Here is a 228093-nt window from a genome sequence, read left to right on the forward strand (position 1 = left end):
GCGCAAGGCGAGGGCGAGGGGCGGCGTCCTGGTCGCGTCGAGCGGATCGGGCGCGACGCGCGTCCACAGGATCACGGAATCGGGCAGGGGCGAGCCCGACGCGACGCCAAGGCTGAACGGATAACCGGCCGCGTTCGACGGTTTGGCGAGCAGCAGCGACGACGATGCCGCTGCGAGCCGCGCGGCGTTCAGCAGGAACAGGCGGCGCGGCCAGGTCATCAGGAGGTGATTACTGCGCGATCAGCGACTCGAGCGGCGGCAACTGGCGCGGCTTGCGGTCCGGGCCCGTGGCGACATAGGTCAGCGTCGCTTCCGTCACCTTGACGACGTCCGTCTGCAGGCGGTTGCGCTCCGCATAGACCTCGACGTAGACGGTGATCGACGTATTGCCGACCTTGACGATGTCGGCGTAGAACGACAGCAGGTCGCCGACGAACACGGGATTCTTGAACACGAAGGAATTCACGGCGATGGTGGCAACGCGGCCGTTTGCGCGGCGCACGGCCGGCAGGGAGCCGGCCACGTCGACCTGGGCCATGATCCAGCCGCCGAACACGTCCCCGTAGACGTTCGCATCGGACGGGGCGGGCATCATCCGCAGCACGGGCATCTTTCCTTCAGGCAGGCGGGTGATGGACGGGGTGGTGTTTACTGGCTGGGTCATCTTGAATTCTCGGTAAAGGCTACAATCCTCTCGATTGAACCATAAAACCTCGAGCCCTGCCATGCGACGCTCCTCTCCGAACTCCCTGCCGCCCGCCGCCGACCCGAACGCCAAACGGAACGACTGGGCCACCATCGCCACCTTGCTGCCCTATTTGTGGGTCTATAAATGGCGCGTGCTGGCCGCATTGATCTGCCTCGTCGGCGCCAAGATGGCCAACGTGGGCGTGCCGCTCGTGCTGAAAAAGCTCATCGACGCGCTGACGATCAGCCCGACGGATCCGCACGCCCTGCTCGTGCTGCCGCTCGGCGCGCTGGTCGCGTACGGCGCGCTGCGCTTTTCGACGACGCTGTTCACCGAACTGCGCGAATTCCTGTTCGCGCGCGTGACGCAGCGCGCCGTGCGCACGATCGCGCTGAAAGTGTTCCGGCACTTGCACGCGCTGTCGCTGCGCTTCCACCTGAACCGGCAGACGGGCGGCATGACGCGCGACATCGAGCGCGGCACGCGCGGCGTCAGCTCGCTCGTGTCGTATTCCCTGTTCTCGATCCTGCCGACGCTCGTCGAGATCACGCTGGTGCTGGGTTACCTCGGCACGCATTACGACGCCTGGTTCGCTGGCATCACCGCGATCGCGCTGGTCACGTACATCACGTTCACCGTCACCGTGACGGAATGGCGCACGCACTTCCGCCGCACGATGAACGAGCTGGATTCGAAGGCGAACACGAAGGCGATCGATTCGCTGATCAACTACGAGACGGTGAAATACTTCGGCAACGAGGACTACGAGGCCAGGCGCTACGACGAAGGCCTGCAGAAGTACGAGCAGGCGGCCGTGCGCTCGCAGACGTCGCTGTCGTTCCTGAACACCGGGCAGTCGCTGATCATCGCCGCCGCCGTCACGGCGATCCTGTGGCGCGCGACGCAGGGCGTGATCGACAAGACGATGACCCTGGGTGACCTCGTGCTCGTGAACTCCTTCATGATCCAGCTGTACATCCCGCTGAACTTCCTCGGCGTGATCTACCGCGAGATCAAGCAGAGCCTCGCGGACATGGAGCGCCTGTTCGGACTCCTCGAGCAGAACCGCGAAGTGGCGGATTCACCGGACGCCAGGCCGCTCGCGACGCACGGGGCAAGAGTGGAATTCTCGCATGTGGAATTCAGCTATGACCCGAACCGCCAGATCCTGTTCGACGTCGACTTCACGATCCCGCCCGGCACGACGACGGCCGTGGTGGGACACAGCGGCTCGGGCAAGTCGACGTTATCCCGCCTGCTGTTCCGCTTCTACGACGTGCAGCAAGGGGCCATACGCATCGACGACCAGGACGTGCGCAACGTGACGCAGGATTCGCTGCGCCACGCGATCGGCATCGTCCCGCAGGACACGGTGCTGTTCAACGACACCATCGAATACAACATCGCCTACGGCCGTCCGGGCGCGAGCCGCGCGGACATCGTGGCGGCGGCGCGCGCGGCGTCGATCCACGACTTCATCGAAACCCTGCCGGACGGCTATGCGACAATGGTGGGTGAACGCGGCCTCAAACTGTCGGGCGGCGAGAAACAGCGGGTCGCCATCGCGCGCACCCTGCTGAAGAATCCCGCGATCCTGATCTTCGACGAAGCCACGTCGGCGCTCGATTCGAAGTCGGAGCAGGCGATCCAGGCGCAGCTGAAGGAAATCGCGAAGCAGAGAACGACGCTCGTCATCGCGCACCGCCTGTCGACCATCGCGGACGCCCACCAGATCCTCGTGCTCGACCACGGCCGCATCGTCGAACGGGGCACGCATGCCGCGCTGATCGCGGCGGACGGCCTGTACAGGCAGATGTGGGACCGCCAGCAGGCAAGGCAGGACGAGGACCTGGCGTCACCGCCGGTCGAAGTGGTACAAGATTAAGGATTGAACAGGATGGAAAAACAGATCGTCGAGATCGACATGGCCGACGTCGGCCACGGCAACCCGGCCTGGATCGCCGCGCTGGAAGCGGGCAAGGTGCTGTACTTCCCCAACTTCGCGCAGCACGGCTTCGCGCCGCAGAAGGAAGAGCTGGCGCTGTTCCGCGAAGACATCCGGGACCCCAAGATCCGCAACATCAGCCTGTCCACGAGCGGCGACCTGAAAGGCGTCGTCGGCGACGATGCGACGAAGGCGCTGATGGCCGGGATGATCGGGCGCTTCCGCACCGAAGCGGAAGGCCTGCTCGCGAACCTGGTGCCGCGCTACGGCGAACACCTGCGCCGCGGCGCGACGAGCTTCCGTCCTTCCGTCGTGCAGAACCGCGTGCAATCGTGGCGCGCCGACGACCGCCGCATGCACGTCGACGCCTTCCCGTCGCGCCCCAACTACGGCGAGCGCCTGCTGCGGGTGTTCACCAACGTGAACCTGGAAGGCGAACCGCGCGTATGGCGCGTGGGCGAGCCGTTCGAGGACGTGGCGCGCCGCTTCCTGCCGAAGGTGAAGCCGTATTCGGCATGGCAGGCGAAGGTGCTGAATGCGCTGCACGTGACGAAGTCCCTGCGCAGCGAATACGACCACATCATGCTGCAGCTGCACGACGCGATGAAGTCGGACCTCGATTACCAGAAGAACGCGCCGCAGGTCACCTTCAACTTCCCGCCGGGCTGCGCGTGGGTGTGCTTCTCGGACCAGACCTCGCACGCCGTGATGGCGGGACAGTACATGATGGAGCACACGCTGCAGCTGTCGCCCATGCACCAGTACGACAAGGAAGCGAGTCCGCTGGCGATTCTCACACGGATGCAGGGACATGCGCTGGTGTGACAAATGCAAAAACGGCCGCGCGATTGAACTGAACCCCAAAAGTTGGACACCAACTTTTGGGGTTTTTTCATGGCCAAGTACAGCGAGCAGTTCAAACTCGCCGTTGTCCAGGACTATCTAGCGGACACATCTGAAGGCTACCGTGCGATCGGAAGACGGCACGGGTTAAGTAGCCATGTCATTTTGCAGCGGTGGGTCGCGGCCTACCAGCTCCACGGCGGGGCAGGTTTGCGCAAGAAGTCCAGCGGATACAGCGCTGAGTACAAGCTGTCTGTGTTGCAGCACATGTGGGACAATCGGCTCTCGATTAATCAAACTGCCGCCAGATTCGATATTCGCAGTTATGCGATGGTTAGCATGTGGGAGCGTGCGTACCAGGAGGGCGGCATCGAGGCGTTGAAACCACGCCGTAGAGGAAGACCCAGGCCGATGACGGCGTCAGACACAAGTAAGCCGGATCAGGCTCCGGATGACGACAAGCGCAGCCGCGAGGATTTGCTGGCCGAGGTAAATCAACTGCGTATGGAGCTAGCTTACGTAAAAAAGTTGCAGGCCTTAGTTCAAGCCCGGCCAAAGCAAGCGCCGCGCAAAAAGCGCAAGTAGTGCAAGAACTAAGGCAGCAGTTCCCGATCGCCAGTTTGCTCAAGCTGGCGCAGCTCCCGCGCAGCACCTTCTATTATCAGCAGGGTTTGCTGCGACAGGAGGACAAGTACGGGAAGCTGAAAGAGACAATCAAAGCTGTCTTCGAACGCCACAAGGGACGTTATGGCTACCGACGCGTTACCGCCGCGATTCGCCAGTCAGGCAGTCCAGTCAACCATAAGCTCGTCCAGCGTTTGATGGGATTACTGGGGCTGAAATCGCTCGTGCGACCGAAGAAGTACCGCTCGTTCAAGGGCGAAGTGGGGCAAGCTGCGCCCAATGAACTGCAACGCCAATTCAAGGCTGATGCCGCCAATCGGAAGTGGGTGACGGACGTGACCGAGTTCAACGTCGTCGGCGAGAAGCTGTACCTCTCGCCCGTGCTGGACCTGTACAACGGCGAAATCATTTCCTTCGAAATGAACAAGCGTCCCGTCTTCGACATGGTGAGCTCAATGCTCAAGAAAGCCTTGGCCAAGCTGCAGCCTCATGAGAAGCCACTGCTTCACAGCGACCAAGGATGGCAGTATCGGATGCCGGCTTACCAGCATCAGCTTCGGGAGCGGGAACTCGTGCAGAGCATGTCGCGCAAAGGCAACTGCCATGACAACGCGGCCATGGAAAGCTTCTTCGGGGTGCTCAAGTCAGAGTTCTTCTACCTGAACAAATTCGACAGCGTCGATGCGTTACGGGATGGCCTGGTTGAGTACATCCATTATTACAATCACGACCGTATCAAACTCAAACTAAAAGGCCTGAGTCCTGTGCAATACAGAACTCAGGCCTTGGCTGCCTAGCAAACTAACCGTCCAACTTTACGGGGTCAGTTCACGATGCGGCCGTTTTGTCGTTGGGACGTCGATCAGTACGTATAGAACATCCGCTGAATCTCCTTGGTGCTGTTGGTCTTCGTGAGCGCCAGCATCAGCAGGATGCGCGCCTTCTGCGGATTCAAGGTATCGGCCACGACGAAGTCCAGCTGGTCGTCATTCGCTTCGCCATTGCGCGCCACGATGCCCTGGCCCACGCGGCTCGCGCGCACGATGATCACGCCTTTTTCGCGTGCGGCCGACAGCGCCGGGCGCACCTTGTTCGGCAGGCTGCCGTCACCGACACCCGCGTGGATCAGGCCCTTGGCGCCGGCGGCGACCAGCGCGTTGACGGCGGTCGGGCCCACGTTCGCGTAGGTGTAGGCAATGTCGACCTGCGGCAGCGCCGACAGGTTGCTCACGTCGAATTCCGTGTCGACCGTGTGCTTGCGCGTCGAGGCGCGGTAGAAGTGCGCCTTGTTGCCCACCACGTAGCCCAGCAGGCCCAGTTCCGTCGCCTTGAACGTGTCGGTGGTCGTCGTGTTGGTCTTGCTGACGTCGCGCGCGGCGTTGATCTGGTCGTTCAGCACGACGAGCACGCCCTTGCCGACGGCGTCCGGGCTGCCGGCCGTCAGCACGGCGTTGTACAGGTTGATCGGGCCGTCGGCCGAGATCGCGGTCGACGGACGCATCGCGCCCACCACCACGACCGGCTTCCTGCTCTTCACGACGAGGTCGAGGAAGTAGGCGGTTTCCTCGATCGTGTCGGTGCCGTGCGTGATGACGATGCCGTCCACGTCCGGCTTGGCCAGCAGCGTGTTGACGCGCTTCGCCAGCGTGAGCCAGTGCTCGTTGCTCATGTTTTCGCTGGCGATCTGGAACACCTGTTCGCCGGTCACGTTGGCGACCTGCTTCAGTTCCGGGACGGCCTTGATCAGGTCATCGACGCCGACCTTGGCGGCCGTGTAGCCGACCGTGGTCGTGCTGGTGGCGCCGGTGCCGGCGATGGTGCCGCCGGTAGCGAGGATCACCACGTTGGGCAGGCGGGCCGCCGTCTGGGCTTGGGCGGATGCGGCCAGCAGCGTCATGAGGCACAGTGCGAACCACGTGCGTACAATTTTTAAGAACATCAGATCTCCTTTTTTAACAATTTTTGGAAGGCAAAAAAAAGGCTCCTTGGGAGGAGCCTGGTTCGGGGTGCCGGTCAGCGCAACGGCGCTGTGGCGATGTCCTTGTCGGCGAGCGCGGGATCGGTGAGATCCCCCTCCCACTTCGCGACGACCGCGGTGGCGATGCCGTTGCCGATCACGTTCGTGGCCGAGCGGCCCATGTCGAGGAAGTGGTCGATACCGAGCAGCAGCAGCAGGCCGGCTTCGGGAATATGAAACTGGTTCAGCGTGGCGGCGATGACGACGAGCGACGCGCGCGGCACGCCGGCCATGCCTTTCGACGTCAGCATCAGCACGAGCATCATGGTCATCTGCGTGGACAGCGCCAGCTCGATGCCGTAGGCCTGGGCGATGAAGACGGAGGCGAAGGTGCAGTACATCATCGAGCCGTCCAGGTTGAACGAGTAACCGATCGGCAGCACGAACGCGGCCAGGCGGTTCTTGACGCCGAAGCGCTCCAGGCCTTCCAGCGTCTTCGGATACGCCGCTTCCGACGACGCGCAGGTGAACGCGAGGATGGTCGGCTCGCGCAGCAGGCCGAGGAGCTTGAACAGGCGCGGGCCGACGAACAGCATGCCGATCGCGATCAGGATGCACCACAGCAGCGCGATGCCGAGGTAGAACTCGCCCATGAACTTGCCGTAGGTGCCGAGCACGCCGACACCGCTCGTGGCGACGACGCCGGCGACGGCCGCGAACACGGCGAACGGCGCGAAGTTCATCACATAGCCCGTCACTTTCAGCATCACGTGCGCGGCGCCGTCGATGGCGGCGATCATCGGCGCGGCGCGATCGCCGATGGCGGCGGCGCCGGTGCCGAAGAAGATCGAGAAGATCACGATCTGCAGGATCTCGTTCCTGGCCATGCCGTCGAAGATCGACGTCGGCACGAGGTGGGTGATGAAGTCCTTCAGCGTGAGGCCGGAAGCGGTGATGCCCGACGAGGCGCCGGCCGCCGGCAGGGTGCCGGACAACGCCATCGCGTCGCCCGGGCGGAACAGGTTCACGAGGATGAGACCCAGCGTGAGCGACAGGAGGGAAGCGATGATGAACCAGCCCAGCGCCTTGATGCCGATGCGGCCGACTTCCGCGGCGTCGCCCATCTTGGCGATGCCCACCACCAGCGTGGAGAACACGAGCGGAGCGATGATCATCTTGATCAGGCGGAGGAACAGCGTGGTGACCAGCGACATCGTGTCGGAGAAGCCTTTGGGATCGGCGAGATTCGTGTGCGCGATGTAGCCGGCGGCGATGCCGAGCGCCAGGCCCACGAGGATCCAGGTGGTGAGGCGGTTTCTTTTGTTCATAAGCTTCCTCTAGGGTGGCGGATGGCGGAGCAGGGGAGATCGTCCGTCCTGTTCCGCTGCCGTGGCACAATCTCGTGCAAGATCAGGGAGTTGCCGGGTGCCTGGTGCTGCGATATTGACAAGTCCCGGCAGTATCCTAGGCGTTGATGGTACTGTCAAGCAAACCCAAATCCGACGAAAACAAATGATAGAAATCGACAACGTCAGCAAGTGGTACGGCCCTGTCCAGGTTCTGCGCGACTGCACGACACGCGTCGCGCGCGGCGATGTGGTGGTCGTGTGCGGGCCGTCCGGTTCCGGCAAGTCGACGCTCATCAAGACCGTCAACGGCCTCGAACCCTTCCAGCAGGGGACGATCAGGGTCGACGGCACGTCTGTCGGCGACCCGGCCACGCGCCTGCCGGCGCTGCGCGCGCGCATCGGCATGGTGTTCCAGAATTTCGAGCTGTTCCCGCACCTGTCCGTCCGCGACAACCTGACGCTCGCGCAGGTCAAGGTACTCAATCGGTCGCGCGACGAGGCGACGGCCAACGGTTTGACATACCTGGACCGCGTGGGCCTGCTGGCGCACCAGGACAAGTTCCCGGCCCAGCTCTCGGGCGGCCAGCAACAGCGCGTGGCGATCGCGCGGGCGCTCGCGATGGACCCCGTCGCGATGCTGTTCGACGAGCCCACTTCCGCGCTCGATCCGGAAATGGTGGGCGAAGTGCTGGACGTGATGACTGGCCTGGCGCAGGAGGGCATGACGATGATGGTCGTGACGCACGAGATGGGATTTGCGCGCCGCGTGGCGGACCGTGTCGTGTTCATGGACGAGGGGCGGATCGTCGAGGACAGCGCCGGGGAGGCGTTTTTCGAGGCGCCGCAGTCGGCACGGGCGCGGGAGTTCCTGGCCCGGATCATCCATTAACCACCGTCGTCCCCGCGAAGGCGGGGACCCAATTTTGCATGCAGCCCGGCAGCGCTACGAACTTGGATCCCCGCCAAGGGGGGCGCCTAGCCCGGGGATGACGACTCAGAGGTTACGTAGTACGAGACTCACCCCACCCACGATCAGCACCACCCACACCGCCTGCTTGATCCGCTCCGCCGGCAGCCACTGGTGCAACCGGTTGCCGACATACAGCCCGCCGAGCGCGAACGGCAGCAGCGCGATGGCCAGCAGCGGCAGCGCCGGCTGGTTGTACAGGCCCGCGCCTGTAAACAGCACGAGGCGCGAGATGGCGCTGAAGAACAGCACGCCGCTGAGGGTGGCGCGCAAGGCCAGCTTGTCGTCCAGGCGGCTCGTGAGGAAGATCGTGTAGAACGGTCCGCCGGTGCCGAACAGCGCCGTGAAGATGCCGCCCACGACGCCGAACGGCACTGCCCACGCGGGCGCAAACGGCGGCAGCTTGCGGCGTGCGAACAGGCTCCAGGCCGAATAGCCCAGGATGAACAGGCCGAGCACGACCAGCAAGGTGCGCTCGGGCGCGCGCACGAGCGCGAGCACGCCGACGGCCATCCCGACCGCCATGAACGGGATGAGGCGCAGCGCTTCGCGCTTGTCGATGTGGCGGCGGTTCTTCACGCCCAGCAGCACGTTCGAGACAAAGTCGAAGATGAGCATCAGCGGCACCGCCATGCGCAGCGGCATGAACAGCACGAGCAGCGGCATCGCCGTCACGGACGAGCCGAACCCGGTCAGCCCCAGCACCGTGTAACCGAACACGATGATGAGCGCCAGCTGGGCGAGCGTGAGCAGATCGAACGTCATGCCGCGATTCTAGCCCTAACGGGTGATTTCGTTCTGTATTGCAATGTATCGTGCGTAGCAAACAACGCGTGCCGGCAACTTGACCTCCTAGTAAAATGTCGGGGTTCGCAATCCGAGAGCCGCCATGTCCATCATCGAATCCCCCGACACCATCACCATCACCCGCCCCGACGACTGGCACCTGCACCTGCGCGACGGCGCGGCCATGGCCAGCGTGCTGCCGCACAGCGCGCGCCAGTTCGCCCGCGCCATCGTCATGCCGAACCTGAAGCCGCCCGTCACGACGGCCGCGCTGGCTGCCGAATACCGCGCGCGCATCCTGGCCGCGCTGCCGCAAGGCATGAGCTTCGAGCCGCTGATGACGTTGTATCTGACTGACAACACGGAACCGGACGAGATCCGCCGCGCGCGCGACACCGGCTTCATCCACGGCGTGAAACTGTACCCGGCCGGCGCCACGACGAATTCCGCCGCCGGCGTGACCGACCTGCGCAAGTGCTATAAAACGCTGGAAGTGATGCAGGAACTGGACATGCCGCTGCTGACGCACGGCGAAGTCACGGACCAGCACATCGACCTGTTCGACCGCGAAGCCGTGTTCATCGAGCGCGTGATGCGTCCGCTGCGCCGCGACTTCCCGGAACTGCCGATCGTGTTCGAGCACATCACGACGAAGGACGCGGCCGAGTACGTGGCCGAGGCCGAAGGCCCGATCGCCGCGACGATCACCGCGCACCACCTGCTGTACAACCGCAACGAGATCTTCAAGGGCGGCATCCGCCCGCATTACTACTGCCTGCCCGTGCTGAAGCGCGAAGAACACCGCCTGGCGCTGGTGACGGCCGCCACGAGCGGCGACGAGCGCTTCTTCCTCGGCACCGACTCCGCGCCGCACGCGATCCACACGAAGGAAGCCAGCTGCGGCTGCGCCGGCTGCTACACGGCGCTGCACGCGATGGAGCTGTACGCCACCGCCTTCGAACAGGCCGGCGCGCTGGATAAACTGGAAGCGTTCGCGAGCCTGAACGGCCCGGCCTTCTACGGCCTGCCGCTGAACGAGGGCACGATCACCCTGAAGCGCGAGGCGTGGAGCCTGCCGGCGACGGTGCCGATGGGCGAGCAGGAACTCGTCCCGCTGAACGCGGGCGAACAGATCGGCTGGAAGATGCTGTAACGGGATGTTCCCCGAGATCGACTGGGCGCGGCCGTGGTACGACACGGTGCGTCCCGCCTTCGACAGTCTGTCCGCCGGGCCGTTCATCGATGGTTTCAACGCGAACGCGGCGCGGCTCGGCCTCGTCAACGTGGACGGCCAGCCGATCCGCTTCGTGCCCCAGGCCGACCTGCCGGAGGGCGTGGCGTACGAAGCCTACATCGGCGCCACGGGGTGCGTGCCCACGCGCGCGAACCTGCACGATTTTTTCAACGGCCTCGTGTGGCAGACCTTTCCGCGCATCAAGCGGGAACTGAACGCGCTGCAGGCCGCGCAGATCGCGCAGGCGGGCGTCGGCAAATCGCGCGGACCGGCGCGCGACGCCGCTACCATTTTTGATGAGAATGCCGCGCTGCTCGTCGTGCGCGACGATGCTGCCGGCCACGCGCTCGTCGCCGACCTGCGTGCGCATCGATGGCGCTCGGCCCTGTTCGACAAGCGCGACCTGTTCGGACGCGATGCCGAACTGTGGCTGTTCGGCCACGCGCTGATGGAAAAGCTCGTCGCGCCGCGCAAGGCGATCACGGCCCATGTGCGCGTGGTGTTCGCCCGCGACGATTTTTTTTCGCTCGACCGCGAGGGACGCCGCGACTGGATCGATGGCGCGGTGTCCAAGGCGATAGCGGCCGAGGGCCTGTCCACGGCCGGCTTCACCCCGCTGCCCGTGCTGGGCGTGCCGGGCTGGTGGCCGGACCAGGACGAAGCCTTTTATCTCGACCACACCGTGTTCCGGCCCAAAAGGCCGGCCAGCACCACCGAAGGAGGACACCATGACCGATAAGGTACGTTGGGGCATCCTTGGCACGGGCAAGATTGCCAAGGCCTTTGCCTCCGCATTGAAAGACACGCCAGACGCGCGGCTCGCCGGCGTCGGCTCGCGCAACCTGGCCAGCGCCGATTGGTTCAGCCGCGAGTTCGGCGGCACGGCGTACGCATCGTACGAAGACCTCGTGCATGCGCCCGACGTGGACCTCGTCTACGTCGGCACGCCGCACCCCATGCATTACGAGAACGTGCGTTTGGCACTGGAAGCCGGCAAGGGCGTCCTGTGCGAAAAGGCGTTCACGGTGAATCGCCGGCAGGCCGAGGAACTCGTGCAACTCGCGCGCGAGAAAAACCTGTTCCTGATGGAGGCGATGTGGACGCGCTTCCTGCCCGCGCTGGCCGAGGTGCGCCGCATCGTCGACTCGGGCGAGATCGGCACCGTGCGCCAGGTGAACGCGGACCTCGGCTTCAAGGCCGAATTCGGCCCGGAGCACCGTTTGTTCAACCCGGTGCTGGGCGGCGGCGCGCTGCTCGACCTGGGCATCTATCCGCTGTCGATCGCCGTGGCGCTGCTGGGGCCCGTGGACACCGTGCTGGCCCATGCCGACATCGGCCCGACCGGTGTCGACGAGCCGACGGGCATCCTGCTGCGCCATAGCGGCGGCGGCATGTCCGTGTGCAGCTGCTCGCTGCGTGCGCGCCTGCCGAGCGAGCTGACGATTGCCGGCGAACGTGGCCACGTCCGCATGAACACGATGTTCTACCGCACGCAGACGGTGACGGTGGTGCGCGCCGACGGCATCGCGCGCACCGTGCCCACGCCGTACATCGGCAACGGCTACGTGCACGAAGTGATCGAGGCGCAGCGCTGCTGGCGCGCGGGCCTGATTGAGAGTCCCGGCATGACACATGCTGACACGCTGGCGCTGATGGGCGTGATGGACGAGATCCGGCGCCAGATCGGCCTGACCTATGACGCCGATTCGACACAGATGAGCGGCACACCACCCAAGGAGAATGCATGAAACGCGACCCTCGTTCGACCAGCCGCATGCGGCGCCTGAAGCCGCGCCAGCGCAAGAAGCTGCGCGTCGGCGAATTCCAGGAACACTGCTTCGACGTCGAACTCGTCTTCCACAACCCGATGCGCGGCGAGCCGTATCACGACTTCATCAACGACTTCTTCGGCGCGCTGGAAGAACGCGGCCTGCTGGGCGGCGGCTTCGGCGGCCGCGAGCCGTTCAGCGAGACGGAAGGCGTCATTGCCCGCATCGAGCGCGGCTCGCCATCGGAACAAGACCGCGAAGCCGTGATCGCGTGGCTGCGTGCGCGGCCGGAAGTCGTCGACGCGCGCGCGAAGGACTTCAAGGATGCGTGGCACGGTTACGGCTTTTAATACGGTCGAGTTGTAAGGATCTGTCAGCGCGGTAACGGATTGTAAAGCCCGTCAACAGACGGGCAAGCCGCGCCGTTTTAGGGACAAGTGCAGCGCAAAACGACCTGCACCGAACCCCAAAAACTCCGAGGACCCTTCATCATGAAAAAGACCATTGCTACCCTGATCGCCGGCCTGTTCGCAACCGCTGCCTTCGCCCAGGCGCCCGCGCCTGCCGCTACCACGCCGGCCGCGGCCAAGGTCGAAGCCAAGCAGGAGAAGCAGGCCGCCAAGGCTGAAGTGAAGGAAACGAAAGCCGCCGCGAAAGCCGACGTCAAGGAAGCCAAGAAGGAAGCCAAGGCAGACGCCAAGGAAGCCAAGGCAGACGCCAAGGCCGACGTCAAGGAAGCGAAGGCAGACGCCAAGCACGTCAAGGCCGAGCACAAGGCCGAGCACAAGGCCGAACTGAAGGCTGAGCACAAGGCAACGACCGTCGCCGCCGCCAAATAAGCGGTTCGTTACGCAGTTACAAAGCCCGCGCGATGCGGGCTTTTTTGCTTCCGCTTCGCGCGAAAAAAATCCCATGCGGCTTCCGCGACTTCCAGGTCCGCGTTCTGCAGGCCGGTCAGCCAGTTGATGAAGCGGGGGTAGCGTTTCAGGCGGCTGGGTTCCGCATGGCCGGCGCCATCGATGCGGTACAGGCCGACCTGCAGCCCCTCCGCCGCTTGGCCCCACATGAAGCGGGTGACACTCGTTCGTGCGTCGCTGGCTGGGAGGCGCACGACGTCCGGCGTGTCCGGCAAGCCCGCCAGTTCGCGCCAGGCGTGCGCGGAGTCCTCGATCCCGCGCACCGGTTCGGCGAAGCCGAGCGCATACCAGGGCTTGCCGCCGTGATAGTGGATCAGCGGGTCGGCCGTGCAGCCGAAGATCAGCGCCGGCAGCGGCGTCGTGGGCGCCTGCGTGCGGCCGGGCGGCGGCATGCCCGCCAGCACGACCGAGAATGCCGCCAGGCGATGCGGGAGCCGCGTAGCCGCGGCATACGCCATCCAGCCGCCGCGCGACACGCCGATCAGGTAGACGCGCGCCGGGTCGGCGCCGTGGCGGGCGATCGCATGGTCGATCAGCGCGTCGATGAAGGCGACGTCATCCTTTTTGGCCACACGTGTTTCCGACGCGAAGCAATCGCTCCAGCCGCCCTTGCCGGCGTCCGGCGCGATCACGACGAGCTGCTCGCGCGCCGCGATGTCGAGCCACACGGACAGCGGGGACGGCGGAAACGCCAGCCCCAGCACCTGCTCCGCCGACGCGCCGGCGCCGTGCAGCACGATGATCAGCGCCCGGCCGCCGGGTGACGAGCCGTCCGGCGCCGCGACGAGGTAGCGGCGCGGTCCTTCGGGACGGGCAAGCGTGGCCGGCAGGGGAACGAGGCTGGGCATATGGACTCCTTGCATAACGATCAGAATCGTTGCATTGCTTGTAAGTATCTGTCAACCACGTAACCGTTTGTAAAGTTCGTCAACACACGGAAGGCAGGGTTCGTTGATGGCATAAGTCACACAGAACGATGTGCACATTGACTGACAACCACGAGGACCCTTCATCATGAAAAAAACCATTGCTACCCTGATCGCCGGCCTGTTCGCTACCGCAGCTTTCGCCCAGGCACCTGCTCCTAAGCAAGCAGTGCTGGTCGACAACGCCAACGTGAAGGCAACGAAGACCGAGACGAAGGCAGCCCCGGCCGAAGCCAAGGCAGCGCAAGCCGACGTGAAGGAAGCAAAAGCCGATGCGAAGACGGCCAAGACGCACGCCAAGGAAGCGAAGGCAAGCGCCAAGCATGCGAAAGCCAAGACCAAGCATGCCGTGAAAGAAGACACGGCCGCCACGACGGCACCGGCGCCGGCTGATGCAGCGACTCCCGCCACCCCGGCTACCCCGGCCGCTCCGGCCGCCATGGGCAGCTCGGGTACCTCGGGCACGTCGGACGCCTCGGCTGCCCCGGCGACCCCGGCTGCTCCTGCCACGCCAGCTACCCCGGCACCGGAAGCCGCGCCGGCACCTGCCGCACCTGTCACCCAGTAAGCCCGCACGCCGCCTCACGAAGCCCGCGCGATGCGGGCTTTTTTATGTCGCCTGCTCCGTGTGCATCGTGCGGAACAGGCCCGGACCGAGTCCGAACCGCCGCGCGAACACCTTCGACAACGGGTCCGCCGTCGCGTAACCCGTCTGGGCAGCCACCGACTTCAGCGCCATCGACGTCCGCAGCAGCGCACGCGCGTGGTCCAGGCGCGGCGTCTCGACGAAGCGTGCCGGCGCTTCGCCCAGCGCGTCGTCCAGCAGGCGTGACAGTACCAACTCCCAATTCTGCCGTGAGCGGCTCTTCACCCGTCTGGCAGCCCGCTTCCATGGAAGGGCGCGCACGGCTTGCGCATTCACCGGCATCGCCGCGGTGCGGTGGCCTTTCAATCTCCGCTGATGAAGCGACCCTGTTGCGCGGCGCTGCCTTTTACATACAGTGCACTGTCTCTTAAGAAATTTATTTTTCGCTATGTGCGGTAACCGACCGAGCGCGGCTCCCGATGGGCGGATAACGGTGTCACCGCAACAAACATAAGAGAACAACATGAACATGCCCACCGCCGCTACCCCCCAAACCCGTGCCCATCCAATGGTGATCGTCGCCGGCACCGCCGCCGTGATTTTTTGCCTGACCGGCACCGCCGCCCTCATGGGATGGATCCCGAGTTCGATGGGCCGTACGCAGGATCCGGCCCTGCCGCCATCGATCGGGTCCGCGATGCCGGTGCAAGCGCCGGCCTACGCTTCCGTGCGGGCACCGCATCACGCGGTCCCTACGGCGGCCGCCTACGAAAGGTCACGCGTCCAACCCGTCCATCATCCGGCCGTCGCATGCGGCAACTGCGGCGTCGTCGAATCGACACGTGAGCTGATCACCCGCGCCGACGGCAGCGGAATCGGCGCGGCTGGCGGCGCAATCGTCGGCGGCCTGCTGGGAAATCAGGTCGGCAGCGGCCATGGCCGGCAAGCGATGACCGTGGCCGGCGCCATCGGCGGTGCGATCGCCGGCAATCAAATAGAAAAGCGGGTCGAGGCGACCCGCAGCTACGAAACGGTCGTGCGCATGAACGATGGATCGACCCGCGCCGTCTCGCAGGCCGCCGAGCCGCAGTGGCATGACGGCGACCACGTCAGGATCGTCGATGGTGTCGTGCGGCTGACCAGTTAAGCGATGTAACCAGCGCCGCGCAGCGGTCCTGCAAGACACGGCATCTGTACCGGCAAGACAAAGCCGGCCAGTCAATAATCGCCTCACCCTACAATTAGAAAGTAACTGTGCTCTATACCCTCGCTGTCGTACTCATTATTCTTTGGCTTCTCGGAATGGTCACTGCGGTCACCGCCGGTGGACTGATCCACATTCTGCTCGTCATCGCCATCGTCGTCGTCCTGCTGCGAGTTATCAGCGGACGTAAAGTCCTTTGATCGCCGACCGCTCCAATCTTTTTCTCGACATTTCACCTTAAGGTTTTCAATGAATAAATTTATCGCTGCCATGATTTCTAGTCTGTTCGCCATTTCCGCAATGGCGGCAACGCCTGCGGCCGAATCCTCCCCGACGCCGGCCACTATCAAGGCGCAGGTAAAAGCCGAAAAGGCCGACGTCAAGGCCAACGCCGCGGAAGCGAAGGTCGATGCCAAGGCCGACGCCAAAATGGCGAAGGTAGCGACGAGGTCGGCTGCCAAGAAAGCCAAGGCGCAGGCAAAGGCCGACAAGGCCCGGGCCAAGGCCGAGGTGCAAGCGGCACAGGCAGCGCCCGGTAACGAAGTGGGCGCGGCTGCCAAAGCAGACAAAACGATTGCCGCTGCCGACGAAAAAATGATCAAGACGACCGTTAATGCAAATGCCGACATGCAAAAAGCCGAAGCCGATGCGATGTCCAGGAAAACAATTGCAGCAAGCCATACGCTGGCAGTCAAGGATAAGGGCAATGCCGATATCCGCGCGGCGGCCGTGAAATAAACGGCTGGATCGGGCGCATGAAGCCAGGATAATCTGCTTTTTTGCGCCGGCAATATGCGCATTTCCGCATCGGACGCGATGCGCAATATTTTGATGTAATTGCGTACGGCACAAAACGCGCCTTCCTGCCGGCCCCGCGCATAATGAACGGTGCGCGTGGTACTACACTGGCGCATGAATGCATAAATCGTCGAGCGGTTTGAGCGCCATGCCGGCATTCGTAAAAACATCCGGAACCGCTGCGTACACGCAGTGCGCTCGAATCAAAACAACGAACAGTCCACCCATCATGCCCATCCCGAGCAGCCAGGTCCCTGGCAAACCTGGCGCGAATGCGGCAACCGCCGCGTTCAAACGTCCAGGCACATACACACGTACGCTACGGATCGGCATCGCGCCGTCGACGATCATTACGATCATGCTCATCGGGATGGGCGTGGCGCTGCTCACCCAGCTGGTGCCGGTGATCATGGTGCTGATCGCGGCGTTGATGCTGGTCGGCACGCTCGGCCCGGCAGTCGAATGGCTGGAGCGGCGCCGGGTCGGTCGCTTGAGCGCCATCACGCTCGTGTTCGCATCGCTGCTGCTGCTGGCATTGGCGCTGGCCGTTTTTACCGTGCCCGCGTTCCTGATGCAGGTGACGAGCCTCGTGGAACAGGAACCGGAATTGCGCAAACGCGCCGTCAGCTTCCTTGCCTCGTATCCGCTCACGACCTCCCTGGCCGGCACATTGCGCCACTTGCAGTACGGCGCCTTGTTCAAGTCGTACAGCACCGAAGCCGTGGCGTTTTCCAAGAGCTTGTTGAGTATCGTCGCCTATGGCGCGGGTTCCTTTTTCCTTGCGCTGTATATCATGATCGACCGCGCCCGGCTGCGCGGTGCCCTGTTTGCCGTTGTCCCGCGTGCGCATCACATGAAGCTGTCGCGCATCATGCTCAACCTGGAAACCATCGTCGGCGGCTATGTGCGTGGCCAGGTCGTCACTTGCGCGATGATGGCGATTTTCCTGTTTATCCTGTTGAGCGCATGCGGCGTCCAGAATGCCATCGCGATCGCCGCATTCGGCGGCATTGCCGACGTGCTGCCGTTCGTAGGCATTTTCCTGACCATGATTCCGGCCGTGCTGGCAGCGCTTGCCAGCGGCAGCGCCGCCGCGACCGTCGTGTTCGTTCTACTGCTGTGTTACGAAGAATTCGAAAGTCGCGTCATCATCCCGATCATTTACGGCCGCGCACTACGCCTGCCATCGTCGATCGTGCTGTTTGCGCTGATCACCGGCGGCACGCTGTACGGCATCGGCGGCGCCCTGCCGGCGCTGCCGGTCGCGGCAACGCTGTTGATGCTTGCAGAGGAATTGAAGCTCGAACTACCGGGCGAAACCGCGCAACCGGACGATGTGACGACGGATCGGAACGATGTCATCGGCGAGGCCGAATACCTGCGTCGGACCGAAGGCATGACAGCCGAGGCTTCGGCCGGCGTTGCGCTGGAAATATCGGAAGAGCGCAAGGTAAAGGAGAATGCCGAGGCCGCGGAAGCCGACGATAAGAGTCCGGATTACGGCGCCCGATAAAACCGGGATAAAACTTCCAATTCCGTTTCCGCGTTACCGAAAATGAATTTCATAATGACTATGGAATTCAGTTTGCCATTTTATTCCGCCTGGCCGAAAAACATCAAATCATTGTTCAAGATTGATAATGCTTTGGAGATTTTCCAAAATAAGCCGAATAATCGGACGGGGTGATCAAAACAGTGCATACTGTCAATCGGGATATCCTTTCGCCCTTTGCCGACTTTTGCATGCCGTTCGGTAACAAAATTTAGGTATTAGGGAGATAATAATGATTTTAATTGCAGATGACGATGTTGATTTTGCCGAGACTTGTTCGATGATGCTTGAATCGCACGGCTATGAGGCGGCGGTGGTATCGAATGGTTTGGAAGCATTGGCAAAGATTCAGGAACAGCAACCTGAATTGTTGATTTCCGACTGCAGCATGCCGCATATGACCGGATTGCAGTTGAGCGAGGAAGTCAGGACGAGGCCGGCCGGTCACCAATTCCCAGTTTTATTGATGAGCGGTTCGCTGCGGGGCAAGGTCGCTCCCGGAACGAGTTACGATGGATTCTTGCGAAAGCCATTTCTGGCGGAAGATCTGATGGGCGAAGTGCGTAAACTATTGGCGAACTGTACCAGTGCGGTTTCCAGCGAAAAAGGAAACTCATGAGATTATCCGACTTCATTTTGGCTCACCTCGAGCCCATCTTACAGGAGTGGGAAGATTTCGCATCGACGATCGAACCGCTCGTGGACGCCAACAAAAAAGAATTGCGAGATCACGCGAGCGAAGTTCTGCAGGTTATTGCCCTCGATTTGAAAACACCGCAGTGCGAAAGCGAGAGCATCGCCAAATCCAAAGGCCTGGGGCCGCAGGCGGCTCTTGACACGGCGGCCGAGATTCATGGCGCCGACCGGGTTTCGATCGGTTTCACGGGCGAGCAGGTCATGGCCGAGTACCGCGCCCTGCGCTCGAGTGTGCTGCGTCTATGGGCGCGCCAGGTCGAGATAACGACCGCTAACGACATACAGGACATGGTCCGCTTCAACGAGGCCATCGACCAGGCCCAGATGGAATCGATGGCGCGTTATGCAAAAATGTTGCGCGAGGCCCAAAACCTGTTCCTGGCAATTCTCGGCCACGATGTGCGAAGCCCACTTGGTGCGATCAGCATGGGCGCCCAGGTATTGCTGCAGGATCAAACGCTCCCATCCAAGGTTCTCAAGGTAGGCCTGCGTATTTTCAATAGTTCAAAACGGATGGACGCGATCATCCGGGATCTGCTTGATTTTTCGACGTCGCACCTGGGTGACGGCATACCGGTCGATCCCAGTACCGTCGATCTTCTGGAAATATGCCACGGTGTCGTGGAAGAGGCGAATACTTTCCATCCCGACCGCAGGATCGAATTGATGTGCGAGGGTGAGTTGACCGGGGTGTGGGACGGAGACCGGATGGCCCAGGTGTTTGCCAACCTGATTTCGAATGCCATTCAGCACGGCAAGCCCGAAGGAGCGATCAAGGTCTCGATCTGCGGCTTCCCGGACGAGGTGATGTACCAGGTCAAGAACGAAGGCGACATCATTCCGCCGGCGAAGCTAAGAACACTCTTCGATCCGGTGAAACGTTTTGCCATACGTCCGGCGAGCGAGCGAGTAGGCGCGGGCACGCAAAACCTGGGACTCGGTCTTTATGTGGTGAAGCAAATTGTGGATGCACACGGTGGCGCGATTTCCGTCACTTCCAGCGAGGAGGACGGCGTGGCCTTTTCGTTGCACATTCCGCGCGTGACGCCGCACCGCAGGAAGGATGACTGATCATCCACAGTCCAGGGCAACGTGGGGCCATCAAGCCCGCCGCATGCGTTCGCTGACGTCCAACCCGATCCCGCGATAGCCGACAAATCCGCTGGCGTCATCGAAGATCGGCTCACCGCTGACCTGAAGATACTGGATACGGGAGTCGGGCAAGGTCCGGCTATAGACAAAGTCGAGGAACGGCTGCCGGTTCGCGATTTTGGTCTCGAGTGCCGCCCTTTCCTCCATGTTCCAGCCCGCGGCCGCGAGTTCTTCGAGCGAGGCGCCGCTGCCGATACCCAGCATTTCTTCGACCGGACCGGAATATTGGGTCAGCCTGCCGGTGGCATCCTGCTCCCAATACCAGTCCGACGAGAGCTCCGTAAAACGCTGGAAACGCGCTTCACTGCGGCGCAACTCCGCGGTCCGTTCGAGCACGGTTCGTTCCAGTACCCGGTTATAGTCGTCGAGCTTGCGATGGAGGAGCCGCACCTCGAGCATATTGTGAATGCGCGTCTGCAGTTCGAGGAAATCGAAGGGCTTGCTGACGAAATCTTTTGCACCGGCTTTCAGGGCGCGCAATTTGTGCGCGGGCTGCGCCGTGATGACCAATACCGGCAAGTAGCTGGCGCGCTCGATCTTGCGCAGTTCCTCGATGACCTCGAAACCGTCCATGTCGGGCATGTGCAGGTCGAGCAGAATCAGGTCGTAGCGGTGTCGTTCATGCAGGCCATAGACTTCACGCGGCCGCTGGGTCGTGGTGACGTTGGTATAGCCCTGGTTGCGCAACATTTCCTCGATCAGCTCAACGTTCGCTTCCTCGTCGTCGACGACCAGGATGGCGGCGTTCAGAATTTCAGCAGCTTCAAGCATCGGAACTCCTCGAGATAGGCATTAACATCGTGTTATTGGCCATGTTCAGCCTGCTGGAATGGGTTGGTGCTGGCAGCGTGCAGCAAGGCGACGTCGAGCGCAGCCATGAATTCGTGGACGCGGATCGGCTTGGTCAGATAGCGGAAGAACCCGGCCTGCAAGCCTTTTTCGATATCGCGCGGAACGGCATTCGCCGATAGCGCCAGTACCGGGATGTGCGCCGTGGCCGGGTCTTCGTGCAGGCGCTTGAGTGCGCCGTAGCCGCTGATGCCTGGCAGATTGATGTCCATCAGGATCACATCCGGCTGGTAGGCACGCGCCAGTTCGATGCCGAGGTGACCATCGATCGCGGTCAGCAGTTTCAAGTCGCCGCGGCGCGCGATCAATTGCTCGACCAACGCAAGATTGGCGGGATTGTCCTCGACGTACAGCAGGGTCGGCTGATCGTCCGGCAACCGGGCCGGTGTCTGCCTGCGCTCCAGCGTCACATCATCGATATTCTCGAGCGCCAGCGTGGGCGCGGCGGACGCCGTGAATTCGACCCAAAATACCGTCCCCAGCCCGACCACGCTGTCCACGCCCATGGCGCCGCCCATCAGTTCGACCAGCTGTTTGGTCACCACCAGCCCGATGCCGGTACCTTCCTCGACGCCGTCGTGCTGGCCGAGGCGATTGAAGGGCTGGAACAATTGCCCAAGCTGTTCCGCGGACAACCCGGCGCCGGTATCCTTGACACTGATCCGAACGCGGTCGTTGTCGCTCTTGGCGCACTGGACAGTCACGCTGCCGCCGATGCCGTTGTATTTGATCGCATTCGACAGCAGGTTGATCATGACCTGCTTGATCCGGGTGCGATCGGCGTGCACGTAGAACACGTTGTCGAGATCCGGGAAAGTCATCGCGATGCCACGCTTGGCGGCTTGCGGCTCGATCATGCCCTTGCAATCCTGCAGCACCTCATTGATCGACATCGATTCCTGCGACATCGTCACCTTGCCTGCTTCGATCATCGACAGGTCAAGAATCTCATTGATCAGGCGTAGCAAGTACCAGCCGCCCTTGAGGATCTGGTCGATGGAACGCTGCTGGCGCGGGCCGGGCGGCGGCATTTCCGACGCCATCAGTTGGGCAAAGCCGAGCACCGCATTGAGCGGCGTGCGCAATTCATGGCTCATGCTCGACAAGAACTCGGACTTCGCACGGTTGGCTTTCTCGGCGGCTTCGCGTGCCGCTTGCAACTCGACGTTGGTTTCCTGCAGGGCGTGCTCGAAATGCTTGCGCTCGGTGACATCGCGGGCTGCAGCAAACACGCCCTGCAATGTGCGGTCACGATCGTGAAACGTGGTCGCGTTGAAGGACACCACCGTCTGCTGGCCGTCGCGCGCCAATGCGGTCAGTTCGTAGTTCCTGACCTTGCCTTCGTTCAGCACGCGGGCAATTGCTTCCTCCGCACGCTCCGGCTCGGTAAAGCAGCTCTTGAATGGCGCGCCGATCAGTTCGTCCCTGGTGCGGCCTGTCAGCATTTCCATCTCATGGTTGACGTCGCTGATCATGCCGCGCGGGTCCGTCGTGATCAGTGGATCGATGTTCGATTCGATCAGCGAGCGGGTATAGAAATGCTGGTCGCGCAAGCGCTGGTCAAGCCGGGCCTGTTCAGCCTCGACCTCCTTGCGGGCCGTATTATCGGTGCCGATGAGCAGGAAACCGATCAGCTTGTTATCGGCGCCATGCAAGGCCGTAACGGACACCAGCGCCGGACAGCGCGTTCCGTCGGCGCGGATGTAGGTCAGTTCATGGATGTCCTCGATGCCTCGCATCGCCTTGTAGACCAGCGCATCGAAGCCAGGCCGGATTGCGACATTGAATTCTTTGCTCAGGGATGCGGCGCGTTCGATCAGTTCATGCGCATCCGAGATATTGGCAGGCGTCAGCTTGTTGATCACGTCCGTCGCGGCGTAGCCGAGCATGCGCTGCGCGCCCACATTGAAGATCTGGATCACGCCGTCGGCGTCGGTGGCGATACTCGAAAAGTTCGCGCTATTGAAAATGGCATCCTGCAACGCGCTTGTCTTCAACAGAGGGGCGACGATATTTCCGGCGTCCCGGGCCGCCTGCACGCGCGCCTGCCGCTTCGCCAGTGCGAACAAGCCGCCCAAAAAACACAGCAGCAATCCGATACTCGATTCGATGTGCAACGCCCTTGCCTCGCCGGTAGCGCCCTGCGTGAGCGCGAGGGCGCCCACCAGCAGCAGCACTGCGAACGTCGCCGCAAAGCCGATCACGACCAGGCGCTCGACAGGAAGAGGTTTGATGTTTTGCATAAGTAGATTCGATGTCCCGACAATGCGCCCAAGCCCCGGCGCCGGGGTGATGACAATGCGTTGTCAGGCAGCCTGGGCCGCCGGCTGCCGTTGGCGCGTGTCCGACAGCAAACGCGCAAATTCTTTCTTGACCACGCCGTAGCATTCGCACACATGCCGTTCCAGGCCGGCCCGGTCGAGCACCGTGATATGGCCGCGCCGGTAACTGATATAGCCACGTCCTTGCAGCCGGCCGGCAGCTTCCGTCACGCCCTCCCGCCGCACACCAAGCATGTTGGAGATCAGCTCCTGCGTCATCGTCAGTTCGTTGCTCGCGAGGCGATCCAGCGTGAGCAGCAGCCAGCGGCACAGTTGCTGCTCGACGGTGTGGTGGCGGTTGCACACAGCGGTCTGGGACATGTGCGTGAGCAGTGCCTGCGTGTAGCGCAACAACAGACGCATCACCGGGCCATTGCGATTGAATTCGTCCATCAGGATGCGCGCCGGTAGCCGATACCCGAAACCGCCGGTCTGGATGACGGCGCGGTTCGGGGTGCTACCCCCACCCATGAAGAGAGCGACACCCAGCATGCCCTCATTGCCGACCCCGGCAATTTCGGAGGAGCCGCCATTTTCCAGCAGGTAATGAATCGAAATGATCGCAGTGGTCGGGAAATAGACTTGATCCAGCTTGCCACCAGATTCGCACAGCACGTCGCCGAGCAGCAGGGGAACCAACTGAAGATGCGGGGAAAGGCGGGCGAATTCCGTGTCCAGCAGGGCCGCGAGAAGATGGTTCTGATTGGGGTCGTGCGCGGACTGCATATGCGGCGTTTCGGCTTTTCGGTCCGGCTGATTGTCTTGATATGCAGGATACCATAGCTGCGGACGTCAAAAATGAAGGACTACAACATTCTGTTTTAAGTTGTCGCAATGCGCGCTAAGCATGCCGGCGGGCCGTGCCGTTCGTCCCCGTGCATCGCGCGGAACAGCCCGGGACTCACGCCGAAGCGGCGCGCGAACGCCTTCGACAACTGGCCCGGCGTCGCATACCCCGCCTGCGCGGCCACCGTCTTCAGCGCCATCGACGTCTGCAGCAGCGTGCGCGCGTGGTCGAGGCGCAGCGTCTCGACGAAGCGCGCCGGCGTCTCGCCCAGCGCGTCCGTGAAGCGGCGGTGGAACGTGCGCGGCGACATGCCCGCGCGCGCCGCCAGGCTGGCCACGTCGAGTTCTTGGTCCAGGTGCGTGCGGATCCAGTCGACGAGGCCCGCGAACGGGCTGTCCGCCTTTTCCTGCGCCGCCAGCACGGTGCTGAACTGCGACTGGTAGCCGGGCCGGCGCGCATACAGCACGAGCCGGCGCGCGATGGCGTTGGCGACGGCGTCGCCCAGGTCGCGTGCGACGAGTGCCAGGCACATGTCGATGCCGGTGGTGACGCCGGCCGACGTCCACACGCGACCGTCCTCCACGTACAGCGCATTCGCATCGACGTCGACGCCGGGATGCCTGCGCCCGAGGATGTCCGTCGCTTCCCAATGCGTGGCGACGCGCTTGCCGTCCAGCAGACCGCAGGCGGCCAGCGCGAACGCGCCCGTGCACACGGACCCGTAGCGGCGCGCGCGGGCACAGGCGCGCTGCAGCCACGCTTGCGCGGCCGGGTCTTGCGCGAGCGCCTGCAAGCCGCGCTTGCTGCCGCCGGCGACCAGCACCGTGTCCATCGCGCCCGGCTTCACGGCGGCCAGCGGCGTCGTCACGACCGCCAGGCCGCAGTTCGTGGTCACCTGGCCGCCCCGCGGCGACAGGATGTGGATGCGATAGAACGCGCGCCCCGTGAGGTGGACGGCGGCGTCGTTGGCCGCGCCGAACACGGCGGCGGGGCCGGTGACGTCGAGCACCTGGACGTCGTCGAAGGCGATCAGGGCAACCTGGCGCGCTTTGGAAGGCCTGGATGGCATGGCAGGAATCGACACAAGTTTGACATTGCTGCCAATGCTAGCCGGTTCCTAGAATGGCGTCACCATCCATCGACAACGGAGCCTGCCATGACTGACACCCTGCACATCGGATTCCTGCTGTTCCCGCGCGTGACCCAGCTCGACCTGACCGGTCCCGCCCAGATCCTGAGCCGCGTCGCCGGCGCCCGGGTACACCTCGTGTGGAAGACGCGCGATCCGGTGCCGACCGACGTCGGCTTCACCATCAACCCCACGACCACCTTCGCCGACTGCCCGCAGCTGGACGTGCTGTGCGTGCCGGGCGGCTTCGGCATCGAAGACCTGTTCGGCGATGCCGACACGCTGGCCTTCCTGCGCCGTCAGGGACAGCACGCGCGCTATGTCACGTCCGTGTGCAACGGCTCGCTCGTGCTGGGCGCGGCCGGGCTGCTCGACGGCTACCGCTCCGCATGCCACTGGATCTGGTTGCCGTTCCTGACGCATTTCGGCGCCGTACCCGTCGCGGAGCGGATCGTGCGCGACCGTAACCGGATCTCGGGCGGCGGCGTGACGGCGGGGATCGACTTCGGCCTCGCGCTGGCGGCCGAACTGGCCGGCGACGACGCCGCGCGCATGATCCAGCTGGCGCTCGAATACGACCCGCAGCCGCCGTTCGATGCCGGCTCGCCGCAGGGCGCCGGCGCCGAGCTCGTGGCGCGCTACCGCGAGATGGTGGCACCGCGGCTGGCGCGGGTCGAGGCGGCGCTGGCGCAAGCGGCTGGGCTGTAAGAGATTGTCAGGAGCGTAAGCATTTGTAAATCGCGTCAACAGGGGAGCGTTCCTGGCCGTTTTCAGGCACAAGCGACGCGCAAACGTGGTCGCAGAAACCCAAAACTACCAAGGACCCTTCATCATGAAAAAAATCGTCGCCACCCTGATCGCCGGCCTGTTCGCCACCGCTGCTTTCGCCCAGACCCCGGCTCCGGCCCAGACGACCACGCCGGATTCGGCCACGCCGCCGGCCGTCGCCAAGGCCGAGGCGACGCACGAGAAACAGGAAGCGAAGAAGACCACGAAGCACGTGAAGAAGGCCAAGCACGCGAAGAAGGCCGAGACCAAGGAAGCCGCGAAGGATGCGGCGGCCGATACGACGGCGCCTGCTGCGACGAAGTGATGCATGGTGGGCACCCCGTGCCCACGTTACACCTTCAAGAACTCCTCGCGCCCGCCCAGCCACCGCTGCAGGTGCGCATCCACAATGGCCTCGGCTTCCGGCCGATCCGACTCCAGCAGCCACGCCGCCACGTCGCGCGCCTGTTCGACGATCCACTGGTCCGTCTCCAGGTTCGCGAAGCGCAGCATCGCCTGGCCGGACTGGCGCGCGCCGAGGAATTCGCCGGGGCCGCGGATTTCCAGGTCGCGCCGCGCGATCTCGAAGCCGTCCGTCGTCTCGCGCATCGTCATCAGGCGCTGTTTCGCCACGGGCCCCAGCGGGCTCTGATACAGCAGCAGGCACACGCTGGCCGCCGAACCCCGGCCCACGCGGCCGCGCAACTGGTGCAACTGCGACAGGCCGAAGCGCTCGGCGTGTTCGATCACCATCAGTGATGCATTGGGCACGTCCACGCCCACCTCGATCACCGTCGTCGCCACGAGCACGTGCACCTCGCCCGCGGAAAACGCGTCCATGATCACCTGCTTTTCCGCCGGCTTCATGCGGCCGTGCACGAGCCCGACGACGAGGTCGGGCAGCGCTTCCGCCAGCGTTTCGTACGTCTCGGTGGCCGTCTGCAGCTGCAGCGCTTCCGATTCCTCGATCAGCGGACAGACCCAGTACGCCTGCCGGCCTTCCTGCGCGGCCGCGTGCACGCGCTCGATCACTTCGTCGCGCCGGTTCTGGTCGATGGCGCGCGTGACGATGGGCGTGCGACCGGGCGGCAGTTCGTCGATGACGGAGACTTCCAGGTCGGCGTAATACGTCATCGCCAAGGTGCGCGGGATCGGCGTCGCCGACATCATCAACTGGTGCGGCACCAGCCCGTCCGACCCCTTGTTGCGCAGCGTGAGGCGCTGGCCGACGCCGAAGCGGTGCTGTTCGTCGACGAGCACGAGGCCGAGCTTCGCGAACTGCACGGAGTCCTGAATCAGCGCGTGCGTACCGATCACGAGCTGCGCCTCGCCCGATTCCGCCATCTCGCTGGCCGCCGTCTTTTCCTTCTTTTTCAGGCTGCCCGTCAGCCACGCGACCTTCACGCCCAGCGGTTCCATCCATGCGGCGATCTTGCGGAAGTGCTGCTCGGCCAGGATCTCCGTCGGCGCCATCAGCGCGGCCTGGTAGCCGCTGTCGATGGCCTGCGCGGCGGCGAGGGCCGCGACGACGGTCTTGCCGCTGCCGACGTCGCCCTGCAGCAGGCGCTGCATCGGGTAATCCTCGCGCAGGTCGCGGCGGATCTCTTCGACCACGCGCTGCTGCGCATTGGTCAGCTTGAACGGCAGGGCTTCCAGGAACGACGACGACAATGCGCCGACTGCACCGAGCACCGGCGCCCCTTTTTCGCGGCGTGCCTGCTGCGCGCGTTTCAGCGACAGCTGCTGCGCGAGCAGTTCGTCGAACTTCACGCGCGTCCACGCGGGGTGGCTGCGTTCCGTCAGCGCGTGTTCGTCGACGTCCGGCGGCGGGTAGTGCAGCAGACGCACGGCCGGCTGGAATTCGGCCAGGTTCAGCTTCTCGCGCACGGCACGCGGCACGGTGTCGGTCCAGTCCACGCGCTTCATCGCGTCCGCGATCGCGCGCCGCAATATCGTCTGCGACAGCCCTTCGCCCGCCGGGTACACGGGCGTGAGGGAGTTGGGGAGCGGCGCGCCCTCGTTGACGATCTTGTAGACCGGATGGACCATCTCGGCGCCGAAGAAACCATGCCGGATCTCGCTGCGGGCGCGCACCCGCGTGCCCTCGGCCAGCTGTTTCACCTGGCTGCCGTAGAAATTCATGAAGCGCAGCTGGATGTCGGACGTCTCGTCGGCGATGGTCACCAGCAGCTGGCGCCGCGGTTTATAGGCGATTTCGTTCTTCGTGACGACGCCTTCGACCTGCGACACGTGGCCGCCGCGCAGGCAGGCTTCGCGGATGGGGACGATCTGCGTCTCGTCCTCGTAGCGCATCGGCAGGTGCAGGACGAGGTCCATGTCCGTGCGCAGGCCGAGCTTGGCGAGCTTGCTCTCGATGCTTTTCGGTGCTTGTTTGGCTGCGGCTTTGGCCGCCGGTTTGGCGTTCGTGGCTGGCATGGCGGTTCGTTGGCGCGTGTTGTCGGCTTATCAGGATTTGGGCATAACGGTTATGGCCTGCGCCCGCCGGCCGGAATCCGGGTGTAAAATAATGGGTTCGCCGCACGCTGTAGCCCATATTGTAAGGCGGCTCGACGAGTTTTTCCCAGATGAGCAAAACGTACTCCCTCTCCGACTTCGATTTCGACCTGCCGCCCGAGCGCATCGCCCAGGTGCCGCTGCCCGACCGCAGCGCGTCGCGCCTGCTGCAGCTGGACGGCGACCGCATCACCGACCGTCAATTCTCCGACATCGTCGACCAATTGCAGGCCGGCGACACGCTCGTGATGAACAACACCCGGGTGCTGAAGGCCCGCTTCTTCGGCCAGAAGGACACCGGTGGCCAGGTCGAGGTGCTCGTCGAGCGCGTGCTCGACCCGCGCACCGTGCTCGCGCAGGTGCGCGCGTCGAAGTCGCCGAAGCCCGGCTCGCGCATCCGCCTCGCGGACGCGTTCGAGGTCGGCGTCGGCGAGCGTGCCGGCGAGTTCTTCACGCTGCACTTCGACGGCGACGTGTTCGAGCTGATCGAGGCCCACGGCCGCCTGCCCCTGCCGCCGTACATCGAGCATGACGCCGACGATTTCGACGAGCAGCGTTACCAGACGGTCTATTCATCGGCGCCGGGTGCCGTCGCCGCGCCGACCGCCGGCCTGCACTTCGACCAGGCGCTGCTCGACAAGGTCGCGGCCAAGGGCGTGCGCATCGCGTACGTGACGCTGCACGTGGGCGCCGGCACGTTCCAGCCCGTGCGCGTGGAAAATCTCGCCGAGCACAAGATGCACAGCGAGTGGTACACGATCCCGCAAGAGACCGTCGACGCCGTGCGCGCCGCGCAGGACGCGGGCCGTGACGTCGTCGCCGTGGGCACGACGTCGCTGCGCGCACTGGAGTCGGCGTCGCAGTTGGGCGCCCTTGCGGCCGGCAGCGGCGACACCAACCTGTTCATCACCCCGGGTTACCTGTTCAAGACGGTTACCCGGCTGATCACGAACTTCCACCTGCCCAAGTCGACGCTGATGATGCTCGTCTCGGCCTTTGCCGGCTACGACGAGATCCGCGCCGCGTACGCGCACGCGATCGCCAGCGAATACCGCTTCTTCAGCTACGGCGACGCGATGCTGCTGACGACGCACTCACGCGCAAACAAGAATTGAACCATGCTCGAATTTACCCTTCTTAAAAAAGACACGAGCGGCCTGTCGCACGCCCGCCGCGGCCGTTTAAAACTGAACCACGGCACCATCGAGACGCCGATCTTCATGCCCGTCGGGACCTATGGCTCCGTCAAGGCGATGGCGCCGAACGAGCTGAAGGAAGTGGGCTCGCAGATCATCCTCGGCAACACGTTCCACCTGTGGCTGCGCCCGGGCACGGACGTCATGGACAAGTTCGGCGGCCTGCACGGCTTCATGGGCTGGGACAAGCCGATCCTCACCGACTCCGGCGGCTTCCAGGTGTTTTCGCTGGGCGCGATGCGCAAGATCACGGAAGAGGGCGTGAAGTTCGCGTCCCCGATCGACGGCTCGCGCCTGTTCCTGTCGCCGGAAATCTCGATGCAGATCCAGCGCTCGCTGAACTCGGACATCGTCATGCAGTTCGACGAGTGCACGCCATACGAGATCGACGGCCGCCCGGCGACCGCCGAGGAAGCGGCCAAGTCGATGCGCATGTCGCTGCGCTGGGCCCAGCGCTCGATGAACGAATTCAGCAAGGGCGAGAACCCGAACGCGCTGTTCGGCATCGTCCAGGGCGGCATGTACGAGCGCCTGCGCGACGAATCCCTCGCCGGCCTGGAAGAGATTAATTTCCCGGGCCTGGCCATCGGCGGCCTGTCGGTGGGCGAGCCGAAGGAAGACATGATGCGTGTGCTGCAGCACGTCGGCCCGCGCCTGCCGGAAAACAAGCCGCACTACCTGATGGGCGTCGGCACGCCGGAAGACCTCGTGGAAGGCGTGGCGAACGGCGTCGACATGTTCGACTGCGTGATGCCGACCCGGAACGCGCGTAACGGCTGGCTGTTCACCCGCTTCGGCGACCTCAAGATCAAGAACGCCCGCTACAAGGACGACCAGTCGCCGCTGGACGAGTCGTGCTCGTGCTACTGCTGCAAGAATTTCTCGCGCGCGTACCTGCACCACCTGCACCGCTCCAAGGAGATCCTGGGCGCGCGCCTGAATACCATCCACAACCTGCATTACTACCTGAACCTCATGCAGGAGATCCGCGACGCCATCGATGCGGATCGGTTCCACGCCTTCCGCCTGAAATTCAACGCCGACCGCGCCCGCGGCGTGTAAACAATTAAATTTCCGATAATATCTTGCATTTCGGCATGCCAGTTCCCACATCGGGGGAATTGGCTGTTGCCAGTTTGCCGGTGCTAGAATACAGCGCTTGTTTTTTCATCTTATACAATCGGAGTCCTTGTGTTCATTTCCAACGCTTACGCGCAAACCGCCGGTGCAGCCGATCCGGGTCTGATGGGTAACCTCACCACGTTCGCCCCGCTGATCCTGATGTTCGTGGTCATGTACTTCCTCATGATCCGTCCGCAGCAGAAGCGCCAGAAAGAACTGAAAACCATGATGGACGCGCTGGCCAAGGGCGACGAAGTCATCACCGTCGGCGGCATGCTGGGCCGCGTGACCAAGGTCACCGACACGTACGTGACCGTCGAAGTGTCGGCCGGCACCGAAGTGGTCGTGCAGAAGAACGCCGTGACCGCGCTGCTGCCGAAGGGCACGCTGAAGTCCCTGTAATCCGGCCGCGCGGCCTGCGCGCCGCGCTTCCCGCCCGATCCTGAACGCTGGAACATCATGAATCGTTACCCCCTCTGGAAGTACATACTGATCCTCGTGACAGTACTCGTTGGCCTGCTGTACACGGCGCCCAACTATTTCGTCGACTCGCCGGCACTGCAGGTGACGACCTCCAAGGCGACCGTCAAGGTCAACAGCGACACGGCTGCCCGGGTTGCCGAAGCGCTCAAGCGTGACGGTATTCCTGCCGAAGCCGTGGGTCTGGAAGGCTCGGGCGACAGCGCTTCGGTGCGCGCGCGCTTCGCGACCCCCGATATCCAGTTCAAGGCCAAGGCGGCGCTGGAGCGCGACCTGAACCGTGACCCGGCCGACCCCGACTACATCGTCACCGTCAACCTGGTCAAGAACACGCCGGCCTGGATGCAGGCCATCAACGCCAAGCCGCTGAACCTGGGCCTCGACCTGCGCGGCGGCGTGCACTTCCTGCTGCAGGTGGATGCGAAGGCCGTGGAGGAAACCCGCATCAAGGGCGTCCTGTCCAGCGTCCGCAGCGAGCTGCGCGACAAGAACATCCGCCACGCCGGCATCGACCGCGTCGGCAACAATGTCGAGATCAAGTTCCGCGACGAAGCCACCCGTACGCAGGCGCGCAACGTGCTGGCCGCGCAGAACGCCGACCTGGCGTTCTCCGACGCCGCCGACGGCTCCGACCTGAAGCTGGTCGTCACCCTGAAGCCGGCCGCACTGCAGCGCGTGGTGGAAGAGGGCGTCAAGCAGAACATCAGCGCGCTGAGCAAGCGTATCAACGAACTGGGCGTGAGCGAGCCCGTGATCCAGCAACAGGGCCGCGACCGCATCGTCGTCCAGCTGCCGGGCGTGCAGGACGTCGCCCACGCGAAGGACATCATCGGCCGTACCGCCACGCTGGAATTCCGCGTGACCGACGATACCGTCACGCCGGGCACCGAGCTGTCCGCCGCGATCCCGCTGAATTCGGAACTGTTCACCGAAGGCGCCGGCGCACCGGTCGTCGTGTCGAAGGACGTCCTCGTGAGCGGCGATTCGGTCATCAACGCCGTCGCCGGCTTCGACCAGAACCAGCGTCCGGCCGTGAACATCGAGCTGAACGCTGACGGCGGCCGCAAGATGCGCGCGATGACCCGCGAGCGCGTCGGCAAGCGCATGGCCACGCTGCTGAAGGAAAAAGGCAAGTACAACGTGCTGCAGGTCGCGACCATCCAGAGCGAATTCGGTTCGAACTTCCAGACGACCGGCATGGCCAGCCCGCAGGCCGCCGCCGAGCTGGCGCTGCTGCTGCGCTCCGGCGCGCTGTCGGCCCCGATGGAATTCGTCGAGGAACGCGTCGTCGGTCCGCAGCTGGGCGCCGAGAACATCGCCAAGGGCCTGCACTCCACGCTGTGGGGCTTCGTGGCCATCGCGATCTTCATGATCATCTATTACCAGCTGTTCGGCTTCTTCAGCGTCGTCGCGCTCGCGTGCAACCTGCTGTTCCTGCTCGCGCTGCTGTCGATGCTGGGCGCGACCCTGACCCTGCCGGGTATCGCGGCAATCGCGCTGGCGCTGGGTATGGCGATCGACGCCAACGTGCTGATCAACGAGCGCATCCGCGAGGAGCTGCGGGCGGGTAATACACCGCAGGCGGCCATCTCGGCCGGCTTCAGCCACGCGTGGGCGACCATTCTCGACTCGAACGTGACGACCCTGATCGTCGGCCTGGCACTGCTGGTGTTCGGTTCGGGCGCCGTGCGCGGCTTCGCCGTCGTGCACTGCCTGGGCATCCTGACGTCGATGTTCTCGGCCGTGTTCCTGTCGCGCGGCGTCGTGAACCTGTGGTACGGCCGCAAGAAGAAGCTCGGCAAGCTCGCCATCGGCACCGTGTGGAACGCGGATGCCGCCGCGGCCAAGACGGCCGTCAAGAAAGGATAACCGGGGTAGACCATGGAATTTTTCAAGATTAAACGGGACATCCCGTTCATGCGCCACGCGTTGATCTTCAACGTGATCTCGGCGCTGACCTTCGTCGCCGCAGTGTTCTTCCTGGTGACCAAGCACCTGCACTTCTCGGTCGAGTTCACGGGCGGTACCGTGATGGAGCTGCGCTATCCGCACGCGGCCGACCAGGAAAAGATCCGCCACACGCTGGAAAAACTGGGTTACGAGCAGCCGGAAGTAACGAGCTTCGGCACCGCGCAGGACGTCATGCTGCGCCTGCCGATCCGCAAGGACGTCGCCGGTTCGGGCACGTCGGCGACTGTCTTCAACGCGCTGTGCGCGGCCGAAGCCGGCACGCCGAAGCAGATCGAGCAGACCAGCGACAAGGGCGAGAAAGTCGCCCGCACCAGCTGCGTCAACGCGGCCGGCGCGGAAGTGCTGAGCCAGCAGCGCGTGGAATTCGTCGGCCCGCAGGTCGGCGACGAGCTCGCGCAGAACGGCCTGAACGCCCTGATCATGGTCGTCGTCGGCGTGATGATCTACCTGGCCGTGCGCTTCGAGTGGAAGTTCGCCGTCGCGGCGATCGTCGCCAACCTGCACGACGTCGTCATCATCCTGGGCTTCTTCGCCTTCTTCCAGTGGGAATTCTCGCTGACCGTGCTGGCCGCCGTGCTGGCCGTGCTGGGCTACTCCGTGAACGAATCGGTCGTGATCTTCGACCGGATCCGCGAGACCTTCCGCAAGGAGCGCAAGCTGTCCGTGACCCAGGTCATCGACCACGCGATCACGAGCACGATCTCGCGTACGATCATCACCCACGGCTGTACCGAGATGATGGTCCTGTCGATGCTGTTCTTCGGCGGCCAGACGCTGCACTACTTCGCGATCGCGCTGACCATCGGTATCCTGTTTGGTATCTACTCGTCCGTGTTCGTCGCGGCCGCCATCGCCATGTGGCTGGGCGTCAAGCGCGAAGACCTGATCAAGCCGATCAAGGCCAAGGACGAAACGGACGGCGCCGTCGTGTAAGTACGCGCATCGTCTTCGGTACAAAAAAAGCCGCCCGGCCTGGCCGTGGCGGCTTTTGTTTTTACTATGTGTGAAACAGCGCACAGAGCGCTGACACAAGGCGGCCGTAAGATGGACTCGTCTCTTTCAGGACATCCCTAGTTTTGGACTTCACCCGCTCCCGCAAGGAGCGGGTTTTTTTTTATCAGGCCGGCGGCAGCGGAATCCCTTCCTACACCGCTGCGGTAGGTCAAGTCGCTGGCATTGTCCCGGGGTTGTTCGTCTATTGCCTCCATGGTGAACCGAAGCTGAACAGAAAGCTGGGCTTATATCGGTTCAAAGATTGGACGCTACCGAATTTACCTCTACATTGTCAGTGTGTAGCAACCAAGGTGGGTGGCCCGTCCTTTTTGCGCTTGGGCACGAATTAGTCAAAATATTTAACAAATGTGAGTTCACGCACAGAGTGCACGCGCCGTGGGAACTAAGATGGACTCGTCTCTTTCAGGACATCCCTAGTTTTGGACTTTGCCCACTCCCCGGAGTGGGCATTTTTTTTATCCGGATGCCATAAAAAAAACGTCGTCCATGCTTGCGCAGGGACGACGCCGGTGCAGCAGACCCGTTGCCGGGTCCGGGGAGGGGAATCGGAATCAGAAACCGTATTTCAGGCCGACGGTGTAGACATCGGCCTTGGCGCCGAATGCCTTGTCCTTGCCGTAGCGTTCGTACTCGGCGTTCAGGGCCAGATTCTGGTTCAGCTTGTACTCGACGCCGACGCCGCCGTACAGGCCGGTGTCGTAGCTGTTGACCTGACCCAGGGTGCTGCTGCTGTACTTGCGCTCGTTGTACGAGACGCCCAGCTTGCCGTAGCCGGTGAAGCGCTCGCCCAGCGGCATGCTGTACTTGCCGGCGACATAGGTGCCGGAACCTCTCACGTTGCCGAGGGAAGTGTCCTGCTTGTCGAAGTTCGTGTAGCCGGCTTCGACGCCCCAGTTCTGGTCGAATTCATAGCCGCCGTAGATCTTGGCGTTCGTGTGGTAGTCGTCGGTCGACTTGTTGTCCGCGGTGGCGGCGCCGATGCCGACGTAGGCGTGCGGCGTGGTGGTCTGGGCTTGTGCGACGCCGGCGACGGCGGAGGTGGCGATCAGTGCGAGCAGCAGTTTCTTCATGGTTCACTCCTTGGTGTTCTAGGGCTCGCGATTCGTCGTGAATCGCAATATGGCCAAGATAGCACCATGTTTCCCTAAGAGAAGTTCTTAAACGGTAAGGAATGTAACAAGATGAAAGTAAGTGACTGAAAAGTCACATATGGTCGAAACGACGCCGGCCGCATGCAGCGGCCGGTGTCGACGTGAACGTGAGAACGGGAATCAGGCCAACGCGGCCGTGAGGCTGTGCACTTCATCCTCCGATTCCTGGAGGATGGTTTTCAGCGTGCCTTCGCCGACGGCGAAGTCGATGGTGGCGCCCACCTGGATGCCGGACACGCCGGTATCGCGTTCCAGCAGCGGCGATGCGACGGGAGACAGGTCGTTTGCCAGCAGCAGCGTGTCGCCCAGCGTTTCCGGCGGCAGCGCGCGCATCCCGTTCCACAGCGCCTCGATGGCGCCCATCACGGGGGCGGGCACGCCCAGCTTGAGCAGGACGCCGCGGCCGATGGCGGTTTCGCCGTGCTCGATCCATTCGTCGGCGCCGCCGTCGAGCAGGCCCGGGAACTCGGGCGCGCGCGACAGCAGATAAAAGCCGCCGACCTCGTGCACGATGCCGGCGAACATCGCCGTTTCCGGATCGACGAACGACACGCGCCGCGCGATCACCTGCGACAACGCGGCCACGTGGGTCGAGTGGAGCCACAGTCGATCGGCCTTGGCGCGCAACTCGGGATCGTGGATTTCGCTCGCCAGCTGGCGCACGATGACGGCGGCGGCGAGCGCGCCCAGCGTGCGGAAGCCGACGCGCTGCACGGCCGCCTTGACGTTGGTGACGTCGTTGCCGAAGCGGTTATAGGCGGCCGAGTTGGCGATGGCGACGGTGCGGGCGGCCAGCAACGGCTCCGTCTGCACGAGACGCGCCGCTTCGTCGATGTGGCATTCCGGATCGGTCAGCGCGCGCTGCAGCTTGAGCGTCGCGTCGACGTGGGTAGGGAAGTGGAGGTCGCCGCGCCCGGCCTGCGCGGCAATGCTCTTGAGGGCGTCGATTCTGTCCATGGGAAAAAATTATACCCCCAGGAACTTCGTCAAGGCTCGCTGAAAATGGCGTCGCAGCCGTCTTTCGGTTCCTCGGTGTCCTGCAGCTCGTCGACGAGGCCGAGGTCGAACAATTCCTCGACCGCGTTCATGAAGCTGTTCAGGGTGGCGGCGCCGATCAGGCGGTAGATCTCGCCGTCATCGTTGCGCACGCCGATCACCATCGGTTCCTCGCGCACTTCGGCGGGCGATGCCACGTCCAGCAGCAGGTTGCCGATGATGTGCTTGTCGAAATGAGGCGGCTTTTTGCCTTCCAGTAGTGCTGTATTCATATCATCCTTCGTCGGCGGGAACGTGCCCGCCCGGTGTGACCAGGCCCGGCGCATCGAGCCGGGTGCGCAGCCGGCGCAGCGCGTGGTCAAGTTGTTCGAAATCGCCGTCGCCATAATCGGCGAACAGCTGCTTGCCGTGTGCGACCACGGCCGGAAACACGGTGCGGAACAGGCACTCCCCGTCCGCCGTCAGGCGCACGAGGAACGAGCGCTTGTCGTCGCAATTGCGCGCGCGTTCCACGAGTCCCTTCTGTTCGAGGCGGTCGATGACGCCGGTCAGCGTCCCCTTCGTGATCAGGGTCCGCTCGCCCAGTTCCTTGTAGGTCATGCCGGGCGTGTTGCCGAGGGTGGCGATGATGTCGAATTGCGGATGCGTCAGCCCATGCCGGCGCACCGGTTCGGCGACGAAGCGCTCGAACCCTTGCAGGCATTCGGCCAGCAGGCGCACACTCTTCAGATATCGTTCACCCATGAAACGATTATAGCCGCCAGCGCGGGCCGGCCCCAGTCTTCGTCGTTGCGGCCGGGTCCGGTACCATAGCAATCTTGCCAGAATTTATTTCACGTTTCATGACCCAGCATCTGCGCGGCATCCTCGCCCTCGTCGTCGTCGTCCTCGTGTGGGGGACGACGTTTCCTGCGATGAAGGAACTGACGGCTTATTTTTCTCCCGTCTGGATCATTTTGACCCGTTTCGCCATCGCGACGGCGCTCTTGTCGCCGTTCCTGTGGCGCGCACGCCGCACGGACCTGATGCTGGGCGGCATACTCGGCTTGCTGCTGTTCTTCTGCTACCTGTTCCAGGTGGAAGGTCTCGCGTTGACGACCTCGAACCGCAACGCCTTCATCTGCGGCCTCAACGTGCTCGTCGTGCCGCTGCTGGGCCTGCTCGGCGGACGCCTGCCGGAACGCCGCATCGTCATCGCGCTGTTGCTCGCGATCGCGGGGCTCGTGGCGCTGTGCTGGGATGGCGGGGGCGGCTGGGGCCGCGGCGACACGCTCGCGCTGCTGGCCGCGCTCACGTTCGGCGCCTACATCAAGGTCATGGAGGTGTATACGCGGCGCGCCGTCCGCCTGATGGCCGTGACGGCCGCGCAGATCGGTACCGTCGCCCTGTGCGCGGCGCTGTGGTTGTTCGCGCGCGAGGTGCCGCGGGGCAGCATCGACGTGGCGTCCGATGCCGCCAACTACTGGGCCTACATCGGCCACGGGCTGCTTCACTATTCGCCGAATTTCGCCTATCTCGGCGTGCTGTGCACGGCCGCCATCATCTCGATGCAGGCGTGGGGCCAGGCGCGCACGAGCGCCAACGAGGCGGCCGTCATCTATGCGTTCGAGCCCGGCGGCGCCGCGTTTTTCGCATATTTCTGGCTGGGCGAGGCGATGGGCGGCCGGGGCTGGCTCGGCGCGGCTTTGTTGATCTCCGGTATGATAGTCAGTCAATGGAATGCCGAAAGCCGGCCGACCGCCGCGCTCGCCCCCGAGTGATGATCCCTCATTGTCCAGCTCATTTTCCTAATGCAGCAACTTGAATTATCCCGCCTCGCGCTAGAGGCGCCGCTGCGCGTGCTGCTCGTGCATGCGGGCGAGCCGGATTCGCTGACGTGGTCCGGCCTCGTGCAGCCGCTGCGCCTCGCGGCCAAGGTGCTGGGGCCTGAACGCCTGCACGTGGACGTGCGCACCCCCGACAAATTCGCGGCCGACCAGCGCCACTGGCATCTCGTGCTGCTCGTCGCCGACGAGGCCGAGGCGGGGCTGCGTCCCGCCAACCTGCGCACCGTGATCTCCCGCTGCCGCGCGGCGCCGTGCTGGGGCGGCGTCGGCGCGGGCGTGCTGTGGCTGGCGGAGGCGGGCGCGCTGAACGGTGCGCGCGCCGCGTTGCCGTGGTCGCTGTATCCCGACGTCGACATGCGCGCCGACCAGGCCCTGCTGAGTCCGCACCTGTACGAGATCGACGGTGCGCGCCTGACGTCCTGCGGCGGCGCGGCCAGCATCGACTTCGCGCTGACCCTCGTCGACCTGTTGTTCGGCGCGACGGTCCAGGCGCAGGTGAAGGAAATCCTGTGCGTCGACCGCGTGCGCGGCCCGGACGAACGCCAGCGCGTCGCGCTGCAGGCGCGCTTCGGCGTGCTGCAGCCCAAACTGACGGAAGCCGTCACCCTGATGGAAGCGAACATCGAGGAACCGCTGTCGACCGACGACATCGCCCAGCTGGCGGGCGTGTCCCGCCGCCAGCTGGAGCGGCTGTTCAAGCAATACCTGGGCAGCCTGCCGTCGCGCTACTACCTCGAACTACGCCTGCAACGGGCGCGCCAGCTGCTGCGCGACACCAACTACTCCATCGTGCAGGTGGGGCTGATGTGCGGCTTCTCGTCCGGCTCCCACTTCTCTACCGCCTTCGGCGCCCTGTTCGGCAATACGCCCCGCGAAGAACGCCAGCGCAAGCTCAGCCAATAAATTCGGGGTCAGAGCACATTATTTTTGCGACGTCGCCGACGTTGACCGACATAGACCGAGCATCGCCGCGGCTTGGCCGAAGTTTGGAAATTAATGGGACCTGACCCCGAATCTGAGCAATTGTTGCTCGTCCAAAAATGAAAATGCCTGTCGCAGTTTGGAAAGAACGGCAACGATTGGCTTCTCTATAATGAGTCGCTCGGCGCGGCTGCTGGAGTCCGCGCAACCTTTTATTTGGATGAGGAAAACGTCATGAATGCTAAGCTCGACTCGGGTGTCGCCACGCGGCCTGTCACACGCCAGACTTTCGACGAGGTGCTCGTCCCGACCTACGCACCCGCCGCGATGGTGCCCGTGCGCGCGTCGGGCCTGGACGTCTGGGACCAGGACGGCAAGCATTACCTCGACTTCACCTCCGGCATCGCCGTCAGCAGCCTGGGTCATTGCAACCCGGTCGTCGTCGAGGCGCTGACCCGCCAGGCCACCACGCTCTGGCACGTCGGCAACGGCTACACGAACGAGCCGGTCCTGCGCCTGGCGTCGGCCCTGATCGAGGCCACGTTCGCCGACCGCTGCTTCTTCGCCAACTCGGGCGCGGAAGCCAACGAAGCCGCCCTGAAGCTGGCGCGCAAGTACGCGCACGGCAAGTTCGGCCCGCACAAGTCGCGCATCGTGTCGTGCTATTCCTCGTTCCACGGCCGCACGCTGTTCACCGTGTCGGTCGGCGGCCAGTCGAAGTACACCGAAGGCTTCGAGCCGCTGCCGCCGGAAATCAACCACATCAACTACAACGACATCGAGTCCGCACGCGCCGCCATCGGCGATGACGTGGCCGCCGTGATCGTCGAGCCGATCCAGGGCGAGGGTGGCGTGATCCCGGGCGACATCGAATTCCTCAAAACGCTGCGCGAACTGTGCGACAAGACCGGCGCCCTGCTGATCTTCGACGAAGTGCAGTCGGGCGTGGGCCGCACCGGCACCTTCTACGACTACATGAACGTGGGCGTGACCCCGGACGTGCTGACCTCGGCCAAGGCGCTGGGCAACGGCTACCCGATCGGCGCCATGCTGACCACCAACGAGATCGCGCAGTACCTGGCCGTCGGCAGCCACGGCACCACGTACGGCGGCAACCCGCTGGCGACGTCGGTGGCGCTGGCCGTGATCGAGCAGATCAACCAGCCGGCCTTCCTGGCGCGCGTGCGCGAGGCGAGCGGCAAGATCGTCGCGAACCTGGAGAAGCTGGCCACCGACTACCCGCAGCTGTTCACCAAGCCGCGCGGCAAGGGCCTGCTGCTCGGCCTGCCGATGGCCGAAGGCTACAAGGGCAAGTCGAAGGACTACACGAAGGTCGCGGAAAAGCTCGGCCTGATGCTGCTGATCGCCGGTCCGGACGTCGTCCGCCTGGCACCGGCGCTGGTCGTCTCCGACGAGCAGATCGCGGACGCGGATCGCATCATGCGCCAGGCCGCCGACGCGTTCCTCGCCGGCTGATACGCCTGCACCACCCGGCCGGAAGGGGGCCACCCCAGCCCGGCCGGCTCCGTTCGTTCGATGCCTTTGTCGGGAGAATCCATGTATGTAGTTCGTCCGGTAGAACCAGCGGATGTCGGCGCCCTCGAGACGCTGCTCGCCGCGTCCACGCCGGGAGTGCACACCCTGCCGCGCACGCGCGAAAAGATCGCCGCGTTCGTGGAGCGTTCCGTGGCGTCGTTCGCCGCCCACGTCGACATTCCCAGCGAAGAGTCCTACCTGTTCGTGCTCGAAGACGTCGACAGCCGCGAGCTGGTCGGCACCGCCGCGATCCACGCGTCGGCCGGTTCGAACGGCACTTATTTCGCGTTCCGCAACGATGTGATCCAGCAGGTCTCGCGCGACCTGAACATCAGCCACAGCGTGCACGCGCTGACCCTTTGCTCGGAGCTGACGGCGTATTCGCAGCTGTCCGGCTTTTATATTCGCGACCGCGACACGGCGCGGCGCGAAGCCGCGCTGCTGTCGCGCGCCCGATTGTTATATGCCGTGCTGGCGCCGCACCGTTTCGGCGACCGCTTCTTCGTGCCGCTGGCCGGCGTCACCGACGAGGGCGGCCAGTCGCCGTTCTGGGATGCGCTGGGCCGCAAGTTCTTCAAGATGGACTTCCTCGATGCGGAGCGCACGATCGGCGGCGCCCGTAACCGCACGCTGATCGTCGAGCTGATGCCGCACTACCCCGTGTACGTGCCGCTGCTGCCCGGCCCCGCGCAGGCCGTGATGGGCCAGATCCACCCGAGCGGCGAACTCGCGTTCGACCTGCTGACGGAAGAGGGCTTCGAGGCCGACGAATACATCGACATCTTCGACGGCGGTCCGATCCTGCAGGCGCACAAGCACGCGCTGCGGTCGTTCTCCGGCTCGATGGTGAAGAAGGTCGCGAACGCCGAACTGCAGCCGCCCACGCGCGGCGGCAAGGCCGCGATGGTGAATTACGCGGTGGCCAGCAGCGAGCGCAAGTTCCGCGCGATCGTGCTGCCGTGCGACCCGGCCGAGAGCTCCGAATCCATCTGCCTGCCGCCCGCGGCACGCGAGGCGTTAGGCAGAGAGACCGGCGACAGCGTCATCTGCGTACGTATCTGACGCTTTGGAAAACTATGAGGAACCCATGCTCGTAATCCGCGCAATCACCCTGAACGACATCGATCCGCTGATCGAGATGGCGCGCCAGGTCGGCAGCGGCATGACCACGCTGAAGCCGGACCGCGCCATGCTGGGCGAGCGCGTCGAGACCGCGGTGGCATCGTTCGCGCAGACGATCCCGCCCGAGGAACGCGACTACATGTTCGTGATGGAAGACACGTCCAACGGCCGCCTGGCCGGCGTGTGCGCCATCAAGGCCGCCGTCGGCCTCACGGAGCCGTTTTATAACTACCGCATCGGCACGCTGGTGCATTCCAGCCGCGAACTGGGCGTGTTCACGCGCATGGACACGCTGTACCTGTCCAACGACCTGACCGGTTCCACGGAACTGTGCTCGCTGTTCCTGATGCCGGAATACCGCACGGGCTACAACGGCAAGTGGCTGTCCAAGAGCCGCTTCCTGTTCATGGCCCAGTTCCAGCACCTGTTCACGGAAAAGATCATCGCCGAGATGCGTGGCTACCAGGCGGAGGACGGCACGTCGCCGTTCTACGAGGGGCTCGGCCGCCACTTCTTCAAGATGGATTTCAACCACGTCGACGGCCTCACGGCACTCGGCAAGAAATCGTTCATCGCGGAGCTCATGCCGCGCCAGCCGCTGTACGTGGCGTACCTGCCGGAAGACGCGCAGGCCGTGATCGGCCAGGTGCACCGCTCCACGCTCCCGGCGCGCAAGCTGCTGGAACAGGAAGGCATGCACTACGAGGGTTACGTCGACATCTTCGACGCGGGCCCCGTGTTGCAGGGCCGCGTGGCCGAGCTGCGCGCCGTGCGCGACAGCGTGCTGACCACGGCCGAGGAAGGCCAACCGGACGGCGAGTGCGAAGTCACGCTCGTCTCCAACACGAAGCTCGACGATTTTCGCATGGTCCTTACCCAGGCCTGCGACGGCGGCCGCAAGGTCGCGCTATCCGTGCGCGAACTCCAACTGCTGCATTGCCAGCCGGGCGACCTTATCCGCTCGCTGGCCCTCAACGTAAGGAAGAACAATGGCTAACGTCTCTAACTTTATCGGCGGTGAATGGCTGGCCGGCTCCGGTCCCCAGCTCGACACGATCGACCCGTCCACCGGCCGCCAGACCTGGACCAGCAACGAATCCACGGCAGAAGATGTGGACCGCGCCGTAAAAGCCGCGCGCGCCGCGTTCGAAGACTGGGCGCTCACGCCGCTCGAACAACGCATCGCCATCTGCCAGCGCTTCCGCGACCTGCTCAAGGAGCACAACGAGGAACTCGCCGCGATCATCGCCGAGGAAGTGGGCAAGCCGCTGTGGGAAGCCCGCACGGAAGTGACGACGATGGCCAACAAGGTCGACATCTCGGTGCAGTCGCATGCCGCGCGCACGGGCGAAACGGCTGCGAAGGTCGCCGACGGCAACGCCGTGCTGCGCCACCGTCCGCACGGCGTGTTCGGCGTGTTCGGACCCTATAACTTCCCCGGCCACCTGCCGAACGGCCACATCGTGCCCGCGCTGATCGCGGGGAACACGCTCGTGTTCAAGCCGAGCGAATATGCGCCGCGCACCGCCGTGCGTACCGTGCAGCTGTGGGAACAGGCCGGCCTGCCGCAGGGTGTGCTGAACCTCGTGAACGGCGGCCGCGCGACCGGCGTCGCGCTGTCGCAGCACCCGGATGTGGACGGCATCCTGTTCACCGGCAGCAGCCAGACGGGCGTCGCGCTGCATAAACAGTTCGGCGGCCAGCCGGGCAAGATGCTGGCGCTGGAAATGGGCGGCAACAACCCGCTCGTCGTCTGGGACGTGCAGGAGGATGAGAAAATGCGGGACGCGGCCGTGCACCACGCCGTCATGTCCGCGTTCATCTCCGCCGGCCAGCGCTGCACGTGTGCGCGCCGCCTGATCGTGCAGGACACGCCGGAAGGCCAGGCCTTCATCGACCGCCTCGTGGACGTGGCGAGCAAGCTCGCGGTCGGTCCGTCGAATGCGGAGCCGCAGCCGTTCATGGGCCCCGTCGTCTCGGCCGCCGTGGCGAAACGCCTCGTGCAGGCGCAAGAGATGATGGAAGCGCAGGGCGGTAACGTTTTGCTGCGCATGCGCCAGCTCGATCCGAACGCGGGCTTCGTCACCGCCGGTATCGTCGACGTGACGGATGCGACGGGCATCCCGGACGAAGAGTGGTTCGGACCGCTGCTGCAGATTGTCCGCGTGGCCGATTTCGACGCCGCCATCGACGCCGCCAACGCGACGGAATACGGTCTCGCCGCCGCGCTACTGTCGCCGTCGGAAGAGCTGTGGAAGCGCTTCGCGATCAAGGCGCGCGCGGGCGTCGTCAACTGGAACCGTCCGACGACGGGCGCCGCCAGCTCCGCGCCGTTCGGCGGCGTGGGCAAGTCCGGCAACCATCGTCCGAGCGCCTATTACGCGGCCGACTACTGCGCGTACCCGGTCGCCTCGATCGAAACGTCCGAGCTGGAAATGCCGGCGAAACTGTCCCCGGGCCTTAACTTCTGAACGATATGCGCAACGCACGCGAATTCAACTTCGACGGCCTCGTGGGCTCGTCGCACAACTACGCCGGTCTGTCGTTCGGCAACGTCGCCTCGTTCAACAATGTGCGGAGCGCGTCGAACCCGCGCCAGGCCGCATTGCAGGGCCTCGCCAAGATGCGCGCGCTGGCCGCACGCGGCTTCGCGCAAGGCCTGCTGCCGCCGCAGGCGCGTCCGAACTTCCGCCTGCTGCGCCGCCTCGGCTTTTCCGGCACGGACGCCGACGTGCTGGCGCAGGCGTACCGCGAATCGCCGGTGATCCTCGCGTGCGCGTACTCCGCATCGCCGATGTGGACCGCGAACGCCGCCACCGTCAGCCCGTCGGCCGACACGGCGGACGGCCGCGTGCACTTCACCGCCGCGAACCTGAACAATAAACTGCACCGCGCGGAAGAACATGTGCAGGCGACGCGCACCCTGCGCGCCCTGTTCGCGAACCCGGACCGCTTCGTCGTGCACGACCCGCTGCCGTCGACGCCCGCGTTCGGCGACGAGGGCGCCGCCAACCACACGCGCTTCGCCAGCGCACACGGCGCGTCCGGCGTCGAGTTTTTTGTCTATGGCCGCGTCGAATTCGACCCGTCCGCACCGGCACCCGTGAAATACCCGGCGCGCCAGACGCTGGAGGCATCGCAGGCCGTCGCCCGCCTGCACGGCCTGGACGCGGCGCGCACCGTGTTCGCGTCGCAGAACCCGGCCGTGATCGACCAGGGCGTGTTTCATAACGACGTGATCGCGGTCGGCAACGGCAACGTGCTGTTCTACCACGACCAGGCGTTCGCCGACGAAGCGTCCACGCTGGACGCGCTGCGCCGCGCGCTGGGCGTCACCGGCACCGACCTGCGCGCCGTGCGCGTGGACACGGGCGTCGTCCCCGTCGCCGATGCCGTCGCCAGCTACCTGTTCAACAGCCAGCTGCTGTCGAAGCCGGACGGCGGCATGGCGCTCGTCGTCCCGCACGAATGCCGCGAGACGGCGACCGTGGCCCGCTACCTCGAGCAGCTCGTCGCATCCGGTGGCCCGATCGACGAGTTGATCGAATTCGACCTGCGCCAGAGCATGCGCAACGGCGGCGGCCCCGCGTGCCTGCGCCTGCGCGTGGTGCTCACGGACGAGGAAGCGGCCGCGATGCACCAGGGCGTGCTGATGACGGACGATTTGTATGCGCGCCTCGTGCCGTGGGTCGAGCGTCATTACCGCGACCGCGTGGAGCCGAAGGATCTCGCAGACCCGCAGCTGGCCATCGAATGCGCGGCCGCGCTGGAAGACCTGGAACGCATCCTGGGCTTGCCCGGTCTTTACGACCTTTCATGATTTAATGGCGAATCGTTTCCGGGAACAGGAACCTTAAATAAGAGATCTGGACGGGACAACCCTGTCCGTACCAGCCGGGAACATGTGGCCACAAGCCGCGCCGAACCCGGCGCAACAACCAGCTTTTGGAGAAGCTAAACATGAACAAAGACATGCCTCACGATCTGCGCACGCAAACCCTCGCGCTGGTTAACGAGAACAAGCCGGTGGGCGCTTCGGAACAAGTGGGCGCGCTGATCGGCGCCTGGATCGGCGCCCTGGACGAGGACGACCTCGCCGGCATCGATCCCCGCAACCTCGCCGCCATCCTGTGGGATGCTTTCGCCCAGGTGGCGCAGCGCACGACCGACGGCTGCCAGATCGCGGAGAATCGCTATACGGACGGCCGCTGCGGCATGTCGACCGCCTTGCTGATCCTGAACGAGGACATGCCCTACCTCGTCGACTCGTTCGTGATGGCGCTGCGCCGCCAGCGCGTCGTCGCGTCGGGCGTGCTGAATACGGTGCTGCCCGTGCGCCGCGACGAAGCCGGCCGCGTGGTCGCCGTCGGCGAAGCGGGCGCGCCGCTGGAATCGTATGTCCTGTGCCTGCTGGCGGAAGACCTGCCGCAGGACGAACTCTCCCAACTCATCGAGCGCATCCAGATGGTCGCGCGCGACGCCGCCATCGTGCACCGCGACGCCGTCGCCATGGCCGACCGCATGACCGCCGTTGCCGCCGCCGCCGCCGCACAAGGTACGCCGTCCGGCCAGGAAGTGGCCGCGTTCCTCGACTGGGCCAAGAACGAAGGCTTCGAGCCGTTCGGCTACGCCTACTACTTCGTGAAGCCGGGCGTGCGCGAACTCGAACGCGACATCCCGAGCCGCATCGGCGTGCTGCAGGATACGTCGCACCCCGTCTACGGCACCTGCCTGCAGAACATCCCGGGCGACTTCGAGATCCTGTCCAAGCGCGACGAGACGCTGTCGATCGTGAAGGCCGACGTGGCCGGCACCTTGCACCGCGACCAGCCGCTGGACTTCATCGGCGTGCGCGACACCGACACGCAGGGCAACACGATCGGCGAACACTGCTTCGTCGGCCTGTTCACCCGCGCCGCCACGTCGACCCCGCTGGCGCGCCTGCCGTTCGCGCGCGGCCGCGTGGCGAAAGTGCTGTCCATCGCCGGCGTGCGCCAGGAAGGCTTCCGCGCCGAGAAATTCCTCGAGATCCTGGAGTCGCTGCCGCGCACGGAAGCGCTGGAAGCGGATCCGGACTGGCTCGCCCAGGTGTGCAGCTCCGTCGTCTCGCTGTACAAGCAGCCGCGCGCGAAAGTGTTTGCACGCCGCGACGTCTATCAACGCCACCTGAACGTCCTGGTCTATTTGCCGCGCGAACGCTACAGCGCCGCCGTCGTCGCCGGGCTGGCGCAGGCGCTGAAGGAAAGCTCGGGCGCCGTCGACGTGCGCACGCAGACGCTCGTCGCGGACGGCCCGCTGGCCCGCGTCTACCTGATCGCCCAGGCCGCGCGCTATCCGCTCGACCTGGAATCCGACATCCAGAAACCGCTGCTGTCCGTGCTGGACGGCTGGCATGACCGCTACACGGCGCTGACCGACACCGTCGAAGACGTCCCGACCCGCAACGCGCTGCGCAAGATCCTGCCGACGCTGCCCGTGAACTACGTGGCCGCGACGGCACCGGAAATCGCCTTCCGCGACGTGAGCGCGATCATCGCGAACGGCCAGCAGGGCCACGTCTCGGTCCGCATCGAGACGGATGAAGCGGGCATCACGTCGCTGCGCCTGTACTCGACGAACACGATGCCGTCGCTGTCGCGCATCCTGCCGGCGCTGCAGAACGCCGGCGTCGCCATCGACCGCGAACAAAGCTTCTGGATCGATACGGCCGACGGTACCCGCCGCTACATCACGGGCCTGATCGTCGACGCGGATTCGGCCGCCAAGCTGGCCAAGCCGGGCGTCGCGGAAGTGGCCGGCGAACTGTTCGCCGCGCTGTTCAACGACGAAGCGGAAGACGGCCGCCTGAACGGCCTCACCATCGAAGGCGGCCTGGCGATGCGCGAAGTGCAGCTCGTGCGCGCGTACATCAGCTACTGGCGCCAGGCCGGCAGCAAGTTCTCGACCCGCTACATGGCCGAGACGCTGCGCCCGCGCGCGAACCTCGTCAAGGAACTGGTCGAAGGCTTCGAACTGCGCTTCGACCCGAAACGCAGCGCCGAGGAGCGCGCCGAGGGCGATGCGAAACTGGTCGCGCTGAAGGCGGGCCTGGCCAAGGTCAACCACGCCGACACCGAGGAAATCATGGCCGCGCTGGTCGATCTCGTGATGGCGACCGTGCGCACCAATTACTATCAAGGAACGAAGGAAAATCGCGGCGAGAAGATCATCTTCAAGCTCGACACGAGCCACCTGGCGCTCGTGCCGGAACCGCGCCCGTTCCGCGAGATCTATGTGTTCTCGCGCCGCTTCGAAGGCCTGCACCTGCGCGGCGGCCCGGTCGCCCGCGGCGGCCTGCGCTGGTCCGATCGCATGGAAGACTACCGCACCGAAGTGCTGGGCCTCGTGAAGGCGCAGATGGTCAAGAACGCCGTCATCGTGCCGGCCGGCTCGAAGGGCGGTTTCGTCTGCAAGCAGATGCCGAAGGATGCGGCGCGTGACGTCGTCGCGGCCGAAGGCGAAGCCGTCTACCGCCTGTTCATCGCGAGCCTGCTGGAAGTGACGGACAACCGCGTGCGCGGCGAGATCGTTCCGCCGGCCGACACGGTGCGCTATGACCAGGACGACCCGTACCTCGTGGTCGCCGCCGACAAGGGCACGGCGACGTTCTCCGACATCGCCAACAGCATCGCCGTCTCGCGCGGCTTCTGGCTGGGCGACGCGTTCGCGTCCGGCGGCTCGAACGGCTACGACCACAAGAAGATGGGCATCACCGCGAAGGGCGCGTTCGAAGCGGTAAAACGCCACTTCTACGAGATGGGCCACGACATGAACACGACCCCGGTGACGATGGTCGGCGTGGGCGACATGTCGGGCGACGTGTTCGGCAACGGCGTGCTGCTGTCGCGCCAGCTGAAAGTGCTGGCCGCGTTCGACCACCGCCACATCTTCCTCGACCCGAATCCGGACGTCGTCGTGTCGTTCAATGAGCGCAAGCGCATGTTCGCGCTGCCGCGTTCCTCGTGGGACGACTACGACAAGGAACTGATCTCGGAAGGCGGCGGCGTGTTCCCCCGTACCGCCCGTCACATCGAGCTGTCGCCGCAGGTGCGCGAAGCGCTGGCCATCGAAGAGACGTCGCTCACGCCGGAAGAACTGATGCACCGCATCCTGCTGGCGCCGGTCGACCTGTTCTACAACGGCGGCATCGGCACCTACATCAAGGCGTCCACCGAGACCCACGCGCAAGTGAAGGACCGCGCCAACGACAACATCCGCGTCAACGGCAACGAGCTGCGCGTGAAGGTTGTCGCGGAAGGCGGCAACCTGGGCGCCACGCAGGCCGGCCGTATCGAATTCGCGCTGGCCGGCGGCCGCATCTTCACGGATGCGATCGACAACTCGGCCGGCGTGGACTGCTCCGACCACGAAGTCAACGTCAAGATCTGGCTCGACACCGAAGTCAACGCGGGCCAGCTGGACGAGGGCGAGCGCAACCGCCTGCTGACCGAGATGACGGGCGATATCGAGAAGCTGGTCCTGCGCGACAACACGCTGCAGACGCACCTGCTGGTGCGCGAGGCGCAGGCGCAATCGAACAGCGCCGTCGTCGACGGCTACGCCGCGCTGATCGCGAGCCTGGAGGCGGAAGGCGCCGTGTCGCGCGAGCTGGAACAACTGCCGGGCGAGACGGAACTGCAGCGCCGCAAGGCCCTGGGCCTGGGTCTCACGACGCCGGAACTGGCCGTCGTCGTCGCCAACGTCAAGAACCGCTTCAAGCGCACCCTGGCCGCGCTGCCGCTGACGGAACAGCCGTGGGCCGAGACCATCCTGCGCCCGTACTTCCCGGCGCAGCTGGTCGCCACGCGCGATCCGCTGGCGCACCCGCTGGCCAACGCGATCCTCGCGACCGTGCTGGCCAACGAATCCGTCAACCGCTGCGGCCCGCTGATGCTGCGCGACCTGGCGCTGGAACACCGCATCGACGACGCCGAAGTCGTCAAGTCGTGGGGCCAGGCGTGGGCCGCGCTGCACCTGGCGCCCGTGTTCGAGGCGCTGGACCATGACGCGCTGGTCGTGCCGCGCGACGTGTCGCAGACCGTCGACGCGCGTACCCGCGTGATGCTGCGCACCGTGATCGAAGGCGTGCTGTCGCTGCCGGCGGAGCAGGCCGGTGCCGGCGGCATGGAAGAGCTGTCGAACCTGTTCGCCCAGCCGGAACAACTGCGCCAGCTGATGCCGGCGAAGTCGGAGGCGGACAGCCACGCCGGCCTGTCGTCGTCGTTCGTGCAGGCGTGGAAGGCCGTCGACACGGTCGAATCGCTGGCGACGTTCCTGTTCGCGGCCGTCTCCATCCAGCGTCCGCAAGGCATGTCGCTGGCCGAGTTCCTGCGCGTCGGCATGTTGCTGCGCGAGCAGGCGGGCATCGACACGCTGGAACGCGGCCTCAAGCTGCCGGCCACGAGCAAGTCGCAGGAACAGCTGCGCAACTACGCGCTGCAAGCCCTGCGCCGCACGCAGCAACGCCTGCTGACGGAAGTGCTGGCGGCGAGCCGCACCAGCGGCGACATGCAGTCGGCCGTGCGCGAGCTGACCGCGGCGATGGGCCTGTCGGCCGGCTACGTCCAGCCGACGGACCTGGAGCAGGCGATGCTGGCCGTGTGGTCGCTGTCGGAAGGTTCGAGCCCGGACCGCATCGCATCCGGCACCGCGGCGACGACCGTCGCCACCACCGTCGCGAACGTGGCGTAAGCGATGGCGGCCACCTTACCGAAGGAAATCCGGGCACTGGCCGAAGGCGACTTCGGCGAGGTAGCCGCCCGCTTCGCGCAAGCCGGCTTCACGGTCGGCCAGCCCGCGAAGGGCGTGCTGACCGTGAAGGCCGCGACGCCGTCGGCAGAGCGGCCCGCCGTGCTGCTGTCGGTGGGCGTGCACGGCGACGAGACAGGGCCGATCGAGATGGTGGCCTACGCCATCGAGGCCCTGTCGCGCACGCCCGGCGAGCTCGCGGTGGACCTGATGCTGTGCGTCGGGAACATCGACGCCATCGCGGCCGGCAAGCGCTTCATCGACGCGGACCTGAACCGCATGTTCCGCGACCAGCGCGGCGACCTGGCCGGCACCTTCGAAGCCGGCCGCGCGGACACGCTGATCGCGGCGACGGCCGCATTCTTCGAGGGCAGCGGCCCGCGCCGCTGGCATCTCGACCTGCACACGGCGATCCGCGGCTCGCGTTATCCGCGCTTCGCGATCGTGCCGGAGTTGATCGCGGAGACTCCCCGCCGCGCGCTGATCGCGTGGCTCGGCCTCGGCGGCATCGAGGCCGTCATCATGAACCCCGCGTCCGCGGGCACGTACAGTTACTGGACGGCCGAGCGGCACGGCGCCGCGGGCACCACCGTCGAACTGGGACGCATCGGCACGCTGGGGCAGAACGACCTGTCGCAGTTCGCGGCGATGGCCTCGGCCCTGCATGGCCTGCTGCGCGGGCAAGCGCAGGAGGGCGGCAACGAGCCCGTCGTGTTCAACACGGCCCAGTCGATCACCAAGCTGTCCGATGCGTTCACGATGAGCTTCGGACGCGATACCGAAAACTTCACGCCATTGAAAAAGGGGGAAGTGATCGCGCGCGACGGCGATACTGTTTATACCGTTCAGCACGACGAAGAGTGTGTCGTGTTTCCGAATCCCGATGTGCGCGTGGGGTTGCGTGCGGGGATCATGGTGGTGCGCGCCGGTTGAAAGCGCGTTTGCGCCATGCGCGCTAGACTGGCTCTTTGAAATGCAAAGGGGAGTCTCACCCATGAGCAAGCTGTTTTCTCCGATCAAGCTCGGCCCGCTGGAGCTGGCCAACCGGATCGCCATCGCGCCGATGTGCCAATACTCCGCCGACCGGGGCTACGCCACCGACTGGCACATGATCCACCTCGGCCACCTCGCACTGTCCGGCGCGGGACTTCTCATCATCGAAGCGACCGCCGTGACGGAGGAAGGGCGCATCACCTATGCCGACCTGGGCCTCTGGACCGACGAGCATGCGGCCGCGCTGGAGCCCGTCGTCAATGCGATGCGCAAGCATGCACCGATCAAGATCGCCATCCAGCTCGCGCACGCGGGCCGCAAGGCGTCGAGCGAGGTGCCGTGGCACGGCGGCGCGAATCTTCCGGTGGGGGACTCCCACGGCTGGCAGACCGTGGCGCCGTCCGCGATCCCGCACGCGGAGGGCGAGACCGTGCCGCTGGCGCTCGATGCCGCCGGCCTGCAGCGCGTGAAGGACGGCTTCGTCGCTGCCGCGCGCCGCGCCGATGCGCTGGGCCTGGACGCCATCGAACTGCACGGCGCCCATGGCTATCTGCTGCACCAGTTCCTGTCGCCGCTGTCGAACCAGCGCGACGATCAATATGGCGGCTCGCTGGAAAACCGCATGCGCTTTCCGCTCGAAGTGTTCCAGGCCGTGCGCGCGGCCGTGTCGCCCGAGATGGTGGTCGGCATGCGCATCTCGGCCAGCGACTGGGTCGAGGGCGGCTGGGACCTGGAACAGAGCCTCGTGCTGACGCAGGAACTGGAGCGGCTCGGCTGCCAGTTCATCCACGTGTCGAGCGGCGGGCTGTCGCCGCACCAGAAGATCCCCGTCGGTCCGGGCTACCAGATCGAGTTCGCCGCGCGCATCAAGGCGAACACTCCCATGCCGACCATCGGCGTGGGCCTGATCACGGAGGCGAAGCAGGCCGAGACCATCGTGCAGACGGGCCAGGCCGACATGGTGGCGCTGGCGCGCGCGATGCTGTACGACCCGCGCTGGCCGTGGCATGCGGCCGCGGAATTGGGGGCGACGGTCAGCGCGCCGCCGCAGTACTGGCGCTCGCAGCCGCACGAGTACAAGCATCTGTTCGGCGATACGCGCCTGGGCCAGCGCTGACGGTCGTCGCTGGTTTTCCTCCGTTCGTTCCGCGTTTTACGCCGTCCGTCGCACGCAGGCGGACGGCCCTGCAAGCCCTTGCTACAGTGGCATGGTCAATAACAACAAGGCCATCCACCATGCGTACTCCGTTCGCCATCGCTCTCGCCTGCGCCATCCTCGGCGGCTGCGCCATCATCGTCGCACCGGGCGGCGATGGCGACTACCAGGTCCGCACGCCATTCTCCAGCGATTCCATCGAAGGCAACGGCGTGCCCGCGCGCGACGAGCGCACGATCGCCACCGTGCCGGCGCTGGAAGTGAACGGCACGATCACCGTCGACGTGCGCGTGGGCCCGGCGACGTCGCTGGTCGTGGAGGCGGACAGCAACCTGCTGCCGTTCATCCGCACGGAGCTGCGCGGCGACCGGCTCGTCATCGAGAAGGAGCGCTCGTTCCGCACCAACAATCCCGTGCGCGTGACCTATACCGTGCCGCGCCTGACGAACGTCCGCCACAACGGCTCCGGCCACCTGTCCGTGCAAGAGCTGAACGGCGGACCGCTGGTCGTGGAAGCGCAGGGATCGGGTTCCGTGCTGCTGACGGGCCGCGTGGCCAGCCTGGACGTGGTGCAGAACGGTTCGGGCAGCATCGACGCGACGACGTTGCAGAGCAGCGGCGGCAACCTGACCTTGACGGGTTCCGGCCGCATCGTCGCGGGCCGCATGCAGGGCGAGCGCCTGACGGCGAACCTGAACGGCTCCGGCCAGCTGCGCGTGACGGGTGCGGTGCGCCACCTGGCGGCGCGCTCGAACGGCTCCGGCCACCTGGACCTGGCGGACCTCGTCAGCGAGCAGGCGGACCTGTCGTCGACGGGATCGGGCGGCATGACCGCGAACGTGCGGCAGTCGCTCGTCGCGCAGAATAGCGGCTCCGGCGGCATCCGCGTGTACGGCAATCCGTCGCAGCGGACCGTGAGCGGGAAGCTCGTCCAGGTCGTGAATTAAAAACGCCGGCGCGAAGGCCGGCGTTTCGATTACAGCAGGTGGTCGAGCAGCTCCGGACCGAACACCTCGCGGTACAGGCGGCCGGCCGGCACGCCCGCATTCAGGAGACCGAGCCACTGGGCCTGCATGAACTTGTGCGGGCCGCACAGGTAGACCGACGCCTCGTCGTGCGGCCATGCCGGCAGCTTCGCCACGTCCATGCGGCCTTCGATCACGCCGGCCGCACCTTGTGCGTCCTCGTGGAAGGTCACGACGGACAGGTTCGGCATCACGGACACCAGGCCTTCGACTTCCGCGCGCAGCGCGTGGTGGCCGGCGTCGCGTGCGGCGTGCGCGAAGATCACGCGGCGCTGCGGATTCACCTGCGTCACGCGCTTCAGGGCGGACACCATCGGCGTAATGCCGACGCCAGCCGACAGCAGCACGAGCGGCGCGTCGCCTTCCGTCTCCGGCAGGAACTCGCCGAACGGGTGCGACACCTGCAGCGTGGCGCCGACCTTCACGTTGGCGTGCAGCCAGTTCGACACTTCACCGGCCGGCGTATCGTCCACGCCGTCTTCGCGCTTCACCGAGATGCGCAGGTCTTCACCATTCGGCGCATCCGACAGGCTGTACTGGCGCAGCTGGTGACGGCCGCCCGGCAGGTCGACCGCGACGCTGACGTACTGGCCCGGCTTGAACGCGGGGACCGGTTTGCCGTCGGCGGGGACGAAGCGGATCGACAGCACGTTGACGGATTCCGTCTTGACTTCCACGACGCGCATCGGACGGGTGTCGCCCGGCTGGATGCCGGCCGTGCTGTACAGGTTCGCTTCCGCTTCGATCAGCAGTTTGGCGAGCGAGTTGTAGGCTTCCTTCCACGCGTTCAGCAGCGGTTCCGTGGCGGCGTCGCCCAGCGTGGCCGCGATGGATTCCAGCAGGTGCTTGCCGACGATCGGGTAGTGCTCGGCGCGGATGCCGACCGACACGTGCTTGTGCACGATGCGCTCGACGACGGGACCCAGCGCGCCCGGGTTGCCGATGTTGGCCGCGTACGCGAACACCGCCGATGCCAGCGACTGCTGCTGCGCCCCACTGGCCTGGTTCCCCATGTTGAAAATGCGGGTCAGTTCAGGATGCGCGCCCAGCATGTTCGTGTAGAACAGCTTGGTGATCGTCAGGCCGTGCTGGCGCAGGACGGGGACGCTGGCATCGATGTAGGGGCGGGAAGCTTCCGAAATCATGGTGGTTCCTTTAATTATGCATTTAAGATGCAGATTTAAGATTCAAAAAAAGGCCCGCACAGCGGGCTTGCCATCAATATTGAAGTTAATCCTCACTCACCGGCTCGGGCAGGGCCACGGCGGTTTTCGCCGCTGCGCTATCCCAGAACATGCGATGCATGCGCACCACCTGTTCGCCCGTGCCGCCGGCGGTCGCGTGGGCCAGCGTGTAGCGGTCCATCGCGTCGTAGAACGCCCGCATGCCGGCGCGCAGCATGCCGCGCAGCTGGCAATCCATCTTCAGCGCGCAGTCCGTGCCGTCGCAGTCGACCAGCTCGTCGTCTTCGCCTTCCAGCTTGCGCAGTACCTGGCCGATCGTCAGGGTGGCGGGATCGGCGGCGAGGCGCAGGCCGCCGTTGCGTCCGCGGGTCGCCTGCACCCAGCCCAGCTTGGCCAGTTGCCCGACCACTTTGACCAGGTGGTTCAGCGGGATGTCGAATTGCTTGCCGATCTCGGCCACCGTTACCGGATGCGGACGTTCTCCCGCGCGTTCCAGATAGATCAGGACACGCAGGCCAATATCGGAGAATCGGGTGAGTCGCATCGGATCAGCTCAGTGGTTACGAGCGTATTCTAACTCCATGTGCGTATTCTACCTAAATCTGCATTAAAAATGCATGTTTAGCGGAAGTATTTTTTTTCCCGCAGTGAAAGCAGTGCCGGGAACTGGCCCTATAATCGCGGACTTTGGATAAGACAACAGCGCTACCCGCGCCAAGAGGACGACGACGTGAACCAGACACTGGGCCAAAAGCTCTTTCGTACCAAGACGTCCGAGCACAAGCTCGATGACGGCCATGCCCACGCCCTGGGCCGCTCGCTGGGCTTGTTTCCCCTGACGATGATCGGCGTCGGTGCCACGATCGGCACCGGTATCTTCTTCACGATGGTGGAAGCGGTGCCGAAGGCCGGTCCGGCCGTCGTGCTGTCGTTCCTGATGGCCGCCGTCACCGCGGGCCTCACCGCGCTGTGCTATGCCGAACTGGCCAACCGCGTGCCGGCCGCCGGCTCCTCGTATTCGTTCGCCTACGCCACCGTGGGCGAGTTCGCCGCGTTCATCGTCGCGGCCTGCCTGCTATTGGAATATGGCCTGGCCGCCAGCGCGACCGCGATCGGCTGGTCGGATTACCTGAACAACTTCCTGCAGAACGCGCTCGGCTGGCAGATCCCCGACGCGCTGCGCTCGCCCCTGGTCGTCGCGGGCAAGAACGGCGGCGTCGAATTCCACACGGGGCACATCAACCTGCCGCCGATCCTGCTCGTCGTGCTGTGCTGCGTCCTGCTGATCCGCGGCACCAAGGAATCGGCGACGACGAACGCCATCATGGTGCTGATCAAGCTGGCGATCCTCGTGTTCTTTTCCGCGATCGCGCTGTCCGGCTTCGACATCAACAACTTCCACCCGTTCGTCTGGCCGGCGGACGGCAAAGGCGTCGGCGGCCTGGCCGGCGTGACGGCGGCCGCGGGCACCGTGTTCTTTTCGTTCATCGGCCTGGACACCATCGCCACGGCCGGCGAGGAGGTCAAGGACCCGACGCGCGACGTCCCGATCGGCATCCTGGCCGCCCTCGGCATCGTCACCGTGTTCTACATGCTGGTCGCGATCGCGGCCCTTGGCGCCCAGCCGGCGTCGATGTTCGCGGGCCAGGAAGCGGGCCTCGCCGTGATCCTGCAGAACGTGACCGGCAAGGCATGGCCGGCGCTCGTGCTGTCGGCCGGCGCCGTCATCTCCGTGTTCTCGGTGACGCTGGTGACGATCTACGGCCAGACGCGCATCCTGTACGCCATCGCCAAGGACGGCCTCGTGCCGAACGCCTTCCGCAAGGTCAATCCGCGCACGCAGTCGCCGGTGACGAACACGCTGATCGTCAGCATCGTCGTGGGCGCCGTGGCGGGCCTCGTCGACTCCACCTTCCTGTGGGATATGGTGAGCATGGGGACGCTGGTCGCGTTCATGGTCGTGTCGATCGCGGTGCCGGTCATCCGCCGCAAGCAGGGCGAGACGGGCCGCAAGGGCTTTCGCGTGCCATTCGGGCCTTACCTCGTGCCGGGGCTGTCGATCCTCGCGTGCCTGTATCTCGTCGGCGGGTTGTCCAGCACGACTTATACGGTGTTCACCATCTGGATGGCGGTGGCCGTTCTCACGTATTTCGGGTATGGGATGCGGAACAGCCGGTTGAACAAGACGGATGCGGCGCAGGCGGAGTTGACGCACTAGCCACCAACGTCGTCCCTGCGCAGGCAGGGACCTGATGTGGACGCGTCGCGACGGCGCTCGCAAAATTGGGCCCCCGCCTGCGCGGGGGCGACGGTTCATTTCGCCAACGGCCTCACAAACGTCAGCAGGCTGACGAGCGTCTTCCCCGGCTCCTCCCACGGCACCATGTGCGCCGACCGCTCGAACCACACCGCCTGTTTCGACGGCGCCTTCACCTGCTTCAGCCACGCCTCCGTCGGTGCTGTCGGCGTCGTGTAATCGTGCCTGCCCAGGAACATCACCACCGGGATCGGGAAGCTTTTCACGTTCGAGAAATCCACCTGCACGAACTCCGGCAAAATGCGGCCCAGCGTGAGCAGGTTGCCCTGGTCGATGTCCTTGACCTGCTGCGCATCGTATTCCGGCGACAGGCGCGGACCGTCGAAATAATAGGCCGACTCGCTGCGGTAGGCGCTCAATCCGCCGTAGTACTGCGGCCACTTGCGCGCGACGATGATGCGTTCGCGGGTGATCGGCTGGTTGCCGGGGTAGGGCGCGATCGACTGCAAATCGCGCAGCGCTTCCTCGTTCTTGTGCTGTTTCGCCTGTGCCAGCGCGTAGTCGAAGCTGATGCGTTCGTTCTCGCGCACGCTGATCACCTGGCCGATGCCGACATAGGCATAAAACAGGTCCGGACGCTTCAGCGCCGCCTTCATGCTCACGATGGTGCCCCAGCTGTGGCCCATCAGGATCAGCTTCCGCTTGCCGTAGCGCCGGCGCAGGTGCTCGGCCACCTCGATGGCGTCGTCGACGTAGCGGTCGATACGGATGGTGTCCGCGACCTGCGCGGGATCGGTCTCGCCATAGGTCTTGCCGGCACCGCGCTGGTCCCAGTTCGCGATGGTGAAATATTCCTCGAGCGGGCGCTCGAACTGCCACAGGGTCGGCGTGACGGGCGCCGCCGGGCCGCCGTGCACGAACAGGATCATCGGGTTGTCGCGCTCCTGGCCGCGCACGGTGAGCCACTGGTCGATGCCGCCGATGCGCGTCTTGTACGATTCCTGCACGCCGTGCGGCGCGACGATTTTATCGAGGTCCGCCACGATGGCGCGGGCTTGCGTCCATGCCTGCGCCCGCTCTTGCCGTATTTTGTCGTCCTGTGCGTGCACGTGGGCGCATGCGACGGCGAGCAGTGCCCAGATCCAGATCCGCTTCATACCAATTCTCCTTATGCGTGATGTGCAGGCAGTGTAAGGAATCCGCTCCGAGCCGGCAGGCCCGATGGCATGGATTGCGCATTGCGCGGTATGAGATGCAGATGGCGCGGATGGAATACTTGGTACACTTGTCCGACTGCCAACACGACGAAGACCCACCATGAACACACAGCTCCAGCCAACCCGCAACGACATCCTCCCGCCCCACGTCGACCATCTCAGCGCCATCCTGCCGGACGACCCGTTGCTGATGATGGGCGCCGGCCCGGTGCCGATCCCCAGCGCGGTGGCCCGCGCGAATTCGCTGGTCATCAACCACCTGGGCGAGACCATGGCGAAGATCATCACCCAGGTGAAGGACATGGCGAGATACGTCTTCCAGACCCGTTCCAACTGGGTGCTGGGCGTGGCCGGTCCCGGATCGGCGGCGATGGAAATGGCGATCTGCAATCTGGTCTGGCCCGGTACGCGCGTGCTCTCGATCTGCAACGGTTTCTTCAGCGGCCGCATGGCGGAAATGAGCCGCCGCGCGGGGGCGGACGTCGTCACGATGAACGAGATCTTCCCGCACTCGATGTCGCTGGACAGGCTGGAAGCGCTGCTGGACGAACACCGGCCCCATTGCCTGACGCTCGTCCAGGGCGAAACGTCCAACACCACGTTCAACAACGACGTGAAGAACATCGCGCGGCTGGCGAAGGCGCGGGGCTGCCTCGTCATCGTCGACGCCGTGTGCACGCTCAGCACGACGCCGTTCGAGATGGACGACTGGCAGGTCGATGCCGTGATCACGGGCGGGCAGAAAGGGCTGTCGTCGATTCCCGGTGTCTCGCTGCTTGCGTTCTCCGACGCCGCGTGGAGCCGGATCCGCGAACGGCCCACGCCGAATACGCACTGGTGCCTGGACGCCCTGCTGGCCGAGAACTTCTGGCACAAGGCGTCGTACCACTACACGGCGCCGGTGTCGGGCGTGCTGGCGCTGCACGAAGCCTTGCGCCTCGTGTGCGAAGAAACGCTGCCGGTCAGGTTCGCCCGCCACCTGCGCTGCTCGACCGCGCTGCAGGACAGCATCGAGGCGATGGGCCTGTCCCTGTTCGCGCCCGCGGAATCTCGGCTCAATTCGGTGGTCGGGATCAATCTGCCGGAGGGCATCACCAACCAGGCCGTCTGCTCCACGATCTCGAGCCGCTACCAGGTCGAGATCTCGGGCTCCTTCGGCCTGCCGATCGTCAGGATCGGGCAGATGGGCGAGCAGTGCCGCGCGCATCACCTGTTCCGCACGGTGCACGCGCTGGGCAGCACGATGCGCGACCTGGGCGCGACCGTGGATCTGCCGTCCGGCATGGCGGAACTCGAGAACTCGCTGCAGCGCTCCAAGGCCGACTGATCACAGCACGCCCATCTCCTTGAGAAGGTTGTCCGCATGGTCGACCTTCTCCATGTTCCACAGGATGTAGCGGACGTCGACCTGGATGTCGCGCGTGGCGCGCGGATCGAAATCCCAGTCGGAGATGATCGAATCGAGCGTGCCGTCGAACGCGAGGCCCACCAGCTCGCCGCGCGCGTTCAATGCCGCGGAGCCCGAATTGCCGCCCGTGATGTCCAGCGTGGCGAGGAAGTCGACGGGCACCGTCTTCAGCTTCGGATCGGCCCAGCGGCCGAAGTCCTTCGCGCGGATCGCGGCCAGCTGGCGCGCCGGTGCATTGAACTCGCCTTCGCCCGTGTGCTTGGCGACGACGCCCTTCACGGTCGTGAACGCGGTCCATGAGCCGGTGCCATCGGCGCCGTAGTCGCGGCCCTTGACGTTGCCGTACGTGACCCGCAGGGTGCTGTTCGCGTCCGGGTACACGGCGCGGCCCTTGCTGTTCATGTACGCGATCTTCGCCTTCATGTAGCTGGCGTAGGTCTTCTGGATGCTCCCCGCCAGTTCGTCTTCTTCGGCCTCGCGCTTCATGTCGGCGTCGTACATCGCGACGGCGGCCCTGATGAAGCTGTCGTTGCTGGCCCTGAACTCCTGCGGGGTCTTCGTCAGCCACGCCGTGCGTACTTCCTTATCCTGCAGGTGCGAGCCCGCGTAGATGCGGTCCAGCGCCGTTTTCAATTCGGCTTCGCTCATGCCCGGCCTGATGCCCAGCCCACTGTCGAACGCGGCGTCGTGCTGGTCGGCCGGCTGCGCGTTGTACTGCTTCAGGAAGTTCAGCACGAGGGCCTTGTCGACCTTTTCGTCGTACGTCCGGTCCTGGCCGCCGATGACGGACGTCAGGCGCGGCAGGTCGCGTTCCTGGTAGCCGGACTTGCGTTCGACGTCCGGCTTCGTGCGCTCGTTGGCCAGGCGGTACAGGGTGCGCGCCGAGTTCAGGAAGCGCGGCACCGAATACCCGAGGAAGAATTCGCGCCGCGAGTCGGCGTCGCGCCGGGCGATCAGCTTTTCGACCGCCTCGATGTCCGCGCCGAATTCGGCCTTGCGCCGCGGGTCCGCAGCGACCCAGGCTTTCAGCGCATTGTGCTCGGCCGTCTTGCGCGCGAGGATGTCGCTGCCTTCGTAGCTGGCGATCATGCCCTTGCGGTTCTTGTAGTAGTTGTTGACGCTCGCGATCTGGCCCGCGTACTTCAGGCGCGCGGCCGGGTCGTTCTTCGTCTCGCGCTCGATGACGGCCAGCGTTTCGCCCGACGCCTTCACGAAGGCCGGATAATTCCAGTCGAACGTGAACGCCACTTCGGACGGCAGGCGGTGCCGGTTCGTGCGGCCCGGGTAGCCGAGGGCCATGACGAAATCGCCTTCCTTCACGCCGTCCTGCGCGATTTTCAGCCACAGCTTCGGGCGGTACGGGACGTTGTCCTTGGCGTAGTCCGCGGCCTTGCCATCCTTGCTGACGTAGGCGCGATAAAAGCCGTAGTCGCCCGTGTGGCGCGGCCACATCCAGTTATCGGTATCGCCGCCGAACTTGCCGATGCCTACCGGGGGCGCGTGCACGAGGCGCACGTCGCGGATCTCGAGCTGCTTGATGCGGTAGAACTCGAGGCCGCCGTAGAAGCTCGCGACGGTGCAGCGGTAGCCGGCGTCCTTCTCGCATTCGGCGACGAGTGTTTTCTGGTTCTTTTCCATCGCGTCCAGGCGCGCCTTGCCCGTCAGCTGCGCGACGTCCGGCGTGATCACGCGGCTGCTGACGTTTGCCACTTCCTCCGTGACGAACACGCGGCTGCCCGGCGCGGCCGGCAGTTCTTCCGCCATTGTCTTCGCGAGGAAGCCGTCGGCGAGCAGGTCGCGTTGCGGCGTGGAGTTCACGGCCACGCTGTTGTACACGCAGTGGTGGTTCGTGATCACGAGGCCTTGCGGCGACACGAACGACGCCGAGCAGCCGCCCAGGCTCACGACGGCGCCCATCGGGAACGCGGTCAGCCTGGTAAGAGCCGCCGGATCAAGTTTGAGGCCGGCGGTCTTGAGTTGCTGCGCGATTTGCGGCAGCTGCTGCGGCATCCACATGCCCTCGTCGGCCTTTGCGGAAAACGAGGCGAAAATCGCGAGCGCAATGAGGGTCTGTTTCATGGTTAGTCCTTTATAGCTGCGCCCCGATCAGGTCAGCCAGCTTGCCGCCGATTTTTTCCATGAATGGGCGGTTCTGCCACGCCTGCAAGGTGATGGGGCGCGCGTGTTTCCAGTCGTCTTCGAAGACAGCTTCTTGTTGCTTGGCAAAGTCAGGATCGAGCACGTTCAGGTTGGCCTCGTCGTTGAGGATGAACGAGCGGTTGTCGAAATTGGTGGAGCCGACGGAGACGAGCAGCGAATCGACGACCAGTGCCTTCACGTGGTACATCGTCGGCTGGTACTCGGCCATCTTGACGCCGGCTTCCAGCAATTCGCCCCAGCGCTCGCGCGAGGCGGCGCGCACGACGTCGGAATCGATGATGGGGCCCGGCGTGATGATGCGCACGTCCACGCCCCGTTTCGCCGCCGCGACGAGCGCCTTCACGGCCAGTTCGTCCGGCACGAAGTACGAGTTCGACAAGTGGATCGTGCGGCGCGCGGCCGTGATGGCCAGCAAATACATCAGGTGCATGCTCTCGCTGCCGCCCGTGGGCGAGCTGGAGAACATCTGCGCGGGCATGTCGCCCTGCGCGACGAGGGCGGGGAAGTAGGCGGGCCCGTCGAGGACGGCGCCCGTCGCCTTGGTCCAGTTGTCGTTGAACACGGCCTGCATCTGGCCGACGACCGGGCCTTCCACACGGAAATGCGAATCGCGCCAGTGCTCGGGATCCTGGGCGTTGCCGCGCCATTTGTCCGCGATGCCGACGCCGCCCGTGAAGCCGACCTTGCCGTCGACGATCAGGAGCTTTCTGTGCGTACGGTTGTTCAGGCGCGCGAGTTTCCACCAGACGGGCTTGTGGTAGCGGTGCAATTCGACGCCGGCGCGGCGCATCTCGTCGAGCGACGCGTCGTCGATCTTCATGCTGCCGATCCAGTCGAGCAGCACGTGCACCTTGACGCCGGCGCGCGCCCGTTCCGACAGCGCGTCCGTGAATTCGCGGCCGATCGTGCCTTCCCAGTAGATATAGGTTTCGAAGCTGATGGATGTCTGCGCCGAGCGGATCGCGTCCAGCATGGCGGGGAAAATCTTGTCGCCGTTGAGCAGCACTTCGGCCTTGTTGCCCTCGATGATGGGCGGGCCCAGCAGCACGCCCAGCGAGCGGCGGAATTGCGGATCGTCCGTGTCGTACAGGCGCGTGAGCTGCGTGTCGATCTTCTTTTCGCCTGGCGCGAAGTTCAGCACGAGCAGGCCCGCCACGAGGGTGGCGACGCAGGTGATGAGGACGACGATGGGGCGTTTGATACGCATGAGTTCGATTTGAAGACGTAAAAAAACCAACGCCAGCCGACGTTGGTTTTCAAAGCGGGGCTTGCACCTGCTTAGCGGACGCGGCCGCGACGCAGCAGATTCACGATTGCGAGCAGGATCACAGCGCCCAGGAACGAGACCAGCAGCGAAGATACACTGAAGTCATCGGAGTTGATGGTGCCATTACCAAACAGCGGGGACAGCAGCCAGCCACCCAGGAAGGCTCCCACGATACCGACCACGACATTGAGAATCATGCCTTGCTCAGCATCCGTCTTCATGACCATGCTGGCGAGCCAGCCGAGCACACCACCAACGACGATCCAGATAATGAATAACATGTTGAGTCCTCCTCAAGTTGGAAAAAACATACTCCAGGCCAATTGAATGCCGAGGCCATGTGCAAAGTCTATTGATGCACACGGTACCGGGTCGGTGCGTTGCCGAACGTTAGACGCGCAAACTCCGGCGACGTTCTCTTGTGGTGCGGAATGTCCCTAACTGGGTGCGTCACCGAACAGAAGCGCCTTGCTCGGCAGGCATATCGTTCAATCACTTTGCATCGAAAGGCGCGTCGAAAAACCTACTGCGCGTTGCATTTGCAGTTTGCGATGCTCACTGTACTTTCGTACAGCTGCGCTTCTCAACCGCAACTGCGGCCGCTCGCTACGGTTTTTCGAGACGCCTTGAAACGTAACACCCCGGACCGCTTCGATTACTGAAAGGAACGTACATCATGGCTATTTTCGACAACACGACCACTGAGCAGAACAAGCAGAACCGTATGGTGACCGGGCTGTTCCCCGACCGCGCCAGCGCGGAGCGCGCCTACAGCGCCATCTCCACCCGCGGTTATACGAAGGACGACGTCAACCTGATGATGTCGGACACGACCCGCAAGACCCATTTCTCCGACACCGAGACTGAGCTGGGCAGCAAGGCCGCGGAAGGCGCCGCTGCCGGTGCAGGTATCGGCGGCACCATCGGCGCCGTGCTTGCCGGCGTGGCCGCCATCGGCACCTCGCTCGTGATCCCGGGCGCAGGCCTCGTCGTCGCCGGTCCGCTGGCGGCAGCCCTGGCCGGCGCAGGCGCGGGCGGCATTACCGGCGGCCTGATCGGCGCGCTGATCGGTGCCGGCATCCCGGAAGAACGCGTCAAGCACTACGAGGAAGGCATCAACAACGGCGGCATCGTGCTGGGCGTGACGCCGCGTTCGGACGAGGACGTTGCCTACCTGAACCAGACCTTCACCGATAACGGCGGCTCGCACGTGATCGGCACCGGCATCGGCGCCGCCGCGGGTGCCGCCACCGGCGCCGCACTGGGCGCGGCCGGCGGTCCGATCGGCATGGCGGCCGGTGCGGCGATCGGCGGCATCGCCGGCGGCATGGCCGGCAAGGGCGTGGGCGAAGTCGTTAACCCGAAAGCGGGCGACGACCTGGGCGAACACTACCTGGCCAAGGGCACGGGCGCCGCAATGGGCGCGGCTGCGGGCTCCGTGGCCGGCCCGGTCGGTGCGCTGGCCGGTGCCGCGATCGGCGGCCTGGCCGGCGGCGCGGCGGGCCGTGGCGCGGGCGAAGTGGTGAATCCGCATTCGGAAGACCGCCTGCATGAACACAACCTGGCCCAGGGCACGGGTGCGGGTGCGGGCGCACTGACCGGTGCGGCCGTGGGCAGCGCGGCCGGTCCGATCGGCACCGTCGCGGGCGCAGCCATCGGCGGTATCGCCGGCGGCATGGCCGGCAAGGGCGCGGGCGAAGTCGTGAACCCGAAACCGGGCGACGATCTGCATGAGCACAACCTGGCCGGCGGCGGCGGCGCGGCAGCCGGTGCCGCGATTGGTGCCGTCGGCGGCCCGGTCGGCATGGCGGCAGGTGCAGCCATCGGGGGCATCGCCGGCGGCATGGTCGGCAAGGGTGCCGGCCACCTCGTGAATCCGACGGTGGAGGATGCGTACTGGCGCTCGAACTACCAGACGCAACCGTACTACACCACGGGCTACACGTACGACGATTATTCGCCGGCCTATGCGCTGGGCTACAACAACGCCCGCCGCTTCCCGTCCTACGACCTGGCCGAGCCGCACATGGCCGACGAGTGGGATCGCGTGAAGGGCCATTCGCGCCTGTCGTGGGAGCAGGCCAAGTCGGCCAGCCGCGCCGCGTGGGATCGCGTGGAGCGTGCGATTCCGGGTGATTCGGATCGCGACGGCCGCTGATCGTTCGGCGGCGCTACGAACCCGGCAAAAGAAAAAGCCCCGCGGCCGTGCTGGCCGCGGGGCTTATTCTTTTGGATCGAGCGATTACTGCTTGACGGCTTCGACCTGGATCGCCAGCTTGACTTCCGGCTTGAAGCCCATCTTGACGCCGTAGTCCACGCCGAAATCGGCACGGTTGAACGTGGCCGACGCATCGGCGCCGCACACTTCGCGCTTCAGCATCGGGTGCTGGATGCACTTGAACGAGTTGATGTGCAGGGTGACCGGCTTGGTCACGCCGTGCAGGGTCAGTTCGCCGTCGACGGTGGACGGTGCGTCGCCCTTGAACACGATCTTGCCCTTGTAGGTGGCGTTCGGGTACTTGGCCACGTCGAACATGTCCGGGCCCTTGGCGTGCTCGTTCATCTTGGCGTGGCCGAAGTCCAGGCTGTTCGCGTCGATGGTGATGTCGACGGTGCCCGTCTTGGCCGCGCGGTCGACGACGATGGAGCCTTCCGTCTTGTCGAACTTGCCGCGCCAGTTCGACAGGCCGCCGAAGTGGTCGGCCTCGAAGCTCGGGTACGTGTGGTTCGAATCGATCTTGTAGGTGTCGGCGGCGAAGGCGGCGCTGGAAGCGAAGGCGACGGCCAGGAGGGCGAGGTGCTTGAGTTTCATGTAAGGCGATCCTTTAACGATAAATAGTGTTTATTGTCCCGCTGCGACGCGGAATTTGATGACGACTTCGTCGGCGACCATGCTCGTGTCTTTCCACTCGCCTTCGCCGATGTTGAAGGCCAGCCGCTTGATCGGCAGTTGCCCTTCGAAAACCTGTTTGCCGCCTTCCGGCTTGATGGTGACCGGGAAGGTCACGTCCTGGACCCGGCCCTTGATGGTCAGCTTGCCCGAGACAGAGAGCTTGCCCGCGCCGGCCGGCTTGATGGCGGAGGAGACAAAGGTTGCCTTCGGAAACTTGGCCGAGTTGAACCAGTCCTTGCCGGCCACTTCCTTGTTGTACTCGGCCTCGCCGATGTCGAAGCTGGCCGTGTCGATGTCCACGCGCGCCGTCGCTTTTTCCGGGTGCGCCGCGTCGTAGTCGATCTGCGCGTTGAAGCTCTTGAACTTCGATTCGACCGGCACGTTCATCTGCTTGAACACGGCCGAGACGCTGCTGTGCGCGACATCGGTTTTCAGCGGTACGGCGCTGGCGATCAGCGTCACGCCAGCCAATACGGCAGCCAGGCCGCCACGGGTGAATTTCATGGTTTTCTCCTTCAGTGGGAACGGCCGGGCAGCATGCGTCCGAGCGTGCCGTCGCGGTCGACGAATTGGTGCTTCAGGGCGGCGACCACGTGCAGGCCGACGAGGCCGGCCATGACCATGTTCAGCCAGTAGTGGATCGGCTTCAGCGTGTCGGCCAGCGCCGGGTTCTTGGCGATGAACACGGGCAGCTGGAACAGGCCGAAATAGACGACCGGGAAGCCGGCCGCCAGCGTGTAGAAATAGCCGGACAGCGGCACGGCGAAGATCAGCACGTACAGCAGATGATGCAGGCCGTGGGCGGCGCCGCGCTGCCACGCGGGCATCGTGTCGGGCAGCGCCGGCGGACGGTTCTTCAGGCGCCACAGCAGGCGGATCGTGGCGAGCAGCAGCACGGTCACGCCGGCCCATTTGTGCCACGAAAAATACTTCAGCTTGGTGGGCGAGATGCCGGGAATGTCCGTCATCACGAGACCCAGCGTGAACGCACCGATGATCAGCACGGCGATCAGCCAGTGAAGCACGATGGCGGTCGTGGTGTAGCGCTGCATGACGGGTCTCCGATGAATTAGTACGAATTAGAACTAAATATTACCAAACTACCCAGCACACTAGCATGAGTTGCGGGTAGCTGTGGATTTGCAATAGGGATACTTTAACGGTTCCAAATATTGCGCGGAAGCTATCCATACGGATAACTTTGTTCAGCCAGTGGGACAATCCGTGGCGCATATGCCATGTCTGCATATGTGAAGGTAAAATGTCAAGAAAACGGATTTATAAAACATAATGACCCACACGCCCGGTCTGCCTTTGTTAGTGGCGGCGCTGATGCTGACCTTGCCGGCGCATGCCGGGGAAGCGGCGCGTCGGGGCGAGTTCGCCGACCTGTCGATCGAAGAACTGGCCAACATCGACGTCACGTCCGTCTCGCGCCGGCCCGAACGCCTGCAGGGCGCGCCGGCCTCCGTGTACGTGATCACGGCGGACGACATCCGCCGTTCGGGCGCCCGCAACCTCGCCGAGGCGCTGAACCTCGCGCCGAACCTGCAGGTCGCGCGCAGCAGCAACGCGAACTATTTCATCTCCGCGCGCGGCATGAACGGCACGAGCAACAGCCCGGCCAACAAGCTTCTCGTGATGATCGACGGCCGCTCGGTCTATTCGCCGCTGTTCTCCGGCATGTTCTGGGACGAGCCGGACGTGATGCTGGAAGACGTCGAGCGGATCGAAGTGATCAGCGGCCCCGGCGGCACGTTATGGGGCGTGAATGCCGTCAACGGCGTCATCAACATCACGACCCGCCACGCGCGCGACACCGTGGGCGATCTGCTCGTGCTGCGCGCCGACGTCGACGGCGTCCAGGCTGCATTCCGCCACGGCGGCGCGATGGAGGGTGCGATGGGCAAAGGTGCGTGGCGGGCCTACGGCAAGGTGTTCGGACTGGGGCATAGCGAACTCGCCTCCGGCCGCGCGATCGACGACGACTGGACGCAGGGCCAGGTCGGCTGGCGCGGCGACTGGGAGCGGGGCGAGGAGCGGTTCAGCGTCAACGCCAATGCCTGGCGCGGACGCGAGGGCCAGCCGGCGCCCGGCGTCATCGCGGCGCCGGGTGCGGGCACGGGCCTGGACGACATCCAGCTGCATGGCGCCAACGTCACGGGACGCTGGGAGCATGTGCTCGACGGCGGCGGCAGCGTGACCGCGCAGGCGTATTACGACTACCGCTACCGCAAGGTGCCGCCCACGTTCACGGACGCCGTCGGCATCCTCGACCTGCAACTGCAGCACGCGCTGCCCGCGCACGGCCGGCACAGCATCGTGTGGGGCGGGGAATACCGCACCAGCCGCGACCGCGTGGACAACAGCCGCTTCGTCGCGTTCCTGCCCGCGCGCGACACGCAGGCCTGGGCCAGCCTGTTCGCGCAGGACGAGGTGGCCCTGCGCGACGACCTGAGCGCCACGGCCGGCGTGCGCTGGGAGCGCAATCCGTACACGGGCACGGAATTCCTGCCGAACGTGCGCCTGTCCTGGCGCGCCACGCCGATGCACGCGTTCTGGGCGGCCGTGTCGCGCACCGTGCGCGCGCCGTCGCGGCTGGACGTGGACGCGTACGTGCCCGGAGCGCCGCCCTACCTGCTGGCGGGCGGCCGGGGCGTGCGGACGGAGACCGCGCGCGTGCTCGAACTGGGCTATCGCGGCCAGGCGGGGCAGATCGTGTCGTATTCCGTGACGGCGTTCCGCAACCTGTACGACCACCTGCGCACGCAGGACGTCACGCCGGCCGGGCAGATCGTGTTCGGCAACCTGATGGTAGGCCAGGCGCGCGGCCTGGAGGCGTGGGGCAATGTGCAGATGACGCAGGCGTGGCGTTTGTCCGCGGGCGCCACGCTGCTGCACGAGGAATTCGCGTTGAAGCCGGGCAGCCGCGACCAGGGCAGCCCGATGACGACGGGGCGTGATCCGGCCTACACGGCCCAGCTGCGTTCCAGCCACGCGATCGACGCGGACCGCGAACTGGAACTGGCCGTGCGCCGCAATGGCGCGTTGGGATTTCCGAACGTGCCGGCTTACTGGGCCGTGGATGCCCGGTTCGGCTGGCGTTTCGCGCCGGGGATGGAGTTATCGGTGATCGGGACGAACCTGAACGGCGGGCACGCGGAGTACGGCGTGGCGTCGGTGCGGACCGAGGTGCCCAGGACGGTGGGAGTGAAGCTGACGTGGCAGCGCTAAACCCGTCGTTCCCGCGCAGGCGGGAACCCAAGTTCTGCACGCGTTTCGACAGCTCATGCAAAATTGGGTCCCCGCCTTCGCGGGGGCGACGTTCATCGACTTAGATAGCCTTCGCCAGCTGCGCCGCCAGACCGGTGTAATTCGCCGGCGTCATGGCCAGCAGCAGGTCCTTGGCATCTTGCGGAATCGCCAGCTTGCCGATGAATTCCTGCAGCGCGTCGCGCGTGATGCCCTTGCCGCGCGTGAGTTCCTTCAGTTGCTCGTACGGGTTCTCGATGCCGTAGCGGCGCATCACGGTCTGCACCGGCTCGGCCAGCACTTCCCAGTTCGCGTCCAGGTCCTGCTCCAGGCGCGCCGGGTTCACTTCCAGCTTGTTCAGGCCGCGCAGGCAGCTGTCGTACGCGAGCAGCGCGTAGCCGAAGCCCACGCCGATGTTGCGCAGCACGGTGGAGTCGGTCAGGTCGCGCTGCATGCGCGACACCGGCAGTTTATCGGCCATGTGGCGCAGCACGGCGTTGGCCAGGCCCAGGTTGCCTTCCGAGTTCTCGAAGTCGATCGGGTTCACTTTGTGCGGCATCGTCGACGAGCCGATCTCGCCGGCCTTCAGCTTCTGCTTGAAGTAACCGAGCGACACATACGTCCAGATGTCGCGGTTCAGGTCGAGCAGGATCGTGTTCGTGCGCGAGATCGCGTCGAACAGCTCGGCCATGTAGTCGTGCGGCTCGATCTGGATCGTGTACGGGTTGAACGTCAGGCCCAGGCGCTGTTCGATGACGTTCTTCGAGAACGCCGGCCAGTCGAAGCCCGGATACGCCGAGAGGTGCGCGTTGTAGTTGCCGACGGCGCCGTTCATCTTGCCGAGGATTTCCACGTCCGCGATGCGCTTCACCGCGCGCTGCAGGCGGGCGACGACGTTGGCGAATTCCTTGCCGAGCGTGGTCGGGCTGGCGGTCTGGCCGTGCGTGCGCGACAGCATCGGCAGGTCGGCGTTCGTGTGGGCGATCTCGGTCAGCCTGGCGATGACGGCCTGCAGCGACGGCAGCAGCACGCCGTCACGCGCGGCTTTCAGCATCATGCCGTGCGACGTGTTGTTGATGTCTTCCGACGTGCATGCGAAGTGGATGAATTCGGACGCGGCGACCAGCTCCGGCACGTCCTTCACTTGTTCCTTCAGCCAGTACTCGACGGCTTTCACGTCGTGGTTCGTGACGGCCTCGATTTCCTTGATGCGGGCGGCGTCCGCGTCGGAGAAGTCGGCGGCCAGCTTGTCCAGCAGGGCGGATGCGTCGGCGGAGAACGGTTTCAGTTCGGCGAAGCCGGCCTGCGACAGCGCCTGCAGCCAGGCGATCTCCACTTTCACGCGGTGGTGCATGAAGCCGGCTTCCGACAGGATCGGACGCAGCTTGTCGGTCTTGGCGGCGTAGCGGCCGTCCAGCGGGGACAGGGCCGACAGGGTCGAGGAGGATGCGGTAGAGGTCATGGGAGGAGGGAGGCGGTGAGTGCAAAAACGAGATTCTACCATCGGCAGGCTGGGGTTGGCCGCTTTGTCAAGTCTCATTTGGCCACCGTTGCAGGCGTTTCGCCGGCGTTTGGCGGGCGATAGGCCGATGCTATACTGTCTGCCAATCCACATGACTGAGCATCTATGAAACTCATCGGTTCCTTCACCAGTGCCTACGTGCGCAAGGCGCGTGTCGTCCTGGCAGAGAAAAAGCTCGACTATCAGTTCGAGCTGGAAAACGTCTGGGCGCCGGAAACGGAGATCGCTGCGTCGAACCCGCTGGGCAAGGTGCCGTGCCTCGTGATGGAAGACGGCAGCACGATGTACGACTCGCGCGTGATCGCGGAATACCTCGATACGCTGACGCCCGTGTGCAAGCTGCTCCCGCCGAACAGCCGCGACCGCGCCAACGTCAAGGTGTGGGAAGCGCTCGCGGACGGCGTGCTGGACGCGGCCGTGCTGGCCTACCTGGAGCGCACGTGGCGCCCGGGCGAGCAGCAGAGCCAGGCCTGGTTCGACCGCCAGATGGGCAAGGTGCGCGGCGGTCTTGCCGTGATGTCCGAGAACCTCGGCGAACAGCCGTTCTGCATGGGGATCCATTACACGCTGGCCGACGTCGCCGTCGGCTGCACGCTCGGCTGGCTGTCGTTCCGCTTCCCGGACATCGACTGGCGCAGCGCGTATCCGAACCTGGCGCGCCTGTTCGACAAGCTGTCGGAACGGCCGTCGTTCAAGGACACCGTCCCGCACTGATACGATGTCCTCGTCGTCCCGGCGGTTGCAAATGGCCGACATCGCGCGCCTCGCGGGCGTGTCGACGTCGACCGTCTCGCGCGCGCTCAGCCACAGCCCCCTCGTCAACCAGGAAACGCGCGACCGCATCCTCGACCTCGCGCGTTCGCTGAACTATACGATCAACATCGGCGCGCAAAACCTGCGGCTGCAGCAGAACCGCACGGTGGCCGTCGTCATCCCGATCGACCAGTCCTCGCGCCAGCAACTGACCGACCCGTTCTTCCTGTCGATGCTGGGCGGCCTCGCGGACGCGCTCAGCGAACAGGGTTTCGACACGCTCGTTTCGCGCGTGGACGCCGACCAGGTCGACGCCGCCGCCGCCCCATTCGACGGCGGCCGCGCCATCGGCGTGATCCTGATCGGCCAGGGCCGCCACCACGCTGAACTCAACAAGATGGCCGCGCGCGGCGTGCCGTTCGTCGTCTGGGGCGCGCAGCTGCCGCAGCAGTTGTACACGACGGTCGGCGGCGACAACGTCACGGGCGGCCGCCTCGCGACGGAACGCCTGCTGGCGCAGGGCCGGCGCCGCATTGCCTTCTTCGGCGACACCAGCTTGCCCGAGGTCGAGCAGCGCCACCGCGGGTACGTCGAAGCGCTGGCCGCGCATGGCCTCTCTCCCGATCCGCAACTGCACGTGGCATCGTCGTTCCTGCCCGAGAGCGGCGGCCAGGCCGTGGCGGAACTGGCCCGGCGCGGCGTCGCGTACGATGCCCTGTTCGCCAGCAGCGACCTGCTCGCGATGAAATCCATCCACGCCATGCGCGAACAGGGCAAGGACGTGCCGGTCGACGTGGCCGTCGTCGGCTACGACGACATCGAGTTGTCCAGTTATTTCCACCCGCCGCTCACCACCGTCGCCCAGCCGCGCGACGTGGCCGCGCGCGCGCTCGTCGATGCGCTGCTCGTCCTCGTCGACGGCCGCAGCGCACCCTCCGTCCAGCTTCCCACCGAACTGATCGTCCGCGCCAGCGCCTGACCGGGCGTTGCCATTCCACCCTCGTTGCGCATTGATTTGCAAACGTTTGCAATTGCGACGATTTTTTACCTCAGAGGCGAGAGAATCCCGCATGGCTAGCCGGTTGCAGCGTTTTTGCAACGTTATTGCAATCGTTTGCATTTTTCCAAAAATAGGGAAATAATGGCCGCGTGCCTGACAAGGTGCCAACAAATCGAATACAAACGGAGGAGACATGGAAGTTCGCATGAAGCACACGGCGCGTGCCGTGGCGCTGGCTTTGCTGCACCTGGGTGCGGCGTCCGCGCAGGAAGCCGCCGCGCCGGCATCGGCTACCGATGGCCTGAAGATGGAACGCGTCGTCGTCACCGGCACGCCGATCGGTTCGAGCAAGATGAAGTCGAGCGTTTCGGTCAGCACGCTGGAAGCGGACGCCATCCAGAACCTCGCGCCGACCAGCGCCGCCGAAGTGCTGCGTTCGATCCCGGGCGTGCGCTCGGAGTCGTCGGGCGGCGAAGGCAATGCCAACATCACCGTGCGCGGCGTGCCCATCTCCGCGGGCGGCGCGCGTTACGTGCAGATGCAGGAAGACGGCCTGCCGGTGCTGCAGTTCGGCGACTTCAACTTCATCACCCCCGACAGCTACATCAAGATCGACGGCACCCTCGACCACGTGGAAGCCGTGCGCGGCGGCTCGGCCTCGACCCTGGCCACCAACTCGCCCGGCGGCATCATCAATTTCATCTCCAAGGACGGTGCGCAGCAGGGCGGCAGCATCGGCCTGTCGCGCGGCCTCGATTACGACAGCACGCGCGTCGACTTCGACTACGGCGCGCCGGTCTCGGAGCGCGACCGCTTCTTCGTCGGCGGCTTCTACCGTCGCGGCGAAGGCATCCGCAACGCGGCCGGCAAGAACGAGCGGGGCGGCCAGCTGCGCGCGAACTTCACGCACGACTTCGACGGCGGCTACGTGCGCGTCTCGCTGAAGCACCTCGACGACCAGAGCCCGACGGCGCTGCCCGTGCCGGTCCTCGTCAACAACGGCCACATCTCGGAAATCGCCGGCATCGACCCGCGCTATGCATCGTTCTATTCGCCGTACTGGGTCAAGGACGTCTCGCTCACCAAGGGCAATGGCATTGTTGCGAGCGACGTCAACGACGGCCTGTCCGTGAAGAGCAATGCGATCGGCCTGGAAGGCTCGTTCGACCTGGGCAATGGCTGGACCGTGACGAACAAGTTCCGCAAGGCGTCCAACAGCGGCCGCTTCGTGGGCGTGTTCCCGGCCGACAGCGGCACGGTGGGCAGCTATACCTTCGCGACGGGCCCCAGCGCAGGCCAGGCCTACAACGGCCGCGCCTTTAATGCCGTCGTCTTCAACACGTCGATCGACGACGCGGGCAACACGCTGAACGATGCGCGCCTGACCAAGACATTTAAAATCGACGGCGCGAAGCTGAACGTGACGGCGGGCTGGTACTCGTCGCTGCAGAAGCTGGGCCTGACGTGGAACTTCAACCAGTACCTGATGCAGGCGACCGGCGACGACCCCGCGCTGCTGAAGACCGCGAGCGCGACACCGGGCTACGTGGGGCCGGCATTCGGTGGCTGCTGCTCGCGCGCCGTCGACGTCGAATACCGCACCAACTCGCCGTACGCGAACTTCGGCTGGGAGCAGGGCACCGTGAACGTGGACGCCAGCGTGCGCCGCGACCGCCAGCACGCCGGGGGCAGTGCCAACATCGCCACCAATGCGGCGGCGTACCAGCCGGGCACCGTGCAGCACGTCGACTACGACATCGGCCACACGTCGTATTCGGTGGGCGGCAACTGGAGAATCACGCCGTCGCTGGCACTGTTCGCCCGCACGAGCGAAGGCGTGGCGTTCAACGCCGACCGCATCCTGTTCGGCACCCCGCTGGACGGCAGCGCGCCGATCAGCATCAACACGGTGAAACAGCTGGAAGGCGGCGTGAAATGGCGCAGTGGCGGCCTGTCCACGTTCCTGACGCTGTTCCATGCCAAGACCCGCGAGAGCAACTACGAAGCGACGACGCAGCTGTCGACCGCGAACAGCTACGACGCGAAAGGCGCCGAACTGGAAGCGGCCTATCGCGTGGGCGACTTCCGCGTCAACGGCGGCCTCACCTTGACCAATGCGAAGATCACCGCGACGGCACCGGGCGGCGAAGCCACGATCGGCCACACGCCGCGCCGCCAGGCACACGCCGTGTACCAGCTCACGCCGAGCTACGACCTGGGCGCGGCCAACTTCGGCCTGGCCGTCGTCGGCACCGGTAAAAGCTGGGGCGACGATGCGAACACGCTCGTCCTGCCCGGCTACACGGTCGTGCATGCGTTCCTGAATTACCAGCTGACGCCGAAGGTGCAGCTGTCCCTGAACGCCAACAACCTGTTCAACCGCATCGGCTACACCGAGATCGAAGGCGACGGCCATGCTGCCCGCTCGATCACGGGGCGCGCCGTGAAGGCCAGCGTCAAGTACGCGTTTTAAGGATCCATGAGCACGATGTCCCATTCCCTGCGCCGCCTGCTCGACGGGTTGCCGCCGGCTCGCCACGCCGACGCGCAGCGTCGTTTCGCGAGTCACGAGGCCGTGCTGGCCGACCGCCTGCAACGCCTGTACGGCCACCTGCCCGGCCACGCCGGCTGGTTCGACAACCTGATGGCCGGGGTCGGGCGCCTGATGGCCGCGCGCCCGGCCGCGCTGCAGGCGCTCGACGCCGCCCGCGAAGACGACCCGCGCTGGTTCTGCGCGCCGACGATGCTCGGCTACAGCGCGTACGTCGACCAGTTCGGCGGCAACCTGCGCGGCGTGAAGGAACGCATCCCGCACCTGCGCGACCTCGGCGTCACGTACCTGCACCTGCTGCCGTTCCTGCGTCCGCGCGCGGGCGAGAGCGACGGCGGGTTTGCCGTCGCGAGCTTCGACGAGGTCGACCCGCGCTTCGGCACGATGGCCGACCTGGAAGACCTGACGGCGGCGCTGCGCGAAGCGGGCATCAGCCTGTGCTCGGACCTGATCCTGAACCACGTGGCCGACGACCATCCGTGGGCGCTGGGCGCGCTCACCGGCGACACCGCCATGCGCGCCTTCTTCCACGTGCTGGACGAAGACAGGGCGCAGGCGTATGAACGTACGCTGGGCCAGGTGTTCCCGCAGGCGGCGCCCGGCAATTTCACGCATGTCCCGGCGCTGGGCGGCTGGGTGTGGACCACGTTCTACCCGTTCCAGTGGGACCTGAACTACGCCAACCCGGCCGTGTTCGAAGCGGTCGCGGCGGCGCTGCTGCGCCTCGCGAACCGCGGCATCGACGTGTTCCGTCTCGACTCCACCGCGTTCCTGTGGAAGCGCCTCGGCACGGACTGCATGAACCAGCCGGAAGCGCACCTGCTGCTGCAGGCGTTGCGCGCCATCGTCGACATCGCCGCACCGGGCGTGCTGCTGAAGGCCGAGGCGATCGTGCCCACGCGCGAACTGCCCGCGTACTTCGGCGACGCCGCAGCACCCGAATGCCACCTCGCGTACCACAGCACCCTCATGACGGCCGGCTGGGCCGCGCTGGCCGAGGAAGACGCGGGCCTCGTGCGCGCGGTCGCCGCCGCCACGCCGCCGCTGCCATCCGGCGCGAGCTGGCTGACCTATGTGCGCTGCCACGACGACATCGGCTGGAAGCACCTGCTGGCCGAAGCGGGCAGTCTCGACCGCCTGGCCGAAGTCGCGCGTTTTTATAACGACGAGGTGAGCTATGCCGCAGGCGTCGGCTTCCAGGGCGGCCTCGCGACCAACGGCACGGCCGCGGCGCTCTCCGGCGCGGACGGATCCGAGGAAGGCTTGCGGCGCCTGCTGCTCGTGCACGGCCTCGCGCTGTGCTTCGGCGGCCTGCCCGTGCTGTACATGGGCGACGAGCTGGCCATGGCCAACGACGACAGCTACCTCGCCGATCCGGCAAAGGCGCACGACAGCCGCTGGATCCAGCGCGCGCCGTTCGACGAAGCGCGTCACGCGGCGCGTGACGACATCACGACGCCGGCCGGCCGCGCGTACGCGGGCCTGCGCCGGCTGATCCGGCAGCGCCGCGCGACGCCGGACCTCGCGGCCGGGACGCCGTGCACGGTGCTGCCCGCCGGCGATCCGGCCCTGCTGGCGCTGGCACGCGGCGAGCGCTTCCTGGGTCTCTTCAACTTTTCCGGCCGCGCGTTGACCGTCGACCTGGCCGCATACGGCCGCGCCGGCGCGGTGACGCTGGCGCCGTGGGATCAGGTGTGGCTATGATGACGCAACGTGTAAATGGAACCGTCGCCGTGTTCGGCGAAGCGCTGGTGGACGACTTCGGCGACCGCCAGGTGATCGGCGGCGCGCCGTTCAATGTCGCGCGCCACCTGGCCGCGCTGGGACAGGACGCCCTGATGCTCACCCGAGTGGGCCTGGACGAGAACGGCGCCCGCATGCGCGCGGCGTTCGAGCGCTTCGGCCTGCCGATGGCCGGGCTGCAGGTGGATGCGGCCTTGCCGACGGGCCGGGTGAGTGTGGAACGCCACAGCGACGGGGGCCACCGCTTCACGATCCTGCCGCACCAGGCTTATGATGCCATCGAGGCGGAGCCCGCGGTGACGGCCATGACGGCCGCCGCGCCCGCGACGCTGTATTTCGGCACGCTGGCCCAGCGCGAGCCGGCATCGCGCGATACGCTGGCGCGGCTCTTGGGCGCGACCGATGCCTGCCGCTACCTGGACCTGAACGTGCGGGAAGGGCAGGTGACGGAGCGGTGCGTGTTCGCGTCGCTGCACGCGGCCGACATCGTCAAGGTCAACGAAGAGGAGTTGCAGGATTTGTTCGGCTGGTACACCCACATGCGGCTCCCGACTGACGACATGGCATGCGCCGACGTGCGCCACGCGTGCGCGACCTTGCTGCGCGTGTTCAACCTGACGGGCCTGATCGTGACGCTGGGGCCGCGCGGTGCCGTGCATTTCGGTGCCGATGGCGCTTATCACTCAACCCCGACGCCGGGAGTACCCGTGCAGCTGGCCGATACGGTCGGCGCGGGCGACGCCTTCTCCGCCGTGTTCCTGCTGGGCCGCGCGCGCGGCTGGGCGCTTGATGCCACGCTTGCCCGCGCCAACGAATTCGCCGGCGCCGTGTGCGGCATCGTCGGCGCCGTCCCGGACGATCATGCGTTCTACCGTCCATTCATCGACCGCTGGGAGCCATGATGGCCAAGCCGCGCATGACGTTCTGGCAGATCGTCAACATGAACATCGGATTCTTCGGCATCCAGTTCAGCTTCGGGCTGCAGCAGAGCAGCATGAGCCCCATCTACAAATATCTCGGCGCCGACGAGGCGAGCCTGCCGTACCTGTGGCTCGCGGGTCCCGTCACGGGCCTGCTCGTGCAGCCGCTGATCGGCGCGATGAGCGACCGCACCGTCAGCCGCTGGGGACGACGTACGCCATACTTCCTGATCGGCGCGATCCTGTGCAGCCTCGGCCTGCTGGCAATGCCGTACAGCCCGACGTTGTGGATGGCCGCGAGCCTGCTGTGGATCCTCGACTCCGCGAACAACGTGACGATGGAACCGTACCGCGCGTTCGTCAGCGACAAGCTGCCCGCGAGCCAGCACTCGCTCGGCTTCCTCACGCAGAGCGCGTTTACGGGCCTGGGCCAGACGCTGGCCTACCTGACGCCGTCGCTGCTCGTGTGGATCGGGATGGACAAGGATGCCGTCAACGGTAGCCATATCCCGCAGGTCGTCGTCGCGGCATTCCTGATCGGCGCCGTGTGCTCGCTCGTGTCCGTGCTGTGGTCCGTGAAGACGACGCCGGAAGACCCGCTGCCGCCGCACGCGCTGGCGGCGCTGCGCGCCACGCCCGGCGGCTGGACGCATACGCTGGCGGAGATCGGCGCCGCCGTGCGCGACATGCCGGTGACGATGAAGCAGTTGGCCCTCGTGAAGCTCTTCCAGTGGTACGCGATGTTCTGCTACTGGCAATTCATCACGCTGTCGCTGGCGCGCACCCTGTTCGGCACGAGCGACGCGGCCTCGCCGGGCTTTCGCGACGCGGGCCTCCTCAACGGCCAGATCGGCGCGTTCTACAACTTCATCGCGTTCCTCGCCGCGTTCGCGCTGGTGCCGTTCGCGCGGCGTCACGGGCCGCACGTCGTGCACGCCGTGTGCCTGCTGCTGGCCGGCGCCGGCATGCTCGCGATCCCCCACATCCACACGCCGGTGCTGCTGCTCGTGCCGATGGTCGGCATCGGCCTCGCGTGGGCCAGCATCATGGGCAATCCGTACGTGATCCTCGCGTCCAGCCTGCCGCCGGAACGCACGGGGGTCTACATGGGCATCTTCAACATGTTCATCGTGATCCCGATGATCATCCAGATCTTCACCCTGCCGCTGTACTACCACAGCTGGCTGGGCGGGAACCCGGAAAACGTGATCCGCCTGGCCGGCGCGCTGCTCGTTTGCGCCGCTTTCGCGATGCGCCTGGTGCGCTACAATGCCCCGGGTACGATCGAACGGACGGAGATGGCGTATGCTGAAGTGGAACGGGATGGCGGTGGTGTTCGGCGAGGTGCACGTTGAGGAAGGCGCGGGCGCCCCGGTCGTCGGCGGCGCCCCGTTCAACGTGGCGCGCCACCTGGCCGCCTTCATGGCACCGCCCCTCCTGATCACCCGCATCGGCGACGACCGCAACGGCGCCGCCGTCCGCGCCGAGTTCGAACGCTTCGTGATCCCGGAAACGGGCCTGCAGATCGACACGATGGAAGAAACGGGCCGCGCCGTCGTCGAGCGCCAGGGCACCAGTCATCGTCTCACTTTGCTGCCGCGCCAGGCCTACGATTTCATCGACCCCGACTCCGCCGCAGCGAGTGTTTCCGGCGAGGTGGGAAGCAATGAGTACGACACCGTGTATTTCGGCACGCTGGCCCAGCGCGAAGAACGCTCGCGCCTCGCGCTGGCGGCCGTGCTGGACGCGACGCCGGCGGCCAAGCGCTTCCTCGACCTCAACCTGCGCACGGGCCACGCGACCGAACCGATCGTCACGAAGGCGCTGACGGCGGCCGACATCGTCAAGGTCAACGAGGAGGAATTGCAGGCGCTGTTCCAGTGGTATTTCCAGATCGGCCCGAACGACGAGGCGCTGTCGACGGAAGAGGTGCACGCGGCCTGCCGCGCGCTGATGGACCGCTTTTCGCTGGAAGCACTGATCGTGACCCTGGGCCACCGCGGTTCCGTGTACTTCGGCGCGGACGGCAGCTACGTCGCCACCCGCGACAACCCGGTGCCGCCGTTCGTGATCGACACGACGGGCGCGGGCGACGCCTTCGCCGCCATCTTCATGCTGGGCCGCGCGCGCGGCTGGCCGCTGGAGCTCATACTGGCGCGCGCCAACGAATTCGCCGGCGCGATCTGTGCGGTCAGCGGCGCGGTGCCCAATGACATCGGCTTCTACGACAAGTGGGTCGCACGCTGGCGCGAGGCATCTTAAAAAGGAACCTCGAGAAACCGTCGCGAGCGGAAGCAATGTTGGCCGAGAAGCGCAGCCGTACTTACGGTACGGCGAGCATCGGAGGCCAACAGTGCGACGCGCAGCAGGTTTATCGACGTTCCTTATTCGCCCATCTGCGATTGCAGGTAATTCTGGATGCCGACCTTGACGATGAGGTCGAGCTGCGTCTCCAGCCACTCGATGTGTTCCTCGGTGTCCTCGAGAATCTCCAGCAGCAGGTCGCGCGACACGTAGTCGTGCGCCACCTCGGCGGCGGCGATGCCCTCCTTGACCGTGACCTGGGCCGCGCGTTCCAGCTTCAGGTCGCATTCCAGCATCTCCTGTACCGATTCGCCGATCAGCAGCTTGTGCAGCGCCTGCAGGTTCGGCAGGCCGTCCAGCATCAGGATGCGGTCGATCAGGCGGTCGGCGTGTTTCATTTCGCCGATCGACTCGTCGTATTCCTTCTTGCCCAGTTTCGCGAAGCCCCAGTGCCTGTACATGCGTGCATGCAGGAAATACTGGTTGACTGCGGTGAGCTCGTTGGTCAGCTGTGCGTTGAGCAGCCGGATGATGTTGGGATCGCCCTTCATGGATTGCCTTTTCGTGCGGTTGTCGTCATAGCATCATAGCAAACCACGAGGCAGGCGGGCAGGGGCATATGGTGGAGGAGGGTCATATCGCCGCCAGCGCCAGGCCGCCGGCCGCCAGCAGCGACATAGCCCCGATCACGATGCCGACGGTGCGCCGCCGGTTGGTGAGCGACCACAGCACGACGCCGGACAGCGACAGCAGGATGATGGAGCCGGCAAGCGTGTCCACGAGCAGGATCCACGCGGCACTCATGCCCACGCCCTTGTGCAGGTTGACCAAGGTGCCGAAGACATTATTCTCGGCACGCTTGACGGTGACATAGCTGTTGCCGACCCAATATTCGGCTTGGACATTGCCCGACGGTGAAGTAAAACTGGCGCTCCAGCGCGCGGGTTGGATCAGCGACTTCTCGCCCCACGCGACGGGCCGCGCGGCCTCGGCTTTTACGCGCCCGGGTTCCGGCTCCAGCCGCAGCGAGCGCTTGAGCCAGGTCGCCAGCGCCTGTGGACTGCCGGGTGCCGGACTCGGCAAGGGAACCTGGACCGTGGACTCCTGCGCCTGGACGGCAGGAATTTTCATGACGGCACGGTGGTTGAGGAGGATGCCGGTGCTGCCGAACAGCAAGCCGAGCACGGCGCCCCAGAGACCGATCCAGCCATGCGTCTTGCGCAGCCATTTGACGATGACGGCGCGGCGCGTGGGCTGCGGAGGCGGCTGGACCGTAAAGGGCGCTTTCGGTGGGCGGAACGGGATTACGGGCATGGGAGTGAAATCCGGATGCGTCGGAAGTCACATATTACCAAGACCGGGTCGTGCATGGTCGGGTGCACGTACCGATTTTGCATAGCAATATCGGGCACCGCGGCGGCCTGCGCGGGAAGGTGTGTGGATCAGGCCACGATGCCGTCAGCCGGCGCGCGGCGCAGCTCGGTGACGACGGTCTTGCTTTCCAGGTGCTCGTGCATCACTTCGCGGGCATAGCTGACGCATTTGCCGCAGCAGGTGCCGACGCCCAGTTCCTTGTACAGGTCGGCCATCGACGTGAGGCCGAGGTCGACCGCCTGGCGGATTTCGCGGTCGGAGATGTTATTGCAGACACAGACGATCATGGGACGGTTCCGGTGGTGGATGCATCACAGGCCGTTGTTACTTGGTCTATAATGCGAATCATTCTCATTACCCTTCGTATTCTGCTCAAGTTGGATCGCGAATGCAAGCGTTTTTGTTGCGTTGTTGCGTTAAATGAAGGCTGAGAGAGCGGAAGTAGACAAACCGCAAATAGAAATAATTCGCATTTAGGTTTATGATGTACCCAACCGTAAAAGCATCGCCCCTTACTCCGGAAGCGACACCATGACTCTTGCTCCTACCCTGACCACGCTCGACAGCCTCAAGGCCGGCCAGAGCGGCACCGTGATCCATCTCGCGCCGAACGCGATCGGCAGCCGCGACGGCGGCATCGACGTGTCGCGCCGCCTGATGGAGCTGGGTTTCGTGCCGGGCGAGCGCATCCGCATGCTCAAGCGCGGCCTGCCCGGCGGTCCGCTGGCGGTCAAGGTCGGCCAGTCGACGTTTGCCCTGCGCCGCTTCGAGGCAGCGCTGGTCTCGATCCAGCCGGAGTAATGGAACCGACATGGGAGCAGTAGATCAGCAGGTCCAGGCGGCCGCAAAAACGCCGCTCATTGCCCTGCTGGGTAATCCGAACTGTGGCAAGACCGCCCTGTTCAACCGCCTGACCGGCGCGCGCCAGAAGGTCGCGAACTACGCCGGCGTCACCATCGAACGCAAGGAAGGCAGCTTCACGCTGCCGGGCGGCCGCGCATTGCGCGTGCTCGACCTGCCGGGCGCCTACAGCCTGAACGCCCACACGCCCGACGAAGCGATCACGCGCGACGTCGTCGCCGGCCTGCGCGCCGGCGAACAGACGCCGGACGCCGTCGTCTGCGTCGTCAACGCGACGAATCTGCGCCTGAACCTGCGCCTCGTCCTCGAGATCAAGCGCCTCGGCCTGCCGATGGTGCTGGCGCTGAACATGGTCGACGTGGCGAAGAAGCGCGGCATCGAGATCGACACGGCGCGCCTGTCGAAGGAGCTGGGCATGCCCGTCATCGAGACCGTGGCCATCCAGGCCGGCGGCGAGAAGGGCCTGCTGGCGGCGCTGGAAGCCATGCCGCTCGAGCTGCACGTCAAACCGAATCCGCTGTCCGCCATCGACGCCGTCCCGGTCGAGGAGACCCAGCGCGAGGTGCGCCGCATCATCGACGCGACGGTCAGCTTCGACAACGACAAGGGTAACCTGAGCGAGCAGATCGACCACGTCGTGCTGCACCCGGTGATCGGCCCGGTCATCCTCGCGGCCACGATGTTCCTGATTTTCCAGGCCGTGTTCAGCTGGGCCGCCGTGCCGATGGACCTGATCAAGAACGGCGTCGACGCCATCGGCCAGTGGGTCGGCGGTGCCATGGCCGATGGCCCGCTGCGCAGCCTGATCGTCGAGGGTATCCTGGGCGGCGTCGGCAGCGTGCTCGTGTTCCTGCCGCAGATTTTGATCCTGTTCCTGTTCATCCTCGTGCTGGAGGATTGCGGCTACCTGCCGCGCGCCGCGTTCCTGCTCGACCGCATGATGGGCGGCGTCGGCCTCTCGGGCCGCGCGTTCATCCCGCTGCTGTCGTCGTTCGCCTGCGCGATTCCCGGCGTGATGGCCGCGCGCACGATCCAGAATCCGCGCGACCGCCTCGTCACGATCATGATCGCGCCGTTGATGACGTGTTCCGCGCGCCTGCCCGTGTATGCGCTCGTGATTGCCGCGTTCATCCCGAACCGCGAACTGGCCGGCGGCATCAACCTGCAGGGCATGGTGCTGTTCCTGCTGTACGCGGCCGGCATCATCAGCGCGATGGCCGTCGCCTGGGTGTTCAAGCGCACGATGGGCGCCAAGGGCCACCAGCCGCTGATGCTGGAACTGCCCGCCTACCACTGGCCGCACCTGAACAACCTGGCGCTGGGCCTGTGGGAACGCGCGCGCATCTTCATCACCCGCGTCGGCACCGTGATCCTCACCCTGATGGTGCTCGTCTGGTTCCTGTCCAGCTTCCCGGGCGCACCGGAAGGCGCGACGCATCCGCCGATCTATTACAGCATCGCGGGCATGCTGGGCCGCGCATTGGCCGTCGTGTTCGAACCGATCGGCTTCGGCTGGCAGATCTGCATCGCGCTCGTGCCCGGCATGGCCGCGCGCGAAGTGGCCGTCGGTGCGCTGGGCACGGTGTACGCGCTGTCGGGCGGCGGCGAGGACGTGGCCAGCTCGCTGACGCCGATCATCGCCGCGTCGTGGGGACTGCCGACCGCGCTGTCGCTGCTCGCGTGGTACGTGTTCGCGCCGCAGTGCCTGTCGACCCTGTCCGTCGTGCGCCGCGAAACGGGCAGCGTGCGTTACGCATTCCTGATGGCCGGCTACATGTTCGCGCTCGCGTACACGGCCTCGTTCCTGACCTTCCACATCGCACGGGCCGTGCTGGGGAGCTGATCATGATCCAGTACCTGGTCGTCGCAGTCATCGTCGCCGTCGCCGCGCTGTATGCGGCGGTCAAGTATCTGCCCAAGGCGTGGCGCGAAAAGCTCGTCTACAAGCTGTCGGGCGGCACCGGCAAGGGCCGTTTCGTGAAGTGGCTCGGCACGGATTCGAGCTGCGGCAGCGGGTGCGATACGTGCGGCACGTGCGAGACCGAGCCGCTGCCCGAGAAGGATGCGAAGGGCCGCAAGGTCATCCAGGTGCACGTCCAGCGCTAATGTGACCCCAACATGTCGATCAGGCGTTTCGCATCGAACGGCGCCCTAACCTTGATGTCGTTGTCGAAGTAGCAGTACACATCCCCATCCTCCGCCCAGGCGCGGATGCGCGCGGCCCAGCGTTCCAGCGATTCGTCCTCGTACCCGCTCGCATACAGCTCGTGCTCGCCGTGCAGGCGGATGTAGACGAAGTCCGCCGTCACTTCATCCACTTCCAGCCATTTGCCGGCCGTATCGGCCACCACCAGCGCCACGTTGTACTTGCGCAGCAGCGCGAGGAAGGCCGGGTCGCGGAAGCTCTCGTGCCGCACTTCGACGGCATGGCGCAGCGGGCGCACGGCGTCGATGTCGAGCAGCGCGCGGCCCGCGAGCTTCTCGTCGTGGCCGCACGCGATGGCGAGGGCGTGCTCGGTGTCGTGCGGGAGCAGGGAGAGGAAATGCTCGACCTTGTCGGCAGCGAAGCGCAGCTGCGGCGGGAACTGCCACAGAAAGGGCCCGAGTTTTTCGCGCAGCGCGAACACGCCGGACGCGAGCACGTTGGCGAGCGGCGTCTCGATGCCGCGCAGCTTGAGCATGTGGGTGAGGAAGCGGTTGCCCTTCACGGCGAAGATGAAACCGGGCGGGGTCGCGTCGTACCACGCCGCGTAGCTGGATGGGCGCTGCAGCGAGTAGAACGAGCCGTTAATCTCGATGGTGGGCAGGAAGCGCGACGCATATTCCAGCTCGCGCGCCTGCGCGAGGCCGGGCGGATAAAACACCCCGCGCCATGGTTCGTAACGCCAGCCCGAGATGCCGATGTAGATTGCGCCCATGCCCCCAGTCTAGGGCAAACCGCGGAAATCAGGCGCGCCGGCGGCGCCACAGTCCGATGCCGCCCACGCCCGCCAGCAGCATCGCCCACGTGGGCGTTTCCGGCACGGCCGGCACCGATTCCGTGCCGGGCAGGGCGGACGACATGGAGAGCGTCGTGCCGTCCGTCCAGAGCAGGTGGTGTTCCGAACCGCCGTACGGGTTGAACTGGTAGTCGTAGACCATCTGCCCGGTCGTGACGAAGTGGCCGCCGCCGTTCAGGCCTTCCGGATCGCTGGAATATTCGCTGATGCCGAACGACAGGCCGCTCTCCGCGGAGAAGCGGAAGCTGTCGGCGTCGCAGTGGTAATAGGTATTGCTGCCCGCCGCGCAGGCCACGTAGTCCTTTGCATCGACCAGCAGCGATGTCAGCTCGCCCCGTTCGAGGACGCCGTCGCCGTTGGCATCGACGCCGGTGAACGAACCGTCGATGCGCAGGTCGGGCAGGAAGGCGGCGGCTTCCTGGTCGTGGAAGCCGGTGTAGCTGAAGGCCCAGTGGGATGTCTGGGCGTGGGCGATTGTGCTGGCCAGCAGCAGGGCGCCGGCGGTGACGGGGAACTTCATGGGCAGGACCTCGGGAATCAACAAGCGCGACAGACGACAGCCTACCTTGCCGTCCACGAAAGTCCTACGGATTTAACATGTGTGTCGCCGCTCAGCCACAGTGCATGAATTATTTCCCTGCCTGCACCACCGGCAGCTCGATCGCGCTCTCCAGCCCCGGCGCGTGATAGATGCGCTGCGTCGCCTTGCGATAATCGCCCGGCTTGGCGTAGAAGATGTTCGGCACGAACGTCTGCGGGTTGCGGTCGTACAGCGGGAACCAGCTGGACTGGATCTGCACCATGATGCGGTGGCCCGGCAGGAACACGTGGTCGACGTTCGGCAGCGCGAAGCGATAGCGCTCGGCCTTGTTCGCGGGGATCGCGGCCGGCTTGTCCAGGCCCTGGTAGTAGCGGCCGCGGAAGATGTCCATCGCGATCGGCAGCTGGTAGCCGCCCATCTCGGGCTGCGCCGCGACTTCGTCCGGGTACACGTCGATCAGCTTGACGACCCAGTCGCTGTCCGTGCCCGACGTCGACGCGTACAGGTCGACCATCGGCTGGCCGGCCAGCTGCAGCGGCGCGGTGAGCGGGGCGGTCGTGTAGGTCAGCACGTCCGGGCGGTCCGAATAGCTGCGCTGGTCCGTCACGAGCCACGGCTTCCACACGCTGGCGTCGGTCATGTGCACGGGACGGGGCACGAACGGCACCGGTTTCGCCGGGTCGGACACGTATTCGTCGAACGCGGCCGTCTTGTCGGCCTTGCCCTGCGCCTTCTCGAAGGCGAGGCCGAAGCCCGGCTTCAGGTACAGCGGCGTGGAGGCCGGCACGAGCGGCCACTGGTCGAGACGGCGCCAGCGATTGACGCCGGTCTGGTACGACCACACGGGCGGCGTGTCGAACGCGGGCGCGCCATCCTTCAGGTACTGGTTGAAGAACGGGAGCATGACTTCACGGCGGAATTCGCGCGCGGTGTCGCCCGTGAATTTCAGCGCGCCCAGCGTCGAGCCTTCGTAGTTGACGCCGCTGTGGCGCCACGGGCCCACCACCAGCGAATTCAGTTTATTCGTCTTGTCCTGCGGCTCGACGGCGGCATAGGTCGCATAGGCGCCGTAGATGTCTTCCTGGTCCCAGCGGCCCACGACGGTCATCGTCGGCACGGACAGCGGACGCCTGGCGAGGATCTTGTCCAGTGCCTGCTCCTGCCAGTAGCTGTCGTAGGCCGGATGCTCGAACAGCTTCTTCGTGAAGTTCAGCTGGTCGACGCCGTAGAGGTGCGCGAAGTCGGACGTGGAGCCCGCGCGCAGCCAGGCGTCGTAGTCGTCGTTGATGCCGGTGACGATCTTCTCGCCTTCGCCGCGTGCCGCGTTCTGGCTCGCGATGTAGGCAAGGTTCGGGTTGCGGAACGCGCCGTTGTGGAACCAGTCGTCGCCGCGCCAGCCGTCGACCATGGGGCTCATCGGCACGGCGGCCTTCAGCGCGGGGTGCGGGTCGACGAGGGCCATCAGCACGGTAAAACCTTCGTAGGACGAGCCGACCATGCCGACCTTGCCGTTCGATTGCGGGATGTTCTTGATCAGCCAGTCGATCGTGTCGTAGGCGTCGGTCGTGTGGTCGACTTGCGTGTTGTTCAGCGGGCCGCGCGCCGGGCGCGTCATCACGTAGTCGCCTTCGGAACCGTACTTGCCGCGCACGTCCTGGAACACGCGGATATAGCCGCTCTCGATGAAGGCGTCGTCGCCGTCGCCGAGAACCGACGTGATGTGCGGGCTCTTCATGCGGCCGGCGCGGCCCGACGCGTTGTACGGCGTGCGCGTCAGCATGATCGGCGCCTTGCCTTCCGCGATGCTCTTCGGGATCACGATCACGGTATGCAGCTTGACGCCGTCGCGCATCGGGATCATGACGTCCTGCTTGACGTAGTCGGCGTTCGGGACCGTCGTCTCGAATTTTCCGGCCGGGATATCCGGCGCCATCGGTGACGTCTGGGCGTGCGCGGCGCTGGCGAAGGCGGCGGCAAGCACGAGGGAAAGGACGGACAGGGACGGCAGGCGGTAACGCGGCATCGGATTGGTCTCCACGGGACGGTTGAGTGAGCAACCTTGGATAAAGATTGCAACAGAGCATGGTACCGAACCGTGGGAAAGTCTGCAAACGCGCCACCAGAATTCGGGGTCAGAGCACGTTTTGCTCAGAATTCGGGGTCAGAGCACATTTTTAGGCACGGTCTTTAGAGCAAGCTTGTGCGCTAGCCGTCACCTGTTCGGATCTACATGCGGCGAGCGGTCGCGGGGCCATGTGAGCATCCCGTAGGGTCAATATCCATCTGGACATTGACCCAAAATGTGCTCTGACCCTGACCCTTCCCCACATATTTTTCTTGTAGGTGGACGGGGTTGCTGTTAGCTTCCGGTGAAAAAAGCTGGTGCATGCATGGCTGTGTTAGCCCTCTCTTTCGTAGCGTCCAAACTGCGAAGGAGAATCAACCATGCACGCACACCGCATCATACAAAATCTATTGGACACGAAGTGTCCCGAGATCCATGCCAAGCGCCGCGGCTGTATAGCGAAAGTGGCAGAGGCCGGCAGAATCGGCGGGCTTGGTGTCGTCAAGATGGGGCGCTGTCTAGACACGAAGACGAGCATTCGTCATCGCATCAAGTGCTGTGATCGTCTGCTGAGTAATCGTCATTTGCCGGCTGAGCGGCTAACGATTTTTCGTGCTCTGGACGAAGCCGTCCTGGCTGGTCATCGGCACATTGCCATTAGTGTCGACTGGTCCAATTTGGTGCCTGACGGAAGCTTGCATCTCTTGCGCGCCGCGGTCACCGTCAAGGGACGTGCCTTGGTTCTTTACGAAGAGGTGCATGCGGAATGCGACCTGGGATCTCCGAAGGTACATCGCCGCTTCCTCGAGACGTTATGCTCGCTATTGCCCGATCAATGCCTGCCGATACTGGTCACTGATGCCGGGTTCCGGGCAACGTGGTTCAAGCTGGCCACGAGAATGCACATTTCGTGGATTGGGCGCATCCGGAACCGTGACATGGTATGTGCCGAAGGATCCGGACAATGGGACGGCTGCAAGACCTGGTATGCCGGAGCGACAGCAAAGCCACGCTGTCTTGGCCGTTTTGAGTATGCACGCTCCAACGCGACGCCATGTCAGCTGGTGCTGTACAAAAAGGCACCTCAAGGGCGCCATCATCGCACCAGCTTCGGCAAGAAGACGACGAGCTCCAATAGCAAGAAAAACAGGGCTACTCAAGTTGAACCGTGGTTACTCGCCGTCTCCCCGGACCTGGAAGCATTGAGTGCGAAACAGGTAGTGGAGATCTACGCTGGCCGGATGCAGATCGAGCAGACCTTCCGGGATTTAAAAAATGCTCAATGGGGAATGGCATTATCAGAGAGCCAGACGCGCGCGCCCCAACGTCTGGAAGTACTCTTGATGCTGGGAGCATTGATCAGCTATGCCCTCTGGCTGATCGGCTTGGCGGCGGCAAGCGCTGGCTACCACATCAATTACGGCAACACGAAGAAGTCGGGGCCCACGCTCTCAATACTAACCCTGGCACGTCATTATTTGGCCGATTGCGTACGACCTCAGTTGGATCGCCACGCCTTCCAGCTCGCCCGACTTACACTGATCAATCTGGTGCAGGTAGTGAAAATTTGAGGGGAAGGGTCAGGCTCTGACCCCGAATTTGCGCCGAAATGTGCTCTGACCCCGAATTGAAAAAATGGCCGGTGGGAACCGGCCGAGAGGATCAGGTGGCCAGGAGCTTGCGGCCTGCCGGCGCAGCGGCGGCCGGCGTGCTTGCCGCCAGCTTGAAGGTGCTGACGACGGCATCCAGTTCGCGTGCCTGTTCCTGCAGCGCGGCGGCTGCTGCGGCGGCTTCTTCGACGAGGGCCGCGTTCTGCTGCGTCGCGTCGTCCATCTGCGCGATCGCCTGGTTGACCTGCGCGATGCCCGTGCTCTGTTCCTGGCTGGACGCCGCGATGTCGCGCATCAGGACTTCCGCGCGGCGCACCGAGGTGACGATCGCTTCCATCGCCTGGCCCGCGCCGTCCGCCAGCGCGCTGCCCGCGTCGACCTTGGCGACGGAGTCGAGGATCAGCTGGCGGATCTCTTTCGATGCCGCCGCCGAGCGCTGCGCCAGGGTGCGCACCTCGCCCGCGACGACGGCGAAGCCGCGGCCCTGTTCGCCCGCGCGCGCGGCTTCCACGGCTGCGTTCAGCGCGAGGATATTGGTCTGGAAGGCGATGCCGTCGATGACGCCGATGATCTCGGAAATCTTGCGCGAGCTTTGCGTGATGGCGCCCATCGTGCGCACGACTTCCGCCACGACGGCGCCGCCTTTCTCGGCCGACTGCGCCGTCTCGGACACGAGGCGGTTCGCTTCCATCGCATGCTCGGCGTTGTGGCGCACGGTGGTCGTCAATTCTTCCATCGCGGCCGCCGTCTCTTCGATGCTCGACGCCTGCGCTTCCGTGCGCGCCGACAGGTCCAGGTTGCCGCGTGCGATTTCCTCGGTCGCGTCGGCGATCACATGGCTGCTGTCGCGCACCTTGCCGATCGTGCCGCTCAGCGAGCCGACGAAGCGGTTGAACGCCTGCGCCAGCTTGCCGACTTCGTCCTCGCCGTCGGCCTGCAGACGGCGGCTCAGGTCACCTTCACCGTCGGCGATCTCGCCCAGCATGCCGGCCGCGCCCATCACCGGCGCCGAGATGGCGCCCGCGACGAACCAGATCGCGGCGAGACCGACGGCACCGCCGACGAGCGCCGCAACGATGGCGGACACCGCGGCCGTCTGTCCGATGTTGCCGAGCACTTCGGCCTCCGGCACCTCGGCCACGACGTACAGGTTCAGCTCCGGCACATACGACGAGGCGACGAACTGGCGGCCCGCCGGCGCGTCGTAGCGCGCGGAGGCAAAGGCCTGCTTGCCCAGCAGCGAACGTACGAGTTCGGGCGTGAAGCCGGCCTGCTTGTCGAGGGTGTGGCGACCGTCGAGCAGGCTGCGGTCGCGGTGGACCAGCAGCGTGCCGTCGGTGCTCACCAGGTAGACGTAGCCGGATTTGCCGAGGCGGTAGTTGCGGATGCTGTTCGCCAGCGCTTCGGCAGAGAGGCCCAGGCCGGCGACCGCCAGCTTGCCGCCCGGCGTCTGCACGCGCGCGTCGATGAACAGCATGTAGACGCCCGTGGTGCCATCCTTGTCCAGGTTGAGCGAATAGGACACGCCGCTGTCGAGGAATTTCTTGAACCACGCATCCTTGTCCGACTTCTTGTCGATCATGCGGTCGAGGCCCTTTTCGGTGAAGTATTTCGACGTCGTGTCCGACACCCATAACACGGTGGCCGCATGGTTGGCGTCCTGCAGGCGCTTGGACTGCGCGGTCCACGCGGCGAGGCCGTCGTCCGGATTGCCGGCGTCTTCCCACGCCTGCAGGAAGGTGTTGTTCGCCAGCGTCTGCGAGATCGCGGCGGGCTCCGCGATCTGGCGCTGGATGTCGTTGCGGATGGCGCTGACCTGGGCCGGCAATTCATTGTCGACGACGCGCTCGCGCATCTGCGCGCTCGTCATCGAAATGGACAAGGTGGAGGAAATGGCGATGAAGACGAGCAGGCACACGCCCATGCTGAGCATGAGCTTGCTGCGGATGCCGAGTTGACGAAAGTTCATGAGCGTGAATTGATTTGTGGAAAGTCACATGGAGTGTAATCAGGGAAGCGTTGGATGAAGCCCGTAATTCGTGAACTTCGTCAAATTTCATGCCTTGACGCGGCATCTCTACAACGTTCTTTTATAGTCTTGTAAATGGTCAGGGAGCTGATCTTTCCAGCGATATATGGGCTATCTTCCCTTGAGTATGTTGTCGGTTTGCTTCTTGTCCGCACGCAAGAATGCTAAGCTACCGCCTTTCCCATCCCGGTACACGCTGATGATCGTCGTCCATCACCTGAACAACTCGCGCTCCCAGCGCATCCTGTGGCTGCTGGAAGAACTGGGCCTGGACTACGAGATCAGGAAATACCAGCGCGATCCGAAGACGATGCTGGCGCCGCCCGAACTGCGCGCCGTGCACCCGCTCGGCAAGTCGCCCGTGATCCAGGACGGCGACACGATCGTGGCCGAATCGGGCGCGATCGTCGAATACCTCGTCGACCGCTACGCCCCCGCATTGGCACCGAAGCCCGGCACGCCCGAGCGGCTGCGCTACACGTACTTCCTGCACTACGCGGAAGGCTCGGCGATGCCGCCGCTGCTGTTGAAACTCGTGTTCGACCAAGTGGAGAAGAGCCCGGCGCCGTTCTTCGTGCGCCCGATCGCCAAGGCCATCGCGAACAAGGTCAAGAGCAGCTACGTGCTGCCGCAGATCCGCCAGCACCTGGCGTACCTGGAGGGAGAATTAAGCACGCGCACGTGGTTCGCGGGCGACGAGTTTTCCGCCGCCGACATCCAGATCAGCTTTCCGCTGGAAGCCGCAGCCGCGCGCGGAGGATTGGATGCACAATATCCGAACCTCGTCGCCTTCCTCGACAAGATCCACGCGCGCCCGGCCTACAAGCGCGCGCTCGAACGCGGCGGGCAATACGACTTTGTAAAGTAAGAGATACATGGCGAAGCTGCTGGCCATCGACGGCCTGAACATCGTGCGGCGCGTGTACGAGGCGAGTCCCGAGCCGGACTCCGACCTCAAGGCGAGCATCGCCCTGCGCCACGCGTTCTCGTCGTTCCGCAACCTGCTGGAAGCGCATGCGCCCACGCACGTGCTGGCCGCGTTCGACTACGGCGGCGCCACATGGCGGCACGCGCTGTATCCGCGCTACCGGGAAGGTCGGGCGCCCATGCCGGGCGTGCTGCGCGAGGCGCTGCCGGCATTCCACGACCGCCTGCGCAGCGTCGGGCTGCACGTACTGATGCTGCCCGAGGTCGAGGCCGACGACGTGATCGGCACGGGCGTGATGCGCTGGCTGGCGGAAGGGCGCGGCGACGCCGTCGTCGCCACCACCGACAAGGACCTGCACCCGCTGATCGCGCACGGCGCGCTCGTGTGGGATCATTTCAAGGGCGAGTGGCACGACGACGCCTGGGTGCGCAACAAGTTCGGCGTCGCGCCCGAGCGCCTGCACGACCTGCTGGCGCTGATGGGCGACCCGACCGACGGCGTGCCGGGCGTGTCGAAGATCGGCATGAAGACGGCGGCGCGGCTGCTGAATGCGTACGGCGACCTGGACGCTGTCATGGCCGGCGCCGGCATCCTCAAGACGCCGCTGGGCGAACGCCTGCGCGCGGAGCGCGAGATCCTCGAGGTGTCGCGCAAGCTGGTACAACTGAAGACCGACGTGCGGCTGGGCGTCACGTGGAACATGCTGGCCTACGAGTCAGACTGAAGAAAGGAAATCGATGCTCAAGGCGATCATCGTCGACGGCAGCGCGGTGGCGCGCGGCCTCCTCAACACGGTGCTGACGGACGGCGGCTACGACGTGGCCGGCCAGGCCCATACGGCGGCGGCCGGGTTCGCGCTCGCGCTCAGGCACCAGCCGCACATCTTCTGCATCGCGCGCGAACAGTTCGAGGATGGCCGGGAAGCCGTCGACCAGCTGCGCGCGCAACTGCCCAAGACGCTGATCTTCATGGTCTCGGGCTCGCTCGACGCACCCGCCATCCAGGCCGCGGTCGCGGCCGGCGTGCACGGCTTCATCGTCAAGCCGTTCAAGGCCGACACGGTGCTGCGCACGATCCGCAATACCGTCATCTCCATCGTCAAGAAGCACCGCGGGCCTTGACCTTCAGGTTCGGCGCCGCGGCTCGCGGTCCAGCTCGCACAGCGTGCCGAGGGCGTGGCCGCCCGCATCGGCCAGCGGCACGCCGGCGTAGAAGCGCACGGCATTCTCCTTGCATGTGTGTCACTCATCCAAAAAATTGACGGATTTGATTTGTTGCTTTCCCGCGTATTCGGCAAGTATTTGATTATATGACCGAATTATTTATTGACCACAGGAAATTTGCCGATCAGAATCCAATGAATTAGTCAAATCCGTCAAATCACTGAAGGCAACCATGCCCCTGACCCACCTCCGCCCGCGTGGCGAAGCCGCCCGTCTCGATGTGTTGCGCAAGCTGAACCTGCTCGACACGCCCCCGAGCGAGGCCTTCGACCGCATCACCCGCATGGCCGCCCAGTTGTTCGGGCTGCCCATCGCGGCCGTGTCGCTGACGGACAGCAACCGCCAGTGGTTCAAGTCGCGCGTGGGCGTCGAGCGCGACTCGATCCCGCGCATGAAGGCGCCGTGCGGGCAGGTGGCCGACGAGCGCGCGCTGCTGGTCATCGAGGACCTGCAGCTGGAAGCGTGCTATCACGACAGCGTGCTGGCCGCGTCGGGCGTGCGTTTCTACGCGGGCGCGCCGCTCGTCACGCACGACGGCTGGTGCCTGGGCGCGATGTGCGTGCTGGGCCCGAGCCCGCGCACGATCACGGACGCCGAGCGCGTGGCGCTGACCGACCTCGCGGCGATGGTGATGGAACAGATCGAGCTGCAGCATGCGCTGGGCCGCGTCGACGCCGTCAGCGGCCTGCCGAACCGCACGCAGTTCCTCGACGATTTCAAGGACCTCAACATGGACAGCCCGCGTGGCGAACACCGCCTCGCCGCGCTCGTGAACCTGGCGAGCCCGGAGCAGCTGGGCAACGCGATGCGCGCGATGGGGGCGTCCTACCAGGACGAGATCGTCGGCGAGGCCGTGCGCATGCTGGACTCGACGATCGGCAAAACGGGTACCGTGTACCACATCGGCGCGACGGAATTCGCCTTTGTCGCGCCGGCCGGCACCGAGCTGGATGGGTTCTGCGCGGACCTGGAAGACTGGCTGCGCCAGCGCGCGCAATCGGTGACGTCGCGCTTCGTGACGACGGCGACGGTGGGCGTCGTGCCGTTCCAGATCGGCCCCACCGCGTGCGCGGACCTGCTGCGCAACCTGCACTCGGCGGCGCACCACGCGTTCGAGATGGACCGCGGCGTGTCCGTGTTCTCGCGGGAGCAGGACGCCGTGTACCGGCGCCGCTTCTGGCTCATCAACGAATTCGGCGCGGCGCTCGAGAACAGCGGCCAGCTGCGGCTCGTGTACCAGCCCAAGGTCGACCTGGACAGCGGCGCGTGCATCGGCGCGGAAGCGCTGCTGCGCTGGACGCATCCGACGTTCGGCGACGTGTCGCCGGCCGAGTTCATTCCCATCGTCGAGCAGACGTCGATGGTGCGCGCGACCACGCGCTGGGTCGTGGAGACGGCGCTGCGCCAGCTGGCGGCGTGGTGGGAAGCGGGTATCGAACTGCAGGTGGCCGTCAACGTGTCGGTCGTGAACCTGCTGGAGCCGGACTTCTGCGAGCGCATCGTCGACGGCCTGCGCCGCCACGGCCTGCCGGCATCGAGCCTCGCGCTGGAGATCACGGAGAGTGCGCTGATGAAGAACCCGCGGCTGGCCGAGGCCACCCTGCAGGCGCTGGATGCGGCCGGCGTGCGGCTCGCGATCGACGATTTCGGCACGGGCTACAGCAGCCTGGCCTATCTGCAAAGCCTGCCGGCGCAGGTGGTCAAGATCGACCAGTCGTTCGTGCGCGGTATCGAACGGGACGAGCGCAAGCGCTCACTGGTGGCGGCGATGATCAAGCTGTCGCACGACCTGGGGCACCGCGTGGTGGCGGAAGGCGTGGAGACGGCGGATGTCGTGGATGTGCTGAAGGAGGTGGATTGCGACGAAGCGCAGGGCTATCTGTATGCGCGGCCCCTGGCGCCGCAGGCGTTCGTGCAGTGGGTGGAAAAACGCGGCAAGGCGGAACTCGCTACCGCCTGAACGTCACCCCCGCGGAGCGAGGGGCCAGGTTTTGCGCGTATCGAAACGCATGCAGGGACGTCGCCCCCGCGGAGGCGGGGGCCCAGGTTTTGCGCGTATCGAAACGCATGCAGGGATTGGATCCCCGCCTGCGCGGGGATGACGGTTTTGAAGTTGCGTGCAGGTTTTACGCCGCGTCCTTCGCCGCCGCCAGCAACCCCATCTCTTCCGACCCGAGCAGCTTGTCGATATCGAGCAGGATGAGCATGCGCTCGTCGACGGTGCCCAGCCCGCGCAGGTATTCGCCCGACACGGTGGCGCCCAGGTCCGGGGCCGGCTTGATCTGGTCCGGCGTCAGCGTGACGACGTCCGAGACGCTGTCCACCACCATGCCGATCGTGTGCTTGTTGATGTTCAGGACGATCACGACGGTGAACGCGTCATAGGTCGGCGCGCCCACGTTGAACTTGATGCGCATGTCGACGATCGGCACGATGCTGCCGCGCAGGTTGACGACGCCCTTCAGGTACTCGGGCGCGTTGGCGATGCGCGTGACGGCGTCGTAGCCGCGGATTTCCTGGACCTTCAGGATGCTGATGGCGTATTCCTCGCCGCCCAGGCGGAACGACAGCACTTCGGTCGCGTTGTTGATGTCTTCAGCCATGATATCCCTCGCTAATTTCCATGTGGCAATATAACGAGAGATTACGACATTTTTGTGTCAGATACGATGGGCAAATGACAATCGCGCACAAAAATGCCGCAACTGCGGGATGGACGCAACAATCAGACGGCGCTCGCCGTATCGATGATGCCGCCGCCCAGGCAGACGTCGCCGTCGTACAGCACGGCCGACTGGCCCGGCGTCACGGCCCATTGCGGGTCGGTGAAGTCGAGCGTGAAGCGATCGAGGCCTTCCGGCGTCACCGTGCACGGCACGTCGGCCTGGCGGTAGCGCGTCTTGGCCGACAGTGGACGGGGCTCCGGAGGTGCGCCCGCGATCCAGCTGGCCTGGCCCGCGCCGAGACGCTCCGACAGCAGCCACGGGTGGTCGTGGCCCTGCACGATGTACAGCGTGTTGGTGGCGATGTCCTTGCGCGCCACGAACCACGGCTCGCTCGTGCCGTCCGCATTCTTGTGCGACTTCAGGCCGCCGATGCCGATGCCCTTGCGCTGGCCCAGCGTGTAGAACGACAGGCCCACGTGCTCGCCCACGGTCTGGCCGTTATCGAGTTTCATCGGGCCCGGCCTGTGCTGCAGGTAGCGCCCGAGGAATTCGCGGAACGGGCGCTCGCCGATGAAGCAGATGCCGGTCGAATCCTTTTTCGCCGCGTTCGGCAGGTTCAGCTTTTCCGCGATCTTGCGCACTTCCGTCTTGGCGATCTCGCCCAGCGGGAACAGCGATTTCGACAACTGCGCCTGGTTCAGGCGGTGCAGGAAGTAGCTCTGGTCCTTGGTCGAATCGAGCGCTTTCAACAGCTCGAACTTGCCGGTCGAGACGTTCTGGCGCACGCGCGCATAGTGCCCGGTCGCGATCAAATCGGCGCCCAGCTTCATCGCGTGGTCGAGGAAGGCCTTGAACTTGATCTCGGCGTTGCACAGCACGTCCGGGTTCGGCGTGCGGCCGGCCTGGTACTCGCGCAGGAATTCCGCGAACACGCGGTCCTTGTATTCGGCGGCGAAGTTGACCGCCTCGATGTCCACGCCGACGACGTCGGCCACGCTGGCCGCGTCGATCCAGTCCTGGCGCGTGGAACAGTATTCGGAATCGTCGTCGTCTTCCCAGTTCTTCATGAACAGGCCGACGACTTCATAGCCCTGTTCCTTCAACATCCAGGCCGCGACCGAGGAGTCGACGCCGCCCGACATCCCGATCACGACTTTCTTTTTGTGCATAGCTTCAGGTTACGTCCGGTTTGATGGTTAGCCCGCTGTTATACACCGAGTGGTCCGTGTACAGCAGGTCCAGCGGGGTGCGCTTGCCCGCCAGGTAATCGTCCACGCAGCGCAGCACGATGGGGCTGCGGTGGCGCTCCTGGCACGCGGCCAGTTCGTCGCGCGTGAGCCACAGCGTGCGCAGGATGCCGTGGTCCAGAGCCTGGTCGTACTGCCTGCCGGCCTTGCCGCAGAACGTGAAGCGCAAATACGTCACGTCGTGCCCGCGCGATTTCGAGTGGTAACGCGACAGATACATGCCGACGAGGGCTTCCGGGATGAACTCGTGCGCCGTCTCTTCCATCGCCTCGCGGATCACCGCCTGTTCAAGCGATTCGTGGGGGTCGAGGTGGCCGGCGGGCTGGTTCAGGCGGATGCCGTCGCTGGTTTCTTCTTCGATCAACAGAAAGCGGCCATCGCGCTCGATGATCGCGGCGACGGTGACTGACGGTCTGAAGGTATGGGTCATGCGCGTCCTTGTAGTGAGCCGACATTCTACCTTGATGGAACGTGCGTTGCTCGGGCGCACGCTGCGCCGCAACAGTTCGAGTCAAGGAAACTTATTGATATAAGACAAAACGAGGCGAGATTTGTCTAGGTTGCAATGGTATGAGCTATGAAAATCGCTTATCTGTTTCTGAAAAACCACTATCTGTATTGATCGGGTGTATTACATGCTAGATTGTAGACAGTTAATTAACTACACGGAGGCATCATGAGAATTGGTGTGCCGGCCGAATCGAGGCCGGGCGAAACGCGTGTCGCAGCAACTCCCGAAACCGTCAAGAAGCTGGCCGCCCAGCACGAAGTCATCGTGCAGTCGGGCGCCGGCCTTCATGCTGCCGCGATCGATGATGCCTATGCCGCCGCCGGCGCCCGCATCGGGACCGCGGCGGAAGCGCTCGGGGCCGACCTCGTCCTGAAAGTACGTAGTCCGAACGCGGAAGAGCGTGCGCTGATGACGCCGGGCGCCGCCCTCGTCGGCATGCTCAATCCGTTCGATACCGACAACCTGGCCGCGCTGGCCCAGCAGCGCATCACGTCGTTCGCGCTCGAAGCGGCGCCCCGGATCACGCGCGCCCAGTCGATGGACGTGCTGTCGTCGCAGGCCAATATCGCCGGCTACAAGGCGGTGATGATGGCCGCCAACGCGTACCAGCGCTTCATGCCGATGCTCATGACTGCCGCCGGCACCGTGAAAGCGGCGCGCGTGCTGATCATGGGCGTGGGCGTCGCCGGCTTGCAGGCCATCGCGACCGCCAAGCGCCTGGGCGCCGTCATCGAGGCCTCCGACGTGCGTCCGCCCGTGAAGGAACAGGTGGAATCGCTGGGCGCCAAGTTCATCGACGTGCCGTTCCTCACGGACGAGGAACGCGAGATCGCGAAAGGTGTCGGCGGCTATGCGCGCCCGATGCCGGCCGACTGGATGCGCCGCCAGGCGGAACTCGTGCACGAGCGCGCGAAGCTGGCGGACATCGTCATCACGACCGCGCTGATCCCGGGCCGCAAGGCGCCCGTGCTCATCGCGGAAGAGACGGTGCGCGCGATGAAACCGGGCTCCGTGATCGTCGACATGGCCATCGAACAGGGCGGCAACTGCCCGCTGACGGAACTCGGCAAGACGGTCGTCAAGCATGGCGTGACGATCATCGGCGAGCCGAACCTGCCGGCGCTGGTCGCGGCCGACGCGTCGGCCCTGTACGCGCGCAACGTGCTGGACTTCCTGAAGCTCGTGATCGACAAGGACGGGAAACTCGTCATCGACCGCGAGGACGAGATCGTGCGCGCGGTGCTGGTCGCCATCGATGGCGACGTGTTACGCAAATAGAAGGGGAGGGGACGCCATGGAAATCAGCCATACCATCATCAACCTGATCATCTTCGTGCTGGCGATCTACGTCGGCTACCACGTGGTGTGGACCGTCACGCCCGCGCTGCACACGCCGCTGATGGCGGTGACGAACGCCGTATCGGCCATCATCATCGTCGGCGCCATGCTGGCGGCCGGCCTGACGGAAGGCCTGACGGGGCAAGTTGCCGGCACCATCGCCGTCGCGCTGGCCGCCGTGAACGTGTTCGGCGGCTTCCTCGTGACCCAGCGCATGCTGGAGATGTTCAAGAAGAAGGAACCGAAAGCGAAGGGGCTGCCTGCCGCGAAGGATGCCGCCGGCGCCGTCCATGCCAAGGAGGCCGCATGAACATGATCAGCATGAACGTCGTGACGCTCTTGTACCTCGTGGCGTCCGTGTGCTTCATCCAGGCCTTGAAGGGTTTGTCCTCGCCGTCGACCGCGCGCATGGGCAACGCGTTCGGCATGACGGGCATGGGCATCGCCGTCATCACGACCATCGCCCTGATGTTCAAGCTGAAGGAGCAGATGCAGACGGGCGGCATGGGCTTCGGCCTCGTGCTGCTCGGCGTCGTGGTCGGCGGGGCGATCGGTGCCGTGGCAGCGAAGCGCGTCGAGATGACCAAGATGCCGGAGCTGGTCGCCGCGATGCACTCGCTGATCGGGCTCGCCGCGGTGTGCATCGCCATCGCGGCCGTGTCGGAGCCGTGGGCTTTCAACATCGCCGCGCGCGGCGAAGGGCTCCCGTTCGGCAACCGGTTGGAACTCTTCATCGGCACGTTCGTCGGCGCCGTCACGTTCTCCGGTTCCGTGATCGCGTTCGGCAAGCTGGCCGGCAAATACAAATTCCGGCTGTTCCAGGGCGCGCCCGTGCGCTACCCGGGCCAGCACATGATCAACCTGGTCGTCGCCCTCGCCATCGTCGGCCTGGGCCTCGCGTTCTGCTTTTCGGACGGCGCGGCACCGGCATGGACGCCATACATCGTGATGGCCGTGCTGTCGTTCATCCTGGGCGTGCTGATCATCATCCCGATCGGCGGCGCGGACATGCCCGTCGTCGTGTCGATGCTGAACTCGTACTCCGGCTGGGCGGCGGCCGGCATCGGCTTCTCGCTCAACAACTCGATGCTGATCATCGCGGGCTCGCTGGTGGGCTCGTCGGGTGCGATCCTGTCGTACATCATGTGCAAGGCGATGAACCGCTCGTTCTTCAACGTGATCCTGGGCGGCTTCGGCGGCGAGGCGGTAGCGGCAGATACCGGCGGCGCGAAGGAACAGCGCCCCGTCAAATCGGGCTCGCCGGAAGACGCGGCGTTCATCCTGCAGAACGCGGAATCCGTCATCATCGTGCCGGGCTACGGTCTCGCCGTGGCGCGCGCCCAGCACACGGTGAAGGAGCTGGTCGACAAGCTGACGGAACACGGCGTGCAGGTGCGCTACGCGATCCACCCGGTGGCGGGCCGCATGCCGGGCCACATGAACGTGCTGCTGGCGGAAGCGGAAGTCCCGTACGACCAGGTCGCGGAGATGGAAGACATCAACGGCGAATTCGGCCAGACGGACGTGGTGCTCGTGCTGGGTGCGAACGACGTTGTAAACCCGGCCGCGAAGGATCCGAAATCGCCGATCGCGGGGATGCCGATTCTCGAGGCCTACAAGGCCAAGAGCATCATCGTCAACAAGCGGTCGATGGCGTCCGGGTATGCGGGGCTGGACAACGATCTCTTCTATCAGCCGAACACGATGATGGTGTTCGGCGATGCGAAGAAGGTCATTGAATCGATGGTGAAGGCGGTCGAGTGATTACCTGCGGCCGAACATCATCAGTTCGGCCAGCAGCATCCGCGCCGGTTTCATTGTGTCCAGCGCCGCAAGCGCGAGCCCGAACAGCGGCTGCAGCGGCCCCGTATCCGCGAACACGCGCGCCATCGCATCCGTCGTGCGGATGATGGCGCCGCGGTCGCGCGCACGTTCCTCGGCGAAGCGGAACAACGCGTCCGCGATGCCTCCGCCCTGCTCGATCCCGTGCGCCAAGGATCGAGCCAATAAGCGCGCGAGCACGGCCGCATCGCGCAGGCCGAGATTCAGTCCCTGGCCCGCGACCGGATGCAGCGTTTGCGCCGCGTTGCCGATCGCGACCGTGCGCGCCGAGAAGCGCGGATCCGCATTCAGCCCGAGCGGAAACGCCGCCCGTTCCGATGCGCGCGTAAAGGTGCCGAGACGTTCGCCGAACGCGTCGCCCAGCTGGCGCAGGAATTCAGGCTCGCCCAGGTCCAGCAACTGCTGCGCGCGTTCCGGCCGCACGCACCACACGAGCGCATATTGGTGGCCATCGGGGCCGTCCTGCGGCAGCAGCGCGAGCGGGCCTTCGTCCGTGAAGCGTTCGAAGGCGCGGTGCGGTATGCCCTGGCTGCACGACACGCGCGCGATGACCGCGGTTTGCACGTAGTCGCGCCGCCGGGTGCGTTCCGCCTGTTCGCCGAACACGCCGCCTTCGGCCTGCACGGCCACCTTCGCATGGAGTTTGCGGCCATCGTCCAGGTCGAGCACGACGCCGTCGCGGTCTTCGACGAGCGCCGTCACGCGCACGGGGCGCAAGGTCTGCACGCCCGCGCGGTCGCAGGCGCGCACCAGCGCGTCGACGACGTCGCCGTAGCGCGCCACATAGCCCAGCGCGTCGACATCGTGTTCGGCGCGGTCCATCAGGCTGCGGCCCAGGTGGCCGCGGCGCGACACGTGGATCTGGTGGATCGGCGTCGCGTGCGGCTGCACGTTGGCCCACGCGCCCACGTCGACGAGCAGCTGGCGGCTGCCCCACGACAGCGCGATCGAGCGCGGATCGGAGATCGCCTGGCCCAGCGCCTTCGCATCGACGAGCGCGATGCGCTTCGGTTCGACCCCGCGGCGCGCCATCAATGCGGCCAGCGCGAGGCCGACCGGGCCGGCGCCGCAGATCGCGACATCGACGGACAGAGTGTCTTCAGCCATGCGTGGTCCCCACGATCGCTTCGATCTCGGCAACCGACTTCGGCGCGGACGCCGTCAGCAAACGGTAGCCGTCCCTGGTCACGACGACGTCGTCCTCGATGCGGATGCCGATGTGCCAGAAGCGTTCCGGCACGCCGTCGGCCGGGCGCACGTAGATGCCCGGTTCCACCGTCACGACCATGCCTTCCTGCAGCGGCCGCGAGGGCTTGTCGGCCTGCGTCACGTCACGGTAGGCGCCCACGTCGTGCACGTCCATGCCGAGCCAGTGGCCCGTGCCGTGCATGTAGAACGGGACGTGGGCCTTGTCGGCAATGGCGTCGTCGACGGTGGCGTATTTCGTCTTGTCGATGAGGCCCAGGTCCAGCATGCCCTGCACGAGCACGCGCAGCGCCGCTTCGTGGAAGGCGCTGTACGGCCGGCCCGGCGCGATGGCCTTGAACGCCGCGTCCTGCGCCGCCAGTACGAGCTCGTAGAGTGTCCTCTGGGCGTCCGTGAAGCGTCCATTCACCGGGAACGTGCGGGTGATGTCGGATGCGTAGCCATCCAGCTCGCAGCCGGCGTCGATCAGCACGAGATCGCCGTCCTGCATCTGCCGGTCATTGACGTTGTAATGCAGGATGCAGGCGTTCGGACCGGATGCCACGATGGGCGTGTAGGCCGGGAACTGGGCGCCGTGCTTGCGGAAGGCGTACAGCAGTTCCGCTTCCAGTTCGTATTCGAACATGCCGGGCTGCGCCGCGCGCATCGCGCGTGCGTGCGCGCCGCCCGAGATCTCGCCGGCGCGCAGCATCAGCGCCTGTTCGTCGGCGTCCTTGATCAACCGCATTTCGTCCAGCAGCGGCAGCAGGTTGACGACCGTGTCGGGCGCCGTCGTGCCGGTGCGGCCTTGCGCGCGCACGGCCTTGATCCAGCCGGTCACCTGCGCATCGAGCGCCGCGTTCGACGCCACCGCGTAGTACAGCGCGGGCGCGTTGGCGAGGATGCGCGCCATGTGCGTATCGAGTTCGCCGATGGGATAGGCGTCGTCGAAACCGAACGCCGTGCGCGCCGCTTCCGGGCCGTGGCGGTAGCCGTCCCAGATCTCGCGTTCGACGTTCTTCTCGCGGCAGAACAGGATGGCGCGGGCCGGCTTGTCGCCGTGCGCGGCGACGAGTACCAGCACGCTTTCCGGCTCCGCGAAGCCGGTCAGGTAGTAGAACGAACTGTCGTGGCGGTAGGGATAGTCGCTGTCGCCGTTGCGCAGGACTTCCGGCGCGGTGGGCAGCACGGCCACGCTGCCGGGCTGCATCTGCGCGGCCAGGCGCGCGCGCCGTTTCCCGTACTGTGCCGCATCGTCCATCAGGCGCCCGCCTTTGAAACGGAGCCCGGTGGCGCGTTGAGTTCTTCCAGCTGGCGCACGGTGCCCACGTTGACCCATTGGCCATCGTAGATCTCGCCGCCCACGCGACCCTGATCAATGAACTTGCGCATCAGCGGGCCGAATTTCAGGAACTCGCCCGCCTTGATCCCGTCAAACATTTCAGGGCGATAGACGCCGATGCCGGCGAAATTCCACTTCGGGTTGCCGTCGTTGGACAAGGTGTACATCGTGAGGCCGAAGTCGCCGTCCGGGTTGTGCCACGGGTTCGGCGTCAGGTACAGCCAGGCGATGTCGCGCTTCTCGGTCGGAATGAGCTGGCCGACGGCGTCGTGGTCCTTCAGCACGTCCAGGACTTGCTCGAAGTCGAAGTAGGGCGCGTAGATGTCGCCGGAGACGGCCAGGAACGGTTCGTCGCCGAGCAGGTGCAGGGCGTTGGCGATGCCGCCGGCCGTTTCCAGCGGCGTCGGCTCGTGCGAGTAGACGATGCGCGCGCCGTAGCGGCTGCCGTCACCCAGCTCTTCCTCGATCATGTGGCCGAGGTGGGAATGGTTGATGACGATGTCCTTGATGCCGGCGCGCACGAGGTTCAGCACGTGCCAGGTGATGAGGGGACGGCCCCGCACCTTGAGCAGGGGCTTGGGGCAGGTGTCGGTCAGCGGACGCATCCGCTCGCCGCGGCCCGCGGCGAAGATCATGGCTTTCATCGGCTTGTCTTCAGAAGGTGTAGCCGACCTGCGGCGCCTTGTCCTCGAGCGCGTCGAGCAGGCGCAGGAGCGGCTTGAGTTCGGTGTAGCGGTTGGCGGTCTTGCGCACGTAATCGATTACCGTGGGCAGGTCGCCCAGGTAGTGGGATTTGCCGTCGCGGTAGTTCAGGCGGCAGAAGATGCCGAGGATTTTCAGGTGGCGCTGCAGGGCCATGTATTCGAAGTCGCGGTAGAACGCGTCGATGTCCGGATTGACGGGCAGGCCGACCTGCTTCGCGCTTTGCCAGTAACGCACGACCCAGTCCAGCACGAATTCCTCGTCCCACTGGATGTAGGCGTCGCGCAGCAGCGAGGCCAGGTCGTAGGTGACGGGGCCATAGACGGCGTCCTGGAAATCCAGCACGCCCGGGTTGCCCTGGTCGAGGAACATCAGGTTGCGCGAATGGAAATCGCGGTGCATGTAGACCTGCTGTTGCGCCAGCACGTTCGCCGTGATCGCCTCGAACACTTTATCCAGCTGGGCGCGCTGGATGTCGTTCAGCCTGGCGCCCAGGTGGCGTTCGATGAACCACTCGGGGAACAGGTTCAGCTCGCGCAGGACGAACGCGCGGTCGAATTCCGGCAGCACGCCGGCCTGGCTCGTCATCTGGAACTTGATCAGGGCGTCGATGGCGTCCGAATACATGAACGGCGCGTTGTCGACGTCCAGGCGCTGCAAATAGGTCGTCGTGCCGAGGTCGGACAGCAGCAGGAAGCCGGTTTCCACGTTGCGGGCCACGATGGCGGGCACGGTGACGCCGGCGTCGCGCAGCAGGCCGTCGACGTGGATGAACGCGGGCACGTTTTCGCGCTCCGGCGGGGCGTCCATGGCGATGAGCGTATCACCCAGCTTGTCGCGTAGCGCCGGCACAACATCGAGGCGGAAGTAGCGGCGGAAACTCGCGTCGGCCGACGCGGGGCGCAGGCTGGCGACGTCGACCAGGTCCAGCGGGACGAGCCATTCGGTCAGCTGGGCGAGGCGGGCATCCTTGTCGGAGGCGGAGGGAGCGTGTTGAGGCGAAGAAGACATGAAGCGTCCCGGTGAACGGGTTCGTGACTGGTTGGTAAGTTTGCCCATGCGCGGGCAGGGCGGTTCGGGTGTAATGATACGTCATTTGCACCCGCATCGGACCATCCGGGGCTAAGGTGGGAAAGATCCCATTGTTAAAATTGTATCTATCGGTAAAAATCATTTCTCTTTGAAAATCAAAGGGTTATGGTCCACCGTCGCGCTTCCAAAGTATTACCGTTGGGCCGACTAACGCGACCGTGCCGCACGAATTCCCCTATAATAAGGGATTCAATCCAAACAATCGCCCTCCATGGTGCAACGCGATCTTTCATGAGCTGGATGACGGCCCTACCATTCCCGCGGCGGCGAACTGCCGCCGCTGTGTCCGCCCTCGTGGCCGTGGCCGCGGGACCGCTGTATGCGCAAACGGCGACACCGGCTGCCCCCCGCACCGACGAGCAGGACCTGCCGATCACGATGCGCGCCGAGTCGTTCAGCGGCCGCCCGGACCGCATCCTGAACATGGAGCGCAACGTCGAGATCACGCGCGGCGCCACCGGCGTCACGGCGGACACGGCGTGCTACCGCCGCGTCGAGGACGAGGTCACGGCCGAGGGCCACATCACGATGTGGCGCTTCGGCGACCGCTACAAGGGCGACGCCCTGCAGCTGAACCTGGAAACTGGTAAAGGCTGGGTGCTGCATCCCGAATATCGTCTGGTGATGAACAATGCGCAGGGCAAGGCGCAGCGCATCAACTTCCTGGGCGAGGACCAGGCCGTCGTCGTCGACGGCACGTACAGCACGTGCGAAGGCCCCGATCCGGACTGGTATCTTAAATCCAGCACGCTGCGCCTGGACCAGGGCCGCGACGTCGGCACGGCCGGCAAGACGATCATCTATTTCAAGGACGTGCCCATCATCGGCACGCCCGCGCTGTCGTTCTCGCTGTCGGGCGCGCGCCGCTCCGGCTGGCTGCCGCCGACGATCGGCGTCGGCTCCAAGGGTTCGGCCGAGCTGATGGTGCCGTATTACGTCAACATCGCGCCCAACCGCGACCTGACGCTGTTCCCGCGCTACATCTTCGCGCGCGGCCTGCAACTGGGCGCGACGGGGCGCTACATGGGCGAGACCGACCGCGGTCCGTACCACGGCGAGACGCACGTCGAATACCTCGCGAACGACCGGCTGGCGCACCGCAATCGCTGGTGGGTCGACACGCTGCACAACCAGTACCTGGACTCCAACTGGACGTTCGGCTGGAACGCGCACGCGGCGTCCGACAACGAATACCCGTCCGACTTCTCGCGCACCGTGGCGGCCAGCGCCGAGCGCCAGCTGCTGCGCGAACTGCGCACGGACTACTACGGCCAGTACTGGAACCTGACGGCGCGCGTGCAGAGCTACCAGGTGCTGCAGGACCCGGGTGCCGTCGCGAATCCGGACCTGACCGTGGCCACGCCGTACAACCGCCTGCCGACGATTAACTTCCACGCCGGCCGCTACGACGTGCTGGGCGGTTTCGACTGGGCGGTGGACGCGGAGGCGACGCGCTTCACGCACCCGGACGACAAGCAGGTGCAGGGCGACCGCGCCAACATGGTCGCGCAGGTGAGCTATCCGTGGGTGCATCCGGGCTGGTTCGTCACGCCCAAGCTGATGCTGCACGCGACGCAGTACAACCTGACGCACAACGCAGTCGGCGCGGACGACAAGATCTCGCGCGTGCTGCCCACGTTCTCGCTGGACAGCGGCCTCGTATTCGAGCGCAAGACGTCGTTGTTCGGGCCGGACGGCACGCAGACGCTGGAGCCGCGCTTGTTCTACGTGCGCACGCCGTACAAGAACCAGGACGACATCCCGAACTTCGACACGGGCGTCGCCGGTTTCAACTACGCCCAGCTGTTCACGGAAAACCGCTTCGTCGGTGCCGACAAGGTGTCGGATGCGAACCAGCTGACGGCGGCGATCGTGTCGCGCTTCATCGAGTCCAACGGCGCCGAACGCCTGCGCCTCGCGGTCGGCAGCCGCTATTACTTCACCGATCCGCGCGTGCGCCTGAACTCGAACGAGCAAAGCAACCAGACCCGCTCGGACGCGCTGGTCGCGGCGTCGGGCCGCATTTCGGAGTCGTGGACCTTCGACAGCGGCGTACAATACGATGCACAGGCGCGCAGCCTGTACAGCTCGAATGTCGGGGTGCAGTGGCAGCCGGCCCCGATGAAGGTGTTGAACCTCGAATACCGCTACCAGCGCGACACCTTCGGCATCGCCAACGGCTTCCGCAACGCCGACGTCTCGGGCCAGTGGCCGCTGTCGCAGCGGTGGTATGGTGTGACCCGGGTCAGCTACTCGGTGCGCGACCGCAAGCTGCTCGAGAGCCTCGTCGGGCTCGAGTACAAGGCGGATTGCTGGGTGTTCCGCATGGGCGCACAGCGCTTCGTGACCGCCGCGCAGAACGTCTCGACGACGAGCTTCTTCCAGCTCGAGCTGAACGGCCTGTCGCACCTGGGCTTCGGTAACCCGCTGGAGACTTTCAACAAGAGCATTCCCGGCTACACCCGGCTGAACACCAACGTCGGCCGCCCCTGACCGGGCCATGGACAACTAGATACCTGAAATGAGTGCTTTCCTGAATATGCGTACTACCCGTCTGTCTCCGCTCCGCCCGCACCAGCTCAAGCTCGCGGCGGTGCTGCTGTGCGCCCTCGCCACGGGCGATGTCCTGGCCCAGGCCAAGCCTGCAGCTCCGGCTGCGGCCCCTTCCACCAAGCCGGGCTCCGGCTTCCTGCCGCCGGCGTCCAGCAACGCCCACGTCATCGATTCCGTGTACGTGATCGTCAACGACGAAGTCATCACCAAGCGCGAAGTCGACCAGCGCATGGCCGAGATCGCGCAGCGCCTGAAGGCGCAGGGCGCCCAGATGCCGGCCGAGGAAGACCTGCGCCGCCAGGTCGTCGAAGCCATGATCACCGAGCGCGCCCAGCTGCAGCTGGCCAAGGAAATGGGCGTGCGCGTCGACGACACGACGCTCGACCGCGCCATCGGCCGCATCGCCGAAAACCAGAAGATGACCGTGCAGGACATGCGCAACGCGATGGAGAAGGACGGCCTGCCGTTCTCCCAGTTCCGCGAGCAGATCCGCAACGAGATCATGATGCAGCGCCTGATCGAGCACGAAGTCGACAGCAAGATCCAGGTCACCGACGCCGAGATCGACACGTACATGGCCGCCGAGAAGGCCGCCGCCGCCGACCGCGTGGAGATGGACATCTCGCAGATCCTCGTGCGCATCCCGGAAAACGCGTCGCCCGAACAGATCGCCGCCCGCAAGGCGCGCGCCGACGAAGTGGCGCGCCAGCTGCGCACGGGCGCCGACTTCGCCAAGATGGCCGCGACGTATTCCGATTCGCCGGACGCGCTGAAAGGCGGCTCCGTCGGCTGGCGCGACCCGGACCGCCTGCCTCCGATCTTCGCGAGCGAGCTGCACAAGCTGAAGCCGGGCCAGGTGACGCCGGTGATCCGCACCAACGTCGGCTTCCACATCATCAAGCTCGTCGACCAGCGCAAGCTGGCGGATGCGCAGAAGGCCGACCAGGCCGTCGTGCAGCAGACGCACGCGCGCCACATCCTGCTGAAGATCACGCCGACGCAGAGCGAGGACGACGCCCGCAAGAAGCTCACCGAGATCAAGCAGAAGATCGACAGCAAGCAGGCGACCTTCGAAGACATGGCGCGCCAGTACTCGAACGACGGTTCGGCCTCGAAGGGCGGCGACCTGGGCTGGCTGTTCCCGGGCGACGCGCTGCCGGAATTCGAGAACCCGATGAACGCCCTGAAGACGGGCGAGGTGTCTGGCGTCGTCAAGACCCCGTTCGGCCTGCACCTGATCCAGGTCGTCGAGCGCAAGTCGGAAGACGTGTCGAAGGAGAAGGAACGCGCGGCCGCGCGCCAGGTCCTCACCGACCGCAAGCGCCAGGAAGCGCTGGAAGACTGGAGCCGCCAGGTCCGCGACCGCGCGTACGTCGAGTTCCGCGAGGACAAGTAATTGGCCTCGAGTCCACGTCCCACGCTGGCGATCACGGTCGGCGAGCCGGCCGGCATCGGTCCGGAGATTTCGATCCGGGCCGCGTGGGCGCTGCGCGCCGACGCGCGCTGCGTGCTCGTGGGCGATGCCGCCTTCCTGTCCCTCACGGCGAGCCTGATCGACCCAGGCATCCGCCTGTCCGCGATCTCCACGCTGGCGCTGCGCCACAGCGGCCTGCCGCACTTCGGCCCGGACATCATCCCCGTCGTCGACGTGCCGCTCGACGCGCACGTCGTCCCGGGCAAGCTGGACGCCGCCAATGGCCGCGCCGTGCTGGCCACGCTCGATCTCGCGATCGAGGGTACGCAGGCCGGCTGGTGGGACGCCATCGTCACGGCGCCGCTGCAGAAAAGCACCATCAACGACGCGGGCGTCGCGTTTTCCGGCCACACGGAATACCTGGCCGAGAAGACGGCGACGCCCAGGGTCGTCATGATGCTCGCGGGCTCGCCCGGAGGCGATCAGCCTTACCTGCGCGTGGCGCTGGCCACGACGCACCTCCCTTTGAAAGACGTGCCGGCGGCGCTCACGCGTGACACCCTCACGCAGGTGCTGGATATCCTGCACGCGGACCTCGTGCGCAAGTTCGGCATCGCGACGCCGCGCATCCTCGTGACGGGCCTGAACCCGCACGCGGGCGAAAACGGCTATCTGGGCCGCGAAGAGATAGCCGTGATCACGCCCGTGCTGGAAGACGCCCGCACGCGCGGCATCGACGCGCGCGGCCCGTATCCGGCCGACACGCTGTTCCAGCCGAAGTACCTGCGGGACGCCGACGCGGTACTGGCCATGTACCACGACCAGGGCCTGCCCGTGCTCAAGTACGCGACGTTCGGCCGCGGCGTCAACATCACCCTCGGCCTGCCGCTGATCCGCACGTCCGTCGACCACGGCACGGCGCTCGACCTGGCCGCCAAAGGCCTCGGCGAGGCCGATTGCGGTAGCATGGAAGAGGCGATCCGCGTCGCCCTTTCGATGGTGCGCGCGCAACAGCAACAACCCGCATAAGACCATGAAACACGTAGCCCGCAAGCGCTTCGGCCAGAACTTCCTGACCGACGACCACGTCCTTCACGACATCATCGAAGGCATCAACCCCCGCCGCGGCGACACCATGGTCGAAATCGGCCCGGGCCTGGCCGCGATGACGGCGCTGCTGCTCAAGGAGCTCGACCACATGCACGTGGTCGAACTGGACCGCGACCTCGTCGCGCGCCTGGAAAAAGCGTATCCGCGCGAGCGGCTGACCATTCACTCGGGCGACGCGCTGAAATTCGATTTCGGCAGCATCCCCGTCCCGGAAGGGAAGAAGCTGCGCGTGGTGGGCAACCTGCCGTACAACATCTCCAGCCCGCTGCTGTTCCACCTGGCCGATTTCGCCCACCTCGTCGAGGACCAGCACTTCATGCTGCAGAAGGAAGTCGTCGAGCGCATGGTGGCGGAGCCGGGCACGAAAGCCTACGGCCGCCTGTCCGTGATGCTGCAGTGGCGCTACGACATGGCCATGCTGTTCGTCGTGCCGCCGACGGCATTCGATCCGCCGCCGCAAGTCGATTCCGCCATCGTGCGCATGGTGCCGACGAAGCGCCAGCTGCCGGCCGACGCGGACGCGCTGAGTGCCGTCGTGCAGAAGGCATTCTCGCAGCGCCGCAAGGTGATCCGCAACTGCGTGGCCGGCATGTTCACCGAACAGCAGCTCGTCGACGCCGGCATCGATCCGGGCGCGCGTCCGGAGGCCGTGGGGCTCGAGCAGTACGTGGCGCTCGCCAACATCCTCAAGCCGCAGGGCTGATCAACGTGCGGGCCGCCATCCGCGCGCCCGTGCCGCTTCTTCTCCCGCCGCGTCGAGCGGCTTGTCCGCGATGCGCGCGTCGATCGCGTCCAGCACGGCCGGCGGCAACGCGCTGCCGGCCTGGCGGTAGCCGCCCGCCGCTTCCTTCTCCGCCTCGGCCAGCACGGGAATCTTCCACTGTCCGCCTTCCCGGCACGCGAGGCCGGCCGACGCGCCCATGACGAAGCCGCGGCAGTAGGCGCCGTCGCGGGCGGCGAAGCTGACGCCGACTTTCACCGCGCCCTCCGCCTTGCCGCCGACCTGGCGGTCCAGCGCGGACGCGAGTTCTCCCTGCGCCACCACCAGGTTGCCGTTGCCGGCGATGGCCGGACCGCCGCCGCCGGGGATCATCCGGCCGGCCAGGACGCCGACGACGAGCATGGCCGCCAGCGCGCCCCATTCCGGCCACGACCAGCGCCGCCGCTTGTCGCGCTCCACAGCCAGAGATACGACGGGTGCCGGCGGCTGCAGCCGCGCGGGCACGGGTTCGTCGAGGATGCCGGCAAACGCGGCGGCCACGTCCGCGCGCAGGGCGCGGTGGCGCTCCACGGTGGCGGCGATGGCGGGATCGGTGCGCATCGCCTGTTCGATGGCGGCCCGTTCGGCGGGTTCGAGCTCGCCGTCGGCATAGGCCATCAGGGTGTCGTCGGAATACGTCATGGTGTCCTTCGTGTTGGGTCGGCGAGCAGTTGCTGCAGGGCGTCGCGGGCGCGCGCGAGGCGACTCGTGAGCGTCCCGACGGGGATCTCGAGCACGTCGGCCGCTTCCTTGTACGGCAGGCCGTCGACAAGCACGAGGCCCACGACGAGCCGGTGTTCCCCGGACAGCAGGCTGATCGCCTTCTGCAGCGCGAGCCGCTGCTGGTGCGCCTGCGCGGTGTCGTCGCCCACGTGTTCGCCTTCCTCCTCGGGCGCGAATAACTCGGCGCGCCGCGTCCGGCTGCGCACTTCGTCGATCCACGCGTTCTTGATGATCCGGAACAGCCAGCTGTCGAGCCGCGTGCCCGGTTCCCACTGCTCGCTGCGGCCGAGCGCGCGCTCCATCGCGATCTGGACGAGGTCGTCCGCGTCTTCGCGATGATAGGTCAGCGCCCGCGCGAAGCGGCGCATGCGGGGCAGCAGGGCGGCGATGTCGTCGGCAAGCATGGTCTCTATGAGGTAAACGATCCGGGCGGGGATTTTCTTCCCGGCGCCGTTCGTTATTGGGATATCAGCCAATCATATATGATCCACTCATGAGTCCCTTCGTAAATATGCGTGCTCTTGTGGCCCTGGCGCTCCTGTGCGGCACGGTCTCCGCGCACGCGCAGTTGGGCCTGCCCTCGCTGCCGCTGCCCAGCCGCATCGGCCCGCTGGGGCTGGACGGTGTGCGCCGCCCGGTCGACCGGTTGCTCGACCGCGCGCCGTTGCCGGATCTCGGCCACCTGCGCGTCGACACCGTCCGGCGCCTGCTGCGCGACCATCCGGACCAGTTGGAGGCCGACCCGCGCGGCGAGCCGGCATTGCGCGGCGAGGTGCTGGCCGGGGCGCCGTCCGAGGCGGCCTTGCAGGCGGCGCGTGACGCGGGCGCGGCGGTCGTGCGCGACGAGGTGCTGCCCGGGCTGGGCGAGCGCATGGTGGTGCTGCGCCTGCCGGCCGGTGCGTCGACCGCGGCCATGGTCGAGCGCCTGCGCGCCATCGATCCGGACGGCAGCTACGATTTCAATCATGTCTACACGGGCAGCGGGGCGGCGGGCGGCGTTCGCGCCGGCGAGGGAGACGCCGTGCGCATCGGCCTCGTCGACAGCGGCGTCGACGGCGCCCACCCCGTGTTCGAGGATGCCGCGATCACGCGCTGGGGCTGCGGCGGCCAGGTGATCCCCGCGCCGCACGGCACGGCGGTGGCGGCGCTGATGGTCGGGCGTTCCGACTACCTGCGCGGCGCGGCGCCGGGCGCGCGCCTGTACGCGGCCGACGTGTACTGCGGCAGCCCGGTGGGCGGCGCGGCCGACCGCATCGCCGCCGCGCTGGGCTGGCTCGACCAGCAGGAGGTCGGCGTCGTGAACATCAGCCTCGTCGGCCCGGCCAATGCGCTGCTGGCGCGGGCCGTCGCCGCGATGCAGGCGCGGGGACATCTGCTCGTGGCCGCCGTCGGCAACGACGGGCCGGCGGCACCGCCGCTGTATCCGGCCAGTTATCCCGGCGTCGTCGGCGTGACGGGCGTCGACCGGCGCGGCCGGCCGCTGCCGGAAGCGGCACGGGGGCCGCAGGTGAAATTCGCCGCGCCGGGCAGCCAGATGGTCAGCGCCGCGCCGGGCACGCCACCGTACCGCCAGGTGCGCGGCACGTCGTTCGCGGCGCCCATCGTCGCGGCCCTGCTGGCGCAGCGGCTGCCCCGGCCGGACCGGACCGGCGCCGCGCGCGCCGTGGACGCACTCGTGCGTGAGGCCGGCGCTGCCGTCGCGAACGACGAGACCGGGTACGGCATCGTCGGCGCAAGCCTGCGCACGGACCCGGCGGACCTGCGCTGAAAAAATTTTTTGAAGGGTGGAAGAAAACGGCGAGCCCATCCGTTTTCCTTGTATCGGCGGTGAGAGACACCGCCCCATCACAAGGAGAACAGTCATGAAAGCCAAGTACATTACCCTCGTCCTCGCCCTCGGTCTCGCCACCCAGGCCCACGCGCAGCTGCTCGGCGGCCGGCTCGGCGGCTCATTGGGCGGCTCGCTGGGCGGCTCCATCGGCGGTATCAGCGGGATGAGCGGGATGAGCGGGATGAGCGACATGGGCCGCGTGCACACGATGGGCGGCACGCTGCGCGACGAGACCGCTGGCCGCGCGGGCCGCGCTACCAGCCAGCCGGCAGCCGGGAGCGCACCTGCGCAGCGACCGGGCGTGCTGGCGGGCGCCGGCAGCCTGGCAGGAAATGCGGGCGCCGGAAGCTCGGCCCGCGCGGACGGCTCCGGCTCGGCCAGCGTGGATGCGAGTGCCGTCCCCGGGGCACTCGGCGGTGCCGCCGGCGCGGCCCGTGGCGCGGCAGGCACCGCCCGCGGCGCCGTCGGCTCGGTGCGCGACACGGCGTCGTCCATGAACGGCAGCGTGGCCGTCGAAGGCAGCGCGGGCGGTTCAGCGGCGGGCAGCACGGGCGGCTCGGGTGCGAGCCAGGCATCCGGTACCGCGTCGCGCCAGTAAGACGCGTTACATGTCCCCTTGCCAGTACCGGCGCGCCTTGTCGAACACGCGCGCGCCGACCTTTCTTCCCATGTCCTGACCGGGCCCCGGTCCCGACTGCGCCGCCAGGTCCGTGAATGTGGCGTCGTCCAGGATGTCGCTGCCCGTGAAGCGGCGCAGCGCCTCGGCGGCGGCAAAGGCGGCGCACACGCCGTCGCGCGCGGCGTCGTCCGCGTCGGCCAGCGCATTGGCCAGCACGAAGAACAGCAGCACGTCGCGGTCGTCGTCATGCCCGTCGCGGACGGACACGCGCTGCGCCACGTCGCACCACACCGCGACGAGCGCCAGCGGCCGTGCGGCGGCGGCCGGGCGGACCTCGGCCGGCATCAGCGCGAACGGCTGGTCGCGGTCGCGGACGTCGAGCAGCGCGGCCGCCTGCATGCGCCCGATGCCCTTTGGCGTGAACAGACCGTCATCCGTGCCCGCATCCGTGCCAGACCGGGCGTCCAGGCCGGCGAGTACGGCGTGGGCCGCATGCCCCATCGCGGCGGCCTGGCTGGCGGCGTCGCGTTCGGCCCGCGGCAGGCGCACGGCCACGCCATGCGCGGTCTGGCGGGCGTTATCGTCGTACGCCGCCCACGCGTTGTACATGCAGGTATGCACGAGGGCGAGCGCATGCGCGGGCTCATGTGCGAGTGCCACGGTGCCGATCGTTCCGAGTGCCAGCGCATTCCAGGCCCGCACCGTCGCCAGGGGCGTAGCCGCCCCGTTCGCCTCGAGTTCCAGGATGTTTTGCCGATCCATGTCGTCCCCTTTGTGCCCTCGAGAAGTATCGCCAGCGAATCCGGCCTGGCTGTTGAGCGTTCTCATGCGTCGGCTGCTGATGCGGCAACGCACCATCCGCTTTTTGGGCGCGCTTTTGATCCTTCCATCCAGTGTTTTTTGCGTTTCGTCGCACGCCGGTGGAAGGGAAGGGGGCGGTCGCCTACAGTGACACCATCGACGAAACAAACACACAAGGAGAGCCAAAATGAACGTCCTCAAACACATGGAAGCCATCTTCCTCGCAGCCGCCGTCCTCGTGGGTGTGACGAGCGCCGCACACGCCGCCAGCGTCGCCAAACACGAGCGCTACGATGCGCAGGTAACGATCGAAGGCCAGCAGATGGCCGTCGTCAAAGTGACCGCGAAGCGCCCGTAACACCCGTAGTGGAAGCAACTGCCGCCCGGCAGTGAAGACGCAGAACGCGCAGCTCGAGAGCGCCGTTCGGACCGGGCCCCGGAGGCCCATCGCACCAGGCAATACCGGCACCTCCGCCGGCACCCCGCAGACCTTGACCAGCCGCGACGGCATGCCGCCGCAGGGACGCTTGTTGCCGTATGGGCGAAAAAAAAGCCCGCTGTTGAGGCGGGCTTAAATCCAATTCTTTCTGAGGAGAGTTGGAGGAGACAGGTGCAATTATGCTGCGCTACAGCATATCAGTCCAATTTTTGTTTCGCATATTCGTTATAAGAATTTGCGATATCTCATCCATGCTCTCCGGGTTCAGTTATTGACGCAGGTCACGACCAGGTTGCCCACGCCGCCTGCCGCTTCCGCCGCATCGTCCATCGTGCCGCCGCCGAAGCCGTTCGCGCCGCCGGTAACGGTGCAGGTCTGGGCCGGGTTGGTGGGCTGGGTCAGGACGGTCACGCCATAAGTCGTGTTGTACGGAACCGAGTTCATGATGAGGGCCACGTCCGCGCCGGTCGGTTTCTGGTTGGCGTCCAGCGCGGGGCTGACGCCGATGGTGCCCGTCGTGCTGCCGTTTGCCAGGACGAGGCCGGTACCGGTCAGGCCCTTGACCGTGCCACCGAGTGCGTAGGGATTGATCGAGCAGACGAAGCGGATGTCGATCCTGGCCAGCTGGCCAGCCGTGCCGTACGGCAGGAAGTTAGAGGCCGAGCAGGTCTGGTGTTTCGGCTGGGTGCCGCCCACCGGGGTGTGATTGGTGACGACCGCGCCTTTCGGGATCACTTCATAGACCTGGCCGTATTCGATCTGGTTCGGGAAGACGGCCGTGACGTCCTGGCCGGCCGTGGCCGGCGGATTGATGGGCAGGTCCTGGCCGTTCGTGCTCAGGACCAGGCCCGGGTATTGCAGGCCGCTGACCGTGATGTTGATCGGGAACGTGGCCTTGCCGCCACCGCCGCAGGCGGCCAGCGTGGCCAGGACCGCGAGGGCGAAGGCCGGACGCGCGAGGGAAAACTTCATGTGGGTCTCTCCAGATTCCAGATTTAAGCGCAGGTGACGGTGACGGTCGTGTCTTCGGTCGCGCCCATGGTGCCCGCACCCTTGCCGTTGCCGCCGCCGCTGACGGTGCAGGTCTGGCCGGCCGGCTGCTGCAGGACGGTGACGCCGTACGCGCCGTCTTCGTTCACGGGGGCCATCGACACGGTTGCGGTGCCCGCCGCGACCTCCTTGCGGTCGGCGCCATTGATGATCACGAGGCCGCTGGCCGTCAGGTTGACGATGCTCGCGGTCAATTTACGCTTGCGGATCGCGCAGTCCACGCGGATCTGTGCGATCGTGTAGTAATTGGCGCGCGCCTTGCCGTTGGTGACGACGCAATCCGAGATCTTCTCGACGTTCGACGGGACGCTCTTGACCGTGATGTTGAACTGGTCGTCGGTCGAGATGCGGTTGTTGAACTGGAACGACTGGTAGGGCGTCGTCACGGCCAGGTCTTCGCCGTTATTCGTCAGCACCAGACCGTCCTTGGTGACGTTATAGACCGCGCCGGTCAGGTACAGGTCGCCGCTCCCGCCGCCGCAGGCGGACAGGCCCAGCGCGCATGCCAGCGCTACAACGCCGGCACGCAGGATCGAGCTCTTCATAAAATCTCCACAGTGGAATGGGTGGCGCGCGGACGCTGCGCCGGTACGGCCGAATAGAAAAATGCCCATCATTTTAGTGCATTTGGCAAGCGGCGGCCCTATTTGGCTTTGTATCACGGTGTAACCATGAGCGCGTGTCCGGGGCGCCATTGCTTTTCAGCGCTGCCCTCGTTATGCTTGGACCGCTCCTTTCCACTCTCCAAGCTTCGTTTCCGGAGCCGCAATCCCGACCATGAACACGCGCCGCGCCTGGCCCAAGGCCATCCTGTTCGACCTCGACGACACGCTGTGGCCCATCGCCCCCGTGATCCTGCAGGCCGAAGAGAAGCTGTTCGCGTGGCTGCGCGAGCACGCGCCGCGCGTGGCCGAGCGCTTCACCATCGACACCCTGCGCCAGGCGCGCCTGGAGCTGCTGGCGAAGAAGCCCGAATTTCACCTCGACCTCGGCAAGCTGCGCCATGCCGGCCTCGTCGACGCCTTCCAGCAGGCCCGCGAGGATGCCGCCAAGGTCGAGCACGCGATGGCGCAGTTCTTCGCCGCGCGCAATGCCGTGATCCCGTACGACGACGTGCTGCCGGGCCTGCTGAAACTGAAGAGCCGCGTGCTGATCGGGTCGATCTCGAACGGCAACGCCGACCTGCGCACGATCGGCCTGTCGCACCATTTCAAGGTGTCGGTGGCGGCGTCGGCGTTCGGCGTCGCCAAGCCGGATGCGGCGATCTTCCTGGCCGCCTGCAAGGAGCTGGGCGTGGCGCCCGAGGATGCGGTCTACGTCGGCGACGACGTGCTGCTCGACGTGCGGGGCGCCCAGCGCGCCGGCCTGCGCGCCGTCTGGATGAACCGCACGGGCTCGACGAAGCACATGGAGCACGAAGTGGTGCCGGATGCGATCGTGCGCGACTTCGACGAGTTGCTGGACTGGCTCACGCGCGAACACGAACAACAGCGCGGATAAAGCACAAGCACGCATCGAACGTGCATAATGACATAAATGAAACGAAATCCTGGCTAGACCATGCAACTCGATAACCGTGCACAAACCCTGTTGAAAGCCCTGGTCGAGCGCTACATCGCCGACGGCCAGCCGGTCGGTTCGCGCGCGCTGTCGAAGATCTCCGGCCTCGACCTCTCCCCGGCCACGATCCGCAACATCATGGCCGACCTCGAGGAAATGGGCTACGTCGCCAGTCCGCACACGTCGGCTGGCCGCATTCCCACACCGCGTGGCTACCGCCTGTTCGTCGACACGCTGCTCACCGTGCATCAGATCGACGAGAACGCGGTCGAAGCCGGCATGCGCCTGCCCGCGCACCAGCCGCAGAAGGTGATCGCGAACGCGGCGCAGATGCTGTCGTCGCTGTCGCAGTTCGCCGGCGTCGTGCAGAGCCCGCGGCGCGAATCGGCGTTCCAGCAGATCGAATTTTTACGTCTGTCGGAAAAGCGCATCCTGCTCGTCATCGTCGACCCGCGCGGCGACGTGCAGAACCGGCTGCTGCTGACCGACGTCGATTATTCGCCGTCCCAGCTGATCCAGTCCGCGAATTACCTGAACCAGCATTTCGCCGGCCTGTCGTTCGACCAGGTGCGCGCGCGCCTGACGGGAGAATTGCGCCAGCTGCGCGACGACATGGGCCGCCTGATGCAGGCCGCGGTGGAGGCGGGCAGCGAAGCGCTGGCCGAGACGGACGACATGATCATCGCGGGCGAGCGCAACCTGCTCTCGGTGGCCGACCTGTCGTCCAACATGAGCTCGCTACGCCAGATGTTCGAGATGTTCGAGCAGAAGACGGGCCTGATGCAGCTGCTCGATGTGTCCAGCAAGGCCGGCGGCGTGCAGATTTTCATCGGCGGCGAATCGAAGCTCGTGCCGATGGACGAGATGAGTGTCGTCACCGCGCCGTACGAAGTGAACGGCAAGATCGTCGGCACCCTCGGCGTGATCGGACCCACGCGCATGGCCTATGAGCGCGTGATCCCGATCGTCGACATCACGGCCAAGCTGCTGTCGAGCGCGCTGAGCCACTCCTGAGCGGAGCGGCAGGCGGTCAGTGCCGGTGCGGGCAATCCGTCTTCTGGCAGTGGCCGTAGATGGCCAGGGCGTGCTCGGCGATCTTGAAGCCGCGTTCGCTGGCGATCTTCTGCTGGCGGCTTTCGATCTCGTCGTCGTAGAACTCTTCCACGTGGCCGCAGTCAAGGCACACGAGGTGGTCGTGGTGCGAGCCGGCATTCAGCTCGTAGATCGCCTTGCCGGTTTCAAAGTGATTGCGGTTCAGGAGGCCGGCCTGTTCGAACTGGGTCAGCACCCGGTAGACGGTCGCCAGGCCCACGTCCATGTTTTCGTTCAGCAGGGTCTTGTAGACGTCTTCCGCCGTCAGGTGCCGCACCGCGCTGTTCTGGAAAATTTCCAGGATTTTCAGCCGAGGCAAGGTCGCTTTCAGGCCGCTGGCTTTCAGGTCGGTTGGATTGTTGCTCATGTTTTGTTACTCGGATATGGGCGGAGTGCTTTATGATATAGCGTTTTGAACGCCCCCGCCTCATCGATTTTAAGGTCAGATATGCGCACTAAAGCCGTTTTCCATCGTTCCCACGCACGGGCAGCGCTCGTGGCCGGCCTCGCCTGCATGACGCTGGCGCTGTCCGGCTGCGCGGCCTGGCGTAACCAGACCAAGCCGGCGGCGCCGGTGAGCACCGCCCCCGACGCGGTCGCCGCCGATGCCGGCAAGTCCGCGGCAATCGCGAATTCGGGCGCGCAGACGACGACCGTCACCCAGCTGCAGAAATTCCTCTGGATCTTCTCGCCGTACCGGCCGGACATCCAGCAGGGCAATTTCGTGTCGCAGGAAATGCTGAACCAGCTGAAGGTCGGCCAGACCCGCGACCAGGTGAGATTCATCCTCGGCAGCCCGCTGCTGCAGGACGCCTTCCACAAGGACCGCTGGGATTACCCGTTCTACCTTGCGCGCGGTAACGGCGAGCTGACCACCAGCCGCGTCACCGTCTACTTCAAGGACGACAAGGTCGACCACTTCGACGGCGGCAACCTGCCGACGGAACGCGAATACATCAATCGCCTGATCGGCATCTCGAAATACGAAACCAAGACCGAGCAGGAATCGCTGGACGAGCTCAAGCGTAAGCGCGACGAGGCTGCGAAAGGCGGCGGAGGACAATAACATGACCCAACTGAAAATCGCCGTTGCCGGCGCCAGCGGCCGCATGGGCCGCATGCTGATCGAAGCCATCGCCGCCGCGCCGGACGCCGTCCTCGCCGGCGCCCTCGACCGCGAAGGCAACCCGTTCATCAATTCGGACGCCGGCGCGTTTTCCGGCCAGCTGACCGGCGTCGTGATCCAGTCCGACCTGGCCAAGGGCCTGGCGGACGCCGACTTCCTGATCGATTTCACGCGCCCCGAAGGCACGCTGCAGCACCTGGAATACTGCGCCGCGCACGGCATCAAGATGATCATCGGCACCACCGGTTTCGATGACGCCGGCAAGGCCGCCATCCGCGCCGCCGCCGAGAAGACCGCGATCGTCTTCGCCCCGAACATGAGCATCGGCGTGAACGTCACGCTGAAACTGCTGGAAATGGCGGCTAAGAATTTCTCCGACGGCTATGACATCGAGATCATCGAGGCCCACCACCGCCACAAGGTCGACGCCCCGTCCGGCACCGCGCTCAAGATGGGCGAAGTGATTGCCGACGCGCTGGGCCGCGACCTGAAGGAATGTGCCGTCTACGGCCGCGAAGGCGTGACGGGCGAGCGCGACCCGTCGACGATCGGCTTCGCCACCGTGCGCGGCGGCGACATCGTGGGCGACCACACCGTGCTGTTCGCCGGCATCGGCGAGCGCATCGAGATCAGCCACAAATCCAGCAGCCGCGTCAGCTACGCCCAGGGCTCGCTGCGCGCCGCGCGTTATATTGCCGACAAGGCAACGGGACTGTACGACATGCAGGACGTGCTGGGTCTCAAGGCCTGATCGCACACGCCCGTCGAACTGGACGGCTTTGCCGGCGATCTGCTGGCATACTGTCCACAAGACGGGCTTTTTTTCGCCCATTCATAGGAGATTCCCCATGGCCACCGTCGAGCTCAACGGCGCCGCGATCACCGATGCGGAAAGCTTCCACGTCGAGAGCCAGCGTGCGTTCGGCTTCCCCGATTCGTACGCGCACACGATGGATTCCTGGGTCGATTGCCTGAGCTACCTGCGCGACGAGGACGGCATGAGCAGCGTCCGCCTGAAGAAGGACGAGGTGCTGCACATCGTCGTGACGCACTCGGAAGCCCTGCGCGAACGGGCGCCGGACGTGCTGGAAGAGATGGCGTTCTGCATCATCGGCATCAACGAGCGCTACGAGGACTATGGCGAGAAGGCGGCGCTGGAGCTCGAACTGCGGTAGGTCGCTTGTCATGTGACACGATATAATGTTCTGCTCACCTCCTTCAGTCCGCAGAACATCATGCAAGAAAAATATAGTCCAGCCGAAGTCGAACAGGCCGCGCAGGCCTACTGGAAGTCGATCGACGCGTATAAAGCCGTCGAAAACGACCCACGTTTCCCGAAAGGCAAGTATTACGCCTGCTCGATGCTGCCCTATCCGTCGGGCAAGCTGCACATGGGTCACGTGCGCAACTATACGATCAACGACGTGATGTACCGCTACCTGCGGATGAACGGCTACAACGTGCTGATGCCGATGGGCTGGGACGCCTTCGGCATGCCCGCCGAGAACGCGGCGATGGCGAACAACGTGCCGCCGGCCCAGTGGACCTATTCGAACATCGCCCACATGCGCGGCCAGATGGAGTCGATGGGTCTCGCGATCGACTGGTCGCGCGAAATGACCGCGTGCAAGCCGGAATACTACAAGTGGAACCAGTGGATGTTCCTCAAGATGCTCGAGAAGGGCATCATCTACCAGAAGACCGGTACCGTGAACTGGGACCCGGTCGACCAGACCGTGCTCGCGAACGAGCAGGTCATCGACGGCAAGGGCTGGCGCTCGGGCGCGGTCGTGGAAAAGCGCGAGATCCCGATGTACTACGTGCGCATCACGGACTACGCCGACGAACTGCTGGACCACGTCGAGAACAAGCTGCCGGGCTGGCCGGAGCGCGTGCGCATCATGCAGGCCAACTGGATCGGCAAGTCGACCGGCGTGCGCTTCGCGTTCCCGCACGTGATCATGGACGAGCAGGGTGAGCTCATCAACGATGGCAAGCTGTACGTCTTCACGACGCGCGCCGACACGATCATGGGCGTGACCTTCTGCGCCGTCGCGCCGGAACACGCGCTCGCGCAGCACGCCGCCAAGGACAATCCGGAACTGCAGGCGTTCATCGCCGAGTGCAAGCAGGGTTCCGTCATCGAAGCCGACATGGCGACGATGGAAAAGAAGGGCATGCCGACGGGCCTGTTCGTGACGCACCCGATCTCCGGCGAGCAGGTGCCGGTCTGGGTCGGCAACTACGTGCTGATCACGTACGGCGACGGCGCCGTGATGGGCGTGCCGGCCCACGACGAGCGTGACTTCGGCTTCGCGCAAAAATACGACCTGCCGATCAAGCAGGTGGTGGCCGTGGAAGGCGAAACGTTCTCGCTGGACGGCTGGCAGGAGTGGTACGGCGATAAAGAGAAGGGCGTCGTCATCAATTCGGGCAAGTACGACGGCCTGGATTACACGTCGGCCGTCAACGCCGTCGCGGGCGATCTCGCGAACCTGGAGCTGGGCGACAAGAAGGTCACGTTCCGCCTGCGCGACTGGGGCATCTCGCGCCAGCGCTACTGGGGCACGCCGATCCCGATGATCCACTGCGAGAAGTGCGGCACGGTGCCGGTCCCCGAGAAGGACCTGCCCGTCGTGCTGCCGGAAGACTGCGTCCCGGACGGCTCCGGCAACCCGCTGAAGAAACACGAAGCGTTCCTCAAGGTCGACTGCCCGTGCTGCGGCGCGCCCGCACGCCGCGAGACGGACACGATGGACACGTTCATCGACTCGTCCTGGTACTACATGCGCTATACGTCGCCGGGTTCGAACGACGCGATGGTCGACCCAGCCCGCAACGATTACTGGATGCCGATGGACCAGTACATCGGCGGCATCGAACACGCCGTGCTGCACCTGCTGTACGCGCGCTTCTGGACGAAGGTCATGCGCGACTTCGGCCTCGTGAAATTCGACGAGCCGTTCGTCAACCTGCTCACGCAGGGCATGGTGCTGAACGAGACCTACTACCGCGAAGACGCGTCGGGCAAGAAGACGTGGTACAACCCGCTTGAGGTCAGCCTGACGTTCGATGAACGCGGCCGTCCGCAATCGGCGGTGCTGAAGGAAGACGGCCAGCCGGTCGTCATCGGCGGCACCGAGAAGATGTCGAAGTCGAAGAACAACGGCATCGACCCGCAGGCGCAGATCGAGCAGTACGGCGCGGATACCGCCCGCCTGTTCACGATGTTCGCCGCGCCGCCGGAGCAGACGCTCGAGTGGTCGGAGTCGGGCGTGGAAGGCGCGAGCCGCTTCCTGCGCCGCGTCTGGGCCTTCGCTCATGCGAAGCAGCAGAGCGTGGCCGCCGCGCTGGCCGGCCAACAGGCTGGGACGCTGGACGACGCGCAGAAAACGCTGCGCCGCGAAGTGCACAAGGTGCTGCAGCAGGCCGATTACGACTTCAAGCGCATCCAGTACAACACGGTCGTCTCGGCCTGCATGAAGATGCTGAATACGCTGGAGTCAAGCAAGCTGGCCGAAGGTGCAGCGTCGGACGCGGTGATCACGGAAGGCCTGTCGATCTTCCTGCGCATGCTGAACCCGGTCGCGCCGCACATCACGCACGCGCTGTGGCAGGAACTCGGCTATGCCGGCAAGTACGGCGACATCCTGAACGTGGCCTGGCCGGAAGTGGATCCGGCCGCGCTGGAGCAGGCCGAGATCGAGCTGATGATCCAGGTGAACGGCAAGCTGCGCGGTTCGGTGAAGGTGCCGAAGGAGGCCGACAAGGCCGCCATCGAAGCCGCCGCGCTGGCGTCGGAAGCCGCACAGAAGTTCGTCGAAGGCACGCCGAAGAAGGTCATCGTCGTCCCCGGCAAACTGATCAACATCGTGGTGTAAGCCATGCGCGCCCTGACCCGGAAGTTGGCGGTGCGCGCGGTTGCGGCCCTGCTGGTGGCGAGTGCCACCGCGGGCTGCGGCTTCCAGCTGCGCGGTTCGAACGGCAGCTACACGATGCCGTTCCACAGCATCTATCTCGGCTTCCCGGACACGTCCGCGCTGGGCACGGAACTCAAGCGCAACCTGCGCGCGACGGACCAGGTGGTCATCGCCGACAAGGCGGCGGATGCCGAGGCGCAGTTCGTGCTGCTGGGCGAGTCGCGCAACAAGTCCATCCTGTCGCTGAACAGCCTGGGCCGCGTGCGCGAATACCTGCTGACGTACACGATGTCGTTCACGGTGCGCGACGCGAAGGGCGCGGAACTGGTGCCGCCCACGCAGATCTCGCTGCGCCGGAACATGGCGTTCGACGAGACCCAGGTGCTGGCCAAGGAATCGGAAGAAGCGCTGCTGTACCGCGACATGCAGGCGGACCTCGTGCAGCAGATCATCCGCCGCCTCGCGTCGATCAAACCAGCCACTTGATTAAAAAGGAACACCATGCAGTTGCGGCCTGAGGCGCTCGACGGGCACCTCGCCAAGGGGCTCGCGCCCCTGTACGTGATCACCAGCGACGAGCACCTGCTCGCGCTGGAAGCGGCGGACAAGATCCGCCGTGCCGCGCGCGCGCAAGGGTATTCCGAGCGCGACGTGCTCACGGTCGAGCGCAACTTCAAATGGGGCGAGCTGCTCGCCGCCAACCAGGCCATGTCGCTGTTCGGCGACAAGAAGCTGATCGAGCTGCGCATCCCCGGCGGCAAGCCCGGCAAGGACGGCAGCGCCGCGCTGCAGAACTATGCGAAAGACCTGAACCCCGACAACCTCACCCTGATCACCCTGCCGAAGCTGGACTGGCAGACGGCCAAGGCGTCGTGGGTGGCGGCGCTGCAGCAGACCGCGGTCTACGTCGAGATCCCGAACGTGGAACGCGCGCAGCTGCCGGGCTGGATCGGCACACGTCTGGCCGCTCAGAACCAGAGCGTGGACCGCCAGAGCCTGGACTTCATCGCCGACCGCGTCGAGGGCAACCTGCTGGCGGCGCACCAGGAAATCCAGAAGCTCGGCCTGCTGTACGAACCGGGCAAGCTGACGTACGAGCAGGTGCATGACGCCGTGCTGAACGTGGCGCGCTACGACGTCTTCAAACTGTCGGAAGCGATGCTGGCCGGCGACCCGGCCCGCCTCGTGCGCATGCTGGAAGGTTTGAAAGGCGAGGGCGAGGCGCTGCCGCTGGTATTGTGGGCCGTCTCCGAAGAAATCCGTACGCTGCTAAAATTAAAGGCAGGGATGGCGCAGGGACGCCCGCTGGGCGCGCTGCTGAAGGAATACCGCATCTGGGGCCCGCGCGAGCGCATGATGGAACCGGCGCTGCGCCGGATCTCCCTGCCGACGCTGGAAGCGGCGCTGCAGCAGGCGGCGCAGGTCGACAGGATGGTCAAGGGCCTGCGCGCGAAGCAGTTCGCGGGCGATGCGTGGGATGCGATGCTGCAGCTGGCGTTGAAAGTCGCGTCGACATAACGAAATCACAGGAAGAAGCACGATGGATATCACCGAGACCATGCACACAATGGGCCGCCAGGCACGCGCGGCGTCGCGCGGCATGGCGCGCGCGGACAGCGCCACCCGCAACCAGGCCTTGCTGCTGATCGCCGCCGCCATCGAGCGCGACGCCGACCAGCTCCGCGCCGCCAACGCGCGCGACATGGAAGCGGCGGCCGCCGCCGGCCTGGAGCCGGCGCTGCTGGACCGCCTCGCGCTGTCCGACAAGGCGATCGCCACGATGGTCGACGGCCTGCGCCAGATCGTCGCGCTGCCCGACCCGATCGGCGAGATCACCGACCTGAAATTCCGCCCGACGGGCATCCAGGTGGGCCGCATGCGCGTGCCGCTGGGCGTCATCGGCATCATCTACGAAGCACGCCCGAACGTGACGGTCGACGCCGCCGGCCTGTGCATCAAGAGCGGCAACGCGGCCATCCTGCGCGGCGGCTCGGAAGCCATCCACTGCAACCGCGCGCTGGCGGCCCTCGTCGCCGAAGGTCTGCGCGGTGCCGGCCTGCCGGAGCACGGCGTGCAGGTCGTCGAGACGACGGACCGCGCGGCCGTCGGCGCCCTCATCACGATGCCGGAATTCGTGGACGTGATCGTCCCGCGCGGCGGCAAGGGCCTGATCGCGCGCCTGATGAAGGAATCCACCGTCCCGATGATCAAGCACCTGGACGGCATCTGCCATGTCTACATCGACGCGAAGGCGGACATCGCGAAAGCGCTGCCGATCGCGATGAACGCGAAAACGCACCGCTACGGCACGTGCAACACGATGGAGACCTTGCTCGTCGCCCGCGCCATCGCGCCGACCGTGCTGCCGCAACTGGCCGAGCTGTACGCGACGAAGGAAGTGGAACTGCGCGCCGATCCGGAAGCGCTGGCGATCCTGCAGGGCTACCCGCATCTGACGCCCGCGACGGAAGAGGACTGGAGCACGGAATACCTGGCGCCGATCCTCGCCGTGAAGATCGTGGACGGCATCGACGCGGCCATCGAGCATATCAACACGTATTCCTCGAAGCACACGGACGCCATCGTCACCGAGGATTACACGGACGCGATGCGCTTCCTGCGCGAAGTCGATTCGGCCTCCGTGATGATCAACGCGTCGACGCGCTTCGCGGACGGCTTCGAATACGGCCTGGGCGCGGAGATCGGCATCTCGAACGACAAGCTGCACGCGCGCGGGCCGGTCGGGCTGGAGGGTCTTACGTCGCTGAAGTACGTGGTGTTCGGCCACGGAGAGATCCGCAAGTAGGGTGGGCTCCCCGAGCCCACGTGTAACGCCAACATACCGCAAACTTCACGCGTGGGCACAGGGTGCCCACCCTACGTAAAGGATCTGCATGTACCTCTGGATCAAAGCGCTGCACATCGTCTTCGTCGCCTCGTGGTTCGCCGGCCTGTTCTACTTGCCGCGCATCTACGTGAACCTGGCCCAGGAAAGCAACCCGGCCGTCGTCGAGCGCCTGCTCGGCATGGGGCGCCGCCTGTACCGTTTCACGACGATCCTGATGGTGCCGGCGCTGTTGCTGGGCCTGTGGCTGTGGCTGGGCTTCGGCATCAAGGGCGGCTGGCTGCATGCAAAACTGGCGCTCGTGATCCTCGTGATCGGCTACCATCATGCGTGCGGATCGCTGCTGAAAAAGTTCGAACGCGGCGCCAATACGCGCAGCCATAAGTGGTTCCGCGTGTTCAACGAAGTGCCGGTTTTACTGTTGCTGGCAATCGTGATCCTGGTCGTCGTCAAACCGTTCTGACCTGAAGATTCAACCAGATTGATTGGCGGCCGGGCCTACATCCCCGGCCGCTTCGTTTTAGTCAGTCGGGGTCAGAGCCCACCCGTGAAAACCGGGCTCTGACCTCGAATGTTCTTTTTTAGTCAGTCGGGGTCAGAGCCCACCCGTGAAAACCGGGCGCTGACCCCGAATGTTCTTTTTTAGTCAGTCGGAGTCAGAGCCCACCCGTGAAAACCGGGCTCTGACCCCGAATGTTCTTTTTTAGTCAGTCGGGGTCAGAGCCCACCCGTGAAAACCGGGCTCTGACCCCGAATGTTTTTCAATACGGATAAAGGGTACCCCATGACTTCCTATTTTTGCCCCTGCCCGCGCGGCATGGAACAGGCGCTGGCCGACGAGCTGGCCGAGATCGCACAGACCACCGGCAGCACGTCGCTGAAGGTGCACAACCAGGTGCCCGGCGGCGTCCACTGCTCGGGCACGGACACGGACGCGTACCGCATCAACCTGCATTCGCGCATCGCGTCGCGCGTGCTGCTGCGCATCGCCAACCGCACCTACGCCAACGAGAACGACATCTACGACCTCGTGCTGGAACAGCCGTGGGAAGACTGGTTCAGCGTCGACCACACGATCCGCGTCGACATCACCGCGATCAAGTCGCCGCTGACGAGCCTCGAGTTCACCACGCTGAAGATCAAGGACGCCGTCTGCGACCGCTTCCGCGACCAGTTCGGCCGCCGCCCGTCCGTCGACACGCGCACGCCGGACATGCGCATCATGGGCTTCCTCGACCAGCGCAACTTCACGATCTACCTCGACACGTCCGGCGAAGCGCTGTTCAAGCGCGGCTGGCGCGAGGAGACGGGCGACGCGCCGCTGCGCGAAAACCTGGCCGCCGGCCTGCTGCGCGTGGCCGGATGGAAGCCGGGCATGACGTTGTTCGATCCGATGTGCGGCTCGGGCACGATCCTGATCGAGGCCGCGCAGATGGTGCAGGGCATCCCGCCCGGCGCGCGCCGCCGCTTCGCGTTCGAGAAATTCAGGAACTTCAATGCCAAGGCCTGGCAGGAGATGAAGACGGCGATCAAGCCGAACCCGCTGCCGGCCGAACCCACGATCTTCGGCTCCGACATCTCCGGCGACATGGTCGCGATGACGCGTCACAACCTGCGCTCGGCCGGCATCCTGTTCGAGGTGCCGCTGAAGCAGATCGAGGCGCAGCAGGTGCAGCCGCCCACCAGCGAGCCCGGCCTGCTGGTGACGAATCCCCCGTACGGCGAGCGGATCGGCGTGCGCGGCGATTCCACCATTCCGCAGGACGAGATGGCCGTCGGCTTCTACCAGCAGCTCTCCGCTACCCTGAAGCAGCGCTTCGCCGGCTGGACGGTATATCTGTTCACGGCCGACCTGGGCCTGCCGAAGATGCTGCGCCTGAAGGAATCGCGCAAGACCCCGTTCTTCAACGGCGCCCTCGAATGCCGCCTGTTCCGCTTCGACATGGTGGCAGGTTTCAATCGCCGCGACGCCGCAAAACCGAAAGAAGAATAATCAATGCTGCCCGAACCCGAACCGGACAATCTACCGAAAGACCCCGTCACCCCCATCCCGCTGCCGGCACCGCACAAGATCGCGATGCTGTCGGCGGGCGGCCTCGCCACCCTGCTGGCCGCGCTGTCGATGCTCGGCCCGTTCTCCGTCGACGCCTACCTGCCCGCGTTCCCCGCGATCCAGGCGTCGCTGCACGCGACCGGGCTGGAAGTGCAGCAGACGCTGACGGCGTACATGCTGGCCTTCGCCGCGATGTCGCTGTGGCATGGCGCGCTGTCGGACGCGTTCGGGCGGCGCAACGTGGTCCTCGTCGGATTGATCGTGTTCGCGGTCGGGACGCTCGGCTGCGCGTCCGCGCATTCCGTGCACTACCTGTGGATCTTCCGGATCATGCAGGGCGTATCGGCCGGTGCCGGCGTCGTCGTGGGCCGGGCGATCATCCGCGACCTGTATTCGGACGCGCCGGCCGCGCGGCTGCTGTCGATGGTGACGATGATCTTCTCGATCGCGCCGGCCATCGCGCCCGTGCTGGGCGGCTGGGTCGTGTCCGCGTTCGACTGGCGCTCGATCTTCCTCGGCCTGCTCGCGTTTTCCGTCGTGCTGTGGTGGGTGTGCTGGCAGCACCTGCCCGAGACGATGCCGGTGGAACGCCGCCAGCCGTTCAACCCGCGCTTCCTCGCGCGCAGCTACTGGGACATCTTCAGCTCCGTGCTGTTCCAGATGAAGTCCGGGATCGTCGCGTTCAACTTCGGCGGCATGTTCCTGTTCATCGCGGGTGCGCCGGTGCTGCTGCCCGTGCACCTGCACCTCGGGCCGTCGGATTTCGCGTGGCTGTTCGTGCCGGCCGTGAGCGGCATCTTCCTGGGCGCACTGGTCGCCAACCGGCTGGCGGGCAAGATGACGTTCTCGCGCCAAATCGCGATCGGCTATGCGTTGATGCTGGCGGCCGTCACCGGCTCCGTCGCCTACCACGCCGTGCTGCCGCCGGCGCTGCCGTGGACCGTGCTGCCGATGTTCTTCTATAACTTCGGCAGCTCGATCATCAACCCCAGCGCCACCCTGCTCGCGCTCGACCTGTTCCCGCACATCCGCGGCACGGTGGCGTCGTGCCAGTCGTTCGTGACCACGTTGATGGGCGCGCTGGTCGCCGGCCTCATCGCGCCGGCGCTGACCCATTCCGTGCTGGCGATGGCGCTCGGCCAGGCCGCGTTTGCGCTGGCGTCGCTGGCATGCTGGATGACGTCGCGCCAGTACCGCCGGTACAAGGCTCTCGCTTAAAAAGTAGTTGCGGTAATGATAGTGATCGTAAATAAATGCTAAATTTCAGGGACTTCTCTGCGCATTGTCAATACATTTCAGTTGAAATTTGATTCTAAAACGCGTCAAATTTCTTGGAAAGTATTGTTCCCGGTCAGAAATGTATATATGCTAAGATAAGTTTTTCATGCTTGGAATAACGATGTAAGCATTGATCTATTCCAGGGACCGCAAGAACGAACACTGTGGCAGCCCCCGCAGGGGAGAGCGGCCATCACCCAAAAACCAAGTTGGCGGCCGTGCTTGAATCCATACATCAACCTGACCAGGACATCCGCAATCGCCTGCTGATCGCGCGCTTGCCGGCCATGCCCCAGATCCTCATCAAGCTGCTTGCACACCTGCAGGCGGACGATCTGGGCATGCCCGAACTGGCCGCGCTGGTTGCGAAGGATGCCGGCATGACCGGCAAGATCCTCACCGTCGCCAACAGCTCCGCGTACCACCGCAACAGCCGCCAGCCGAACCTCGAGCAGGCGATGGTGGCGCTGGGCACGGACATGATCAAGACGCTGGTCATCAGCGACTCCGTCTTCCAGACCTTCAACAGCTTCCCGAATTCCAGCGCCACCGACCTGCGCGCGTTCTGGAAGAACTCGTTGACGGCCGCCGTGCTGGCGCGCGAAACCGCACGCCGCATGAATTACGCGCAGCCGGAAGAAGCGTATCTCGCCGGCCTGCTGCACAACGTCGGCCGCCTGGCGCTGCTCGCGACGGCGCCGAAGGAATACGCCTTCAACTTCACGGCGCGCGACGACGAAGACCTGTGCGCCGTCGAACAGCGCACCCTGCAGATCACGCATGCGGAAGCGGGCGCCTGGCTGATCGAACGCTGGCAGCTCGATTCCTTCCTCGCCGATTCCGTGCTGTACCACCATGAGCCGAGCGAGCGCCTGGAAGCGGCGCATCCCCTGATCCGCATCGTGCGCGTGGCCCACGTGCTGGCCTGCCATGCGCACGACGATACCCTCGTGGACGAGGCGCGCGCGCTGTGCGGTCTCGGTCCGGAAGCGCCGGACGAATTGCTGGGCCTCGCCGCGCGCCAGGTCGAGAAGGCCGCGATCCACCTCGGCATCGATCTCGCCGGCGCCGACGACCTGCCCGTGCCGGCCGCGTTCGCGCCGCCGCCGCCCGTCGATCCCGTGCAGCAGCGCCTGTCCGAGGAAGTGCGCAACCTGGTGCTCGTGTCCGAAGTGGGCCAGGCGTTCGCGCGCCAGCAGGGCGAGTCGGGCCTGCTGGAAGCGATGACGCGCTCGGCACGCATCCTGTTCGATTTCGCGAACGCCGTCGTGCTGCTGGAGAACCCGACCGGCCAGGCCCTCGTCGGCGCGCCGACCGCGAACCAGCAGCGCATTGCCGAATTCACGGTACCGCTGGCGAAGGGCGGCGCCGTCGCGCAGGCCGCGCTGGACCGCCGCCTCGGCTTCATCCGCCGCGACGGCCGTCCGCTCGGCCTCGCCGAAGAACAGCTGCTGCGCATGCTGGGCACGGAATCGCTCGTGTGCCTGCCGCTCGTCGCGGGCGCGCGCTGCCTCGGCGTGATGATCGGCGGCGTCGCGACGTGGCAGCTGCCGGCGTGCCAGAAGCGCGAGCGCTTCCTGCACGCGTTCGGTGCGCAGGCCGCGGGCGCGCTGGAGACGGCGATGTCGGAACGGGGCCACGCACGCCGCCAGCTCGCCCACGTGGCGGAGGAATACCGCGAAGCGTCGCGGCGCGTCGTGCACGAAGTGAACAACCCGCTGGCCATCATCAAGAATTACCTGTCGGTCCTGGACAGCAAGCTCGAACGCCAGGAACCCGTCAGCGCCGAGCTGTCGATCCTGAACGAGGAGATCGACCGCGTCGGCCAGCTGGTGGGCAGCCTGACCGAGATCCAGCTGGGCGCCGCTACGTCGAAGGTCGACAGTGCGCCGGCGGCGGACGTCGCCCGCGTCGTCGACGACGTGCTGCGCCTGTTCCGCACGACGAACTTCATTCCGGCAAACGTGGAGATCGTCGTGAGCATGTCGGACGTCGAGAGCCGCATCGAGGGCGATCCGGACATCCTCAAGCAGATCCTCGTGAACCTCGTCAAGAACGCGATCGAGGCGCTGTCCGGCAGCGGCGGCCGCATCGAGATCGCCAACCGCGGCCACGTGAACCGCGAGCGCAGGCTGTACCTGGAACTGGTCGTCTCCGACACCGGGCCGGGCCTGTCGCGCGAGGTGCTGGCCAACCTGTTCTCGGCCGTGAAGAGCACCAAGGAGGGACCGCACCACGGTCTCGGCCTGTCGATCGTGCACAGCCTGGTCAAGAAGCTGAACGGGCATATCGCCTGCCGCAGCGGCACGACCGGCACCAGTTTTGAAATCCTGCTGCCGGCGCATGCCGGCGCCGGCGCCCCGGCCATACCGCCGGTGCGCGCGCTTGGATCCGTATAAGGTAACAATGAATCCATTCTCCGCCAGCGCCACGTCGTCCAGCCCCCACGACACGCAATCCTCGCTCGGCATCGACCAGCCCCGACTCCTGCTCGTCGACGATGAACCGCGCCTGCTCACCTCCCTGTACGAACTGCTGCAGGGCCGCGGCTACCAGCTCGTCACGGCCGCCACAGGAGGAGAAGCCCTCGCGCACCTGGCGCGCCTGCGCTTCGACCTCGTGCTGCTCGACCTGCGCCTGCCCGACATCGGCGGCCACGAGATCATGGACTTCATCAACGAGAAGGGCATCGACGCCGACGTGATCGTGATGAGCGGCGAGGTCGGCATCGACGCCGCCATCGGCGCGCTGAAACGCGGCGCCTACGATTACCTGCGCAAGCCGTACAGCCGCGAGGAACTGCTCAAGACCGTCGCGAACGCCCTGAAGCAGCGCCGCCTGGAACAGGCCAACGCGCGCATCGCGAGCCAGCTGGAAAACTCGGAAAAGATGTACCGCTACCTGGTGGATTCGTCGCCGGACATCATCTACACGCTGAACCACGAAGGCAAGTTCACCTTCATCAACGACCGCGCCTACCAGCTGCTCGGCTACAAGCGCGAAGAACTCATCGGCCAGCATTACTCGATCCTCGTGCACGACGAAGACCTGGAGCGCGCGCGCTACGTCTTCAACGAGCGCCGGGTCGACGAGCGGGCCTCGCGCAACGTCGAGCTGCGCCTGAAGTGCCATGCGGGTGCCAACCAGGAACGCACCTTCAACAACACCTTGATGACGATCTCGCTGAACGCGATCGGCATGCACGTGCCCGACCAGGAAGTGAAACGGCTCGAGTTCTACGGCACGTACGGCGTCGCGCGCGACATCACGGACCGCAAGCGCGCCGAGGAAGTCATCTCGTACCAGGCCTACCACGACATCCTGACCGACCTGCCGAACCGCATCCTGTTCAAGGACCGCCTCGGCCTCGCCGTCATCCAGGCCAAGCGCAAACAGACGGAACTTGCCGTCATGTTCATCGACCTCGATCGCTTCAAGCTCGTGAACGACACGCTCGGCCACGTCAAGGGCGACGAGCTGCTGCAGCAGGCCGCGGGCCGTTTGAAAGAATGCCTGCGCAAGGGCGACACGCTGGCGCGCCAGGGCGGCGACGAATTCACGATCGTGCTGCCGGAACTGCGCGACCGCGACGACGCGCGCATGGTGGCCGACAAATTCCTCGAGGTGCTGCAGGAGCCGTTCGACCTGGACGGCCACGCCGTGCACATCTCGGCCTCGATCGGCATCGCGGTCTATCCGGTCCACGGCGAATCGATCGACGAGCTGCTGCGTCACGCCGACATCGCCATGTACCAGATCAAGGGGCAGGGCAAGAACGGCCACGCGTTCTACGACCCGTCGATGCAGGACGTGTCGCACCAGAAGATCGCGCTGGAACAGAGCCTGCGCCGCGCGCTCGAGAACAACGAGCTGGAGATGTACTACCAGCCGCAGATCGACGCCATCAGCGGCCGCATCGTCGGCGCCGAGGCACTGATGCGCTGGAACCATCCGACGCGCGGCGTCGTGTCGCCGGGCGAATTCCTGCCGTTCGCCGAAGAGAACGGCCTGATGCTGCCGATCTCGGACTGGATGATCGGCGCGCTGTGCCGCGACATGCTGCAGTGGAAGAACATCGGCGGCAACCAGGTGCGGCTGTCGCTGAACCTGTCGCCGCAATACCTCGACCGCGGCGATTTCTACGAAAAGATGCGCAACGCGCTGCTGCGCTACGGGATCGCGCCGAGCCAGATCGAAGTCGAAATCACCGAGAACATCTGCATCCGCAACCCGCAGCACGCGATCGAGCAGCTCAACAAACTCGGCCAGCTGGGCGTGTCCGTCGCGATCGACGACTTCGGCACCGGCTATTCGTCGCTGGCCTATCTGCACCGCTTCCCGGTCCACACGATCAAGATCGACCAGTCGTTCGTCAAGGAGATCCACGACGAGCACGGGCACTATCCGGTCGTCCTCGCGATCATCTCGATCGCGCGCGGCCTGGGCCTGAACCTGATCGCGGAAGGCGTCGAGACGGATTCGCAGGCCGGCTACCTGCGCGCGAACGGCTGCCTGACGATGCAGGGCTATTTGTACCACCGCCCGATGCCGCTCGGCCGCTTCATCGACGTGCTGCGCGGGCAGACACTGCCGGCGGGCGTCTCGAACGTGCTCGCCTTCCAGGCCTGATGCGTCATGACCCCCAGCGAGACCGACGCTCGCCATACCGCTGAGTTCTTGCGGGTCAAGGCGCTCGCGGAGCGCGGCGTCGCCACGGCCCAGCACAGCCTGGGCTTCATGTACGTGAACGGCCACGGCGTGCCGCGCAACTACGAGCAGGCCGTTGCTTGGTATCGCATGGCGGCGAGCAGCGGCCTCGAACAGGCGCAGTACAACCTCGGCGTGATGTACCAGAAGGGGCAAGGCGTGGCGCAGGACCTGGGCCAGGCGCTGTACTGGTACCGGCAAGCCGCGGAGCAGGGCTACGTGCAGGCCCAGTACAACCTGGGCTGGTTGTATGCGAAGGGACAGGGCACGCCGGCCGACGTGCATGAGGCGCTGCACTGGTTTAACAAGGCCGCCGAACAGGGCGACCCCGGCGCCCAGCACAATCTCGGCATGATGTACGAGGGCGGCAAGGGCGTCGCCCAGGACGTCGCGCAGGCCGTCGAGTGGTATCGCAAGGCGGCCGAACAGAATTACGCGCGCTCGCAGTTCAATCTCGCACTCAGATACGACAGTGGCCAGGGCATCGCACGCGACGTGCAGCAGGCCATCCACTGGTTCCGCAAGGCCGCGGAGCAGGGCTATGCGCCCGCGCAGTTCAACCTGGGCCTCCGCTACGACAAGGGCCAGGACCTGCCGCAGGACAGCGAGAAGGCGGTCCTGTGGTACGGCCGCGCGGGCGAGCAGGGCCACGCCAGCTCGCAGTTCAACCTCGCGCTGATCCACGATGCCGGCCATGGCGTCGCGCGCGATCCGGAGCTGGCGCTCGCGTGGTTCCGGCGCGCCGCCGAGCAGGGACACGCGGGCGCGCAGGACAATCTCGGCCTGCGTCATGAACACGGCCAGGGCGTCGAGCAGGATTACGTGCAGGCCGCGTACTGGTACGCCCTCGCCGCGGAGCAGGGCTTCGCCGGCGCGCAATACCACCTCGGCCAGTTGTACGATGCGGGCCATGGCGTGGTGCAGGATCCTTCCATCGCACTGGACTGGTATCGCAAGGCCGCGGAACAGGGCCACCTGCGCGCGCAGTTCGATCTCGCCTTGCGCTACGAGAGCGGCAATGGCGTCACGCAGGACGAACGCGAAGCCGCGTACTGGTACCGCAAGGCGGCCGACCAGGACTACGCGCCCGCGCAGTACGCGCTGGGCCAACTCCTCGACCGCGACGACACGGGCACGGTCGATCCGCGCCAGGCGACGCTGTGGTACCGCAAGGCGGCCGAGCAGGGCCACGCGCTCGCGCAGTTCGCGCTGGGCCTGCGCCACGACAGCGGCCACGGCGCCGAGCGCGATTACGAGGCCGCGCACTTCTGGTACCTGTGCGCCGCGCGCCAGGGCCATGCGCGCGCCCAGTTCAACCTCGGCGTGATGTATGCGGCGGGGCAGGGCGTGCCGCTCGATCTCGTCGAAGCCTATGCATGGCTGCACCGCGCGGGCGCCGCGGGCATCGCGCCGGCCGCGAACTATATCCGGCGCATCGCCGCGCGCATGGAACCGGCACTGCTGGCGCAGGCCAACGGCTATATCGGCGCGGCCTAGATCCTAGAGCACGATGTGGCCGGCCGGCGGGGCGGGTGGCCGGTCGTGGGGCAGGCCATGGAGCACGCTCAACTCGGCTTCGATCGCCCGCGACAGGGACGTGATCGGCACATCGTTGGCGCTGCCTTCGAACGGATTCTCGGTGCTGGCGCCGACCTGGTCGAGTGCCAGGTACATCCATCCGATCAGCACGCTGAACGGCACGGCCAGCCACGCCATCTGTCCGTCCAGCCGCGCGAATTCCCGCACCGTACCCAGTGGCAGCAGCAGGGCGAACAGCCAGACGAACAGCGAATTGACGATCGCGTACTGGCGCGGATAAGGAAAATCCTTGAGGCGTTGCGCCCGCGCGTGCTGATCGATCAGGTCCTTCAGGGTCTTTTGCATCTCGGCGTATTGCAGCATCTGCAGCGCCTGGCCGTGGAACAGGTCGCGGATGGCGCGGCTCTGCAGGGACATGAGCGCGGCGGGGACGTCGTCGACGGTCAGGAGGTGGGCGACGGTGTCCGGCGGCAGATAGCGGGCCAGTTCGGCCTCGAGCGGCACGCTGCGTTCCGCCACGTCGAACATGCGTTCCCGGTATTCGGCATTCGCCGCGGCCGTGGCGGCCTCCCACACGCGCGGCGCGCGCAGCTGGTAGCGGACGGCCGTCAGCCAGGCCAGGTGGCGGGTGACCAGCGCGGGGATCGCGCGCTCGTCGGTCGGAAAATCGCGGCAGATCAGGCCCCAGTGGCGGCTGGCGGCCGCGAGGGACGACCAGATCTGCTGGGCTTCGACCGTGCGGCCATAGCTCTGCGCATTCTTGAACCCGACGATGAACGACGCGGCGGTACCCAGCAGCGCGAGCACGGGCCACGGCAGGGAAAGCCAATGCCAGCCGCCCAGCTGGTACAGGGCCGCGACCGTGCCGGCGACCGCGGCGAGCGGGTAGATGTGGCGCCGGGTCCAATGCGCGAACTCGAACAGCCCGTAGGACTTCCCGATGTGCATGGACGTCCGGTCAGGCTTCCTCGGCGCGCAGCGCGTCGCGCACCGCCGGATCGCGCGACATCCGCTCGTGGAACGCGGCCAGCGCATCGAGGCCCGCCATGTCGACGCCTTTCGCTTGTGCCCAGCGCAGCACGACGTAGAGGTAGGGATCGGCGATCGAACGCTGCCCCGTGAGCCAGTCGCGGTCCGCGAGCGCGCCGTCGAGGCGTTCGAGGTATGCCCGGACATGGCGGCGCGCGTTGGCCGCCAGCTGCTCGTCCAGGTCGCGTTCGTCGAGGAAGCGCTCCGGCGCGAACAGGGGTTTGAATGCCTTGTGGACGTCCGAATTGAGGAACGCCAGCCAGCGCATGACTTCGGCCCGGCCGCGCGGGCTGCCGTCGCCCGCCAGCCGCGCATGCGGATGGAGGTCGGCCAGGTAGCCGAGGATGGCGACGTTTTCCGTGAGGGCGAGGTCGTCGTGCACGAGCAGCGGCACGTTGCCGCCGGGGTTGAGCGCCAGGTAGGCGGGCGCCTTGACCGAGTCGAGCGTCATCGGCACGATCTCGTGCGGCACGCCGAGCCAGCCGAGAACGATCAGGTCGGCCAGCGAACAGGCGCCGCGCATGTGGTAGAGCTGCATGGTGTCTCCGGTGGTGTCGATAGCGGCGCCACTATCGCACGGGTCCATGCCGCGTATTGGTGCATTTTCGGCACCGGATTGCGTCCTGTCTTACACTGCCGGATTCAAGGCGAGCCGTGCATCCTGGCGCAGCGTCCGTGCGAGGAAGGTATCGATCGCGACCGAGCTGGCCGTCGGCGCGCTCAAATGCGGGCAGTGGCCCACGTTGTCGATGACCTTCAGCGTGCTGTGCGCCAAGTGCTCGTGCAGCCATTCGCCCACTTCGCGCGGCACGATCAGGTCGTCGCTGCATTGCAGGACCAGGGCGGGGACGGTGGAGTGTTCGACTTCGGCGCGGATGTCGGCCTGGAAGGTCACGCGCGCGAAATGCTTGGCGATGGCGGGATCGTTGCGGCAGAAGTTGCGCGTCAGTTCCGCGCCCAGTTCCGGACGATTGGGCGCGCCCATGATCGCGGGCGCCATCTTGCGCGACCAGTCGAGGAAGTTCGTCTCCATCGCCTGCAGCAGGCCGTCGATGTCCTCGCGGTTGAAGCCGCCGATGTAATCGCCGTCGTTGATGTAGCAGGGCGACGGGCCGACGAGGACCTGGGCGAGGAAACGCTCCGGGGCCGCCACCGACGCCAGCAGCCCGATCGACGCGCCGACCGAGTGCCCGACGACGACGGTCGGACCGGCCGCGCAGGCGTCGAGGATGTCCAGCAGGTCCGTCACGTGGCCCTGCAGGCTGGCGTACTTCGCGCGGTCGTAGGCTTCCCAGTCGGAGCGGCCGCTGCCCGTGAGGTCGTACAGCACGACGCGGAAGCGCTGCGCGAACGCCGGCGCCAGGAAGCGCCACATGGTCTGGTCGCAACCGAAACCGTGCACGAACACCATGGTGACAGGTCCGGAGCCGGTGACGTGGACGTTGTTGCGAAACTGTACAGACATGGTGAATCCTGGCCGAAGCATGTAACAATCCACTGATATTACCACTGTGAAACCACCGTCAGCGGCACGCACATTGATCTGGCGCAAACCGCGCAACAGTGCGTTCGCGCACGGCACGGCGGGAGCGATTCGCGATATACTGTTTATATATACAGTATTTATTCGCGATGGAACTCAAAGACAAGCTCGAGATCCTGGCCGACGCGGCCAAGTACGACGCCTCCTGCGCCAGCAGCGGCGCGCCCAGGCGCGATTCCGTCGACAAGGACGGGCTGGGTGCGACGAACGGCATGGGCATCTGCCACAGCTATACGCCGGACGGACGCTGCGTGTCGCTGCTGAAGATCCTGCTGACGAACTTCTGCGTCTACGATTGCCAGTACTGCGTGAACCGGCGCACGTCGAACGTGCCGCGCGCCCGCTTTTCCGTCGACGAGGTCGTGAAGCTCACGCGCGATTTTTATCTGCGCAACTACATCGACGGCCTGTTCCTCAGCTCCGGCATCATCCAGTCGAGCGACTACACGATGGAACAGCTGGTCGAGGTCGCGCGCCGCCTGCGCGAAGACCACCAGTTCCGCGGCTACATCCACCTCAAGACGATTCCCGATGCCGACCCGCGCCTCATCGAACTGGCGGGCCGCTATGCCGACCGGCTGTCGGTGAACATCGAGCTGCCCACGCAGGACAGCGTGACGAAGCTCGCGCCGGAAAAGAGCGTCCACACGATCAAGCTGGCGATGGGTTCCATCCGCACGAAACTGGACGAAAAGGACGACCACCCCAAGGCGCCCACGTTCGCGCCGGCGGGGCAGAGCACGCAGATGATCGTCGGCGCGGACGCCAGCGACGACCAGACGATCCTGAATACCGCGCAGACGCTGTACGGCAGCTATAAACTGAAACGCGTGTACTACTCGGCGTTCAGCCCGATCCCGCACAGCCCGTCCAGCGTGCCGTCCGCGCCGCCGCCGCTGCTGCGCGAGCACCGGCTGTACCAAGCCGACTTCCTGCTGCGCGGCTACGGTTTTACGGCGAAGGAGCTGATGCCCACGGCCGGCAACCTGGCGCTGGACATCGACCCGAAGCTGGGCTGGGCGCTCGCGAACCGCGACCACTTCCCGCTCGACCTGAACCGCGCGGACGAGACCATGATCGCGCGCGTGCCGGGCATCGGACTGCGCACGGCCAAGCGCCTGATCGACCTGCGGCGGCTGCGGCGCATCCGCTGGGAAGACCTGTCGCGCCTGCGCTGCAGCCTGAAAAAGCTGGCGCCCTTCGTGATCACGGCGGACTACAAGCCGGCGCAGGGCACCGCGTCGTCCGACCTGCTGCGGCGTAACCTGGCCGACGCCCCCCAGCAGATGAATTTGTGGCCGGAACTGCAGGCGGCGTGATGGCGGCGGATGCGCTGGTCCGGACAGGGCAGCCGGTGCAGGTCGAGACGTTCGCGGAGTGGCGCGAGGCCGCGCGCGAGCTGCTCGTCCACGGCATCCCGCCCGACCAGGTGACGTGGGGCGTGCCGCACATGGGCGACCTGCTGGCCGGCGGCGACCTGTTCACGGGTGCGCCGGCCCCCGCCGAGGCACCGCATAATCCCGTCATACCGCCGGACGAGCCAAGGAATGAGCCGCTGCGCCCCGCGCCGCACATCCCGCGCTCGCTGATGGAGATGCTGCAGTCGGCCGCCTGCTGCCGCGTGCCGGACCGCTGGGCCTTCCTGTACCGCGTGATCTGGCGCTGGCAGCTGGGCGAGCACGACGTGCAGTCGCCGGCCGACGAGGATGGCGCCCGGCTGCACGCGATGGTGAAGGCGGTCCGCCGCGAGGAACACGACATGCATGCCTACATCCGCTTCCGCGAGCGCCCGGAAGAAGCCGGCCCGCCGCGCTTCGTCGCCTGGTACGAGCCGCGCCACGACGTGCTGCCCCAGGTGGCCGACCATTTCGTCTCGCGCATGGGCAAGGTTAGCTGGATGATCGCCACGCCGGAGGCGAGCGTCCTGTGGGATGGCCATACGCTGCACAACACGGGACCGCTCGTGCGCGATGCGGCCGACCTCGAAGACACGGGCGAAGCCCTGTGGCTGACCTACTACCGCAGCGTGTTCAACCCGGCCCGCCTGAACACGAACGTGATGCACCAGCATATCCAGTCGGACCGGTGGAAGAACCTGCCGGAGGCGAAGATCGTGCCGCACATGGTCAGCGAGGCGGCGCTGGGTGCGCGCAAGGTGGGCCAGTACGAGGCCGTCGGCCAGCGCAAGGGCACGACGATCCCGATCGCCCCCGAGGATGCGCAACCGGAACGCCAGCAGCCGTCGAAACTGGACGAATGCCGGCGCTGCGAGCTGTGGCAGTTCGCGACGCAGGCCGTGGGCGGCGAGGGACCCAAGCGGGCGAAGATCATGTTCGTCGGCGAGCAGCCGGGCGACCAGGAAGACCTGGCGGGGCAGCCGTTCGTCGGCCCGGCCGGCAAGCTGCTGGACCGCGTGTGCGAGGCGGCCGGCGTCGACCGCGACACGATCTACGTCACCAACGCCGTCAAGCATTTCAAGTGGGAGCCGCGCGGCAAGCGGCGCCTGCACAAGACGCCGGTCCAGCGCGAGATCGAGGCCTGCCACTACTGGCTCGACAAGGAACTGGCGAGCGTCAAGCCGACCGTCATCGTGGCCCTCGGCGCCACCGCGCTGAAGTCGGTGCTGCGCACGGCCAACGTCACGCTCAAGAATTCCCTCGGCAAACCGCTGCGCCACGAAGGGCGCTGGGTCGTCACGACATACCACCCGTCGTATGTGCTGCGCGTGCCGGGCGAGGACGCGAAGCGCGAGGCCTTCGACACGATGGTCGAGGGCCTCAGGCTGGCGCACGCGCTCCTGGACCGCCCGGTCGACGTACCGGACGCGTGAACGTTGCCGTTGCGATATATGCATGTCAAAGATGTAACACTTCGTTGCCTCGATAGGCTAAGCTCATCGGTGGCGCTAAGCTTTTGCGCACACAACAACAACGATGGGATGCCCGATGAGCAAACGGTATGCATGTGCGCTTTACCTGAGTTTCCTGACCCTGCCTGTTCTGGCCCAGACCACGCCCGAGCCCGAACCCGCGCCCACCGCCGCCGAGGCCTTTGACACCGTCCCCGCGACGGTCGTGGTCGAAGGCCGCCGGCCCGGTCCCGGCGTCTGGAAAGTATCGAAGGGCGACCACGTGATGTGGGTGTTCGGCGTGTATTCCCCGCTGCCGCAGAAGATGGAGTGGGATGCGGCGCGCGTGGAACGTCTTGTCGGCAAGTCGCAGGAAGTGCTGACACGGCCGGGTGCCCGCATGGAGGTCGGCTTCTTCCGGGGCCTGACCCTGCTGCCGACCGCGATCGGCATCGACAAGAATCCGGACGGCGCCACGCTGCACGACGTGCTCCCGGCGGACGTGTATGCGCGCTGGCAGGTATTGAAGGGCAAGTATATCGGCGATGATGACGGCATCGAGCGGCGCCGCCCGATCTTCGTCGCCGACACGCTGCTGAGCAAGGGCTTGTCGAAAAGCGGCCTGACCCAGAATACCGGCGTGGAAGAGCAGATCGAAAAGGCGGCCAGGCACAACAAGGTCAAGATCACGTCGACCACGCTCAGCATGGACGTCGACGATCCCCGCGCGCTGATGAAGGAATTCAAGAAGTCGCAAGTGGAAGACGTGGCGTGCTTCACCAAGACCCTGGACCGCCTGGAAGGCGATATCGACGCCATGCGCGTGCGCGCGAACGCCTGGGCCAATGGCAATATCGCCGAGATGTCGAGCCTCGATTACGCCGAGCGCGACAAGGCGTGCAACGACGCCATCTTCAACAGCCAGTTCGCCAAAAATTCTCCCGCATTCCAGCATCTTCCCGAGCGCATCCGTGCCAACTGGATGAAGGCGGCCGAGAAAGCATTGGCCGACAACACGTCGACGTTTGCGCTCCTGCCGATGAAGAACGTCATCGGTCCGCAGAGCTATCTGGCCGACCTGCAGGCGCAAGGCTATACGGTCGAGAGCCCGAAATAAGGAACACGCCATGACGAAGACAATCAACGGGTATGTGTTCTCGTTGGCTCTGCTGGTCCCGCCGGCGTTCGCGCAGAGCGTGGACCAGGCCGCGCAAGCCGCCGCCGCCGAGGCCGCCGGCGCCGTTCCCGCGACGGTCGTCATCGAAGGCCGCCGGCCCGGCCCCGGCGTGTGGAAGGTGTCGAAGGGAACGCACGTGATGTGGGTCTTCGGCACCTATTCTCCGCTGCCGCGGAACATGGAGTGGGATGCGTCGCGCGTCGAGCGCCTCGTGGCGAAGTCGCAGGAAGTCCTGATGCCGCCCGTCGCGAAAGCCCACATCGGTTTCTTCAGCGGGTTGACGGCGTTGCCCAGCCTCATCGGCATCAAGCGCAATCCGGACGATGCGGTGCTGCATGACGTGGTCCCGGCCGACGTTTACGCGCACTGGACGGTGCTGAAGGCCAAGTACATCGGCGAAGACGACGGCATCGAGCATTACCGGCCCGTCTTCGCCGGCGAGGAACTGCTGCTCGCCGGCCTCAAGAAAAGCGGCCTGAGCTATGGCAGCGAAGTGCTCGGCAAGATCGAGGACGTCGCGAAAAAGAACAAGGTCAAAATGACCGACTCGGGCTACGACGTCATGGTCGACGATCCGCGCAAGCTCGTGCGCGACTTCAAGAATTCGCAGGTGGCCGACCTCGTCTGCTTCACGAAGACGCTCGACACCCTGGACACCGATCTCGAAACGATGCGCGTGCGCGCGAATGCCTGGGCCAACGGCGACATCGCCGAGATCCGCGGCCTGAACTTCGCGGAGCGGCGGGATGCCTGCCTGGACGCCGTCATGAACAGCTCGATCGCGAAGGACGCGGCGGCCCTGCGCCAGGTGCGCCAGCGCCTGCGCACGTCGTGGCTGAAGGCGGCGGAGAATGCGCTGGCCAGCAATGCCGCCACCTTCGCCGTGCTGGAGATCCAGGACATCCTCGGCCCGACGAGCTACCTGGCCGGCCTGCAGGCCAGGGGTTACGTCGTCGAAAGTCCGAGGTAACTACACCGGCTCGCCCGATATGTCCGATGCGCCCAGGTCGTCCTCGCGCGATGCGGCCTGGGCCACGCGGGCACCCGGCGGCACGTCGTGCGTCAGCCAGACATTGCCGCCGATGACGGCGCCCTTGCCGATCGTGATGCGGCCCAGCACGGTGGCGCCCGCATAGATGACGACGTCGTCCTCGACGACAGGATGGCGCGGCAAGCCCTTCTGCAGGGTGCCGTCGACATTCGCGGGAAAGCGCTTCGCGCCCAGCGTGACGGCCTGGTACAGGCGCACGCGCTGGCCGATGACGGCCGTCTCGCCGATCACGACGCCCGTGCCATGGTCGATGAAGAAGCCGGCACCGATCGTCGCGCCCGGGTGGATGTCGATGCCCGTTTCCGCATGCGCCTGCTCGGCGATGATGCGTGCGAGCAACGGCAGGCCGAGCCCGTACAGGCAATGCGCGAGGCGGTAATGGATCATCGCGTGGATGCCCGGATAGCACAGCAGCACTTCGTCGACGCTGCGCGCGGCCGGGTCGCCCTGGAAGGCGGCGATCACGTCGCTGTCGAGCAGGGTGCGGATGCCGGGCAGCGCGGCGCCGAACGCGCGGGTGGCCTCGAGCGCCTGCGGTTCGATGTCGGTATGGGTCAGGTGGCGCAGCGCGGCGCTGTAGCGCAGCTCGATGCGGACCTGGCGCAGTAGCGCGTGCAGGGCGGTGTCCAGCGCGTGGGCGACGTGGAAATCCTCGCTTTCCTGGCGCAGGTCGGGCGGACCCAGGCGCAGCGGAAACAGCACGCCTTTCAACTGCCCGACGATGGTCGCCAGCGCGTCGCGCGACGGAAACTCGATGCCGCGCACCTCGCCGGCCGGACGATGCGCCTGGCGCCATTGGCGGCGCGCCTCGTTCAGGTCGCGCACGATCGCGCCGATGTCGAAGTCGGCCATCAGTCGTGCTCCCGGAGGCGGTGTTGGTCGGAAAGAGTTGGCCTCACGGTGCCTCCGCTGTGCTGATGGACGAGTGTTCAATATACGAGCCCATCCATGGGTGGCTCAACGAATTTTTCGACACAAGCTCATGTCGAAAAATGTCTAAGGTGACAAAGGAACGTGAACCCGCGTAGAATGCGGGCAACGCGGGTGTAGCTCAATGGTAGAGCAGAAGCTTCCCAAGCGTGCGACTCGAGTCGCTAAGGACGCCGTTCCTCCACACCACGTCATAGAGTGTGGTCAATCCCCAGCTGCACCTTTGCTACCATGGGGAGAACAGGTCTGATGAGCAACAAATGTAGCGACGAAGGCTGTACAAGCAATTGTCTTGAGGTGCATCAGCGGCCGGCAAGACCGAGGGTTCAGCCCCTCGTAGCCTAGGAGCGGTGCGTCACTGGTAACGGTGGGGTGCTGAGCGCTCCGACAATGTAGCCACCTTTCGGGGTACGGTAGGTTCCGTGAGGGATTTGCTGGGAGTTCGGTAGTTGCGATCGGACGAGGCGCTAGGCTGGATTAGATGGTTAACGCAAAGTGAACTGCTATTAAACGTCGTCAAGCTTGACGAGCCAAACGCAACGGCAAGAGGCTCGACGTGATCGGTTGTCCGTCTGCTTGGTGCGGACACGCTGACATAGGTATCACCGGCGAAAAGGCAGAACCTTCCTAATCCTGTTGCCTGTACGGAACGAGGTAAGCCTGATATGGCGTCTGGCCTGTACGGCAGACAAGGGTAATCGCGAGGTTGCCTGATGCTATAGTAGGTAGAGGATGATGGAAAAAGCGAATGCCTCTCTGTAATGGAGAGGATAGGGGATGAAAAGATTGCCCTAACGTGAAAACGTGCAGACTTCCATCTGGTGATCTGTCGCAAGACAGGTCTGTTAATCGCACCCAGTGGGGATAACGCATGCCCCGTTGGGGGCAAAGTGCGTCTATTCCCTTTGGGACGATGCGGGTGTAGCTCAATGGTAGAGCTGAGGCTTCCCAAGCCTATGACGAGGGTTCGATTCCCTTCACCCGCTCCAATCGACCGGAGGTTGATATGGACGCAAGTCAGTACGATTGTGATATTGCCTCCACAGGCTGGAAATCTTGGCACGACATTTCGTGGGTCAAAATTTATCAGACTGTCGCGAGGATACAGGCACGCATTGCGAAGGCAGCAAAAGCAGGTGAATGGCGGAAGGTGCGCTCCCTGCAGAGACTCCTGACCAAATCCACCGGAGCGAAAGCTCTGGCCGTGAGGCGGGTAACGGAGAATCGTGGCCGGAAAACTCCTGGTGTGGATCAGCAGACCTGGAGCACCCCAGAAGAGAAATGGCAGGCGGTGAATGGTCTCGGTATCAAGAGATACAAGCCTCTGCCACTACGTCGCATCTATATCCCGAAAGCTAATGGTGAAAAGCGCCCGTTGGGCATTCCCACCATGCGTGATCGAGCCATGCAAGCGCTGCACCTGTTAGCACTGGACCCTGTTGCCGAAACCATCGGCGATCCTCATTCATATGGCTTTCGACGGGAACGCTCGACGGCGGATGCCATCGGTCAGGTACGAAATGTACTGAGCCGTGAGGTGTCTCCCAAGTGGGTTCTTGAAGGGGATATCAAAGGTTGCTTCGACAATATCAGCCACGACTGGTTGGCCGCCAATGTCTGCATGGACAAGGGTGTCCTAAAGAAATGGCTGAGAGCAGGGTTCGTCGAGATGGGAAGGCTGTTCCCGACGCAAGCCGGAACGCCGCAGGGAGGCATCATCTCTCCGGTACTGGCGAATCTCGCATTGGATGGGCTGCAAAACGAACTTGCCTCACTGTTCCGAACGGTGAGAGAAGCGCGGACCGCGAAGGTCAATCTGGTGCGTTATGCGGATGACTTCATCATTACAGGCAGTTCGAAAGAACTTCTGGAAAATGAAGTAAAACCTCTGGTCGAGCGGTTTCTTGCGACCAGAGGACTTGTTCTCTCGGAGAAGAAAACCAAGGTCACGCATGTGACGGAGGGATTCGACTTTTTGGGATGGAACGTCAGGTACTTCGACAGTGGGCTGCTAGTGCAACCTTCCAAGAAGAACCAGAAGACGTTTCTGGACAAGATTCGGGAATTTCTGAGAACACGACAGGCCGTAGCACAGGTCGAGGTGATAGAGAAACTCACGCCGGTCATCAGGGGATGGGCCAACTATCATCGAAGCCAGAACTCGACCCGGACGTTTGCGAAGTGCGATCATCAAATCTGGCAAGCGTTGTGGCGCTGGGCGTGCAGACGCCATCCCAACAAGGGAAAGAAGTGGGTCAAGAAGCGCTACTTCAGGTGTGTAAAGGGGCGTGAGTGGTATTTCGCCGATAAGGATAAGCTCCTGCCGGTCTTGGGTGGTTATACGAAGCAGGTCCATGCCAAGATCAACAGCGACGCGAATCCATATGATCCGAAGGATGATGAATACTTCTCCAGACGGCTCGCGCAGCGGATGGAGAGGACTCTGGAGGGGCGGCGAAAGCTGCGATGGTTGTGGTGGTGGCAGGAAGGTCGGTGCCCGGTGTGCGAACAGAAGATCACACGCGAGACGGGGTGGCATCTGCACCATATCGTCAAGCGATCTGAACGTGGATCTGACAAGTTGACCAACCTGGTGTTGTTGCACCAAAACTGCCATATGCAGTATCACGCTAGAGAGAAACACGGTCCTGCCGGCATCTCGATGTTCAAGTAGGGATGCTGATGGATTGCTTGAGCCGTATGCGGGGAAACTCGCACGTACGGTTCTAAGGGGAGGGGAGTGCCGCGAGGCGCTCTCCTTACCCAACTTACGACGAGGGTTCGATTCCCTTCACCCGCTCCATCCCTCGACATTCCCCTCATATGCACGCATGCACGCCTGCACGCGGCCGTCCCGCCGTGCGCGCCCTGCCGCAAGCCCTTATGGCACACTGGCGTTGTTGCTTCAACCAGTGTCAATCATGCAAGAAAACAGACAACAGTCTGACGAAAACCATGCCGGCGCCCTGATGTTCCTGAGCGGCGGCGGCGAAGTGGGCGCGATGATGCGTGCGCACGACTGGTCCACGTCGCCGCTGGGCCATCCGCGCACGTGGCCGCAGGCGCTGCGCACGGTCGTCGGGCTGATGCTCAACTCGAAATTCCCCATGTTCGTCGCCTGGGGGAAGGAACTCGCATTCCTGTACAACGATCCGTATCGCGAGGTCCTCGGCGACAAGCATCCGGCCGCGCTGGGCGGGCGCTTCCACGATATCTGGGCCGAGATCTGGCACGACATCAACCCGCTGATCGAACGCGCACTGCGCGGCGAGGCGACGTATGCCGACCGCCTGTATCTCGTGATGAACCGCCACGGCTACGACGAGCCGACCTGGTTCACGTTCTCGTATTCGCCCGTGCGCGACGAGGACGGGGCCATCGCCGGCATGTATTGCGCGTGCGTCGAGGTCACCGAGCAGGTGCTGGCCGAGAAATACCGCAACGAGGAAAACGAGCGGCTGCGCGGCCTGTTCTCGCAGGCGCCCGGGATCATGGCCGTGCTGCGCGGCCCCGAGCATGTGTTCGAGCTGACGAACCAGTCGTACATGCAGCTGGTCGGCCACCGCCCGATCGTCGGCAAGCGCGCGCGCGAGGCGCTGCCGGAAATCGTTGGCCAGGGCTTCCTCGAACTGCTCGACCGCGTGTACGCGACGGGCGAGCCGTTCGTCGGCCATGCGCTGCCCGTGCGCCTGCAGCGCGAGCCGGAAGGGCCGCTGGAAGAGCGCTACATCGACTTCGTCTACCAGCCGATCCGCGACGAGAACGGGGCCGTCAGCGGCATCTTCGTGGAAGGCAGCGACGTCACCGACCGCAAGCTCGTCGAGGACGAGCTGCGCGCCGCCAACCGCCAGAAGGACCAGTTCCTCGCGATGCTGGCGCACGAGCTGCGCAATCCGCTCGCGCCCATCATGACGGCGGCCCAGCTGCTGAAGCTCGGCCGGCTGGACGCCAGGAGCGTGGCCAACGCCAGCGAGATCATCGTGCGCCAGGCCGAGCACATGACGGACCTCGTCAACGACCTGCTGGACGTCTCGCGCGTCACGCGCGGCCTCGTCACGCTGGAGATGGAAGCGCTGGACCTGAACGTGATCGTGTCCGCCGCCGTCGAGCAGGTGCGGCCGCTGATCGACGCGCGCCGCCATGCGCTGACCCTGCAGCTGTCGGGCCAGCCGGCGCACGTGACGGGCGACCGCACGCGCCTCGTGCAGGTCATCTCGAACATCCTCAACAACGCCGCCAAGTACACGGCGCCGGGCGGCCGCATCGTGCTGGCCGTGACCGTGGGCGACGGGCAGGTGACCGTGGCCGTGCGCGACAACGGCGTCGGCATCGCGCCGGAAGTCCTGCCGTACATCTTCGACCTGTTCACGCAGGCCGAGCGCACGCCCGACCGGTCGCAGGGCGGGCTCGGGATCGGCCTGGCGCTGGTGAAAAGCCTCGTCGCGCTGCACGGCGGCACCGTGCATGCCCGCAGCGAGGGCCTGGGACAGGGCAGCGAGTTCTCGATTTGCCTGCCGTGCGCGGCGCGCGCGCCGGCGGCGGCGGCCAACGATGGCGGCGGGGCCGCGGCGGGCGCGGCGCCGGACAATGGCAACCTGCGCGTGCTGGTCGTCGACGACAATGCCGACGCGGCCCAGATGCTGGCCGCGCTGCTCGAAGTGCAGGGCCACGCGGTCAGCGTCGAATACGATGCGCGCGGCGCGCTGGCGCGGGCGAGAAGCGAGCATCCGGACGTCCTGCTGCTCGACATCGGCCTGCCCGACATGGACGGCTACGAACTGGCGCGGCGCCTGCGCGCGCAGCCCGAGAGCGCGGGCGCCACGCTCGTCGCCCTGACCGGCTACGGCCAGAACCAGGACCGCGAGGAGGCCCAGCAGGCCGGCTTCGACCATTACCTCGTCAAGCCGGCCGACCTGAACGAGGTCAACGAGGTGCTGGCCCGGGCGGAAGCGCGGCGCTGAACGTTCTTGCGTGCGCGTATTGCCGCGCGGAACAAGGAGCGCTATCCTAGGTGCATGCCCCCCTGCGTAGGTTGCGCGCCGGGGCGGCGTATTTTCGTACCATAGTCAACGCGGGCGAAAACGGGGACGAGCATATGTACGACACCATCGAAAAACCGCAGGAGATCAGCCTCCTCGAACGGCACGGCGGACAGGCCGCCACGCAGGGCGTGGGACCGGACAAGGGTGCCGCGTCGACGGCCAGGCCGCCGCATGCGGGGCCGGGGGCCGTGGCCGTCGACGCCCGGCGGCGCCGCGGCGCAGCCGGGCGTGCGGCGCGTGCTCGTCGTCGACGACAACGCCGACGCCGCCCAGACGGTGGCGATGCTGCTGGAGGTGCTGGGCCACGAGGCGTCCATCGAATACGACCCGCTGCAGGCGCTCGCCTGCGCGCGCGAACGGTCCTTCGACGCGTTCGTCCTCGACATCGGCCTGCCGGGCATGGACGGCCACGAACTGGCGCGCCAGATCCGCGCGCTGCCGCGTGCGGCCGGGGCGCTGTTCATCGCGCTCACGGGCTATGGCCAGCAGCAGGACCGCGACGCGTCGAAGGCCGCGGGTTTCCATTACCATTTCGTGAAGCCGGCCGACGTGGATGCGCTGGCGCAGGCGCTGGCGAAGGGCACGCCGGCCTGACGCGCGGCCGTGTCATCATCCCGTCACTTTCTTTTCTTACACTGCGAGTTGCTGAACAGTAACTGAGCGTGCATCCCCGCACGCCCTTCTGACGGAACCCGCATGTCCAAGTCCAGTGCGCACACCGCCCCGCGCACCCACCGATTCCTCGCGCTGCTGTGGCCCGCGCTGGCCCTGCTCGCCTGTGCCGCCCTCTGGACCGCCACCATCCTGCACGCCGGCGCGGAACGCCGGCGCGCCGAGGAGCAGGCGTTCAAGGAGGCCGACGCGTATGCCGAAGCCTACGAGCAGTACGTCACCCGCTCGGTCGCCCAGGTCGACCAGATCACCATGCAGCTCAAGCACAGCTGGGAGCACGCGCGCGACCGCAGCCTGATCGAGAACATGCGCCGCGACGGCATGTTCACCGACGCCGCCTTCGTCAACGTGAGCGTGATCGGGCCGGACGGCGCGGTCCGCTCCTCGAGCCGCATCCACGCGCGCGGGCTGAATCTGTCCCGGGCCGACTTCTTCATCCAGCACCGCAACGCCATCTCGACCGCGCTGCGCATCGGCACGCCGCCGCCGGAACTGGACGAAGCGCGTGGCACCATCCTCTTCACGCGCCGGCTCGACACGCCTGACGACGGCTTCGACGGCGTGCTGCTGATGGCCGTCGACGCCGCGTATTTCACGTCGTTCGTCAGCTCGCCCACGCTGGGGCCCGGCAGCCTGCTGGCGCTCGTCGGCACCGACAACGCCTTGCGCGTCGAGCAGGACGCCAGCGGCATCGTGCGGACCATGGGCGCCGCCTCGCTGCTGCCCGCGAACGCCGACCGCTGGCCGGTGGCGCGCGGCGTGCAGCTGGTCGGCGGGCAGGGCGGCTTTGCCGACGGCGAGCCGCGCGTGCTGGGCTGGCGCCGCTCCGGCGCGTATCCGCTCGTGGCCCTCGTCGCGCTGTCGCATACGGCCGTGCTGGAAGCGGCCGACGCCTACTGGACGGACAGCCGCAACCACACGCTGGTGGCCACCGCCGTGCTGACCCTGCTGGCGCTGGGTGCGAGCATGCTGTCGCTGCGCGCGGCGGCGCGGGCGCGCGAGCGGGCCGAGATCCAGCGCGCCTACCGCACGGCCACCGACAGCGGCAACGACGGTTTCTACATGATCGCGCCGGTGCGCGACCGCAAGGGGCAGACGGTCGACTTCCGCATCGTCGACTGCAACGAGCGCGGCGCCTTCTTCTACGGCACGACGCACGCGCAACTCGTCGGCAGCCTGATTTCGCAGCTCCACCACGGCAAGTCCTTCGACGACCTGACCGCCAATTACCGTACGGCGCTGGCCGTCGGCTTCCACCAGGAAGACCGGCGCATGCCCGACAACAACCGGCTGAACATCCGCTGGGGCCATCGCCGCATCGTGCGCGTGGGCGACAACCTCGCCGTCACCCTGCAGGACATCAGCGAGCGCAAGGAACACGAATCCCAGCTCGCGCGCCTGGCCAACGAGGATAGCCTCACCGGCCTGCCGAACCGCCACTGGTTCCTGAACTTCGTGCCCGTGGCGCTGGCGCGCGCGGACGACGGCGACCACGGCGCGGCGCTGCTGTTCATCGACCTCGACGAATTCAAGCAGGTCAACGATACGCACGGCCACGCCGTCGGCGACCGCCTGCTCCAGCTGGCGGCCGAGCGCCTGCTGTCGCAACTGCGTCCGGGCGACAGCGTGGCGCGTTTCGGCGGCGACGAATTCGTCGTCTTGCTGAGCCCCTTCGACAGCGACCAGCAGGTGGCCATCGTCGCCACGCGCATCGTCGAAGCCTTCAGTAAACCGTTCCCGATCGCCGACGACCAGCACATGATCGGCGCCTCGGTCGGCATCGCCGTGTACCCGCGCGACGGCCTCGATGCGGCCACCTTGATCCGCCACGGCGACATCGCCATGTACGCGGGCAAGGCCGAGGGCAAGGGCCAGTACCGCTTCTTCGACCCCGCGCAGTCGAACATCCTCAAGACGCGCACCCAGCTGCGCCAGCGCCTGCTGGAAGCGATCGACAAGCGCCAGTTCGTGCTGCACTACCAGCCCCGCGTGGACACGTGCACGGGCGAGCTCCTGAGCATGGAAGCGCTGCTGCGCTGGGAGCATCCGCAGCTGGGCATGATCCGCCCGGACGAATTCATCCCGCTGGCCGAATCCAGCGGCCTGATCGTGCCGATCGGCGCCATCGTGATCGACCAGGCCTGCGCCCAGCTGGCGGCCTGGCGCGCGCACGGCGCCGTGCCGGTGCCGGTGTCGATCAACGTCTCGCCGAAGCAGTTCCTGCGCGGCAGCGTGCAGCGCGAGCTCGAAGACGCGCTGGCCCGCCACGCCGTGCCGGCCGGCCTGCTCGAAGTGGAGATCACGGAGTCCGCGATGATGGGCGACCAGGCCGAGATCCTCGCCGAGCTGGCCGCGATCCGCGCGCTGGGCGTCAAGCTGCACGTCGACGATTTCGGCACCGGCTACTCGTCGCTGTCGCAGCTGCAGCGCATGAAGATGGACGTCCTGAAGGTCGACCGCTCGTTCACGGCCGAACTGGGACGCTCGCGCGAAGGCACCGTGTTCTTCCAGGCCATCGTGTCGATGGCGCACGCGCTCGGGATGGAAGTCGTGGCGGAAGGCGTCGAGAACGAGGAGCAGCTGCAGATCCTGCGTGCGCTGAAGTGCAACGAGGTGCAGGGGTATTTTGTTGCGAGGCCGCTGCCGGCGGCGGCGATCGCGCCGTTGCTGGCGCAGCGTTACCTGTTCAAGGAAGCGCTGGCCGCCTAGTCGTCGTCCCCGCGAAAGCGGGGATCCATGCTGAGCTTCCGAATCCTGCGCCTCAGCATGGATTCCCGCGTGCGCGGGAATGACGGTTCAGGCGCCCAACAGACTCCCCGTCCGCCAAGCCTCCGCCCCCGCGATCTTGCAGACGTGCATCCCGCGCAGCAGATGCCGATGCGCCGTACTGGCGAACAGCACGCCCGACTGCGTGGGCCGCAGGGTCGTCGTCCTGCCGCTGACCGGATCGACGATGTCGGCGACGGCGTCGCCCGCCTGCACCTGGTCGCCCAGTTTTTTCAGGAACACGAGCACCCCCGCATGTGGCGCGTGCAGCGGTTCCACGCCTTCCAGTGGCGTCGGTTCGCACAGCGGCGCCGGCAGCGGCGCGACGGGCAGGTCGACGACGCCTTCGCGCGCCAGGTATTGCAGCAGCGCGTGCGCGTCCCGTTCGGCCAGGTCGTAGCGCACGTCGTTCTCGCCGCGCAGCTCGACCGTCACGCCCACGCAGCCGGACGGGATCGGGAAGCGGCCGCCGAAGTGTTCCGCCAGTTCCCACCACACGCGGCTGCACGCTTCGTCGAACGGCTCGCCGCCGGATTCCGTCGCCAGCAGCACGGCGTGCGCGCCCATCAGCGCGGCCAGCGGTTTTACCCGCCCGGCGAGCGGCGTGCCCGTGTACATGTGCAGCACGGCCTCGTTGTCGCAGTGGAGGTCGAGCATGATGTCGGCGTCGATCGCCATGCCCAGCAGCGTCTTCTTGAGCTCTTCCGTCGCGCTCGATGGCAGCCATGCGGCCACCTCGCGGCGCGCGTGCTCGCGCACGAGGGCCGCGTTGGCGGCGGGATCCGCGCCGAGCTTGTCCTGCAGCGACGCCTTCAACGCCGCGGCCACGTGCCGGTACGAGCGGTTGAAATTGGTGCCGGTAGCGAGGTCGAAACGCCCGAACGGCGCGCCGTGGATCACCTGCGACAGCCCGATCGGATTCGCGGCCGGCACCAGGATGATCTCGCCGGTGACCTTGTTCTCCGCATCCAGCCGGCCGAGCTCACGGCGCAGCACGTGCGCGACGAGCATCGCGGGGACCTCGTCCGCGTGCAGCGAGGCCTGGATGTAGACCTTCCTGCCGCTGCCTGGCGTACCGTAGTGGAAGGAGGTCAGGCGGTAGGCGGCGACGTTGTCTTCGGTGGCGATCGGGTGGGTCTGCTGGCGCATCGGTGGCTCCTGGTTGCAACAGATGCATTATGTCCGAGATCGCGGCCGGAAAGCGCCGGGTTATAATGGCGCCCGTTTTTTCCTCATTCTTTCATTCCCCATGTCCGCCGATACGCCTACCAACGAGCAGGGCCGCCCGATGCTCTACGACCCGACCGACCGCCGCATCCGCAGTTTCGTCACCCGCGCCGGCCGCCTGTCGACCGGCCAGGCGCGCGCGCTGGAAGCGTATGGTCCGCATTACCTGATCGAGTACCGCAAGGCCCAATTCGATTTCCACGCCCCGTTCGGCCGCACCGCGCCGCTGATCCTGGAGATCGGCTTCGGCATGGGCGACACGACGGCGCACATCGCGAAGGCGATGCCGGACAAGGATTTCGTCGGTGTCGAAGTGCACACGCCGGGCGTGGGCAGCCTGCTGAAACTGGCCGGCGAACAGGACATCCAGAACCTGCGCCTCATCCAGCACGATGCCGTCGAGGTACTGAACAACATGATCGCCGACGGTTCGCTGGCGGGCGTGCACATCTTCTTCCCCGACCCGTGGCACAAGGCGCGCCACAACAAGCGCCGCCTGATCCAGCCGCCGTTCGTGCAACTGCTGTGCCAGAAGCTGGCGCAGGGCGGTTACATCCATTGCGCGACGGACTGGGAAGATTACGCGGTGCAGATGCTGGAAGTGCTGGGCAACGAGCCGGCGTTGCAGAACACGGCCGAGGGCTATGCGGAAAAGCCGTCGTACCGGCCGCTGACCAAGTTCGAGAACCGCGGCCTCAAACTCGGCCACGGCGTGTGGGACCTCGTCTTCACGAGGAGATAACGACGCGTGGGGTGATTGATGCCGGGGGCATCAATCACGGTGCCCACGAAAAAAACACCTCAAACCATCTCGCTGATGATCCCGACGATCTCGTCGCCGTAGGACGTCAGCTTCTTCTCGCCGACGCCCGAGACGCCGCGCAACTGGTCGAGCGACACCGGCTTGACCTTGGCGATCTCGCGCAGCGTGGCGTCCTGGAACACGACGTACGCGGGCACGCCGTGCGCGCGCGCCGTCTCGACGCGCCACCAGCGCAGCTTGTCGAAGATCGCCTGCTCGGACTTCGACAGCTCGACTTCCTCGTAACTGCCGCGCGGCGTCGACGTGCGCTTGGGTTTCACGGGCTTCTGGTACTGGCGCAGCTGCACTTTCTGCTCGCCTTTCAGCACCGGCCGCGCCGCTTCCGTCAGCTTGAGTGAACTGAACGCGTCGTGGTCGACGGTGACGAGGCCCAGGGCGATCGTCTGGCGCACGATGGCGCGCCATTCCTGCTCGCCGCGCTCGGCGCCCACGCCGAACACGGTCAGCTTGTCGTGGTGCCACTGGACGATGCGTTCGGACGACACGCCGCGCAGCACGTCGATCACGTGGCCGGCCGCGAAGCGCTGGTCGACGCGGTAGATGGCCGACAGCAGCTTTTGCACGGGCACCGTCGCGTCGAACGACGTCGGCGGAATGAGGCAGGTGTCGCAGTTGCCGCACGGGCCGGAGCGCTCGCCGAAGTATTCGAGCAGGCGCATGCGCCGGCAGCTGAGCGTCTCGCACAGGCCCAGCATCGCGTCGAGCTTCGACGACAGCACGCGCTTGAAATTCTCGTCGGCCTCGGACTCGTCGATCATCCGGCGCTGCAGCACGACGTCCTGCAACCCATAGGCCATCCAGGCATTGGACGGCAGGCCGTCGCGGCCCGCGCGGCCCGTTTCCTGGTAATAGCCCTCGAGCGATTTCGGCAGGTCGAGGTGGCAGACGAAGCGCACGTCCGGCTTGTCGATGCCCATGCCGAACGCGATGGTGGCCACCATCACGATGTTGTCTTCACGCAGGAAGCGCGCCTGGTTGTCGGCCCGCAGCGAATACTCCATGCCCGCGTGATAGGGCAGGGCGCGGATGCCGTTCTCGTTGAGGAATTCCGCCGTCTCCTCGACCTTTTTTCTCGACAGGCAGTAGACGATGCCCGAGTCGCCCGGGTGTTCCGCCGTGATGAAGTCGAGCAGCTGCTTGCGGCCGTTCGTCTTTTCGACGATGGAATAGCGGATGTTCGGGCGGTCGAACGACGACACGAACTGCCGCGCCTCTTCCAGCTGCAGGCGCTGGGCGATTTCCGCGCGCGTGAGCTGGTCGGCGGTTGCCGTCAGCGCGATGCGCGGCACGTGCGGGAAGCGCTCGTGCAGGATTGACAGGCGGATGTATTCGGGCCGGAAGTCGTGGCCCCATTGCGACACGCAGTGCGCCTCGTCGATGGCGAACAGCGAGATGTGCGCGGACTCGAACAGTTCCAGGCAGCGCGGCGTCATCAGGCGCTCGGGCGCCACGTAGACGAGGTCCAGCTCCCCGGTGCGCACCATGCGTTCGATGCGCAGGGTCTCTTCGAACGTCTGCGTCGAGTTCAGGAACGCGGCGCGCACGCCCACTTCGGCCAGCGCGTCGACCTGGTCCTGCATCAGCGCGATCAGCGGGGAGACGACGACGCCGACGCCGTCGCGCAGCAGCGCGGGAATCTGGTAGCACAGCGACTTGCCGCCGCCGGTGGGCATCAGCACGAGCGCATCGCCGCCGGACGCCACGTGCTCGACGATGTCGGCCTGCTGACCGCGGAAGGCGGGGTAGCCGAAGACCGTCTGCAGGATCTGCAGCGCGCGTTGCTCGATGTCGCTCGTCATGATGGTACTTGCTGCTCTCGAATTATTCGGCCCAGACCACCCAGCCGAAATGGGCGGTGATCAACACGACCACACCGAACACGATACGGTACCAGGCGAAGCCCGTGAAGTCGTGCGTGCTGATGAAGCGCAACAGCCAACGTACGCACAGGAAGGCGGAAATGAACGCCGCCACGCCGCCGATCAGGAACAGCGGCAGGTCGGACGCGTGCAGGTCGTGGCGCGCCTTGAAGACGGAATACACGGTCGCGGCCAGCAGCGTGGGAATCGCGAGGAAGAACGAGAACTCCGTCGCGGCCGTGCGCGACAGGCCGAACAGCATGCCGCCGATGATCGTCGCACCCGACCGGCTCGTGCCCGGGATCAGCGCGAAGCACTGGGCGCAGCCGACCTTGAACGCGTCGAGGATGCTCATGTCGTCCACGGTCTGGATGCGGTGCGCGCCCGGCAGCACCTTGTGGCGGCGCTCCGCCCACAGGATCACGAACGCGCCGACGATGAACGCCAGGGCCACGGGCACCGGCGCGAACAGGTGTGCCTTGATCGCCTTGCTGAACAGGAAACCCAGCACGGCCGCCGGCAGGAACGCGACGATCAGGTTGATGACGAGCTTTTGCTGGCGCGGATCGGACGTGATGCCACCCAGCACGGCACCGATGCGCGCACGGTATTCCCACATCACGGCCAGGATCGCGCCGGCCTGGATGGCGATTTCGAACACTTGGGCCACTTCGCCAGTGAAATTGATCAGACTACCGGCCAGGATCAGGTGTCCGGTGGACGAGATCGGCAGGAATTCGGTGAAGCCCTCGACGAGGCCCATGATGATCGCTTTCAGGGCGAGAATGATATCCATTGGTGTGTGCGGTTCGGTAGGGTTGGGGACGCGTGCGCGGCAGATATTGCGCGGGCCGCAAGCTTACCATGAGGAAGGGGACTGCCGTCGAGTTACCGTGTCGCCATGTCAGGCTGTCAAGCGCTCCAGTTCGGCCAGGAAGAACATCGCGTGCTCGCGCGTGTCGCCGCACATCTCGCGCGACGGCGGCAGGCTGCCGCACACGCGCGGGCGGCCCGGCTGCCCGAAAATCTTGCAGCCGTCGTGCTCGTCCAGCTGCACGCAACGCACGCCCGCAGGTTTGCCGTTTGGCATGCCTGGAATCGGAGACGTGATCGACGGCGCGATGCAGCAGGCGCCGCAGCCGGGGCGGCAGGAAACAGGAGAAGGCGGGATATGCATGTAAAGACCGGGGACAGGCAAGCAGACAGTATACTACGGTGAAGGCGGCCGTTCTTGACTGTCCCTATCCCCAGGTCTATATTTGCTGACTCAATAGTTAGTTGTCGGACAGAAGCATGCCATGCCCTTTTGACACCAAGCCGCGCTGGGAGCGCCGTAAGGACGCGCGGCCCCAGGAGTTGCTGGAGGCGGCCATCGACCTGTTCGTCGAGCGTGGCTACGCCGCCACACGCCTGGAAGACGTCGCGCGCCGCGCCGGCGTGTCCAAGGGCACCTTGTACCTGTATTACGAGAACAAGGAAGAGCTGTTCAAGGCCGTCGTGCGCAGCAATATCGTGCCCGTGATCGGTGAGGCGGAGGCGTCCGTCGCCGAGTTCGACGGCCACAGTGCCGACCTGCTGCGCCAGCTGATCCACTCCTGGTGGCAGCGGCTGGGCGCGACCAAGGCCTCCGGCATCATCAAGCTCGTCATGGCCGAAGCGGACAATTTCCCGGAACTGGCCCGCTTTTACCAGGAAGAAGTGATCACCCGCGGCACCAATGCCATGGCGTCGATGCTCGAACGGGGCATCGCGCGCGGCGAATTCCGCAAGATCGACGTCAACACGATGACCCAGGTGCTCGTCGCCCCGATGCTCACCCTGATCATCTGGAAGCATTCGGTCGGCCCGTGCCCGCGTGCGGAGCTGGAGCCGCTGGCCTTCCTCGACACCTTCCTCGACATGGCGCTGCATGGCCTCCTGCCGGCCGCGCCTCCCGTTTGACCCCGTTTTCCTACGTCAAGACGCTGTTTTCCGGGGTTCATGCCCCGGAAACTGCAGACTGTCGCAATTTCCGCTGGCACTCAGCCCCATGTCGTTAAGATATGTTTGCTGAAGCCGTTCAACGATAAAATATCGGATTATTTATTTTCCCACCGAGTCTAAAGATGAATATCGAACAAGCCCGCTTCAACATGATCGAACAGCAGATCCGTCCGTGGAACGTGCTGGACCAGGATGTGCTCGACCTGCTGCACGTCGTCAAGCGCGAACAGTTCGTGCCGGCAGCGTACCAGAACCTGGCGTTCGCCGACGTCGAGATCCCGCTGCCGGGCGGTGACGCCATGCTGGCGCCGAAGTTCGAGGCGCGCATCCTGCAGGAAACAGGTGTGAAGAAGCACGAGACCGTGCTGGAAATCGGTACGGGTTCGGGCTACATGGCCGCCCTGCTGGCGCACCGCGCCGCCAAGGTGACCACCGTGGAAATCAATCCGGAAACGGCGGAACAGGCCAAGAAGAACCTGGCCAATGCCGGCGTCCACAACGTGACCGTCGAAGTCGGCAACGGCGCCCAGGGCTGGGAAAAAGGTGCGCCGTACGACGTGATCGTGATCTCGGGCGCGCTGGAAGTGCTGCCGGAAGCGATCCTGAAGCAGGTGAAGGTGGGTGGCCGCATCGCCGCCATCGTCGGCCAGGCACCGGTGATGGAAGCCTCGATCATCACCCGTACCGGCGACAACGCCTACAGCACGGTCAAGGTGTTCGAGACCAACGTGCGCTACCTGACGGGCGCCCCGGTGCCGTCGCACTTCCAGTTCTGAGAGGCGAACGACGCATGCAGCACATTACCGCCCCCGAGTTGGCCGCCTGGCTGGCCGACTCGTCGCGTCCGCAGCCGCTGCTGCTCGACGTTCGGGAAAACTGGGAATTCGAGACCTGCCATCTCGAAGGCTCGACCCAGATCCCGATGAACCTGATTCCGATCCGCGTGAGCGAGCTGGACGACGGCCAGGACATCGTCTGCGTGTGCCACCACGGCGCACGCAGCATGCAGGTGGCCGCCTTCCTGGAGCGCAACGGATTCAGCAACATTACCAACCTTACAGGCGGGATACACGCCTGGGCCGTGCAGGTCGACCCTTCGATGCCGAAGTATTGACTCTGCGTCCTTAACTATTGATGACTCCGACGGAGAAAGTAATGCAGAAGCCCCTCATCGCCGTACTGTTGGCCAGCGCGTTTTCGCTCAATGCCCAGGCGGCCGATCTGATCCAGGTGTACCAGCAGGCATTGGCGAACGACGCCACATATGCCAGCGCCCGCGCGTCCGCCGCGGCGGGTCGCGAACGTATCACCCAGGGGCGAGCCGGCCTGCTGCCGACCGTCGGCATCAATGGCGACATCACCAAGAACAACAGCAGCACCGACCCGTGGAACAACGTACCGAGCCCCGGCAGCAACCTGCGCACCAACGAGATCCAGGTGACCCTGCAGCAGCCGCTGTTCCACTGGGACCGCTGGCAAACCTACCAGCAGAGCAAGCTGTCGCAAGCCATTTCCGAAGCACAGTTCGCCCAGGCCCAGCAGGACCTGATCACGCGCGTCGCGCAAGCCTATTTCGACGTGCTGGCCGCCCAGGACACGCTGGAATCCACGCGCGCACAAAAAGTCGCCGTGACCGAGCAGCTGGCTTCCGCCAAGCGCAACTTCGAAGTCGGCACGCAGACCATCACCGACACCCATGAAGCGCAGGCCGCATACGACCTCGTGGTGTCTCAGGAAATTGCTGCCGTCAACGATCTGGAAACCAAGAAGACGGCGCTGCAAGCCATCATCGGCACGCCGCCGTCCACGCTGGCGACCTTGCGCACGGGCGTGTCCCTGACGGCGCCGCAGCCGATCAACGTCGACCAGTGGGTGTCCGCCGCCGAGAACCAGAACTACGCCGTGACCGTGGCCCAGCTGCAATTGGAATCGGCCAAGCGCGACATCTCGAAGAACCGCGCCGGCCACTATCCGACCGTGGACCTCGTCGCATCGTCGCTGCACCGCGACGTCAATGGCCAGACGATCCAGTCGGGCAAGACCACGAGCAACTCCATCGGCATCCAGTACAGCATCCCGATCTTCAACGGTTTTGCAGTGACGAGCAAGGTGCGCGAATCGATCGCGCTGGAAGACAAGGCCCGCAACGACCTGGAAGCGAACCGCCGCAACGCCGCGCTGGTGGCGCGCCAATCGTTCCTCGGCGTGAACAGCGGCCTCGCGCAAGTGAAGGCGCTGGAAGCGGCCGAAGTGTCGAGCAATTCCGCGCTGGAATCGAACAAGCTCGGTTACCAGGTCGGCGTGCGTATCAACATCGACGTGCTGAACGCGCAGCGCCAGCTGTACCAGACCCGCACCGACCTCGCGCGGGCGCGCTACAACACGATCCTGGCCGGCCTGAAGCTGAAGGCCGCGGCGGGTTCGCTGCGCGAGGAAGACCTGCAGCCGATCAACGCGTTGCTGCAGCAGCCTTGAACACCGGGGTCAGAGCCCGATTTTTGGCAATTTCCTGAAAACGGGCTCTGACCCCGGTTTGAAAAGACGGCGCTCGATGCGCCGTTTTTTATTGCCCTCGAAAATCTCGCTTGAGACGCCCCAAGCAAGCTCCTCATTCATCGAACTCGCGCGACACGCACTCCTACACTCAAGCGTGAACCATTCGAAAGCGAGGTCGCCATGTTCACGTTCTCCCGCGCATCCGCATCCGCCGCTGCGCTCGCATTCACACTGACGCTGACCGCCTGCGGCGGTGGCCACCATCACGGCAATCCGGGCGGGCCCGGGCCCGGTCCCGGTGACACGGGACCTACCTACGACGTCATCCCGATCGGCCTGCCGGGCATCGCGTATGGCGAGGTCACGCGCCGCGGCATCGCGAACGGCGGCATCGTCGCCGGCACGTCGCGCGGCGCGGACGGCGTCGCGCACGCATTCCTCTACGACGGCAGCAAGACGATCGGGCTGGGCACGCTCGGCGGCGATTTCTCCCAGGCCATGGCAGTGAACGCCTGCGGTCATGTGACGGGCTGGTCCACGACAAAGGCCGGCCTCGTGCATGCCTTCCTGTACGACGGCACCATGCACGACCTGGGCACGCTCGGCGGCAGCGAATCCGAAGGCACCGTGATCACCCATTGCGGCCAGATCACGGGCTGGGCGGCGACGGCCGCCGGGCAGACCCACGCGTTCCTGTACGACGGCAAGAAGCTGAACGACCTCGGTTCGCTCGGCGGGAATTCGTTCGGAAACGGGCTGAACAACCTGGGCGTGGTGGTGGGCTATTCGTACGGCCCGGGCAATGCCTGGTTCCACGCCTTCCTGTACGACAGCCGCACGGGCGGACCGTTGGTCGATCTCGGCTCGCCGGTCGGCAATTCCGTGGCCGTCGACATCAACGATGCCGGCCAGGTCACGGGCTGGTTCCGCAACGGCGAGGGGCCGATCGGGGCGTTCCTGTACGAGCTGGGCAAGATCCGCGACATCGGCACGCTCGGCGGCGCCGGCGCGGAAGCCGTTGCGATCAATGGTGCGGGCCTCGTCATCGGCATTTCCGCAACTGCCGACGGCAGCAACCGCGGCTTCGTCCACGACGGCACGACCATGACGAGCATCGGCGCTCTCCCGGGCGGCAATTTCTCGACCGCGGAGGCGATCAATGCGAGCGGCCTCGTTGTCGGTGCGTCCGCGACGGCGACCGAGGCGCATGCCGTGTCCTGGACCCGCAGGGACGGCCTCGTCGACCTGAACGACCGCCTCCATGCGCCGCCGGCCGGCCTCGTGCTCGTGCACGCGCTGGCGGTGGCCGACGACGGCTACATCGTCGTGCGCACCAACCAGGGCCTGGCATTGCTCAAGCCCAGGAAGTGAGGCGGTCTACGCGGCTTGCTGCTCGTTGCGCGACCGCCAGGCGATCAGCTCGGCGATGGTGAGGATCGGAAAGCCGCGTTCGCGCGCGAAGCGTTCGATGGCGTCGCCGCGCATCATCGTGCCGTCCTCGTTCATCAGCTCGCACAACACGGCCGCCGGCTGCAGGCCGGCCAGCACGGCCAGGTCGACGGAACCTTCCGTGTGGCCCTTGCGGCCCAGCACGCCGGCCGGGTTGGCACGGAGTGGGAACACGTGGCCCGGACGCACGAGGTCGGACGGCTTCGCATCCGGCGCGATGGCCGCGCGGATCGTCGTCACGCGGTCGGCTGCGGACACGCCCGTGGTCACGCCGTCGCGCGCTTCGATCGAGACGGTGAACGGCGTGCCGTAGCGGCTGCCGTTGTCCGCCGCCATCGGCGGCAGGTCGAGCGCGCGAATCTTGTCGGCCGACAGGCACAGGCACACGATGCCGCTGCATTCGCGGATCATCAGCGCCATGGAAGCGACGGTCAGTTTTTCGGCCGCGACGATCAGGTCCGCTTCGTTCTCGCGGTCGAAATCGTCGAGCAGGATCACGGGAATGCCCGCACGGGTGGCATCGAGGGCGGCGGCGATGCGGCCGTCGAGATCCTCGCTATATAGAGTAAAAGTTTGGGTGGTCATTGAGACGCTCCTCGCAAAAAATTGGCACACAAAGGCGCAAAGCGAAAAACGCATCAGGGCAAAGCGAAACGACGCGCACGCCCATGCCTGGCGGCACAGCGTACGCATGATGACGCACATCTTCTTTCATCCGGACTATACCGTCGGCCCTGGCATCTCACCAGGTCTGCTGACCCTGCAACCGCAGGCGCTCGCGGGCTCGGCCATCGTGATGGCCATACCGCCGGTGGGGAATTTCACCCCGCCCCGAAGACGTATTAAATTGTCGCCCGTCGCGAAACGGGCGCGGTGATTGTAGCAGGGTGGGTAATTAGCTGCCGAGGCCGCCGCCGCCGGCGTTGTCGGCGCGCTCGATCAGTTCGACCTTGTAGCCGTCCGGATCGGTGATGAAGGCGATCACCGTCGTGCCGCCCTTGACCGGGCCCGGCTCGCGCGTGATGTTGCCGCCGGCCGCGCGGACCTGGTCGCAGGTTTTATAGATGTCGTCGGCCGAGATCGCGATGTGGCCGTAGGCCGAGCCCATGTCGTACTTGTCGACGCCCCAGTTATAGGTCAGCTCGAGTTCCGCATGGTCCGGATTGTTGCCGTAGCCGACGAAGGCCAGCGTGTATTTGTATTCCGGATTCTCGCTCGTGCGCAGCAGTTTCATGCCGAGCACCTTGGTGTAGAAATCGATGGAGCGCTGCAGGTCGCCGACGCGAAGCATGGTGTGCAGGAGGCGCATGGTTGTCCTTGTTGCTTTGTTGATTGGGAGGGAAAGCAGGAATTCTATGCGCTTGAAAGGATTTGTGCAGGCGTGCCGCGCGATGCGGCACGCCCTGTGTTTACGCTTGCAGTTTCGCGTCCAGCGTGATGTTCGCATTGAACAGCTTCGACACCGGACACCCTTCCTTGGCCTTGCGCGCCGCTTCCTGGAACGCTTCCTCGCTCGCGCCGGGAATCGTGGCGACGAGCTCCAGGTGCACGGCCGGGATCGCGAAGCCGCCGTCGGCCTTGTCCAGCGACACGGTGGCCGTCGTCTCCAGCTTCTGCGCCGTCATGCCGGCCTCGCCCAGCTGGGCCGACAACGCCATCGTGAAGCAGCCGGCGTGCGCGGCCGCCAGCAATTCTTCCGGATTCGTGCCCGCGCCATTTTCGAAGCGGGTGTTGAAGCCGTATTGTGCCTGGTCGAGGACGCCGCTCTGCGTGGACACGGTGCCCTTGCCATCTTTCAGTCCGCCGCTCCAGACGGCGCTTCCCTTCCGTTTGATCATTGTTTTGCTCCCTGGTTAGTGGCGGCCGGAGTGATCCGCCAGACAATGTTGCCGACGTCATCCGCCAGCAGGATGGCCCCGGTCCGGTCGACCGCGACCCCGACCGGGCGCCCGTACGCGTGCTCGTCCTTGCCGAGGAAGCCCGTCAGGACGTCCTGCGGCGGACCGCTCGGCTTGCCGTCGGTGAACGGCACGAACACGAGCTTGTAGCCGGAGTGCGGCTTGCGGTTCCACGAGCCGTGCTGGCCGATCAGCGCGCCGTTCCTGAATTGCGGCAAGAGATCTCCGTCGTAGAACGCCAGGCCCAGCGACGCGGTGTGCGCGCCCAGCGCATAGTCGGGCGGGATCGCTTTCGCGACGAGGCCGGGATTCTGCGGCTTGACGCGCGTGTCGACGTGCTGGCCGTAATAGCTGTACGGCCAGCCGTAGAACGCGCCGTCCTTCACGGCCGTCATGTAGTCCGGCACGAGGTCGTTGCCCAGTTCGTCCCGCTCGTTGACGACGGTCCACAAGGCCTTCGTCTGCGGCTGGAAGTCCATCCCGTTCGGATTGCGCAGGCCGCTCGCGTAGATGCGCGACTTGCCGCTGGCGAGGTCGTATTCCCAGATGGCGGCGCGGCCCTTTTCGATCTCCATGCCGTTCTCGGCCACGTTGCTGTTCGAGCCGACCGTGATGTACAGCTTCTTGCCGTCGGGCGAGGCGACGACGTTCTTCGTCCAGTGGTGGTTGATCCCCGCGGGCAGGTCGAGCACCTTGGTGCCCTTGGCCGTGATGCTCGTCTCGCCGGATTTATACGGAAACTTCCACAGCGCGTCGGCATTCGCGACGTACAGCTCGTTGCCGACGAGGGTCATGCCGAACGGCGACGTGAGGCCCTGCATGAACGTGGTCTTCGTATCGGCCGTGCCGTCTGGCTTGAAGCCGCGCAACAGGATGATCTTGTCGGGCGACTCGACGCCGGCGCCCGCCTTCTTCTGCGCCAGTCCCTGCACCTTGGCGCGTATGCCTTTTTCCTTGGGCGCATTGCCGGGCTTGTTGCTCTCGGCGACGAGCACGTCGCCGTTCGGCAGCACGTACAGCCAGCGCGGATGGTCGAGGCCAGTCGCATACGCGGTGACGGCCAGGCCCGCGGCCGGCGTCGGGCGCGTGCCTTGCGGCCATGCGTCCGCCTCGGCGATGTTGATGGTCGGGATCAGCGATCTTTCGGGTGCCGGCAGGGCCGGATTCGGTCCCCAGCCGACGGGATACTGCTGGGCGTGCGCCATGCCGGCGCCCAGCAGAGGAAGGATCAGGAGCGCAAGCCTGGCACGTGGTGTCATCGGTTTTGCCCTCCGTCCGGAATGGTCGAATCGTGGTCGCGCATGTCGCGGTGGCGGTCGGGCTGCGGGTTGGCCTGGCCCGTGGCGCCCGGTGCCGGGTTCACGGCTTCGCTGGCGCCCGGAGTCGCGCGCGCATCGGTGTCGACGAGGCCTTGCTCGAGATCTTCCGCCGCCTGCTTCATGATGCCGCGCGGCCTGACGCCTTGCCCGTCCGGCGATTCGTCGCGCTCGTGCGGTTCGCGCTTGTAGCTCTGCTCCTCGATCTTCCGGTCGGTGTTCACGACGCGGTCTTTTTCTTCCTGCACCATAGCAACCTCCTTCGATTCAATTGATTAAATCCTAATCCTTCGAATCGAAGGCGGTCGCGCAATTGGAAGATGCTTTTTTGCAATGAACTGTTTAACATGCTGGTTCATATGACAAACCATTCTCACGACACCGCCAGCGATTGCCCGAACTGCGGGGCCATCGTTTCCGGTAATTTTTGCCACGAATGTGGCCAGGAAACGGTCCTGCATCCGCCCAGCACGCGCGAGTTCCTGCACGAGTTCATCGGCCATTACGTCGCGCTGGAAGGCAAGCTTTGGAAGTCGCTGCTGCTGCTTTTGTTCCGTCCGGGGCAGCTGACTTTGGAATACATCAATGGCCGCCGCGTGCGCTACATCCAGCCGCTGCGCCTGTACCTGACGTTCAGCCTGATTTTCTTCGCGATCGCGAAATACGGCGGCCACGACCAGGTCCCGGCACCGGCCGGGCAGGGACATGCGCCGGTTGCCGCACACGGCCAGGCGGACAGGCAGGGCGGCCTGGTGCGCGAAGACGCGCCGGGTGAAATCGCCGAGGGGACGGTGGACCTGCGCAAGAGCATCGGCAGCGTCAACGAGCACTGGGGCGAGCAGGCGGACCGGTTCGCGAGGATGTCGCCGGCGGAGCGGGACAAGGTGATGCGGACGGCCTTCGGTAGCTACGTGCCGTATGCCGTGTTCCTGATGATGCCGCTGTTCGCGCTGTACCTCAAGATCCTGTATCTCGGATCGGGACGGCGCTACGGCGAACACCTGCTGTTCGCGCTGCACGTGAATGCGTTCGCATTCCTGGCGCTGACCCTGCTGATGGTGGTGCCGGATATCGTCGGCATCGTCTCCTTCGTGCTGTGGGCGTGGCTCCTGCTCTACACCCCTGTCGCGATGCGGCGCGTGTACGGCGGCTCGCGCCTGGTGACCGGCGTGCGCTGGCTCGTGCTGATGGCGCTGCACGTGACCGGGGTCGGGGTGGCGATCGGCGCCGCGTTCGCATTCGGCATCCTGCATTGAAGCGGGCTCGACTGTCCGCTTGCCGGAAGTCCATCCGCCCAACTATACTGTGCGTTTGTACAGTATTTGCTGAGTTGCGATAGTGCAGAAGCCGGGCGAATCGGTTAATCTTCTGTCTCCCTAACACCTGCTGCCGAGAGTCGTATGTCCGTGACGCCTGAATCGCAACAAACCATCGCGCTCGTCGTACGGCACAACACGGCCGGGATCGACGAGCCCGTGCAGGCCATCGTCGACTTCCTGCAGGGGGCCGGCTATCGCGTCGTGTTCGAGCAGGAAACGGCGGGGCACGTGAAGGTCGCCGGCGTGGCCGCCATGACCATCGACGAGATCGGCGCGCACTGCGGCACCGCCATCGTCGTCGGCGGCGACGGCACGATGCTCGGCATCGCCCGCCAGCTCGCGCGCTACCGCGTGCCGCTCATCGGCATCAACCAGGGCCGCCTGGGCTTCATGACCGACATCCCCATCGACCGCATGCTGCCCGCGTTGGGCGAGATCCTCAGCGGCAAGGCCAAGGCCGAGGAACGCTCGCTGCTGGAGGCGCGCGTCGTGCGCGACGGCGTCGAGATTCACTGCTCCGTCGCCGTCAACGACGTCGTCGTCGCGCGCGGCTCGGGCGCCGGCATGGCCGAGCTGAAGGTCACGGTGGACGGCACGTTCATGTACAACCAGCGCTCGGACGGCCTGATCGTCTCGACGCCCACCGGGTCGACGGCGTACGCGCTGTCGGCCGGCGGCCCGCTGCTGCATCCCACGCTGGCCGGCATCGTGCTGGTGCCGATCGCGCCGCACGCGCTGTCCAACCGCCCGATCGTCGTGCCGAACACGAGCGACATCGTCGTCGAGATCATCAACGGCCGCGACATCAGCGTGAACTTCGACATGCAGACCTTCACCAGCCTGCAGCACGGCGACCAGATCATGATCTCGCGCTCGCCCAACACCATCACCTTCCTGCATCCGGAAGGGTGGAGCTATTACCACACCCTGCGCGAGAAGCTGCACTGGAACGAATATCCGTCCGGTGACGGCAAGCTCAAATAAATCCAGCATCCATCAGGAGACCTGTTTCTTCATGTTGCGCACACTGACCATCCGCGACTTCGTCATCGTCGATACGATCGAGCTCGAGTTCTCGAACGGCTTCACGGTGTTCACCGGCGAGACCGGCGCCGGCAAGTCGATCCTGATCGACGCGCTCCAGCTCGCGCTCGGCGGCCGCGGTGAGGCAAGCATGGTGCGCGAAGGCGCGGCCAAGGCCGACATCAGCGCCGACTTCGCGCTGACCCAGGCCGCGAGCATCTGGCTGGAGCAGAACGAGTTCGAAACCGACGAAGGCGGCGCGCTGCTGCGCCGCGTGATCGACAACGCCGGCCGCTCCAAGTCCTACATCAACGGCATCGCGGCGACGGCCAGCCAGCTGCGCGAACTGGGCGAGCTGCTCGTCGACATCCACGGCCAGCACGCGCACCAGTCGCTATTGAAACTCGATGCCCAGCGCGCGCTGCTCGACAACCAGGTCGCCGTGCGCGACCCGGGTGCGACTGCGCAGGTGCAGGAAGTCGCGAGCGCGTATAAAGCGTGGAAGGCGCTGGCGCGCCAGCGCGAGGAATTCGAGACCAACGCGAAGAACGTGCTGCTGGAACGCGAGCGCCTCGAGTGGCAGGTCGGCGAGCTCGATAAACTCGCGGTGAAGCCGGGCGAGTGGGCCGAGATCACGAATGAACACAGCCGCCTGTCGCATGCGGCGAGCCTGATCGAAGGCGCGCAGGAAGCGCTGAATGCGTTGTCGGAATCGGAACAACCGATCCTGTCGCAGCTGTCGTCGCTGAACCTGAAGTTGTCCAAGCTCGCGGGTGTCGACGCGGACCTGCAGGCCGTGCTCGACTGCATGGAGCCGGCGCGCATCCAGCTGCAGGAAGCCGTGTACGCGCTGAACACCTATGTCGACAAGGTCGAGCTCGATCCGGACCGCCTGTCGCAGGTCGATGGGCGCATGGACGCCATCCACAGCACGGCCCGCAAGTTCCGCGTGACGCCGGAAGAACTGCCGGAAGAACACGCGACCCTGAAGGCCAAGCTGCAGCAACTGGCCGACGCGAGCGACGTGGACGGCCTGCGCAAGCAGGAAGAGAAGGCGAAGGCCGTCTACATGGCGGCTGCGCAAAAGCTGTCCGCGACGCGTGCGCAGGCGGCGCAGCGGCTGTCGTCGCAGGTGTCGGAAGCGATGCAGGAACTGTCGATGAGCGGCGGACGCTTCGTCGTCGCGCTGAACCCGTGCGAGCCGGCCGTGTACGGCTGCGAGCAGGTCGAGTTCCTCGTGGCCGGCCACGCGGGCGTCGCGCCGCGGCCGCTGGCCAAGGTGGCGTCGGGCGGCGAACTGGCGCGTATCTCGCTGGCCATCTCCGTCATCACGGCGAACGCGACGACGGTGCCGACCTTGATCTTCGACGAGGTCGACACGGGCATCGGCGGCGGCGTGGCGGAAGTCGTCGGCCGGTTGCTGAAGCGCCTGGGCCAGAGCCGGCAGGTGCTGTGCGTCACGCACCTGCCGCAGGTCGCGAGCCAGGCGAACCAGCACTTCCAGGTCGCCAAGGGCACGACGGATGGCGGCAAGACCGTGTCGCGCATCGACGTGCTCGACAACAAGGCCCGCGTGGAAGAGGTGGCGCGCATGTTGGGCGGCATCGAGATCACCGAGACCACGCGCAAGCATGCGCGCGAGCTATTGGCTTCCTGACCCATGGCATTCAACAAAGAACCGGTGCACGAGCACGGCACCGTCGCGAAGAGTGCCATCGTCCTCGTCAACCTCGGCACGCCCGACGCGCCGACGCGGCCCGCGGTGCGCCGCTACCTGAAGCAGTTCCTGTCCGACCCGCGTGTGGTGGAGATTCCGCGCGCAGTCTGGAATTTGATCCTGCACTTCGCGATCCTGCCGTTCCGCTCGGGGCAGTCGGCAAAAAAATACGCGACGATCTGGAGCCGCGAAGGCTCACCGCTGAAGGTCTACACGGAACGGCAGGCGAACCAGCTCCAGGCGCTGCTCGAACAGCGCGGCCACCACGACGTCGACGTGGCGATGGCGATGCGCTACGGCTCGCCCGCGCTGCCGGACGTGCTGGACGAACTGAAAGCGCGCGGCGTCGAGCGCATCGTCGTGCTGCCCGCGTATCCGCAATACTCCGGCACGACGACCGCGTCGATCTGGGACGCCGTCTTCGACCACTTCAAGAAGGTGCGCAACATCCCCGAACTGCGCCTCGTGAAGCACTACCACGACCACGAGGGCTATATCGACGCGCTGGCCGCGTCCGTGGAGACGTACTGGGAGACGCACGGCCGCGGCGAAAAGCTGGTGATGAGTTTCCACGGCGTGCCCAAGCGCACGCTGCTGCTCGGCGACCCGTACCACTGCGAATGCCACCGCACGGCGCGCCTGCTGGCGGCACGCCTGCGCCTGACGCCGGAGCAGTACATCGTGACGTTCCAGTCGCGCTTCGGCAAGGCCGAATGGCTGCAGCCGTACACGGCGCCGACCGTCCAGCAGCTGGCGAAGGACGGCATCAAGCGGATCGACGTCCTGTGTCCCGGTTTTACCAGCGACTGCCTGGAGACGCTGGAAGAGATCAACATGGAAGTCCGCCACGACTTCGAATCGAACGGCGGCCAGGATTATCACTACATTCCGTGCCTGAACGACAATCCGGCCTGGATCGTCGGCATGGCCGAGATTGCCGAACAGCACCTGATCGGCTGGCCGACGATGCTCACGCCCGTGCAACGCGAGGCGCAGCGCAAGGATGCGGAAATCGCGCGCGCACACGCCGTGAAATTGGGCGCGTAGGGCGTATGCGGTTCGCCGGCGTCCGCGTGGGCACATGGTGCCCACCCTACGGCTCACCACCGATGGGATGTTAGAATGCCACGTTTTGCGGCGCCGCCCCGAGCTCCGCCAGGCAGATCGCAGCCAGCGCAAGCAGGGTGTAGATGAGCACGGCGCCGCTGATCAGATGCAGTTTCATGTTCTTTCCCATCGTGTCGATAGACGGATGTCTTAACGACACGATAGTAGAACGGCTGGCTGTCGATGGTGACTACGAGCAAGTAAATCTTGTAACAAAAGAATACGCACATCTGCATATTAGTTCTGTGTCCCCTTGAAAATGTAGGCGAATGCCCAATATGGGGCGCTGTGTGACTGCAACAGTCGTCCAACCAATCAGCCAAGTCCTTGATTTCAGGAGTTTTTTCGATGCAAGACCAAGAAAACCAAGAGGTGAGCAATCAGCCGGAAGCCGCCGATGCGGCTGCACCCGCGGCAGCGCAGGCCGCACCGGCCAACGAGCCCGGCCTCGAAGAACAGCTGAGCGCCACCGAAGCCAAGCTGGCCGAGATGCACGATGCCTTCATGCGTGCCAAGGCCGAGGCGGACAATATCCGCCGCCGTGCCCAGGAAGATGTGAGCAAGGCCCACAAGTTCGCCATCGAAAGCTTCGCGGAGGCCATGGTGCCCGTGCGCGACAGCCTCGAGATGGCGCTGAAAGTCGAAGCGCCGACGGTCGAATCGATCAAGGAAGGCGTCGAGATGACCCTGAAGCAGCTCACCGCCGCGTTCGAGAAGAACCGCCTGGTCGAAGTGATGCCGCAGCCGGGCGACAAGCTCGACCCGAACAAGCACCAGGCCGTGGCCGTGGTGCCGTCCGACCAGGAAGCGAACACCGTGGTGGCCGTCCTGCAGAAGGGTTACATGATCGCCGACCGCCTGCTGCGCCCGGCCATCGTGACCGCCGCCGCACCGAAATAATGTTGCTGCAAGGCTGAATAAGCTCTTGAAACTACGCGACATTTCCCAATATTCGACACATCTGAAAACTTAGTACTAAAAAGGAAAATATTATGGGCAGAATCATCGGTATCGACCTGGGCACCACCAACTCCTGCGTGGCGATCATGGAAAATGGTCAGCCCAAGGTCATCGAAAACGCGGAAGGCGCCCGTACTACGCCTTCGATCATCGCTTATCAGGAAGATGGCGAGATCCTGGTCGGCGCGCCGGCGAAACGCCAGGCCGTCACCAACCCGAAGAACACCCTGTTCGCGGTCAAGCGCCTGATCGGCCGTAAATTCGACGAGAAGGAAGTCCAGAAGGACATCAGCCTGATGCCGTACACGATCACGAAGGCCGACAACGGCGACGCGTGGGTCGGTGTGCGCGACAAGAAACTGGCTCCGCCGCAGATCTCGGCCGAAGTGCTGCGCAAGATGAAGAAGACTGCCGAAGACTACCTCGGCGAAGAAGTGACGGAAGCCGTCATCACGGTCCCGGCGTACTTCAACGACTCGCAGCGCCAGGCAACCAAGGACGCCGGCCGCATCGCCGGCCTGGACGTCAAGCGCATTATCAACGAGCCGACCGCGGCCGCGCTGGCATTCGGCCTGGACAAGACCGACAAGGGCGACCGCAAGATCGCCGTGTATGACCTCGGCGGCGGTACGTTCGACGTGTCGATCATCGAGATCGCCGACGTGGATGGCGAGAAGCAGTTCGAAGTGCTGTCGACCAACGGCGACACGTTCCTGGGCGGTGAAGACTTCGACCAGCGCATCATCGACTACATCATCGACGAGTTCAAGAAGATCAACGGCCTCGACCTGTCGAAGGACCCGATCGCGCTGCAGCGCATCAAGGCTTCGGCCGAGCGCGCGAAGATCGAACTGTCGTCGTCGCAGCAGACCGAGATCAACGAGCCGTACATCGCCATGGCGAACGGCGCGCCGGTCCACCTGAACCTCAAGATCACCCGCGCCAAGCTGGAAGCGCTGGTCGAGGAACTGATCGCCAAGACCATCGAACCGTGCCGCATCGCCATCAAGGATGCGGGCGTGAAGGTCTCGGACATCGACGACATCATCCTGGTCGGCGGCATGACCCGTATGCCGAAGGTGCAGGAAAAAGTTAAAGAGTTCTTCGGCAAGGATCCGCGCAAGGACGTGAACCCGGACGAGGCCGTCGCAGTCGGCGCCGCCATCCAGGGCTCCGTGCTGTCCGGTGAGCGCAAGGACCTGCTGCTGCTGGACGTGACGCCGCTGTCGCTGGGTATCGAAACCCTGGGCGGCGTGATGACCAAGATGATCCAGAAGAACACCACGATCCCGACCAAGTTCTCGCAGGTGTTCTCGACCGCCGACGACAACCAGCCGGCCGTGACCATCAAGGTCTACCAGGGCGAACGCGAAATCGCAGTGGGCAACAAGGCGCTGGGCGAGTTCAACCTGGAAGGCATCCCGCCGGCACCGCGCGGCACGCCGCAGATCGAAGTGACCTTCGACATCGACGCCAACGGCATCCTGCACGTGGGCGCGAAGGACAAGGCCACCGGTAAGGAAAACAAGATCACCATCAAGGCCAACTCGGGTCTGTCGGAAGACGAGATCCAGAAGATGGTGAAGGACGCCGAGCTGAACGCGGAAGAAGACAAGAAGGTCAAGGAACTGGCCGAGTCGCGCAACCAGGCCGACGCGCTGGTGCACTCGACCAAGAAGTCCCTGACCGAGTACGGCGACAAGCTGGACGCCGGCGAGAAGGAAAAGATCGAAGCCGCGATCACCGACCTGGAAGGTTCGATCAAGTCGGGCGACAAGGCCGAGATCGACGCCAAGGTGGCTGCGCTGTCGACCGCCGCGCAGAAGCTGGGCGAGAAGATGTACGCCGACATGCAGGCCCAGCAGGGCGCCGCGGGCGCGCAGGCTGGCGGCCAGCAGCCGGGTGCCGAGTCGGCCAAGCAGGAAGACGACGTCGTCGACGCCGACTTCAAGGAAGTCAAGGACGCCAAGTAAGGACGTCCTGGCGGGGCGGACCTGATGCAAGGCCCGCCCCGCCGCCGCAACCCCGAGCCGAAGCGACCTCATGGTGCCCGGCTCGTTTTTTTGTGGTGTGTCCAACATCAGCGGGAGCGATTCGGCCGTTGTTTTTACGGCCGAGTCGCGCAAGCCCGACATGCTCACTGTATACTCGTATCCTTTTGGGCTGTGCGATCGCAGGTGTCAGCCTGGTCCGCCACAGTTCTTTTGTAGATAGACAGCAAGGTGCCGACAAATGGCAAAGCGTGATTTTTACGAGATCCTCGGCGTCGCGAAGACCGCTTCGGAAGACGAGATCAAGAAGGCCTATCGCAAGCTTGCGATGAAGTACCATCCGGACCGCAATCCCGACAACAAGGAAGCGGAAGAGAAGTTCAAGGAGGTCAAGGAAGCCTACGAGATGCTGACCAATCCGGAAAAGCGCGAGGCTTATGACCGCTACGGTCACGCTGGCGTCGATCCGAACGGCGGCATGGGCGGCGGCTTCGGTGCCGGCGGCTTCGGCGATGCGTTCGGCGACATCTTCGGCGACATCTTCGGCGGCGGCCGCGGCCGCAGTTCCGGCCCGCAGGTGTACCGCGGCGCCGACCTGCGCTATAACCTGGAAATTACGCTGGAACAGGCAGCCGCCGGCTTCGACACGACGATCCGCGTGCCGAGCTGGGACAAGTGCGACACCTGCCACGGCAGCGGCGCCAAGCCGGGCACGTCGCCCATCACCTGCACGACCTGCCACGGCCACGGCCAGGTGCGCATGCAGCAAGGCTTCTTCTCGATCCAGCAGACCTGCCCGAAATGCCACGGCAGCGGCAAGATCATCCCGGAACCGTGCGCATCCTGCGGCGGCGCCGGACGCATCAAGCGCAACAAGACGCTGGAAGTGAAAATCCCGGCGGGTATCGACAGCGGCATGCGCATCCGCTCGACCGGTAACGGCGAGCCGGGTACGAACGGCGGGCCGCCGGGCGACCTGTACGTCGAGATCCACATCAAGCCGCACACCGTGTTCCAGCGCGAAGGCGACGACCTGCATTGCGAAATGCCGATCTCGTTCAGCAAGGCTGCACTGGGCGGCGAGATCGAGGTGCCCACGCTGGGCGGCAAGGTCTCGTTCACGATCCCCGAAGGTACCCAGACCGGCAAGACCTTCCGCCTCAAGGGCAAGGGCATCAAGGGCGTGCGCTCGGGTTACTCCGGCGACCTGTTCTGCCACGTCGTGATCGAGACGCCCGTCAAGCTCACCGAGAAGCAGAAAGACCTGCTGCGCGAATTCGACCGCCTGACGAACGAAGGCGGTTCGAAGCACAGCCCGCAGAGCAAGGGCTGGATGGACAAGGTGAAGGACTTCTTCGAGTAAGATAGCGGATGGACCGCCGGGCGCGCGAGCCCCGGCGGTTTTTTTTGACCAGAATGTGGTCGATTAAACAAGTTTTAGAGCAAGGTAAAACGTCATGGCAAAGACCCCTACCGGCCTCACCGCCGCAGACCTCTTCGAACGCAACCGCCAATGGGCGGCGGCGATGATCCAGGAGGATCCTGATTTCTTCAAGGACCTGGCCTCCCAACAATCCCCGGAATACCTGTGGATCGGCTGCTCCGACAGCCGCGTGCCCGCGAATGAACTCGTCGGCATGGCGCCGGGCGAACTGTTCGTCCACCGTAACATTGCCAACGTCGTCTCCCACTCCGACCTGAACTGCCTGACGGTGCTGCAGTTCGCCATCGACGTGCTGAAGGTCAAGCACATCATCCTGTGCGGCCACTACGGCTGCTCGGGCGTGGGCGCGGCGCTGAACAACACCCGTGTCGGCCTGGCCGACAACTGGCTCGGCCACGTGCGCGACGTGCGCGACAAGCACGGCAAATACCTGGGCAATGTCGCCGGTACGGCCGCCACCAACCGCCTCGTGGAACTGAACGTGGCCGAGCAGGTCATCAACATCGCCCAGACCACGGTCGTGCGCGATGCGTGGGAGCGGGGCCAGGACATCACCATCCACAGCTGGGTCTACGGCGTGCATGATGGCCTGCTGCGCGACCTCGGCGTCACCGTCCGCAGCTACGACGAGATCCAGCCGAAGCTGGACAAGATCCTGCAGGGCTACCTGAAGTGACGCAGCCCGGCGGCGAGCTCGACCAACTGCGCGCCATCGTGCGCCAGTTCGTCGAGGAGCGTGACTGGGACCAGTTCCACACGCCGAAAAACCTCGCGTCCGCGCTGACCGTGGAAGCGGCCGAGCTGCTGGAACACTTCCAGTGGCTGCAGCACGGCCGTGCGGACGAACTCGGCGCGGACAAGCTCGTGGAAGTGCGCCACGAGATGGCCGACGTGCTCGTCTATCTCGTGCGCCTGGCGGACAAGCTCGACGTCGACCTGCTCGCCGCCGTGCAGGAAAAGATGGTGCTCAACCGCGCCAAATACCCGGCCGACCAGGTACGTGGCGACGCGCGCAAGTATCACGAGTACAAAAAGTAGGGCGGGCACGTTTTCAATTGAGGCCCCCGGCCTCAATTGCCCGCCCTACGTCAGCGCCCAGGATGGAAAAGCGTGCGCACCATGACGATTCGGTTGCCCATCACATCCCGCCCAGGCAGATGTACTTGATGACGAGATAGTCATCCATGCCGTACTTCGACCCTTCGCGCCCGAGCCCGGATTGCTTGACCCCGCCAAACGGTGCGACTTCATTGGAGATCAGGCCAGTGTTCACGCCCACCATGCCGGACTCGATCTGCTCGGCCACGCGCCACACGCGGCCGATGTCACGGGCGTAGAAGTACGACGCCAGCCCGTACTCCGTCGCGTTGGCCAGGGCGATCGCTTCCTCGTCGGTCTTGAAACGGAACAGCGGCGCCACGGGGCCAAACGTTTCCTCGTCCGAAATCAGCATCTGCGGCGTGACGTCGGCCAGCACGGTCGGCTCGAAGAAGGTAAGTCCCAGCGGGTGGCGCTTGCCGCCGAGCAGCACACGGGCGCCCTTGCCGAGCGCATCGGCGATGTGGTGTTCGACCTTCTCGACGGCTTTTTCTTCGATCAGCGGCCCCTGGTTCACGCCCGGCTCCATTCCGTTGCCGACCTTCAGCTTCGCGACGGCGGCCGTCAGCTTTTCGGCAAACGCCTCATAGACGCCATTCTGCACGTAGATGCGGTTCGCGCACACGCAGGTCTGCCCCATGTTGCGGTATTTCGAGGCCATCGCGCCTTCGACGGCGGCATCGAGGTCGGCATCGTCGAACACGATGAACGACGCGTTGCCGCCCAATTCCAGCGACAGTTTCTTGACGGTCGGCGCGCATTGTTCCATCAGCAATCGGCCGACCTGCGTGGAACCCGTGAAACTGAGCTTGCGCACGATGGGGTTCGCGCACATCTCCGCGCCGATCGCTTTGGAGTCCCCGATCACGATCGAAAAGACGCCCTTCGGCACGCCGGCGCGCTCCGCCAGCACGGCCAGCGCGAGGGCGGAATAGGGCGTCAGCTCCGCCGGTTTCAGCACGATGGGACAGCCCGCCGCGAGCGCCGGGCCGACTTTACGGGTGATCATCGCGGCCGGGAAATTCCACGGCGTGATCGCGGCGCACACGCCGATCGGCTCCTTCGTGACGACGATGCGGCGGTCGCGCGCGGGCGATTCCAGCACGTCGCCCTCGATGCGCTTGGCCTGTTCGCCGAACCATTCCAGGAACGAGGCGGCGTACGCGATTTCTCCCTTCGATTCGGCCAGCGGCTTGCCCTGTTCGGCCGTCATGATGGCGGCCAGGTCGTCCGCGTTGTCCAGCATGAGGTCGTTCCATTTGCGCAGGATGAGGGCGCGTTCGCGCGCCGTCTTCTTGCGCCATGCGGGCCAGGCCGCCTGTGCCGCATCGATGGCGCGCCGGGTTTCCTGTGCGCCCATGTGGGGCACGGTGCCGAGCGTTGCTCCGGTGGCGGGGTTGATCACGGGGACGGTCTTGCCGTCGTCGGCGTCGCACCAGGCGCCGTCGATGTACGCCTGCTGGCGCAGCAGGGAAGAATCATTGAGGTTCAGCATGGGTTCCTCGTTGTCATGTCATTCGGGCGGGAACAACATAGCACGATGCTCGCCAAGGCCCCGTTTGTGTTGGCATCGTTCTTCAGTTGACGTTAAGCTTTTGCTACGGGTTACAACCGCGAACCCGCTCGACTAGCAGATCCCAGGAAGCGTTTGCAATGGGAACGCGGTTTCCTTGATCTGAAACAACGGCCACTCGCATTCGGACCACTTTGTACGTATGATGGTTCCTGTGCGCTCACTACAAGGTAGAGACCATGCGCCCGATCGTTTTCGTCCCCGCTTGCACCCGCGATTTCGGTGAACACCCTTACCACGCGGCCCAGCACAAGTATGTCGACGCCGTCGTCCTCGGTGCCGACTGCGCCCCGCTGATCCTGCCGTCGCTGGGGGAAGCGCTCGACCTGGAAACGATGCTCGCGCTGTGCGACGGGATCATGCTGACCGGCTCGGCATCGAACGTTCATCCCAGCTATTACTCCGAAGAATTGCTCGACCCGTCGCTGCCGCAGGACCCGGCACGCGACCAGACCACGTTGCCGCTGATCCGCGCGGCCGTGAAACGCGGCGTCCCGATCATCGCAATCTGCCGTGGTTTCCAGGAAATGAACGTGGCGCTGGGCGGCAGCCTGTTTCAGGCGGTGCAGGCGGTACCCGGGCACTTCGATCACCGCGAGAATCCCGAACTGGGCATGGACGAGCAGTACGGCGACGCGCACAAGGTGCAGCTCGTCGAAGGCGGCATGCTGCACCAGATCATCGGTCTGCCGGAAATCCCCGTGAATTCCCTGCATGGCCAGGGCGTGAACGAACTGGCGTCGGGCCTCGTCGTCGAAGCGACGGCGGAAGATGGGCTCGTGGAAGCCTTCTCGGTGAAGGACGCGCCCGGTTTTACGCTGGCCGTGCAATGGCATCCGGAATGGCGCATCGTCCACAATCCCCATTCGATGAAGATGTTCGGCGCATTCGGCGCCGCCTGCCGCGCCTACAGATCAAAGAAACGGACACCATCATGACCCCCGACGCGACATGGGCGGTCACGCCTGTCCCATAGCTTCCCTGATCTCTGCTCGATCCCACGCAGCCCGCGGGCGGCGCGTTTGCGCTCGCGGGCAATCCATTAACGGACAGAGGAAACATCATGGCTATCCGCGACAATTTTTCGTACAACGACATGGACGAGTGGCTCAACGGCAAACGAGTCACCGAAATCGAATGCCTGGTGCCCGACCTGACGGGCGTCGCGCGTGGAAAAATCCTCCCGCGCGTGAAATTCACCGAGGACCGCGGCATGCGCCTGCCGGAAATCGTGCTGGGCATGACCGTGACGGGCAATTCGCCGTCCGACGACGACGCGTTCGACCGCGCGATCTCCACCACCGACCGCGACATGATCCTGAAGGCCGACCCGGGCACGATCACGATGGTGCCGTGGGCCGTCGATCCGACGGCGCAGGTGATCCACGACTGCTATTTCTCCGACGGCAAGCTGGTCGATTTCGCGCCACGCAGCGTGCTGCGCCGCGTGCTGAAGCTGTACGAGAAAAAGGGGTGGAAGCCGCTCGTCGCGCCCGAACTGGAGTTTTACCTGACGGCGAAAAACATCGACCCCGACCTGCCGCTGGCCGCCCCGATCGGCCGCAGCGGGCGCTCCGAGACGAGCCGCCAGGTCTACAGCATCGACGCCGTCAACGAATTCGACCCGCTGTTCGAGGACATCTACGATTACTGCGACATGATGGGCCTCGATGTCGACACCCTGATCCACGAGATCGGCGCCGGTCAGATGGAAATCAATTTCCAGCACGGCGAACCGCTGGGCCTCGCCGACAAGGTCTTCTACTTCAAGCGCACCCTGCGCGAAGCGGCGCTGAAACACGACATGTACGCCACCTTCATGGCCAAGCCGATGGCTGGCGAGCCCGGCTCGGCGATGCACGTGCACCAGAGCGTCGTCGACGCGGAATCCGGCCGCAACATCTTCAGCAATGTGGATGGATCGCCGTCCGACCTGTTCCGCCACTACATCGGCGGCCTGCAGAAATACATGCCCTCCGCGATGGCGATCGTCGCGCCGTACGTCAATTCCTACCGCCGCATCGTGCGCCACACGGCCGCCCCGATCAACCTGCAATGGGGCGTGGACAACCGCACCGTGGGCTTCCGCGTGCCCGTGTCCGGCTCGCAGGACCGGCGCGTGGAAAACCGCGTGATCGGCGCCGACGCCAATCCCTACCTCGCGCTCGCCGTTACGCTCGCCTGCGGCTACCTCGGCATCCAGGAACAGCTGGAACCGACACCGAAGGTCGAAGGCAGCGCCTACAAGATGAAGGTCGAGCTGCCGCAAGGCCTGTCCGAAGCGCTGACCCTGCTGCGCGGCGAAGACCGCCTGCGCGACATCCTCGGCGAGCGCTTCGTCGACGTCTATTCCGCGGTCAAGGAACTGGAGCACCAGGAATTTATGACGGTCATTAGCCCGTGGGAACGGGAGCACCTGTTACTGCACGTATGACCATGCGACGACGACGACAAGGAGATCATCATGACTTTCGACACCATGGCATTCGAGGCAGGCCTGCGCGCGCCGGTCCGTGAGGACCATGACACCCGCACATTGCAACAGCTCGACAGCGCCCACTTCCTGCATCCATTCACCGACCACGGTGCCCTGAGCGCGAAGGGCGCGCGCGTGATGGTGCGCGGCGAGGGCATCTACCTGTGGGATTCGGACGGCAACAAGACCATCGACGGCATGTCCGGCCTGTGGTGCGTGAACGTGGGCTATGGCCGCACGTCCATCACGCAAGCCGTCTCACGGCAGATGGATGTTTTACCGTTCTACAACAGCTTCTTCAACACGACGAACGTGCCGGCCGTGAGGCTGGCGGAGAAGCTGGCGAGCCTGGCACCGCCCGGCTTCGAGCACGTGTTCTTCACGAGTTCCGGTTCCGAGGCGAACGATACCGCGCTGCGCATGGTATGGCGCTACTGGCAGCTGATGGGCCAGCCGGACCGGCAGATCGTCATCAGCCGGCGCAACGCCTATCACGGCAGCACGATTGCCGGCGCGTCGCTGGGCGGCATGGCGGCGATGCATGCCCAGGGCGCGCTGCCGATCCCGCACATCCACCACATCGAGCAACCGCATTTCGGCGAGCACGGCCGCGGCCTGTCCGAAGCGGAATTCGGGCTGCTGGCCGCGGACTGGCTCGAACAGAAGATTCTCGAATCAGGGCCGGACAAGGTCGCCGCGTTCATCGGCGAACCGGTGCAGGGCGCGGGCGGCGTCATCATCCCGCCGCAGACCTACTGGCCGCAGATCCAGCGCATCTGCGACAAGTACGGCATCCTGCTCATCTCGGACGAGGTCATCTGCGGCTTCGGCCGGCTGGGCACGTGGTTCGGCAGCGAGCGCATGGGCACGCGGCCGGACCTGATCCCGTTCGCGAAGGGCGTCACGTCCGGCTATGTGCCGCTGGGCGGGGTGCTGGTCGGAGAGCGGGTGGCGCGCGCGCTGATCGAGCGCGGCGGCGACTTCAACCACGGTTTCACCTATTCCGGCCACCCCGTCGCGTGCGTGGCGGCGCTGGAAAACCTGCGCATCATCGAGGACGAGAAACTGGTCGACAAGGTCGCGCGCGAGACGGGGCCGCATTTGAAAGCCGCGTTCGCGCGGCTGGCCGAGCATCCACTCGTCGGACACGCGGAGAGCATCGGCATGACCGCCGGCCTGAACCTCGTGCGGCGCAAGGGCGCGACGGTGCACGACTGCGAACCGTTCGCACGCGACCTGGCGGTGGGGATGGTGTGCCGGCAGCACATGTTCGACAACGGCGTCATCATGCGCGCCGTCGGGGACCGGATGATCGTCGCGCCACCGCTTGTGATGACCTGTGCGCAGATCGACGAGATGGTGGCGCGGATACGGGATTGCCTCGACCTGACGCTGAAGGATGTGACCGGACGGGGATGGATGGACTAACCGCGTGCGGCGTGGGCACCCCGTGCCCACCCTATGCGATTACACGCTGACCGCCGTCTTGTGCGGCTCGTGCCGGTTCTTGAGCACCTGCGGCGCCAGCGAGCCGACGAACATGCCCGCGAACGCCGCCAGCAGGCCCGCCAGCTGGCCCGGGAAGACTTCGCCCAGCGGCGAGATCTGCGGGAAGAACACGATCCACGTGGCGATGCCGGCGACCAGCGACAGGATCGCGCCCTGCGTCGTCGCGCGCTTCCAGTACAGGCCGGTGACGAGCGGCACGAAGGCGCCGACGAGCGTTACCTGGTACGCGGACGACACGAGGTCGTAGATCGACGTGCCCTTCATCGCGATGGCGTAGGCCAGCACGAGCGAGGCGAACACGACGATGGTGACGCGCATCGCGAGCAGTTGCTGGCGGTCGCTCATGCCCGGGCGCAGGTTTTTCAGGATGTTTTCCGTGAAGCTCGTCGACGGGGCGAGCAGCGTGGCGGACGACGTGCTCTTGATGGCGGACAGCAGGGCGCCGAAGAACAGGATCTGCATGATCAGCGGCATCTTCGTCATCACGAACGTGGGCAGCACGCGCTGGTAATCGCTCTTGGCCAGTTCCAGCGCATCATTGCCCATCACGATCACGGCGCACGCGACGACGAACATCGGCACGAACGCGAAGATGATGTAGCTGGCGCCGCCGATCACGGCGCCGGCGCGCGCGGTCGGGGCGTTCTTGGCGGACATCACGCGCTGGTACACGTCCTGCTGCGGAATCGAGCCCAGCATCATCGTCACGGCCGAGCCGACGAAGAAGGCGATGTCGGTGAACTTCGGCTCCGGCAGGAAGTGCCACAGGTTCGCGTTGTTGGCCATGTCGATGACGGCACCGGTGCCGCCGGCCAGCTTCGCCGAGAACACGGCGATGATGGACAGGCCGACCACGAGCACGATCATCTGGATGAAGTCGGTGATCGCGACGGCCAGGAAGCCGCCGATGACGACGTAGATCAGCACGGCGAGCGTGCCGACGATCATGCCGGCCGTCTCCGACATCGCGCCGTTCGTCAGCACGGAGAACACGAGGCCCAGCGCGGTGATCTGCGCCGCGACCCAGCCGAGGTAGGACAGGATGATGGCGGCCGAGCAAAAGACTTCGATGCCCTTGCCGTAGCGGGCGCGGTAGTAGTCGCCGATGGTCAGCAGGTTCAGTTTATAGAGGCGGGCGGCGAAGAACAGGCCGACGAGAATCAGGCAGGTGCCGGCGCCGAACGGGTCTTCCACCAGCGCGCCCAGGCCGCCCTGCACGAATTTCGCCGGGATGCCCATCACGGTTTCGGCGCCGAACCAGGTGGCGAACGTCGTCGTGATGACCATGATCAGCGGCAGGCTGCGGCCGGCGACGGCGAAGTCGGACGTGTTTTTGATCCGCGTGCCGGCCCATACGCCCAGGCCGAGCGTGCCGAGCAGGTAGAGCACAACGGACGTAATCAGAATAGTGTTCATTAAATGCTCCGCGGCAGGCGATTAACTGAAATTACGGCGGGGAAAAATTCGCGATTATAGCGGCAGAAATCGGCATTTGGATCGATTTTGTTTGCTAGTATCGGCCTGACAACAAGTTGTAATCTCGATGGAGGCATTATGACCACGCCAGGCTGGCATGAGCGTTCCAAAAGGGTGCATATCGACGGCCGCGCCGTCGTCGAGGGCCGGCGGATCGACGCCGCATCGGGCGCCCGTTTCGACAATATTTCTCCCATCGACGGCCGCATCCTGGGCGAGATGGCCCGCTGCGACGCGGCCGACGTCGATGCCGCCGTCGCCAGTGCCCGCGCCGCGTTCGAGGACGGCCGCTGGGCGAGTAAAGCCCCGGCGGAGCGCAAGCGCACCCTGATCCGCTTCGCCGACCTGATGCTCGCGCACGAAGACGAACTGGCCCTGCTGGAAACCCTCGACATGGGCAAGCCCATCCGCTACAGCAAGAGCGTGGACGTGCGGCTCGCGCAGAACTGCATCCGCTGGTACGGCGAAGCCATCGACAAGATCTACGACCAGGTCGCGCCGAGCCCGCAGGACAGCCTGGCCCTCATCACGCGCGAACCGGTCGGCGTCGTCGCCGCCATCATCCCGTGGAATTATCCGATGCTGATGGCCGCGTGGAAGATCGGCCCGGCACTCGCGGCCGGCAACAGCGTCGTGCTGAAGCCGTCGGAAAAGGCGCCCCTGAGCTCCTTGCGGCTGGCCGAGCTGGCGCTGGAAGCGGGCGTGCCGGAAGGCGTGTTCAACGTGCTGCCCGGCTACGGCGACGAGGCGGGCCGCGCGCTCGCGCTGCACATGGATGTCGACTGCATCGGTTTTACCGGTTCCACGCGCGTGGGCAAACAAATCCTGCAGATGGCGGGGCAGTCGAACCTGAAGCGGGCGTGGACGGAGCTGGGCGGCAAGTCCGCGAACATCGTGTGCGCGGACTGTCCCGACCTCGACGCGGCCGTCGCGGGCGCCATCGGCGCGATCTATTTCAACCAGGGAGAAAGCTGCAACGCGCCGTCGCGGTTGTTCGTCGAGGAATCGATCCGGGAAGCGTTCCTCGACAAGGCCCTGGCGTTGATCCCGCAGTACGCGCCGGGCGACCCGCTCGACGAATCCACCGTGATGGGCGCGATCGTCGATTCGATCCAGATGAAGACGGTGCTGGGCTATATCGAGGACGGCAGGGCGGCCGGCGCGCGCCTGCTCGCGGGCGGCAACGCGGCACGCGCGGAGACCGGCGGTTTGTACATCGAACCGACGCTGTTCGACGGCGTGGAGTCCACGATGCGCATCGCGCGCGAGGAAATCTTCGGGCCCGTGCTGTCCGTACTGTCGTTCACGGACCTCGACGAGGCGGTGCGCCAGGCCAACGCGACACCGTATGGCCTCGCGGCGGCCGTGTGGACGTCCGACATGAGCCGCGCGATCCGCACGTCACGCAGGCTGCGCGCGGGCACCGTGCACGTGAACCAGTACGACAACGACGACATCACGGTGCCGTTCGGCGGCTACAAGCAGTCGGGGAACGGCAGGGACAAGTCGCTGCACGCGTTCGACAAGTACACGGAACTGAAGACGACGTGGATTCAAATCTGACCCGTATACCCAAGACCGACGTTGGTTTATTGCGCGTCTGATTAAATCGCCATCTCCCTGAGCACCTTCGACGCTTCCCGGCTCGCCGTCAGCACGGCGCCGTCGCGCATCGTGATCTCGAGCTGCGACTGGTCGTCCGCGCGCATGGAATCCACGAAGTCGAGGTTCACGAGCGCCGAGCGGTGGATGCGGATGAAGCGGCCCGGGTCCAGCTGGGCTTCCAGTTCCGAGATCCCGATGCGCACGAGGAAGGTGTGGCCGCGCGCGGCGATCGCCGTGTATTTCGCATCCGCCTTCAGGTAGGCGATCTCGTTCACGGACAGCGGAAAGATGCGGCCGCGGTCGCGCACGAGGATGCGTTCGATGCGGCTCGGCACACGATCGACCGCCAGCGTGAGCGCGCCGCCGATGACGTCGGGCGCTGGGACGGACGATCCCGGCGTCTCCAGCAGGCGCGCGACGGCCGCGTCGAAGCGGGCGCGCGTAAAAGGTTTCAGCAGGTAGTCGACGGCATTCAGTTCGAACGCGGTCACGGCGTACTGGTCGTATGCAGTCGTGAACACGATGTCCGGCACGACGGTCAGGCGGCGCAGCACGTCCAGGCCCGTCATCTCGGGCATCTGGATATCCATGAAGACGATGTCGGGGCGGATGCGGGAGATCTGCGCGAGCGCGCTGGCGCCGTCCGCCGCTTCGCCCACGAGGCGCAGGCCCGCATGGGCATAGATGAAGTCGCGCAGGACGTCGCGCGCGAGCGGTTCGTCTTCCGCGATGAACACGGTCCGGGCATTCATGTGAATTCCTTGTCGTTGGCGGGCACGGGAATGGCCATCGTGACGACGAAGCCGGCGCCCGGCGCCGTGTCGATGGCGAGTCCCTCCTCGGTGCCGTATTCCAGTTGCAGGCGGCGCTCGACGGTGCGCAGGCCCAGGCCGTTCGACGCGCGCACGCGGCCGATGTCGGCGCCGGGGCCGTCGTCGCCGACGGACAGCACGAGCCTGCCCGTGTGCGCGTCGAGGCGCGTGCGGATCAGCAGGCGGCCCGGCCGGCTGTGCGGGTTGAACGCGTGCTTGATGCTGTTCTCGACGAGCGGCTGCAGCGACAGCGCGGGCAGCAGGTGGCTGGAGGCGGCATCGTCGAGCTCCCAGTCGACGTGCAGGCGCGCGCCGAGGCGCAGGCTTTCCAGTTCCAGGTAGTCGCGCACGAAGCGCAGTTCGTCGTCCAGCGTCACACGGTCGTTGCCCGTCTTTTCCGTGTCCAGCACGTAGCGCAGCATGTCGGAAAACTGGAACAGCGCGGTCTCGGCGGCGTTCGGGTCCTTGCGCGTGAGGGCGATGATCGAGTGCAGCGTGTTGAACAGGAAGTGCGGATTGAGCTTGCTGCGCAGCGCGTTCAGCTCCGTCGCGACGAGCAGCGCGTGCGCCTGCTGCACGGCGACTTCCTGCCGGCGGCGCGCATCGTTGGCGCGGATCATGTGGAACGCGGTGGCGATGACGCCATAGCCCATCATCGAATACAGCACGGGCCACACGTAGAACGACAGCGGCTGCGTCGTCTCGTAGAGGAGCCCCGGCAGCGCGTACGACAGGATGGCGTACGTCGGCGCGCCCACGCCGTGGATCAGGCAGCGCGTCGCGAACGGGACGTGGCGGCGTTCCATCCAGCCGCTGAGCGGCCAGTGCAGGGCGAGCACGAAGGCCTGGGGCACGATCCACAGCATCGGGATCAGGCCGCGCCAGTTGTAGCCGTGCTGGCTGGAGTCGGCGAGCCGCAGCACGACCGCGAGCAGCACCATGTACGCGAGCCAGGCGCAGGCGTAGTTACGCCACATGCGGGTGGTTTTCGGCTGTGTCGTGGTCGTCAGCTGTTCCATTCATAAAGTATGACGCAGGACGGCGCTTGGCGGAACGGCGATGACGCGAAGTGCGGTATCGCGGCAACTAATTGAGGAAATGAGGCGAAAGCGGGGCCGCCCGACCCGCGCGCGGCCTAAAAATCGCCGATGCTATATTGACTCGCATCGAGTCAAGCGAGGGTGTGATGGATTCCGAAGCGCATAATCCGATGCGCGATTTTCTGCGCGAACACAATATCCACGAAGTCGAGTGCGTCATCGCCGACATGACGGGCATTGCCCGCGGCAAGATCCTTCCGAAAGACCTGTTCCTGGCGGGCGAGCACATGCGGTTGCCGAAAAGCGTGCTGCTGAACACGGTCCATGGCGAACAGCCGAACAACACGCCGTACGTCGGCTCCATCGATCCCGACATGGTCTGCGTGCCCGACCCGGCCACGATCCGCGTCGTGCCCTGGGCGACGGAGCGCGTCGCGCTCGTGATCCACGATTGCACGAACTTCGACGGTACCCTGGTCGACCTCGCCCCGCGCTCCGTGCTGCGCCGCGTGCTGGGCCTGTACGCCGAACGGGGCTGGCGGCCCGTCGTGGCGCCCGAAATGGAGTTTTATCTCGTCGCGCGCACGACGAATCCGCACGAGCCGTTGAGTCCGCCTACGGGCCGCAGCGGCTTCACGGAGCAGGGCCGGCAGTCGTATTCGATCGATGCCGTCAACGACTTCGATCCGTCCTTCCTGGAACTGTCGGCGTTCTGCAAGCAGCACGAGCTCGGTGTCGAGACGCTGATTCACGAGGCCGGCGCCGGGCAGATGGAAATCAATTTTACGCACGGGGACGCGCTGGAGCTGGCCGACCGCGTGTTCCTGTTCAAGCGGGCCGTGCGCGAAACGGCGCTACGCCACGGCATCTTTGCCACGTTCATGGCCAAGCCGATGGAGACGGAGCCAGGGAGCGCCATGCACGTGCACCAGAGCATTGTCGACGCGGACGGCCGCAACATCTTTTCCAACGACGACGGGTCGGAGAGCACCCTGTTCCGCCACTTCATCGGCGGGCTCGAACGCTACGTGCCGGCGGCGACACTCCTGTTCGCGCCGCACGTGAATTCCTACCGGCGCCTGTCGCGCTTCCAGTCGGCGCCGATGAACGTGCACTGGGGCTACGACAACCGCACGTGCGGCATCCGCATCCCGAACTCGAGCCCGGCCAGCCGCCGCGTGGAAAACCGCGTGCCCGGTGTCGACGTGAATCCGTATCTTGCGATGGCGGCCACGCTGGCCTGCGGCTTCCTCGGCATGGTCGAAGGGCTGGAACCGTCGGCGCCAACGCCCGAGAGCGCGGAGCACATCCACGGCGACCTGCCGCGCAATCTCGAAGATGCGATCGTGCAGCTGCGCGGGTGCCCGGCGCTGGCCGACATGCTGGGATCCTTGTTCGTGCAGGCATTCTGCGAAGTGAAGGAGCTGGAGTTCGCGACGTTTTCGCGCGTGATCAGTTCGTGGGAGCGGGAGCACCTGATGCTCCTCGTCTGATCATACGCAGGGCAGGGTGATGGTCAGGCGCGTGTGCCCGTCGCCCGTCTCCATGGTGGCGTCGCCGCCCTGGACCTCGGCCATCAGGCGGATCGAATAGGTGCCGAGGCCCATGCCGCCCTGCTTGCCGGCCGTGGCGTACTTGTCGAAGAAGCGGCCGCGCATGGTCAAGGGAACCTCGCCCTCGTTGTCGATCACGACGTGCAGGCTGCCGGGCCCCGGCGCCACGTCGACCTTGATCGTGCCGCCCGGCGGCGCCGCCTCGGCCGCGTTCTTGAAGGCGTTCGAGAACATCGAATAGCACAGCAGCGATTCGCCCAGGCAGACGGTGTCGCCCGGCGCGGCGAAGCGGATGGCGATGCGACGATCCGTGAACGCGAGCTCGGTCTGCTGCGCGACGCGCGACAGCAGCGCTTTCATGTCGAACGGCTGCAGCGCCGGCTGGTACTCGCCCTTTTCCATCTTGTGGATGTCGAGCGTGCGGTTGATCATGTCGAGCGCGTGATTGGCGGCCATCTCGATCATGTGCGCATGTTCGCGGTGCGCATCCAGCAGGTCGCCCGCGAGCAGCGCCTGGCTCGCGTGCAGGGTGACGGCGATGGGGCTCTTGAGGTCGTGGCGCGTCATTCGCTCCACGTCTTCGCGCAGGTGCGCGTTCTCGATCAGCAGTTCGTTCTGGCGCTTCAGGTCGCCCATCGCAGTGGCCAGCGCCAAATGTGTCGCGATGCGCGCCTTCAGGATCGTCGGGTCCGCAGGCTTCGACACGTAGTCGACCGCGCCCAGGCGCAGGCCGCCCACGATGTCGTCGACGGCGTCCTTCGCGGACAGGAAGATGATCGGGATGTGCGCCGTCTTCGGATCGGCTTTCAGGTGGCGGCACGTCTCGAAGCCATCCATCACGGGCATCATGATGTCGAGCAGGATGATATCGATGGGGAAGGCGGCCGCGATCTCCAGCGCCTTGCGGCCGCTGATCGCCACCTTGATCGCGTACTCGTCCTTGAGCGCGCCGGCCAGCACCTCGATATTGGTCGGCACGTCGTCCACGATCAGCACCGTGCAGCGCTTCAGGCGCTCGGCCAGCGGGGCCTGCAGGCCGATGACGTCGGCCTGGACGGGCGTCGGCTTCAGCACCGGCGGCGGCGCGGAATCGGGCCGCGGCACGGGTTCCGGCGCAGGCTCGGACTCTTGCACCGTGCCGATCATCGCCATGAACTTGCTGGCGAAGCTGTGCACGGTGAACGGCTTGATCATGTACGCGTTGACGCCGGCCCGCAGCGCGCTGCGCACGGAAGCGGGATTCGCCTCGGCCGTCAGCATCATGAACGGCGTCTTCGCATAGCGCGCGTCATGGCGCATCCAGTGCAGCAGGTCCAGGCCGCTCATCACCGGCATGCCCCAGTCGCCGATGACGATGTCGATCGTCTGCTTGCGCATGAGGTCTTGCGCGGTCTTGCCGTTCTCGGCCTGGAACACGTTGGAAAAGCCGAGTTCCGTCAGCACCTGGCGCACGGCGGTGCGGATCAGGAGATAGTCGTCGACGATCAGGATGGCAGCGGACTTATGCATATTGTTCTGATAATGAATGCAGCGAGTGTAGCAATGATTAGGCCGCCAACCAACCACCAGGTCGCCTGTATGCATGAATGTGCGTGTTTGTATTGATTATTGCTGGTTTGTGCGTAAACGTGTAAAGTGTGTGCATTCAAGGAGACATATATGCAACTGGCGGAAGAACGACGCCAACACATCGTCGACACGGTCGAGCAGCAGGGCAAGGTGCTGGCGGCCGAACTGGCGCAGCGGTTCAATACATCGGAAGACACGATCCGCAGGGACCTGCGCGACCTGGACGCGGCGGGCCTCTTGCGCCGCGTGCACGGCGGCGCGATGCGGCGCACGCAGCCGGTGCCCAGCTTCGGCCAGCGCGTCGATGCCGACGAAGCGCGCAAGGAGATGCTCGCGCGCGCGCTGGCCGACAGCGTGCAGCCGGGCGACACCGTGCTCGTCGATGCGGGCACGACCAATCTCGCGTTCGCGCGCCAGCTGGAAGACGGCCGGGCCGCGACCATCATCACCAACAGTCCGCAGATCGCGCTGGGCCTGGGCCATTTGCGCATTACCCGCGTCGTGCTGCTGGGCGGCGTGTATTCCGCTCACGTGGGCGCCGTGATGGGCGCGCAGACGCTGGCCGAGATCCAGCGCCTGCGCGTGGACGTGTCGGTCGTGGGCGTGTGCAGCGTCGAGGCCGAGCGTGGCCTGGGCGCGAGCGACCCCGAGGAAGCCATCCTCAAGCAGGCCATCCTGGCCGCGGGCAGCCGGCGCGTCGTCGCCGCGCTGAACGAGCGGCTGGAAGCGCCGGCGCCGTTCCCGATCGCGCCGCTGGCGGACATCGACCGCCTCGTGCTGGAAGCGGATGCGGCACCCACCGTGGTCGCGCGCCTGCGCAAGGGCGAGCGCGCACCTGAAATCGTACTGGCAGCAAGGAGCCGCGCATGAGCCGCATCGACGACACACTATCCCTCCAAAGGGCGCCGGCCGCCAGCGTGAACGCCGCGCGCTGGTCCGTGTCGATCATCTTCCTGCTGAACGGCGCCGGCATCGGCGTGTGGGCCGCGCACGTGCCGCTCGTGCAGGCGCGTGCCGGCATCGACACGGGCGTGCTCGGCTTCCTGCTGCTCACCATCGCGGGCGGCGCGATCTCCGCGATGCCGCTGTCCGGCTGGATGGCGGGACGCTGGGGCACGCGCGCCGTCGTCGTCGGCAGCGGCCTGCTGTTCGCGCTGACGAGCGACATCCTGATGAACGTGAGTGGCCTCGTGCCGCTGTTCCTCGCGGCGTACGCATTCGGCGCCAGCAACGGCGTGCTGGACGTGGCGATGAATGCCAACGCCAGCGAGGTCGAGGCGGCGCGCGGCATCCCGACGATGTCCTCGTTCCACGGCTTCTACAGCCTCGGGGGCCTGATCGGCGCGGCGCTCGGCGGCCTCATGATCGGCGCGGGCCTCGGCGACGGCCGCGGTGCCATGATGGTGAGCGCCGCCATCTTCTCCGCCGTGGTGTCGTGCGGCGGGCGTTTGCTGGTCGTCCCGCCGGCGCCGCATGCGAGCCATTTCGCCTTGCCGCGCGGACCCGCGCTGTTCCTCGGTTTATTGGCCCTGCTGTGCTTCGCCATCGAGGGCGCGCTCGTGGACTGGAGCGCGCTGCTGCTGAAGGAGCGCACGCAGGTCGATGCGGCGACGGCGGCGCTCGGCTACTCCGCGTTCTCGGTGACGATGGCCGCCTGCCGTTTCGCGGGCGACCGGCTCGTGCTGCGTTTCGGTCCGCTGCGCGTGATGATCGTCGGTGGCCTGGGCATGTTCGCGGGCCTGATGCTGGCCGTGGTCAGCACGCAGTTCTGGCTGTCGGCGCTGGGCCTCGCGCTGATCGGCCTCGCCGCGGCGAACGTCGTGCCGCTGATCTTCGCGGCGGCCGCGCGCATGCCGGGGATGTCGGCCGGCGGCGGCCTCGCGACGGTCGCCACGCTCGGTTACGCGGGCCTGTTGATGGCGCCGCCGCTGCTCGGGGCGATTGCGGCGCACACGAACATCGCCGTGGCGCTGGGCATCCTGTCGTTGTCGGGGATCGTGATCGCGGCGAATGCGCGGATCGTGAAGCGGAACGGTTAGCGGTATTCGCGCAGCACCGTGTAGGTGCCGGCGTGCGATGCGACGAGGGCGTAATGCGTGATCGCCCAGTCGATCGCGGGACCGGCGGCGGGGATGACCGCGCCGTTCGCGCGCCGTGCCATCGTCACGTGCGGGCGATAGGCGCGGGCTTCCGGCGTCAGTCCCAGCGCCATTAAAGCGTCGGACAGCCGCGCATGCAGGTCCAGCAACCCTTGCGGTTCGCTGAGCGGCTCGATCCACGCGATGCCGCTGCGCTGCAGCGCGGCGCGGCCGAACTGCAGGTCGAACGGTTCGAAAGGCACCCGGAAGCCGTCCAGGAAGTCGGGCAGCCGCGCGGTGGGCTGGTTGCCGAGGAAGTGCAGGGTCACGTGCAGTTTATCCGTGTGGACAGGCGTCGCGCCGCGCGGCCACGTCCACGCGTCGCGCCACGCGCGCAACTGGTCACGCACGGGCTCAATCGGCCACAGGGCCAGGAAGAGGCGGGCGGTGTCCGGCTGCGCGCTCATCTCAGAAGCAGTGTTCCGGCGCCGGGAAGCTGCCGTCCTTCACGGCCGCGACATAGGCCTGCACGGCGGCGTCGATGCTCGTCTGGCCTTCCATGAAGTTCTTCACGAAGCGCGCCTTGCGGCCCGGGAAGACGCCCAGCAGGTCGTGCATGACGAGCACCTGGCCGGAGCAGTCCGGACCCGCGCCGATGCCGATCGTCGGCACCTGCAGGATGCCCGTCACTTCCTTGCCCAGCGCCGCGGGCACGGCTTCCAGCAGCACCATCGCGGCGCCGGCTTCCTGCAGCGCCAGCGCGTCGCGCTTGAGCTGCTCCGCGCCTTCGTCCGTCTTGCCCTGCACCCGGTAGCCGCCCAGCTGGTGGACGAATTGCGGCGTCAGGCCGATGTGGGCGCAGACGGGAATGCCGCGCTCGGTCAGGAAGCGGACCGTTTCGGCGAGCCACTCTCCGCCTTCGATCTTGATCATCTGGGCGCCCGCGCGCATCAGGGCGGCGCAGCTGTCGTAGGCCTGCTGCAGGGTGCCGTAGCTGCCGAACGGCAGGTCGGCCAGCACGAACGCGTTCTTGCGGCCGCGTACGACGGACGCCGTGTGGTAGGCCACGTCGGCCACCGTCACGGGCAAGGTCGAGTCGTAGCCGGCGCACACCATGCCCAGCGAATCGCCGATCAGCAGGATGTCCACGCCGCAGCGGTCCATCAGCGACGCGAAGCTGGCGTCGTAGCAGGTGAGCATGGCGATCTTCTCGCCGGACGCGCGCATCGCCAGCAGCGAGGGCAAGGTCACGGCCTTGCGTACCGGTGCTTCGTTCGTCGAGGTTCCGCCCAGGTAAGCGCTCATAGTATTCCTTTGCAAATCAAAATAGGCCGTGCCGGAGGATCGCCCCGGCGTGCCACGCGTCCGGGCAGGCATGCGGTCACAGGCGTGCCCGGTATCGTTTGTTAAGATGCGCGATCTTACCCGAAAACGCCGCCGGCATTCGTGCAACCCCATGGCCACAACAATCCTCATCATCTTCCTCATCGTCTATCTTGGCATGATCCTCGGCGGCCTGCCGTTCCTGCGCCTCGACCGGACCGGCGTCGCGCTGCTCGGGGCGATTGCGCTCATCAGCATCAATGCGCTGACGCTGGAGCAGGCGGTGGCATCGATCCATTTGCCGACGATGGCGCTCCTGTTCGCGTTCATGGTCGTCTCCGCGCAGATGCGGCTGGGGGGATTCTACGACTGGGTCACGCAAAAACTGGCGGGGCTGGCGCTGAGTCCCGCCAGCCTGCTGGGCGTGCTGATAGGCGTGTCCGCCGCGCTGTCGGCCGTCTTCAGCAACGACATCGTCTGCCTCGCGATGGCGCCGCTGCTCGTCGACGCGTGCCGCCAGCGCCAGCTCGCGCCGGTCCCGTATCTGCTGGCGCTCGCGTGCGCCTCCAACATCGGCTCGGCCGCGACCCTGATCGGCAATCCGCAGAACATGCTGATCGGCCAGACAATGCGGCTGTCGTTCGACGGTTACTTCCTCGACGCGATCCTGCCCGTCGCGCTGGGCCTCGCCGCCTGCTGGGTGCTGATCGCCTGGCAGACGAAAGGGCGCTGGAAAGAGCGCGCAGCCGCCGCCGAATCCCAAGCCGCAACGGTGCCTTTCGATGCGTGGCAGACGACGAAGGGCCTGCTGATCGCGGGCGCGCTGCTGGTGGCGTTCCTCGTCGCGCCATGGCCCCGTGAGCACATGGCGCTGATCGGCGCGGGCATCCTGTTGATGAGCCGCCAGCTGCGTTCGCAGAACATGCTGGGCCTCGTCGATTGGGAATTGCTCGTGCTGTTCATGAGCCTCTTCGTCGTGAACGCCGCGTTCCAGGGCACGGGCTTCACGACGCATGCGATTGCCTGGCTCGCGTCGCTCGGCGTGCGGCTCGACCAGCCGGGCTTCCTGTTCGCCGCCACGTTCGTGCTCTCGAACCTGGTCTCGAACGTGCCCGCCGTGATGCTCCTGATGCCAGTCGTGCACCATCCGCTGGGCGGCGTCATGCTGGCGCTGGTCAGCACCCTGGCCGGCAACCTGCTGATCGTCGGCAGCATCGCGAACATCATCGTCGTGGACGCGGCGGCGCGGCGCGGCATCGTCATCGACTGGCGGCGCCACGCGCGCGTGGGCGTGCCGGTCACGTTGATGACGCTGGCCGTCTCCGGCGTCTACCTGGCGCTGCGCTTCTGAACGGTTGGATGCCACGTTTTTCCAAAAATATTACTTTTAATTGGAAGTTGAATTGCTAGCTAATAGCAAAATGATTGCCGTCGGGTGAATTTTCCGTGATAGGATCTGTTCAATAACGAACCGTTATCCATCATGCCCAACACCCGTTCCACGTCATTGGCTGCTGCCCACCTGGCGGTAGCGCTGCTGTCCCTCGATGCCGCCGGCGCCGAGCCGGTCCCGCAGGCCCGGGTCGAGGTACGCGGCTCGGCCGCGCAATACGATGCGCGGCGTGACGACACCTCGACCAGGATCGTGGTGACCCAGGAAGAACTCAGGAAATACGGCGACAGCACCGTGGCCGACGTGCTCAGGCGCCAGCCGGGCATCTCGATCAGTGGTGGTGGTCCCGGACGGGGCGGCGAGATCCGCATGCGCGGCCTGGGCAGCGGCTATACGCAGATCCTGCTCAACGGTGAACCGGCGCCGAACGGTTTCTCGCTCGATTCGCTGGCGCCGGAGCTGGTGGAGAGAATCGACATCCTGCGCGTGGCGACCGCCGACATGAGTGCGCAATCGATCGCCGGCACCATCGACATCATCCTCAAGCGCAAGGTGCGGCAGGGGCAGCGCGACCTGAAGCTGCAGGCCGAACATTCCAACGTGTTCTTTTCGCCGAGCGCGTCGCTGCAGATCGCGGACAAGGGCAAGGCGATGTCCTATTCCGTCGTGGCGGACGTGCGCAAGGGCAGCTTCGAACAGGATTACGACCAGGTCGAGCAAGGCTGGGACGGCGCCGGCCGGCCGGTGTTGCTGCGCAAGGTGGCGCGCAAGAACGACGGCGGGTTTCGCGCGCTGTCGCTGACGCCGCGCGTGAACTGGACGCTGGACAACGGCGACACGCTCAGCTCGCAGTCCTTCGTCCGCGTGCAGCGCTCGGACAGCCGGACCGAAGGCCACTGGAGCGCCACCCTGGGCGACCTGCCCGACTACCCGAACGACCGCACCTGGCCGGACGATCGGCGCAGCCAGCTGCGGTCCGACCTCAATTGGATGCACAAGCTCGGCCCGGACGAGAAGCTGGAAGCGAAAGCGGGCCTGAACGCCAGCCGTGTACGCAACCGCCAGCACGAAGCCGGCTACGGCACGGCCGGGGAGCGAACGCTGGACCGCGACGTGCACAACGATACGGACGGGCGTGGGGCTACGTTGACCGGCAAGTACAGCAAGTCCTACGCGAGCGGCCATCAGTTCAGCGCCGGCTGGGATGCGGCGCGCCAGTCCACCGAGGCCGCGCGCGCGTCCCGCGAACTGCAAGGCCTGGCCGGCACGCCGGTGCGGGACGACCGGCAGTACGACGCCACGCTGCATCGCCTCGCCTTGTATGCGCAGGATGAATACGCCATCACGCCGCGGCTGTCGACGTACCTGGGCCTGCGCTGGGAGACGCTGCGCACCCGCAGCGCAGGCAGCGATTTCAGTGCCATCCACAACACGGCCAGCATGCTGAGCCCGATCCTGCAGGGCCTGTGGAAGCTGGACGGCAAGCAGGACCAGCTACGCGTTGCCTTGTCGCGCACCTACCGTGGCGTCGACCTGGAGCGTTTGATTCCGCGCGTGACCCGCTCGCTGAACAACACGGAGGTCACCCCTGACACCGCCGGCAATCCGGCATTGAAACCGGAGCAGGCCTTCGGCGTCGACGCGGCCCTGGAACACTTCGGCGGCCATGGCGAGCAGGTGAGCCTGTCCGTGTACGCGCGCCGGATCAGCGACACCATCCACGACGACACCCGCCTCGTGGCGGGCCGCTGGGAGACGACGCCCGTGAACGACGGCAGCGCACGCACGCGCGGCATCGAGTTCGACGCCAGGCTGCCGCTGCGCACGCTGCTCTCCCGCGCCGCCAATGTCGACCTGCACATGAACGTGACGCGCAACTGGTCCAGCGTGAGCAACGTGCCCGGCCCGGACAACCGCCTGGCCGGCCAGACGCCGCTCACGGCCAACGCCGGCTTCGACTACCAGTTCGGCGCGACCGTCAGCTGCGGCGCGAATTTCACGTTCCGCGGCGGTGGACCGCAGCGCATCTCGCGCACGACGGGCACCTATTCGACCGCCAAGCGCGAACTGGACCTGTATGCGTTATGGAAGCTGACGCCGAAGACGCAACTGCGCGTGACCGCCGTGAACCTGTTGGCCGAACCTGCCACCGAGGAGACGCGCTACGGCGACGCGTCCGGCAGCCTGCGCAAGACGTCCGTCTATCCGTTCAGCGCCATCCTGCGCGTGGGACTGGAAACGCAGTTGTGATTCAGCCGAGCCGTTCGATCGCCTGGTCCGCGACCTGCGCGCGCAACGCGCTCACGGCACCGCGGCCGGGGATGACGAGATCGGGCGCGACTTCGGCCAGCGGCGCGAGCACGAACGCGCGCTCGTGCATGCGGGGGTGAGGGACGATCAGCGTGGGCGCATCGTCGATGACCTGGTCGCCGTAGAGGAGCAGGTCGAGGTCCAGCGTGCGCGGCGCGTTGCGGTAGGGCCGCTCGCGGCCGTGCGCCTGCTCGATGGCGAACAGGGCCTGCAGCAGGGCGTGTGCGCCGAGCCCGGTGTCGAGCATTGCCACGGCGTTGATGTAGTCGTCGCCCGAGGAATCGATCGGCGCCGTGCGGTACAGCGGCGACGTCTGCAGCAGCCTTGCCCCAGGCAGGCGCGACAGGCGCTCGATCGCATCGAGCACGTTCGCGCGCGCGTCGCCCAGGTTGGCGCCGATGCCGACCCAGGCGATCATTCGCCGCCTGCCGCCCGCTGTGCCTCCGCCGATGCGTCTGCAGGCGCCGCACCTTCGCCTTCCGCGCGGCGCGGGCCGCGGCGGCGCGGGCGTTTCTTCTGGCTGGACGGCTGGACGTCGCGCGCGGAATTGACCAGGCGTTCGCGCTCGGCGATGTCGCCGGCGTAGAACGTCGCCCACCAGTTGCCGATCTCCGCATCGAGCTCGCCCGATTCGCAGCGCAGCAGCAGGAAGTCGAAGCCGGCGCGGAAGCGCGGGTGCTCCAGCAGCTTATACGGGGTCTTGCCGGTGCGGCGCTCGAAGCGCGGCTGCATGGCCCAGATGTCGCGCATGTCGGTCGCGATGCGGCGCTGCAGGGCGAGGTTGTCGGTCTGGTTGTCGAGGACGTCGTCCGCCGCGAGGTGCAGCGCGGGGATCGGCGATTCGCCGGCGGCGCGGTACGCATTCCACTTTTCCAGCACCTGGTGCCACAGCAGCGACGCGAACAGGAAGCCCGGCGACACGCCCTTGCCGGCTTTTACGCGCGTGTCCGTGGATTCGAGGGCCAGGGTCACGAACTTCATGCCGATCGGCTGTTCCAGCACGACGTCCAGCAGCGGCAGCAGGCCGTGGTGCAGGCCGGACGAGCGCAACTCCTTCAGGCAGGCCAGCGCGTGGCCGCTCATCAGGAGCTTCAGCATTTCGTCGAACACGCGCGCGGCCGGCACGTTGTTGATCAAGGGGGCCATCACGGGGATCGGGGCGCGGGTCGCCGGCTCGATCGTGAACTGCAGCTTGGCCGCGAAGCGCACGACGCGCAGCATGCGGACCGGATCTTCGCGGTAGCGCGCTTCCGGCTGGCCGATGATGCGCAGGACCTTGGCGCGGATGTCCTCGATGCCGCCGTGGTAGTCGAGCACCGACTGCGTGGCCGGGTCGTAGTACATGGCGTTGATGGTGAAGTCGCGGCGCTCGGCATCTTCGTGCTGCGGACCGAAGTTATTGTCGCGCAGGACGCGGCCATGTTCGTCCTTCGGCGCGTTGTCGCTGCCCTTGCCGCGGAACGTGGTCACCTCCAGCAGGTCCTGGCCGAACATCACGTGCACGATCTGGAAGCGGCGTCCGATGATGAAGGCGCGCCGGAACAGCTTTTTCACTTCCTCGGGCGTCGCGTCGGTGGCGATGTCGAAGTCCTTCGGCTTCACGCCCAGCAGCAGGTCGCGTACGGCGCCGCCGACGACGAACGCCTTGAAGCCGGCTTCCTGCAAGGTCTGCGTGACGCGCACCGCGTTGTTCGACACGAGCTTCGGATCGATGCCGTGCTGCTCCGGCCCGAGGATGACGGGTTCGGTCGGGTCGCGCTCGTCTTTGACGCCCAGGATTTTGCGGATGAATTTTTTAATCATTGAAAAGGTGCAGTGAAGTCCAGCCGAGGGCGTTGGCGTGTTGGTTCAGTTTCTCGCTCGGGTTGGTCGCCACCGGGTGCGAGACGACCGACAGCAGCGGGATGTCATTGTGCGAATCGCTGTAGAACCAGCTGCGCTTGAAACTGTCGAACGGGCGGCCCAGGCCGTCCAGCCACGCGTGCATGTGCGTCACCTTGCCTAGTCCCTGCGTGGGCGTGCCGGCCAGCTTGCCGGTCGGGTGGCCGCGCTCGTCCAGCTCGGGGCGCGCGGCGATCAGGTGCTCGACGCCGAATTCGCGCGCGATCGGCGCGGTGACGAACGCATTGGTCGCCGTGATGATCGCCACGAGGTCGCCCGCGTCCTGGTGCTTGCGTACGAGATCGAGCGCCTTCGGACGGAGCGCCGGGCGGATCACCTCCCGCATGTACTGCGCCTGCAGGTCTTTCAGATGGGCCGGATCGAAGCTGGCCAGCGTACCGAGGGCGAATTCGAGGTATTCGACCGGGTCGAGCGTGCCGGCGTTGTACTGCGCGAAGAAGGCGTCGTTGCGGCGCTGGTGTTCGGCGGCGTCGACGACGTTCTCACGCACGAGGAACTGGCCCCATTCGTAGTCGGAGTCGATCGGCAGGAGGGTGTGGTCGAGGTCAAACAGCGCGAGGTCGTTCATTCTTTTGGTTCGGAGTGTGGACTGCCGGGATTGCCCTGAAGCAAGAGATCGCGCAGCAGCGGTACCGTGACCGGACGCTGGGTCTCGAGCGAATACTGGTCGAGCGCATCCAGCATGGTCGACAGGGAGCGCATGTCGCGCTTGAAATGGGACAGCAGATAGGGTAACACGCTGGCGGACAGCGTCAAACCGCGGGCCTCGGCGGCCTGCGTGAGGGCGGCGATCTTCTGGTCGTCGGACAGGCCGTGGATCTGGTACACGAGACCCCAGCCCATGCGGGTCCGCAGGTCTTCGCGCACCGGGAGCACGGCCGGCGGCACCGGCCCCGTGCAGACCATGTAGGCGCCATGCTCGCGCACCTGGTTGAACAGGGCGAAGGCGTCGATCTGGCGTTCGGGCGACAGCTGGTCGACGTCGTCGACGAGGTACAGGCTCACGTCTTGTGTCAATACGAAGTCGTCCGCACCGCTCGTCGCCGCGATGTAGCGCGCGCCATCGGTGGCGGCGAGGCCTTGCAGCAAATGCGTCTTGCCGGCGCCCGTTTCTCCCCACAGGTAGCAGAAATGCTCGCGCGATGCGCGCTGGGCGAACTGGTGCATCAAGTGCGCCATTTCGGCATTTTCCCCTATCTGGAAGGTGTCGAGGCTTTGCGCCGGCTCGGCGCCCAAGTCGAGCACCAGCTGTTTCATGGCTCGGTTCTCTTCATGTCGTGTGCGTAGGAACTAGGCATTATAAAAGCTGCTGCGCAGATAGTGGCGTTTCAAGTGACGGAAAGCCACCATCAGCACGGCCGACGCCGGCAACGCCAGCAGCACGCCCACGAAGCCGAACAGCTGGCCGAAGGCGAGCAGGGCGAAGATCACGGCCAGCGGATTCAGCCCGATGCGCTCGCCCACGAGGCGCGGCGTGAGGAAAAAACCTTCGATGACCTGGCCCGCGCCATAGATCACCGCGACGGCGATCACGCCGCTCCAGTCGGAAAACTGCAGGATGGCGGCCGTCAGCGCCAGCACGAGCCCCAGGCCGTAGCCCAGGTAGGGGATGAAGACGAGCAGGCCCGTCAATATGCCGACCGGCAGCGCCACCTCGAAGCCGGCCAGCGCCAGCGCGGCCGAGTAATACAGCGCCAGCACGAGCATCACGAGCAGTTGCCCGCGCAGGTACTGGGCCAGCAGCGCGTTGACTTCCTGGGCCATGCCCACCGTCTGGCGCACCCAGCGGCGCGGGACGGCGTTTTCAAGTTGCAGCAGCAGGCGGTGCCAGTCCAGCAGCAGGTAGAACAGCACGACGGGGATCAGGATCGCCGTGGCGACCCAGCCGAGCAGGGCGCTGCCGCCCACGCGCGCGGACGCGAGCACGGTCGTCCAGATCTCGTCGCTGGACGTCATGATCTGCTGCGTGAGGATGGTGCGCAGGCTGCTGCCGTCCAGCTTGATGTGAATGCCCAGCTGCGCCAGGCGGGGCGACAGGATGGTGTCGATGCGGGCCAGCGCGTCCGGGATCTGGGCCTGCAGCAGCGGCAATTCCGTGCGCAGCACCGGCACGACGATCAGCACGAGGGCGGTGACGGACGCCAGGAACGCGAGGATCACGACGACGACGGCGAGCGAGCGCGGCAAATGGAACTTGCCGAGACGCGTGCGTTCGAGCCGGTCGACGGCGCCGTTCAGGGCGTAGGCGAGGATGGCGGCGGCGATGAATGGGGTGAGGATGGGGCCGAGGGCGTACAGCAGCAGACCGCAAGCGAGCCAGAGTGCCAACCAGAACGCTGACTGTTTTTGCTCCGGGCTGAGGGAAAAAGGCATCTAATTGTTGTTCTTGACCGTTAAAACGGTGCCGCGGCAGGCCGTTTTGATAAAATAATGGATTGATCGACTGGCTACTGCCGGTGCACGCTGTTAAATGCCCAGTTGTCAACCGCCTACTATTTTACCGCCTCCGCTGCCAAATACCATGAGCCAACCATCTAATGTTTCTCTCTCCTACCGCGACGCTGGTGTCGATATCGATGCCGGCGACGCCCTGGTCGAAGCGATCAAACCTTTTGCCAAGCGCACCATGCGCGAAGGCGTGCTCGGCGGCATCGGCGGTTTCGGTGCGCTGTTCGAAATCAGCAAGAAGTATAAAGAACCGGTCCTCGTGTCCGGCACCGACGGCGTCGGCACCAAGCTGAAACTGGCGTTCGAACTGAACCGCCACGACACGGTCGGCATCGACCTCGTCGCCATGAGCGTCAACGACATCCTCGTGCAGGGCGCCGAGCCGCTGTTCTTCCTGGATTACTTTGCTTGCGGCAAGCTGGACGTGCCGACCGCGACCGCCGTCGTCAAAGGTATCGCCACCGGCTGCGAACAGGCCGGCTGCGCCCTGATCGGCGGCGAAACGGCCGAAATGCCGAGCATGTACCCGGACGGCGAATACGACCTGGCCGGCTTCGCCGTCGGCGCCGTGGAAAAATCGCAGATCATCGACGGCACGAAAATCGCCCCGGGCGACGTCGTGCTGGGCCTGGCTTCGTCGGGCATCCACTCGAACGGCTATTCGCTGGTGCGCAAGATCATCGAGGTGTCGAAGCCGGACCTGGAAGCCGACTTCCACGGCCGCAAGCTGTCCGACGCGCTGATGCAGCCGACCCGCATCTACGTGAAGCCGCTGCTGGCGCTGATGCAGGCGATGGAAGTGAAGGGCCTCGTGCACATCACGGGCGGCGGTCTCGTCGAAAACATCCCGCGCGTGCTGCAGGATAATCTGACGGCCGTGCTCGACAGCAAGTCGTGGACCCTGCCGCCGTTGTTCCAATGGCTGCAGCAGCACGGCGGCGTGGCCGACGCCGAGATGCACCGCGTGTTCAACTGCGGCATCGGCATGACCGTGATCGTCTCGAAAGAGAACGCGGACGCGGCCGAAGCCCAGCTGAAGGCGGCCGGCGAGACCGTGTACCGTATCGGCGAGATCCGCGCGCGTGGCGAAGGCCAGGCGCAGACGATCGTCGAATAAGTCTTTCATGACCCAGCCCGTCGGTGCCGCGGAGCGGCGGCACCGCGCCGGCCACGACGGCGCGGTGGTGTGGATCACCGGGCTGTCCGGCGCCGGCAAGACGACGCTGGCGCTGGCCCTCGAGCGCGCCCTGTTCGACCGGGGATGCACCGTGTTCGTGCTGGACGGCGACAAGGTCCGGCACGGCCTGTGCGCCGACCTCGGCTTCTCTCTCCCCGAACGCTCCGAAAACATCCGCCGCATCGGCGAGACGGCGCGCCTGTTCTACGAGGCGGGCCAGATCGTGATCGTTTCCGCCATCTCCCCGCTGCGCGCCGACCGCGCCCGCGCCCGGGCCCTGATTCCCGCCCCGTATTTCATCGAAGTCCATTGCCGCTGCCCGCTCGCCGTGTGCGAGGCGCGCGACCCGAAAGGCCTGTACCGCAAGGCGCGCGCGGGCCTGCTGCCGGAATTCACCGGCATTTCCTCGCCCTACGAGGCACCGGATGCGCCCGAGGTGCTCGTCGACAGCGCCGCGTCATCGGTCGCGCAGGAAGTCGGACGCATCCTGGCCGAGCTGGAACGCCGCGCCATTGTTGCGAATTCGGTTCAAGGCGCTTAACAATTTATTGCTTCGGTTATAAATTTCGTTCATCATTTCTGGGTGTCAACAGTTGGCCGATGCCTGGGTGGTGCCATGACGTACCAGACGTTCCACTTCATTTCCGGCCTTCCGCGGTCGGGCTCGACGCTGTTGTCGGGCATCCTCCTGCAAAATCCCCGTTTCCACGCGGGCATGACGAGTCCCGTCGGTTCGTTGTGCACGGCCGTCCTGGGCCAGGTCAGCGCCGGCAGCGAGTTCGCGCCGGTCGTCGGCCGCGACAAACGCAAGGCGCTGCTGCGCGGCCTGTTCGACGCTTACTACGGCGACGTCGGCCGGCCCGTCGTGTTCGACACGAACCGCAGCTGGTGCGCGCGCATGCCGCTCGTGCGCGACCTGTTCCCGCAGGCGAAGGTGATCGCGTGCGTGCGCAACGTCGCGTGGATCATGGACAGTTTCGAGCGTATGTACCGCGCCGATCCGTACGAGCACACGCGCCTGTTCGGCGCGGGCGGCGCGCGCGGCACCGTGTACAGCCGCCTCGAAGGCCTCGCCCAGCACGACCAGACGGTCGGCCATGCGTGGTCCGCCCTGCGCGACGCGTTTTACGGCGAGCACGCGGCGTCGCTGCTGGTGGTCGACTATGAATTGCTGACGCGCGCGCCGGCCAAGGTCATGCGCCTCGTCTACGACTTCCTCGGCGAGCCGTATTTCGAGCACGACTTCGACAACGTCGAGTACGACGCCGAGGAATTCGACGCCCAGCTGGGCGCGCCCGGGCTGCACAAGGTGAAGGCGCAGGTGAAATTCACGCCACGCCCGACCGTCATCCCGCCCGACCTGTTCGACAAATTCAACCAGATGTCCTTCTGGAACGACAAGGCGGGCAGCGCCGCCAACGTCATCGCCGTCCAGAACGCCCAACCAGGAACAACGTCATGACCTCCAATGCCCACGACGCCGACCTCGGCGACCTGACCATCGCCCGTCCGCGCACGGAAATCGTCTTCATCGAAGACAACGTGGCCGATCTCGGCACCTTGCTGGGCGGCATCGGGCGCGGCAAGGACGTCGTGATCCTGGATTCCGGCCAGGACGGCCTGCACCAGATCGCGCAGGCGCTGGCGGGGCGCAGCGGCATCGACGCCGTGCACATCGTGTCGCATGGCGCGGCCGGCACGCTGAACATGGGGACGCTGACGCTGGATGCGGCCACGCTGAACGCGCACGACGCCGACCTGCACGCCATCGGCAACAGCCTGCGCGCGGGCGGCGACATCCTGCTGTACGGCTGCGATACGGGCGCGGACGCCGGGTTCATCGACCGTCTTGCGCTCGCGACGGGGGCCGACGTCGCCGCCTCGTCCAACCCGACGGGCAGCGCCGCGCTGGGCGGCGACTGGGATCTGGAAGTGCGCGCGGGGCAGGTGGAGACGCCCAGCCTCGTCACGCCTGAACTGGCGGCCGCGTACCAGCAGGTGCTGGCGCTGTCGAACAAGACCGTGAGCTTTTCCACGGGCGCGAATTTCATCAGCAGGCCGAATACCGTGTACGACGGCGCCAATGGCGACGTGGTCTACAAGGTCGATGGCAACATCAATTACCTGCTGCGGGTCGATGCGGCCAGCACGGCGGTGGCGGCCTACGGTATCGCGCCGGGCTATGCGAACATCGCCGGGCAGTCGAGCTGGGACCAGGAACGAAAAGTCACGTTGTCGTTCGATACGGGACAGGTTTTCACGCCGAGCTCCGTCCAGCTCACGAACTTCCAGAGCCCCTCGACGCTGCCCCAGTACTCGGCAGCGCAGACCCTCACGTTCACGGCCTACGCCGCCGACGGCCACCTGCTCGGCACGCAGTCGGTGTACGTGCCGTCGGCCACCGGCTGGACGACGGCGGACCTGACCGCCTTCCAGGACGTCAAGAAGCTCACGATCACGACCACGGACAACGACGGCTTCCTGAAATTCGTCGCGCTGGACAACCTCGCCTTCAGCGCCGTGCACGCTCCCGTCGTCGCGCCTGCAGTGACGATGGTCGACGCGAGTACCGCCGACGGCGCCTACCGGGCCGGCCAGACAGTCCACGTCGCCGTGACGTTCGACCAGGCGATGACCGTCGACCTGGCGGGCGGCGCGCCGACGCTTACGCTGGAAACCGGCACGACGGACCGGAAGGCCGTGTATGCCGGCGGCAGCGGCACCGATACGCTGCTGTTCGACTACACGATCCAGGCCGGCGACACGAGCACCGATCTCGATTACACGAGCACCGCCGCCCTCGCGCTGAACGGCGGCACCATCAAGGGGGCCGGCAGCGGTACCGATGCGACCCTGACCCTGCCCACGCCCGGCGGCATCGGCTCGCTGGGCGTGAATGCCGCGATCGTGATCGACACGACCGCGCCGAACACGCCGTCGACACCGCAGTTGGCGCTGGCTTCGGACACCGGCACATCGAACAGCGACCAGATCACCAACGACACGACGCCGACCTTCACCGGCACGGCGGAATCCGGCTCGACGATCACGGTGTGGGACGGCGGCGACATCATCGACAGCATCACGGCCAGCGGCGGCACGTATTCGTGGACACCGGCGACCCCGCTGGCGAACGGTACCCACGCGATCGCCGTCTCGTCCACGGACGCCGCCGGCAACGTCAGCGCGACGTCGGCCGGCAATGGGATACAGATCGACACGGTCGCGCCCACGGTGACGGTCACGAGCGACACGTCCGCGACCCTGAAGGGCGGCGACACCGCCACGGTCACCTTCACGTTCAGCGAGGACCCGGGCGCAACGTTCACGGCGGCCGACGTCGTCGTCAGCGGCGGCACGCTGGGTGCGCTCTCCGGCACGGGCACGACGCGCACCGCGACATTTACGCCGACCGCGAACACGAACAACGGCACGGCCAGCGTCGCCGTGACGGGCTCGTCCTACATCGACGCCGCCGGCAATTTCGGCGGCACCGGCACGGCCCTGCAGATCGCGTACGACACCCTGGCCCCGACGCTGACGATCACCAGCGACAAGGCGACGCTGGCGGCCGGGGAGACCGCCACGATCACGTTTACGTTCAGCGAGGATCCGGGATCGACGTTCACGGCAGACGACGTTACCGTCAGCGGCGGCCAGCTGTCCGCGCCGTCCGGCAGCGGCACGACGCGCACGGCGACCTTCACGCCGGACGCCAACACGGACGGCGGCACCGCCAGCATCACGATCGGCGCCGGCAGCTATGCCGACACGGCGGGCAACACGGGCGGCGCGGGGACGACCCCGTCGCTTCACTTCGACACGCTGGCGCCGGCGGTGCCGCTGGCGCACCTCTCGCCGCTCAGCGACAGCGGCGCCGTTCCGGTCGACGGCGTGACCAGGGTCGTGACGCCGACCTTCGAGGGCTTCACCGAAGCCGGTGTCACCATCACGTTGTACGATACCGACGGCACCACGGTGCTGGGCAGCACGGTCGCCACCAACGGCATCTGGTCGATCACGACGTCGACGCTGAGCGAGGGCGCACACACGATCACCGCCAGGGCGAGCGATGCCGCCGGCAACGCGAGCGCCGCATCGCTCGGCACGCAGGTCACGATCGACACGACGGCACCGGACGCGCCGTCGACGCCGACGCCGGGCGCCACCACGACCAGCGACACGACCCCGACATTCACGGGCACCGCCGCGGCGGGCGCCGCCGTCGACCTGTTCGATACCGACGGCACCACGGTGCTGGGCTCGACCGTTGCCGACGGCAACGGCGCCTGGAGCATCACGGCCACGACGATGGACGAGGGCACGCACACGGTGACGGCCAAGGCCACGGATCTGGCCGGTAACACCAGCGCCGCCTCGCCGGCGCAGGGCGTCACGATCGACACCAGCGCGCCGGCCGCATCGTCGACGCCGGTGCTGGACGCCGCCAGCGACACGGGCGTATCGAACAGCGACGGCATCACGGCCACCACCACGCCGACCTTCACGGGTACGGCCGAGGCGGGCGCCACGGTCGACCTGTACGAAGGCAGCACGCTGCTGGGCAGCGCCGTCGCCACCGGCGGTACCTGGAGCATCGCCAGCGCGGCACTGGGCGCGGGCCAGCACACGGTGTCCACGATCGTGACGGATGCCGCCGGCAACGCCAGCGGCGCCTCGGCCGGCCTGACCTTCACCGTCGACCTGACCGCGCCCACGACCACCGTGGGCGGCATCGCGTTCTCGGCCGATCACGGCGCATCGGGCACCGACTTCATCACGGACACGGCCGCGCAGAGCATCGGCGGCACCTTGAGCGCCGCGTTGCAGACCGGCGAGCAAGTCCAGGTCTCGCTCGACAACGGCGCCAGCTGGACGGCGGCGCAGGTCAACGGCACGGCCTGGTCGCTGGCGGCCACGCTGGCCGGCAGCGGCACGCTGCAGGCGCGCGTGGTCGACGCCGTCGACAATGCCGGGCCGGTGGCTTCGCAGGCCTATGTGCTGGATACGGCGGCGCCGACGGTGACGATTACCAGCGACGTCGCCGCGCTCAAGGCCGGCGAGACCGCCACCGTCACGTTCACGTTCAGCGAAGACCCGGGCGCGAGCTTCACCTGGGACGGCACGCAGGGCGACGTCGTCGTCAGCGGCGGCACGTTGTCCGCCATCGGCGGTTCGGGCCCGGTGCGCACGGCGACCTTCACGCCGGACGCCAGCACGGACGGCGGCACCGCCAGCATCACGATCGGCGCCGGCAGCTATGCCGACACGGCGGGCAACGTCGGCGGCGCGGGGACGACCCCGTCGCTTCACTTCGACACGCTGGCGCCGGTGGTACCGCTGGCGTACCTGTCGCCGCTCAGCGACAGCGGCGCCATTCCGTTCGATGGCGTGACCAGGGTCGTGACGCCGACCTTCGACGGCTTGGCCGAAGCCGGTTCCACCGTCACGTTGTACGATACCGACGGCACCACGGTGCTCGGCAGCACGGTCGCCACCAACGGCATCTGGTCGATCACGACGTCGACGCTGAGCGAGGGCGCACACACGATCACCGCCAGGGCGAGCGATGCCGCCGGCAACGCGAGCGCCGCATCGCTCGGCACGCAGGTCACGATCGACACGACGGCACCGGACGCGCCGTCGACGCCGACGCCGGGCGCCACCACGACCAGCGACACGACCCCGACGTTCACGGGCACCGCCTCGGCGGGCGCCGCCGTCGACCTGTTCGATACCGACGGCACCACGGTGCTGGGCTCGACCGTTGCCGACGGCAACGGCGCCTGGAGCATCACGGCCACGACGATGGACGAGGGCACGCACACGGTGACGGCCAAGGCCACGGATCTGGCCGGTAACACCAGCGCCGCCTCGCCGGCGCAGGGCGTCACGATCGACACCAGCGCACCGGCCGCATCGTCGACGCCGGTGCTGGACGCCGCCAGCGACACGGGCGTATCGAACAGCGACGGCATCACGGCCGCCACCACGCCGACCTTCACGGGTACGGCCGAGGCGGGTGCCACGGTCGACCTGTACGAAGGCAGCACGCTGCTGGGCAGCGCCGTCGCCACCGGCGGCACCTGGAGCATCGCCAGCGCGGCACTGGGCGCGGGCCAGCACACGGTGTCCACGATCGTGACGGATGCCGCCGGCAACGCCAGCGGCGCCTCGGCAGGCCTGACCTTCACCGTCGACCTGACCGCGCCCACGACCACCGTGGGCGGCATCGCGTTCTCGGCCGATCACGGCGCATCGGGCACCGACTTCATCACGGACACGGCCGCGCAGACCATCGGCGGCACCTTGAGCGCCGCGTTGCAGACCGGCGAGCAAGTCCAGGTCTCGCTCGACAACGGCGCCAGCTGGACGGCGGCGCAGGTCAACGGCACGGCCTGGTCGCTGGCGGCCACGCTGGGCGGCAGCGGCACGCTGCAGGTGCGCGTGGTCGACGCCGTCGACAATGCCGGGCCGGTGGCTGCGCAGGCCTATGTGCTGGATACGGCGGCGCCGACGGTGACGATTACCAGCGACGCCGCCGCGCTCAAGGCCGGCGAGACCGCCACCGTCACGTTCACGTTCAGCGAAGACCCGGGCGCGAGCTTCACCTGGGACGGCACGCAGGGCGACGTCGTCGTCAGCGGCGGCACGCTGTCCGCCATCGGCGGTTCGGGCCTGGTGCGCACGGCGACCTTCACGCCGGACGCCAATACGGACGGCGGCACCGCCAGCATCACGATCGGCGCCGGCAGCTATGCCGACACGGCGGGCAACGCCGGCGGCGCGGGGACGACCCCGTCGCTTCACTTCGACACGCTGGCGCCGGATGCGCCGTCCGCGCCGCAACTGGCGGCGTCCACCAGCGACGTGACGCGCGACACCACGCCGACCTTCACGGGCACGGCCGAGGCGGGCACTACCGTCACCTTGTACGACACCGACGGCACCACGCTGCTGGGCAGCACGGTCGCCACCAACGGCACCTGGTCGATCGATGCGGCGGCGCTGGGCGAAGGCGCGCATACCGTCACCGCCAGGGCGACCGACGCCGCGGGCAATGCCGGCGCGGTGTCCTCCGGTACCACCTTCACCGTCGACACGACGGCGCCGACCGTCACGATCGGCAGCGATGCGAGCGCACTGAAGGTGGGCGAGACCGCCACCATCACATTCACGTTCAGCGAAGACCCGGGCGCAAGTTTCGCCTGGGACGGCACGCAGGGCGACCTCGTCGTCAGCGGCGGCACGCTGTCCGCCGTCAGCGGCACGGGCCCGGTGCGTACCGCGACCTTCACGCCGGACGCGCACGTGAACGGCGGTACGGCCAGCATCACGATCGCGGCCGGCACCTACGCCGACCGGGCCGGCAACGACGGCGCGGCGGGATCGCTCCCGGCGCTGCACTTCGACACGCTGGCGCCGGCCGCATCGTCGGCGCCGGTGCTGGACGCCGCCAGCGACACGGGCGTATCGAACAGCGACGGCATCACGGCCACCACCACGCCGACCTTCACGGGTACGGCCGAGGCGGGCGCCACGGTCGACCTGTACGAAGGCAGCACGCTGCTGGGCAGCGCCGTCGCCACCGGCGGTACCTGGAGCATCGCCAGCGCGGCACTGGGCGCGGGCCAGCACACGGTGTCCACGATCGTGACGGATGCCGCCGGCAACGCCAGCGGCGCCTCGGCCGGCCTGACGTTCACCATCGACCTGGCCGCCCCCACGACCACCGTGGGCGGCATCGCGTTCTCGGCCGATCATGGCGCATCGGGCACCGACTTCATCACGGACACGGCCGCGCAGACCATCAGCGGCACCTTGAGCGCCACGTTGCAGACCGGCGAGCAAGTCCAGGTCTCGCTCGACAACGGCGCCAGCTGGACGGCGGCGCAGGTCAACGGCACGGCCTGGTCGCTGGCGGCCACGCTGGCCGGCAGCGGCACGCTGCAGGCGCGCGTGGTCGACGCCGTCGACAATGCCGGGCCGGTGGCTTCGCAGGCCTATGTGCTGGATACGGCGGCGCCGACGCTCACGATGACCAGCGACGCGAACCCGCTCAAGGCGGGCGAGACCGCCACGATCACGTTCACGTTCAGCGAAGATCCCGGCGCGACGTTCACGGCGGCCGATGTCGCCGTCAGCGGCGGCCAGCTCTCCGCGTTGTCCGGTAGCGGCACGGTCCGTACGGCCGTGTTCACGCCGGATGCGAACCTGGACAACCAGACGGCGAGCATCACGGTCGCCGCCGGCAGTTATATCGACGCGGCCGGCAACGCGGGCGGTGCGGGCACGCCGGTGAGCATCTACTTCGACACGCTGGTGCCGGGCGCGCCGCCTGCTCCCATGCTGAGCGCCGCCAGCGACGCCGGCAGCTCGGCCACGGACACCGTCACGAACGTGGCCGCGCCGACCCTCGAAGGCATGGCGGACCCGCATGCCGTCATCCTCGTGTACGAAGGCGACGCGCACGTGGTGGGCGCCACGATCGCCGACGGCACCGGTGCTTGGAGCGTCAGGATCGACGCGCTGGTCGACGGCGACCACATCCTGCGTGCGGTGCAGTCCGACGCCATCGGGAACGTGTCGCCGTTCGGCGCGCCGCTGGTCATCACGGTCGACACGCACGCGCCGGCCGCGCCGGCGGCCCCGCTGCTGGCTGCCGCCAGCGACAGCGGCACGGCCGGCGACCGCATCACGAAGGTCACGACGCCGACGTTCAGCGGCACCGCCGAAGGCCTGTCCCGGGTGACGCTGTACGACACCGACGGCACCACCGCGCTCGGTTCGACGCAGGCCGATTCCCACGGCAACTGGTCCCTCGCGGCGTCCCCGCTGGCCGACGGCACGCACGTGCTGACCGTCAGGCAGGTCGACGTGGCTGGCAACGAATCGGCCGCCAGCCCGGCCCTGACGGTGACGGTCGACGCGACCGCACCGGCGGCGCCCGCGGCCCCGCAGCTGCAGGCGCAATCCGATACGGACTCGGTCGGCGACGGCGTCACGTACGCGGTGCCGGTCCTCGAGGGCAATGCGGCGGCGAACGACCTCGTCACCCTGTACGACGGCACGACCGTGGTGGGCACGACCCATGCGGACGCGGACGGCCACTGGAGCATCGCCGCCCAGGCGCTGGGCCTCGGCCGGCACACGCTGAGCGTGACCGATACGGATGCCGCGGGCAACGTGTCCGCGGCGAGCGGCAGTTTCGCGCTGACGGTCGAGGAAGCGCCGGTGCCGCTGGTGGATGGCGTGCGCGTGGTGACGGTGCCGGTCGCGCTGCCGGGCGGCGCGTCAGGCAGCCAGGTCCAGGTCCCGATCGTGAGTGCCGGCCGCGTCGAGCAGACCGGTGCGGCCGCCACGGCGGACATTCCGCTGGCCGGCGGTACCGACCTGCTGATGGCCCACGTGGGCATCGGTTACGGATTGACCGCCAGCGGCGGCGCCAATACGACGGTGGCGAACGGCGGCGCCGGCCTGATCGCCGCGATCCAGGCGACCACGTCCGGCGGCGACCTCGTCCACATGAGCGGCAACGGCCAGAGCTACCTGGCGCAACTGCAGGCGAGCCAATCGCTGCTGGTCCAGACCATCGCGCCGGTCAGCAGCCAGGAGGCGCCGGACGGGGTCCTGACCCTGAGTGCCGCGAGCAGCGCAGAGCAGCAAGTGGCACTCGTGATCCAGACCGGCGGCCTCGCGCCTGGCGCCACCATCGCGCTGCAGAACGTCAATTTTGCGGCGATCGTCGGCTCGGCCAATGTCGTGGTCCAGGGCGGCACGCAGATGCTGACCGGCGATGCGGCCAGCCAGCACATCACGCTGGCGTCCGGCGGCGACACGCAGGTGTTCAGCGGCGGCGGCGACGATACGCTCGGCTTCGGTGTGCCGGCGGCGCGGGCGGCGAGCGCCAGCGGCGCGGCCCACGCGAATGCCGCATCGGCGCCGGCCACGACGGTCCTGCACGGCGGCACGGGCAGCGACACCGCGACGTTCGCCGGCGCCCGTGCCGATTTCGACGTCGAAACCCACAACGGCTACCTGGTGGTGAGCAGCAAGGCCGCGCCGGCGGCGAAGGCGCTGGTCGTCAACGTCGAGCAGCTGCAGTTCAGCGACGCCACCGTGAAGGTCGAGGACAGCGGCGCCATGGATACGCTGGCCAGCATCTACCAGACCGCGCTCGGGCGCCAGGCCGATATGTACGGCATCGAGTTCTGGGCCGACGCGCACCAGGCGGGCGTCAGCTGGGGCAGGATTGCGCTGGACATCATCCGTTCGCCCGAGTACACGGCCAGTCACGAGGCGTTCAACGGCAATGCCGAGCACGATGTCGGCATGCTCTACAAGGCCTTGTTCGACCGCGCTCCCGACGCGCCGGGCCTGGCCTTCTGGACCGAAGCGATGCGCAATGGCGTCAGCCTCGAGCATATCGCCACGGAGTTCGTGGAATCCGTCGAGATGATCGGCCACCAGCGCGCGGCCACCGACTGGGATTTCATCGTGTAAGCATTGCGCAAGCGATGAACAACGGGCGCCGCGTGGCGCCCGTTGTCATGTGCGGCGTACGGAATCGGCCGCGCCGCCCCGTGTGTCGTTACCGGCCCGCACCCGGACCGATGTTCTTGTCGAGGAAGGCCTCGACGCGGGTCCAGAAATCGACCGAATTCTTCGGCAGATGCCAGCCATGGCCTTCTTCCGGGTACTCGATCCACTCGACGTTCCTGTTGGTCTTCGTGAGGGCGTCGTAGAACTTCTGGCCGTGGTACAGCGGTACGCGGCGGTCGACGCCGCCGTAGGCCAGCAGCACGGGCTGCGTGATGCGGGCCGCCTGCTCGATCGGGGACGTGGCCTTCAGTTGCGTCGCATCCTTCACGCGGTCGCCGATCAGTTCCGGCATGCCATAGGTCTTCCACTGATCCGTGAAGTCGGACTCGCGGCTCCAGGCCCCCGTGTACATCAGGTTGATGTCGGTGACGCCGACCCAGTCCACGCCGCACTTGTACAAGTCCGGGTCGTTGACGAGGCCCATCAGCGTGGCATAGCCGCCGTAGCTGGCGCCGGCGATGCAGATGCGCTTCGGATCGGCATAACCCTGCGCGATGGCCCAGCGGGTGCCGTCGGCCACATCGTCCTGCATGGCGCGGCCCCATTGCTTCCAGCCTGCCTGGTAGTGGCGGAAGCCGTAGCCCGTGCTGCCGCGGTAGTCCGGCTCCAGCACGGCGTAGCCGCGCGAGGCGAGGAATTGCGAATCGGGGTCCCAGCCCCAGATCGCGCCGTGCACCCACGGTCCGCCGTGCACCAGCACGACCATGGGCAGGTGCTTGTTCGCGCCACGCGGCAGGGTCAGGAGGGCCGGGATCTCCAGGCCGTCGCGCGCCTTGTAGCGCACCATCTGCTGGCGGCCCATCCGCTTCGGATCGATGGCGGGGCGCGACGAACCGATGTCGTTGAGCTGGCCCGTCGCCGTGTTGTACAGCGTGTAGCGCATCGGGATCGCATCGGAATACGACGCCACCAGCACCCACGGCGAATCGGCGGCCGGCACCGTGATCAGGTTGACCGTGGCGGGCAGCAGCTTGTCGAGCTTGTCCTGCAGGGCCTTCATGCCGGGATCGAACCACTCCGTCGACCGGGCGTCGGTGGTGATGACCGCGCCCAGCAGCTTCGTGCGGCTCTTGACCAGGCTGCCGGTGAAGTCGTAGCCCCTCGTCACCAGCAGCGGCTCGGTGGCGAGTTTGCCGGCCTTGAGATCGTAGGCGTAGAGCGCCTCCGTGTCGTGGCCGTTGTGGGCGGAGACGTACAGCGTGCCGTCGGGCCCGAAGCCGACGGGGGAGAATGCCCCTTCGCTCGCGGTGTAGGCCGCGAACTGCGCCAGCGTGCGCCACTTGTCCTGGTCGGCGGGATCGCGGTAATAGACGGTCACCCGGCCATCCTTGACGGCCGTGGCGAGGCGGGGCTCGCCCTCGTGGTCGAGTACCCAGCCGGTCACCGGTCCCGGTCGGGGAATCGTCTGGGCAATGCCCGTGCGCGTGTTCAGGCGGACCAGGTCGGTGTAGAGGTGCTCATGTCCCATGTCCCAGATGGGGCGGGAGACATAGACCACGTCGTCCTTGCGCGGACGCTGGGGCATGAGGAACGTGTTCCACGGTTGCATCGGCACCTTGCCGATCATTTCCTGGCGCGACGCGGCGCCGGCATAGCGGTCGGCCAGCTGCACGAAATGCTGGCCGTCGCGGTCGACGGCGTACAGGCCGGGACCATGCCGCACGTCGCCTTCGCCGATATTCTTTTCGGTCAGGTCGAAGACCAGCCGCGTGCCGTTCACCCATGCGAAGTCGTCGACGTCGGCATCGTCGAACGCGGCGACCACCGTCGGCTTGCTGGTGGCAAGGTCGATCACGGCGAGATAGTCGTTGCGGTCAGGCGCGCCCGCGCGCACCGCCAGATAGCGTGCATCGGGCGACAGCGCGACGCGATGGATGGCGGCGTGCTGGAAAAAAGCGATGGCCGGCGGCGTGGTTTCAGCGGCCGGCGCCGCCCAGGCGGCACCGGCGAGCGAAGCGGAGAGAGCGAAAAGATACGGCAGGGTACGGCGCGGGAGCATGCAAAATCCTCAGTGAGAACATTGCATAAAGATAACATCTATTCCGGCGCCCGGATATGCGCCACGAGCCCGCCGCTCGCGCGTGGCGGCGCCCTGGTGACCAGGCTGACGACGACCAGCGCCAGCGCCCCCGCCGGCACGCCGAACACGCCCGCGGAGATGGGCGCGATGTGGAACCAGACCGCGTCGAGGCTCCCGCCCAGCATCGGATTCGTGTGCAGCATGTAGTAGATGCAAACGAGGAAGCCGGTCGCCATGCCCGCGATCGCGCCGGCGAAATTGGCCCGCTTCCAGAACACGCCCGCCACCAGCGCGGGGAACATGGTCGACCCCGCGAGCGAGAACGCGGCGCCGACGAGCGACAGGATGTCGGCCGGCTTTTGCGACGCGACGTACGCGGCGATGAACGCGACGGCCAGCAGCAGCAGCTTGGAGATCGTCACGCGCTTCTGCGTGGAGGCGCCCGGGTCGACGATCTTGAAGTAGATGTCGTGCGACAGCGCGTTCGAGATCGCGAGCAGCAGACCGTCCGCGGTGGACAGCGCCGCCGCGAGGCCGCCCGCGGCAACGAGGCCCGAGATCACGTATGGCAGCCCGCCGATCTCCGGCGTGGCCAGCGTGAGCACGTCGCCGTCGATCGCGATCTCGGCCAGTTGCACGATGCCGTCGCGGTTGACGTCGACGATGCTGATCAACGGATTCGTCTTGTCGACGTTGGCCCAGTACGAGACCCAGGTCGGCAGGGAATCGAAGTTCGTGCCGACGAGGGCCGTGTAGATGTCGTACTTGGCCAGCACGGCCAGCGCGGGCATCGTCAGGTAGATCAGCAGGATGAAGAACAGGGTCCAGAACACGGATACGCGCGTCTCGTGCACGGACGGCGTCGTGTAGGACCGCATCAGGATGTGCGGCAGCGCCGCGGTGCCGAACATCAGGCAGAACACGAGCGATAGAAAATTGTTGCGGCGGATGTCCGATTCTTCCCGCGTCTTGCCGGGGAACGGTTCCGCGTGCGGTTCCGGCGGCTGGGCGCGCGCCAGGTTGGCGGCGCGCAGTTCGGTCCACACGCGCGCGGCTTCGTCCGCCGTGCGCGGATAGTCGAGCAGCTCGCGTTCGGCGCTGCGCACTTCGGTCAGCGGCGCGTTGCGGCCGCGCGCCTTGTCCAGCCGGCGCTGCGCCTCGATCTTGCCCGCTTCCCAGGAGTGGGGCAGCGCGGCGATGCGCGCCGCGTAGTCGTCGGCGCGGGCGCGGAAACGGCCGCGCACTTCGGCCTCGCGCGGATCCGCCGCCAGCTGGGCTTCGCGCGCGGCCAGCTTGGGCAGCACGGAGCCGTACGCGACCTGCGGCACCGGGTTGCCCGCGAATTTCATCGACAGCCAGATCGTCGGGATCAGGAAGGCGACGAGGATGATGATGTATTGCGCCACCTGCGTCCACGTGATGGCGCGCATCCCGCCGAGGAACGAGCACACGAGGATGCTGGCGAGGCCGAGGAAGATGCCGACCGAGAAATCGACGCCCGTGAAGCGCGACGCGATCAGGCCGACGGCATAGATCTGCGCGACGACGTACGTGAACGAGACGACGATGGTGCCGCCGACCGCGAGCGCGCGCACGATGCTGCCCTGTCGCGTGCCGGTCTCGCCGCCGTAGCGCGCGGCGAGGAAGTCGGGGATCGTGTATTGGGCGAAGCGGCGCAGGTAGGGTGCGATCAGCAGGGCGACGAGGCAGTAGCCGCCCGTCCAGCCCATCACGTAGGCGAGGGCGTCGAAGCCGTGCAGGTACAAGGTGCCCGCGAGGCTGATGAAGCTGGCCGCCGAGATCCAGTCGGCCGCCGTCGCCATGCCATTGAACAGCGCCGGGACCCGCCGCCCCGCCACGTAGTATTCGGACACGTTCGACGTGCGGCTGACGACGCCGATGATCGCGTACAGGACGATCGTCGCGAACATGTACAGGTGGCCGATCCACTGGCGCGGCATGCCCTCGTGTTCCAGGATCGCGAGCGCGCCCAGGAACAGCGCGAAGCACAGCGTGAACCACAGGTAGTAGCGGGCGAGGCGGCGGAAATAGCTGCGGGTCCTGGCGGCCGTTCCAGTCATGAACGGCCCTCCAGCGTGCGTTGGAAATCGCGGTCGAGGATGCGCATGCGCCAGGCGTACGCGCCGATGATGGTGAGGTACGTGAGCGACGCGCCCTGTGCCGCGAGGTAGAACGACAGCGGCCAGCCGAACACGGACAGGTGCGCCAGGTCGCGCGCGAAGAACACGGTGCAGAAGCTCGTCGCGAGCCACAGCGCCAGCAGCAGCGCGATCAGGCGGCGCGCACGCGCCCAGTGCGCGGCGCGCGCGGCAACGATGGCCTGACGCTCGCGATCGGGGTCAGAGGAAGGGGCGGTCTCGGTCGGCATCGGGGACTAGCGTGACGGTGGGCGGGAAGGTCAGCCGGAACAGGCTGCCCGGGAATTTCTTGTGCGTGCTGCGCGGGTTGTTGAAGATCTCGATGTCGGCGCCGTGCTGCTGCGCGATCTCGCGCACGATGGCGAGACCGAGGCCGGAGCCGGACGCGCTCGAGCCGAGGATGCGATAAAAACGTTCGAACACGCGATGGCGTTCGGACGGTGCGATGCCGGGGCCCGTGTCCTCGACTTCCAGCAAGGCCTGGTTGCCGTTGCCGATATTGGTCCCGCGCACGCGCACGGTGACGCTGCCGCCGGGTGGCGTGTAACGCAGCGCGTTGTCGATCAGGTTCGACAGCAGCTCGCGCAGCATCATGGCGCTGCCGTCGATCTCCGGCGGGTCGCCGATGACTTCGTAGCCGAGGTCGATCTCGTGCGCGAACGAGGCCTGCACCCAGTCCTGCACGACGTCGCGCGCCAGGGCGGCAAGGTCGAGCGGTTCCAGCGTCTGGCCCGCGTGCGGCTGGTTTTCCGCGCGCGCCAGCGCCAGCAGCTGGTTCACGAGGCGCGTGGCCGATTCCGAACTCTTGGCCAGCTGCTCGAGCGAGCGGTGGATCTCGTTCGGATCGACCTGGCGCAGCGCCAGCTCCGACTGCATGCGCATGCCCGCGAGCGGCGTCTTCATCTGGTGCGCGGCGTCGGCGATGAAGCGCTTCTGCGCGTCGATCGTGTGCGCGAGGCGCGCCAGCATGTCGTTCAGGGAGCCCACGAGCGGCGAAATCTCTTCCGGCACCTGGCGCGAATCGATGGGCGACAAATCGTCCGGCGGGCGCGCGCGGATGCGTTCCTGCAGCTGCGCGAGCGGCGACAGGCCCCGCGACAGCGCGAACCAGACGAGGGCCAGGATCACGGGCAGGATGATGAACTGCGGCAGGATCACGCCCTTGATGATCTCGTTGGCCAGCTGCGCGCGCTTGTCGAGCGTTTCCGCCACCTGCACGAGCGCGAGGCGCGGTTCCTGCGTGGCGTCCAGCAGCGGCTGCAAATTGACCCAGGCATAGGCGATGCGCACCGGCGTGCCGTGCAGGGTCTCGGTGCGGAAGTGCACGCGGCCGCTGCGCTCGGCGTCGTCGGGGTTCGGCGGCGGCAGGTCGCGGTCGCCGTCGACGAGCTCGCCGCGCGGGCCGCTGATCTGGAAATACACGCTGTCGACGTCGTCCGCGCGGAGAATGTCGCGCGCGGTGCCGCCCAGGCGCGCGACGACCTTGCCGTCGACCTCCTTGACCTGCTGCGCGAGCACCGTGACGCTGTCTTCCAGCGCGTGGTCGAACGGTTGATTCGCGATCGACTTCGCGACCAGGTACGTGATCGCGATGCTCATCGGCCACAGCAGCAGCAGCGGGGCCAGCATCCAGTCGAGGATTTCGCCGAACAGCGAGTGCTGGATGCTTTCTTCCGGCTCCGGCCTGGGCGGGACGTAGAGGTCGTCGACCGGTTCCGTGACGGCGAGCGGATCCGGTCCGGCCGCGCGCCGCTTGAACCGCTTCACTTCTGGCCGCTGGCCGCTTCGGCGCTCTTGCGGGCGCTGTCGCGGTTATTCTCGGAAAAGCGCTCGAGGCAATAGCCGAGGCCGCGCACGGTGGCGATGCGGATGCCGCCCGTCTCGATCTTCTTGCGCAGGCGGTGCACGTAGACCTCGATGGCGTTGTTCGACACTTCCTCGCCCCATTCGCACAGGTGATCGACGAGCTGTTCCTTAGACACGAGACGGCCCGTGCGCGCCAGCAGGATTTCCAGCAGGCCCAGCTCGCGCGCGGACAGGTCGAGCATCTGGTCGTTGATGGTCGCGCTGCGGCCGACCTGGTCGTACACGAGCGGGCCGTGGCGAATGACGGTCGAGCCGCCGCCCTGGCCGCGCCGGGTGAGGGCGCGCACGCGCGCTTCCAGCTCGGACAGCGCGAACGGCTTGGGCATGTAGTCGTCGGCGCCGGCGTCGAGGCCGCCCACGCGCTGCTCGATGGAATCGGCGGCCGTCAGGATCAGCACCGGCAGCAGCGAGCCGCGCGCACGCAGGCGGCGCAGCACGTCCAGGCCGGACAGCCTGGGCAGGCCGAGGTCGAGGATCAGGAGATCGAACTCCTGGGTCGACAGCGCCGTGTCCGCGTCCTGGCCGTTCTTGACGCAATCGATCGCGTAGCCGGACTGGCGCAAGGAGCGCGTCAGCCCATCGGCCAATACGCTATCATCTTCGGCTAGTAAAATACGCATCTTTTCCCCCGGCTTTCGTTGTTCGACCTTGTTCGTTCGCTTATTGTGTGTGAAGTTTCGCAACATGTCGAATCGGGCTAGCGATGGTAAATATCGCTTGCCAAAACCACTGGGATTTTATACAGTACTTCCTATTGAAATCGCGCGAGCGGCCCACACCTTGGTTCACTCTAGGACAGAAAGAAAGTTATGGACGATAAAAAATCCGCAGTAAATGCAGCCGAGAAGGCCAAGGCGCTGGCAGCAGCCCTCGCGCAGATCGAAAAGCAATTCGGTAAAGGCTCGGTGATGCGCATGGATACCAATGCGCCCGTCGAGGAAGTGCAAACCGTCTCGACCGGCTCGCTGGGCCTGGACATCGCACTCGGCGTCGGCGGCCTGCCGCGTGGCCGTATCGTCGAGATCTACGGGCCGGAATCGTCGGGCAAGACGACGCTGACCCTGCAGACCATCGCCCAGATGCAGAAGCTGGGTGGCACCTGCGCGTTCATCGACGCCGAGCACGCGCTGGACGTGACCTATGCGCAAAAGCTGGGCATCAAGCTGGACGAGCTGCTGATCTCGCAGCCGGACACGGGTGAACAGGCACTGGAAATCACGGACGCCCTCGTGCGCTCGGGCAGTGTCGACATGGTGGTCATCGACTCGGTGGCGGCGCTGACGCCGCGCGCCGAGATCGAAGGCGACATGGGCGACTCCCTGCCGGGCCTGCAGGCCCGCCTGATGTCGCAGGCGCTGCGCAAGCTGACCGCGTCGATCAACCGTACGAACACCCTGGTGATCTTCATTAACCAGATCCGTATGAAGATCGGCGTCATGTTCGGCAGCCCGGAAACGACGACCGGCGGTAACGCGCTGAAGTTCTACGCCTCCGTGCGTCTGGACATCCGCCGTACCGGCTCGATCAAGACCGGCGACGAGGTGATCGGTAACGAAACCAAGGTCAAGGTCGTCAAGAACAAGATCGCGCCTCCGTTCAAGGAAGCGCACTTCGACATCCTGTACGGCGAAGGCACGTCGCGCGAAGGCGAGATCATCGACCTGGGCGTGGACAACAAGATCGTCGAGAAGTCGGGTTCGTGGTACAGCTACGGTGGCGAGCGTATCGGCCAGGGCAAGGACAATGCCCGTATCTTCCTGAGGGAGCGTCCGGCACTGGCACGCGAAATCGAGAACAAGGTCCGCGCCGCCCTCGGCGTGCGCGAACTGCCGCCGGCCCCGGCCGGCAGTGCTGCGGTCGTGCCGGCAGCCATCGGCGACGACGAGTAATCGTCCTGATGCCGCGCCAGCAGCTGAGCCTCAAGGCTCGCGCGTTGAAGTATCTGTCGACGCGCGAGCACAGCCGGCTCGAACTGGCGCGCAAATTGTCCCGCTATGCGGAGGAGGGCGACGACGTCGAAGCCCTCCTCGATTTCCTTGAAAAGAACAACTGGCTGTCGCAGGAGCGGTTTGCCGAATCGCTGGTTCACCGGCGAGCCGGACGCTACGGTAATGCCCGGGTGCTCGCCGAACTCCAGCAGCATGGCGTCAATGGCGAAGCGTTCGACGAACTCAAGTCCGAACTGAAGGAATCCGAAACGGCACGGGCGCGTGACGTCTGGCGCCGCAAGTTCGGCAGGGTTCCGCGGGACGCCGAAGAACGCAGCAAACAGATGCGCTTCCTGATGCAACGCGGCTTTTCCCAGAGTGCGGTGCGTGCCGCGCTTAAAGGCGGCGATGACGAGGACGACCTCTGATCTCAGCATTGTGAATGTCCCACTGTCGTCTTGTTTATGACGGCGAGCTTGCGCTTTCGGCATCACAACTTCGCAACATCTCCCCTTATCTTCCCTGCAAAAACCCTTCTGTAACCGGGGAGACGGTGCACAGCCCGTTACCCTGTGCTAAACTTTCATGGTTTAAGCAGCGCCGCAAGAGCGGTTGTTGCCGTAGAAGCTGCGGCAACGTGCATCAGGCACAACGGCTGCAAATTTTTTCGCCGCATTCCGGCATTGGTGTTTATGCCCCTGTCTCCTCCCGCTCCGCGTAAGCCAAGGCACACGCGCGCCATTACCGTCGAAGCGTTCGCGCGCGACGATGGCCTGTGGGATCTCGACGCGTGCATCCGCGACACCAAGACGCATGACATTGCCCTGCCTTCCGGCTCCCGTCCGGCCGGCCTGCCGGTGCACGAACTCAAATTGCGGGTGACTATCGACCGCGACATGAACATCGTCGACGCCGAAGCCGCGTCCGATGCCGTACCCTATCCCGGTTTCTGCGACACCATCGCCCCTGCGTATAAAAAGCTCATCGGCTTGTCGCTGCTGAAACATTTCCGATTGCATCTGAAGGACCGCCTGTCCGGGGTACTCGGCTGCACCCACCTGACCGAACTCGCGCAAGTCCTGCCCACCGCGGCAATCCAGGCCTTCGCCGATGACGCGATGGCCAACCGCCCGGCCGATGCTTCGGCCGGGCGGCCTTACGAACTGGACCGCTGCCACGCGCTGCGCCTCGACGGCCCCGCCGTCGAAACGTATTACCCGCGCTGGTCGCTCAAGGCGGTGCCGGGGTAGTGTTGTCCGGAGTAGACTCCGGATTTGTCGCTTTATTTTTCAACCGTATTTCTAAACTACATCAGTAACAGAAGAAGGGAAGCCAGCATGAAAATCCATGAGTATCAGGGCAAAGAGATCCTCCGAAAATTCGGAGTGACCGTTCCGCGCGGCATTCCATGCCTGTCGGTCGACGAGGCTGTCAAAGCAGCTGAAGAGCTGGGCGGACCGGTCTGGGTGGTCAAGGCCCAGATCCATGCTGGCGGCCGTGGTAAAGGCGGTGGCGTGAAAGTCGCCAAGTCGCTGGAGCAAGTGCGCGAATACGCGAACCAGATCCTGGGCATGCAGCTGGTGACCCACCAGACCGGTCCGGAAGGCCAGAAAGTCCGCCGCCTGCTGATCGAAGAAGGCGCCGACATCAAGAAAGAACTGTACGTCTCGCTGGTCACCGACCGCGTCACCCAGAAAGTCGTGCTGATGGCCTCCTCGGAAGGCGGCATGGACATCGAAGAAGTTGCACACAGCAACCCGGAAAAGATCCACAACGTCGTGATCGAGCCGAGCGTCGGCCTGACCGATGCGGATGCCGACGACATCGCCCGCAAGATCGGCGTGCCGGAAGGCTCGATCGCCGCTGCCCGCGCGAACCTGCAAGGCCTGTACAAAGCGTACTGGGAAACCGACGCATCGCTGGCTGAAATCAACCCGCTGATCCTGACCGGCGACGGTAAAGTGATCGCCCTGGACGCCAAGTTCAACTTCGACTCGAACGCCCTGTTCCGTCACCCGGAAATCGTCGCCTACCGCGACCTGGACGAAGAAGATCCGGCCGAAGTCGAAGCATCGAAATTCGACCTGGCGTACATCTCGCTGGACGGTAACATCGGCTGCCTGGTGAACGGCGCCGGCCTGGCCATGGCCACCATGGACACCATCAAGCTGTTCGGCGGCGAGCCGGCCAACTTCCTGGACGTCGGCGGCGGTGCAACCGCCGAGAAGGTCACCGAAGCCTTCAAGATCATGCTGAAGAACCCGGGCCTGAAAGCCATCCTGGTCAACATCTTCGGCGGCATCATGCGCTGCGACGTGATCGCCGAAGGCGTGATCACCGCATCGAAGGCCGTGTCGCTGCAAGTGCCGCTGGTCGTCCGCATGAAGGGCACCAACGAAGACCTGGGCAAGAAGATGCTGGCCGACTCCGGCCTGCCGATCATCTCGGCCGACACCATGGAAGACGCAGCGAAGCAGGTCGTTGCCGCCGCTGCTGGCCAAGCCTAATTCGCAAAGGAAATAACATGTCGATTCTGATTAACAAAGACACCAAAGTCATCACCCAAGGTATCACCGGCAAGACCGGCCAGTTCCACACCCGCATGTGCCGCGACTACGCGAACGGCCGTGAAGCCTTCGTCGCAGGCGTGAACCCGAAGAAAGCCGGTGAGGACTTCGAGGGTATCCCCATCTTCGCGAGCGTCAAGGAAGCCAAGCAGAACACCGGCGCGAACGTCTCCGTGATCTACGTTCCGCCGGCAGGCGCCGCTGCCGCGATCTGGGAAGCCGTCGAAGCCGAGCTGGACCTGGCAATCTGCATCACCGAAGGCATCCCCGTCCGTGACATGATGGAAGTCAAGGACCGCATGGCCAAGGCCGGTTCGAAGACCCTGCTGCTGGGCCCGAACTGCCCGGGTCTGATCACGCCGGACGAGATCAAGATCGGCATCATGCCGGGTCACATCCACAAGAAAGGCCGCATCGGCGTCGTGTCCCGTTCGGGCACGCTGACGTATGAAGCCGTCGGCCAGCTGACCGCACTGGGCCTGGGCCAGTCGTCGGCAGTCGGCATCGGTGGCGACCCGATCAACGGTCTGAAGCACATCGACGTGATGAAGATGTTCAACGACGATCCGGACACGGACGCCGTCATCATGATCGGCGAGATCGGCGGCCCGGACGAAGCCAATGCTTCGTACTGGATCAAGGACAACATGAAGAAGCCGGTCGTCGGCTTCATCGCCGGCGTCACCGCGCCGCCGGGCAAGCGCATGGGCCACGCCGGCGCGCTGATCTCGGGCGGTGCGGATACCGCCGACGCCAAGCTGGAGATCATGGAAGCCTGCGGCATCAAGGTCACCAAGAACCCGTCGGAAATGGCTCGTCTGCTGAAGGCGATGCTGTAATCCTGCGGTTTCGGATCCGATGAAACGGGACGCTTCGGCGTCCCGTTTTTTTTTGGTGCGCCCAGCATGGGCGCACTCTTGTGGGTGGAAGTCCCGCCGCGAGCTGACCACAGCGAGCGAAGCGAAGCGCAACTGCACGAGGGCGACCGACTGTGGGGAGGAAGCGTGGAGCGAAACTGCGAGCCGATGAACAAGAATCGGATACAAGGCGCTGCCGAGCAGGGCGAGCGGGCCAAAAACCGCGAAGCTCTTGTGGTCAAGGCGAAGCGGCGTAGATCCGGCGGTTGTGCAGGGAAGGAGTGCGTTCTTACCTGGGGAGATCTCGCCTCACGCCTGAAAGGGCGACGAAAAAAAATCGGAGCGAGAAGTCAGCAGAGGCCGTAGTAGCTGAGTTTTTTTTTTTTTTCAGCGAAGGGCCGAACGAGTAGGAGTGTCCAACAACGTGTCGATGAACTGTGTACGGCATCAGATGCCCGCAAAAGCGGGGCGGGTCGCGGCAAGGCGGGGTGAAGCCCCGTCCCAAGCGTCCAGCGATGAAACACGGCTCCCGCGACAGGGACTGGAAGGCACAGGGCGAGACTTGCTCACGCAAGCGCTCGCGAGGGAGAACATGCAACGCGCGTGGAAACGCGTGAAGGCGAACAAGGGAGCCGCAGGCGCCGACGGTCTGGACATTGCCCAAACCGGACAACGCCTGAAGCACGCTTGGCCCACCATCAGGCAGCAACTGATGGAAGGCACGTACCGGCCCATGCCGGTACGGCGCGTCGGCATACCGAAGCCGGACGGGAGCGAGCGTGAACTGGGGATACCCACCGTGACCGACCGTTTGATTCAGCAGGCGCTGTTGCAGGTGCTGCAACCCCTGATCGATCCCACTTTTAGTGAACACAGCCACGGGTTCCGGCCCGGCCGTCGTGCGCGAGATGCCGTGCTTGCAGCACAGTGGTACGTGCAGCAGGGCTACCGCACCGTGGTCGACGTCGATCTGTCGAAGTTCTTCGATCGAGTCAACCACGACATTCTGATCGACCGTCTAGGGAAACGCGTGAAGGACGCCGGAATCATCCGGCTAGTGCGCGCCTACCTGAACGCGGGCATCATGAATGGCGGCGTGGTGCTCGAGCGGGGAGAAGGGACGCCGCAAGGCGGTCCGCTTTCTCCGCTACTGGCCAATGTGCTTCTCGACGAGGTGGATCGTGAGCTGGAGCGACGGGGACACCGCTTCGCCCGCTATGCCGATGACTGCAACGTGTACGTGCGCAGCCAGAAGGCAGGCGAGCGGGTGATGGCTCTGCTCAAGCGTCAATATGACAAGCTGCACTTGAAGATCAACGAATCGAAAAGTGCGGTAAGCCAGGCGTTTGGCCGCAAATTTCTCGGCTACGAGCTTTATATGACCGGAAAAGGCGAGGTAAAACGTGCGGTGTCGAAGAAGGCGCAGGAGGCGTTTCGGCAAAAGATCAGAGAACTCACCCGCCGGTCCGGCGGACGCAGCATCATGCAGGTGATTGAAAGCCTGCGCTCTTATGTGCTGGGATGGAAAGGCTACTTCGGTCTGGCGCAAACCCCAAAGGTCCTAAACAGGCTGGATGAATGGATGCGGCACCGGATGCGAGCACTTCACCTCAAGCACTGGAAGCGAGGGACGACGATCTACCGTGAACTGCTGAAGCTAGGGGCAAAACCGAACGTTGCACTGCTGGTGGCAAGAAACAGCCGTCGCTGGTGGCATAACAGCAAGTTTGCCTTGAACAATGCGCTAACGATTGCCTACTTCGACCGTCTTGGCATGCCACGCCTCACCTAACCTCAACTACTCGAACCGCCCGGTGCGGACCCGCACGCCGGGTGGTGTGGCAGGGGACCGGCCAGACAACTGGCCGCCCCTATGCCGATTGCTGACAATTTTTGTCGTAACTCAACAAAAACGGTCGGGGTGACAATTTTCGCCATGCCGGCGTGACAAAAATTGTCATGCGGCAATGCAAAAAATACGCGAAAACCCACAATTCGATGGCACTGTGCTAACGATTC

At 65.6% G+C, this 228093-nt stretch carries 197 protein-coding genes, 1 tRNA gene and 1 riboswitch (1 of these 199 only partly in view); of the genes, 121 read left to right on the plus strand and 77 right to left on the minus strand.

All coding sequences use genetic code 11. The annotated features are described in order from the left end of the window. Together ACEN9G_RS14625 and ACEN9G_RS14630 are read right to left on the minus strand one after the other, a co-directional pair. Positions 1–219, minus strand: partial view of an alkaline phosphatase D family protein gene (locus tag ACEN9G_RS14625; RefSeq protein ID WP_413338852.1) — the 5' portion only. 1359 nt of this gene lie to the left of the window's left edge; the window shows 219 of its 1578 coding nt (coding positions 1–219); the start codon lies at positions 217–219; the stop codon falls past the left edge of the window. A 10-nt stretch (positions 220–229) separates the two neighbouring features. Further along, the gene (locus tag ACEN9G_RS14630) at positions 230–664 is read right to left on the minus strand and encodes an acyl-CoA thioesterase (protein ID WP_413338854.1); all 435 of its coding nucleotides are present in this window, start codon (positions 662–664) and stop codon (positions 230–232) included. Positions 665–725: 61 nt separating this feature from the next. On the opposite strand from ACEN9G_RS14630, the gene ACEN9G_RS14635 reads away from it, so the two are divergent. From ACEN9G_RS14635 to ACEN9G_RS14645, 3 genes are all read left to right on the plus strand, one after another. Beyond that, positions 726–2573 (plus strand): ABCB family ABC transporter ATP-binding protein/permease, encoded by a 1848-nt coding sequence (locus ACEN9G_RS14635; protein ID WP_413338856.1) that lies wholly within the window; start codon positions 726–728, stop codon positions 2571–2573. A 12-nt stretch (positions 2574–2585) separates the two neighbouring features. Beyond that, positions 2586–3458 (plus strand): Kdo hydroxylase KdoO, encoded by an 873-nt coding sequence (gene kdoO, locus ACEN9G_RS14640; RefSeq protein WP_413338858.1) that lies wholly within the window; start codon positions 2586–2588, stop codon positions 3456–3458. 69 nt (positions 3459–3527) lie between these two features. Next, a protein-coding gene (locus ACEN9G_RS14645) for an IS3 family transposase (RefSeq protein WP_483126724.1) occupies positions 3528–4897 on the plus strand; the annotation gives its coding sequence in 2 pieces (ribosomal slippage) (positions 3528–4016 and positions 4019–4897; 1368 coding nt in all). A 65-nt stretch (positions 4898–4962) separates the two neighbouring features. On the opposite strand, the gene ACEN9G_RS14650 is transcribed toward ACEN9G_RS14645, so the two are convergent. Continuing rightward, positions 4963–6039, minus strand: coding sequence for a type II asparaginase (locus tag ACEN9G_RS14650; RefSeq protein WP_160410844.1), 1077 nt, complete (start codon positions 6037–6039; stop codon positions 4963–4965). Between the two features lie 74 nt (positions 6040–6113). Beyond that, complete coding sequence (locus ACEN9G_RS14655; RefSeq protein ID WP_413341445.1) at positions 6114–7385, minus strand: dicarboxylate/amino acid:cation symporter; 1272 nt, start codon at positions 7383–7385, stop codon at positions 6114–6116. 184 nt (positions 7386–7569) lie between these two features. Between ACEN9G_RS14655 and ACEN9G_RS14660 the strand changes: the two genes are divergently transcribed. Further along, positions 7570–8295, plus strand: coding sequence for an amino acid ABC transporter ATP-binding protein (locus ACEN9G_RS14660; protein ID WP_413341447.1), 726 nt, complete (start codon positions 7570–7572; stop codon positions 8293–8295). Between the two features lie 105 nt (positions 8296–8400). On the opposite strand, the gene ACEN9G_RS14665 is transcribed toward ACEN9G_RS14660, so the two are convergent. After that, the gene (locus ACEN9G_RS14665) at positions 8401–9138 is read right to left on the minus strand and encodes a sulfite exporter TauE/SafE family protein (protein ID WP_413341449.1); all 738 of its coding nucleotides are present in this window, start codon (positions 9136–9138) and stop codon (positions 8401–8403) included. A 124-nt stretch (positions 9139–9262) separates the two neighbouring features. Here ACEN9G_RS14665 and pyrC point away from each other — a divergent pair, with 124 nt between their 5' ends. From pyrC to ACEN9G_RS14690, 5 genes are all read left to right on the plus strand, one after another. Further along, positions 9263–10312 carry a dihydroorotase gene (gene pyrC, locus ACEN9G_RS14670; protein WP_413341451.1) on the plus strand — a complete coding sequence of 350 codons (1050 nt, stop codon included), beginning with the start codon at positions 9263–9265 and terminating at the stop codon, positions 10310–10312. 4 nt (positions 10313–10316) lie between these two features. Further along, positions 10317–11132 carry a DUF3025 domain-containing protein gene (locus ACEN9G_RS14675; protein WP_413341453.1) on the plus strand — a complete coding sequence of 272 codons (816 nt, stop codon included), beginning with the start codon at positions 10317–10319 and terminating at the stop codon, positions 11130–11132. Then, positions 11122–12141, plus strand: a complete 1020-nt coding sequence (locus ACEN9G_RS14680) for a Gfo/Idh/MocA family protein (protein WP_413341455.1) — start codon at positions 11122–11124, stop codon at positions 12139–12141. Before ACEN9G_RS14675 ends, ACEN9G_RS14680 begins: the two co-directional genes overlap by 11 nt. Further along, positions 12138–12512: a 50S ribosome-binding protein YggL gene (locus tag ACEN9G_RS14685; protein ID WP_413341457.1), complete on the plus strand. Its 375-nt coding sequence runs from the start codon at positions 12138–12140 to the stop codon at positions 12510–12512. The genes ACEN9G_RS14680 and ACEN9G_RS14685 overlap by 4 nt, the downstream gene beginning before the upstream one ends. A 141-nt stretch (positions 12513–12653) precedes the next feature. After that, on the plus strand, positions 12654–13001 hold the full coding sequence (locus ACEN9G_RS14690; RefSeq protein ID WP_413341459.1) for a hypothetical protein: 348 nt from the start codon (positions 12654–12656) through the stop codon (positions 12999–13001). Between the two features lie 8 nt (positions 13002–13009). Here the strand turns inward: ACEN9G_RS14690 and ACEN9G_RS14695 are convergent, their stop codons facing one another. Continuing rightward, the gene (locus ACEN9G_RS14695; RefSeq protein WP_413341461.1) at positions 13010–13927 is read right to left on the minus strand and encodes a CE1 family esterase; all 918 of its coding nucleotides are present in this window, start codon (positions 13925–13927) and stop codon (positions 13010–13012) included. A 166-nt stretch (positions 13928–14093) separates the two neighbouring features. Between ACEN9G_RS14695 and ACEN9G_RS14700 the strand changes: the two genes are divergently transcribed. Further along, entirely contained in the window at positions 14094–14573 is a 480-nt protein-coding gene (locus tag ACEN9G_RS14700; RefSeq protein ID WP_483126725.1) for a hypothetical protein, read from the plus strand. A 42-nt stretch (positions 14574–14615) separates the two neighbouring features. Here the strand turns inward: ACEN9G_RS14700 and ACEN9G_RS14705 are convergent, their stop codons facing one another. Next, positions 14616–14846, minus strand: coding sequence for a helix-turn-helix domain-containing protein (locus ACEN9G_RS14705; RefSeq protein ID WP_413337100.1), 231 nt, complete (start codon positions 14844–14846; stop codon positions 14616–14618). A gap of 268 nt (positions 14847–15114) precedes the next feature. Here ACEN9G_RS14705 and ACEN9G_RS14710 point away from each other — a divergent pair, with 268 nt between their 5' ends. The 3 genes from ACEN9G_RS14710 (at position 15115) to ACEN9G_RS14720 (ending at position 16533) form a co-directional block, all read left to right on the plus strand. Then, positions 15115–15738: an outer membrane lipoprotein gene (locus ACEN9G_RS14710; protein ID WP_413337099.1), complete on the plus strand. Its 624-nt coding sequence runs from the start codon at positions 15115–15117 to the stop codon at positions 15736–15738. Positions 15739–15845: 107 nt separating this feature from the next. Further along, positions 15846–15995: a lmo0937 family membrane protein gene (locus ACEN9G_RS14715; RefSeq protein WP_413337098.1), complete on the plus strand. Its 150-nt coding sequence runs from the start codon at positions 15846–15848 to the stop codon at positions 15993–15995. A gap of 49 nt (positions 15996–16044) precedes the next feature. Then, positions 16045–16533: a hypothetical protein gene (locus ACEN9G_RS14720; RefSeq protein WP_413337097.1), complete on the plus strand. Its 489-nt coding sequence runs from the start codon at positions 16045–16047 to the stop codon at positions 16531–16533. A gap of 162 nt (positions 16534–16695) precedes the next feature. On the opposite strand, the gene ACEN9G_RS14725 is transcribed toward ACEN9G_RS14720, so the two are convergent. After that, positions 16696–16953, minus strand: a complete 258-nt coding sequence (locus ACEN9G_RS14725; protein WP_483126726.1) for a hypothetical protein — start codon at positions 16951–16953, stop codon at positions 16696–16698. Here ACEN9G_RS14725 and ACEN9G_RS14730 point away from each other — a divergent pair. From ACEN9G_RS14730 to ACEN9G_RS14740, 3 genes are all read left to right on the plus strand, one after another. Continuing rightward, complete coding sequence (locus ACEN9G_RS14730) at positions 16952–18106, plus strand: AI-2E family transporter (protein ID WP_483126727.1); 1155 nt, start codon at positions 16952–16954, stop codon at positions 18104–18106. The genes ACEN9G_RS14725 and ACEN9G_RS14730 overlap by 2 nt on opposite strands. 271 nt (positions 18107–18377) lie before the next feature. Continuing rightward, positions 18378–18764 carry a response regulator gene (locus ACEN9G_RS14735; RefSeq protein ID WP_413337094.1) on the plus strand — a complete coding sequence of 129 codons (387 nt, stop codon included), beginning with the start codon at positions 18378–18380 and terminating at the stop codon, positions 18762–18764. Then, positions 18761–19912, plus strand: a complete 1152-nt coding sequence (locus tag ACEN9G_RS14740) for an ATP-binding protein (RefSeq protein WP_413337093.1) — start codon at positions 18761–18763, stop codon at positions 19910–19912. Before ACEN9G_RS14735 ends, ACEN9G_RS14740 begins: the two co-directional genes overlap by 4 nt. A gap of 30 nt (positions 19913–19942) precedes the next feature. On the opposite strand, the gene ACEN9G_RS14745 is transcribed toward ACEN9G_RS14740, so the two are convergent. The 4 genes from ACEN9G_RS14745 to ACEN9G_RS14760 all read right to left on the minus strand — a co-directional run bounded on the left by ACEN9G_RS14745 (position 19943) and on the right by ACEN9G_RS14760 (position 25019). After that, positions 19943–20764, minus strand: coding sequence for a response regulator (locus ACEN9G_RS14745; protein ID WP_413337092.1), 822 nt, complete (start codon positions 20762–20764; stop codon positions 19943–19945). 32 nt (positions 20765–20796) lie between these two features. Further along, the gene (locus tag ACEN9G_RS14750; protein ID WP_413337091.1) at positions 20797–23085 is read right to left on the minus strand and encodes a PAS domain-containing hybrid sensor histidine kinase/response regulator; all 2289 of its coding nucleotides are present in this window, start codon (positions 23083–23085) and stop codon (positions 20797–20799) included. A 63-nt stretch (positions 23086–23148) separates the two neighbouring features. After that, positions 23149–23889 carry a Crp/Fnr family transcriptional regulator gene (locus tag ACEN9G_RS14755; RefSeq protein WP_413337090.1) on the minus strand — a complete coding sequence of 247 codons (741 nt, stop codon included), beginning with the start codon at positions 23887–23889 and terminating at the stop codon, positions 23149–23151. Positions 23890–23984: 95 nt separating this feature from the next. Further along, positions 23985–25019 carry a GlxA family transcriptional regulator gene (locus ACEN9G_RS14760; RefSeq protein WP_413337089.1) on the minus strand — a complete coding sequence of 345 codons (1035 nt, stop codon included), beginning with the start codon at positions 25017–25019 and terminating at the stop codon, positions 23985–23987. An 87-nt stretch (positions 25020–25106) separates the two neighbouring features. Here ACEN9G_RS14760 and ACEN9G_RS14765 point away from each other — a divergent pair, with 87 nt between their 5' ends. Both ACEN9G_RS14765 and ACEN9G_RS14770 read left to right on the plus strand, forming a co-directional pair. Beyond that, positions 25107–25787, plus strand: a complete 681-nt coding sequence (locus tag ACEN9G_RS14765) for a DJ-1/PfpI family protein (protein ID WP_413337088.1) — start codon at positions 25107–25109, stop codon at positions 25785–25787. Between the two features lie 124 nt (positions 25788–25911). Beyond that, positions 25912–26172 (plus strand): hypothetical protein, encoded by a 261-nt coding sequence (locus ACEN9G_RS14770; RefSeq protein ID WP_160410841.1) that lies wholly within the window; start codon positions 25912–25914, stop codon positions 26170–26172. A gap of 26 nt (positions 26173–26198) precedes the next feature. On the opposite strand, the gene recG is transcribed toward ACEN9G_RS14770, so the two are convergent. After that, on the minus strand, positions 26199–28283 hold the full coding sequence (gene recG / locus ACEN9G_RS14775) for an ATP-dependent DNA helicase RecG (protein ID WP_413337087.1): 2085 nt from the start codon (positions 28281–28283) through the stop codon (positions 26199–26201). Between the two features lie 149 nt (positions 28284–28432). Here recG and queA point away from each other — a divergent pair, with 149 nt between their 5' ends. The 5 genes from queA to secF all read left to right on the plus strand — a co-directional run bounded on the left by queA (position 28433) and on the right by secF (position 34063). Further along, the gene (gene queA, locus ACEN9G_RS14780; RefSeq protein WP_413337086.1) at positions 28433–29476 is read left to right on the plus strand and encodes a tRNA preQ1(34) S-adenosylmethionine ribosyltransferase-isomerase QueA; all 1044 of its coding nucleotides are present in this window, start codon (positions 28433–28435) and stop codon (positions 29474–29476) included. Positions 29477–29479: 3 nt separating this feature from the next. Then, positions 29480–30619: a tRNA guanosine(34) transglycosylase Tgt gene (tgt, locus tag ACEN9G_RS14785; RefSeq protein WP_413337085.1), complete on the plus strand. Its 1140-nt coding sequence runs from the start codon at positions 29480–29482 to the stop codon at positions 30617–30619. 129 nt (positions 30620–30748) lie between these two features. Continuing rightward, a complete protein-coding gene (gene yajC / locus ACEN9G_RS14790) occupies positions 30749–31081 on the plus strand; it encodes a preprotein translocase subunit YajC (RefSeq protein ID WP_056123750.1) in 333 nt (110 codons plus the stop codon). A gap of 57 nt (positions 31082–31138) precedes the next feature. Beyond that, positions 31139–33028, plus strand: a complete 1890-nt coding sequence (gene secD, locus ACEN9G_RS14795) for a protein translocase subunit SecD (RefSeq protein WP_413337084.1) — start codon at positions 31139–31141, stop codon at positions 33026–33028. A gap of 12 nt (positions 33029–33040) precedes the next feature. Continuing rightward, on the plus strand, positions 33041–34063 hold the full coding sequence (gene secF / locus ACEN9G_RS14800) for a protein translocase subunit SecF (protein WP_413337083.1): 1023 nt from the start codon (positions 33041–33043) through the stop codon (positions 34061–34063). A 632-nt stretch (positions 34064–34695) separates the two neighbouring features. Here secF and ACEN9G_RS14805 read toward each other — a convergent pair. The 4 genes from ACEN9G_RS14805 to ACEN9G_RS14820 form a co-directional block, all read right to left on the minus strand. Continuing rightward, positions 34696–35214 (minus strand): porin family protein, encoded by a 519-nt coding sequence (locus ACEN9G_RS14805; RefSeq protein ID WP_413337082.1) that lies wholly within the window; start codon positions 35212–35214, stop codon positions 34696–34698. Between the two features lie 201 nt (positions 35215–35415). Then, a complete protein-coding gene (locus ACEN9G_RS14810; protein ID WP_413337081.1) occupies positions 35416–36252 on the minus strand; it encodes an HDOD domain-containing protein in 837 nt (278 codons plus the stop codon). Positions 36253–36281: 29 nt separating this feature from the next. Beyond that, a complete protein-coding gene (locus ACEN9G_RS14815) occupies positions 36282–36563 on the minus strand; it encodes a hypothetical protein (RefSeq protein WP_056123771.1) in 282 nt (93 codons plus the stop codon). A 1-nt stretch (position 36564) separates the two neighbouring features. Next, a complete protein-coding gene (locus ACEN9G_RS14820) occupies positions 36565–37035 on the minus strand; it encodes a MarR family winged helix-turn-helix transcriptional regulator (RefSeq protein WP_413337080.1) in 471 nt (156 codons plus the stop codon). A 98-nt stretch (positions 37036–37133) separates the two neighbouring features. On the opposite strand from ACEN9G_RS14820, the gene ACEN9G_RS14825 reads away from it, so the two are divergent. From ACEN9G_RS14825 to ACEN9G_RS14875, 11 genes are all read left to right on the plus strand, one after another. Further along, the gene (locus tag ACEN9G_RS14825) at positions 37134–38051 is read left to right on the plus strand and encodes a DMT family transporter (protein ID WP_413337079.1); all 918 of its coding nucleotides are present in this window, start codon (positions 37134–37136) and stop codon (positions 38049–38051) included. Between the two features lie 30 nt (positions 38052–38081). Continuing rightward, complete coding sequence (locus ACEN9G_RS14830; protein WP_413337078.1) at positions 38082–39020, plus strand: GlxA family transcriptional regulator; 939 nt, start codon at positions 38082–38084, stop codon at positions 39018–39020. 252 nt (positions 39021–39272) lie between these two features. Next, a complete protein-coding gene (locus ACEN9G_RS14835) occupies positions 39273–40514 on the plus strand; it encodes an acetylornithine/succinyldiaminopimelate transaminase (RefSeq protein ID WP_413337077.1) in 1242 nt (413 codons plus the stop codon). 81 nt (positions 40515–40595) lie between these two features. Next, the gene (locus ACEN9G_RS14840; RefSeq protein ID WP_413337076.1) at positions 40596–41636 is read left to right on the plus strand and encodes an arginine N-succinyltransferase; all 1041 of its coding nucleotides are present in this window, start codon (positions 40596–40598) and stop codon (positions 41634–41636) included. A gap of 25 nt (positions 41637–41661) precedes the next feature. After that, the gene (gene astA / locus ACEN9G_RS14845) at positions 41662–42693 is read left to right on the plus strand and encodes an arginine N-succinyltransferase (RefSeq protein ID WP_413337075.1); all 1032 of its coding nucleotides are present in this window, start codon (positions 41662–41664) and stop codon (positions 42691–42693) included. After that, positions 42686–44167, plus strand: a complete 1482-nt coding sequence (gene astD / locus ACEN9G_RS14850; RefSeq protein WP_413337074.1) for a succinylglutamate-semialdehyde dehydrogenase — start codon at positions 42686–42688, stop codon at positions 44165–44167. The genes astA and astD overlap by 8 nt, the downstream gene beginning before the upstream one ends. Positions 44168–44172: 5 nt before the next feature. After that, positions 44173–45516 (plus strand): N-succinylarginine dihydrolase, encoded by a 1344-nt coding sequence (gene astB, locus ACEN9G_RS14855; RefSeq protein WP_413337073.1) that lies wholly within the window; start codon positions 44173–44175, stop codon positions 45514–45516. 140 nt (positions 45517–45656) lie between these two features. Further along, on the plus strand, positions 45657–50426 hold the full coding sequence (locus tag ACEN9G_RS14860; RefSeq protein ID WP_483126728.1) for an NAD-glutamate dehydrogenase domain-containing protein: 4770 nt from the start codon (positions 45657–45659) through the stop codon (positions 50424–50426). A gap of 3 nt (positions 50427–50429) precedes the next feature. Continuing rightward, the gene (locus ACEN9G_RS14865; protein ID WP_413337071.1) at positions 50430–51416 is read left to right on the plus strand and encodes a succinylglutamate desuccinylase; all 987 of its coding nucleotides are present in this window, start codon (positions 50430–50432) and stop codon (positions 51414–51416) included. Between the two features lie 61 nt (positions 51417–51477). After that, complete coding sequence (locus ACEN9G_RS14870) at positions 51478–52593, plus strand: NADH:flavin oxidoreductase/NADH oxidase (RefSeq protein WP_413337070.1); 1116 nt, start codon at positions 51478–51480, stop codon at positions 52591–52593. Positions 52594–52712: 119 nt separating this feature from the next. Further along, positions 52713–53579, plus strand: a complete 867-nt coding sequence (locus ACEN9G_RS14875; RefSeq protein WP_413337069.1) for a head GIN domain-containing protein — start codon at positions 52713–52715, stop codon at positions 53577–53579. 29 nt (positions 53580–53608) lie between these two features. On the opposite strand, the gene ACEN9G_RS14880 is transcribed toward ACEN9G_RS14875, so the two are convergent. Continuing rightward, positions 53609–54802: a globin domain-containing protein gene (locus tag ACEN9G_RS14880; protein WP_413337068.1), complete on the minus strand. Its 1194-nt coding sequence runs from the start codon at positions 54800–54802 to the stop codon at positions 53609–53611. An 85-nt stretch (positions 54803–54887) separates the two neighbouring features. Beyond that, positions 54888–55385 (minus strand): RrF2 family transcriptional regulator, encoded by a 498-nt coding sequence (locus ACEN9G_RS14885; RefSeq protein WP_413337067.1) that lies wholly within the window; start codon positions 55383–55385, stop codon positions 54888–54890. Between the two features lie 186 nt (positions 55386–55571). Here ACEN9G_RS14885 and ACEN9G_RS14890 point away from each other — a divergent pair, with 186 nt between their 5' ends. After that, on the plus strand, positions 55572–57059 hold the full coding sequence (locus tag ACEN9G_RS14890) for an APC family permease (RefSeq protein ID WP_413337066.1): 1488 nt from the start codon (positions 55572–55574) through the stop codon (positions 57057–57059). A gap of 95 nt (positions 57060–57154) precedes the next feature. Here the strand turns inward: ACEN9G_RS14890 and ACEN9G_RS14895 are convergent, their stop codons facing one another. Next, complete coding sequence (locus ACEN9G_RS14895; protein WP_413337065.1) at positions 57155–58255, minus strand: alpha/beta fold hydrolase; 1101 nt, start codon at positions 58253–58255, stop codon at positions 57155–57157. 160 nt (positions 58256–58415) lie between these two features. On the opposite strand from ACEN9G_RS14895, the gene ACEN9G_RS14900 reads away from it, so the two are divergent. Next, positions 58416–59642 (plus strand): pyridoxal-phosphate-dependent aminotransferase family protein, encoded by a 1227-nt coding sequence (locus ACEN9G_RS14900; RefSeq protein WP_413337064.1) that lies wholly within the window; start codon positions 58416–58418, stop codon positions 59640–59642. Here the strand turns inward: ACEN9G_RS14900 and ACEN9G_RS14905 are convergent, their stop codons facing one another. The 3 genes from ACEN9G_RS14905 to ACEN9G_RS14915 form a co-directional block, all read right to left on the minus strand. Continuing rightward, positions 59643–61802, minus strand: a complete 2160-nt coding sequence (locus ACEN9G_RS14905; RefSeq protein ID WP_413337063.1) for a S46 family peptidase — start codon at positions 61800–61802, stop codon at positions 59643–59645. Positions 61803–61812: 10 nt separating this feature from the next. Then, positions 61813–63090 (minus strand): phospholipase D-like domain-containing protein, encoded by a 1278-nt coding sequence (locus tag ACEN9G_RS14910; protein ID WP_413337062.1) that lies wholly within the window; start codon positions 63088–63090, stop codon positions 61813–61815. A 71-nt stretch (positions 63091–63161) separates the two neighbouring features. After that, positions 63162–63431, minus strand: a complete 270-nt coding sequence (locus tag ACEN9G_RS14915) for a GlsB/YeaQ/YmgE family stress response membrane protein (RefSeq protein WP_413337061.1) — start codon at positions 63429–63431, stop codon at positions 63162–63164. A 395-nt stretch (positions 63432–63826) separates the two neighbouring features. Between ACEN9G_RS14915 and ACEN9G_RS14920 the strand changes: the two genes are divergently transcribed. After that, entirely contained in the window at positions 63827–65308 is a 1482-nt protein-coding gene (locus ACEN9G_RS14920) for a hypothetical protein (RefSeq protein WP_495605546.1), read from the plus strand. A gap of 84 nt (positions 65309–65392) precedes the next feature. Here the strand turns inward: ACEN9G_RS14920 and ACEN9G_RS14925 are convergent, their stop codons facing one another. The 3 genes from ACEN9G_RS14925 to ACEN9G_RS14935 are packed head-to-tail and all read right to left on the minus strand — an operon-like array spanning position 65393 to position 67095. Next, positions 65393–65962: a YceI family protein gene (locus tag ACEN9G_RS14925; protein ID WP_413340657.1), complete on the minus strand. Its 570-nt coding sequence runs from the start codon at positions 65960–65962 to the stop codon at positions 65393–65395. A gap of 30 nt (positions 65963–65992) precedes the next feature. After that, positions 65993–66547, minus strand: a complete 555-nt coding sequence (locus ACEN9G_RS14930; protein WP_413340656.1) for a YceI family protein — start codon at positions 66545–66547, stop codon at positions 65993–65995. 11 nt (positions 66548–66558) lie between these two features. Continuing rightward, positions 66559–67095 carry a cytochrome b gene (locus ACEN9G_RS14935; protein WP_413340654.1) on the minus strand — a complete coding sequence of 179 codons (537 nt, stop codon included), beginning with the start codon at positions 67093–67095 and terminating at the stop codon, positions 66559–66561. Between the two features lie 238 nt (positions 67096–67333). On the opposite strand from ACEN9G_RS14935, the gene ACEN9G_RS14940 reads away from it, so the two are divergent. After that, on the plus strand, positions 67334–69277 hold the full coding sequence (locus ACEN9G_RS14940) for a TOL_0244 family TonB-dependent receptor (RefSeq protein ID WP_413340653.1): 1944 nt from the start codon (positions 67334–67336) through the stop codon (positions 69275–69277). Positions 69278–69377: 100 nt separating this feature from the next. Here ACEN9G_RS14940 and purB read toward each other — a convergent pair whose 3' ends face one another. After that, positions 69378–70757 (minus strand): adenylosuccinate lyase, encoded by a 1380-nt coding sequence (purB, locus tag ACEN9G_RS14945; RefSeq protein WP_413340650.1) that lies wholly within the window; start codon positions 70755–70757, stop codon positions 69378–69380. A gap of 165 nt (positions 70758–70922) precedes the next feature. Between purB and ACEN9G_RS14950 the strand changes: the two genes are divergently transcribed. From ACEN9G_RS14950 to ACEN9G_RS14980, 7 genes are all read left to right on the plus strand, one after another. Next, positions 70923–71531, plus strand: coding sequence for a glutathione S-transferase family protein (locus ACEN9G_RS14950; protein WP_413340648.1), 609 nt, complete (start codon positions 70923–70925; stop codon positions 71529–71531). Positions 71532–71562: 31 nt separating this feature from the next. Then, entirely contained in the window at positions 71563–72549 is a 987-nt protein-coding gene (locus ACEN9G_RS14955; protein ID WP_483126730.1) for a LacI family DNA-binding transcriptional regulator, read from the plus strand. A 214-nt stretch (positions 72550–72763) separates the two neighbouring features. Further along, a complete protein-coding gene (locus ACEN9G_RS14960) occupies positions 72764–75043 on the plus strand; it encodes a TonB-dependent receptor (protein ID WP_413340645.1) in 2280 nt (759 codons plus the stop codon). A 15-nt stretch (positions 75044–75058) separates the two neighbouring features. After that, on the plus strand, positions 75059–76825 hold the full coding sequence (locus ACEN9G_RS14965; protein ID WP_483126731.1) for an alpha-amylase family glycosyl hydrolase: 1767 nt from the start codon (positions 75059–75061) through the stop codon (positions 76823–76825). Continuing rightward, positions 76822–77766, plus strand: a complete 945-nt coding sequence (locus ACEN9G_RS14970) for a PfkB family carbohydrate kinase (RefSeq protein WP_483126732.1) — start codon at positions 76822–76824, stop codon at positions 77764–77766. Before ACEN9G_RS14965 ends, ACEN9G_RS14970 begins: the two co-directional genes overlap by 4 nt. Beyond that, the gene (locus ACEN9G_RS14975; RefSeq protein WP_483126733.1) at positions 77763–79139 is read left to right on the plus strand and encodes an MFS transporter; all 1377 of its coding nucleotides are present in this window, start codon (positions 77763–77765) and stop codon (positions 79137–79139) included. Before ACEN9G_RS14970 ends, ACEN9G_RS14975 begins: the two co-directional genes overlap by 4 nt. Beyond that, a complete protein-coding gene (locus ACEN9G_RS14980) occupies positions 79090–80046 on the plus strand; it encodes a PfkB family carbohydrate kinase (protein WP_413340697.1) in 957 nt (318 codons plus the stop codon). The genes ACEN9G_RS14975 and ACEN9G_RS14980 overlap by 50 nt, the downstream gene beginning before the upstream one ends. 122 nt (positions 80047–80168) lie before the next feature. Here the strand turns inward: ACEN9G_RS14980 and bfr are convergent, their stop codons facing one another. The 3 genes from bfr to ACEN9G_RS14995 all read right to left on the minus strand — a co-directional run bounded on the left by bfr (position 80169) and on the right by ACEN9G_RS14995 (position 81749). Further along, the gene (gene bfr / locus ACEN9G_RS14985) at positions 80169–80639 is read right to left on the minus strand and encodes a bacterioferritin (protein ID WP_413340699.1); all 471 of its coding nucleotides are present in this window, start codon (positions 80637–80639) and stop codon (positions 80169–80171) included. Between the two features lie 82 nt (positions 80640–80721). Continuing rightward, complete coding sequence (locus ACEN9G_RS14990) at positions 80722–81402, minus strand: PepSY-associated TM helix domain-containing protein (protein WP_413340700.1); 681 nt, start codon at positions 81400–81402, stop codon at positions 80722–80724. A 128-nt stretch (positions 81403–81530) separates the two neighbouring features. Next, positions 81531–81749 carry a (2Fe-2S)-binding protein gene (locus ACEN9G_RS14995; RefSeq protein WP_036234554.1) on the minus strand — a complete coding sequence of 73 codons (219 nt, stop codon included), beginning with the start codon at positions 81747–81749 and terminating at the stop codon, positions 81531–81533. 244 nt (positions 81750–81993) lie between these two features. Here ACEN9G_RS14995 and ACEN9G_RS15000 point away from each other — a divergent pair, with 244 nt between their 5' ends. The 3 genes from ACEN9G_RS15000 to ACEN9G_RS15010 are packed head-to-tail and all read left to right on the plus strand — an operon-like array spanning position 81994 to position 84429. After that, a complete protein-coding gene (locus ACEN9G_RS15000; protein WP_413340702.1) occupies positions 81994–82263 on the plus strand; it encodes a FeoA family protein in 270 nt (89 codons plus the stop codon). A gap of 10 nt (positions 82264–82273) precedes the next feature. Then, entirely contained in the window at positions 82274–84166 is a 1893-nt protein-coding gene (feoB, locus tag ACEN9G_RS15005; protein ID WP_413340704.1) for a ferrous iron transporter B, read from the plus strand. A 2-nt stretch (positions 84167–84168) separates the two neighbouring features. Beyond that, positions 84169–84429 carry a DUF6587 family protein gene (locus ACEN9G_RS15010; RefSeq protein WP_413340705.1) on the plus strand — a complete coding sequence of 87 codons (261 nt, stop codon included), beginning with the start codon at positions 84169–84171 and terminating at the stop codon, positions 84427–84429. Here the strand turns inward: ACEN9G_RS15010 and ACEN9G_RS15015 are convergent. The 3 genes from ACEN9G_RS15015 to ACEN9G_RS15025 form a co-directional block, all read right to left on the minus strand. Beyond that, positions 84426–85241: a DUF72 domain-containing protein gene (locus ACEN9G_RS15015; RefSeq protein ID WP_413340707.1), complete on the minus strand. Its 816-nt coding sequence runs from the start codon at positions 85239–85241 to the stop codon at positions 84426–84428. The genes ACEN9G_RS15010 and ACEN9G_RS15015 overlap by 4 nt on opposite strands. Before the next feature lie 28 nt (positions 85242–85269). Next, positions 85270–85842 carry a PEP-CTERM sorting domain-containing protein gene (locus tag ACEN9G_RS15020; protein WP_413340709.1) on the minus strand — a complete coding sequence of 191 codons (573 nt, stop codon included), beginning with the start codon at positions 85840–85842 and terminating at the stop codon, positions 85270–85272. 109 nt (positions 85843–85951) lie between these two features. Further along, positions 85952–87886, minus strand: a complete 1935-nt coding sequence (locus ACEN9G_RS15025; protein WP_413340711.1) for a CocE/NonD family hydrolase — start codon at positions 87884–87886, stop codon at positions 85952–85954. A 422-nt stretch (positions 87887–88308) separates the two neighbouring features. Between ACEN9G_RS15025 and ACEN9G_RS15030 the strand changes: the two genes are divergently transcribed. Then, complete coding sequence (locus ACEN9G_RS15030) at positions 88309–89499, plus strand: IS4 family transposase (protein WP_413346191.1); 1191 nt, start codon at positions 88309–88311, stop codon at positions 89497–89499. Positions 89500–89590: 91 nt separating this feature from the next. On the opposite strand, the gene ACEN9G_RS15035 is transcribed toward ACEN9G_RS15030, so the two are convergent. Continuing rightward, the gene (locus ACEN9G_RS15035) at positions 89591–91507 is read right to left on the minus strand and encodes a methyl-accepting chemotaxis protein (RefSeq protein WP_483126734.1); all 1917 of its coding nucleotides are present in this window, start codon (positions 91505–91507) and stop codon (positions 89591–89593) included. A 259-nt stretch (positions 91508–91766) separates the two neighbouring features. Here ACEN9G_RS15035 and ACEN9G_RS15040 point away from each other — a divergent pair, with 259 nt between their 5' ends. The 4 genes from ACEN9G_RS15040 to ACEN9G_RS15055 all read left to right on the plus strand — a co-directional run bounded on the left by ACEN9G_RS15040 (position 91767) and on the right by ACEN9G_RS15055 (position 95678). Then, positions 91767–92435 carry a glutathione S-transferase gene (locus ACEN9G_RS15040; protein ID WP_413338053.1) on the plus strand — a complete coding sequence of 223 codons (669 nt, stop codon included), beginning with the start codon at positions 91767–91769 and terminating at the stop codon, positions 92433–92435. Between the two features lie 7 nt (positions 92436–92442). Further along, the gene (locus ACEN9G_RS15045) at positions 92443–93219 is read left to right on the plus strand and encodes a 5'-3' exonuclease (protein ID WP_413338051.1); all 777 of its coding nucleotides are present in this window, start codon (positions 92443–92445) and stop codon (positions 93217–93219) included. A 13-nt stretch (positions 93220–93232) separates the two neighbouring features. After that, a complete protein-coding gene (locus ACEN9G_RS15050) occupies positions 93233–93616 on the plus strand; it encodes a response regulator (RefSeq protein WP_056123907.1) in 384 nt (127 codons plus the stop codon). A 274-nt stretch (positions 93617–93890) separates the two neighbouring features. Further along, entirely contained in the window at positions 93891–95678 is a 1788-nt protein-coding gene (locus ACEN9G_RS15055; RefSeq protein WP_413338049.1) for a putative bifunctional diguanylate cyclase/phosphodiesterase, read from the plus strand. A 166-nt stretch (positions 95679–95844) separates the two neighbouring features. On the opposite strand, the gene ACEN9G_RS15060 is transcribed toward ACEN9G_RS15055, so the two are convergent. From ACEN9G_RS15060 to ACEN9G_RS15070, 3 genes are all read right to left on the minus strand, one after another. Continuing rightward, the gene (locus ACEN9G_RS15060) at positions 95845–96321 is read right to left on the minus strand and encodes a chemotaxis protein CheW (RefSeq protein WP_413338047.1); all 477 of its coding nucleotides are present in this window, start codon (positions 96319–96321) and stop codon (positions 95845–95847) included. Positions 96322–96443: 122 nt separating this feature from the next. Beyond that, entirely contained in the window at positions 96444–97553 is a 1110-nt protein-coding gene (mnmA, locus tag ACEN9G_RS15065; RefSeq protein WP_413338045.1) for a tRNA 2-thiouridine(34) synthase MnmA, read from the minus strand. 4 nt (positions 97554–97557) lie between these two features. Next, complete coding sequence (locus ACEN9G_RS15070) at positions 97558–98061, minus strand: NUDIX hydrolase (RefSeq protein ID WP_413338043.1); 504 nt, start codon at positions 98059–98061, stop codon at positions 97558–97560. 246 nt (positions 98062–98307) lie between these two features. On the opposite strand from ACEN9G_RS15070, the gene ACEN9G_RS15075 reads away from it, so the two are divergent. The 3 genes from ACEN9G_RS15075 to ACEN9G_RS15085 are packed head-to-tail and all read left to right on the plus strand — an operon-like array spanning position 98308 to position 101244. Then, positions 98308–99420 (plus strand): Re/Si-specific NAD(P)(+) transhydrogenase subunit alpha, encoded by a 1113-nt coding sequence (locus ACEN9G_RS15075; RefSeq protein ID WP_413338041.1) that lies wholly within the window; start codon positions 98308–98310, stop codon positions 99418–99420. 16 nt (positions 99421–99436) lie between these two features. After that, entirely contained in the window at positions 99437–99790 is a 354-nt protein-coding gene (locus ACEN9G_RS15080; RefSeq protein WP_413338040.1) for an NAD(P) transhydrogenase subunit alpha part 2, read from the plus strand. Next, on the plus strand, positions 99787–101244 hold the full coding sequence (locus ACEN9G_RS15085; protein ID WP_413338038.1) for an NAD(P)(+) transhydrogenase (Re/Si-specific) subunit beta: 1458 nt from the start codon (positions 99787–99789) through the stop codon (positions 101242–101244). Before ACEN9G_RS15080 ends, ACEN9G_RS15085 begins: the two co-directional genes overlap by 4 nt. Here ACEN9G_RS15085 and ACEN9G_RS15090 read toward each other — a convergent pair whose 3' ends face one another. From ACEN9G_RS15090 to ACEN9G_RS15105, 4 genes are read right to left on the minus strand one after another with little or no spacing between them, the layout of a single operon-like run. After that, the gene (locus ACEN9G_RS15090) at positions 101245–102429 is read right to left on the minus strand and encodes an FAD-dependent monooxygenase (protein ID WP_413338036.1); all 1185 of its coding nucleotides are present in this window, start codon (positions 102427–102429) and stop codon (positions 101245–101247) included. It lies immediately after the preceding gene. Next, positions 102422–103768 (minus strand): Xaa-Pro aminopeptidase, encoded by a 1347-nt coding sequence (gene pepP, locus ACEN9G_RS15095; protein WP_413338034.1) that lies wholly within the window; start codon positions 103766–103768, stop codon positions 102422–102424. The genes ACEN9G_RS15090 and pepP overlap by 8 nt, the downstream gene beginning before the upstream one ends. Continuing rightward, a complete protein-coding gene (gene murU, locus ACEN9G_RS15100; protein ID WP_413338032.1) occupies positions 103768–104493 on the minus strand; it encodes an N-acetylmuramate alpha-1-phosphate uridylyltransferase MurU in 726 nt (241 codons plus the stop codon). Before murU ends, pepP begins: the two co-directional genes overlap by 1 nt. 10 nt (positions 104494–104503) lie before the next feature. Beyond that, positions 104504–105562, minus strand: a complete 1059-nt coding sequence (locus tag ACEN9G_RS15105) for an aminoglycoside phosphotransferase family protein (protein ID WP_483126735.1) — start codon at positions 105560–105562, stop codon at positions 104504–104506. A gap of 312 nt (positions 105563–105874) precedes the next feature. Here ACEN9G_RS15105 and ACEN9G_RS15110 point away from each other — a divergent pair, with 312 nt between their 5' ends. Genes ACEN9G_RS15110 through rsmA form a run of 4 tightly spaced genes read left to right on the plus strand, consistent with a single transcriptional unit; the run spans position 105875 to position 111423 of the window. Continuing rightward, positions 105875–108136: an LPS-assembly protein LptD gene (locus tag ACEN9G_RS15110; RefSeq protein WP_413338029.1), complete on the plus strand. Its 2262-nt coding sequence runs from the start codon at positions 105875–105877 to the stop codon at positions 108134–108136. Between the two features lie 46 nt (positions 108137–108182). Then, positions 108183–109592, plus strand: a complete 1410-nt coding sequence (locus tag ACEN9G_RS15115) for a peptidylprolyl isomerase (protein WP_413338027.1) — start codon at positions 108183–108185, stop codon at positions 109590–109592. Then, complete coding sequence (gene pdxA, locus ACEN9G_RS15120; RefSeq protein WP_413338025.1) at positions 109593–110639, plus strand: 4-hydroxythreonine-4-phosphate dehydrogenase PdxA; 1047 nt, start codon at positions 109593–109595, stop codon at positions 110637–110639. Positions 110640–110643: 4 nt separating this feature from the next. Next, a complete protein-coding gene (gene rsmA / locus ACEN9G_RS15125; protein ID WP_483126736.1) occupies positions 110644–111423 on the plus strand; it encodes a 16S rRNA (adenine(1518)-N(6)/adenine(1519)-N(6))-dimethyltransferase RsmA in 780 nt (259 codons plus the stop codon). Here rsmA and ACEN9G_RS15130 read toward each other — a convergent pair whose 3' ends face one another. Both ACEN9G_RS15130 and ACEN9G_RS15135 read right to left on the minus strand, forming a co-directional pair. Beyond that, positions 111424–112122 (minus strand): anti-sigma factor family protein, encoded by a 699-nt coding sequence (locus ACEN9G_RS15130; protein WP_483126737.1) that lies wholly within the window; start codon positions 112120–112122, stop codon positions 111424–111426. Then, on the minus strand, positions 112119–112607 hold the full coding sequence (locus tag ACEN9G_RS15135; RefSeq protein WP_483126738.1) for an RNA polymerase sigma factor: 489 nt from the start codon (positions 112605–112607) through the stop codon (positions 112119–112121). Before ACEN9G_RS15135 ends, ACEN9G_RS15130 begins: the two co-directional genes overlap by 4 nt. 89 nt (positions 112608–112696) lie before the next feature. Here ACEN9G_RS15135 and ACEN9G_RS15140 point away from each other — a divergent pair, with 89 nt between their 5' ends. Together ACEN9G_RS15140 and ACEN9G_RS15145 are read left to right on the plus strand one after the other, a co-directional pair. Further along, entirely contained in the window at positions 112697–113971 is a 1275-nt protein-coding gene (locus ACEN9G_RS15140; RefSeq protein ID WP_483126739.1) for a S8 family serine peptidase, read from the plus strand. Between the two features lie 94 nt (positions 113972–114065). Continuing rightward, the gene (locus tag ACEN9G_RS15145) at positions 114066–114632 is read left to right on the plus strand and encodes a hypothetical protein (RefSeq protein WP_483126740.1); all 567 of its coding nucleotides are present in this window, start codon (positions 114066–114068) and stop codon (positions 114630–114632) included. Positions 114633–114638: 6 nt separating this feature from the next. Here the strand turns inward: ACEN9G_RS15145 and ACEN9G_RS15150 are convergent, their stop codons facing one another. Then, on the minus strand, positions 114639–115415 hold the full coding sequence (locus tag ACEN9G_RS15150; RefSeq protein ID WP_483126741.1) for a hypothetical protein: 777 nt from the start codon (positions 115413–115415) through the stop codon (positions 114639–114641). A gap of 226 nt (positions 115416–115641) precedes the next feature. Here ACEN9G_RS15150 and ACEN9G_RS15155 point away from each other — a divergent pair, with 226 nt between their 5' ends. Continuing rightward, positions 115642–115812: a hypothetical protein gene (locus tag ACEN9G_RS15155; RefSeq protein ID WP_413340925.1), complete on the plus strand. Its 171-nt coding sequence runs from the start codon at positions 115642–115644 to the stop codon at positions 115810–115812. A gap of 345 nt (positions 115813–116157) precedes the next feature. Here the strand turns inward: ACEN9G_RS15155 and ACEN9G_RS15160 are convergent, their stop codons facing one another. Beyond that, a complete protein-coding gene (locus ACEN9G_RS15160) occupies positions 116158–116865 on the minus strand; it encodes a hypothetical protein (RefSeq protein ID WP_413340927.1) in 708 nt (235 codons plus the stop codon). A gap of 23 nt (positions 116866–116888) precedes the next feature. After that, positions 116889–117488, minus strand: coding sequence for a hypothetical protein (locus tag ACEN9G_RS15165; protein ID WP_413340929.1), 600 nt, complete (start codon positions 117486–117488; stop codon positions 116889–116891). Between the two features lie 232 nt (positions 117489–117720). Between ACEN9G_RS15165 and ACEN9G_RS15170 the strand changes: the two genes are divergently transcribed. Both ACEN9G_RS15170 and hrcA read left to right on the plus strand, forming a co-directional pair. After that, positions 117721–118443: an HAD family hydrolase gene (locus ACEN9G_RS15170; RefSeq protein ID WP_413340930.1), complete on the plus strand. Its 723-nt coding sequence runs from the start codon at positions 117721–117723 to the stop codon at positions 118441–118443. 60 nt (positions 118444–118503) lie between these two features. After that, positions 118504–119517, plus strand: coding sequence for a heat-inducible transcriptional repressor HrcA (hrcA, locus tag ACEN9G_RS15175; protein ID WP_413340932.1), 1014 nt, complete (start codon positions 118504–118506; stop codon positions 119515–119517). A 16-nt stretch (positions 119518–119533) separates the two neighbouring features. On the opposite strand, the gene fur is transcribed toward hrcA, so the two are convergent. Then, entirely contained in the window at positions 119534–119962 is a 429-nt protein-coding gene (fur, locus tag ACEN9G_RS15180) for a ferric iron uptake transcriptional regulator (protein ID WP_036234473.1), read from the minus strand. An 81-nt stretch (positions 119963–120043) separates the two neighbouring features. On the opposite strand from fur, the gene ACEN9G_RS15185 reads away from it, so the two are divergent. From ACEN9G_RS15185 to ACEN9G_RS15245, 13 genes are all read left to right on the plus strand, one after another. Next, positions 120044–120661 carry an outer membrane protein assembly factor BamE gene (locus ACEN9G_RS15185; protein WP_371767319.1) on the plus strand — a complete coding sequence of 206 codons (618 nt, stop codon included), beginning with the start codon at positions 120044–120046 and terminating at the stop codon, positions 120659–120661. A 1-nt stretch (position 120662) separates the two neighbouring features. Next, the gene (dapB, locus tag ACEN9G_RS15190) at positions 120663–121472 is read left to right on the plus strand and encodes a 4-hydroxy-tetrahydrodipicolinate reductase (protein WP_413340934.1); all 810 of its coding nucleotides are present in this window, start codon (positions 120663–120665) and stop codon (positions 121470–121472) included. A gap of 97 nt (positions 121473–121569) precedes the next feature. Then, a complete protein-coding gene (locus ACEN9G_RS15195) occupies positions 121570–121896 on the plus strand; it encodes a barstar family protein (RefSeq protein ID WP_056123988.1) in 327 nt (108 codons plus the stop codon). Positions 121897–121956: 60 nt separating this feature from the next. Continuing rightward, on the plus strand, positions 121957–124602 hold the full coding sequence (gene leuS / locus ACEN9G_RS15200) for a leucine--tRNA ligase (RefSeq protein ID WP_413340936.1): 2646 nt from the start codon (positions 121957–121959) through the stop codon (positions 124600–124602). 3 nt (positions 124603–124605) lie between these two features. Continuing rightward, positions 124606–125127 carry an LPS-assembly lipoprotein LptE gene (locus ACEN9G_RS15205; protein ID WP_413340938.1) on the plus strand — a complete coding sequence of 174 codons (522 nt, stop codon included), beginning with the start codon at positions 124606–124608 and terminating at the stop codon, positions 125125–125127. 15 nt (positions 125128–125142) lie between these two features. Then, positions 125143–126159: a DNA polymerase III subunit delta gene (gene holA / locus ACEN9G_RS15210; RefSeq protein ID WP_413340940.1), complete on the plus strand. Its 1017-nt coding sequence runs from the start codon at positions 125143–125145 to the stop codon at positions 126157–126159. A gap of 22 nt (positions 126160–126181) precedes the next feature. Continuing rightward, the gene (locus tag ACEN9G_RS15215) at positions 126182–127447 is read left to right on the plus strand and encodes a glutamate-5-semialdehyde dehydrogenase (RefSeq protein ID WP_413381544.1); all 1266 of its coding nucleotides are present in this window, start codon (positions 126182–126184) and stop codon (positions 127445–127447) included. Between the two features lie 88 nt (positions 127448–127535). Next, positions 127536–127949 carry a CopD family protein gene (locus tag ACEN9G_RS15220; protein WP_413338935.1) on the plus strand — a complete coding sequence of 138 codons (414 nt, stop codon included), beginning with the start codon at positions 127536–127538 and terminating at the stop codon, positions 127947–127949. A gap of 354 nt (positions 127950–128303) precedes the next feature. Continuing rightward, complete coding sequence (locus ACEN9G_RS15225) at positions 128304–129479, plus strand: THUMP domain-containing class I SAM-dependent RNA methyltransferase (protein WP_495605558.1); 1176 nt, start codon at positions 128304–128306, stop codon at positions 129477–129479. 3 nt (positions 129480–129482) lie between these two features. After that, entirely contained in the window at positions 129483–130757 is a 1275-nt protein-coding gene (locus tag ACEN9G_RS15230) for a multidrug effflux MFS transporter (protein WP_413338931.1), read from the plus strand. A gap of 347 nt (positions 130758–131104) precedes the next feature. Further along, positions 131105–133216 carry an HDOD domain-containing protein gene (locus ACEN9G_RS15235; RefSeq protein WP_483127736.1) on the plus strand — a complete coding sequence of 704 codons (2112 nt, stop codon included), beginning with the start codon at positions 131105–131107 and terminating at the stop codon, positions 133214–133216. 7 nt (positions 133217–133223) lie between these two features. Further along, positions 133224–135446: a putative bifunctional diguanylate cyclase/phosphodiesterase gene (locus ACEN9G_RS15240; RefSeq protein WP_413338929.1), complete on the plus strand. Its 2223-nt coding sequence runs from the start codon at positions 133224–133226 to the stop codon at positions 135444–135446. A 6-nt stretch (positions 135447–135452) separates the two neighbouring features. Next, entirely contained in the window at positions 135453–137021 is a 1569-nt protein-coding gene (locus ACEN9G_RS15245; RefSeq protein WP_413338927.1) for a tetratricopeptide repeat protein, read from the plus strand. 3 nt (positions 137022–137024) lie between these two features. On the opposite strand, the gene ACEN9G_RS15250 is transcribed toward ACEN9G_RS15245, so the two are convergent. From ACEN9G_RS15250 to ACEN9G_RS15260, 3 genes are all read right to left on the minus strand, one after another. Then, positions 137025–138011, minus strand: a complete 987-nt coding sequence (locus ACEN9G_RS15250) for a bestrophin family protein (RefSeq protein ID WP_413338926.1) — start codon at positions 138009–138011, stop codon at positions 137025–137027. 10 nt (positions 138012–138021) lie between these two features. Next, a complete protein-coding gene (locus ACEN9G_RS15255) occupies positions 138022–138630 on the minus strand; it encodes a glutathione S-transferase family protein (RefSeq protein ID WP_413338924.1) in 609 nt (202 codons plus the stop codon). Positions 138631–138720: 90 nt separating this feature from the next. After that, a complete protein-coding gene (locus ACEN9G_RS15260) occupies positions 138721–139557 on the minus strand; it encodes an alpha/beta fold hydrolase (RefSeq protein ID WP_413338922.1) in 837 nt (278 codons plus the stop codon). A 167-nt stretch (positions 139558–139724) separates the two neighbouring features. On the opposite strand from ACEN9G_RS15260, the gene ACEN9G_RS15265 reads away from it, so the two are divergent. From ACEN9G_RS15265 to ACEN9G_RS15280, 4 genes are all read left to right on the plus strand, one after another. After that, a complete protein-coding gene (locus ACEN9G_RS15265; protein ID WP_413338920.1) occupies positions 139725–140954 on the plus strand; it encodes a putative DNA modification/repair radical SAM protein in 1230 nt (409 codons plus the stop codon). Beyond that, a complete protein-coding gene (locus tag ACEN9G_RS15270; protein WP_413338938.1) occupies positions 140954–142465 on the plus strand; it encodes a UdgX family uracil-DNA binding protein in 1512 nt (503 codons plus the stop codon). The genes ACEN9G_RS15265 and ACEN9G_RS15270 overlap by 1 nt, the downstream gene beginning before the upstream one ends. 115 nt (positions 142466–142580) lie before the next feature. Further along, on the plus strand, positions 142581–143600 hold the full coding sequence (locus ACEN9G_RS15275; protein ID WP_413338918.1) for a TraB/GumN family protein: 1020 nt from the start codon (positions 142581–142583) through the stop codon (positions 143598–143600). 10 nt (positions 143601–143610) lie between these two features. Next, positions 143611–144630, plus strand: coding sequence for a TraB/GumN family protein (locus tag ACEN9G_RS15280; RefSeq protein ID WP_483126742.1), 1020 nt, complete (start codon positions 143611–143613; stop codon positions 144628–144630). On the opposite strand, the gene epsC is transcribed toward ACEN9G_RS15280, so the two are convergent. Then, entirely contained in the window at positions 144631–145563 is a 933-nt protein-coding gene (epsC, locus tag ACEN9G_RS15285) for a serine O-acetyltransferase EpsC (protein ID WP_413342610.1), read from the minus strand. It lies immediately after the preceding gene. 993 nt (positions 145564–146556) lie between these two features. Between epsC and ACEN9G_RS15290 the strand changes: the two genes are divergently transcribed. The 5 genes from ACEN9G_RS15290 (at position 146557) to ACEN9G_RS15310 (ending at position 154064) form a co-directional block, all read left to right on the plus strand. Then, positions 146557–146630, plus strand: a tRNA-Gly gene (locus ACEN9G_RS15290). A gap of 17 nt (positions 146631–146647) precedes the next feature. Beyond that, positions 146648–148315, plus strand: coding sequence for a group II intron reverse transcriptase/maturase (ltrA, locus tag ACEN9G_RS15295; RefSeq protein WP_413342612.1), 1668 nt, complete (start codon positions 146648–146650; stop codon positions 148313–148315). 247 nt (positions 148316–148562) lie between these two features. Beyond that, positions 148563–150602 (plus strand): hybrid sensor histidine kinase/response regulator, encoded by a 2040-nt coding sequence (locus tag ACEN9G_RS15300; RefSeq protein ID WP_483126743.1) that lies wholly within the window; start codon positions 148563–148565, stop codon positions 150600–150602. A 252-nt stretch (positions 150603–150854) separates the two neighbouring features. Then, entirely contained in the window at positions 150855–151277 is a 423-nt protein-coding gene (locus ACEN9G_RS15305; RefSeq protein ID WP_495605547.1) for a response regulator, read from the plus strand. A gap of 102 nt (positions 151278–151379) precedes the next feature. Next, positions 151380–154064, plus strand: coding sequence for a bifunctional diguanylate cyclase/phosphodiesterase (locus ACEN9G_RS15310; protein WP_483126744.1), 2685 nt, complete (start codon positions 151380–151382; stop codon positions 154062–154064). Positions 154065–154151: 87 nt separating this feature from the next. On the opposite strand, the gene ACEN9G_RS15315 is transcribed toward ACEN9G_RS15310, so the two are convergent. Continuing rightward, complete coding sequence (locus ACEN9G_RS15315; RefSeq protein ID WP_413336968.1) at positions 154152–155270, minus strand: succinylglutamate desuccinylase/aspartoacylase family protein; 1119 nt, start codon at positions 155268–155270, stop codon at positions 154152–154154. A 139-nt stretch (positions 155271–155409) separates the two neighbouring features. Between ACEN9G_RS15315 and trmB the strand changes: the two genes are divergently transcribed. Then, entirely contained in the window at positions 155410–156090 is a 681-nt protein-coding gene (trmB, locus tag ACEN9G_RS15320) for a tRNA (guanosine(46)-N7)-methyltransferase TrmB (protein ID WP_413336970.1), read from the plus strand. 59 nt (positions 156091–156149) lie between these two features. Here trmB and recQ read toward each other — a convergent pair whose 3' ends face one another. The 3 genes from recQ to ACEN9G_RS15335 all read right to left on the minus strand — a co-directional run bounded on the left by recQ (position 156150) and on the right by ACEN9G_RS15335 (position 159207). Continuing rightward, positions 156150–157970, minus strand: a complete 1821-nt coding sequence (gene recQ / locus ACEN9G_RS15325) for a DNA helicase RecQ (RefSeq protein ID WP_413336967.1) — start codon at positions 157968–157970, stop codon at positions 156150–156152. Between the two features lie 22 nt (positions 157971–157992). Next, positions 157993–158826 carry an undecaprenyl-diphosphate phosphatase gene (locus ACEN9G_RS15330; protein ID WP_413336966.1) on the minus strand — a complete coding sequence of 278 codons (834 nt, stop codon included), beginning with the start codon at positions 158824–158826 and terminating at the stop codon, positions 157993–157995. A 108-nt stretch (positions 158827–158934) separates the two neighbouring features. Beyond that, on the minus strand, positions 158935–159207 hold the full coding sequence (locus tag ACEN9G_RS15335; protein ID WP_413336965.1) for a YkgJ family cysteine cluster protein: 273 nt from the start codon (positions 159205–159207) through the stop codon (positions 158935–158937). Positions 159208–159323: 116 nt separating this feature from the next. Here ACEN9G_RS15335 and ACEN9G_RS15340 point away from each other — a divergent pair, with 116 nt between their 5' ends. From ACEN9G_RS15340 to ACEN9G_RS15360, 5 genes are all read left to right on the plus strand, one after another. Further along, positions 159324–159971: a TetR/AcrR family transcriptional regulator gene (locus ACEN9G_RS15340; protein ID WP_160410642.1), complete on the plus strand. Its 648-nt coding sequence runs from the start codon at positions 159324–159326 to the stop codon at positions 159969–159971. Positions 159972–160135: 164 nt separating this feature from the next. After that, entirely contained in the window at positions 160136–160789 is a 654-nt protein-coding gene (locus ACEN9G_RS15345) for a protein-L-isoaspartate O-methyltransferase family protein (protein ID WP_413336964.1), read from the plus strand. 14 nt (positions 160790–160803) lie between these two features. After that, positions 160804–161127, plus strand: a complete 324-nt coding sequence (locus tag ACEN9G_RS15350) for a rhodanese-like domain-containing protein (RefSeq protein ID WP_413336963.1) — start codon at positions 160804–160806, stop codon at positions 161125–161127. Between the two features lie 41 nt (positions 161128–161168). Then, positions 161169–162488 (plus strand): TolC family outer membrane protein, encoded by a 1320-nt coding sequence (locus ACEN9G_RS15355; RefSeq protein ID WP_413336962.1) that lies wholly within the window; start codon positions 161169–161171, stop codon positions 162486–162488. A 201-nt stretch (positions 162489–162689) separates the two neighbouring features. After that, positions 162690–163880, plus strand: a complete 1191-nt coding sequence (locus tag ACEN9G_RS15360) for a hypothetical protein (protein WP_413336961.1) — start codon at positions 162690–162692, stop codon at positions 163878–163880. A gap of 6 nt (positions 163881–163886) precedes the next feature. Here ACEN9G_RS15360 and ribB read toward each other — a convergent pair whose 3' ends face one another. The 5 genes from ribB to ACEN9G_RS15385 all read right to left on the minus strand — a co-directional run bounded on the left by ribB (position 163887) and on the right by ACEN9G_RS15385 (position 167423). Then, a complete protein-coding gene (gene ribB, locus ACEN9G_RS15365) occupies positions 163887–164543 on the minus strand; it encodes a 3,4-dihydroxy-2-butanone-4-phosphate synthase (RefSeq protein ID WP_413336960.1) in 657 nt (218 codons plus the stop codon). A gap of 114 nt (positions 164544–164657) precedes the next feature. Then, a riboswitch (FMN riboswitch) is annotated at positions 164658–164801 on the minus strand. Between the two features lie 52 nt (positions 164802–164853). After that, complete coding sequence (gene gloA, locus ACEN9G_RS15370) at positions 164854–165267, minus strand: lactoylglutathione lyase (RefSeq protein ID WP_056124069.1); 414 nt, start codon at positions 165265–165267, stop codon at positions 164854–164856. A gap of 100 nt (positions 165268–165367) precedes the next feature. Then, a complete protein-coding gene (locus ACEN9G_RS15375) occupies positions 165368–165796 on the minus strand; it encodes an OsmC family protein (RefSeq protein WP_371767293.1) in 429 nt (142 codons plus the stop codon). Continuing rightward, positions 165793–167115, minus strand: a complete 1323-nt coding sequence (locus ACEN9G_RS15380) for a PQQ-dependent sugar dehydrogenase (protein WP_413336959.1) — start codon at positions 167113–167115, stop codon at positions 165793–165795. Before ACEN9G_RS15380 ends, ACEN9G_RS15375 begins: the two co-directional genes overlap by 4 nt. Continuing rightward, positions 167112–167423, minus strand: a complete 312-nt coding sequence (locus tag ACEN9G_RS15385) for a hypothetical protein (protein ID WP_413336958.1) — start codon at positions 167421–167423, stop codon at positions 167112–167114. Before ACEN9G_RS15385 ends, ACEN9G_RS15380 begins: the two co-directional genes overlap by 4 nt. Positions 167424–167531: 108 nt before the next feature. Here ACEN9G_RS15385 and ACEN9G_RS15390 point away from each other — a divergent pair, with 108 nt between their 5' ends. The 9 genes from ACEN9G_RS15390 to ACEN9G_RS15430 all read left to right on the plus strand — a co-directional run bounded on the left by ACEN9G_RS15390 (position 167532) and on the right by ACEN9G_RS15430 (position 177771). Next, positions 167532–168428, plus strand: coding sequence for a DUF3667 domain-containing protein (locus ACEN9G_RS15390; protein ID WP_413336957.1), 897 nt, complete (start codon positions 167532–167534; stop codon positions 168426–168428). Positions 168429–168572: 144 nt separating this feature from the next. Further along, positions 168573–169475, plus strand: coding sequence for an NAD kinase (locus ACEN9G_RS15395; RefSeq protein WP_413336956.1), 903 nt, complete (start codon positions 168573–168575; stop codon positions 169473–169475). Between the two features lie 31 nt (positions 169476–169506). Next, positions 169507–171171, plus strand: coding sequence for a DNA repair protein RecN (recN, locus tag ACEN9G_RS15400; protein ID WP_413336955.1), 1665 nt, complete (start codon positions 169507–169509; stop codon positions 171169–171171). Positions 171172–171174: 3 nt separating this feature from the next. Continuing rightward, positions 171175–172278: a ferrochelatase gene (gene hemH / locus ACEN9G_RS15405; protein ID WP_413336954.1), complete on the plus strand. Its 1104-nt coding sequence runs from the start codon at positions 171175–171177 to the stop codon at positions 172276–172278. 408 nt (positions 172279–172686) lie between these two features. Next, the gene (grpE, locus tag ACEN9G_RS15410) at positions 172687–173238 is read left to right on the plus strand and encodes a nucleotide exchange factor GrpE (protein WP_413336953.1); all 552 of its coding nucleotides are present in this window, start codon (positions 172687–172689) and stop codon (positions 173236–173238) included. A gap of 92 nt (positions 173239–173330) precedes the next feature. After that, entirely contained in the window at positions 173331–175271 is a 1941-nt protein-coding gene (dnaK, locus tag ACEN9G_RS15415; RefSeq protein ID WP_413336952.1) for a molecular chaperone DnaK, read from the plus strand. Positions 175272–175530: 259 nt separating this feature from the next. Further along, positions 175531–176652 carry a molecular chaperone DnaJ gene (gene dnaJ, locus ACEN9G_RS15420; RefSeq protein ID WP_413336951.1) on the plus strand — a complete coding sequence of 374 codons (1122 nt, stop codon included), beginning with the start codon at positions 175531–175533 and terminating at the stop codon, positions 176650–176652. 94 nt (positions 176653–176746) lie between these two features. Beyond that, positions 176747–177409, plus strand: a complete 663-nt coding sequence (gene can, locus ACEN9G_RS15425; protein ID WP_413336950.1) for a carbonate dehydratase — start codon at positions 176747–176749, stop codon at positions 177407–177409. Next, positions 177406–177771 (plus strand): nucleotide pyrophosphohydrolase, encoded by a 366-nt coding sequence (locus ACEN9G_RS15430; protein ID WP_413336949.1) that lies wholly within the window; start codon positions 177406–177408, stop codon positions 177769–177771. Before can ends, ACEN9G_RS15430 begins: the two co-directional genes overlap by 4 nt. 100 nt (positions 177772–177871) lie before the next feature. Here ACEN9G_RS15430 and ACEN9G_RS15435 read toward each other — a convergent pair whose 3' ends face one another. Then, the gene (locus tag ACEN9G_RS15435) at positions 177872–179326 is read right to left on the minus strand and encodes an NAD-dependent succinate-semialdehyde dehydrogenase (RefSeq protein WP_413336948.1); all 1455 of its coding nucleotides are present in this window, start codon (positions 179324–179326) and stop codon (positions 177872–177874) included. 257 nt (positions 179327–179583) lie between these two features. On the opposite strand from ACEN9G_RS15435, the gene ACEN9G_RS15440 reads away from it, so the two are divergent. From ACEN9G_RS15440 to ACEN9G_RS15450, 3 genes are all read left to right on the plus strand, one after another. Further along, the gene (locus tag ACEN9G_RS15440; RefSeq protein WP_413336947.1) at positions 179584–180342 is read left to right on the plus strand and encodes a gamma-glutamyl-gamma-aminobutyrate hydrolase family protein; all 759 of its coding nucleotides are present in this window, start codon (positions 179584–179586) and stop codon (positions 180340–180342) included. 125 nt (positions 180343–180467) lie between these two features. Next, positions 180468–181838, plus strand: a complete 1371-nt coding sequence (locus tag ACEN9G_RS15445) for a glutamine synthetase family protein (RefSeq protein WP_413336946.1) — start codon at positions 180468–180470, stop codon at positions 181836–181838. 30 nt (positions 181839–181868) lie between these two features. Then, positions 181869–183308: an aspartate aminotransferase family protein gene (locus ACEN9G_RS15450; protein WP_413336945.1), complete on the plus strand. Its 1440-nt coding sequence runs from the start codon at positions 181869–181871 to the stop codon at positions 183306–183308. A 39-nt stretch (positions 183309–183347) separates the two neighbouring features. Here ACEN9G_RS15450 and ACEN9G_RS15455 read toward each other — a convergent pair whose 3' ends face one another. After that, a complete protein-coding gene (locus ACEN9G_RS15455; protein ID WP_413336944.1) occupies positions 183348–184805 on the minus strand; it encodes a high affinity choline transporter 1 in 1458 nt (485 codons plus the stop codon). A gap of 138 nt (positions 184806–184943) precedes the next feature. Here ACEN9G_RS15455 and ACEN9G_RS15460 point away from each other — a divergent pair, with 138 nt between their 5' ends. Next, positions 184944–186428, plus strand: coding sequence for an aldehyde dehydrogenase (locus ACEN9G_RS15460; protein ID WP_413336943.1), 1485 nt, complete (start codon positions 184944–184946; stop codon positions 186426–186428). Between the two features lie 41 nt (positions 186429–186469). Here the strand turns inward: ACEN9G_RS15460 and ACEN9G_RS15465 are convergent, their stop codons facing one another. Continuing rightward, positions 186470–187222 (minus strand): LytR/AlgR family response regulator transcription factor, encoded by a 753-nt coding sequence (locus tag ACEN9G_RS15465; RefSeq protein WP_413336942.1) that lies wholly within the window; start codon positions 187220–187222, stop codon positions 186470–186472. Further along, positions 187219–188259 carry a sensor histidine kinase gene (locus ACEN9G_RS15470; protein WP_413336941.1) on the minus strand — a complete coding sequence of 347 codons (1041 nt, stop codon included), beginning with the start codon at positions 188257–188259 and terminating at the stop codon, positions 187219–187221. Before ACEN9G_RS15470 ends, ACEN9G_RS15465 begins: the two co-directional genes overlap by 4 nt. Positions 188260–188492: 233 nt before the next feature. Between ACEN9G_RS15470 and ACEN9G_RS15475 the strand changes: the two genes are divergently transcribed. Then, positions 188493–189815 (plus strand): glutamine synthetase family protein, encoded by a 1323-nt coding sequence (locus ACEN9G_RS15475; protein WP_413336940.1) that lies wholly within the window; start codon positions 188493–188495, stop codon positions 189813–189815. Here the strand turns inward: ACEN9G_RS15475 and ACEN9G_RS15480 are convergent, their stop codons facing one another. Continuing rightward, entirely contained in the window at positions 189816–191384 is a 1569-nt protein-coding gene (locus ACEN9G_RS15480) for a response regulator (protein WP_413336939.1), read from the minus strand. Positions 191385–191534: 150 nt separating this feature from the next. On the opposite strand from ACEN9G_RS15480, the gene ACEN9G_RS15485 reads away from it, so the two are divergent. After that, on the plus strand, positions 191535–192314 hold the full coding sequence (locus tag ACEN9G_RS15485) for a DeoR/GlpR family DNA-binding transcription regulator (protein WP_413336938.1): 780 nt from the start codon (positions 191535–191537) through the stop codon (positions 192312–192314). Beyond that, a complete protein-coding gene (locus ACEN9G_RS15490) occupies positions 192311–193483 on the plus strand; it encodes an MFS transporter (protein ID WP_413336937.1) in 1173 nt (390 codons plus the stop codon). Before ACEN9G_RS15485 ends, ACEN9G_RS15490 begins: the two co-directional genes overlap by 4 nt. On the opposite strand, the gene thpR is transcribed toward ACEN9G_RS15490, so the two are convergent. After that, on the minus strand, positions 193480–193989 hold the full coding sequence (gene thpR / locus ACEN9G_RS15495) for an RNA 2',3'-cyclic phosphodiesterase (protein WP_413336936.1): 510 nt from the start codon (positions 193987–193989) through the stop codon (positions 193480–193482). The genes ACEN9G_RS15490 and thpR overlap by 4 nt on opposite strands. A gap of 1 nt (position 193990) precedes the next feature. Then, a complete protein-coding gene (gene panB, locus ACEN9G_RS15500) occupies positions 193991–194827 on the minus strand; it encodes a 3-methyl-2-oxobutanoate hydroxymethyltransferase (RefSeq protein ID WP_413336935.1) in 837 nt (278 codons plus the stop codon). A 151-nt stretch (positions 194828–194978) separates the two neighbouring features. Here panB and ACEN9G_RS15505 point away from each other — a divergent pair, with 151 nt between their 5' ends. Together ACEN9G_RS15505 and ACEN9G_RS15510 are read left to right on the plus strand one after the other, a co-directional pair. Further along, positions 194979–196196, plus strand: coding sequence for an anion transporter (locus ACEN9G_RS15505; protein WP_413336934.1), 1218 nt, complete (start codon positions 194979–194981; stop codon positions 196194–196196). Between the two features lie 132 nt (positions 196197–196328). Further along, on the plus strand, positions 196329–198488 hold the full coding sequence (locus ACEN9G_RS15510) for a TonB-dependent receptor plug domain-containing protein (RefSeq protein WP_413336933.1): 2160 nt from the start codon (positions 196329–196331) through the stop codon (positions 198486–198488). Position 198489: 1 nt separating this feature from the next. On the opposite strand, the gene folK is transcribed toward ACEN9G_RS15510, so the two are convergent. Genes folK through ACEN9G_RS15535 form a run of 5 tightly spaced genes read right to left on the minus strand, consistent with a single transcriptional unit; the run spans position 198490 to position 202823 of the window. Next, positions 198490–198966 carry a 2-amino-4-hydroxy-6-hydroxymethyldihydropteridine diphosphokinase gene (gene folK / locus ACEN9G_RS15515; RefSeq protein WP_413336932.1) on the minus strand — a complete coding sequence of 159 codons (477 nt, stop codon included), beginning with the start codon at positions 198964–198966 and terminating at the stop codon, positions 198490–198492. Continuing rightward, entirely contained in the window at positions 198963–200351 is a 1389-nt protein-coding gene (pcnB, locus tag ACEN9G_RS15520; RefSeq protein WP_413336931.1) for a polynucleotide adenylyltransferase PcnB, read from the minus strand. The genes folK and pcnB overlap by 4 nt, the downstream gene beginning before the upstream one ends. Then, positions 200344–201018, minus strand: a complete 675-nt coding sequence (locus ACEN9G_RS15525; protein ID WP_413336930.1) for a histidinol-phosphatase — start codon at positions 201016–201018, stop codon at positions 200344–200346. Before ACEN9G_RS15525 ends, pcnB begins: the two co-directional genes overlap by 8 nt. Then, positions 201015–201707: a DnaA regulatory inactivator Hda gene (gene hda / locus ACEN9G_RS15530; protein ID WP_413336929.1), complete on the minus strand. Its 693-nt coding sequence runs from the start codon at positions 201705–201707 to the stop codon at positions 201015–201017. The genes ACEN9G_RS15525 and hda overlap by 4 nt, the downstream gene beginning before the upstream one ends. A gap of 33 nt (positions 201708–201740) precedes the next feature. After that, entirely contained in the window at positions 201741–202823 is a 1083-nt protein-coding gene (locus tag ACEN9G_RS15535) for an AI-2E family transporter (RefSeq protein WP_413336928.1), read from the minus strand. 148 nt (positions 202824–202971) lie between these two features. On the opposite strand from ACEN9G_RS15535, the gene purM reads away from it, so the two are divergent. The 4 genes from purM to ACEN9G_RS15555 all read left to right on the plus strand — a co-directional run bounded on the left by purM (position 202972) and on the right by ACEN9G_RS15555 (position 214578). Further along, on the plus strand, positions 202972–204015 hold the full coding sequence (purM, locus tag ACEN9G_RS15540) for a phosphoribosylformylglycinamidine cyclo-ligase (RefSeq protein ID WP_036239287.1): 1044 nt from the start codon (positions 202972–202974) through the stop codon (positions 204013–204015). Between the two features lie 7 nt (positions 204016–204022). Then, complete coding sequence (gene cysC / locus ACEN9G_RS15545; protein WP_413336927.1) at positions 204023–204616, plus strand: adenylyl-sulfate kinase; 594 nt, start codon at positions 204023–204025, stop codon at positions 204614–204616. A 75-nt stretch (positions 204617–204691) separates the two neighbouring features. Further along, a complete protein-coding gene (locus tag ACEN9G_RS15550) occupies positions 204692–205537 on the plus strand; it encodes a sulfotransferase family protein (RefSeq protein WP_413336926.1) in 846 nt (281 codons plus the stop codon). Then, positions 205534–214578, plus strand: coding sequence for an Ig-like domain-containing protein (locus tag ACEN9G_RS15555; protein ID WP_483126745.1), 9045 nt, complete (start codon positions 205534–205536; stop codon positions 214576–214578). The genes ACEN9G_RS15550 and ACEN9G_RS15555 overlap by 4 nt, the downstream gene beginning before the upstream one ends. 88 nt (positions 214579–214666) lie before the next feature. On the opposite strand, the gene ACEN9G_RS15560 is transcribed toward ACEN9G_RS15555, so the two are convergent. Genes ACEN9G_RS15560 through ACEN9G_RS15580 form a run of 5 tightly spaced genes read right to left on the minus strand, consistent with a single transcriptional unit; the run spans position 214667 to position 221342 of the window. Continuing rightward, positions 214667–216676: a S9 family peptidase gene (locus ACEN9G_RS15560; RefSeq protein WP_413344383.1), complete on the minus strand. Its 2010-nt coding sequence runs from the start codon at positions 216674–216676 to the stop codon at positions 214667–214669. A gap of 38 nt (positions 216677–216714) precedes the next feature. Next, positions 216715–218778, minus strand: a complete 2064-nt coding sequence (locus ACEN9G_RS15565; RefSeq protein WP_483126746.1) for a sodium:solute symporter family protein — start codon at positions 218776–218778, stop codon at positions 216715–216717. Further along, positions 218775–219086, minus strand: a complete 312-nt coding sequence (locus ACEN9G_RS15570; RefSeq protein ID WP_413342087.1) for a DUF4212 domain-containing protein — start codon at positions 219084–219086, stop codon at positions 218775–218777. The genes ACEN9G_RS15565 and ACEN9G_RS15570 overlap by 4 nt, the downstream gene beginning before the upstream one ends. Further along, positions 219058–220623 carry a sensor histidine kinase gene (locus ACEN9G_RS15575; RefSeq protein WP_413342085.1) on the minus strand — a complete coding sequence of 522 codons (1566 nt, stop codon included), beginning with the start codon at positions 220621–220623 and terminating at the stop codon, positions 219058–219060. Before ACEN9G_RS15575 ends, ACEN9G_RS15570 begins: the two co-directional genes overlap by 29 nt. Then, positions 220620–221342: a response regulator gene (locus tag ACEN9G_RS15580; RefSeq protein ID WP_413342083.1), complete on the minus strand. Its 723-nt coding sequence runs from the start codon at positions 221340–221342 to the stop codon at positions 220620–220622. Before ACEN9G_RS15580 ends, ACEN9G_RS15575 begins: the two co-directional genes overlap by 4 nt. A 189-nt stretch (positions 221343–221531) precedes the next feature. Here ACEN9G_RS15580 and recA point away from each other — a divergent pair, with 189 nt between their 5' ends. The 6 genes from recA to ltrA (ACEN9G_RS15610) all read left to right on the plus strand — a co-directional run bounded on the left by recA (position 221532) and on the right by ltrA (ACEN9G_RS15610) (position 227866). Further along, positions 221532–222611, plus strand: a complete 1080-nt coding sequence (gene recA / locus ACEN9G_RS15585; protein WP_413342081.1) for a recombinase RecA — start codon at positions 221532–221534, stop codon at positions 222609–222611. Between the two features lie 8 nt (positions 222612–222619). Continuing rightward, the gene (gene recX / locus ACEN9G_RS15590; RefSeq protein ID WP_413342079.1) at positions 222620–223078 is read left to right on the plus strand and encodes a recombination regulator RecX; all 459 of its coding nucleotides are present in this window, start codon (positions 222620–222622) and stop codon (positions 223076–223078) included. A 264-nt stretch (positions 223079–223342) separates the two neighbouring features. After that, positions 223343–223900 carry a DUF2889 domain-containing protein gene (locus tag ACEN9G_RS15595; protein ID WP_413342077.1) on the plus strand — a complete coding sequence of 186 codons (558 nt, stop codon included), beginning with the start codon at positions 223343–223345 and terminating at the stop codon, positions 223898–223900. Between the two features lie 87 nt (positions 223901–223987). Continuing rightward, complete coding sequence (sucC, locus tag ACEN9G_RS15600; RefSeq protein ID WP_056124707.1) at positions 223988–225157, plus strand: ADP-forming succinate--CoA ligase subunit beta; 1170 nt, start codon at positions 223988–223990, stop codon at positions 225155–225157. 17 nt (positions 225158–225174) lie between these two features. Beyond that, positions 225175–226056 (plus strand): succinate--CoA ligase subunit alpha, encoded by an 882-nt coding sequence (gene sucD, locus ACEN9G_RS15605; protein WP_413342075.1) that lies wholly within the window; start codon positions 225175–225177, stop codon positions 226054–226056. Between the two features lie 448 nt (positions 226057–226504). Continuing rightward, positions 226505–227866 carry a group II intron reverse transcriptase/maturase gene (gene ltrA / locus ACEN9G_RS15610; protein WP_413345805.1) on the plus strand — a complete coding sequence of 454 codons (1362 nt, stop codon included), beginning with the start codon at positions 226505–226507 and terminating at the stop codon, positions 227864–227866. Positions 227867–228093: the final 227 nt, after the last annotated feature.

This window comes from Massilia sp. Masssp94 (assembly GCF_059491305.1).

What these genes read in the sequence shown, in the direction of transcription:
- ACEN9G_RS14965 (WP_483126731.1), top strand. Translation starts at nt 75,059, where the DNA reads ATGTCCCATTCCCTGCGCCGCCTGCTCGACGGGTTGCCGCCGGCTCGC.
- ACEN9G_RS14805 (WP_413337082.1), bottom strand. Translation starts at nt 35,214, where the DNA reads ATGAAGAAACTGCTGCTCGCACTGATCGCCACCTCCGCCGTCGCCGGC.
- dnaJ (WP_413336951.1), top strand. Translation starts at nt 175,531, where the DNA reads ATGGCAAAGCGTGATTTTTACGAGATCCTCGGCGTCGCGAAGACCGCT.
- ACEN9G_RS15475 (WP_413336940.1), top strand. Translation starts at nt 188,493, where the DNA reads ATGCGCGATTTTCTGCGCGAACACAATATCCACGAAGTCGAGTGCGTC.
- ACEN9G_RS15550 (WP_413336926.1), top strand. Translation starts at nt 204,692, where the DNA reads ATGACGTACCAGACGTTCCACTTCATTTCCGGCCTTCCGCGGTCGGGC.
- ACEN9G_RS15330 (WP_413336966.1), bottom strand. Translation starts at nt 158,826, where the DNA reads ATGGATATCATTCTCGCCCTGAAAGCGATCATCATGGGCCTCGTCGAG.
- ACEN9G_RS14875 (WP_413337069.1), top strand. Translation starts at nt 52,713, where the DNA reads ATGCGTACTCCGTTCGCCATCGCTCTCGCCTGCGCCATCCTCGGCGGC.
- ACEN9G_RS15015 (WP_413340707.1), bottom strand. Translation starts at nt 85,241, where the DNA reads ATGGGCGCAATCTACATCGGCATCTCGGGCTGGCGTTACGAACCATGG.
- ACEN9G_RS15020 (WP_413340709.1), bottom strand. Translation starts at nt 85,842, where the DNA reads ATGAAGTTCCCCGTCACCGCCGGCGCCCTGCTGCTGGCCAGCACAATC.
- astB (WP_413337073.1), top strand. Translation starts at nt 44,173, where the DNA reads ATGCGCAACGCACGCGAATTCAACTTCGACGGCCTCGTGGGCTCGTCG.
- ACEN9G_RS14915 (WP_413337061.1), bottom strand. Translation starts at nt 63,431, where the DNA reads ATGTTATTCATTATCTGGATCGTCGTTGGTGGTGTGCTCGGCTGGCTC.
- ACEN9G_RS14960 (WP_413340645.1), top strand. Translation starts at nt 72,764, where the DNA reads ATGGAAGTTCGCATGAAGCACACGGCGCGTGCCGTGGCGCTGGCTTTG.
- ACEN9G_RS15505 (WP_413336934.1), top strand. Translation starts at nt 194,979, where the DNA reads ATGGCCACAACAATCCTCATCATCTTCCTCATCGTCTATCTTGGCATG.
- ribB (WP_413336960.1), bottom strand. Translation starts at nt 164,543, where the DNA reads ATGACCACCCAAACTTTTACTCTATATAGCGAGGATCTCGACGGCCGC.
- ACEN9G_RS15525 (WP_413336930.1), bottom strand. Translation starts at nt 201,018, where the DNA reads ATGAACGACCTCGCGCTGTTTGACCTCGACCACACCCTCCTGCCGATC.
- ACEN9G_RS15310 (WP_483126744.1), top strand. Translation starts at nt 151,380, where the DNA reads ATGTCCAAGTCCAGTGCGCACACCGCCCCGCGCACCCACCGATTCCTC.
- ACEN9G_RS15240 (WP_413338929.1), top strand. Translation starts at nt 133,224, where the DNA reads ATGAATCCATTCTCCGCCAGCGCCACGTCGTCCAGCCCCCACGACACG.
- ACEN9G_RS14940 (WP_413340653.1), top strand. Translation starts at nt 67,334, where the DNA reads ATGACCCACACGCCCGGTCTGCCTTTGTTAGTGGCGGCGCTGATGCTG.
- ACEN9G_RS15445 (WP_413336946.1), top strand. Translation starts at nt 180,468, where the DNA reads ATGGCTATCCGCGACAATTTTTCGTACAACGACATGGACGAGTGGCTC.
- gloA (WP_056124069.1), bottom strand. Translation starts at nt 165,267, where the DNA reads ATGCGCCTCCTGCACACCATGCTTCGCGTCGGCGACCTGCAGCGCTCC.
- kdoO (WP_413338858.1), top strand. Translation starts at nt 2,586, where the DNA reads ATGGAAAAACAGATCGTCGAGATCGACATGGCCGACGTCGGCCACGGC.
- mnmA (WP_413338045.1), bottom strand. Translation starts at nt 97,553, where the DNA reads ATGCACAAAAAGAAAGTCGTGATCGGGATGTCGGGCGGCGTCGACTCC.
- ACEN9G_RS15315 (WP_413336968.1), bottom strand. Translation starts at nt 155,270, where the DNA reads ATGCGCCAGCAGACCCACCCGATCGCCACCGAAGACAACGTCGCCGCC.
- ACEN9G_RS15340 (WP_160410642.1), top strand. Translation starts at nt 159,324, where the DNA reads ATGCCATGCCCTTTTGACACCAAGCCGCGCTGGGAGCGCCGTAAGGAC.
- pyrC (WP_413341451.1), top strand. Translation starts at nt 9,263, where the DNA reads ATGTCCATCATCGAATCCCCCGACACCATCACCATCACCCGCCCCGAC.
- pcnB (WP_413336931.1), bottom strand. Translation starts at nt 200,351, where the DNA reads ATGATTAAAAAATTCATCCGCAAAATCCTGGGCGTCAAAGACGAGCGC.
- ACEN9G_RS14665 (WP_413341449.1), bottom strand. Translation starts at nt 9,138, where the DNA reads ATGACGTTCGATCTGCTCACGCTCGCCCAGCTGGCGCTCATCATCGTG.
- ACEN9G_RS15160 (WP_413340927.1), bottom strand. Translation starts at nt 116,865, where the DNA reads ATGAAGTTTTCCCTCGCGCGTCCGGCCTTCGCCCTCGCGGTCCTGGCC.
- purB (WP_413340650.1), bottom strand. Translation starts at nt 70,757, where the DNA reads ATGACCTCTACCGCATCCTCCTCGACCCTGTCGGCCCTGTCCCCGCTG.
- ACEN9G_RS14735 (WP_413337094.1), top strand. Translation starts at nt 18,378, where the DNA reads ATGATTTTAATTGCAGATGACGATGTTGATTTTGCCGAGACTTGTTCG.
- murU (WP_413338032.1), bottom strand. Translation starts at nt 104,493, where the DNA reads ATGAAAGCCATGATCTTCGCCGCGGGCCGCGGCGAGCGGATGCGTCCG.
- ACEN9G_RS15480 (WP_413336939.1), bottom strand. Translation starts at nt 191,384, where the DNA reads ATGCATAAGTCCGCTGCCATCCTGATCGTCGACGACTATCTCCTGATC.
- ACEN9G_RS14950 (WP_413340648.1), top strand. Translation starts at nt 70,923, where the DNA reads ATGAAACTCATCGGTTCCTTCACCAGTGCCTACGTGCGCAAGGCGCGT.
- ACEN9G_RS14680 (WP_413341455.1), top strand. Translation starts at nt 11,122, where the DNA reads ATGACCGATAAGGTACGTTGGGGCATCCTTGGCACGGGCAAGATTGCC.
- ACEN9G_RS15145 (WP_483126740.1), top strand. Translation starts at nt 114,066, where the DNA reads ATGAAAGCCAAGTACATTACCCTCGTCCTCGCCCTCGGTCTCGCCACC.
- ACEN9G_RS15375 (WP_371767293.1), bottom strand. Translation starts at nt 165,796, where the DNA reads ATGATCAAACGGAAGGGAAGCGCCGTCTGGAGCGGCGGACTGAAAGAT.
- ACEN9G_RS14895 (WP_413337065.1), bottom strand. Translation starts at nt 58,255, where the DNA reads ATGAAGCGGATCTGGATCTGGGCACTGCTCGCCGTCGCATGCGCCCAC.
- ACEN9G_RS15390 (WP_413336957.1), top strand. Translation starts at nt 167,532, where the DNA reads ATGACAAACCATTCTCACGACACCGCCAGCGATTGCCCGAACTGCGGG.
- ACEN9G_RS14675 (WP_413341453.1), top strand. Translation starts at nt 10,317, where the DNA reads ATGTTCCCCGAGATCGACTGGGCGCGGCCGTGGTACGACACGGTGCGT.
- ACEN9G_RS14835 (WP_413337077.1), top strand. Translation starts at nt 39,273, where the DNA reads ATGAATGCTAAGCTCGACTCGGGTGTCGCCACGCGGCCTGTCACACGC.
- ACEN9G_RS14825 (WP_413337079.1), top strand. Translation starts at nt 37,134, where the DNA reads ATGACCCAGCATCTGCGCGGCATCCTCGCCCTCGTCGTCGTCGTCCTC.
- fur (WP_036234473.1), bottom strand. Translation starts at nt 119,962, where the DNA reads ATGAGCAACAATCCAACCGACCTGAAAGCCAGCGGCCTGAAAGCGACC.
- hda (WP_413336929.1), bottom strand. Translation starts at nt 201,707, where the DNA reads ATGAAACAGCTGGTGCTCGACTTGGGCGCCGAGCCGGCGCAAAGCCTC.
- ACEN9G_RS14660 (WP_413341447.1), top strand. Translation starts at nt 7,570, where the DNA reads ATGATAGAAATCGACAACGTCAGCAAGTGGTACGGCCCTGTCCAGGTT.
- ACEN9G_RS14880 (WP_413337068.1), bottom strand. Translation starts at nt 54,802, where the DNA reads ATGATTTCGGAAGCTTCCCGCCCCTACATCGATGCCAGCGTCCCCGTC.
- recN (WP_413336955.1), top strand. Translation starts at nt 169,507, where the DNA reads ATGTTGCGCACACTGACCATCCGCGACTTCGTCATCGTCGATACGATC.
- ACEN9G_RS14815 (WP_056123771.1), bottom strand. Translation starts at nt 36,563, where the DNA reads ATGAATACAGCACTACTGGAAGGCAAAAAGCCGCCTCATTTCGACAAG.
- can (WP_413336950.1), top strand. Translation starts at nt 176,747, where the DNA reads ATGGCAAAGACCCCTACCGGCCTCACCGCCGCAGACCTCTTCGAACGC.
- astA (WP_413337075.1), top strand. Translation starts at nt 41,662, where the DNA reads ATGCTCGTAATCCGCGCAATCACCCTGAACGACATCGATCCGCTGATC.
- ACEN9G_RS14750 (WP_413337091.1), bottom strand. Translation starts at nt 23,085, where the DNA reads ATGCAAAACATCAAACCTCTTCCTGTCGAGCGCCTGGTCGTGATCGGC.
- sucC (WP_056124707.1), top strand. Translation starts at nt 223,988, where the DNA reads ATGAAAATCCATGAGTATCAGGGCAAAGAGATCCTCCGAAAATTCGGA.
- leuS (WP_413340936.1), top strand. Translation starts at nt 121,957, where the DNA reads ATGCAAGAAAAATATAGTCCAGCCGAAGTCGAACAGGCCGCGCAGGCC.
- ACEN9G_RS14870 (WP_413337070.1), top strand. Translation starts at nt 51,478, where the DNA reads ATGAGCAAGCTGTTTTCTCCGATCAAGCTCGGCCCGCTGGAGCTGGCC.
- ACEN9G_RS15565 (WP_483126746.1), bottom strand. Translation starts at nt 218,778, where the DNA reads ATGACTGGAACGGCCGCCAGGACCCGCAGCTATTTCCGCCGCCTCGCC.
- ACEN9G_RS15000 (WP_413340702.1), top strand. Translation starts at nt 81,994, where the DNA reads ATGACTCTTGCTCCTACCCTGACCACGCTCGACAGCCTCAAGGCCGGC.
- ACEN9G_RS14910 (WP_413337062.1), bottom strand. Translation starts at nt 63,090, where the DNA reads ATGCGTATCAAACGCCCCATCGTCGTCCTCATCACCTGCGTCGCCACC.
- ACEN9G_RS15270 (WP_413338938.1), top strand. Translation starts at nt 140,954, where the DNA reads ATGGCGGCGGATGCGCTGGTCCGGACAGGGCAGCCGGTGCAGGTCGAG.
- ACEN9G_RS14650 (WP_160410844.1), bottom strand. Translation starts at nt 6,039, where the DNA reads ATGTTCTTAAAAATTGTACGCACGTGGTTCGCACTGTGCCTCATGACG.
- ACEN9G_RS15135 (WP_483126738.1), bottom strand. Translation starts at nt 112,607, where the DNA reads ATGCTTGCCGACGACATCGCCGCCCTGCTGCCCCGCATGCGCCGCTTC.
- ACEN9G_RS15470 (WP_413336941.1), bottom strand. Translation starts at nt 188,259, where the DNA reads ATGTGGCGTAACTACGCCTGCGCCTGGCTCGCGTACATGGTGCTGCTC.
- ACEN9G_RS15110 (WP_413338029.1), top strand. Translation starts at nt 105,875, where the DNA reads ATGAGCTGGATGACGGCCCTACCATTCCCGCGGCGGCGAACTGCCGCC.
- ACEN9G_RS14760 (WP_413337089.1), bottom strand. Translation starts at nt 25,019, where the DNA reads ATGCCATCCAGGCCTTCCAAAGCGCGCCAGGTTGCCCTGATCGCCTTC.
- ACEN9G_RS15225 (WP_495605558.1), top strand. Translation starts at nt 128,304, where the DNA reads ATGGAACAGGCGCTGGCCGACGAGCTGGCCGAGATCGCACAGACCACC.
- ACEN9G_RS14730 (WP_483126727.1), top strand. Translation starts at nt 16,952, where the DNA reads ATGCTCATCGGGATGGGCGTGGCGCTGCTCACCCAGCTGGTGCCGGTG.
- ACEN9G_RS14885 (WP_413337067.1), bottom strand. Translation starts at nt 55,385, where the DNA reads ATGCGACTCACCCGATTCTCCGATATTGGCCTGCGTGTCCTGATCTAT.
- ACEN9G_RS14770 (WP_160410841.1), top strand. Translation starts at nt 25,912, where the DNA reads ATGAAAAAAATCGTCGCCACCCTGATCGCCGGCCTGTTCGCCACCGCT.
- ACEN9G_RS14990 (WP_413340700.1), bottom strand. Translation starts at nt 81,402, where the DNA reads ATGCCCGTAATCCCGTTCCGCCCACCGAAAGCGCCCTTTACGGTCCAG.
- ACEN9G_RS15275 (WP_413338918.1), top strand. Translation starts at nt 142,581, where the DNA reads ATGAGCAAACGGTATGCATGTGCGCTTTACCTGAGTTTCCTGACCCTG.
- ACEN9G_RS14840 (WP_413337076.1), top strand. Translation starts at nt 40,596, where the DNA reads ATGTATGTAGTTCGTCCGGTAGAACCAGCGGATGTCGGCGCCCTCGAG.
- recG (WP_413337087.1), bottom strand. Translation starts at nt 28,283, where the DNA reads ATGCCAGCCACGAACGCCAAACCGGCGGCCAAAGCCGCAGCCAAACAA.
- ACEN9G_RS15255 (WP_413338924.1), bottom strand. Translation starts at nt 138,630, where the DNA reads ATGCAGCTCTACCACATGCGCGGCGCCTGTTCGCTGGCCGACCTGATC.
- ACEN9G_RS14970 (WP_483126732.1), top strand. Translation starts at nt 76,822, where the DNA reads ATGATGACGCAACGTGTAAATGGAACCGTCGCCGTGTTCGGCGAAGCG.
- ACEN9G_RS15345 (WP_413336964.1), top strand. Translation starts at nt 160,136, where the DNA reads ATGAATATCGAACAAGCCCGCTTCAACATGATCGAACAGCAGATCCGT.
- ACEN9G_RS14635 (WP_413338856.1), top strand. Translation starts at nt 726, where the DNA reads ATGCGACGCTCCTCTCCGAACTCCCTGCCGCCCGCCGCCGACCCGAAC.
- ACEN9G_RS15025 (WP_413340711.1), bottom strand. Translation starts at nt 87,886, where the DNA reads ATGCCGCGTTACCGCCTGCCGTCCCTGTCCGTCCTTTCCCTCGTGCTT.
- ACEN9G_RS15360 (WP_413336961.1), top strand. Translation starts at nt 162,690, where the DNA reads ATGTTCACGTTCTCCCGCGCATCCGCATCCGCCGCTGCGCTCGCATTC.
- ACEN9G_RS15300 (WP_483126743.1), top strand. Translation starts at nt 148,563, where the DNA reads ATGCAAGAAAACAGACAACAGTCTGACGAAAACCATGCCGGCGCCCTG.
- rsmA (WP_483126736.1), top strand. Translation starts at nt 110,644, where the DNA reads ATGAAACACGTAGCCCGCAAGCGCTTCGGCCAGAACTTCCTGACCGAC.
- ACEN9G_RS15435 (WP_413336948.1), bottom strand. Translation starts at nt 179,326, where the DNA reads ATGCTGAACCTCAATGATTCTTCCCTGCTGCGCCAGCAGGCGTACATC.
- ACEN9G_RS15045 (WP_413338051.1), top strand. Translation starts at nt 92,443, where the DNA reads ATGGCGAAGCTGCTGGCCATCGACGGCCTGAACATCGTGCGGCGCGTG.
- ACEN9G_RS14820 (WP_413337080.1), bottom strand. Translation starts at nt 37,035, where the DNA reads ATGGGTGAACGATATCTGAAGAGTGTGCGCCTGCTGGCCGAATGCCTG.
- ACEN9G_RS15195 (WP_056123988.1), top strand. Translation starts at nt 121,570, where the DNA reads ATGGCCACCGTCGAGCTCAACGGCGCCGCGATCACCGATGCGGAAAGC.
- ACEN9G_RS15055 (WP_413338049.1), top strand. Translation starts at nt 93,891, where the DNA reads ATGCCCCTGACCCACCTCCGCCCGCGTGGCGAAGCCGCCCGTCTCGAT.
- ACEN9G_RS14920 (WP_495605546.1), top strand. Translation starts at nt 63,827, where the DNA reads ATGGCTATTTTCGACAACACGACCACTGAGCAGAACAAGCAGAACCGT.
- ltrA (WP_413342612.1), top strand. Translation starts at nt 146,648, where the DNA reads ATGGACGCAAGTCAGTACGATTGTGATATTGCCTCCACAGGCTGGAAA.
- ACEN9G_RS15245 (WP_413338927.1), top strand. Translation starts at nt 135,453, where the DNA reads ATGACCCCCAGCGAGACCGACGCTCGCCATACCGCTGAGTTCTTGCGG.
- trmB (WP_413336970.1), top strand. Translation starts at nt 155,410, where the DNA reads ATGCTCTACGACCCGACCGACCGCCGCATCCGCAGTTTCGTCACCCGC.
- ACEN9G_RS15230 (WP_413338931.1), top strand. Translation starts at nt 129,483, where the DNA reads ATGCTGCCCGAACCCGAACCGGACAATCTACCGAAAGACCCCGTCACC.
- pepP (WP_413338034.1), bottom strand. Translation starts at nt 103,768, where the DNA reads ATGGACGATGCGGCACAGTACGGGAAACGGCGCGCGCGCCTGGCCGCG.
- ACEN9G_RS14685 (WP_413341457.1), top strand. Translation starts at nt 12,138, where the DNA reads ATGAAACGCGACCCTCGTTCGACCAGCCGCATGCGGCGCCTGAAGCCG.
- ACEN9G_RS15115 (WP_413338027.1), top strand. Translation starts at nt 108,183, where the DNA reads ATGCGTACTACCCGTCTGTCTCCGCTCCGCCCGCACCAGCTCAAGCTC.
- ACEN9G_RS15170 (WP_413340930.1), top strand. Translation starts at nt 117,721, where the DNA reads ATGAACACGCGCCGCGCCTGGCCCAAGGCCATCCTGTTCGACCTCGAC.
- ACEN9G_RS14725 (WP_483126726.1), bottom strand. Translation starts at nt 16,953, where the DNA reads ATGATCGTAATGATCGTCGACGGCGCGATGCCGATCCGTAGCGTACGT.
- ACEN9G_RS15350 (WP_413336963.1), top strand. Translation starts at nt 160,804, where the DNA reads ATGCAGCACATTACCGCCCCCGAGTTGGCCGCCTGGCTGGCCGACTCG.
- ACEN9G_RS15035 (WP_483126734.1), bottom strand. Translation starts at nt 91,507, where the DNA reads ATGAACTTTCGTCAACTCGGCATCCGCAGCAAGCTCATGCTCAGCATG.
- thpR (WP_413336936.1), bottom strand. Translation starts at nt 193,989, where the DNA reads ATGAGCGCGCAGCCGGACACCGCCCGCCTCTTCCTGGCCCTGTGGCCG.
- secD (WP_413337084.1), top strand. Translation starts at nt 31,139, where the DNA reads ATGAATCGTTACCCCCTCTGGAAGTACATACTGATCCTCGTGACAGTA.
- ACEN9G_RS15450 (WP_413336945.1), top strand. Translation starts at nt 181,869, where the DNA reads ATGACTTTCGACACCATGGCATTCGAGGCAGGCCTGCGCGCGCCGGTC.
- ACEN9G_RS15280 (WP_483126742.1), top strand. Translation starts at nt 143,611, where the DNA reads ATGACGAAGACAATCAACGGGTATGTGTTCTCGTTGGCTCTGCTGGTC.
- ACEN9G_RS15215 (WP_413381544.1), top strand. Translation starts at nt 126,182, where the DNA reads ATGGATATCACCGAGACCATGCACACAATGGGCCGCCAGGCACGCGCG.
- ACEN9G_RS15070 (WP_413338043.1), bottom strand. Translation starts at nt 98,061, where the DNA reads ATGACCCATACCTTCAGACCGTCAGTCACCGTCGCCGCGATCATCGAG.
- ACEN9G_RS15265 (WP_413338920.1), top strand. Translation starts at nt 139,725, where the DNA reads ATGGAACTCAAAGACAAGCTCGAGATCCTGGCCGACGCGGCCAAGTAC.
- ACEN9G_RS15440 (WP_413336947.1), top strand. Translation starts at nt 179,584, where the DNA reads ATGCGCCCGATCGTTTTCGTCCCCGCTTGCACCCGCGATTTCGGTGAA.
- ACEN9G_RS14935 (WP_413340654.1), bottom strand. Translation starts at nt 67,095, where the DNA reads ATGCAGCGCTACACCACGACCGCCATCGTGCTTCACTGGCTGATCGCC.
- ACEN9G_RS15560 (WP_413344383.1), bottom strand. Translation starts at nt 216,676, where the DNA reads ATGCTCCCGCGCCGTACCCTGCCGTATCTTTTCGCTCTCTCCGCTTCG.
- queA (WP_413337086.1), top strand. Translation starts at nt 28,433, where the DNA reads ATGAGCAAAACGTACTCCCTCTCCGACTTCGATTTCGACCTGCCGCCC.
- recA (WP_413342081.1), top strand. Translation starts at nt 221,532, where the DNA reads ATGGACGATAAAAAATCCGCAGTAAATGCAGCCGAGAAGGCCAAGGCG.
- grpE (WP_413336953.1), top strand. Translation starts at nt 172,687, where the DNA reads ATGCAAGACCAAGAAAACCAAGAGGTGAGCAATCAGCCGGAAGCCGCC.
- ACEN9G_RS14695 (WP_413341461.1), bottom strand. Translation starts at nt 13,927, where the DNA reads ATGCCCAGCCTCGTTCCCCTGCCGGCCACGCTTGCCCGTCCCGAAGGA.
- ACEN9G_RS15395 (WP_413336956.1), top strand. Translation starts at nt 168,573, where the DNA reads ATGTCCGTGACGCCTGAATCGCAACAAACCATCGCGCTCGTCGTACGG.
- ACEN9G_RS14765 (WP_413337088.1), top strand. Translation starts at nt 25,107, where the DNA reads ATGACTGACACCCTGCACATCGGATTCCTGCTGTTCCCGCGCGTGACC.
- ACEN9G_RS15595 (WP_413342077.1), top strand. Translation starts at nt 223,343, where the DNA reads ATGCCCCTGTCTCCTCCCGCTCCGCGTAAGCCAAGGCACACGCGCGCC.
- recX (WP_413342079.1), top strand. Translation starts at nt 222,620, where the DNA reads ATGCCGCGCCAGCAGCTGAGCCTCAAGGCTCGCGCGTTGAAGTATCTG.
- ACEN9G_RS15080 (WP_413338040.1), top strand. Translation starts at nt 99,437, where the DNA reads ATGGAAATCAGCCATACCATCATCAACCTGATCATCTTCGTGCTGGCG.
- ACEN9G_RS14755 (WP_413337090.1), bottom strand. Translation starts at nt 23,889, where the DNA reads ATGCAGTCCGCGCACGACCCCAATCAGAACCATCTTCTCGCGGCCCTG.
- feoB (WP_413340704.1), top strand. Translation starts at nt 82,274, where the DNA reads ATGGGAGCAGTAGATCAGCAGGTCCAGGCGGCCGCAAAAACGCCGCTC.
- ACEN9G_RS15220 (WP_413338935.1), top strand. Translation starts at nt 127,536, where the DNA reads ATGTACCTCTGGATCAAAGCGCTGCACATCGTCTTCGTCGCCTCGTGG.
- ACEN9G_RS15380 (WP_413336959.1), bottom strand. Translation starts at nt 167,115, where the DNA reads ATGACACCACGTGCCAGGCTTGCGCTCCTGATCCTTCCTCTGCTGGGC.
- ACEN9G_RS15490 (WP_413336937.1), top strand. Translation starts at nt 192,311, where the DNA reads ATGAGCCGCATCGACGACACACTATCCCTCCAAAGGGCGCCGGCCGCC.
- ACEN9G_RS15185 (WP_371767319.1), top strand. Translation starts at nt 120,044, where the DNA reads ATGCGCACTAAAGCCGTTTTCCATCGTTCCCACGCACGGGCAGCGCTC.
- bfr (WP_413340699.1), bottom strand. Translation starts at nt 80,639, where the DNA reads ATGAAGGGCGATCCCAACATCATCCGGCTGCTCAACGCACAGCTGACC.
- dapB (WP_413340934.1), top strand. Translation starts at nt 120,663, where the DNA reads ATGACCCAACTGAAAATCGCCGTTGCCGGCGCCAGCGGCCGCATGGGC.
- ACEN9G_RS15155 (WP_413340925.1), top strand. Translation starts at nt 115,642, where the DNA reads ATGAACGTCCTCAAACACATGGAAGCCATCTTCCTCGCAGCCGCCGTC.
- ACEN9G_RS15075 (WP_413338041.1), top strand. Translation starts at nt 98,308, where the DNA reads ATGAGAATTGGTGTGCCGGCCGAATCGAGGCCGGGCGAAACGCGTGTC.
- purM (WP_036239287.1), top strand. Translation starts at nt 202,972, where the DNA reads ATGAGCCAACCATCTAATGTTTCTCTCTCCTACCGCGACGCTGGTGTC.
- ACEN9G_RS15465 (WP_413336942.1), bottom strand. Translation starts at nt 187,222, where the DNA reads ATGAATGCCCGGACCGTGTTCATCGCGGAAGACGAACCGCTCGCGCGC.
- ACEN9G_RS15105 (WP_483126735.1), bottom strand. Translation starts at nt 105,562, where the DNA reads ATGTCTTCTTCGCCTCAACACGCTCCCTCCGCCTCCGACAAGGATGCC.
- ACEN9G_RS15250 (WP_413338926.1), bottom strand. Translation starts at nt 138,011, where the DNA reads ATGCACATCGGGAAGTCCTACGGGCTGTTCGAGTTCGCGCATTGGACC.
- ACEN9G_RS14975 (WP_483126733.1), top strand. Translation starts at nt 77,763, where the DNA reads ATGATGGCCAAGCCGCGCATGACGTTCTGGCAGATCGTCAACATGAAC.
- recQ (WP_413336967.1), bottom strand. Translation starts at nt 157,970, where the DNA reads ATGACGAGCGACATCGAGCAACGCGCGCTGCAGATCCTGCAGACGGTC.
- ACEN9G_RS14740 (WP_413337093.1), top strand. Translation starts at nt 18,761, where the DNA reads ATGAGATTATCCGACTTCATTTTGGCTCACCTCGAGCCCATCTTACAG.
- ACEN9G_RS14995 (WP_036234554.1), bottom strand. Translation starts at nt 81,749, where the DNA reads ATGATCGTCTGTGTCTGCAATAACATCTCCGACCGCGAAATCCGCCAG.
- dnaK (WP_413336952.1), top strand. Translation starts at nt 173,331, where the DNA reads ATGGGCAGAATCATCGGTATCGACCTGGGCACCACCAACTCCTGCGTG.
- ACEN9G_RS15040 (WP_413338053.1), top strand. Translation starts at nt 91,767, where the DNA reads ATGATCGTCGTCCATCACCTGAACAACTCGCGCTCCCAGCGCATCCTG.
- ACEN9G_RS14925 (WP_413340657.1), bottom strand. Translation starts at nt 65,962, where the DNA reads ATGAAACTCAAGCACCTCGCCCTCCTGGCCGTCGCCTTCGCTTCCAGC.
- ACEN9G_RS15030 (WP_413346191.1), top strand. Translation starts at nt 88,309, where the DNA reads ATGCACGCACACCGCATCATACAAAATCTATTGGACACGAAGTGTCCC.
- ACEN9G_RS14630 (WP_413338854.1), bottom strand. Translation starts at nt 664, where the DNA reads ATGACCCAGCCAGTAAACACCACCCCGTCCATCACCCGCCTGCCTGAA.
- ACEN9G_RS14930 (WP_413340656.1), bottom strand. Translation starts at nt 66,547, where the DNA reads ATGAAATTCACCCGTGGCGGCCTGGCTGCCGTATTGGCTGGCGTGACG.
- ACEN9G_RS15235 (WP_483127736.1), top strand. Translation starts at nt 131,105, where the DNA reads ATGCCCCAGATCCTCATCAAGCTGCTTGCACACCTGCAGGCGGACGAT.
- ACEN9G_RS15130 (WP_483126737.1), bottom strand. Translation starts at nt 112,122, where the DNA reads ATGACGTATTCCGACGACACCCTGATGGCCTATGCCGACGGCGAGCTC.
- ACEN9G_RS15085 (WP_413338038.1), top strand. Translation starts at nt 99,787, where the DNA reads ATGAACATGATCAGCATGAACGTCGTGACGCTCTTGTACCTCGTGGCG.
- ACEN9G_RS15570 (WP_413342087.1), bottom strand. Translation starts at nt 219,086, where the DNA reads ATGCCGACCGAGACCGCCCCTTCCTCTGACCCCGATCGCGAGCGTCAG.
- ACEN9G_RS15335 (WP_413336965.1), bottom strand. Translation starts at nt 159,207, where the DNA reads ATGCATATCCCGCCTTCTCCTGTTTCCTGCCGCCCCGGCTGCGGCGCC.
- ACEN9G_RS14810 (WP_413337081.1), bottom strand. Translation starts at nt 36,252, where the DNA reads ATGGACAGAATCGACGCCCTCAAGAGCATTGCCGCGCAGGCCGGGCGC.
- ACEN9G_RS14905 (WP_413337063.1), bottom strand. Translation starts at nt 61,802, where the DNA reads ATGAAACAGACCCTCATTGCGCTCGCGATTTTCGCCTCGTTTTCCGCA.
- ACEN9G_RS15010 (WP_413340705.1), top strand. Translation starts at nt 84,169, where the DNA reads ATGATCCAGTACCTGGTCGTCGCAGTCATCGTCGCCGTCGCCGCGCTG.
- ACEN9G_RS14860 (WP_483126728.1), top strand. Translation starts at nt 45,657, where the DNA reads ATGAACAAAGACATGCCTCACGATCTGCGCACGCAAACCCTCGCGCTG.
- ACEN9G_RS14980 (WP_413340697.1), top strand. Translation starts at nt 79,090, where the DNA reads ATGCTGAAGTGGAACGGGATGGCGGTGGTGTTCGGCGAGGTGCACGTT.
- hrcA (WP_413340932.1), top strand. Translation starts at nt 118,504, where the DNA reads ATGCAACTCGATAACCGTGCACAAACCCTGTTGAAAGCCCTGGTCGAG.
- holA (WP_413340940.1), top strand. Translation starts at nt 125,143, where the DNA reads ATGCAGTTGCGGCCTGAGGCGCTCGACGGGCACCTCGCCAAGGGGCTC.
- ACEN9G_RS15050 (WP_056123907.1), top strand. Translation starts at nt 93,233, where the DNA reads ATGCTCAAGGCGATCATCGTCGACGGCAGCGCGGTGGCGCGCGGCCTC.
- ACEN9G_RS15535 (WP_413336928.1), bottom strand. Translation starts at nt 202,823, where the DNA reads ATGCCTTTTTCCCTCAGCCCGGAGCAAAAACAGTCAGCGTTCTGGTTG.
- ACEN9G_RS15165 (WP_413340929.1), bottom strand. Translation starts at nt 117,488, where the DNA reads ATGAAGAGCTCGATCCTGCGTGCCGGCGTTGTAGCGCTGGCATGCGCG.
- ACEN9G_RS14700 (WP_483126725.1), top strand. Translation starts at nt 14,094, where the DNA reads ATGAAAAAAACCATTGCTACCCTGATCGCCGGCCTGTTCGCTACCGCA.
- ACEN9G_RS14690 (WP_413341459.1), top strand. Translation starts at nt 12,654, where the DNA reads ATGAAAAAGACCATTGCTACCCTGATCGCCGGCCTGTTCGCAACCGCT.
- ACEN9G_RS15060 (WP_413338047.1), bottom strand. Translation starts at nt 96,321, where the DNA reads ATGGCTGAAGACATCAACAACGCGACCGAAGTGCTGTCGTTCCGCCTG.
- ACEN9G_RS15385 (WP_413336958.1), bottom strand. Translation starts at nt 167,423, where the DNA reads ATGGTGCAGGAAGAAAAAGACCGCGTCGTGAACACCGACCGGAAGATC.
- ACEN9G_RS15260 (WP_413338922.1), bottom strand. Translation starts at nt 139,557, where the DNA reads ATGTCTGTACAGTTTCGCAACAACGTCCACGTCACCGGCTCCGGACCT.
- epsC (WP_413342610.1), bottom strand. Translation starts at nt 145,563, where the DNA reads ATGGCCGACTTCGACATCGGCGCGATCGTGCGCGACCTGAACGAGGCG.
- ACEN9G_RS15510 (WP_413336933.1), top strand. Translation starts at nt 196,329, where the DNA reads ATGCCCAACACCCGTTCCACGTCATTGGCTGCTGCCCACCTGGCGGTA.
- ACEN9G_RS15460 (WP_413336943.1), top strand. Translation starts at nt 184,944, where the DNA reads ATGACCACGCCAGGCTGGCATGAGCGTTCCAAAAGGGTGCATATCGAC.
- astD (WP_413337074.1), top strand. Translation starts at nt 42,686, where the DNA reads ATGGCTAACGTCTCTAACTTTATCGGCGGTGAATGGCTGGCCGGCTCC.
- ACEN9G_RS14720 (WP_413337097.1), top strand. Translation starts at nt 16,045, where the DNA reads ATGAATAAATTTATCGCTGCCATGATTTCTAGTCTGTTCGCCATTTCC.
- ACEN9G_RS15205 (WP_413340938.1), top strand. Translation starts at nt 124,606, where the DNA reads ATGCGCGCCCTGACCCGGAAGTTGGCGGTGCGCGCGGTTGCGGCCCTG.
- cysC (WP_413336927.1), top strand. Translation starts at nt 204,023, where the DNA reads ATGACCCAGCCCGTCGGTGCCGCGGAGCGGCGGCACCGCGCCGGCCAC.
- tgt (WP_413337085.1), top strand. Translation starts at nt 29,480, where the DNA reads ATGCTCGAATTTACCCTTCTTAAAAAAGACACGAGCGGCCTGTCGCAC.
- ACEN9G_RS14710 (WP_413337099.1), top strand. Translation starts at nt 15,115, where the DNA reads ATGAACATGCCCACCGCCGCTACCCCCCAAACCCGTGCCCATCCAATG.
- secF (WP_413337083.1), top strand. Translation starts at nt 33,041, where the DNA reads ATGGAATTTTTCAAGATTAAACGGGACATCCCGTTCATGCGCCACGCG.
- ACEN9G_RS15140 (WP_483126739.1), top strand. Translation starts at nt 112,697, where the DNA reads ATGAGTCCCTTCGTAAATATGCGTGCTCTTGTGGCCCTGGCGCTCCTG.
- ACEN9G_RS14655 (WP_413341445.1), bottom strand. Translation starts at nt 7,385, where the DNA reads ATGAACAAAAGAAACCGCCTCACCACCTGGATCCTCGTGGGCCTGGCG.
- folK (WP_413336932.1), bottom strand. Translation starts at nt 198,966, where the DNA reads ATGATCGCCTGGGTCGGCATCGGCGCCAACCTGGGCGACGCGCGCGCG.
- ACEN9G_RS15485 (WP_413336938.1), top strand. Translation starts at nt 191,535, where the DNA reads ATGCAACTGGCGGAAGAACGACGCCAACACATCGTCGACACGGTCGAG.
- ACEN9G_RS14745 (WP_413337092.1), bottom strand. Translation starts at nt 20,764, where the DNA reads ATGCTTGAAGCTGCTGAAATTCTGAACGCCGCCATCCTGGTCGTCGAC.
- ACEN9G_RS15355 (WP_413336962.1), top strand. Translation starts at nt 161,169, where the DNA reads ATGCAGAAGCCCCTCATCGCCGTACTGTTGGCCAGCGCGTTTTCGCTC.
- ACEN9G_RS14900 (WP_413337064.1), top strand. Translation starts at nt 58,416, where the DNA reads ATGAACACACAGCTCCAGCCAACCCGCAACGACATCCTCCCGCCCCAC.
- sucD (WP_413342075.1), top strand. Translation starts at nt 225,175, where the DNA reads ATGTCGATTCTGATTAACAAAGACACCAAAGTCATCACCCAAGGTATC.
- ACEN9G_RS14830 (WP_413337078.1), top strand. Translation starts at nt 38,082, where the DNA reads ATGCAGCAACTTGAATTATCCCGCCTCGCGCTAGAGGCGCCGCTGCGC.
- hemH (WP_413336954.1), top strand. Translation starts at nt 171,175, where the DNA reads ATGGCATTCAACAAAGAACCGGTGCACGAGCACGGCACCGTCGCGAAG.
- ACEN9G_RS14865 (WP_413337071.1), top strand. Translation starts at nt 50,430, where the DNA reads ATGGCGGCCACCTTACCGAAGGAAATCCGGGCACTGGCCGAAGGCGAC.
- ACEN9G_RS15090 (WP_413338036.1), bottom strand. Translation starts at nt 102,429, where the DNA reads ATGGCTGAAGACACTCTGTCCGTCGATGTCGCGATCTGCGGCGCCGGC.
- ACEN9G_RS14955 (WP_483126730.1), top strand. Translation starts at nt 71,563, where the DNA reads ATGGCCGACATCGCGCGCCTCGCGGGCGTGTCGACGTCGACCGTCTCG.
- ACEN9G_RS15555 (WP_483126745.1), top strand. Translation starts at nt 205,534, where the DNA reads ATGACCTCCAATGCCCACGACGCCGACCTCGGCGACCTGACCATCGCC.
- ACEN9G_RS15580 (WP_413342083.1), bottom strand. Translation starts at nt 221,342, where the DNA reads ATGCGTATTTTACTAGCCGAAGATGATAGCGTATTGGCCGATGGGCTG.
- panB (WP_413336935.1), bottom strand. Translation starts at nt 194,827, where the DNA reads ATGAGCGCTTACCTGGGCGGAACCTCGACGAACGAAGCACCGGTACGC.
- ACEN9G_RS15305 (WP_495605547.1), top strand. Translation starts at nt 150,855, where the DNA reads ATGCGGGGCCGGGGGCCGTGGCCGTCGACGCCCGGCGGCGCCGCGGCG.
- ACEN9G_RS15150 (WP_483126741.1), bottom strand. Translation starts at nt 115,415, where the DNA reads ATGGATCGGCAAAACATCCTGGAACTCGAGGCGAACGGGGCGGCTACG.
- ACEN9G_RS15455 (WP_413336944.1), bottom strand. Translation starts at nt 184,805, where the DNA reads ATGAACACTATTCTGATTACGTCCGTTGTGCTCTACCTGCTCGGCACG.
- ltrA (WP_413345805.1), top strand. Translation starts at nt 226,505, where the DNA reads ATGAACTGTGTACGGCATCAGATGCCCGCAAAAGCGGGGCGGGTCGCG.